This window comes from Roseobacter sp. MED193, from assembly GCF_000152965.1.
Taxonomy (GTDB): Bacteria; Pseudomonadota; Alphaproteobacteria; order Rhodobacterales; family Rhodobacteraceae; genus Pseudophaeobacter.
In genome coordinates this window covers 3,261,105-3,491,790 of record NZ_CH902583.1, presented here as the reverse complement: position 1 = coordinate 3,491,790, position 230,686 = coordinate 3,261,105, and the positions used below count along the sequence as shown (strand labels likewise).

Annotated in this window: 210 protein-coding genes, 1 tRNA gene, 2 pseudogenes and 2 riboswitches (2 of these 215 only partly in view); of the genes and pseudogenes, 100 read left to right on the top strand and 113 right to left on the bottom strand. The window is 58.1% G+C overall.

Annotated elements, in window-relative coordinates; all coding sequences use genetic code 11:
* From metG to glpD, 13 genes are all read left to right on the top strand, one after another.
* Nucleotides 1-144 carry the end of a methionine--tRNA ligase gene (metG, locus tag MED193_RS19120; RefSeq protein ID WP_039966411.1) on the top strand. Its footprint begins 1,575 nt before the window's first position, so 144 of the gene's 1,719 nt are visible here — the last part of the coding sequence; the start codon falls outside the window, past its left edge; it ends in the stop codon at nt 142-144.
* Between the two features lie 300 nt (nt 145-444).
* A complete protein-coding gene (locus MED193_RS23000) occupies nt 445-612 on the top strand; it encodes a hypothetical protein (protein WP_009811421.1) in 168 nt (55 codons plus the stop codon).
* Nucleotides 609-779, top strand: a complete 171-nt coding sequence (hemP, locus tag MED193_RS22695; protein ID WP_009811420.1) for a hemin uptake protein HemP — start codon at nt 609-611, stop codon at nt 777-779. Before MED193_RS23000 ends, hemP begins: the two co-directional genes overlap by 4 nt.
* A gap of 149 nt (nt 780-928) precedes the next feature.
* Nucleotides 929-1,255, top strand: coding sequence for a hypothetical protein (locus tag MED193_RS19115; protein ID WP_254655478.1), 327 nt, complete (start codon nt 929-931; stop codon nt 1,253-1,255).
* Nucleotides 1,256-1,312: 57 nt separating this feature from the next.
* Nucleotides 1,313-2,581, top strand: a complete 1,269-nt coding sequence (locus tag MED193_RS19110; RefSeq protein ID WP_009811418.1) for an imelysin family protein — start codon at nt 1,313-1,315, stop codon at nt 2,579-2,581.
* Nucleotides 2,582-2,668: 87 nt separating this feature from the next.
* The gene (locus MED193_RS19105; protein WP_009811417.1) at nt 2,669-3,682 is read left to right on the top strand and encodes a hypothetical protein; all 1,014 of its coding nucleotides are present in this window, start codon (nt 2,669-2,671) and stop codon (nt 3,680-3,682) included.
* Nucleotides 3,683-3,895: 213 nt separating this feature from the next.
* Nucleotides 3,896-4,189, top strand: a complete 294-nt coding sequence (locus MED193_RS22690; RefSeq protein ID WP_009811416.1) for a bacterioferritin-associated ferredoxin — start codon at nt 3,896-3,898, stop codon at nt 4,187-4,189.
* A complete protein-coding gene (gene bfr, locus MED193_RS19095) occupies nt 4,137-4,625 on the top strand; it encodes a bacterioferritin (protein ID WP_009811415.1) in 489 nt (162 codons plus the stop codon). Before MED193_RS22690 ends, bfr begins: the two co-directional genes overlap by 53 nt.
* Nucleotides 4,615-6,168, top strand: a complete 1,554-nt coding sequence (locus MED193_RS19090; RefSeq protein ID WP_009811414.1) for a di-heme oxidoredictase family protein — start codon at nt 4,615-4,617, stop codon at nt 6,166-6,168. Before bfr ends, MED193_RS19090 begins: the two co-directional genes overlap by 11 nt.
* 1 nt (nt 6,169) lies before the next feature.
* A complete protein-coding gene (locus tag MED193_RS19085; RefSeq protein ID WP_039966409.1) occupies nt 6,170-7,174 on the top strand; it encodes an imelysin family protein in 1,005 nt (334 codons plus the stop codon).
* Nucleotides 7,175-7,199: 25 nt separating this feature from the next.
* Complete coding sequence (locus tag MED193_RS19080; protein WP_009811412.1) at nt 7,200-8,285, top strand: DUF1513 domain-containing protein; 1,086 nt, start codon at nt 7,200-7,202, stop codon at nt 8,283-8,285.
* A 190-nt stretch (nt 8,286-8,475) separates the two neighbouring features.
* Complete coding sequence (locus MED193_RS19075; protein WP_009811411.1) at nt 8,476-9,273, top strand: DeoR/GlpR family DNA-binding transcription regulator; 798 nt, start codon at nt 8,476-8,478, stop codon at nt 9,271-9,273.
* Complete coding sequence (gene glpD / locus MED193_RS19070; protein ID WP_009811410.1) at nt 9,266-10,843, top strand: glycerol-3-phosphate dehydrogenase; 1,578 nt, start codon at nt 9,266-9,268, stop codon at nt 10,841-10,843. Before MED193_RS19075 ends, glpD begins: the two co-directional genes overlap by 8 nt.
* A 182-nt stretch (nt 10,844-11,025) precedes the next feature.
* Here the strand turns inward: glpD and cobO are convergent, their stop codons facing one another.
* Entirely contained in the window at nt 11,026-11,661 is a 636-nt protein-coding gene (gene cobO, locus MED193_RS19065) for a cob(I)yrinic acid a,c-diamide adenosyltransferase (RefSeq protein WP_009811409.1), read from the bottom strand.
* A gap of 51 nt (nt 11,662-11,712) precedes the next feature.
* A riboswitch (cobalamin riboswitch) is annotated at nt 11,713-11,940 on the top strand.
* Nucleotides 11,941-12,035: 95 nt separating this feature from the next.
* On the opposite strand from cobO, the gene MED193_RS19060 reads away from it, so the two are divergent.
* The 7 genes from MED193_RS19060 (at nt 12,036) to cobJ (ending at nt 20,214) form a co-directional block, all read left to right on the top strand.
* Entirely contained in the window at nt 12,036-12,446 is a 411-nt protein-coding gene (locus MED193_RS19060) for a DUF1636 domain-containing protein (protein ID WP_039967069.1), read from the top strand.
* 6 nt (nt 12,447-12,452) lie between these two features.
* On the top strand, nt 12,453-13,520 hold the full coding sequence (gene cobW, locus MED193_RS19055) for a cobalamin biosynthesis protein CobW (RefSeq protein WP_009811407.1): 1,068 nt from the start codon (nt 12,453-12,455) through the stop codon (nt 13,518-13,520).
* Between the two features lie 169 nt (nt 13,521-13,689).
* Nucleotides 13,690-16,935, top strand: a complete 3,246-nt coding sequence (gene cobN / locus MED193_RS19050; protein WP_009811406.1) for a cobaltochelatase subunit CobN — start codon at nt 13,690-13,692, stop codon at nt 16,933-16,935.
* On the top strand, nt 16,932-18,104 hold the full coding sequence (gene cobG, locus MED193_RS19045; RefSeq protein WP_009811405.1) for a precorrin-3B synthase: 1,173 nt from the start codon (nt 16,932-16,934) through the stop codon (nt 18,102-18,104). Before cobN ends, cobG begins: the two co-directional genes overlap by 4 nt.
* Nucleotides 18,105-18,734: a precorrin-8X methylmutase gene (locus MED193_RS19040; RefSeq protein WP_009811404.1), complete on the top strand. Its 630-nt coding sequence runs from the start codon at nt 18,105-18,107 to the stop codon at nt 18,732-18,734.
* Nucleotides 18,735-18,736: 2 nt separating this feature from the next.
* A complete protein-coding gene (locus tag MED193_RS19035; RefSeq protein ID WP_009811403.1) occupies nt 18,737-19,453 on the top strand; it encodes a precorrin-2 C(20)-methyltransferase in 717 nt (238 codons plus the stop codon).
* Complete coding sequence (gene cobJ, locus MED193_RS19030; RefSeq protein WP_009811402.1) at nt 19,450-20,214, top strand: precorrin-3B C(17)-methyltransferase; 765 nt, start codon at nt 19,450-19,452, stop codon at nt 20,212-20,214. Before MED193_RS19035 ends, cobJ begins: the two co-directional genes overlap by 4 nt.
* On the opposite strand, the gene MED193_RS19025 is transcribed toward cobJ, so the two are convergent.
* Nucleotides 20,211-20,951, bottom strand: a complete 741-nt coding sequence (locus MED193_RS19025) for a cobalt-precorrin-6A reductase (protein WP_009811401.1) — start codon at nt 20,949-20,951, stop codon at nt 20,211-20,213. The two genes, cobJ and MED193_RS19025, sit on opposite strands and share 4 nt — an antisense overlap.
* Here MED193_RS19025 and MED193_RS19020 point away from each other — a divergent pair.
* The 7 genes from MED193_RS19020 to cobF all read left to right on the top strand — a co-directional run bounded on the left by MED193_RS19020 (nt 20,950) and on the right by cobF (nt 27,359).
* On the top strand, nt 20,950-22,170 hold the full coding sequence (locus MED193_RS19020) for a bifunctional cobalt-precorrin-7 (C(5))-methyltransferase/cobalt-precorrin-6B (C(15))-methyltransferase (RefSeq protein ID WP_009811400.1): 1,221 nt from the start codon (nt 20,950-20,952) through the stop codon (nt 22,168-22,170). The genes MED193_RS19025 and MED193_RS19020 overlap by 2 nt on opposite strands.
* Entirely contained in the window at nt 22,167-22,544 is a 378-nt protein-coding gene (locus MED193_RS19015; RefSeq protein ID WP_009811399.1) for a cobalamin biosynthesis protein, read from the top strand. The genes MED193_RS19020 and MED193_RS19015 overlap by 4 nt, the downstream gene beginning before the upstream one ends.
* Nucleotides 22,541-23,335 carry a precorrin-4 C(11)-methyltransferase gene (cobM, locus tag MED193_RS19010; RefSeq protein WP_009811398.1) on the top strand — a complete coding sequence of 265 codons (795 nt, stop codon included), beginning with the start codon at nt 22,541-22,543 and terminating at the stop codon, nt 23,333-23,335. The genes MED193_RS19015 and cobM overlap by 4 nt, the downstream gene beginning before the upstream one ends.
* Nucleotides 23,328-24,644 carry a cobyrinate a,c-diamide synthase gene (locus MED193_RS19005; RefSeq protein ID WP_009811397.1) on the top strand — a complete coding sequence of 439 codons (1,317 nt, stop codon included), beginning with the start codon at nt 23,328-23,330 and terminating at the stop codon, nt 24,642-24,644. Before cobM ends, MED193_RS19005 begins: the two co-directional genes overlap by 8 nt.
* Entirely contained in the window at nt 24,641-25,393 is a 753-nt protein-coding gene (cobA, locus tag MED193_RS19000; protein WP_009811396.1) for a uroporphyrinogen-III C-methyltransferase, read from the top strand. Before MED193_RS19005 ends, cobA begins: the two co-directional genes overlap by 4 nt.
* A gap of 118 nt (nt 25,394-25,511) precedes the next feature.
* Nucleotides 25,512-25,730: riboswitch (cobalamin riboswitch) on the top strand.
* Between the two features lie 60 nt (nt 25,731-25,790).
* Nucleotides 25,791-26,468, top strand: coding sequence for an energy-coupling factor ABC transporter permease (locus MED193_RS18995; protein WP_009811395.1), 678 nt, complete (start codon nt 25,791-25,793; stop codon nt 26,466-26,468).
* Between the two features lie 108 nt (nt 26,469-26,576).
* Nucleotides 26,577-27,359 carry a precorrin-6A synthase (deacetylating) gene (gene cobF / locus MED193_RS18990; RefSeq protein WP_009811394.1) on the top strand — a complete coding sequence of 261 codons (783 nt, stop codon included), beginning with the start codon at nt 26,577-26,579 and terminating at the stop codon, nt 27,357-27,359.
* Here the strand turns inward: cobF and MED193_RS18985 are convergent.
* Both MED193_RS18985 and MED193_RS18980 read right to left on the bottom strand, forming a co-directional pair.
* Nucleotides 27,356-28,222, bottom strand: a complete 867-nt coding sequence (locus MED193_RS18985) for a DMT family transporter (protein WP_009811393.1) — start codon at nt 28,220-28,222, stop codon at nt 27,356-27,358. The two genes, cobF and MED193_RS18985, sit on opposite strands and share 4 nt — an antisense overlap.
* A gap of 37 nt (nt 28,223-28,259) precedes the next feature.
* Entirely contained in the window at nt 28,260-29,648 is a 1,389-nt protein-coding gene (locus tag MED193_RS18980) for a PLP-dependent aminotransferase family protein (protein ID WP_039966406.1), read from the bottom strand.
* A gap of 300 nt (nt 29,649-29,948) precedes the next feature.
* Between MED193_RS18980 and MED193_RS18975 the strand changes: the two genes are divergently transcribed.
* Both MED193_RS18975 and MED193_RS22385 read left to right on the top strand, forming a co-directional pair.
* Nucleotides 29,949-30,230 (top strand): DUF983 domain-containing protein, encoded by a 282-nt coding sequence (locus tag MED193_RS18975; RefSeq protein WP_368072274.1) that lies wholly within the window; start codon nt 29,949-29,951, stop codon nt 30,228-30,230.
* Between the two features lie 188 nt (nt 30,231-30,418).
* Nucleotides 30,419-32,569 carry an ATP-binding protein gene (locus MED193_RS22385; protein WP_083790504.1) on the top strand — a complete coding sequence of 717 codons (2,151 nt, stop codon included), beginning with the start codon at nt 30,419-30,421 and terminating at the stop codon, nt 32,567-32,569.
* Between the two features lie 339 nt (nt 32,570-32,908).
* Here MED193_RS22385 and MED193_RS18965 read toward each other — a convergent pair whose 3' ends face one another.
* A complete protein-coding gene (locus MED193_RS18965) occupies nt 32,909-33,679 on the bottom strand; it encodes a cephalosporin hydroxylase family protein (protein ID WP_039967063.1) in 771 nt (256 codons plus the stop codon).
* Nucleotides 33,680-34,057: 378 nt separating this feature from the next.
* Complete coding sequence (locus tag MED193_RS18960; protein WP_009811388.1) at nt 34,058-35,272, bottom strand: glycosyltransferase family 2 protein; 1,215 nt, start codon at nt 35,270-35,272, stop codon at nt 34,058-34,060.
* Nucleotides 35,273-36,055: 783 nt separating this feature from the next.
* Between MED193_RS18960 and MED193_RS18955 the strand changes: the two genes are divergently transcribed.
* A complete protein-coding gene (locus MED193_RS18955) occupies nt 36,056-36,967 on the top strand; it encodes an NAD(P)-dependent oxidoreductase (protein WP_302621676.1) in 912 nt (303 codons plus the stop codon).
* A 266-nt stretch (nt 36,968-37,233) separates the two neighbouring features.
* Here the strand turns inward: MED193_RS18955 and MED193_RS18950 are convergent, their stop codons facing one another.
* On the bottom strand, nt 37,234-37,899 hold the full coding sequence (locus MED193_RS18950) for an SDR family NAD(P)-dependent oxidoreductase (protein WP_039967062.1): 666 nt from the start codon (nt 37,897-37,899) through the stop codon (nt 37,234-37,236).
* Between the two features lie 289 nt (nt 37,900-38,188).
* Here MED193_RS18950 and MED193_RS18945 point away from each other — a divergent pair, with 289 nt between their 5' ends.
* Nucleotides 38,189-39,601 (top strand): deoxyribodipyrimidine photo-lyase, encoded by a 1,413-nt coding sequence (locus tag MED193_RS18945; RefSeq protein ID WP_009811385.1) that lies wholly within the window; start codon nt 38,189-38,191, stop codon nt 39,599-39,601.
* Between the two features lie 200 nt (nt 39,602-39,801).
* On the opposite strand, the gene MED193_RS18940 is transcribed toward MED193_RS18945, so the two are convergent.
* The 4 genes from MED193_RS18940 to MED193_RS18925 all read right to left on the bottom strand — a co-directional run bounded on the left by MED193_RS18940 (nt 39,802) and on the right by MED193_RS18925 (nt 44,168).
* A complete protein-coding gene (locus MED193_RS18940; RefSeq protein ID WP_009811384.1) occupies nt 39,802-41,412 on the bottom strand; it encodes a PAS domain-containing sensor histidine kinase in 1,611 nt (536 codons plus the stop codon).
* Between the two features lie 564 nt (nt 41,413-41,976).
* A complete protein-coding gene (locus tag MED193_RS18935) occupies nt 41,977-42,180 on the bottom strand; it encodes a hypothetical protein (protein ID WP_009811383.1) in 204 nt (67 codons plus the stop codon).
* 27 nt (nt 42,181-42,207) lie between these two features.
* Nucleotides 42,208-43,695, bottom strand: a complete 1,488-nt coding sequence (locus tag MED193_RS18930; RefSeq protein WP_009811382.1) for an NAD(P)/FAD-dependent oxidoreductase — start codon at nt 43,693-43,695, stop codon at nt 42,208-42,210.
* 11 nt (nt 43,696-43,706) lie between these two features.
* The gene (locus MED193_RS18925; protein WP_009811381.1) at nt 43,707-44,168 is read right to left on the bottom strand and encodes a cupin domain-containing protein; all 462 of its coding nucleotides are present in this window, start codon (nt 44,166-44,168) and stop codon (nt 43,707-43,709) included.
* Nucleotides 44,169-44,303: 135 nt separating this feature from the next.
* Between MED193_RS18925 and MED193_RS18920 the strand changes: the two genes are divergently transcribed.
* Nucleotides 44,304-45,311, top strand: a complete 1,008-nt coding sequence (locus MED193_RS18920) for an AraC family transcriptional regulator (protein ID WP_083790503.1) — start codon at nt 44,304-44,306, stop codon at nt 45,309-45,311.
* A gap of 49 nt (nt 45,312-45,360) precedes the next feature.
* Here the strand turns inward: MED193_RS18920 and MED193_RS18915 are convergent, their stop codons facing one another.
* The 5 genes from MED193_RS18915 to phnD form a co-directional block, all read right to left on the bottom strand.
* A complete protein-coding gene (locus tag MED193_RS18915; protein WP_009811379.1) occupies nt 45,361-46,263 on the bottom strand; it encodes an HAD-IIA family hydrolase in 903 nt (300 codons plus the stop codon).
* A gap of 58 nt (nt 46,264-46,321) precedes the next feature.
* Nucleotides 46,322-47,131: a phosphonate ABC transporter, permease protein PhnE gene (phnE, locus tag MED193_RS18910; RefSeq protein ID WP_254655477.1), complete on the bottom strand. Its 810-nt coding sequence runs from the start codon at nt 47,129-47,131 to the stop codon at nt 46,322-46,324.
* Complete coding sequence (gene phnE, locus MED193_RS18905) at nt 47,131-47,925, bottom strand: phosphonate ABC transporter, permease protein PhnE (RefSeq protein ID WP_009811377.1); 795 nt, start codon at nt 47,923-47,925, stop codon at nt 47,131-47,133. The genes phnE (MED193_RS18910) and phnE (MED193_RS18905) overlap by 1 nt, the downstream gene beginning before the upstream one ends.
* Entirely contained in the window at nt 47,922-48,695 is a 774-nt protein-coding gene (gene phnC, locus MED193_RS18900) for a phosphonate ABC transporter ATP-binding protein (protein WP_009811376.1), read from the bottom strand. Before phnC ends, phnE (MED193_RS18905) begins: the two co-directional genes overlap by 4 nt.
* 121 nt (nt 48,696-48,816) lie before the next feature.
* Nucleotides 48,817-49,797, bottom strand: coding sequence for a phosphate/phosphite/phosphonate ABC transporter substrate-binding protein (gene phnD, locus MED193_RS18895; RefSeq protein WP_009811375.1), 981 nt, complete (start codon nt 49,795-49,797; stop codon nt 48,817-48,819).
* 267 nt (nt 49,798-50,064) lie between these two features.
* Here phnD and MED193_RS18890 point away from each other — a divergent pair, with 267 nt between their 5' ends.
* Both MED193_RS18890 and MED193_RS18885 read left to right on the top strand, forming a co-directional pair.
* Nucleotides 50,065-50,793 carry a response regulator gene (locus MED193_RS18890; protein WP_039966405.1) on the top strand — a complete coding sequence of 243 codons (729 nt, stop codon included), beginning with the start codon at nt 50,065-50,067 and terminating at the stop codon, nt 50,791-50,793.
* A complete protein-coding gene (locus MED193_RS18885; RefSeq protein WP_009811373.1) occupies nt 50,790-53,285 on the top strand; it encodes an ATP-binding protein in 2,496 nt (831 codons plus the stop codon). Before MED193_RS18890 ends, MED193_RS18885 begins: the two co-directional genes overlap by 4 nt.
* 130 nt (nt 53,286-53,415) lie before the next feature.
* Here MED193_RS18885 and MED193_RS18880 read toward each other — a convergent pair whose 3' ends face one another.
* The 3 genes from MED193_RS18880 to MED193_RS18870 are packed head-to-tail and all read right to left on the bottom strand — an operon-like array spanning nt 53,416 to nt 56,010.
* Entirely contained in the window at nt 53,416-54,309 is an 894-nt protein-coding gene (locus tag MED193_RS18880) for an inorganic polyphosphate/ATP-NAD kinase (RefSeq protein ID WP_009811372.1), read from the bottom strand.
* A gap of 1 nt (nt 54,310) precedes the next feature.
* Nucleotides 54,311-55,330, bottom strand: a complete 1,020-nt coding sequence (locus MED193_RS18875; RefSeq protein ID WP_009811371.1) for an SPFH domain-containing protein — start codon at nt 55,328-55,330, stop codon at nt 54,311-54,313.
* Between the two features lie 5 nt (nt 55,331-55,335).
* Nucleotides 55,336-56,010, bottom strand: a complete 675-nt coding sequence (locus tag MED193_RS18870; protein ID WP_009811370.1) for an NUDIX domain-containing protein — start codon at nt 56,008-56,010, stop codon at nt 55,336-55,338.
* Between the two features lie 402 nt (nt 56,011-56,412).
* On the opposite strand from MED193_RS18870, the gene MED193_RS18865 reads away from it, so the two are divergent.
* The 6 genes and pseudogenes from MED193_RS18865 (at nt 56,413) to MED193_RS18845 (ending at nt 59,830) form a co-directional block, all read left to right on the top strand.
* A complete protein-coding gene (locus MED193_RS18865; protein ID WP_039966404.1) occupies nt 56,413-56,934 on the top strand; it encodes a glutathione peroxidase in 522 nt (173 codons plus the stop codon).
* On the top strand, nt 56,934-57,335 hold the full coding sequence (locus MED193_RS18860) for a thiol-disulfide oxidoreductase DCC family protein (RefSeq protein ID WP_009811368.1): 402 nt from the start codon (nt 56,934-56,936) through the stop codon (nt 57,333-57,335). Before MED193_RS18865 ends, MED193_RS18860 begins: the two co-directional genes overlap by 1 nt.
* A gap of 44 nt (nt 57,336-57,379) precedes the next feature.
* Nucleotides 57,380-57,832 carry a TspO/MBR family protein gene (locus MED193_RS18855; protein WP_039967055.1) on the top strand — a complete coding sequence of 151 codons (453 nt, stop codon included), beginning with the start codon at nt 57,380-57,382 and terminating at the stop codon, nt 57,830-57,832.
* Between the two features lie 441 nt (nt 57,833-58,273).
* Entirely contained in the window at nt 58,274-58,777 is a 504-nt protein-coding gene (locus tag MED193_RS18850) for an aggregation factor core protein MAFp3, isoform C (RefSeq protein ID WP_157041420.1), read from the top strand.
* 18 nt (nt 58,778-58,795) lie between these two features.
* Nucleotides 58,796-58,891: pseudogene (locus tag MED193_RS23410) on the top strand (Stealth CR1 domain-containing protein); the annotation flags it as partial.
* A gap of 3 nt (nt 58,892-58,894) precedes the next feature.
* On the top strand, nt 58,895-59,830 hold the full coding sequence (locus tag MED193_RS18845; RefSeq protein ID WP_254655476.1) for a hypothetical protein: 936 nt from the start codon (nt 58,895-58,897) through the stop codon (nt 59,828-59,830).
* 36 nt (nt 59,831-59,866) lie between these two features.
* On the opposite strand, the gene MED193_RS18840 is transcribed toward MED193_RS18845, so the two are convergent.
* Nucleotides 59,867-60,340 carry an Lrp/AsnC family transcriptional regulator gene (locus tag MED193_RS18840; RefSeq protein ID WP_009811364.1) on the bottom strand — a complete coding sequence of 158 codons (474 nt, stop codon included), beginning with the start codon at nt 60,338-60,340 and terminating at the stop codon, nt 59,867-59,869.
* Here MED193_RS18840 and MED193_RS18835 point away from each other — a divergent pair.
* Nucleotides 60,302-61,573, top strand: a complete 1,272-nt coding sequence (locus MED193_RS18835) for a glycine cleavage T C-terminal barrel domain-containing protein (RefSeq protein WP_254655475.1) — start codon at nt 60,302-60,304, stop codon at nt 61,571-61,573. The genes MED193_RS18840 and MED193_RS18835 overlap by 39 nt on opposite strands.
* Before the next feature lie 87 nt (nt 61,574-61,660).
* On the opposite strand, the gene MED193_RS18830 is transcribed toward MED193_RS18835, so the two are convergent.
* Complete coding sequence (locus MED193_RS18830; protein WP_009811362.1) at nt 61,661-62,227, bottom strand: cysteine hydrolase family protein; 567 nt, start codon at nt 62,225-62,227, stop codon at nt 61,661-61,663.
* Nucleotides 62,228-62,315: 88 nt separating this feature from the next.
* Here MED193_RS18830 and MED193_RS18825 point away from each other — a divergent pair, with 88 nt between their 5' ends.
* Nucleotides 62,316-63,251: a GlxA family transcriptional regulator gene (locus MED193_RS18825; RefSeq protein WP_039966403.1), complete on the top strand. Its 936-nt coding sequence runs from the start codon at nt 62,316-62,318 to the stop codon at nt 63,249-63,251.
* 31 nt (nt 63,252-63,282) lie between these two features.
* Here the strand turns inward: MED193_RS18825 and MED193_RS18820 are convergent, their stop codons facing one another.
* The 7 genes from MED193_RS18820 to MED193_RS18790 all read right to left on the bottom strand — a co-directional run bounded on the left by MED193_RS18820 (nt 63,283) and on the right by MED193_RS18790 (nt 71,650).
* The gene (locus tag MED193_RS18820) at nt 63,283-64,674 is read right to left on the bottom strand and encodes a M20 family metallopeptidase (RefSeq protein WP_009811360.1); all 1,392 of its coding nucleotides are present in this window, start codon (nt 64,672-64,674) and stop codon (nt 63,283-63,285) included.
* Nucleotides 64,671-66,236 carry a gamma-glutamyltransferase family protein gene (locus MED193_RS18815; RefSeq protein WP_009811359.1) on the bottom strand — a complete coding sequence of 522 codons (1,566 nt, stop codon included), beginning with the start codon at nt 66,234-66,236 and terminating at the stop codon, nt 64,671-64,673. Before MED193_RS18815 ends, MED193_RS18820 begins: the two co-directional genes overlap by 4 nt.
* A complete protein-coding gene (locus MED193_RS18810; RefSeq protein WP_009811358.1) occupies nt 66,233-67,216 on the bottom strand; it encodes an ABC transporter ATP-binding protein in 984 nt (327 codons plus the stop codon). The genes MED193_RS18815 and MED193_RS18810 overlap by 4 nt, the downstream gene beginning before the upstream one ends.
* Nucleotides 67,213-68,208, bottom strand: a complete 996-nt coding sequence (locus tag MED193_RS18805) for an ABC transporter ATP-binding protein (protein ID WP_009811357.1) — start codon at nt 68,206-68,208, stop codon at nt 67,213-67,215. The genes MED193_RS18810 and MED193_RS18805 overlap by 4 nt, the downstream gene beginning before the upstream one ends.
* A gap of 3 nt (nt 68,209-68,211) precedes the next feature.
* Entirely contained in the window at nt 68,212-69,108 is an 897-nt protein-coding gene (locus MED193_RS18800) for an ABC transporter permease (RefSeq protein WP_039966400.1), read from the bottom strand.
* Between the two features lies 1 nt (nt 69,109).
* Entirely contained in the window at nt 69,110-70,027 is a 918-nt protein-coding gene (locus MED193_RS18795; protein ID WP_009811355.1) for an ABC transporter permease, read from the bottom strand.
* 99 nt (nt 70,028-70,126) lie between these two features.
* Entirely contained in the window at nt 70,127-71,650 is a 1,524-nt protein-coding gene (locus MED193_RS18790; RefSeq protein WP_009811354.1) for an ABC transporter substrate-binding protein, read from the bottom strand.
* A 140-nt stretch (nt 71,651-71,790) separates the two neighbouring features.
* Here MED193_RS18790 and MED193_RS18785 point away from each other — a divergent pair, with 140 nt between their 5' ends.
* A complete protein-coding gene (locus tag MED193_RS18785; protein ID WP_009811353.1) occupies nt 71,791-72,552 on the top strand; it encodes an IclR family transcriptional regulator in 762 nt (253 codons plus the stop codon).
* 196 nt (nt 72,553-72,748) lie between these two features.
* Here MED193_RS18785 and MED193_RS18780 read toward each other — a convergent pair whose 3' ends face one another.
* Entirely contained in the window at nt 72,749-73,615 is an 867-nt protein-coding gene (locus MED193_RS18780; protein ID WP_009811352.1) for an SDR family oxidoreductase, read from the bottom strand.
* A 131-nt stretch (nt 73,616-73,746) separates the two neighbouring features.
* On the opposite strand from MED193_RS18780, the gene MED193_RS18775 reads away from it, so the two are divergent.
* Nucleotides 73,747-74,646 carry a LysR family transcriptional regulator gene (locus MED193_RS18775; protein WP_009811351.1) on the top strand — a complete coding sequence of 300 codons (900 nt, stop codon included), beginning with the start codon at nt 73,747-73,749 and terminating at the stop codon, nt 74,644-74,646.
* Nucleotides 74,647-74,834: 188 nt separating this feature from the next.
* Here MED193_RS18775 and MED193_RS18770 read toward each other — a convergent pair whose 3' ends face one another.
* The 6 genes from MED193_RS18770 to MED193_RS18745 all read right to left on the bottom strand — a co-directional run bounded on the left by MED193_RS18770 (nt 74,835) and on the right by MED193_RS18745 (nt 82,396).
* Nucleotides 74,835-75,842, bottom strand: a complete 1,008-nt coding sequence (locus MED193_RS18770; protein ID WP_009811350.1) for an Ldh family oxidoreductase — start codon at nt 75,840-75,842, stop codon at nt 74,835-74,837.
* A gap of 60 nt (nt 75,843-75,902) precedes the next feature.
* The gene (locus tag MED193_RS18765; RefSeq protein WP_009811349.1) at nt 75,903-76,553 is read right to left on the bottom strand and encodes a DUF3726 domain-containing protein; all 651 of its coding nucleotides are present in this window, start codon (nt 76,551-76,553) and stop codon (nt 75,903-75,905) included.
* Nucleotides 76,550-78,253 (bottom strand): hypothetical protein, encoded by a 1,704-nt coding sequence (locus tag MED193_RS18760; RefSeq protein ID WP_009811348.1) that lies wholly within the window; start codon nt 78,251-78,253, stop codon nt 76,550-76,552. The genes MED193_RS18765 and MED193_RS18760 overlap by 4 nt, the downstream gene beginning before the upstream one ends.
* A gap of 103 nt (nt 78,254-78,356) precedes the next feature.
* Nucleotides 78,357-79,904: a BCCT family transporter gene (locus MED193_RS18755; protein WP_009811347.1), complete on the bottom strand. Its 1,548-nt coding sequence runs from the start codon at nt 79,902-79,904 to the stop codon at nt 78,357-78,359.
* A gap of 63 nt (nt 79,905-79,967) precedes the next feature.
* Complete coding sequence (locus MED193_RS18750) at nt 79,968-80,948, bottom strand: membrane dipeptidase (RefSeq protein WP_009811346.1); 981 nt, start codon at nt 80,946-80,948, stop codon at nt 79,968-79,970.
* Nucleotides 80,948-82,396, bottom strand: coding sequence for an aldehyde dehydrogenase family protein (locus MED193_RS18745; protein ID WP_009811345.1), 1,449 nt, complete (start codon nt 82,394-82,396; stop codon nt 80,948-80,950). The genes MED193_RS18750 and MED193_RS18745 overlap by 1 nt, the downstream gene beginning before the upstream one ends.
* A gap of 90 nt (nt 82,397-82,486) precedes the next feature.
* On the opposite strand from MED193_RS18745, the gene MED193_RS18740 reads away from it, so the two are divergent.
* Nucleotides 82,487-83,416 (top strand): LysR family transcriptional regulator, encoded by a 930-nt coding sequence (locus MED193_RS18740; RefSeq protein ID WP_254655474.1) that lies wholly within the window; start codon nt 82,487-82,489, stop codon nt 83,414-83,416.
* Nucleotides 83,413-84,426, top strand: coding sequence for a GlxA family transcriptional regulator (locus tag MED193_RS18735; RefSeq protein WP_009811343.1), 1,014 nt, complete (start codon nt 83,413-83,415; stop codon nt 84,424-84,426). Before MED193_RS18740 ends, MED193_RS18735 begins: the two co-directional genes overlap by 4 nt.
* Before the next feature lie 10 nt (nt 84,427-84,436).
* On the opposite strand, the gene MED193_RS18730 is transcribed toward MED193_RS18735, so the two are convergent.
* The 6 genes and pseudogenes from MED193_RS18730 to MED193_RS18705 all read right to left on the bottom strand — a co-directional run bounded on the left by MED193_RS18730 (nt 84,437) and on the right by MED193_RS18705 (nt 93,068).
* Nucleotides 84,437-84,988, bottom strand: a complete 552-nt coding sequence (locus MED193_RS18730; protein WP_009811342.1) for a sarcosine oxidase subunit gamma — start codon at nt 84,986-84,988, stop codon at nt 84,437-84,439.
* The gene (locus tag MED193_RS18725) at nt 84,981-87,935 is read right to left on the bottom strand and encodes a sarcosine oxidase subunit alpha family protein (RefSeq protein ID WP_009811341.1); all 2,955 of its coding nucleotides are present in this window, start codon (nt 87,933-87,935) and stop codon (nt 84,981-84,983) included. Before MED193_RS18725 ends, MED193_RS18730 begins: the two co-directional genes overlap by 8 nt.
* Nucleotides 87,932-88,228: a sarcosine oxidase subunit delta gene (locus MED193_RS18720; protein ID WP_009811340.1), complete on the bottom strand. Its 297-nt coding sequence runs from the start codon at nt 88,226-88,228 to the stop codon at nt 87,932-87,934. Before MED193_RS18720 ends, MED193_RS18725 begins: the two co-directional genes overlap by 4 nt.
* 28 nt (nt 88,229-88,256) lie before the next feature.
* Nucleotides 88,257-89,507, bottom strand: coding sequence for a sarcosine oxidase subunit beta family protein (locus MED193_RS18715; protein ID WP_009811339.1), 1,251 nt, complete (start codon nt 89,505-89,507; stop codon nt 88,257-88,259).
* Nucleotides 89,508-89,776: 269 nt separating this feature from the next.
* Nucleotides 89,777-90,568, bottom strand: a pseudogene (locus tag MED193_RS22685) (integrase core domain-containing protein).
* 202 nt (nt 90,569-90,770) lie between these two features.
* Nucleotides 90,771-93,068, bottom strand: a complete 2,298-nt coding sequence (locus MED193_RS18705; RefSeq protein WP_009811337.1) for an adenosylcobalamin-dependent ribonucleoside-diphosphate reductase — start codon at nt 93,066-93,068, stop codon at nt 90,771-90,773.
* A 190-nt stretch (nt 93,069-93,258) separates the two neighbouring features.
* Between MED193_RS18705 and MED193_RS18700 the strand changes: the two genes are divergently transcribed.
* The gene (locus MED193_RS18700; protein ID WP_009811336.1) at nt 93,259-93,690 is read left to right on the top strand and encodes a DUF1489 family protein; all 432 of its coding nucleotides are present in this window, start codon (nt 93,259-93,261) and stop codon (nt 93,688-93,690) included.
* A 160-nt stretch (nt 93,691-93,850) separates the two neighbouring features.
* Here MED193_RS18700 and hisG read toward each other — a convergent pair whose 3' ends face one another.
* From hisG to MED193_RS18680, 4 genes are all read right to left on the bottom strand, one after another.
* Entirely contained in the window at nt 93,851-94,543 is a 693-nt protein-coding gene (gene hisG / locus MED193_RS18695; RefSeq protein ID WP_009811335.1) for an ATP phosphoribosyltransferase, read from the bottom strand.
* Nucleotides 94,540-95,628, bottom strand: a complete 1,089-nt coding sequence (locus MED193_RS18690) for an ATP phosphoribosyltransferase regulatory subunit (protein ID WP_039966397.1) — start codon at nt 95,626-95,628, stop codon at nt 94,540-94,542. The genes hisG and MED193_RS18690 overlap by 4 nt, the downstream gene beginning before the upstream one ends.
* A gap of 2 nt (nt 95,629-95,630) precedes the next feature.
* A complete protein-coding gene (gene hisS, locus MED193_RS18685; protein WP_009811333.1) occupies nt 95,631-97,130 on the bottom strand; it encodes a histidine--tRNA ligase in 1,500 nt (499 codons plus the stop codon).
* Nucleotides 97,131-97,334: 204 nt separating this feature from the next.
* The gene (locus tag MED193_RS18680) at nt 97,335-98,162 is read right to left on the bottom strand and encodes a crotonase/enoyl-CoA hydratase family protein (protein WP_009811332.1); all 828 of its coding nucleotides are present in this window, start codon (nt 98,160-98,162) and stop codon (nt 97,335-97,337) included.
* A gap of 109 nt (nt 98,163-98,271) precedes the next feature.
* Here MED193_RS18680 and MED193_RS18675 point away from each other — a divergent pair, with 109 nt between their 5' ends.
* Nucleotides 98,272-98,466: a SlyX family protein gene (locus MED193_RS18675; protein ID WP_039967050.1), complete on the top strand. Its 195-nt coding sequence runs from the start codon at nt 98,272-98,274 to the stop codon at nt 98,464-98,466.
* Between the two features lie 1,009 nt (nt 98,467-99,475).
* On the opposite strand, the gene dnaE is transcribed toward MED193_RS18675, so the two are convergent.
* Complete coding sequence (gene dnaE, locus MED193_RS18665; protein ID WP_009811329.1) at nt 99,476-102,988, bottom strand: DNA polymerase III subunit alpha; 3,513 nt, start codon at nt 102,986-102,988, stop codon at nt 99,476-99,478.
* 438 nt (nt 102,989-103,426) lie between these two features.
* Between dnaE and xdhA the strand changes: the two genes are divergently transcribed.
* The 12 genes from xdhA to MED193_RS18605 all read left to right on the top strand — a co-directional run bounded on the left by xdhA (nt 103,427) and on the right by MED193_RS18605 (nt 117,009).
* Nucleotides 103,427-104,788, top strand: coding sequence for a xanthine dehydrogenase small subunit (xdhA, locus tag MED193_RS18660; RefSeq protein ID WP_009811328.1), 1,362 nt, complete (start codon nt 103,427-103,429; stop codon nt 104,786-104,788).
* A complete protein-coding gene (gene xdhB / locus MED193_RS18655) occupies nt 104,785-107,142 on the top strand; it encodes a xanthine dehydrogenase molybdopterin binding subunit (protein ID WP_009811327.1) in 2,358 nt (785 codons plus the stop codon). The genes xdhA and xdhB overlap by 4 nt, the downstream gene beginning before the upstream one ends.
* Nucleotides 107,132-108,076 (top strand): xanthine dehydrogenase accessory protein XdhC, encoded by a 945-nt coding sequence (gene xdhC / locus MED193_RS18650; RefSeq protein ID WP_009811326.1) that lies wholly within the window; start codon nt 107,132-107,134, stop codon nt 108,074-108,076. The genes xdhB and xdhC overlap by 11 nt, the downstream gene beginning before the upstream one ends.
* Nucleotides 108,073-109,590 (top strand): ABC transporter ATP-binding protein, encoded by a 1,518-nt coding sequence (locus MED193_RS18645; protein ID WP_009811325.1) that lies wholly within the window; start codon nt 108,073-108,075, stop codon nt 109,588-109,590. The genes xdhC and MED193_RS18645 overlap by 4 nt, the downstream gene beginning before the upstream one ends.
* A 66-nt stretch (nt 109,591-109,656) precedes the next feature.
* Complete coding sequence (locus tag MED193_RS18640; RefSeq protein WP_009811324.1) at nt 109,657-110,736, top strand: ABC transporter permease; 1,080 nt, start codon at nt 109,657-109,659, stop codon at nt 110,734-110,736.
* Entirely contained in the window at nt 110,736-111,032 is a 297-nt protein-coding gene (locus MED193_RS18635) for a hypothetical protein (RefSeq protein WP_009811323.1), read from the top strand. Before MED193_RS18640 ends, MED193_RS18635 begins: the two co-directional genes overlap by 1 nt.
* Nucleotides 111,032-111,952 carry an ABC transporter permease gene (locus MED193_RS18630; RefSeq protein ID WP_009811322.1) on the top strand — a complete coding sequence of 307 codons (921 nt, stop codon included), beginning with the start codon at nt 111,032-111,034 and terminating at the stop codon, nt 111,950-111,952. The genes MED193_RS18635 and MED193_RS18630 overlap by 1 nt, the downstream gene beginning before the upstream one ends.
* A gap of 77 nt (nt 111,953-112,029) precedes the next feature.
* Complete coding sequence (locus tag MED193_RS18625; protein ID WP_039966393.1) at nt 112,030-113,103, top strand: BMP family ABC transporter substrate-binding protein; 1,074 nt, start codon at nt 112,030-112,032, stop codon at nt 113,101-113,103.
* Between the two features lie 771 nt (nt 113,104-113,874).
* On the top strand, nt 113,875-114,822 hold the full coding sequence (locus MED193_RS18620; protein WP_039967049.1) for an aldo/keto reductase: 948 nt from the start codon (nt 113,875-113,877) through the stop codon (nt 114,820-114,822).
* Entirely contained in the window at nt 114,819-115,898 is a 1,080-nt protein-coding gene (locus MED193_RS18615; protein WP_009811319.1) for an FAD-binding oxidoreductase, read from the top strand. Before MED193_RS18620 ends, MED193_RS18615 begins: the two co-directional genes overlap by 4 nt.
* Nucleotides 115,898-116,557 carry a DUF938 domain-containing protein gene (locus MED193_RS18610; protein WP_009811318.1) on the top strand — a complete coding sequence of 220 codons (660 nt, stop codon included), beginning with the start codon at nt 115,898-115,900 and terminating at the stop codon, nt 116,555-116,557. Before MED193_RS18615 ends, MED193_RS18610 begins: the two co-directional genes overlap by 1 nt.
* Before the next feature lie 113 nt (nt 116,558-116,670).
* A complete protein-coding gene (locus MED193_RS18605; RefSeq protein WP_009811317.1) occupies nt 116,671-117,009 on the top strand; it encodes a carboxymuconolactone decarboxylase family protein in 339 nt (112 codons plus the stop codon).
* A gap of 105 nt (nt 117,010-117,114) precedes the next feature.
* Here MED193_RS18605 and MED193_RS22380 read toward each other — a convergent pair whose 3' ends face one another.
* From MED193_RS22380 to MED193_RS18570, 6 genes are all read right to left on the bottom strand, one after another.
* Nucleotides 117,115-119,262 (bottom strand): calcium-binding protein, encoded by a 2,148-nt coding sequence (locus tag MED193_RS22380; protein WP_009811316.1) that lies wholly within the window; start codon nt 119,260-119,262, stop codon nt 117,115-117,117.
* A gap of 486 nt (nt 119,263-119,748) precedes the next feature.
* On the bottom strand, nt 119,749-122,256 hold the full coding sequence (locus MED193_RS18590; protein ID WP_009811314.1) for an FAD-dependent oxidoreductase: 2,508 nt from the start codon (nt 122,254-122,256) through the stop codon (nt 119,749-119,751).
* Nucleotides 122,257-122,429: 173 nt separating this feature from the next.
* The gene (locus MED193_RS18585) at nt 122,430-122,762 is read right to left on the bottom strand and encodes a hypothetical protein (protein ID WP_009811313.1); all 333 of its coding nucleotides are present in this window, start codon (nt 122,760-122,762) and stop codon (nt 122,430-122,432) included.
* A 111-nt stretch (nt 122,763-122,873) separates the two neighbouring features.
* Nucleotides 122,874-124,283, bottom strand: coding sequence for an FAD-binding oxidoreductase (locus MED193_RS18580; RefSeq protein ID WP_009811312.1), 1,410 nt, complete (start codon nt 124,281-124,283; stop codon nt 122,874-122,876).
* A 170-nt stretch (nt 124,284-124,453) separates the two neighbouring features.
* Nucleotides 124,454-126,259, bottom strand: coding sequence for a gamma-glutamyltransferase (ggt, locus tag MED193_RS18575; RefSeq protein WP_009811311.1), 1,806 nt, complete (start codon nt 126,257-126,259; stop codon nt 124,454-124,456).
* Between the two features lie 38 nt (nt 126,260-126,297).
* The gene (locus MED193_RS18570; protein WP_039966390.1) at nt 126,298-127,284 is read right to left on the bottom strand and encodes a D-glycerate dehydrogenase; all 987 of its coding nucleotides are present in this window, start codon (nt 127,282-127,284) and stop codon (nt 126,298-126,300) included.
* A 270-nt stretch (nt 127,285-127,554) separates the two neighbouring features.
* Here MED193_RS18570 and MED193_RS18565 point away from each other — a divergent pair, with 270 nt between their 5' ends.
* On the top strand, nt 127,555-127,998 hold the full coding sequence (locus MED193_RS18565; protein ID WP_083790501.1) for an SH3 domain-containing protein: 444 nt from the start codon (nt 127,555-127,557) through the stop codon (nt 127,996-127,998).
* 40 nt (nt 127,999-128,038) lie between these two features.
* On the opposite strand, the gene MED193_RS18560 is transcribed toward MED193_RS18565, so the two are convergent.
* Both MED193_RS18560 and MED193_RS18555 read right to left on the bottom strand, forming a co-directional pair.
* Nucleotides 128,039-130,684, bottom strand: coding sequence for an AAA family ATPase (locus MED193_RS18560; protein WP_009811308.1), 2,646 nt, complete (start codon nt 130,682-130,684; stop codon nt 128,039-128,041).
* Nucleotides 130,681-131,826: a DNA repair exonuclease gene (locus MED193_RS18555; RefSeq protein ID WP_009811307.1), complete on the bottom strand. Its 1,146-nt coding sequence runs from the start codon at nt 131,824-131,826 to the stop codon at nt 130,681-130,683. Before MED193_RS18555 ends, MED193_RS18560 begins: the two co-directional genes overlap by 4 nt.
* 214 nt (nt 131,827-132,040) lie before the next feature.
* Between MED193_RS18555 and MED193_RS18550 the strand changes: the two genes are divergently transcribed.
* From MED193_RS18550 to MED193_RS18535, 4 genes are all read left to right on the top strand, one after another.
* On the top strand, nt 132,041-132,706 hold the full coding sequence (locus tag MED193_RS18550; RefSeq protein WP_009811306.1) for an FCD domain-containing protein: 666 nt from the start codon (nt 132,041-132,043) through the stop codon (nt 132,704-132,706).
* A gap of 43 nt (nt 132,707-132,749) precedes the next feature.
* Nucleotides 132,750-133,769, top strand: coding sequence for an ABC transporter substrate-binding protein (locus tag MED193_RS18545; RefSeq protein ID WP_009811305.1), 1,020 nt, complete (start codon nt 132,750-132,752; stop codon nt 133,767-133,769).
* An 84-nt stretch (nt 133,770-133,853) separates the two neighbouring features.
* Nucleotides 133,854-134,621, top strand: a complete 768-nt coding sequence (locus tag MED193_RS18540) for an ABC transporter ATP-binding protein (protein WP_009811304.1) — start codon at nt 133,854-133,856, stop codon at nt 134,619-134,621.
* Nucleotides 134,614-135,435, top strand: coding sequence for an ABC transporter permease (locus MED193_RS18535; protein WP_009811303.1), 822 nt, complete (start codon nt 134,614-134,616; stop codon nt 135,433-135,435). Before MED193_RS18540 ends, MED193_RS18535 begins: the two co-directional genes overlap by 8 nt.
* A gap of 18 nt (nt 135,436-135,453) precedes the next feature.
* On the opposite strand, the gene MED193_RS18530 is transcribed toward MED193_RS18535, so the two are convergent.
* Nucleotides 135,454-136,779: a glycosyltransferase gene (locus MED193_RS18530; RefSeq protein WP_009811302.1), complete on the bottom strand. Its 1,326-nt coding sequence runs from the start codon at nt 136,777-136,779 to the stop codon at nt 135,454-135,456.
* Nucleotides 136,780-137,139: 360 nt separating this feature from the next.
* On the opposite strand from MED193_RS18530, the gene MED193_RS18525 reads away from it, so the two are divergent.
* Nucleotides 137,140-139,353, top strand: a complete 2,214-nt coding sequence (locus tag MED193_RS18525; RefSeq protein ID WP_009811301.1) for an NADP-dependent isocitrate dehydrogenase — start codon at nt 137,140-137,142, stop codon at nt 139,351-139,353.
* A 166-nt stretch (nt 139,354-139,519) separates the two neighbouring features.
* On the opposite strand, the gene MED193_RS18520 is transcribed toward MED193_RS18525, so the two are convergent.
* Nucleotides 139,520-141,424, bottom strand: a complete 1,905-nt coding sequence (locus tag MED193_RS18520) for a methyl-accepting chemotaxis protein (RefSeq protein WP_009811300.1) — start codon at nt 141,422-141,424, stop codon at nt 139,520-139,522.
* Nucleotides 141,425-141,664: 240 nt separating this feature from the next.
* Entirely contained in the window at nt 141,665-143,113 is a 1,449-nt protein-coding gene (locus MED193_RS18515) for a PLP-dependent aminotransferase family protein (protein WP_039966389.1), read from the bottom strand.
* 626 nt (nt 143,114-143,739) lie between these two features.
* Here MED193_RS18515 and MED193_RS18510 point away from each other — a divergent pair.
* Nucleotides 143,740-145,014, top strand: a complete 1,275-nt coding sequence (locus MED193_RS18510; protein ID WP_009811297.1) for an alpha/beta fold hydrolase — start codon at nt 143,740-143,742, stop codon at nt 145,012-145,014.
* 493 nt (nt 145,015-145,507) lie between these two features.
* Nucleotides 145,508-146,667 (top strand): IS3-like element ISRosp2 family transposase gene (locus MED193_RS18500; RefSeq protein WP_085978302.1). Its coding sequence is split into 2 segments (ribosomal slippage): nt 145,508-145,757 and nt 145,757-146,667, totalling 1,161 coding nucleotides; the frame shifts between segments, so codons are not numbered across the junction.
* A gap of 323 nt (nt 146,668-146,990) precedes the next feature.
* Here MED193_RS18500 and MED193_RS18495 read toward each other — a convergent pair.
* From MED193_RS18495 to MED193_RS18475, 5 genes are all read right to left on the bottom strand, one after another.
* Nucleotides 146,991-149,846 (bottom strand): UvrD-helicase domain-containing protein, encoded by a 2,856-nt coding sequence (locus MED193_RS18495; RefSeq protein WP_009811295.1) that lies wholly within the window; start codon nt 149,844-149,846, stop codon nt 146,991-146,993.
* A 155-nt stretch (nt 149,847-150,001) separates the two neighbouring features.
* On the bottom strand, nt 150,002-150,736 hold the full coding sequence (locus tag MED193_RS18490; RefSeq protein ID WP_009811294.1) for a hypothetical protein: 735 nt from the start codon (nt 150,734-150,736) through the stop codon (nt 150,002-150,004).
* 186 nt (nt 150,737-150,922) lie between these two features.
* Entirely contained in the window at nt 150,923-151,834 is a 912-nt protein-coding gene (locus tag MED193_RS18485) for a TerB family tellurite resistance protein (protein ID WP_009811293.1), read from the bottom strand.
* Nucleotides 151,831-152,295, bottom strand: coding sequence for a hypothetical protein (locus tag MED193_RS18480; protein WP_254655473.1), 465 nt, complete (start codon nt 152,293-152,295; stop codon nt 151,831-151,833). Before MED193_RS18480 ends, MED193_RS18485 begins: the two co-directional genes overlap by 4 nt.
* A gap of 24 nt (nt 152,296-152,319) precedes the next feature.
* Complete coding sequence (locus MED193_RS18475) at nt 152,320-155,616, bottom strand: TM0106 family RecB-like putative nuclease (RefSeq protein WP_039967041.1); 3,297 nt, start codon at nt 155,614-155,616, stop codon at nt 152,320-152,322.
* Nucleotides 155,617-156,056: 440 nt separating this feature from the next.
* Between MED193_RS18475 and MED193_RS22680 the strand changes: the two genes are divergently transcribed.
* Nucleotides 156,057-156,814, top strand: a protein-coding gene (locus tag MED193_RS22680; RefSeq protein WP_085978301.1) for an IS5 family transposase whose coding sequence is annotated in 2 segments (ribosomal slippage) — nt 156,057-156,381 and nt 156,381-156,814 — 759 coding nt in all. Because the reading frame shifts where the segments join, the coding sequence is not laid out codon by codon here.
* Between the two features lie 128 nt (nt 156,815-156,942).
* On the opposite strand, the gene MED193_RS18460 is transcribed toward MED193_RS22680, so the two are convergent.
* The 5 genes from MED193_RS18460 to MED193_RS18440 all read right to left on the bottom strand — a co-directional run bounded on the left by MED193_RS18460 (nt 156,943) and on the right by MED193_RS18440 (nt 159,177).
* Nucleotides 156,943-157,446, bottom strand: a complete 504-nt coding sequence (locus MED193_RS18460) for a hypothetical protein (RefSeq protein ID WP_009811288.1) — start codon at nt 157,444-157,446, stop codon at nt 156,943-156,945.
* 155 nt (nt 157,447-157,601) lie between these two features.
* The gene (locus MED193_RS18455; RefSeq protein WP_009811287.1) at nt 157,602-157,811 is read right to left on the bottom strand and encodes a hypothetical protein; all 210 of its coding nucleotides are present in this window, start codon (nt 157,809-157,811) and stop codon (nt 157,602-157,604) included.
* An 85-nt stretch (nt 157,812-157,896) separates the two neighbouring features.
* Nucleotides 157,897-158,460, bottom strand: coding sequence for a hypothetical protein (locus tag MED193_RS18450; RefSeq protein WP_039966388.1), 564 nt, complete (start codon nt 158,458-158,460; stop codon nt 157,897-157,899).
* Nucleotides 158,461-158,481: 21 nt separating this feature from the next.
* The gene (locus MED193_RS18445) at nt 158,482-158,739 is read right to left on the bottom strand and encodes a hypothetical protein (protein WP_009811285.1); all 258 of its coding nucleotides are present in this window, start codon (nt 158,737-158,739) and stop codon (nt 158,482-158,484) included.
* Between the two features lie 39 nt (nt 158,740-158,778).
* Nucleotides 158,779-159,177, bottom strand: coding sequence for a hypothetical protein (locus MED193_RS18440; protein ID WP_050757606.1), 399 nt, complete (start codon nt 159,175-159,177; stop codon nt 158,779-158,781).
* A 268-nt stretch (nt 159,178-159,445) separates the two neighbouring features.
* On the opposite strand from MED193_RS18440, the gene MED193_RS18435 reads away from it, so the two are divergent.
* From MED193_RS18435 to MED193_RS18395, 10 genes are all read left to right on the top strand, one after another.
* The gene (locus MED193_RS18435; protein ID WP_009811283.1) at nt 159,446-160,552 is read left to right on the top strand and encodes a hypothetical protein; all 1,107 of its coding nucleotides are present in this window, start codon (nt 159,446-159,448) and stop codon (nt 160,550-160,552) included.
* Nucleotides 160,553-160,624: 72 nt separating this feature from the next.
* A complete protein-coding gene (locus MED193_RS18430; RefSeq protein ID WP_009811282.1) occupies nt 160,625-161,317 on the top strand; it encodes a thermonuclease family protein in 693 nt (230 codons plus the stop codon).
* A gap of 38 nt (nt 161,318-161,355) precedes the next feature.
* Complete coding sequence (locus tag MED193_RS18425) at nt 161,356-161,859, top strand: hypothetical protein (protein ID WP_157041418.1); 504 nt, start codon at nt 161,356-161,358, stop codon at nt 161,857-161,859.
* Between the two features lie 40 nt (nt 161,860-161,899).
* Entirely contained in the window at nt 161,900-162,064 is a 165-nt protein-coding gene (locus tag MED193_RS22995) for a hypothetical protein (protein ID WP_009811280.1), read from the top strand.
* 187 nt (nt 162,065-162,251) lie between these two features.
* A complete protein-coding gene (locus MED193_RS18420) occupies nt 162,252-163,112 on the top strand; it encodes a YafY family protein (protein WP_254655472.1) in 861 nt (286 codons plus the stop codon).
* A 26-nt stretch (nt 163,113-163,138) separates the two neighbouring features.
* Nucleotides 163,139-163,801: a HEPN domain-containing protein gene (locus MED193_RS18415; protein WP_009811278.1), complete on the top strand. Its 663-nt coding sequence runs from the start codon at nt 163,139-163,141 to the stop codon at nt 163,799-163,801.
* 135 nt (nt 163,802-163,936) lie between these two features.
* Nucleotides 163,937-165,979 (top strand): anti-phage ZorAB system protein ZorA, encoded by a 2,043-nt coding sequence (gene zorA, locus MED193_RS18410; RefSeq protein WP_009811277.1) that lies wholly within the window; start codon nt 163,937-163,939, stop codon nt 165,977-165,979.
* 2 nt (nt 165,980-165,981) lie between these two features.
* Nucleotides 165,982-167,085, top strand: coding sequence for an OmpA family protein (locus MED193_RS22375; protein ID WP_009811276.1), 1,104 nt, complete (start codon nt 165,982-165,984; stop codon nt 167,083-167,085).
* Nucleotides 167,082-169,307, top strand: a complete 2,226-nt coding sequence (locus tag MED193_RS22370; protein ID WP_009811275.1) for an EH signature domain-containing protein — start codon at nt 167,082-167,084, stop codon at nt 169,305-169,307. Before MED193_RS22375 ends, MED193_RS22370 begins: the two co-directional genes overlap by 4 nt.
* A complete protein-coding gene (locus tag MED193_RS18395; protein ID WP_009811274.1) occupies nt 169,304-172,402 on the top strand; it encodes a DEAD/DEAH box helicase in 3,099 nt (1,032 codons plus the stop codon). The genes MED193_RS22370 and MED193_RS18395 overlap by 4 nt, the downstream gene beginning before the upstream one ends.
* 275 nt (nt 172,403-172,677) lie before the next feature.
* Here MED193_RS18395 and MED193_RS18390 read toward each other — a convergent pair whose 3' ends face one another.
* The 5 genes from MED193_RS18390 to MED193_RS18370 all read right to left on the bottom strand — a co-directional run bounded on the left by MED193_RS18390 (nt 172,678) and on the right by MED193_RS18370 (nt 176,182).
* Complete coding sequence (locus MED193_RS18390; RefSeq protein ID WP_009811273.1) at nt 172,678-173,187, bottom strand: hypothetical protein; 510 nt, start codon at nt 173,185-173,187, stop codon at nt 172,678-172,680.
* A gap of 5 nt (nt 173,188-173,192) precedes the next feature.
* Nucleotides 173,193-173,618 carry a hypothetical protein gene (locus MED193_RS18385; protein ID WP_009811272.1) on the bottom strand — a complete coding sequence of 142 codons (426 nt, stop codon included), beginning with the start codon at nt 173,616-173,618 and terminating at the stop codon, nt 173,193-173,195.
* On the bottom strand, nt 173,611-174,444 hold the full coding sequence (locus MED193_RS18380) for a hypothetical protein (RefSeq protein WP_009811271.1): 834 nt from the start codon (nt 174,442-174,444) through the stop codon (nt 173,611-173,613). Before MED193_RS18380 ends, MED193_RS18385 begins: the two co-directional genes overlap by 8 nt.
* Nucleotides 174,445-174,489: 45 nt before the next feature.
* The gene (locus MED193_RS18375) at nt 174,490-175,605 is read right to left on the bottom strand and encodes a head decoration protein (RefSeq protein ID WP_009811270.1); all 1,116 of its coding nucleotides are present in this window, start codon (nt 175,603-175,605) and stop codon (nt 174,490-174,492) included.
* A 229-nt stretch (nt 175,606-175,834) separates the two neighbouring features.
* A complete protein-coding gene (locus MED193_RS18370; RefSeq protein WP_009811268.1) occupies nt 175,835-176,182 on the bottom strand; it encodes a hypothetical protein in 348 nt (115 codons plus the stop codon).
* 87 nt (nt 176,183-176,269) lie between these two features.
* Here MED193_RS18370 and MED193_RS18365 point away from each other — a divergent pair, with 87 nt between their 5' ends.
* A complete protein-coding gene (locus tag MED193_RS18365) occupies nt 176,270-176,953 on the top strand; it encodes a UPF0149 family protein (RefSeq protein ID WP_009811267.1) in 684 nt (227 codons plus the stop codon).
* A gap of 16 nt (nt 176,954-176,969) precedes the next feature.
* On the opposite strand, the gene MED193_RS23125 is transcribed toward MED193_RS18365, so the two are convergent.
* From MED193_RS23125 to MED193_RS18305, 13 genes are all read right to left on the bottom strand, one after another.
* Complete coding sequence (locus MED193_RS23125) at nt 176,970-177,173, bottom strand: hypothetical protein (RefSeq protein ID WP_009811266.1); 204 nt, start codon at nt 177,171-177,173, stop codon at nt 176,970-176,972.
* Nucleotides 177,174-177,368: 195 nt separating this feature from the next.
* Nucleotides 177,369-178,301: a TIGR02594 family protein gene (locus MED193_RS18355; protein WP_009811264.1), complete on the bottom strand. Its 933-nt coding sequence runs from the start codon at nt 178,299-178,301 to the stop codon at nt 177,369-177,371.
* A gap of 81 nt (nt 178,302-178,382) precedes the next feature.
* The gene (locus MED193_RS18350) at nt 178,383-178,694 is read right to left on the bottom strand and encodes a phage holin family protein (RefSeq protein ID WP_009811263.1); all 312 of its coding nucleotides are present in this window, start codon (nt 178,692-178,694) and stop codon (nt 178,383-178,385) included.
* 27 nt (nt 178,695-178,721) lie between these two features.
* Nucleotides 178,722-178,952 carry a hypothetical protein gene (locus MED193_RS18345; RefSeq protein ID WP_009811262.1) on the bottom strand — a complete coding sequence of 77 codons (231 nt, stop codon included), beginning with the start codon at nt 178,950-178,952 and terminating at the stop codon, nt 178,722-178,724.
* A complete protein-coding gene (locus tag MED193_RS18340) occupies nt 178,952-181,516 on the bottom strand; it encodes a phage tail protein (RefSeq protein WP_009811261.1) in 2,565 nt (854 codons plus the stop codon). Before MED193_RS18340 ends, MED193_RS18345 begins: the two co-directional genes overlap by 1 nt.
* 5 nt (nt 181,517-181,521) lie before the next feature.
* Nucleotides 181,522-181,869 carry a hypothetical protein gene (locus MED193_RS18335; RefSeq protein ID WP_254655471.1) on the bottom strand — a complete coding sequence of 116 codons (348 nt, stop codon included), beginning with the start codon at nt 181,867-181,869 and terminating at the stop codon, nt 181,522-181,524.
* 53 nt (nt 181,870-181,922) lie between these two features.
* Nucleotides 181,923-182,483 carry a hypothetical protein gene (locus MED193_RS18330; RefSeq protein ID WP_009811259.1) on the bottom strand — a complete coding sequence of 187 codons (561 nt, stop codon included), beginning with the start codon at nt 182,481-182,483 and terminating at the stop codon, nt 181,923-181,925.
* Nucleotides 182,483-183,079 (bottom strand): hypothetical protein, encoded by a 597-nt coding sequence (locus tag MED193_RS18325; RefSeq protein ID WP_009811258.1) that lies wholly within the window; start codon nt 183,077-183,079, stop codon nt 182,483-182,485. The genes MED193_RS18330 and MED193_RS18325 overlap by 1 nt, the downstream gene beginning before the upstream one ends.
* Nucleotides 183,076-185,517, bottom strand: coding sequence for a phage tail tape measure C-terminal domain-containing protein (locus tag MED193_RS18320; RefSeq protein WP_009811257.1), 2,442 nt, complete (start codon nt 185,515-185,517; stop codon nt 183,076-183,078). The genes MED193_RS18325 and MED193_RS18320 overlap by 4 nt, the downstream gene beginning before the upstream one ends.
* Nucleotides 185,510-185,686 (bottom strand): hypothetical protein, encoded by a 177-nt coding sequence (locus MED193_RS23120; protein WP_009811256.1) that lies wholly within the window; start codon nt 185,684-185,686, stop codon nt 185,510-185,512. The genes MED193_RS18320 and MED193_RS23120 overlap by 8 nt, the downstream gene beginning before the upstream one ends.
* Before the next feature lie 149 nt (nt 185,687-185,835).
* Nucleotides 185,836-186,198 (bottom strand): hypothetical protein, encoded by a 363-nt coding sequence (locus tag MED193_RS18315; RefSeq protein ID WP_009811255.1) that lies wholly within the window; start codon nt 186,196-186,198, stop codon nt 185,836-185,838.
* The gene (locus MED193_RS18310; protein ID WP_009811254.1) at nt 186,198-187,139 is read right to left on the bottom strand and encodes a phage tail tube protein; all 942 of its coding nucleotides are present in this window, start codon (nt 187,137-187,139) and stop codon (nt 186,198-186,200) included. Before MED193_RS18310 ends, MED193_RS18315 begins: the two co-directional genes overlap by 1 nt.
* Nucleotides 187,140-187,475: 336 nt before the next feature.
* The gene (locus MED193_RS18305; RefSeq protein ID WP_009811252.1) at nt 187,476-187,895 is read right to left on the bottom strand and encodes a hypothetical protein; all 420 of its coding nucleotides are present in this window, start codon (nt 187,893-187,895) and stop codon (nt 187,476-187,478) included.
* A 74-nt stretch (nt 187,896-187,969) separates the two neighbouring features.
* Between MED193_RS18305 and MED193_RS18300 the strand changes: the two genes are divergently transcribed.
* Entirely contained in the window at nt 187,970-188,146 is a 177-nt protein-coding gene (locus tag MED193_RS18300) for a hypothetical protein (RefSeq protein WP_157041414.1), read from the top strand.
* 90 nt (nt 188,147-188,236) lie between these two features.
* Nucleotides 188,237-189,628 (top strand): DUF3825 domain-containing protein, encoded by a 1,392-nt coding sequence (locus MED193_RS18295; RefSeq protein ID WP_009811250.1) that lies wholly within the window; start codon nt 188,237-188,239, stop codon nt 189,626-189,628.
* Nucleotides 189,629-189,643: 15 nt separating this feature from the next.
* Here the strand turns inward: MED193_RS18295 and MED193_RS18290 are convergent, their stop codons facing one another.
* From MED193_RS18290 to MED193_RS23290, 9 genes are read right to left on the bottom strand one after another with little or no spacing between them, the layout of a single operon-like run.
* Complete coding sequence (locus MED193_RS18290; RefSeq protein WP_009811249.1) at nt 189,644-190,273, bottom strand: DUF6441 family protein; 630 nt, start codon at nt 190,271-190,273, stop codon at nt 189,644-189,646.
* Nucleotides 190,270-190,581 (bottom strand): hypothetical protein, encoded by a 312-nt coding sequence (locus MED193_RS18285; RefSeq protein ID WP_009811248.1) that lies wholly within the window; start codon nt 190,579-190,581, stop codon nt 190,270-190,272. The genes MED193_RS18290 and MED193_RS18285 overlap by 4 nt, the downstream gene beginning before the upstream one ends.
* A complete protein-coding gene (locus MED193_RS18280) occupies nt 190,581-191,594 on the bottom strand; it encodes a major capsid protein (protein WP_009811247.1) in 1,014 nt (337 codons plus the stop codon). The genes MED193_RS18285 and MED193_RS18280 overlap by 1 nt, the downstream gene beginning before the upstream one ends.
* 24 nt (nt 191,595-191,618) lie before the next feature.
* Nucleotides 191,619-191,990, bottom strand: a complete 372-nt coding sequence (locus MED193_RS18275) for a head decoration protein (RefSeq protein WP_009811246.1) — start codon at nt 191,988-191,990, stop codon at nt 191,619-191,621.
* Nucleotides 191,991-191,996: 6 nt separating this feature from the next.
* On the bottom strand, nt 191,997-192,977 hold the full coding sequence (locus MED193_RS18270) for a head maturation protease, ClpP-related (RefSeq protein WP_009811245.1): 981 nt from the start codon (nt 192,975-192,977) through the stop codon (nt 191,997-191,999).
* Nucleotides 192,978-192,981: 4 nt separating this feature from the next.
* Entirely contained in the window at nt 192,982-194,481 is a 1,500-nt protein-coding gene (locus MED193_RS18265) for a phage portal protein (protein ID WP_009811244.1), read from the bottom strand.
* Nucleotides 194,482-194,492: 11 nt separating this feature from the next.
* On the bottom strand, nt 194,493-194,708 hold the full coding sequence (locus MED193_RS18260) for a phage head-tail joining protein (RefSeq protein WP_039966382.1): 216 nt from the start codon (nt 194,706-194,708) through the stop codon (nt 194,493-194,495).
* An 8-nt stretch (nt 194,709-194,716) separates the two neighbouring features.
* Nucleotides 194,717-196,600: a phage terminase large subunit family protein gene (locus MED193_RS18255; protein WP_254655470.1), complete on the bottom strand. Its 1,884-nt coding sequence runs from the start codon at nt 196,598-196,600 to the stop codon at nt 194,717-194,719.
* On the bottom strand, nt 196,527-197,123 hold the full coding sequence (locus tag MED193_RS23290; RefSeq protein ID WP_009811241.1) for a hypothetical protein: 597 nt from the start codon (nt 197,121-197,123) through the stop codon (nt 196,527-196,529). The genes MED193_RS18255 and MED193_RS23290 overlap by 74 nt, the downstream gene beginning before the upstream one ends.
* Before the next feature lie 116 nt (nt 197,124-197,239).
* Here MED193_RS23290 and MED193_RS18245 point away from each other — a divergent pair, with 116 nt between their 5' ends.
* Nucleotides 197,240-197,509: a hypothetical protein gene (locus MED193_RS18245; protein WP_039966379.1), complete on the top strand. Its 270-nt coding sequence runs from the start codon at nt 197,240-197,242 to the stop codon at nt 197,507-197,509.
* Entirely contained in the window at nt 197,506-197,742 is a 237-nt protein-coding gene (locus tag MED193_RS18240) for a hypothetical protein (protein WP_009811239.1), read from the top strand. The genes MED193_RS18245 and MED193_RS18240 overlap by 4 nt, the downstream gene beginning before the upstream one ends.
* Here MED193_RS18240 and MED193_RS18235 read toward each other — a convergent pair.
* Complete coding sequence (locus MED193_RS18235) at nt 197,739-197,966, bottom strand: hypothetical protein (protein ID WP_039966375.1); 228 nt, start codon at nt 197,964-197,966, stop codon at nt 197,739-197,741. The genes MED193_RS18240 and MED193_RS18235 overlap by 4 nt on opposite strands.
* Nucleotides 197,963-199,195, bottom strand: a complete 1,233-nt coding sequence (locus MED193_RS18230; RefSeq protein WP_009811237.1) for a DNA modification methylase — start codon at nt 199,193-199,195, stop codon at nt 197,963-197,965. The genes MED193_RS18235 and MED193_RS18230 overlap by 4 nt, the downstream gene beginning before the upstream one ends.
* A 419-nt stretch (nt 199,196-199,614) precedes the next feature.
* On the opposite strand from MED193_RS18230, the gene MED193_RS18225 reads away from it, so the two are divergent.
* Complete coding sequence (locus MED193_RS18225; protein WP_009811236.1) at nt 199,615-200,535, top strand: HNH endonuclease; 921 nt, start codon at nt 199,615-199,617, stop codon at nt 200,533-200,535.
* A 7-nt stretch (nt 200,536-200,542) separates the two neighbouring features.
* Here MED193_RS18225 and MED193_RS18220 read toward each other — a convergent pair whose 3' ends face one another.
* From MED193_RS18220 to MED193_RS18150, 15 genes are all read right to left on the bottom strand, one after another.
* The gene (locus tag MED193_RS18220) at nt 200,543-200,962 is read right to left on the bottom strand and encodes a DUF6362 family protein (RefSeq protein WP_009811235.1); all 420 of its coding nucleotides are present in this window, start codon (nt 200,960-200,962) and stop codon (nt 200,543-200,545) included.
* Nucleotides 200,955-201,149 (bottom strand): hypothetical protein, encoded by a 195-nt coding sequence (locus MED193_RS18215; RefSeq protein WP_039967027.1) that lies wholly within the window; start codon nt 201,147-201,149, stop codon nt 200,955-200,957. Before MED193_RS18215 ends, MED193_RS18220 begins: the two co-directional genes overlap by 8 nt.
* Nucleotides 201,150-201,154: 5 nt before the next feature.
* A complete protein-coding gene (locus tag MED193_RS18210; protein ID WP_368072279.1) occupies nt 201,155-201,676 on the bottom strand; it encodes a crossover junction endodeoxyribonuclease RuvC in 522 nt (173 codons plus the stop codon).
* Between the two features lie 377 nt (nt 201,677-202,053).
* Complete coding sequence (locus MED193_RS18205; RefSeq protein WP_157041411.1) at nt 202,054-204,381, bottom strand: AAA family ATPase; 2,328 nt, start codon at nt 204,379-204,381, stop codon at nt 202,054-202,056.
* A 44-nt stretch (nt 204,382-204,425) separates the two neighbouring features.
* Nucleotides 204,426-205,184 (bottom strand): hypothetical protein, encoded by a 759-nt coding sequence (locus tag MED193_RS18200; protein ID WP_009811231.1) that lies wholly within the window; start codon nt 205,182-205,184, stop codon nt 204,426-204,428.
* Nucleotides 205,184-205,390: a DUF6511 domain-containing protein gene (locus tag MED193_RS18195; protein ID WP_039967026.1), complete on the bottom strand. Its 207-nt coding sequence runs from the start codon at nt 205,388-205,390 to the stop codon at nt 205,184-205,186. The genes MED193_RS18200 and MED193_RS18195 overlap by 1 nt, the downstream gene beginning before the upstream one ends.
* Entirely contained in the window at nt 205,383-205,601 is a 219-nt protein-coding gene (locus MED193_RS22990; RefSeq protein WP_157041409.1) for a hypothetical protein, read from the bottom strand. The genes MED193_RS18195 and MED193_RS22990 overlap by 8 nt, the downstream gene beginning before the upstream one ends.
* Nucleotides 205,598-207,280, bottom strand: a complete 1,683-nt coding sequence (locus tag MED193_RS18190) for a DEAD/DEAH box helicase (RefSeq protein WP_009811229.1) — start codon at nt 207,278-207,280, stop codon at nt 205,598-205,600. Before MED193_RS18190 ends, MED193_RS22990 begins: the two co-directional genes overlap by 4 nt.
* A 12-nt stretch (nt 207,281-207,292) precedes the next feature.
* Nucleotides 207,293-207,916 (bottom strand): hypothetical protein, encoded by a 624-nt coding sequence (locus tag MED193_RS18185; protein WP_009811228.1) that lies wholly within the window; start codon nt 207,914-207,916, stop codon nt 207,293-207,295.
* Nucleotides 207,917-207,935: 19 nt separating this feature from the next.
* Complete coding sequence (locus tag MED193_RS18180) at nt 207,936-208,811, bottom strand: ATP-binding protein (RefSeq protein WP_009811227.1); 876 nt, start codon at nt 208,809-208,811, stop codon at nt 207,936-207,938.
* Entirely contained in the window at nt 208,808-209,341 is a 534-nt protein-coding gene (locus tag MED193_RS18175) for a hypothetical protein (protein WP_009811226.1), read from the bottom strand. The genes MED193_RS18180 and MED193_RS18175 overlap by 4 nt, the downstream gene beginning before the upstream one ends.
* Complete coding sequence (locus MED193_RS18170) at nt 209,341-209,688, bottom strand: hypothetical protein (RefSeq protein ID WP_050757605.1); 348 nt, start codon at nt 209,686-209,688, stop codon at nt 209,341-209,343. Before MED193_RS18170 ends, MED193_RS18175 begins: the two co-directional genes overlap by 1 nt.
* A 24-nt stretch (nt 209,689-209,712) precedes the next feature.
* The gene (locus MED193_RS18165; RefSeq protein WP_009811224.1) at nt 209,713-210,036 is read right to left on the bottom strand and encodes a hypothetical protein; all 324 of its coding nucleotides are present in this window, start codon (nt 210,034-210,036) and stop codon (nt 209,713-209,715) included.
* Between the two features lie 4 nt (nt 210,037-210,040).
* Entirely contained in the window at nt 210,041-210,727 is a 687-nt protein-coding gene (locus MED193_RS18160) for an RNA polymerase sigma factor (protein ID WP_254655469.1), read from the bottom strand.
* 480 nt (nt 210,728-211,207) lie between these two features.
* Nucleotides 211,208-213,382: a hypothetical protein gene (locus MED193_RS18150; protein WP_009811222.1), complete on the bottom strand. Its 2,175-nt coding sequence runs from the start codon at nt 213,380-213,382 to the stop codon at nt 211,208-211,210.
* A 391-nt stretch (nt 213,383-213,773) separates the two neighbouring features.
* Here MED193_RS18150 and MED193_RS18145 point away from each other — a divergent pair, with 391 nt between their 5' ends.
* From MED193_RS18145 to MED193_RS18110, 9 genes are all read left to right on the top strand, one after another.
* Nucleotides 213,774-214,226 carry a DUF2924 domain-containing protein gene (locus tag MED193_RS18145; RefSeq protein ID WP_009811221.1) on the top strand — a complete coding sequence of 151 codons (453 nt, stop codon included), beginning with the start codon at nt 213,774-213,776 and terminating at the stop codon, nt 214,224-214,226.
* Nucleotides 214,223-215,530, top strand: a complete 1,308-nt coding sequence (locus tag MED193_RS18140; protein ID WP_009811220.1) for a recombinase family protein — start codon at nt 214,223-214,225, stop codon at nt 215,528-215,530. The genes MED193_RS18145 and MED193_RS18140 overlap by 4 nt, the downstream gene beginning before the upstream one ends.
* The gene (locus MED193_RS18135) at nt 215,527-215,910 is read left to right on the top strand and encodes a hypothetical protein (RefSeq protein ID WP_009811219.1); all 384 of its coding nucleotides are present in this window, start codon (nt 215,527-215,529) and stop codon (nt 215,908-215,910) included. Before MED193_RS18140 ends, MED193_RS18135 begins: the two co-directional genes overlap by 4 nt.
* Before the next feature lie 182 nt (nt 215,911-216,092).
* The gene (gene dcm / locus MED193_RS18130) at nt 216,093-217,247 is read left to right on the top strand and encodes a DNA (cytosine-5-)-methyltransferase (protein ID WP_302621671.1); all 1,155 of its coding nucleotides are present in this window, start codon (nt 216,093-216,095) and stop codon (nt 217,245-217,247) included.
* Nucleotides 217,240-217,686, top strand: coding sequence for a very short patch repair endonuclease (locus MED193_RS22665; RefSeq protein ID WP_302621670.1), 447 nt, complete (start codon nt 217,240-217,242; stop codon nt 217,684-217,686). Before dcm ends, MED193_RS22665 begins: the two co-directional genes overlap by 8 nt.
* A 60-nt stretch (nt 217,687-217,746) precedes the next feature.
* Entirely contained in the window at nt 217,747-219,378 is a 1,632-nt protein-coding gene (locus MED193_RS18125; protein WP_039966369.1) for an ATP-binding protein, read from the top strand.
* Entirely contained in the window at nt 219,378-220,205 is an 828-nt protein-coding gene (locus MED193_RS18120) for an HNH endonuclease (protein WP_009811213.1), read from the top strand. The genes MED193_RS18125 and MED193_RS18120 overlap by 1 nt, the downstream gene beginning before the upstream one ends.
* Nucleotides 220,198-222,009 (top strand): DEAD/DEAH box helicase, encoded by a 1,812-nt coding sequence (locus MED193_RS18115; protein ID WP_009811212.1) that lies wholly within the window; start codon nt 220,198-220,200, stop codon nt 222,007-222,009. The genes MED193_RS18120 and MED193_RS18115 overlap by 8 nt, the downstream gene beginning before the upstream one ends.
* Nucleotides 222,006-222,437, top strand: a complete 432-nt coding sequence (locus MED193_RS18110) for an EcoRII N-terminal effector-binding domain-containing protein (protein WP_009811211.1) — start codon at nt 222,006-222,008, stop codon at nt 222,435-222,437. The genes MED193_RS18115 and MED193_RS18110 overlap by 4 nt, the downstream gene beginning before the upstream one ends.
* A 16-nt stretch (nt 222,438-222,453) precedes the next feature.
* On the opposite strand, the gene MED193_RS18105 is transcribed toward MED193_RS18110, so the two are convergent.
* Nucleotides 222,454-224,568 (bottom strand): AIPR family protein, encoded by a 2,115-nt coding sequence (locus MED193_RS18105; RefSeq protein WP_009811210.1) that lies wholly within the window; start codon nt 224,566-224,568, stop codon nt 222,454-222,456.
* Between the two features lie 633 nt (nt 224,569-225,201).
* Nucleotides 225,202-225,291, bottom strand: a tRNA-Ser gene (locus tag MED193_RS18100).
* 268 nt (nt 225,292-225,559) lie between these two features.
* Here MED193_RS18100 and MED193_RS18095 point away from each other — a divergent pair.
* The 6 genes in view from MED193_RS18095 to MED193_RS18070 are tightly spaced (at most 60 nt apart) and all read left to right on the top strand, a layout consistent with a single transcriptional unit that may run on beyond the window.
* Nucleotides 225,560-226,441 carry an SPOR domain-containing protein gene (locus MED193_RS18095; RefSeq protein ID WP_198133867.1) on the top strand — a complete coding sequence of 294 codons (882 nt, stop codon included), beginning with the start codon at nt 225,560-225,562 and terminating at the stop codon, nt 226,439-226,441.
* Between the two features lie 60 nt (nt 226,442-226,501).
* Nucleotides 226,502-227,677: a D-alanyl-D-alanine carboxypeptidase family protein gene (locus MED193_RS18090; RefSeq protein ID WP_009811207.1), complete on the top strand. Its 1,176-nt coding sequence runs from the start codon at nt 226,502-226,504 to the stop codon at nt 227,675-227,677.
* 8 nt (nt 227,678-227,685) lie between these two features.
* Nucleotides 227,686-228,342, top strand: a complete 657-nt coding sequence (tmk, locus tag MED193_RS18085; RefSeq protein ID WP_009811206.1) for a dTMP kinase — start codon at nt 227,686-227,688, stop codon at nt 228,340-228,342.
* Entirely contained in the window at nt 228,339-229,475 is a 1,137-nt protein-coding gene (locus MED193_RS18080; RefSeq protein ID WP_009811205.1) for a DNA polymerase III subunit delta', read from the top strand. The genes tmk and MED193_RS18080 overlap by 4 nt, the downstream gene beginning before the upstream one ends.
* Before the next feature lie 51 nt (nt 229,476-229,526).
* Nucleotides 229,527-230,336 carry a TatD family hydrolase gene (locus MED193_RS18075; protein ID WP_009811204.1) on the top strand — a complete coding sequence of 270 codons (810 nt, stop codon included), beginning with the start codon at nt 229,527-229,529 and terminating at the stop codon, nt 230,334-230,336.
* On the top strand, nt 230,336-230,686 hold the 5' end (the start) of the coding sequence (locus MED193_RS18070; protein ID WP_009811203.1) for an MBL fold metallo-hydrolase. The gene runs 447 nt beyond the window's last position; the window shows 351 of its 798 coding nt (coding positions 1-351); its start codon is at nt 230,336-230,338; the stop codon falls past the right edge of the window. Before MED193_RS18075 ends, MED193_RS18070 begins: the two co-directional genes overlap by 1 nt.

Below are 230,686 nucleotides of genomic sequence, written 5' to 3'. Positions count from 1 at the left end.
CGCAGCTGGCCCAAGGATGTCGAGGCCGCTCTCTCAGCCCTGCCTGTGGGACATGCTTTTTCCGTTCCAGAGAACCTCTTTGCCAAGATCACTGATGAGCAACGCGAAGAATGGCAGGCCCGTTTCGCAGGCATCCGCGACTAAATCACGCCGCCTGCTCAAGAGGCCAACCCGGCGCGTGCCAGCGCGCCAAGACCTGTAAACCCCGCCTTTTTCAAAGGTGGGGTTTTCCTTTTGGCAACACGCCGTCCCGGCGCCCCAGCACCTGCCGCGCCCCTGCGGTGATTGCTTCCAGTCTGGAAACATACATGGGCCGTGTGACTTTTTCTGACAAAAATAGTCAGAAAGGGTTTCTTGATTGTTTTAATCAGGTATAAGACTCCCAGCCAACCTGACTCGCTAGGCCAGCCTCAACCCGCATCACACAAATAGAAATCGCCACCTATGTCGATCAAAACCCCTCAGACCAATACGCCCCGAAGCCGCCCTGCAGAGGCAGAAGAACGTGACGCGCTTTGGGCTCCGGTTTTTGCCCCCAGCGGCGCCCTTTCCGGGCTTTGTCTGGAATGGATTTTGGACAAGGCGGAATTCAACAATGGGCGACCCTCATGAACCAGATGACATCTGATCCAGTGGCAACCACTGCCTCCCCCGAAGTTTTCCCAACCTACCACGCAGAGGATCTGACACGCGGCGGCATCCAGGCGCGCATTCTTCTCAATGGCCAGATCTACAGCCTGCGGATCACCCGGGCTGGAAAACTAATCTTGACAAAATGACCGCGCCACAGCTTTCCATACGTGGCGGCGCTGCCGTCGGCCTGCTCGCCGATTTACCCCCGCTAGAGGCTGGTGTCGTGCGCTATTTTCGCGCTTGGTTCAGTGGAGCAGCGGCGCGTGCAGACCTATTTCAAACGCTCGGACAAGCTATGGGCCCAAGCCTGGCCAAAAGCACCTTGGAAAGCTTTGGGGCACTCTGCGATTTCTGCGTCACGCATGGGCGCCGCCCCCTGATACGACACGGTATGACCTGCTCCTGCCTCGGTGCGGATGAAAATTGCCTGGCCAACCTTGTCGCTGCCGCAACTGAGGGCGGGGCCGCAGATGCAGACTTGCTGGCTGCCCTAATCGTAACGCCGCAAAAGGCACAGGCGCTCAGCCTCCTGGCCACGCAAACTGGACTGCTGTTGCAACACCTCACCGGTGAGCCGCCCTCTCGGCAGTGCTACCGGCCGGGGGCAGCCACACTGCACTGACCAACACAGCGCCACCCAGCCAAGATTTCCCATGCCAACCCATCCAAGGATTTCAAAATGAAAAATCTGTTTCTCACCAGCTCCGCCCTTGCGGGTCTCGCTCTTTGCGCCACACCTGGGCTGGCAACCGAGAAAGCCGAAGTTCTGGCCAATTATGCCAATATTGCCCAAGCGAAATATCAAGACAGCCTTGCCACAGCGCACACCCTCCAACTTGCTGTAGACGCCCTGATTGCCACCCCCTCCGCCGAGGCCCTGACAGCTGCGCGTCAGGCCTGGCTGGCCGCGCGCGTTCCCTATCAGCAGTCCGAAGTTTTCCGCTTTGGCAATGCCATCGTTGATGATTGGGAGGGCAAGGTGAACGCCTGGCCATTGGACGAAGGGCTGATTGACTATGTGGATGCCACCTATGGAGGGCCCAGTGATGAAAACGCTCTGGCCGCATTGAACGTCATCGCCAATCCGACATTTGATCTCTCTGGAAAAGCGATCGACACCAGTGCCATCACTCCCGCCCTGCTCTCTGAAACCCTGCATGAGGCCGATGGCGTCGAGGCCAATGTGGCCACAGGCTACCACGCGATTGAGTTTCTACTCTGGGGCCAGGATCTGAACGGAACTGACCATGGCGCGGGCAATCGTTCTTGGACCGATTACGCCTCGGGGGACAACTGCACCAATGGCCATTGCGACCGTCGCGGTGACTACCTCAAAGCCGCCACTGCGCTGCTGGTCTCCGACCTGGAATGGATGGCCGCGCAATGGGATGAAGCCGGAGATGCTCGCATATCCCTGCTCGCCGATGAAGGCGCTGGCATCTCTGCCATGCTGACCGGGATGGGCTCGCTGTCTTACGGGGAACAGGCCGGGGAGCGTATGCGCCTTGGGCTGATGCTGAATGACCCGGAAGAAGAGCACGACTGCTTTTCCGACAACACCCACAACAGCCACTATTACGATGGATTGGGCGTACAAAATATCTACCTGGGGGAATATATCCGCGTGAACGGGGAGATGATCTCTGGGCCGTCGCTTTCCGATCTGGTTGTTGCCGCCGATCCCGCACTGGACAGTGAGATGCGGATGAAACTGGCCACGACCATGCGAGCGCTGGGTCGCATCAAATCCACTGCTGAGGCGGGCCTCTCCTACGACCAGATGTTGGCGCAGGGCAATACCGCAGGCGAAGCCCTGATCATGGGCGGCGTCAACGGGCTGGTAGACCAGACAAGGTCGATTGAACGCGTTGTCACGCTGCTCAGCCTGGATGGGTTGGAAATCGAAGGCTCCGACAGTCTTGACAATCCTTCCGCGGTCTTCGAATAGTGAATCGTTACGTTATTTCATAACGTAACCCTAAGGGCGACCTGACCTCCCTTCGGTCCGGTCGCTTCATCAGAGAGAAACAGGTAAATGACAGTCAAAACAAATGCGGCGCTGGCCCTCAGCGTCCCCGTCGTCCTGTGCGCAAATGCTGCGCTCGCCGACGGTTTCACTTGGGAAGGCGAGATCGAAATTGGCAATGAACAGGTCATATCGTCTGATGTGGCCGCCAATGAAATCCGCAATACCTATGCCATTATCACTGCCACCGGCACCTACACATTTGGCAACGGCATGGCGATCTTTTCGACACTGACAGGCGAAAGCGTCACAGATCCAACCGTAGACCGCACATTTGAGGACATGGGCCTCTATGTGGAAGAGCTTGGTTTTAGCTTTGACATCGGCGAGTCGACAACCCTGTCGATTGGTAAACTACACCCTGTCTTTGGCGGGGCCTGGGATCACGCAGCGGGCTTCTTTGGCGGCACCCTGTCCGAAGACTATGAGCTGACCGAGCAACTGGGTATTTTGGCCGATGTTGAACTCAACGGCGCTGGCACGCTCTCTTTTGGCGTCTTCTTTGCCGATGACACCTCGCTCAGCCGCTCCTGGGGGGAAGATCGTGGCCGCAACCGCGCCTCGGCAGGAGGTGCCGGCAACACCGGGGAACTGGACAACTTTGCGATCCAGTGGGCCCATGAAGTGGACAACACCCGTTTCCATATTGGCGCGCGTCACCTCAGCGCCAGCCTCGGCGATGTGGATGACGAGCAAGGCTTTGTCGCTGGCCTTGGCCACTCCTTTGGCAATGGCCTTGATCTCTTTGCCGAGGTCGCAGCATTCAGCAATTTTGGTGGCACAGCCGATGACGCCAGCTTTGTAACGTTGAACGCCGCCTATGCCATAGGAAACTGGACCCTGTCGGGCACCCTGTCCCAGCGCGATATGGATACAGCGGGTAAAACTGACCTGCACTCACTTGCGGCTGAGTATGAGTTTGAAAATGGCCTCGCGCTCGGCGGAGCCCTGGCATTTCAGGATGACGGCGGCGTCAAGGACACCATCTTGGGCCTCAACCTGATCATCCCTCTAGGCGGGTAACACTGGCCCATCAAAGCAGGTGTTCTGTATCCCACCCCAGCGGAGACACCAGCTTTAACCTACCTCTGGGTCGCAGTTTTGCGACCCATTTTTTTTGGCCAGCCCTATTACCTGACAAAAACAATAAGCCTTCCCTTGCATCCTTATTGTTTTTGTCAGATATTGCCTCAACCAAACGACTCCTCGGCACGGCACACTCCAGGGACCTCTCGAATGATCATCTGTCACTGCACTGCGATCTCAGACCATGACATCCACGCCGCCATCGACTGGATGCGAAATGCCGACCCAGACACCATCATCACACCCGGAAAAATCTACCATGCCCTTGGCAAGGCGGCAGATTGTGGCGGATGCATGCCACTCTTCCTCGACACGATGCGCAGCAATGATAAGATGACAGTACCTGCGCAGCTGCAAAATCTGCGCCGCCGAGCAATTCAGGAGAGTACCTATGAAGGGCGACCCCAAAGTCATCGACTATCTCAACAAAGCGCTGCGTCATGAGCTGACAGCCGTCAGCCAGTACTGGCTCCACTATCGTCTGCAGGACGACTGGGGTCTGGGCAGCATGGCCAAAAAGAGCCGTGAAGAAAGCATCGAAGAAATGCAGCATGCGGATGATCTGATTGAACGCATCCTGTTCCTAGGCGGTCACCCCAATCTGCAAAAGCTGGATCCACTGCGCATCGGTCAGACCCCAAAAGAAACTCTGGAGTGCGATCTCGCTGCCGAAGAAAGCGCCCGCGCGCTGTACAAGGAAGCCCGAGAAGTCTGCAATGAGGCAGGTGATTACGTCACCATGAAACTGTTTGAGACATTGATGGCAGACGAAGAAGGGCATATCGACTTCCTCGAAACTCAGCTTGACCTGCACGACCGGATTGGTGCCGAAAACTATGCACAACTCAACGCCACCAAAATGGAAGCGGTTGAAGAGTAAGCTCCTTCTGGCTGCCGCGCTTGCGGCGGCCTCCTCTGCTTCTGCCCTTGATCCGAGAGCGGCCCCACCCCTTGATCTCTCCGTATTGCCGCTTGGGGATCCCCACCTGACCACCCTGCCCCGCAGCGCCGCTGAACGGGCCCGCGTTGCGGAAGTGACAGCACCAACGCAGGATTTCACCAAAGCTGAGACCTTTGAAGAGAACCCTGCCGGCGCCACGACGGCACGCGCGCGCAGAGACGACGAAGCTTTTTCGCAGCACAGCGCCAATCTCTCGTTTGAACAGGAACTGGAGTTCAAACTCGGCAACGGGTTGTTCAAGAAGATCTGGGTCTTTTCCCCCGCTTCGACCCTGGCCTCTGATGGGTTAGGACCGCTGTATAACGCCCGCAGCTGCCAACGCTGCCACATCAAGGATGGGCGCGGGACCGTTCCTGAAGATCCCGCCTATCGCTCTGCCTCGATGTTTCTACGCATCTCTATTCCAGGAGAGGTGCCGCGCCAACTCCAGGCGGTGACAGACTACATCGGTACCGCGCCCGATCCCAACTATGGCACTCAGCTCCAGGATTTCTCTCGCCCCGGTCTGGCACCGGAATATCGGTTTCGCGTGCAATACAGCCCACGGCAGGTCCAACTGACCGGGGGCGAAACCGCCACCCTTCGCAGCCCCCACTATAGCGCGGCAGAGCTCGGCTATGGGCCACTCCATCCGCAGGCCATGCTCTCCCCCAGGCTGGCACCCCCGATGATTGGTCTCGGCCTGCTAGAGGCAATTTCAACTGCTGATATCCTTGAATATGCAGATGAGACCGACAGCGATGGCGATGGTATCTCTGGCCGCCCTAACCTCGCTTGGTCGCCCGAGTTTCAGCAGGTCATGCTGGGTCGCTTTGGCTACAAGGCAGGAATGCCGACGCTACATCAGCAATCTTCTGCAGCTTTTTCCGGTGATATTGGCATCTCTACGCCGCTTTTCCCCAACCCCGCCGGTGACTGCACCGCCCGCCAGACACATTGCCTGACCGCCCAGCATGGTGACGGGGACATTCGGGGCAACGAAATCGATCAGGCCAATATGGATCTGGTAACATTCTATAGCCGAAATCTCGCGGTGCCAGCCCGTCGCGACAGCGATGATCCACAGGTTTTACGCGGAAAAGAGCTGTTTTACAGCAGCGGGTGTGCCAGCTGTCATCGGCCTAAATACGTGACCCAACGCCTGGTCGACCGACCCGAGAACAGCTTTCAATTGATTTGGCCCTATAGCGACCTTTTGCTGCACGACATGGGGCCAGATCTGGCGGACAATCGTCCCGAGGGGCGCGCCACAGGCCAAGAATGGCGCACGGCCCCGCTTTGGGGCATTGGTCTGACCAAACAGGTCAATCCAATGGCCAGCTATCTGCATGATGGCCGCGCCCGTACTCTGCTTGAGGCCATTCTCTGGCATGGCGGCGAAGCAGAGCCCGCCCGTGATCGGGTGATAACGCTTGCCCCCAATGACCGGGCCGCCCTCATACGTTTTCTGGAAAGCCTCTGACTTGAAACATATTATATTTGCACTGGCCATCGGCGCGGCCTTCACCCCTTCCCTGGTGAGGGCCGATATTGTGGATGAAATCCTTGACGATCAGGTCCTGCCCGCGATGCAGGCCCTCGCAGAGAGCAGCGAGGATCTGGCCCAAATCGCCCAGACCATCTGCCGCCCAGGCGCCAGCCCGCTGCGCGACGCCTATCATCAGGCCTTTGACGCCTGGGTTCGGGTCAGCCACCTGCGCTTTGGCCCGACAGAGACAAACAATCGTGCCTTTGCCTTGGCGTTTTGGCCTGACAGTCGTGGCAAGACCCCGAAAACACTGGCCAAGCACTTGCGCAGCGCCGACCCCGCCCTGCTAACCCCGGAAGGTATTGCGCAGTCCTCCATTGCCGGGCGCGGTTTCTATGCGCTGGAGTTCATGTATTTTGATCAGAACTTCACCAGCGCCAAACCACATGAGTACCGCTGTGCCCTCACCGCCGCAATGGCCCAAGATATTGCCGTAAATACCGCCGCGATCCATCGGGATTGGCAGGACTCCTATGCCGATCAGATGCGCAGCGCATCGGGGCGCTATCAGGACGAAACCGAAGTCAAGCAAGAGCTCTACAAATCCTTGAATACAGGCCTGCAACTGCTGGCGGATATGCGATTGGGCCGTCCCTTGGGCAGCTTTGACAAGCCACGCCCCAAACGTGCAGAGGCCTGGCGCTCGGGTCGTAGCCAACATCACATTGTTTTGGCGCTACAATCGTTGCAGCCTTTGGCCATTGCCCTGGCTGATGGAGATCAAGACCTGATAGCCCGACTGGAGACCGCCTTCCAAAAGCCAATACTGCGGGCTCTGCGACTGGATGATCCGCGCCTGGCAGGGGTTGCCGACCCAGCCAATCGCTTCCGCCTTGAAGCGCTTCAGCAGGAGGTCAACGACCTGCGAGCTCTGATCGAAAGCGATCTCGGCCCCTCCCTTGGGGTTTTGGCCGGGTTCAATTCACTGGACGGCGACTAACCCATTTTGAAGAAGGACATGGCCTATGACCTCGCGACGCGGTTTTCTTGCAGGCCTTCTTGCAAGTAGCCTGGCCCCCACCCCGAGCTGGGCAGACCTCGGCCGGCCCGCCTTTCTTACCGCCGCAAAAGATCCCGACGGCAGCTATCTGCTGGCAGGCCTCTCGGAGGCTGGTGCAATCCAGTTCACCTGTCCACTGCCCGGCCGGGGCCATGCCGCCGCTGCCCATCCAACACGCCCCGAGGCCGTTGCCTTTGCCCGCCGCCCGGGTCGGTTTGCCGATGTCATAGATTGCCGGAATGGAACACCTCTTGCCCGGCTGGAACCCCCACAGGGGCATCATTTTTATGGACATGGGTTGTTCACTCCAGATGGCTCTCGCCTGTTCACCACCGAAAACGACTATGAGAATGGGCGCGGCAGGATCGGCATATGGGAGGTCGCAAGGGGCTATCGCCGCATTGGCAGCTTTGACTCTGGCGGCGTTGGGCCCCATGACATGCTGCTGCGTCAAAGCCAGAGCGGGCCCCAGCTCGCCATTGCCAACGGCGGGATTGAGACCCACCCCGACAGCGGCCGTGCCAAGTTGAACCTGCCGCAGATGCGCCCCAACCTCAGCCTGTTGTCTCTGGACGGGCAGGTGCAGGAGGTGATGGAACTGGCTCCTGAGCTGCACCTCAACTCTATCCGCCACCTTGCGATTTCGTCTCAGGGCATTCTGGGCTTTGCCATGCAGTGGCAAGGCGATCCTGGCGCAGATCTGCCGCTGCTTGGCCTATATGAGCCAGGCACACCGCCGGACCTATTGGCTGAAGGTGACCCACGCCTGCGCAATATGCGCGGCTATGGCGGCTCTGTCGCCTTTAGCCCCGACGATCTGACCATCGGCGTGACCTCCCCCAGGGGCGGGGTGGTGCAGGTGATGGAGACCCGCAGTGGACATATAATCAAGGAGCACGCGCTGCGCGATGTCTGTGGCCTTGCCACTGCGCGCAGCGGGTTCATTGCCAGCACCGGCCTCGGTGCAATTGCCGCACTGACGGGGCACACCGCCAAACAGCTAAGGCACCACGATCTGGCCTGGGACAACCACCTTGTGCCGCTGACCTAGACGAGACGCCTGCGCGAGCCCGGCGCCATCCATCCATACATCCATACATCCATACATCCATACATCCATACATCCATACATCCATACATCCATCCAAATTTTTCGATATCCACAATATCGCAAGCAAATCGAAAACAAATGATGACAAAACTCAAGTGATCCGATAAGCATCCCCGCAAAAGGAAAGCCTATGGATGCCGCGAATCGCCACGACAAGATCCTGAACCTGCTAAACAGCCAGGAGCGTGTAGAGGTCGAAGATCTCGCCGCGCTCTTTGGGGTCTCCCTTCAGACCATCCGCACCGATCTGCGGGATTTGGCCGCGCGCGGGGCTTTGTCACGGGTCCATGGCGGAGCAGTTCGCGTCAGCTCTGCTGCCAACCGCGCCTATGCAGAGCGGCGCAAGCTCAACGCCGCTGCAAAGCAGGCCATGGCAACCCTGCTGGCGGAGGTCATCCCAGACAATTGCTCGCTGGCACTCAATATTGGCACCTCCACTGAACAGGCGGCCCGCGCCCTTGAAAACCATCGCGGGCTTACTGTTTTATCAAACAACATCAATATTATAAACCTGATGATGGGCGGCGAAACAAAGGAGCTCATCCTGGCTGGCGGCACAGTGCGTCAGAGTGATGGCGCGATCATCGGCGAGGACGCCGTTGAATTCATTTCCCGCTACAAGGTTGACTACGCCATTATCGGCGCTTCTGCGCTCGACGAAGACGGCGCTGTTTTGGACCATGACGCCCGTGAAGTCTCGGTCGCCCGCGCCATCCTAAAAAATGCACGCACAACGATACTGCTCTGTGATGGCAGTAAATTTGCGCGCTCTGCCCCGGTGCGGATCTGCGGCCTGCCCGATCTGGATGTGATCATCACCGACCAGATGCCTCCCTCCTCTTTTTGCAAGGCCGCCAGCACCGCAGGAACCCGGATCCTCTGCGCCGACTCCAACCGAACCCAAAACGAAAGCCGCGAAAATGACTGATCCAAAAATCACCGACCTCTTCATCATTGGTGGCGGCATCAATGGCTGCGGCATCGCCCGTGACGCGGCCGGACGCGGACTGTCGGTTACTCTGGCTGAAATGAACGACCTTGCCTCCGCCACCTCGTCAGCCTCAACCAAGTTGTTCCATGGCGGATTGCGCTACCTGGAGTATTTTGAGTTCCGCCTGGTCCGGGAAGCTCTCATCGAACGCGAAGTGCTGCTGAGTGCGATGCCGCATATCTCCTGGCCCATGCGATTTGTACTGCCCTTCCATAAGGACATGCGGTTTGACAACGATACGCCGACATCCAAACTGCTGACCACATTCATGCCCTGGATGAGGGGGCGCCGCCCGGCCTGGCTGATCCGTCTCGGTCTGTTTCTCTATGACAGCCTCGGTAAGCGCGGTATTCTGCCGAGCACCAGCACGGTGGATCTCACATCAGATGAGGCCGGCCGGCCACTGAAATCCAAGTTCAGGAAGGCGTTTGAGTATTCGGACTGCTGGGTTGAAGACGCCCGCCTGGTGGTATTGAACGCCCGCGATGCGGCAGCCCGCGGAGCACAGATCATGACCCGCACCGAAGTCTTGAGCGCCCAGCGCGGAGAAGATCACTGGGTCATTACCGTCAAGGATCACGCCAGCGGTGAAACCCAAGAACACCGCGCCAGGATGCTGGTCAACGCCGGCGGTCCCTGGGTCGCAGACCTGCTCCGTCAGACTTTGGGCCAGAACAGTCGCGAAACCGTGCGCCTGGTGCGTGGCAGCCATATCGTGGTGCCAAAACTCTTTGACCACGGACGCTGCTATTTCTTCCAGGGAGAGGATGGGCGCATTATTTTTGCTATCCCTTACGAGGAAGATTTCACTCTCATTGGCACCACCGATGCTGATCATCCCGACCCGCAAACCGCACCGGAATGCACCCCGCAAGAGCAAGATTACCTGGTCAAATTTGCCTCCCAGTATTTTGACAAACCGATCAGTCGCGATGACATTCTCTGGACCTATTCCGGAGTGCGCCCACTTTATGACGATGGTGCCAGCTCTGCCACGGCGGCGACCCGCGAATATGTGCTGACGCTGGATCAGACACAGGCGCCATTGCTCAATGTCTTTGGTGGTAAGATCACCACTTACCGGAAACTGGCAGAGGCTGCCTTGGCCAAGATTGGCGAAGCTCTACCAGGGCTTTCCGGCAATTGGACCGCTGGCGTCGCCATGCCCGGCGGTGATTTTCCAGTGGCCAATGTGAGCAAGCTTACCGAAAAGCTGGCGAGCGATTACCCCTTCTTGACGCCCTACGCGACACGCCGACTAATGCGGGCCTATGGTCTGGAGGCCTGGGATGTTTTGGGCGACGCCAAAACCGCCGCCGATCTGGGCCAGGACTTTGGCGCGACTATCACAGCGCGTGAGCTGGACTGGGTCGTCACCCATGAATGGGTCCGCACAGGTCAGGATTTCCTGCTGCGGCGCACCAAACTGAACCTGCGATTGGATGACAGCCAGCGCGCGGCTGTGGATGCCTACATTCAAGGCCAGCTGACCAGGGGCAGCGCCTAACGGCGCGCAAGGCGCTGAAACCCTTAAGGAACGCTAACCAGACGTTGCAGGCACTCAACCCCTAGCCGCCCGCACCCTGTGCAACGCCCAGGATTTGTATCAGCAAAGCTGACAGGCTGTTTCGCACGCGAAACAACCTGTTGCCTCAGCCCATAAGGGGCCCTTCCCCTGCAATACTAGAGCTAAAACTCGACGCCCTTTTGCGCCTTCACACCGGCGCGGAAGGGGTGCTTGATCTGGCCCATCTCAGTCACCAAATCAGCAATCTCAATCAGCTCATCCTTGGCGTTGCGCCCAGTCAACACCACATGAGTCATCGGCGGCTTTTCCTCCACCAGGAATTCCAGCACCTCATCGAGATCCAGGTACTCATAGCGCAGTGCAATATTGATCTCGTCCAGCAACACCATGGTGTTGCGCTCATCGCGGATCATTTCCTTGGCCTTTTCCCAGCCCTTCTTGGCTGCGGCGATATCGCGCGCCTTATCCTGTGTTTCCCAGGTAAACCCCTCACCCATGGCGTAGAATTGGCACAGATCGCTAAAGTTCTCTTCGATCAATGTCCGCTCGCCAGTCTGCCAGGCGCCCTTGATGAACTGTACCACGGCCGAGGGCATCCCATGGGCAATACACCGCATGATCATGCCGAATCCTGAACTGGATTTGCCCTTGCCGGGACCCGTGTGGACGATGATCAGCCCCTTTTCACCATCCTTGTTTTTCATCATGCGATCGCGGGCGGCCTTCTTCTTGGCCATCTTGGAGGCGTGACGTGCCGCTTCCTCTTCTGAAACGCCGGTTTCGGACTTCTCACTCACGGGGTTCACTCCTGCTGTTTGCCCAAGTCTTGACAAGGAAGCCCCCAATAGCGCAAGGGGGTTTTTGTTGGTTCCTGCAAATTGCAGGCGAAGAGGGAATGTGACAGGCTGATAGGGATTTTTGCTATCAGCTCTCAAGCACAGCCGCCCCCGCGACCGTGACCGGAAAGGTCTCTGATGCCACTGGCCCACCGTGCCGGGAAGGCAAGAGCACCGCAGACAGGCATCGCCCGTCGAAATCCGCAAGCCGGGAGACCTGCCAACGCATGAGACAACGAGCGGACGGGGTGTTTCGCGACTGGTTGTGGGAGTGCCTCGCTGCGCTCTCCCTGCTGGCCCGGCCCCCGATCCCTGCAAACAAAGGACGCGCGCTGATGGCTGAAGATATGGCGGAGACCCCCGCTGGAAATCCAACAGAGGTCACTCTGACGATCTGCACCACCTGTAAACGCGAAGGCGTTGATCCAGAGGCCGTTCGTCCGGGTTCAATCCTCATGGCCGCATTGGATGAAGCGGAGCTGCCCGCCGGTGTCACTGTCCGCGGTGTCGAATGCCTTTCAGCCTGTAAACGCGGCTGCGCAATGGTTCTGACTGGCGGCGAAGACCGCTGGAGCTATATCTATGGCGATCTCGACCCCGAAGCCCATGTCGACGACATCCTGGCAGGTGCTGCCGCCTATGCCGCCACGGCGGATGGTGTGGTGCCCTGGCGCGAACGCCCACAGGTGTTTCGCAAACAATCCATCGCCCGTATTCCCCCGATCAATCTGCCCTCCAAGGATTAAAACCCCATGAGCAATCTCAACAAGATCCCCGTCACCGTCATCACCGGCTTTCTCGGCGCTGGTAAGACCACGCTGATCCGCCACCTGATGCAGAACCCGCAGGGCAAACGTCTGGCAGTCGTGGTCAACGAATTCGGCACCGCCGGCGTCGATGGGGAAATCCTCAAATCCTGCGCGGATGAGAATTGCCCAGCCGAAAACATCATGGAGCTGGCAAATGGCTGCATCTGCTGCACCGTGGCCGACGACTTCATCCCGACGATCGAACAGCTGATGGATCTGCCAGACAAGCCTGATCACATCGTGATTGAAACCTCTGGCTTGGCCCTGCCCAAACCCCTGCTCAAGGCCTTTGACTGGCCCGCAATCCGCTCGCGGATCACCGTCGACGGCGTGGTTGCACTGGCCGATGCCGAGGCCGTCGCCAAGGGGCAATTCGCGAGCGACCTAGAGGCCGTACAGGCCCAGCGCGAAGCCGATGAGGGCATCGATCACGAAACACCACTGTCCGAATTGTTCAAAGATCAGATCTCCTGCGCCGATATCATTCTGATGTCCAAGGCCGATCTTGCCGGAGAGGCGGGATTGAACAAGGCCCGCGACATGATCGCAGCCGAAGCTCCGCGTAAGCTGCCGATCCTGCCGATGTCCGAAGGCGTGATCGACCCCCGTGTCATCTTGGGGCTAGAGGCCGCCGCCGAAGATGACTTGGCAGCCCGGCCATCGCATCATGAACACCATCATCACCACGATGACCATGACGACGATCATCACCACGATCACAGCCATGACGATTTTGATACCATCGTGGTCGAAATGGGCGAAGTTTCTGATCCGGAAGCGCTGCAAAATGCCATCGTGAAACTCGCGCGTGAACGCAATATCCTGCGGGTCAAAGGCTATGTTGCAGTGGAAGGAAAACCGATGCGGATGTTGGTTCAGGCGGTGGGCGAACGTCTGCGCGCCCAATATGACCAACCCTGGGGAGACACACCACGTCGCACCCAGCTGGTGGTCATTGCTGAGCATGACAATATCGACGGCGCAGCCATCCGCGCTGAACTGGGGGCGTAAGTTAATGCCAACCGGCGAAATTTCTATAATTTCGCCCGGCTACAACGCCGGGCAGCGCCCGCGCACCCCAACGAACCATGGGGTTTCTCTGGGATCGATGGGAGGGTGCTTTGCATCCTCCCAAAGTCGCGCGCTGCTCCCCCCTCATCCCTTGGAGGGGGTTTGAACGATGCATGTTGTCTTTCGCGAGAGCCATGGCTTGGATCAAACAGATACGCCGCAGGATCTGGGGCAAACACCTGCGGACCTGGTGGTGTTGTCTTTCTCCGACAGCGACCTTGGCGCCTTTGCGGCAGGCTGGCATCGCGCAGAAGGAAAACTGCCCAGCCTCCGGCTGGCCAATTTGGTTGCGCTGAAACATCCCCTGTCGGTGGATACCTATGCGGAACAAACGCTGGAAGACACCAAGGGCATTCTCGTGCGCCTGATTGGCGGCGAAAGCTATTGGCCCTACGGTCTGGCCACCCTGCAGGATATGGCCCGTCGCAGAGGCATCGCTCTTGCCCTGCTGCCGGCCGATGGCCGCGAAGATCCCCGCCTAGACGAGCTTTCAACCCTGCCCGTTTCCACCCTGCGGCGGTTGCAGGCGCTCTGTGATGCCGGTGGCGCTGTTGCAGCGCAGGCGGCACTGGCGCAACTCTCCCTCGCTGCCGGGCTCTATGCCGGACCGGTCCCGGGGCACAAATCCACACCGGTGCATGGGTTTTATGACCCTGCCAAGGGGGTGATCGCTGAACCCGCAGAAAGCGACCGCCCGCTGGTTCTGGTCAGCTTTTATCGCTCCTACCTAACCGCGGCGGATACTGCCCCGGTGGATGCGCTCATCGCAGAGTTTCGCGCGCGCGGCTATGCCGCCTATGGGCTGTTTGCCGCCAGCCTCAAATCCCCTGAAACGTCCCTCTGGCTACGCCAGACCCTGCCGCGCTTGGCCCCTGCAGCGATTGTCAATGCCACTGCCTTCTCCGCCCAGGGCAGCGACGGCGGCGCCTCGCCGCTCAACACCACCGGCTGCCCGGTGTTTCAGATAGCGCTCTCTACAGCACGTAAAAAGGACTGGGCTGCGGCCGCGCGCGGTTTGTCCCCTGCCGATCTTGCCATGCATGTGGTCCTGCCCGAAGTTGACGGCCGTATTCTTGCTGGGGTGATCAGTTTCAAATCTCCCGGCAAGCAAGATCCAGATCTGCAATACTCCCGCTTTGCCCATCGCCCGGTGCCGGATCGCATCACCGCGATCGCGGACCGGATGGAGGGCTGGCTGCGCCTTGCTGCTCTGCCCAATGCGCAAAAACGCCCAAGCCTGATCCTGTCGACCTATCCCGGAAAGGCCCATAACCTGGCCCATGCGGTGGGGCTCGACGCTCTCGCGTCCTGCTCCGAAATCCTGAGTGAGCTTGCCGCACAGGGTTATGAAACAGAGCCACAATGTGACCTTGGAAAGCGGCTTGGCGCGGAAACTCTCAGCTTTTCGATAGAAGCCTATCGCAGGGCGCTGAAAGATCTGCCCGAAACCCTGCGCGATGCTCTGAACGCCGCCTGGGGCGAGGCCGAAGCTGACCCAGATTTTCACAACGGCGCCTTTCACTTCAAGGCGATCCAGGCTGGCAAGGCCCTGATTGCCCTCCAGCCAGAACGCGGCGAAGTGCAAAGCCGGGTCGAGGATTACCACGATCTGGATCGCACCCCGCGCCATGCCTATGTCGCCTTTTACCTCTGGCTGCGCCAATGCAGTGATGCACTTGTACATATTGGGGCCCATGGAACGCTGGAGTGGCTGCCGGGTAAGGCTGTAGCTCTTTCAAATGACTGCTGGCCCGAAGCCCTCACCGGCGCCTTGCCAATCACCTATCCCTTTATTGTCAACGACCCTGGCGAGGCGGCCCAGGCAAAACGACGTGTCGGTGCGGTTACCCTAGGCCATCTGCCGCCCCCTCTGGCCCAGACGAGCCTTCCCGAAGGCATGGCCCGCTTGGAGAGTCTGCTGGATGAATACTCCACCGCCGATGGCTTGGATCCGGCGCGGCGCGATCGTCTGCTGGATGATATCCGTGCCGAAGCCCAGGGCACAGGCGTTGAGGCTGATCTGGGCCTCACCGCTGACAGCTCCGCCGCCGAGGCGATCACCCGCATTGATGCCTTTGTCTGCGACATCAAGGAAAGCCAATATGGCGAAGGGCTACACATCTTTGGCACCGGCGCCTGCGGCGCTGAAGAACGCGCCGGGCTGGTTGCAGCCCTGGCGGGCAGAATGGTCCCCCCCGGCCCCTCCGGCTCCCCGTTTCGCGGTCGGTCCGACGTTCTGCCGACCGGGCGCAACCTCTTTACCACCGATCCACGCTCGGTCCCCTCACGCGCGGCGCAGGCGCAGGGGGTCAAGCTGGCGGAAGAACTGCTGCGCCGCCATCTGCAAGACCATGGCGACTGGCCACAGGGGTTGGTGATTGATCTCTGGGGCTCCGCCACAATGCGCACCGCAGGGGAAGAGTTTGCCATGGCCCTGCATCTGGCAGGGCTTGCGCCGCAGTGGGACAAGGATTCCGAACGGGTCTCTGGCTTTGAAGTGCTGCCGCTTTCCATGCTGGGGCGCCCTCGCATCGATGTGACCCTGCGCGTGTCCGGCCTGTTTCGCGATGTTTTTCCGGGGCTTGCCCAAATGTTCGAAGCCGCTGCCGCCGCCTTGGCAAAGCGCGACGAAAACAAGTCCGACAACCCCTATCTGGCCCCCTCCCCTCGAGTCTTTGGCCCCAAACCCGGTCAATACGGCCTCTCCATGGGCCCACATATTGAGACCTATAGCGACAGCTCTCGGGCTGCCGCCGGAGAGGCCTGGATCACCGCCTCTTCTCATGCCATCGACGCCAAGGGCGACATTACCGAAGCCCGCTCCGCACTGGAGGCCCGCCTCAAAAGCGCAGACAGCTTTGTACATCTTCAGGATTTGCCGGAAACCGATCTGCTCGTTGCATCTGACTATGCCGCCCACGAAGCCGGCTTTGCGGCGGCCATGGCGCGACTGGGGTCCCCGGCCCCAGCCCTATACCATATGGACGCCACCCGCCCCGACCGACCACAGGCGCGCTCCTTAGGGGAAGAAATTGCCCGTGTCACACGCGCCCGCGCCATTAACCCGGACTGGGCCAGTTCCATGATGCGTCACGGGTTTCGTGGCGGTGCTGAAATTGCGGCCACTCTGGATCATATGGCAGCCTTTGCCCATCTGGCGCAGGTGGTACCACCGCATTTGTTTGATCTCTACTTTGAGGCTACCTTGGGACGTGAAGACCTGGTCGAATTCATGGAGCATGAAAATCCTGCCGCCCTGCAGGCGATGCGCGACCGCTTTCGGGCCCTGGCCGAGGCAGGTCTTTGGATCAGTCGGCGCAACTCCATCATTGCCACGCTGGAGCAGGCCGGATGAGTTCAAACCGCTCCGCCCCCTCTCCCAAAGTCTACGGCTGGTGCCCAGGAGCCCTGCGCCCAATGATGTCCGGCGACGGTTTGGTGGTGCGCATCCGCGCCCCCCTCGGACGGTTGAGCCAGGAGCAGGCCACGGCAATCGCGGACCTGTCTCGCCAATATGGCAACGGGCTGATTGATCTCTCAGCCCGGGCCAATCTGCAATTGCGCGGCGTTTCTCCTGAAACCCATGGTTCTGTCATCGCGGGCCTGCAGGAGCTCGGGCTTTTGGACCAGGACGTCTGGCGTGAAAGTCGTCGGAATATCCTACTGACCCCCTTTTGGCAGGAGGGCGATGTCAGCCAGAGAATCGCGCGTCATCTGGAGAAGGCCCTGCTGGCGACAGAGGATCTGCAGCTCCCCGGGAAATTTGGCTTTGTGGTGGATACCGGCGCGAAGCCTCTCTTGCAAAACAGTGCCGCAGATATCCGGTTTGAGCGCAGTGGCACCGATATCTTGCTTGTCGCTGATGGAGCCCAGGTCGGGTGCCCGGTGACGGTTGAAACCGCAGCAGAAGCCGCCTTGGATTTGGCCCGTTGGTTCCTGGACCAGGGCGGCGCGCCAACAGGACGGGGCCGGATGCAGGCGCTCACTGCGCGCTGCGCGCCACCAGCCGGGCATCGCGCGCCCCGCAGTGTCACCGCTCCCCAGCCTGATCCGGGACCTACGGTATGCGGCCAGTTGGTCGCGCTTGAATTTGGCCAAATCAGTGCCACTGCTTTTGCAGGCTTGGCAAGAATTGCTCCGCTCCGCCTCACCCCATGGCGAATGATACTGATCGAGGGTGCCCGCGACCTGGCCTCCCTGCCCGGCGTGATCCTTGACGCAGCAGATCCCCGCCTGCGGGTGCGCGCCTGCACCGGAGCGCCCGGTTGCCTGCAGGCGCTATCGGCAACCCGCGATCTGGCGCGCGATCTGGCGCCCCACGTACCAGAGGGCCAAATCCTGCATGTTTCCGGCTGCGCAAAGGGCTGCGCCCATCCGGGTCCCACTCCCCTGACGTTAACCGCCACATCCTCCGGTACATTCGATCTGATCCACCATGGCAGAGCCAGCGATCAACCGGTAAAAGAAACCCAAAGTGCCAACGCCCTGCGCGCGGCACCTCAAATTCTGACAAAGGGCAGATAAATGCTCCACAGCTACGAAACCAACGGCGCCGCCATCTACGCCGAGAGCTTTGCAACCATCCGCGCAGAGGCCGATCTGGGCCGGTTCAACAAGGATGAGGAAAGCGTCGCCGTGCGCATGATCCACGCTGCTGGCATGGTCGGCCTGGAACAATATATCCAGTTCTCGCCTGGCATGGCAGAAACCGCGCGCGCCGCCCTGGCCGCAGGTGCGCCGATCCTGTGCGACGCCCATATGGTCAGCGAAGGCATTACCCGGCCGCGGCTTGCCGCCAACAACGAGGTCATCTGTACTCTGCGCGACCCCAAGGTGCCTGAGATGGCCAAGGAGATGGGCAATACCCGCTCCGCCGCGGCACTGGAACTCTGGCGCCCCAAGCTCGAAGGTGCGGTTGTGGCCATAGGCAACGCTCCCACGGCCCTGTTTCACCTGTTGAACATGCTTAAAGATCCTACCTGTCCACGCCCGACCGCCATCATTGGCTGCCCTGTTGGTTTTGTTGGCGCAATGGAATCCAAAGAGGCCCTGATGTCGGATCTGCCGGTGCCTGCCATGATCGTCAAAGGCCGCCTGGGTGGATCAGCCATAACCGTGGCGGCGGTGAACGCCTTGGCAAGCTGGAAAGAGTGAGCATGGGAAAAGTCATCTGCGCAGGTCTGGGCCCGGGCGATCCGGAGCTGATGAGCGTCAAATCCTGGCGCGCCATTCAGGGCGCCCGCCATGTGGCCTATTTCCGCAAGGAAGGTCGTAAAGGGCAGGCCCGCGCCTTGGTAGATGGCCTCTTGCCGGACGGCGTCATTGAGCACGCGATGGAATATCCGGTGACCACTGAGGTCCATTTCTCTGATCCCGAATACAATCGGGTCATGGCCGCCTTCTATGACCGCTGGACCGATACCCTGGCAGAGATCGCCGAAAGCGAAGATATCGTGGTGCTTTGCGAAGGTGATCCCTTCTTTTATGGCTCCTATATGCATCTCTACACGAGACTTCAGGGCCGCGCAGAACAAGAAATTATCCCCGGCATTACCGGCATGTCTGGCTGCTGGACGGCCACCGGTCAGCCGATCACCTGGGGCGATGACGTATTGACCGTGGCCATGGCCACCCTGCCTGAAGAGGAACTGACCCGCCGCATCCAGGAAACGGACGCCTTGGTGGTGATGAAAATCGGCCGCAACCTGCCCAAGCTGCGCCGTGCCCTGCGCGCCGCCGGCAAGGCGGATGACGCTTGGCTGGTGGAGCGCGGCACCATGCCCAGCCAAACCGTTCAGAAACTCTCTGAAATCACGGGAGAAGTGCCCTATTTCTCAATTGTTCTGATTCACGGACAGGGGCGCAGACCATGACAGAAACGACTGCCAAAGGCTGGGTCAAAATTGTCGGCCTAGGCCCCGGAAATGACAGCATGGTCACCAGCCAGGTCCAAGAGGTGATTGAGGAGGCCACCGATATTGTTGGCTATATTCCCTATGTGAAACGCATCCCCGATCGCCCCGGCCGCACACTGCATGCCACCGACAACCGGGTTGAGGTAGAACGCGCCACCCATGCGTTGGAGATGGCCGCGAGCGGCAAACGTGTGGCGGTGGTCTCTTCGGGGGACCCAGGTGTGTTTGCCATGGCCTCTGCGGTTTTTGAGGCCCTGGAAGAGGCAGGGAAGCCCTCTTGGCTGGATCTGGACATTCAGGTTCTGCCCGGCATCACGGCGATGCTGGCTGCCTCAGCCCGGATTGGTGCCCCCATGGGGCATGATTTCGCCGCCATCAACCTGAGTGACAATCTAAAGCCCTGGGGGCTGATTGAAAAACGCCTGCGCCTGGCAGGCGAAGCAGGGTTTGCCATGGGGTTTTACAATCCGCGCTCGAAATCGCGCCCCCATCAATTCGCACGCGCCCTAGAAATCCTGCGTGAGGCCTGTGGTGGCGAGACGCTGATTTCTTTTGCCCGCGATGTCTCCAAACCCGGTGAGACAATCACCACCGTCACCCTAAATGACGCAAGGCCGGAAATGGCAGATATGCGCACCGTGGTAATCGTCGGCAACAAGGACACCCGCCGCATTGGCCCGCATATCTACACCCCGCGCTATGCCCGGGACGAGGGCTAAGCGGGAGTATGAGACAGCCAAGCCATCACCTCTGCCACATCCCCGTAGATCTTGCGCGGGAGCACCTTTGGTCTGTCGATCATGATGATCGGCAGGTTGAGGGCGCGCGCGGCGGCGAGCTTGGCCGAGGCGCCGCGCCCACCGGCATTCTTGGACACCAGATGGGTGATGCCATGGCGTTTCAGCAGCGCAAGATCGCCGGCCTCGTCAAAGGGGCCGCGCGCGATCTCCACACTGCAGTCGGGCAGGGGCAGCGCAGCTTTGGGTTCATCTACCAGACGCAACAGATAGTGATGCTGAGGCCTGGCGGCAAAACCCGCCAAGTTCTGTTTGCCAATCGCCAGAAAGACCCGCGCCGGGTCCTGCGGCAGCGCCTGCACCGCCGCCTCAGTATCGCCAACATGTATCCAGTTATCACCCGCCGCCGGACTCCAGGGCGGACGCTCATAGGCACAGAGCGGCACCTCCCCCTCGGCGCAGGCCCGCACCACATTGCGACTCATCTGGGCGGCAAAGGGATGGGTGGCATCCACGACATGACTGATCTCTTCTTTTCTAAGGTAGCTCAGCAGCCCGCCAACGCCGCCAAAGCCGCCAATCCGCAGCGGCAGAGGCTGTGCCACCGGGTTGGCAGTGCGGCCGGCGTAGGAAAACACCGCATCCATGCCCGCTTCCGCAAGGGCCTTGGCCAAGTTGCTGGCCTCTGTGGTGCCGCCCAACACAAGGGTACGTGTCATGTCTGATCCTGTTGTCGCATCTGTCACCCCGCCGTGGCTGACAATCATTGGTCTGGGTGAAGATGGACTGGCTGGCCTCTCGGAGGCAAGCCAGAATGCACTGCAGGCGGCGGAAGTCATCTTTGGGGGGCCGCGTCATCTGGACCTGGTGAATGCCGGGACCAAAGCGCGGCCCTGGCCGGTGCCCTTTTCCACTCAGCCTGTGTTGGAACTGCGCGGCAGCCCAGTGGTGGTGCTCGCATCGGGAGACCCGTTCTGGCACGGAGCCGGGGGCTCTTTGATGAAGGATCTGGCAGCAGAGGAATGGGTTTCTTATCCGGGGCCATCCTGTTTTGCCCTGGCGGCGAACCGCCTGGGCTGGAAGCTGGAAGACACGTTCTGCCTTGGTCTCCACGCCGCCCCCTATGCCAAGCTCCTGCCGCTTTTGGGCCGGGGCACAAGGGTGATCTGCACCCTGCGCGACAGCAAGGCTCCGGCTGAACTGGCCAGCTGGCTGGTTGAGAACGGGCAACCAGATGCAAAGCTGCATGTAATGGAACGGCTTGGCGGCCCTAGGGAACACGTGCGCTATGCCCTTGCTCAGGACGGGGATCAGGACGGGGATCTTCCGCAAGGGGGGGCTCCGGTCCTTATGGCCATCGAGGCCATGCGGCCCGGGCTGCCGCAGGCTTCGGGGCTGGCGGAAATACATTTCGCCAGTGATGGCCAGATCACCAAACGTCCGATCCGCGCTCTGACCCTCTCCGCCCTGGCGCCGCGCCAGGGTGAGCTGCTCTGGGATATCGGTGGCGGGTCTGGCTCTGTCTCGGTGGAATGGTGTCTGGCGGCGCGCAGTGCTCGCGCCCTGACCTTTGAGCCCCGGGCCGAACGTATGGAGAACATCCGCGCCAATGCCGCGCGTTTTGGCCTGTCCCATCGCATGGCCGCCGTGCTTGGCAAAGCCCCTGAGGTATTGACCGGCCACGAGCTGCCCAACTGCGTCTTTATCGGCGGCGGTGGCTCTGAGGCCTTGCTGGAGCACCTCTGGATGATCCTGCCCGAAGGCACCCGGATCGTGGCCAATGGGGTCACGCTGGAGACCGAAACCCTGCTGATGCAGGCCCATGCCCGCCTTGGCGGACATCTGCTGAAGGCCGAGATCGCAGAGGCGGGTCCTCTGGGGTCCATGCGCGACTGGCGCCGTGCTCGCCCCGTAATCCAGTGGAGTGTCACCCGATGAAGGTGGCAGGGATCGGATTTCGCGCCAGCGCAACACTGGCCGACCTGCGCCAGGCTCTGGACCTGTTGCAGGCGCAGCCGGACGCGCTGGCCTCACTCCAGGCAAAGGCCGTAGCCGAGCCTTTAAAAACATTGGCCACGGAGCTGGGGCTGCCCCTGATCGCCTTGGCTGAAGAAGACATCGCCGGAGAACAAACCCTGACCTGTTCGCCCCGGATCAAGGCACGCTTTGCCACCGGCTCCCTGGCCGAGGCCGCCGCGCTGGTTGGCGCGCGGCAGGCCCGCTCCGGCGCGCGCGCGCGCCTCATCGCCCCCCGAATTGTTACCGCGAATGGCCTTGCCACCGCGGCTCTTGCAGAAAGACTGGATCCATGACCGTTCATTTCATTGGCGCCGGCCCTGGTGCCGCCGATCTCATCACCCTGCGCGGGCGCGACCTGATCGCCGCCTGCCCGGTCTGCCTCTATGCCGGCTCACTGGTGCCCGAGGCGCTGTTGCAGCACTGCCCAGAGGGCGCCAAGGTGATCAATACCGCAGCCCTGTCGCTGGATGAAATCATCGACCATATCACAACGGCCCATGAGGCTGGCCAGGATATCGCCCGGCTGCATTCCGGAGATCTGTCGGTCTGGTCGGCCCTGGGCGAGCAACTGCGCCGCTTGCGCGCACTGAACATCCCCTATGACATCACCCCCGGTGTGCCCGCCTTTGCAGCTGCGGCTGCAGCGCTGGGCTCCGAGCTGACCCTGCCAGGTGTCGCGCAATCGCTGGTACTGACACGGACCTCTGGCAAGGCCTCGGCGATGCCCGAAGGCGAAACGCTGGAGAACTTTGCCCGCACCGGGGCCACCCTGGCCATTCACCTGTCGGTACATGTGCTGGAGGATGTGATTGCCCGACTGACCCCCAGCTATGGCGCCGAGTGCCCGGTTGCCGTGGTCTGGCGCGCCACCTGGCCGGATCAGAAGGTGGTCAAGGCGACGCTTGGCACCCTGGAAGAGGCAAGCGGCGGGATGCGCGGGCGCACCGCGCTGATTCTGGTCGGACCGGCGCTTGGCAATGAGGATTTTGACGAGAGCTGCCTGTACGCGCAGGACTACGACCGGCGATACCGGCCGCAAAGCGCCGATAGCCAATGGGCCAACTGGAGCGAAGGCGATGACTGATTTCCCCAAAGGTTTGATGATTTCCGCCCCGGCCTCTGGCACCGGCAAGACCACCGTGATGCTGGGCCTGCTGCGCGCCCTGGCCGAGGATGGCCTGGCGGTACAGCCCTACAAGAGCGGTCCCGACTATATCGACCCGGCCTTTCACCTGGCAGCCGCCAAGCGCCCCAGCTTCAATCTCGACACCTGGGCCATGGATGGGGGGCTGCTGGATGCGGTCGCTCAACAGGCCGTCGGAGCCGAGATCTGCATCGGTGAAGGGTCCATGGGCCTGTTCGACGGCGTTGCCACTCGTGGCCAATCCGGCTTTGGCTCTTCGGCCGAGACCGCCAAGCGCATGGGATGGCCCGTAGTGCTGGTGATCGACGTGGGCGGTCAGGCGCAATCTGCCGCCGCCACCGCGCTGGGATTCAAATCCTACGACCCCGAGGTGCCCTTTGCCGGGGTGATCCTGAACCGGGTTGCCAGCCCGCGCCACGAGCGTCTGACCCGGTTAGGTATGGAGCGCGCTGGTGTCAAAGTACTGGGCTCCCTGCCTCGCCGTGGTGATCTGGCCCTGCCGGAGCGCCACCTGGGCCTCATTCAGGCAGTCGAGCACCCGGATCTGGAGGCGGCAATTACCGGCTATGCCAGCTTCCTGCGGGAACATGTGGATCTGGAGGCCATCAAGGCTGCGGCCCTGGGGGCAGCGGCCCCTAGCGCCAGCGCTCTGCCAAAACCGCCTGCCCAGCGTATTGCCCTGGCCCGTGACGCGGCCTTCTCCTTCACCTATCCACATCTGTTGACGGGATGGCGCAACGCCGGTGCCGAGATCCTGCCGTTTTCGCCGCTGGCAGATGAGGCCCCCGCAGCGGATGCCGATTTGGTCTGGCTGCCCGGCGGCTATCCAGAGCTGCACGGCGGCACATTGGCCGCTGCAGAGAATTTCCGAGCAGGCCTGCGCCGACATGCTGAAACCAAGCCCGTGCATGGCGAATGTGGAGGCTATATGGCCCTAGGCGAGGCCCTGATCGACAAAGAGGGCAACCGTCACCAGATGGCCGGGTTGCTGGGACTGGTGACCTCCTACGAGAAACGCAAATTTCACCTTGGCTACCGCCGTGCCGTGCTCCAGGCACAGATGCCGGGCTTTGAGGCTGGTGCTGCGTTGCGTGGCCATGAGTTCCACTACTCCACCATTCTGGATGAACCCGACGCCCCCTTGGCCAATGTCATGGATGCCGATGGCAATCCGGTGCCCGAAACCGGATCCATCAAGGGCCATGTCACCGGAACCTTTTTCCATCTGATAACCGGAGAAGGCGCATGAGCGGCTTTGTCAGTTTTGTTTCCTCCGGCCCCGGCGACCCGGAGCTGCTGACCGTAAAGGCGGTCAAGAGGCTGGAAGCCGCAGATGCAGTGCTGTTTGATGATCTGTCGTCAGGCCCTATCCTGACACACGCCAACCCTGAGGCCGATCTGGTGGGCGTGGGCAAGCGCGCCGGCCGCCCCTCTCCCAAGCAGGATCATGTTAGCCAGCTCTTGGTCGACTATGCCAAGAGCGGCCTCAAAGTGGTGCGGCTGAAATCTGGTGACAGCGGCGTCTTTGGCCGACTGGAAGAAGAAATCGCGGCGCTGCGCGGCGCAAATATTCCGTTTGAGATCGTCCCCGGCGTCACCGCAGCCTCCGCCGCAGCGGCTGCGGCCAATATCCCACTGACCCGGCGACTGACCGCGCGCCGCATGCAGTTTATCACCGGTCACGACGTCACCGGAGGCCTGCCAGACAGCCTCAACATGGCGGCCCTGGCTGACCCGGATGCAACCACCGTGGTCTATATGGGAAAGCGCACCTTTGCCGCCCTGGCTGAAAAACTGGTGGAAGCCGGCCTGCCCCCTGAAACCCATGCCCTAGTGGCGCTGGGTGTTTCGACCCCCGAACAAGAACTCAGCTGCCATACGGTTGGAGAGTTGCCACAGGTGCTGCGGCAAATGGAGACGACGGCGCCCGTACTCATCCTCTACGGCCCCCTAGCGGATAGCGATCTGGAAACCGACCACTCAACTGAGACATCGTAGCGCCACCGAATCTCTGCGCCACTTTGACCAGTGCAGCACCGCACAAAAGCAGGAAACGTGCCGTTTTTGGACCGCCAGCGTCGGTGCTGCATGATTGACAGATTGGCCCTAGATGTGAGAGCAGTGACCTATCGATGGTTCCACTGAAGCCCAAGGCTTTTGGATGAAAAGGGAATCCGGTGAGGTGTAGCCAAAAGGCGCCAAACCCGGAACTGCCCCCGCAACTGTGAGCGGCGAGCCACTGGGATAAGCCACTGATCTGCACAGCAGGTCGGGAAGGCCCCAGACCGGCCCAGACCCGCAAGTCAGGAGACCTGCCCTCGTGAGTTGACCATAGGTCGGCTGAACCACGAACCGCTACACATGTCGCCGGGGAAGGCGACAGGGAGACAGAGCTATGCATATCGAACCCGGCGTCGTCGACGCTGCAAAAATGACCCTCGCCTACGGCACCGCTGCAGGCGCGACAGCCTATGCGGCAAAAGAGACCTTCAGCGATCTGCGCAGCAGCGGGCTTGTGTCCTATGCGGGGCGCTCCGCAATTGCCGCGCTGGGTGTGTTTTTGTTCTTTGAAGTGCTGCCGCATTTCCCCGTCGGCGTCTCTGAGGTGCATTTCATTCTCGGATCGACCCTGTTCCTGATCCTTGGCGCAGCCCCCGCCGCTTTTGGTCTGGCGCTCGGCCTGCTGATCCAGGGGGCCTTCTTTGCACCCACCGACCTGCCAATGTATTTCGTCAACCTGACCACCCTGCTGGTGCCGCTGTTCGCGCTGCATGCGCTGGCCCGTCGGATCATTCCTGCCGGAACCGCCTATGTGGATCTGAAATACAGCCAAGCGCTGGCGCTTTCGGTTGCCTACCAGGGCGGCGTTGTTGCCTGGGTTGCCTTCTGGGTCTTTTATGGCCAAGGCTTTGGCGCCGAAACCATGTCTTCGGTCCTGACCTTTGGCGGCGCCTATATGCTGGTAGTGTTGATTGAACCCCTTGCGGACCTGGCAATCCTTGCCACTGCCAAGGCCCTGCGCGGCCTCGAAGGTACAGGCATGGTGACACCACGCCTCTACAAAGCAGCCTGATCGGGCCAATGCCCTGATCAAGACTTGATTTACCAAGAACACGGCCCCATAGCGGGCCGTGTTTCTTTTTGCCCGGCCCGCTATGGGGCACCTCACATGAGCAGTACTATGATCGAACTCTCCCTGATTGGCATTGGCACCGGCAACCCGGAGCACCTGACCCTGCAAGCGGTTCAGGCGCTGAATGCCTGCGACTTGATCCTCATTCCCAACAAGGGCAAAGGCAAAGACGATCTGGCCTCCCTGCGCCAAGAGATTTGCGCCAGGGTGATCAATGCGCCTGGACCACGCATTGTAGAATTCGACCTGCCCGTGCGCGATCCTGCGATTTCTGACTACACTGCACGTGTAGATCACTGGCACGATGCCATCGCCCAGGTCTGGATTGAGACCATTCGCGCCCAGCTGCCAGATGCTGCGGCTAAAGTGGGCTTTTTGGTCTGGGGCGATCCCTCGCTCTATGACAGCACCATGCGCATCGCTGAGCGACTAAAGGGCACTCAGAAGATCAGCATTGAAGTCATTCCCGGCGTGACCTCCATTCAGGCCCTGACAGCGGCCCATGCGATACCGCTGAACGAAATTGGCGCGCCTTACACCGTCACTACAGGGCGACAGCTTCGCGAAAGCGGCTGGCCCGATAGCGCCGATACTTTGGTGATCATGTTGGATGGAGAATGTTCGTTTCAGGCCATTGATCCAACCGGAGTTGAGATCTGGTGGGCTGCCTATGCAGGGATGGAAAACCAGATCAGCCTCTGTGGCCCCTTGCAGGCCGTCGCCGCTGAGATCATCGCCACCCGCGCCCAGGCGCGCAGCGATCATGGCTGGATCATGGATATCTACCTGCTGCGCAGATCCTCCGGCAAAGGCGCAGCGGGACGGGACTAGCTCTGCGCCATACGCCTGCCCGCCAGCCAAAGTGACGACAGGCCAGATAGAACGATCACGGCAAGCCCCAAAAGCGCCAGGACATCCGGGACATCCCCAAAGACGATCACTCCAATAAAGGTGGCAGCCAGAAGCTGACTATAGACCAGAGGTGCCACCACATTTGCCGGGGTGGTTCGATTGGCAACGGCCAGCAGAAAATTCCCGGCGGCAGAGCCCAGCGCGGAAACAAGAACCAGGCCTCCCCCTGCCAGATCTATGCTCTGTGGAATGGACCCCAAACTAAAGGGCAGCAGCACCAGGGCTCCGATAATCAGTTGTGAAATCAGCAAGAAACGCGGGCGATATTGTCCTGCCAACCAGCGTGTCGATACGAGGTAGGAGCCATGAAAACAGCCAGCCAACAGGGCAAACCCCATACCGATCTGCATGCCAAAGCCCGGCTTCACCACCAGTAGAACACCCGCAAAGCTCACCAAAAGCAGGGCCATCCGGCTGAGGTCAGCGCGCTCTTTCAGCAACAGCGCCGACAAACCAAAAGCGACGATTGGGCCAATAAAGAACCCCCCAAAGACATTGGCAATCGGCTCGGCTTTCAGCGCTGTCAGAATGCAGGAAATGCCAGCTGCGATCAGCAAAGCGCGCATGATGATCCGCCAATCCAGAAATCCGCGCAATTCAGCGGCGGTCAGCCCACTGAACGGCAACAAAACGACCGCAGCGACCGTGAACCGGGACCAAGCCACAAAAACAGGGCTAATGCCCTGTGCTGTCAGCACCTTACCGGCGGCATCTCCAATCACGATCAAGGTCATGGCCAAGACCACCATGCCAAGAATGCGCAGCGACAAATGGGAAGTCATCAAAAACCCCTTCTGGTGACGAGATCAGGCCCGCGCCTCACCCGAGCCAATCCTTGCGCAGGATCGCATCGCGCAGCGCAATCAGATCATCGCGCAGCTGCGCGATCCCGATGGGGCCACCCAGGCAAACGCGCAGGGCCTCGCTGGGTTGGCCCATGACCGTAAAGGCATCGCTCGGCATAATGCCGATCTGCCGGTTCGCCATACGGCCCATGACCTCTGCCCGGCTGGTACCACGGGGCAGCTCCACCCATAGGTTGAAGGCCTCCGGCGCGCCAGAGACAAAACAGCCGCAGAGCACCTCGCGCGCCAGTTCTTGCCTCGCGGTTGCGGCGCGACGCACGAAAGATTGGATCTCAGCGGCGGTGCCATCTTCGATCCAGCGCCCTAGCAGCGCCAGGCTCAGTGGAGAGGCCATGACATTGATGCTGCGCAGGGCCTGGGAAAACCGGCCCATCTCGGCACGTTGCGGCACCGTCGTATAGGCAAGCCGCAGACCCGCCCCAAAACATTTGGAAATCCCGGCGACATGCCAGGCCAGGTCTGGCAGATGAGTGGCAATCGGCGGCGGTGCGTCTGAGGCTACAAAGCGATAGGCATCATCTTCGATGAGCTGCACATCATGCCGTTTGAGCACCTTAGCGATCTCGTGGCGCCGGCTGTCGGACATTGTCTTGGTGGTCGGGTTTTGCAAGGTCGGGTTAAGGTAGAGAGCCGCTGGCCAATGTTCGGTAATGGCGCGCTCCAGCGCCTCGGGGCGCAGCCCTTCCTGATCACTCGGCACCCCAATCAGCCGCAGCCCCAACTGGGACGCAATGGCGCGTATGCCAGGATAGGTCAATGTCTCACACAGCAGGCTCTGCCCTGGTTCGCTCAATAGAGTCAGAATCGCATAGATGCTGGAATGCGCCCCCGGCGTGATGGCAAAGCGGTCTGGAGCAAAATTCAGCCCATTTGCCTGCATCCAGATCTGGGCAATCTCGCGGTCGGCGGCGCTGCCGCGCACGGATTGATAGCGCAAGAGTGGCACCAGATTAGCCGCCACATGGCCAAGACCATCAGCCATGCGGGCAATCAGTGCAGGATCCTCTGGCTCGGGCGGCATGTTCATCATCGGGTCTTCTTCCAGGATCCTGCGCGGATCCGGGGCTTCTCCTGCCCCCAAGCCCTTAGCCGTGGCATCTGGGGCACGTACAAATGTCCCGCGCCCCACAAAACTCTCGATATCGCCGCGCCGAACCGATTCTGCATAGCCTCGGGAAACAGTTGAGAAATCGACCCCAAGATCCTGTGCCACACCGCGCTGCGGCGGCAGACGATCGCCAGGCAACAACAGGCCTGCATCTATATCGGAGCGAATGGCATCCGCGATTTCCACATAGCGCGGCTTGTCCGACATCGGCAGCGTTGGGCTCCATTGTTTCAAAGGATTTCTCCCCAGTTGAGTCACTTCCTCACCCTGTCACCAGAATGCTCTCCGGCAAGGGTCTCCCAACCCCATACCCCTAAGTCCGCTAAAATTGCAACCACATTGATCGCATCATTGATTGCAAACAATTTTGAAACACTTTAGGGAATTGACGACAGAAGATCCAAGGTAGCGATGATAGATATGACCCAGCCTGAAACGACAGCAGCCCCTGCCCCAAAACCACAGCAGCGCGCCTGGAAACCCGCAGTTTGGCGGGGTGTGCAATTGCGCTGCCCCAACTGCGGTGAAGGAAAAATGCTAGAGAGTTACCTCAAAGTGAAGCACAGCTGCGATTCCTGTGGCCAGGAGTTGCACCACAATCGCGCCGATGATGGCCCAGCCTATCTGACCATTCTCTTAGTTGGCCACCTGCTCGGCTTTGCGCTGCACATCACCTATATCCAGTTTCGCCCTGACCCGCTCACGCTGGCCCTGATTATGTCGCTGGTGACCATCTCGGCTTCTCTTTTCATATTGCCGCGCATGAAAGGTCTGGTGGTGGCCTACCAATGGGCAAAACGCATGCACGGCTTTTAGGCAGCGTATTCCCCCCAAAAAAGTGCAGCCTCACGCCGCCCGACCGGTTTTCCAGAGAGCCTGGAAACGGTTCTTCGCATGAAAATTCTTGATCTCGGAGGAAATCACCCTACACTCGCAATACGGGTGTTTTGCAGTAAACCCCAAAATAGCACAGGTATTTCTTAGACTTATTTCATATCTTTCGCATGTTTAAAGGGGACGAGATGGCAGGTGACCATATTCTCCAGGCCAGAAAAGTACATGCAAAAAATATAAGAGAATCGTCAAACTGGCTTTTCTATTACTTTATGATCGCCGTCGGGCTGAGCATCTGTGCTGCGGCAACCCGCGCTATTCCCTATGGGCCGCTTTACTATATTGGCCTGCCTATTTTTTTGATATTTTTTGTGGCTCCGCCGCTAATTTTTTCAGGCACGAAGCATCATGCGAAGCGCGTAGTCCTGCTTATTCTTGGTCTATTCCTTCTCTCTATCACCGGACTTGTTTTTCTTGGGATCGCTTCGGCGGCCTGGATCATTCTGTTGACGACACCGATTGTTTCCGTGGTTTTACTCGGGCGGCGGGCGGCCTATGTGACTCTTGCCATCTCTCTAATCTTATCGATCAGCCTAGGGTACATGCATTCGGCCGGGCATCTGCACTCCAATATTACCAACTACGAAGACTACATTGGAAATTGGCGCAACTGGATGGTGATGACCCTGGCCCTGCTGTTTTGCGGTCTTGCCTGCATCAATTTGACCGAACACCTGCGACACCAGTGGGAACTCTCTAATATCGCACTCTACCAGCAGCATGACCAAATGCATGCCCTGGTCGAATATGCCCCCGAAGCCATTTTGATCTACGATATGGATCTCATGGTTTTTATCACCAGTAACTCACGCGCGGAAAAGATCCTCGGCTACCCACCCGAGGAACTGACAGGCAGAACCTTGCCCAGAGAAATAAGCCCTGAATATCAAACCGATGGGCAGCGCTCTGAAGACGCAATATCGGCCTACCTGCAGCAGGCCCTTTCCGGCGAGTTTCCTGTTTTTGAATGGCAATTCGTAAGCAAAGAGGGCGAGATACTTGAGTGTGAGATTTCTCTGGCCCGCCTGCCGCCTTTTGATCGGAAGCTTATCCGTGCCAGCGTGGTGGAAATCTCTGCCCGCAAAACGGAGATCTTAGAACGCGCAAAGATCCAGCAACAGCTCGCCACGTCGCAAAAGCTCGAAGCCGTTGGAAAGCTGACGGGCGGGGTGGCGCATGATTTCAACAACCTTCTTGCTGTCACTCTGGGAAATCTTGAGTTGCTAAAAGACGAAATTGAGAACCTGCAACACAAACAGCTCATCGACAAAAGCATTGCAGCGACGCTGCGCGGGTCAGATTTGACGCGCAATATGCTGGCTTTTGCCCGGAAGGCCAGCCTGGAGCCGAGCCCTATCGATATCAACTCGGTGGTGGAGGAAACCAAAAACTGGATCAGTCGCACCCTGCCCGCAACAATCGAGGTAAAGACCTCCTTGGGCGATGGGATTTGGCCCGTGGAGGCCGATCCTAGCGCGACCGAAAGCGCCTTATTGAACCTTATCCTCAACGCCCAAGATGCCATGCCCAAGGGCGGGAAACTCACAGTTGAAACTGCAAATGTCAAAATTGATGACAGCTACATAGATGCACGCCAAGAGGAGTTGCCGCCAGGGCAGTATGTGATGCTGGCGGTTAGCGACACCGGTGATGGCATTCCGCCAGAATTCATCGCCGAAGTCTTTGAACCCTTCTTTTCCACCAAAGCCTCAGGCAGCAACTCCGGTCTCGGGCTATCCATGGTTCACGGCTTTATGCGCCAGTCCAATGGTACTGTGCAGGTCTACTCAGAGCCAGGGGTTGGCACCACATTCAAGCTCTTCTTCAAGGCCGCGACACAGACCACTGAATGCGCGCCCCAACCAGAAGCACAATCAGATGTGAGCCATGGTGCCGGGCATCGTATCTTGTTGGCGGAAGACGATGACGCCGTGCGAGAGGTGCTGGTCAAGACCTTAGAAAATGCGGGCTATGACGTCATCGCTGCACCATCCGGAGACGCAGCAAAGGCGATTTTTGAAGCCGATCCCAGTTTCGACCTGGTGATTACAGATATTGTCATGCCAGGTCGGCTACTGGGCACGACCCTGTCTGCGGAACTCCGCCTGCTGGCGCCGGATTTGCCGATAATCTTCATGTCAGGCTATGCCAGCGAAGCCACCGTCCACGGAAACGGGTTGCGCCCAGAGGATATCCGTTTGATGAAACCCGTCCAACGCGCCAAACTGATCGGCGCCATCCAAAAGATCCTGGGCCAATAGCCCTGACCAGTCTCCCCCAGACTGGGCCATGCACAGCCCCTGGCCCTTTTCATAACGGGCGTCCAAAAGGGTCGAAGGCGCGTAAGCTTTGCGCTTTCCCAATTCTACATCTGTGCGTTGATCGCCGCCCCAACGGTCCGGCCTGTGGGAAGACACCCCGGTTGAGACCCACCCTGTTCGCAGGTGTCGGCAGGTTCAATCCAGTTGCACAAAATACCTAGTATAGAAGTCGGCCTTTGCGCAGCCACGCGCAGCTCCTGCTGCACGTGGCTTTGATCCAGATTGGCGCTGTTCTTCAGCGCATCTGGTACATGTGGACAGCTTATGTCTGTCAGGTTTTCAGCGCACCCGACGAAGGTAGCCATTTTTTGCGACGGTAATGAGCAGTCGTTCATGCACCGAGGCATCAATTTCAAACCGTGACTCATCTTGCAGAAAGGCCCGCACGGCGGTTTGTGGATTGTCACCCTTACCCCAAGGCCGATTGGGATATGCGTCTTCTTCCATATCCTCGATCAAGGTATCAAAAACAACGCAATAGCTGCCCACTGACGTGAGATCGGCATAGGCCTTCAGCTCTTCAAGAACGTGATCATGGGTGTGGTTGCTGTCCAGACAGATCAGGATCTTTTTGTAGTCAGCCGCAAAGTTTCTCACTTGGGCAACCACCTCACTGTCAATGGACGACCCTTGGATCATCTCGATACGCGAGCGCATAGGGTGCGCATCAATAGCAGCAAGATTGTGCTCGCGAATATCAATATCGATACCCAGAACTTTGCGCGCAGAGCGGGACGGATCAAAAGTCTGTCCCGCTTCCATCGCCTCGGTCATGTCCAGCATTGCCAGCAAAGAGGCCGAAAAGATCAAAGAGCCCCCATGGGCAATGCCTGTTTCAATGATCAAATCTGGCTTCACTTCCCAGATCAGCTCCTGCATGGCGACAATATCCTGCGGATACTGAATGATGGGCCGCCCCATCCAATGGAAGTTATAAGAGTATTCAGCAACAGCGGAGGACTGCAGAAACGCCAAAGCTGAGGTCTGCAACTTGGTATCAGCACCCATTGCCTGGGTCCGGTCCTGAATATCAGATTGAAATTTGGTCATCGCATTGTCTTTCGTTGGGCTAGGTGCATTCATTTTCAGGTCAACAAACAGATAGTTCAACTGTAGGGACAGTGGTGGAATTGATATCGGGCTTATGCATGCGGCCCATTCTGTGTCTCGCAGCTCGATCAAGACAGGTGGATCATCAGGGTTTTCGGGTCTCGCGCCGAAACTAAACGGGGCGCGACCTGCGCAGGCAGTCTCGATTCCTTTGGCCAAAGCGTTGGCCATAGCTGCGATATCGACGACTTGGCGAACCATCGGATATGCGACCATCGGATATGCGGCTACCAGCGCGGCGCACACCGCGCGGCTAACAAACCCTTTGGCATCGGTCAAGAGTATCCGTGTTGTTACCTATCGCCATCCCAAGCGGCCTCAGCTGAATTTTTGCATCAATTCAGCTTCGGACAGGGTGGCCAGCGCCTGGCTCTCTGCGGCTGTGTGAAGTGGGTCATCACTGCTGCCAAGATTGAAAACAACGTCCGTGTGAGCAATGTCCTCAAGGCAAGAGACCCTGCGCACCGGTACGCCCGCAATCGAGCCCAGCGCCTCAAATGTCGCCTCAGGACAGTCTCCGATGATCGCGACACCCTGTGCGTCCAGCATTGTGGGCAGGGTTACACAGATGTATTTGATCGCCGCTGCGAGCCGGATTTGTTCCATTGGAATGGGCAGCGCCTTGACCAGTCCCAGCCCCCGCAAACGGGCTGCCAGCGCATAGGTTTCGACCGGATCGCCCCCCCGTTTCACCCGCAGACGCAGGGCGACCAACATCCGTTCCATCACGATGCGAAGGATCCCCTTCTCGGTCGCGACGATATCTTTCAATCCACCATGTTCTCGCGCCAACCCAAACATGTATTCTAGCCCGCCGCGATACTTGTCCCAGGCGCTCTGAACTTCGAGGTGACCAAGCTGCGCCCGGTTATCACCTTCAAAGTGACGCGAGACAGAAACATAGAAGGGATCAGAGGCATAAATGAGATCCCCGGCCCCCAAATATTCGCAGGGCACCGTAAAGGCCCAGAAAGCAAGGTCATTTGCCTGCGGATTGAGCCGCTTCACGACCTCGGAGCGCACGATGGAAATCTCAGAGAAGACCTTGTGATCCAGCACATGGGTCAGAAGTTTCGCATAGTTTCCACGCGGGATGACCACGTTCTTGGGCTGCGTATAAAGAGGCGCATTCTCGACATCCAGAACCAAGTCATGGACCTTCCAGGGGGCATAAAGCGCCGAAGCCTTTGGGTTGGCGTCAAGAAGTGCAATCGCCGAAATGACCCCTGCGGAATGGAGGCGATCATCATCCGCCAGGTAAACAGCATAGGTTCCTTTTGCTGCACGCATGACGGCCTGAATATTGCGAAGTGCGCCTACGTTTTCGGACTGCCGGATATATCTCAGTGGCAATCGGCTCTCAGCTTCGGTGACCACCGACTGAGTTTCGTCGCTCGACGCATTATCAGATACGATGATTTCGCAAGCAAAGGGGAACTCAGCCACATTCTGTTCAAGCGCCTGTAACAGCGTTGCAAGATAGCGGGCGCGTTCAAAGGTCGGGATACAGATGCTTAGTTTGATATCTGACATGTATAACTATCTTCGCTTTCTAAGTGGCTGCATTAGGCAAGTAGCGCGGCTTCCAAAGCCGCACTCTGTTCTGGCCATGGTTCGAGCAGGGGGCAGCCGCCAGGGGGCCTCGCCACTGCGCGCGACACGGCGTTCTCCCGATCGCATTTGAACCCAGGTTTGCGCATCAATCAGCCCATGGGCAGTGCAACGGGCAGTGCAACGGGCAGTGCAACGGGCAGTGCAACGGGCAGTGCAACGGGCAGTGCAACGGGCAGTGCAAAATTCCTTGATCTTATGGCTTAGGTTGCTGCAACCGATCACAAAATCAGAGAGACGGCGAGCGCAAAGCATATTCAGGATATCCTGGAGTGTTGGCTTGGTCTCGATCATCGGACCAGGCCCGACTTGGGATCTTTCGGTGATCGCACCCCCACATTCTCCGGCAAGTATAACGACCTTCATGCGTCTTCCATTGCTTTGCAGTTTCACCACATCGCTTGGATAGCAGCATCGTAGTTAACTTTTGGTGCACGCCCCTCAACAGCGAAGGGTTTGCGCTCATGCCGGAAAGTGCAGTAGTCCTACCCCAGGCGCGCGACGCATCGGTTGGGGGCATTGTCCAAAGCGGCGCTGGAGTGTGTTGATGGCCTAGCCAGAGGAGAAGAAATCCGCCATTGGCGCGTTACGAAACCCTCTTTAAGCTGTCACATATCGAAGGCGCCACCACGGCTACGCGTGTTGCCAGGGGCGCGCGCATTGCATAACGACTTGGGTGCCTTCTGTGCAGGGCGTTCATCATAGATACAATTACAAAAATCGAGGGAACTCAACATGGTAAAGGCAGCTTTTCTGGGTCTGGGAGTAATGGGGTATCCCATGGCCGGGTATCTGCAAAAGGCAGGGTACGAGGTCACAGTCTATAACCGGACAACGGCAAAAGCCGAAAAATGGGCCGCTGAATACGGCGGCGAATTTGCCACCACACCACGCGAAGCCGCAAAGGGAGCCGAGTTTGTTTTTGCCTGTGTCGGCAATGATGATGACCTGCGCAGTGTTTGTCTGGGTGACGATGGGGCCTTGGCGGGCATGGAGTCTGGCGCGGTTTTCGTTGACCACACAACCGTGTCGGCAAAGGTCACACGAGAACTCTATGCCCTGGCCCAAGAGGCAGGTGTGAGTTTTGTCGACGCGCCTGTCTCCGGTGGCCAGGCTGGTGCCGAGAACGGGCAACTGGTTGTAATGTGCGGTGGTGACCAATCGGCCTTTGACAGAGCCGAAGCGCTGATCGGTGCTTTTGCAAAGAAATGCACCCGTTTGGGAGACAGCGGTGCTGGGCAATTGACCAAAATGGTCAACCAGATCTGTATTGCAGGGCTGGTGCAGGGGCTGTCAGAAGGGCTGCATTTCGCCGAAAAAGCCGGACTTGATGGGGGGGCGGTTATCGATGTGATTGGTGGCGGCGCTGCAGGCAGCTGGCAGATGGTAAACCGGTATGAGACCATGCTGGACGACCAGTTTGAGCATGGGTTTGCGGTTGACTGGATGCGCAAGGACCTGGGCATCTGCCTTGCGACTGCAGATGAGAACGGGGCGAGCCTGCCCGTGACGGCCTTGGTCGATCAGTTCTACAAGGATGTGCAAAAACTTGGCGGCGGTCGATGGGATACCTCGAGCCTGCTCAGGCGACTGCGCGCGCTGGATTCAGATAGCTAAGGCTGCTCGATCCTAAGGACGAGATCATTGGGTTTTCCCGCTGCGGATCTTACAAAATTTTGACATGCGATCGCCGTGGCCAGACCTGCTTTTACCCGAGCAGTCTGGCCCGCTGGATCAACAGATACGTTAGAGCCAATGGCTCCCCTTTTTTGGGCGGTGCTTTTTGCCCCGCTTAGGCTCTCCTAGACCTGTCAACCGCGATGAACGAACCCCAAGGGTTTGAAAGCGAAAAACACTCCCAACGCCATAAAGAGGGCGCTGCGTCACCAAGGCACAGGTTTGCCAGCCCAGTCGAAAAAGCCACCTGTTTGGGCCGGAGACAGCTGATCCAGAACCTCTAATAGGTTTGCAGCCGCGGCGCTTGGCGCGACCTTCTGGTGGCCCGGATACCCATCGGTAAATGTGGTCTCCACCGTACCGGGGTGCAGCGAGACAACAATGGCCTCTTTGCGCTTTCTTGCGATCTCGATTGCGGCCGTTCGCACGATCTGATTGGCTGCGGCCTTGGCAGCCCGATAGCTGTACCATCCGCCAAGGCGGTTATCTCCGATCGACCCGACACGGGCCGTGAGAACGCCAACAACGCAGCGGCCATCTTTTGGCAAAAGCCTCGGCAGATTTTTTAGAACCAAGGCAGGTCCGATCGCATTTACAGCCATGACCTGAGCCATATTGTCTGCGCTAATCTGCGCGAGGGACTTTTCAGGTCCTGCACCTTTGGGTGCCAGGATACCGCTGGCTATCAATACGGTATCGAAGGGGCCACAAAGCCCCTGCATAACCTGCTCAACAAGCGCAGGGTCGGTTAGATCGAGGCCATCCATGGCCCGAGACAGGCGCGTCACCTCAGCCCCTCCTGTTTCGAGGGCCCTCGAGAGCGCCGCCCCGATACCACCAGACGCCCCTATGACAAGCGCGCGATCTTTCATGTTGTCGCTGCCTGTGGCAAAAGGCAGCAGTGCCAGAAAGACAAACGAGCCTGATATCCTGGCAGGCCGCTGTGACACAAAGAACAGTTCCCAGATGGTATCTTACGTTTTTTCACATCATTCACCCAACTCAACCGGACCCGATGGGTAATCACGCCCATTATGCTCTGTCATTCTTTCACTACGGCTCAGCCCCGAAATCAGATCACATGCAAAAGCTAAACCAATGAGTGAACCATTCTGTCTTGGCCTTCGTATTGAGTAAAAGAGAAGCAAAAGCTGCGCAGAGATGACCCTTTCAAAACCCATAATTATCTGGTTCCGCAAAGACTTCAGGCTTGCCGATCATCAGGCGCTTTTTGCGGCGAGCAACAGCGAACGCCCTGTTATTCCTGTCGTCGTGCTTGATGAGCTTACCCAAACATACGGGGCAGCTCCCAAATGGCGCCTATCCAAAGCGATTGAACACTTCGCTGATCGCCTGAACCAGGTCGGATCCCGCCTGATCCTGCGTCGCGGACCTGCCGCTCAGGAGCTGCTGGCCCTGGCACAAGAAACCGGTGCCGGGGATATCTGGTGGACCCGCGCCTATGACCCAGACGCTATTGCGAGAGACACCAAGGTCAAATCGACATTAACAGACGCAGGTTTCAAAGCCAAAAGCTGGCCTGGTCAGCTTTTGTTTGAACCCTGGGCGGTGAAGACAAAACAGGGCGGTTTCTTCAAAGTTTACAGCCCGATGTGGCGTGCGGTAAAAGACCTGGATGTCGCAGCGCCTTCCCCTGCCCCAAAGTTTCTGATGGCACCCGAAACATGGCCGGTCTCTGACCCTCTTCAGGGTTGGCAGCTGGACAAAGGCATGCAGCGCGGGGCGCGGATCCTGTCGGCCCACGCATGCGTTGGCGAAGTTGCAGCCAATACGCGCCTGGCCCAGTTTCTGGATGTGGCAATAGACGGCTACAAGGAGCGCCGCGATTACCCGGCGCTGAACGCGACCTCTGGCCTATCCGAAAACCTGGCCTGGGGTGAAATCGGGCCCGCTACGGTCTGGCATGCCGGACTGCGCGCGCATCTGGAGGGGCAGCGCGGGGCTGAGCACTTTCTGAAAGAACTGGTGTGGCGCGAGTTCGCCTATCATCTGGCTTTTCATACTCCCAAGATCACACAAGAGAACTGGAAGTCGCAGTGGAATGACTTTCCCTGGTCCGAGCATGAGGACGAAGCGGTTCTGCGATGGAAACAGGGGCGGACTGGCGTTCCCCTTGTCGATGCTGCCATGAGGGAACTTTATGTCACCGGCCACATGCATAATCGCAGTCGCATGATTGTCGCATCCTTTCTCACCAAACACATGCTTAAGCATTGGCGCATTGGACAAAAATGGTTTGAGGACTGTCTGATTGACTGGGACCCCGCCGCAAATGCGATGGGCTGGCAATGGGTAGCCGGTTGCGGACCAGATGCTGCGCCCTATTTCCGAATTTTCAACCCTGAAACCCAGGCCAAAAAGTTCGATGCAGAGCAGCAGTACATTCAACGGTTCCTGGCAGAGCGCGCACCGACGCCCGGCCCGGAAGCCCTGGCGTTTTTTGACGCTTGCCCGCGGGCCTGGGCGCTCTCAAAGGATGATCCCTATCCGACACCAATTGTTGGGCTGGCTGAGGGACGGCATCGGGCGCTAACGGCCTATGCCGCTCGTTGATCGGGCCAGGACGAAAGCTGCCCCCACCGCAACACGAGAACAACGAGCGGAGCCCCCTGGGATCCGGCGCTGGACCGTTTTAACCGGACCCGGCCTGCCAATTGTGACGCGGCATTTCCAACCCATCGCTTGGTTTCACGAGGGCCTTGTCAGCCTTGGCGCATCAAAGGGCTGTCCTATGCCGTCGTTGGAAAAGCATCTTAATCCAGGCTATTCAGGCAGGCCAATAACTCGCTTTTTCGAAATGGCTTTGACAAGAAACCATTCATTCCAATCTCACTACAGGCCTTCATGTCGCTTTTCTGTGCATTGGCAGTCAGGGCGATAATCCGACACTTTGTCCGCCCGGTGTCGTTTTCGTGTTGCCTGATCCTTTGAACCGCTTCTAAGCCGCCCATAACTGGCATAGAAAGATCCATCAGGATCAGATCGTATTTTGAGGCGAGATAGGCCTCAAGCGCGAGCGCACCGTTCTCTGCAAAATGCAGGTCCGCACCTGATGTGTTGAGCATTTTCTCGACCACCAACTGGTTGGTCTTATTGTCTTCTGCCACGAGTATTTGCATGCCCTGCAGCCCTTTCAGGGCCTCATCCCCCAGAACAGCCGGTTCAACTCTGCTCCTGGGCAGGCTTGGAAAGAGAGAATTCAGTTCGCTCACTGACGCTGACATCTGGTCGTCAGCAAGCTGCGCCTCCAGTGCAAGCGAGACACGAAAGGTCGTGCCTAGGTCAGGCGTGGATTTGACTGAAATCTCCCCTCCCATTCGCTCCACAAGTGCCTGGGAAATAGCAAGACCAAGCCCCGTTCCTTCTGATAAGTTTTTTTGCGTACCGCTCACGCGCTCAAAAGCCGAAAAAATGGTACCCAGTTTGCTTGCTTCAATTCCGCAGCCCGTGTCTGCTATCTCAAACTGCAGCGGGCCTGCCGGGGATCCCTGCCCATGGGAAACCGTAATCGAAACATGCCCTTCATCAGTGAATTTTATCGCGTTCCCGATCAGATTCAACAGGATTTGGCGGACTTTGCTGACGTCCCCGATGAATAGGGATGGCACGTTTTCGGGGTAGTTTACGTTAAATTTCAAGCCCTTGTAGGCGGTTTTGGCGGAAAGAAGAACTGCAATTTCCTCAATGAGGACACGCAGTGAAAAGGGTTCTGGGTGCAACGAGATCTTGTCTGCCGTGATCTGTGAAAAATCCAACACGTCGTTGATAATTTCCAGCAAAGCATTGGTAGAATTGAAAATCGTATCGGCAAATAGGGACTGCTCTTTGTCCAATTCGGTTTCTTTTAGCAGCTCACAAATACCAAGAATCCCGTTCATCGGCGTTCGAATTTCATGGCTCATATTGGCCAGAAACCGTTCTTTCGCCTTATTGGCTTCTTCTGCTTTTTCCTTGGCTATCCGGGTTAGTTCTAGGGCCGCGTCACGCTCGCGTTCAGAAGTCACATCTTCTGTAGAGCCAACCATGTGAGTGAGCTTCCCGGTGGAATCAAAAACGGGGGTCATCGTTGTGCGAATGTGACGTGTACCCTGGACCGCAGGCAGATTTATCTCGTAAGTCTTTTTTTTGGCAGAACGCGCCACGCTGGTATGAATAGCCAGCGCACGTTCTCCGGTGGAACCACCAAAAATTTCCAAAGCGGATTTACCGTACCACCCCTCTTGTGGAATCTTGGTAAACTCGCGGGAGCGCTTGTTCATCGCTATGTATCGAGGAACGCCATCGTCACCGACCTCCAAAACGATAACAGCCATGCCCACAGCATCCAATATGGCATAGAGATCGTTTACTTGTAGGCGATTCACGCGTCATTTCCTTTGTGCACAAGAACACCTGCCAGACCATCTAGGCATAAAGTGCATTCTTTTACATAACCTGATATTACTTTTCTTCTAACCAAAATCGGATGGGACCGCCAGAACAGGGCAAATTAGCGACTTGGCTATTTCACAGAAATATCGTCTTTCTGAACTGGCGGTGCAAACCGAACGGTCCTCACGGGCATATTTATCACTGTAAATTCCGTCACCCCCCGGATGATAGAAACGAAATGTGAAAAATATATTTCAGGGCAAATACTTACATCAATTTCCCGAGAGCCTTCGCGTTTCTGACGGATCTCAAAAGGACAGGTACTGAAAGCGGGATTTCAGATTATCTCCTATTTGGTGAACAAAATTATTGAACACCCGCAAAGGTAATCTCTCCGGGGATAAACTTTTTACTAGAAAGGTTCACCCCTAACGCGAAGATTTAGTATTTACATTATCAAAAGGGGATAAATAGGCCACCTATCCACGACCAGCGTCAATTCTCGTGTCCTCCCTGTCGGCAGGCCCCAGGGGAACCAGGCAAACAAAACGATGCATCTACAAAGACCCCAAGGGAGCAGGCGGCGTATCTGGCCAGATCAGATCAAATACTTCCCGCTCGCTGTCGCCATATGAAAGATCGCTGTCGATCCGCACCGAACCCTTGCGGTAGGCCGCAGCGCGCGCTGCCCAGAAACCGGGCAGCGCATCAGAGCCTTTGACATGCCCCATGTTGTTGAACGCATCGTCCCAATCGCGCATGTCGCTATACTCAGTGGTTAAGATCCACTACCCAGCCTGATACTCGGGCGCCGAGGCTAAGAATTCGCCATAAGCGTCGGCATCGGGAAACGAGAACTGTTCAGCCAGGGGATTTGTACGCTTTGTCTTGGTGGCGCCCATGTCTGCAAGCAGTTCATCAAAATGCTTGAAATGGAACGGTGCCGAACACAGGCCGCCATAGACCTGGGCTGCTGGGCGCTCCTTTCGCCGCCAGTTCAGCATCATGTCGATATTTCGGTTCATCTCAGTCTCGCTGGGCTGCTGGGCAAGTTGCCCATCTGCAAATCGCACCAGCCAGTTGGCGATCATTTCCGCCGACAAAATGGTGCAGAAACTGGAGTTGAAACCGACGAACCCCACTTCCGGCAGGTCCGGGTTCACCGACAACCGATAGACCCGGTATTGACCATCGCTTTCGATCAGCTTTTTGCGGTAGGCGTCGGGCAATACGGGCACGCCCAGTTTCCAGCCCACAGCCAGAACCGAAACATCACACTTAACCCGCTCGCCAGTGGTCAGAACGACGCTGTCGCCCTCATAGTGATCTATCGACCCCTGAACGAGGTTGAGTTTGCCGGATTTGAGGGTCTCAAAGAAGCCCGGAGTGACCAGGGGTAAGGAGCAGGAGGCCTCTTTCTCGATCGGCGTGTCTGGCACCATATCCCATTTCTTCAGCCCCAGTTGCAGCTTCAGCATGGCTTCCAGCCCGCGAAAATTGGCCCAGACCAGCGGCTTGGTCACTGCTGCAACCAGCTTCTTCACCGGGCTGCGCCCCCAACTGTTAAACTGCATCTCCTGCGCGCGCATGTAGAGCAGGTGTTTGAAGTTGATACCGCCTATAAAATAGGGCACCCGCCAAACGTTCTTGCGATAGACCATGGTCACCTGTTTGGCCCCATGATCCGCGGCATTCACCGCAATATCGGTTGAGGATTTGGAGCCACCAAGCACAACCACGTGCTTACCCCGTGCAATCTCTGAATCGGTGTATTCCGAAGAATGCATTACCTGCCCACCCTGAGCGACGAATTCTTCCTGTCCAGGATGGGTGATGATATTCATATAAGAGAACTGCCCAGTACATATGGCAACAAAATCAAAGTCCTCTTTGCGCGTTCTGCCAGCACTCTCCAGCGTTAGGGTCCAACCCGGCTTGCCATCACCGCGCCGCTCCATTCCCATCACATCCGTGTTCAACTGATACAGACGGCCCAGCTTATGCTTGTCGGCATAGGAATGGATATAGGCATGGACCTGCGGGCCCTTGGGCCATTGCGGATATTCCTCCGGCATCGCCAAGTCAGTAAAGCGATACAGGTCCTTTGGGCTTTGGGTTTGAACGCCAGGATAAGAGCGCGACAGCTCCCAAACCCCACCAAAATCGTGACTGCGTTCAAACCCGATGACCCGATGGCCTTTTTCATCAAATGCCTTGGCAGCGGCCAAGCCAGCGACGCCGCCGCCAATGACGGCAACTGTTTTTCTACGAACCATGTGGTCTCTCCTTACGCCTCTGGGGGCGGCGGCAGGAAATCAACCTCATGCAGGGCTGACAGGCGGACCAGTTCCTCAGGATCGGTCACGCCATCCAAGGCGCAGAAAAGATCATAAAGCTTGCGCGAGGGCGCGACGCCAAAGACGCATTTGGCCTCAGCACCTGATCGGTTGAAAACCCCGTGTGCCAGACCCATTGGCATTCGGATCAAATCACCCGGCCCAGCTTTGTTGGGTTGGACGTTGCCTTGTTCATATCCAAAGTCCACCTCTAGATGGCCTTCGATCACCAGGATCCATTCATCCTGCGTTGGGTGAACATGTGGCGGTACAAAGGTCTCAGCAGGCACTACGGCGTGCCAGATCATCGCATTATCCGAGTGCAGTTTTGGGGTATAAATATGGCCCACGACGTTCCAAGCGACGCCTTCAAGCCCTGTGTCAGTTGACGTAACTCCAGCTGTTTCTTTCATGTGCTTTTTCCCTGTTATGACAGAATGTCACAAACAGCCTAGTGCGCCATCGCGGTTTGCTTTGTCCAAATTGCGCAAGAAAGTGCATTCTCGAAAGTGCTTGCTTTAAGTTTAAAACTTTTTAGGCTTCTGTGCATGGCACCTGTATTCTTAAGGAAATCGGCTGATCCGCTGTGTGGGCACCGCCTGTTGCATTCAACTGACGTGGAACTTGCGCGTGCCTCGGTGGCAAAGCAATATTGCGATCACGACCTGATTCCAGGCCCCTTTCGCGACACATTTGACGCCTGCCATAATCATGCCGAAGGTCAAAGCCTATCGCTGAATTATATGCGATATGGCTGTGATGTGACGATCAATCCTGGTGAGCTGACCGATTTTTATCTCGTGCAAATCCCGTTGGTTGGAACTGCCAAGGTCCGCAATGGGCGCAAAACCGTAGAGGCGACACAGCGGACCGGAACGGTCCTCAATCCAACGCGTGACACCCATATGATCTGGTATGGGGGCTGCGAAAAATTGTTGCTTCAAATCGATGCCACCGCGTTGCACCAAACGGCTGAGCGTCTCTTGGGGCAATCGCTCTCTCATCCCATCGTCTTTGATCCCGAGGTTCGGCTGGAATCACCCGCGCTGAAAAACTGGGAAAGAAAATTCCAGGCTGCCGTCGCCGTTGCTGACCAAAAAGGCGCGTTCGGAGACATCCAGCACAAGCACCAAGCCCTGTTCGAAGAGGATCTGATCGCGGGCTTCCTGATGGCCCAACCCAGCACGATCCATCATATTTTGACACAGGCCCAGCCAAGCGTGTCTTCGCCACAGATCAGTCGCGCGCGCGCCTATATCCTGGAGAACCTTACGGAGCCAATCACCGTCGCCCAGATCGCGGCTGCCGCGGGCTGTAGCATTCGCAGTTTGCAACTGAGTTTCCAACAGAGCTTTGGCTGTACGCCCATTGGATTTGTACAACGGCAACGTCTGAACCATGCGCATATGCTGGCACAGTCTCACCCCAAAGACACCCTAGTCAGCGGCATCGCCTATGAAGCCGGCTTCTTTCATCTTGGCCGGTTTTCTATTGCCTACCGAAAGGAATTCGGCTGCTCTCCCAGAGAAACACTGGCGCAGAACCGGTTTTCGTAAGTTCCCACAGCATTCGGTATCGGCTGGCCCCAGACAGGCAACAACGCCGTTAGGTCGTTGTAACCACCCAATCAGGGCGGATGGCGGAGCTGCGAATGAAAGGCGCGATCTCGTGGCCGCGAAACAGACCGTGATCCGTTACCAGAATAGTCCCGATGCCAGCAGCGGCTCCGCCTAAAACATCCGTATGTAGCGTGTCCCCAACCATGGCAATGCGATGGCGGGGGATACCCGTTAGGCGGTCCAGAGCAACCTCAAAGGCATTGCCATAGGGTTTGCCAAAGAATTCAGCCCGCAGGCCCGTTTTAGCAATGATGTCATGTGCAATCAGCCCCGGCTCCAAGGACAGGCCCTCCTCGCGTGGGGCAACCAAGTCCGGGTTGGCGACAACCAATGGCCTTGGACGGTCCTGCAACGCCTGCACCACGGCAGCGGTGTTTGACTCGCTCCAGCGGGCAGACGACAGTAGCAGTATCCCTCCGGCGCTGTGCAGCAGGTCAGGATTTTCCGCCAAATGGGCAACCCGCGCAGAGACAGGCGCGTCGCTAAAGTCATCGCCAAAGGCCGCGGCAGCCCCCCATACCTGTGAGCCCGGCAATTGCGGCAGATTGGCAAAGGCGACATCGCGGCTGGAGACCACCTCAGTAGCGTCGAAATCAAAACCGAGCCGGTGGTATTTTGCCAGAATTTCGGCGCGCGTATAGCTGGCGGCATTAGTAAGAACGATCAGCCGCTTGCCCAGAGCGCGCAGCGCAGCCATGCGCTCCACCGCGCCTTCGATGGCAGTTTCGCCCCTGTTCAAAACACCAAAGGCATCCAGAATATAGGCGTCATAGTCTGCTGTGGTATCGCTCAGATCCAGCCCGGAGCGGGAGGTCAGAGGAAATTGAGCAGCGGGCAAGGCCGCGCGCAGGCTTTCATAGCGTTGAAAGGCCCATTTGGTGTCGATCATATTGTTCGGCCCTGTCAAAGAACGCCTTGGCGGCCAGGCTCGCTGGCCGCCGGAAGGTTTATAGGATTTTCTTGCGCATGTAAGAAGAAACCACCTCACCAAAGACAACAAGTGCAAGAATGGTGAGCAAGACCATGGAAACCTCGGGCCAGTTAAAGGTATCGATGGCACCCTGTAGGATCATGCCGATGCCGCCCGCGCCCACCAGTCCCAGCACGGTTGACTCACGCAGGTTGATATCCCAGCGCAGGATCGCAACTGCAAAAAAGGCGGGCATGACCTGGGGCACGATGGCGTAGAGCACAATCTTGAAACGGGACGCCCCGCAGGCCTCTAGGGCCTCAACCGGCTTCTGATCAATTTCTTCGATGGCCTCGCCAAGCAATTTGCCCAGAAAACCGATCGATCGAAACATGATGGCGACGATGCCCGCAACAATGCCGGGGCCAAAGATCGCGACAAAGAGCAGCGCCCAGATGATGGTATTGACCGAGCGGGACGACACCAGGATGAAGCGTCCAATCCATAGGGTCACCTGGTTCGGGGTGGTGTTCTGCGCGGAAATATAGGCGACCGGCAGCGAGACCACGACCGCAAACATCGTGGCCAATGTGGCGATGTTTACCGTCTGCCAGATGGCCTCTAGGATCGACGGCAGATTGCTGGGGTCCGGTGGCATCATCCGGCCAAAAAGATCGCCCATCTGTGTCGGCGCGTCCCAGACCCACTCCCAGATCACATCAATACTGCTGAGGGCCCAGGCCACGATCAATAGGGTTAACATCAAGCCGCCATAGCGCATCATGCGTTGGCGCAGCGTGAAGCGGGACCAGTGATCAAGGGTCTGCTGCAAGGGTTGAGTGTTCATCATGCGATCCGCTTTCTGATAAATCCGCTCACGGCCTCTGACACCAGAATGACGCCAACAATGACCATGGTGATGGCAAGGGCAAAATCATAGTCATAGCGGCCAAAGGCATTGGCTAGGGTGGCCCCAATGCCGCCTGCCCCAACAATACCAACCACCGCAGAAGCCCGAAGATTGCTGTCCAGCTGGTAGATGCCTAGGCCCACGAGCCGCGGCATGATCTGCGGCACAACCGCATAGACCAAGGTGGACAAAAAGCCCGCTCCAACCGAGCGCATCGCTTCAACTTGACCAAAGTCGATCTCCTCAATCCGTTCTGCCAAGAGTTTTGCTACAAAACCAATGGAGTACACCACCAGCGTCAGCGCACCTGCAAAGGGGCCAAACCCTACCGCCTTCACAAAAATGATGGCAACAATCACCGGATGAAAGCTGCGCGCAACGATGATGATGCCGCGCCCCAGAAAATAGATCGGCTTGATTGCGATATTGCGCGCTGCCATGAATGCCAAAGGCACCGAAAGCGCAATACCGCCCACAGTTGCCAGAATGGCAATCTTCAGGCTTTCCAGAAAGCCGTCGATCAACAGACCAGAGCGTTCAAAGTTTGGCGGAAAAGCCCCGTTGAAAATGCGCTGCGCCCGCCGCATCCCGTCAGAGACACGGTCCCAGTCGATAGGCAAAGTGATCAGGGTGACAACCACGTAGATGGCAATGGCTGCATAGAGCCCATAGCGAAGTGTCGGATTTTTGATAAAGGGAGGTTTGCGCCAGGTCGTTCTTTGCGTGCTCATGCGACAGCCCCGACTTCGGCGCGGTCCATGGCGGGAACTCCGGCATAGATTTCATCCATTTCTTGCTTGTCCAGCTTTCCCGGCTGGTCATCAAAAATGATACGCCCGTAGCGCATGCCGACGATGCGATCGCTGTATTCCTTGGCTTCGGTCACGTTATGGATGTTGATGATCACCGGCAGTTTCAGTTCTGAGGCCAAATCGCGCAGCAGTGACATGATCTGCTCAGAGGTCTTAGGATCCAAAGAGGCCGTGGGCTCATCCGCCAATAGGATTTCTGGCCGTTGCATCAAGGCCCGCACCACACCAACCCGTTGGCGTTCACCACCCGACAGCTCGTCTGCGCGTTTATCTGCGTAATGGGCGATGCCAACGCGCTCCATCAGCTCATAGGCATGGCGGATGTCGTCGCGCGGATAGCGGCGGGTCAGCGCCGCCCAGGTCGAGATATACCCCAAACGGCCCGACTGAACGTTTTCCATCACCGTCAGCCGGTCGATCAGATTGAAGCTCTGAAAGACCATGCCAATGCGGCGGCGCGCGCTGCGCAACTCGCGGCGGGTCAGCGTGGTGAACTCGGTGCCGTTCAGCTCGACTGAACCGGATGTCGGCTCAACCAGCCGATTGATACAGCGCAAGAGCGTGCTCTTGCCCGCCCCAGAGGAGCCGATAACGGAAGTCAATTGATCGCCTTCGACGGTCAGATCCAGCTCCTTGAGCACCGGATCACCGGCACCGTATCGTTTGGTCAATTTTGAGATTTTTAGCATTGGGGATCCTCGGGCATGGCCCAGCCATGCCTATGGCGTGCGCACCATGAAATGACGCGCAAGTCTGGAAAAAGGTCCCGGACAACGGCAGGCGCTGTCCGGGGTGTTTGCGGGGATCTGGTTACTTTCCAGCAAGCCCTTGTGGGGTATATTCCACACCGTTGGATTTCTGGATCTGACGGATAACCGCCCACTGATCCTGGTAGGTGATTGGAATGAATTTGCTCACGCCCGAGAATTCGTCACCCAGCTTCGTACCGGCGAAATCAAAGGTAAAGAAGGCCTCTTTGATCTTCTCCGCCAGCGCGGGGTCCAGATTATGTGCAAGGTTGAAGGATGTGGTTGGGAAGGGATCGCTCTCCCAGATCATGCGTACATCCTCAGCATCATATAGACCACGCTCAGCCATGCGTTCGACCACTTCTGAGGCCACAGGCGCTGCGTCATAGTCACCTGCTACAACGCCCAGCATGGATTGGTCGTGGGAGCCAGAATAGGTCACTTCGTAGTCTTTATCGGGTTCGATACCCAGACCTGGGAACAAGGCACGTGGTGCTTGGTTACCGGAGTTCGAGGTCGGCGAGGTATGTGCCACACGGCGGCCCGCCAGGTCTTTCACTTCCTTGATATCGCTGTCTGCCTGGGTGAAAACCTGCAGCTTGTAGCCAAACTGGCCATCCTCAGCCCCCATGATCGCAAAGGGCACAGCCCCTGCGAGGTTCACAGCAAAGGGGGTTGGCCCGGTGGAAAAGCCCGCCACATGCAGGCGGCCAGACCGCATGGCCTCAACTTCGGCAGAGTTCGATTGCACAGCAAAAAACTGTACATTCTTTCCAGTCACCTCTTCCATGTGGGTAATGAAGGGGGCCCAGATGTCTGCATAAACCGCTGGATCCTCGACCGGGGTATAGGCAAAAACCAGCGTATCTGGATTGCGCAGCTCTGCTGGATCGGTAGGCGTATCCGCAACCAGATCGCCGTTGGCGTCGCAATAAAGTTCATCCAGCGCGCCACGGTCGGCGCAGTTTTCGGCTGCGGCGGCAAAGGCGCTTGCCGACAGGATGCCAAGTGCGGTTGCAGCTCGGGTAATAAATGGTGTCATGGTTTCCTCCCTTTTCACACATGCCCCATGATGTTCCTCCAAGGGCAATGCGCTGACCCGCCCAAGGTAGGAGCCCACAGCACGCGGAAGCGAGTCCGCGTCTGTTAACGGAACAGACGAAAAGCAAGTTTAATGTTAACAATATTACAAACCCGGTTGCATGGATCCAGAATCTGGCATGGTCTGCGCCATTGAATCTGGCATATTCGACACCCTAGGCATTGGGATGCCCTGGGACGATGCCGGAATACTTAGGAAAAGGGTGCCCTGCAGATGAGCAAAGCTGAGCCGCTCATTGCCATTGTGGACGACGATGAAAGCGTGCGCACGACCCTCTCCGCTTTGATGCGCGAAAGCGGGTTCGCGGCCCTATGCTGTCCTGACATCCGGTCTTTCATGGCCCTAGGCGACCCACCACCAGTGGATTTGGCATTGATCGATCTGCGCCTGCGCGGAGAGTCTGGGCTGACCCTGGCGATCCACATTCGCGAACGCTACGAGATCCCAATTGTGATGTTGACGGGCGTTGGCGATGAGATCGATAAAATTATCGGTCTGGAAACCGGGGCGGATGACTATCTGATCAAACCTTTCAATCCCCGTGAATTGGTGGCGCGGATCCGCGCGGTGCTGCGTCGCTATGGGCACGGGGCCTCAAAACCCGGTGCGATCTCTGGTCACGGCATTACCTTTGGCAACAAACGCATCGATATCCAGACCCGTCGCCTGTTGGATGCTGAGGGTGAAGAGATCCCCCTGACCAATGCGGAGTATCGCCTGCTGGAATATTTCGCCCGCAATCCCAATCGAGTTATCCCGCGCCCCGAACTATTGGAAGAGCTGGGCTCTGATATGCAACGCTATGTGGATCGCACTATCGACGTATTGATCCTGCGCCTGCGCCGCAAAATTGAACCCGTCGCCTCCAAGCCCGTGCATCTGCAAACGCGCCGCGCGCAGGGCTATATCTTCCACCTTTCAGAAAACGGCTCATGATGGCTCTGCTGTCAAACCTGAGTGTACGGTTTCGCCTCTCAGCGGCGATTGCCGTTTTGTTTGGTCTCATCCTGTTAGTCAGCATGATTGGCTTGCTTGTGTTGAACCGGACTGAGCTTTGGATGAACGTGCTGCACAAGGAAACGCTGGCTGAAGTTTCAGAAGCCTTGGATCTTTCGCGGGAATCTGCTGATCTGGCAACATCGGCTCCGTTCTTGTATGCGCTCTTCCCGCCGTTCCAGCTGGAGCAGGAAAAGGCCAAGGTTTTGGATAACCTGGACCGGATCGAGGCCCTTTCAGCTGATGACCCGGTTTTGGACCTACCGGTGGCGCGGTTGCGATTTGCCATTGATGATCTGACGGCAGCATTGGAACCTCAGACCGCGCGGCAGGCTGCGTTGGACGCAATTGACCGTGACATGGTGCGGCTCAATCAACGGGTGAGGCGGTTCACCGCGGACACCAGCTTACCATTGGCTGAACGGCAGGTATGGTCGGGGTTGCAACAACTCACGACAAGCGCAATTGGCGCAGGGCGAGCCAATGCGCTGATCGAGCTGGGAGAATTCAGCCGACGCTACACAACGCAGCGCGAAGCCTTGATCCCGCAACTCTGGCCCGTGCACGCAACGACGTTAAGCGAGATCGAGCAAACAGCCCAACGCGGCGAAGGCCTGTTTGTTCTAAAGCACCGCGATCTGGCAGCCCGACTTGATGCAGAAAATGCGCTGTTTCGTATCCGCCAGGAGGCGCGCCGCGTCAGCACCTTTGCCGAGACCAAAGTCGCACTTGCAGAAGACCGGCTGTCCCAAGCCCGCGCAGAGACCTCGACCAACTTGCAAGTTGCCAAGAACGCCTTTCTCGCCCTCACCGTCGCCAGTTTGCTGGTGGCGATCACTTCTTCGCTCTATGTGTCACGCTATGTGGCGCGCAATCTGCAACGCATTGCCCAGGCCATGCGCAGACTTGCAGCCGGAAACCACAGCACCGAGCCCCCGCGGGGGCCAAATTCCGAGGATGAAATCGGCCAGCTCTATGCAGCCTTTCATGTGTTCCGGGAAAGCGCCCGCAAGTTGGAGCGCCGGACCCGGCAGATCGGTCATCAGAACGCCCTGTTTTCGCGGGTGTTTCGCAACATCAAGGATGGCGTGGCGATTGCCTCTTCCAAAGGGTGGATCGAGGCCGAAAACGAAAATCTGCGGGAGCTCTTGAGGTTGCCCCCCGCGCAGGACCGGACCCGCGCGCGGGTTTCGGATCTGATTGCAGAGTCCGGTTTCGCCCGCCGCACCTCTGCCAGTGAGCATGGCGGATTTGAAGAATATGCCGACCCCTCCGGCAACGTATTGGAACTGCGACGATCCCCTCTCCCCAATGGCGAAGAGGTCTGGCTGCTGTCTGAAACCACGGAACGCAAACGGGTCGAGAAACGGCTGGAAGAAATTCGTCGGGTCGAGGCGCTGGGAAAGGTCTCTGGGGAAGTCGCCCATGATTTTGGCAATATCCTGTCGAGCATTTCCGGAAACTTGCATCTCTTGGAGAGCGCGGACCCTGACGACGCCCGGCGTCTTCATACCCGCCTGCGGTCGGCCCTTGATCTGGGGGTGTCCTTGACAGAGCGCCTGTTGGCCTTTGCGCGCAAACAACACCTGGAGCCACAGGTAACGGACATCGGATTGCTCATTGAGGGAATGGCGGATCTGTTGGAAATCGCTGTGCCAAGCGCGGTGTCGATGGAGTTTGAAATTCCGTCTGAACCTGTTCTTGCCAGAGTAGACCCGGGGCAGTTGGAAAGCGCAGTGTTAAATCTCTGCGTCAATGCAGGCCAAGCGATCCGTGAGACGGGGCATATCCGCGTCTGCGTAACAGGTGAAGTCGGCGCTAAGCTTTCTATCTGCGACAATGGCTCTGGGATGACACCCGAGGTACTGCGTCAGGCAACGGAGCCATTTTACTCCAATCGCAACGATGGCAGCGGCACAGGGCTGGGTCTGTCGATGGTCGACGGTTTTGTTCATCAGTCTGGTGGCGAACTCACCCTCAGCTCTCAAACAGAAGGTCCGCATCGGGGCACCACCGTGACGCTCACATTCCCCGCCCTGACAGAGGATACCAGCCAATCCGATAAGACGCTGACACCAGGAACGGCTTTGGTGATTGATGACGACCCTGCCTACCTGGCATCTGCATCAGAAACCCTAGAGCGTTTGGGCTTTAACGTTATCCGTGCAGAAAGTTTCAACGAGGGGCGCGCGCAACTCCACCGACAGCGCGAGCTGGATCTCGTGCTGAGCGACCTGAACCTGGACAATGGGGCTTCGGGCTGGGAACTGCTCCAACTCGGACACAGCCTGTTTCCAACCTGTCGGTTGGCTTTGATGTCGACCCGCGAAATATACCGTGTCCCAAAGGAACTTGAGGCAGCTGCACAGCCAGCGAAACTACCCAAGCCCTTTACGGAGGCGATGATGCGGATGTTGATTGCCGCGCCCTGACCCGTTGAACCCCATCGTCGCAAACACACTATCCAAAAACCGCGACAACCAGCCCAACCTGAGCTTCAGGTCTGACCCCACCGTGCCAATACTGCTGCCCAAGAAACGTTAGGACCAATTGAGGGCCTTTTCACACAACCAGTGACAATCGGCGCTCTGCCAATGCGATCTGCGCCTGGGTGCCCCAATCGAAAGGCAGGAAATCCTGCTCAATCCCATCCGCAAAGATCACACCACCTTCGTTCATCCGAGACAGTACCGATAGCTGCCTTTGTTCTGCGATTTCACCCGCTGCAATGTCACAGCCACTGGTCCGACTTGGCCAGGGTTCGCGCGCAAAGAACGCAGCCCGACGCTCTTCTGGTGCAATTTCAAAGGTGCGGTGAGTGGCGGTCATAATGGATTTCGCCCAGCCCGTCAGCCCGGTGCCCGTGGCAATGATCATTCCGCTGGAAGATTGGAACTCTTCCGAACCATCGACTTGCACAACGTAGCGGGCAGACTGGTGGGAGCGATGACCGATGAATATTTCATTCAAAGCCAGCAATGTTAGCCCATCACCGGCGTTGGCCTCGACCATCGCACGGGCCTGAATGTCGATATCAGCGTTCGCGGCGGCTTTGAGTAACTTCGGCAAACGATCTACTCCGTGACGGATCAACACATTCTCGGATGAGGCCGGATCAGGGGATACCCCAATCACGGGCTGACCGTCCAAATACTTGGCAATATTCGCAACCAGCCCGTCTTGGCCGACAGGTACGACAATATCTTCTGGGCGAAACAGAAAGCGATTCAGATCCTGGCGGAGCACATGAACAAAGGACCAATCAGCAGGTACAATTTCTTTTGCGGCAGCCAGGGCGCGGGATTGCAACGCCTCCCGCTCATCCAGTTCTGCCATTTTTTGGCCTCGGGAGGACAGGAAGAACTCAGCCTGCCCCCGTGTGCCGTGCTTGGCCAACAAGGCGGCATATTCTGTCTCTCTGGACACAAGCACAACACGCGGGTTTAGGCTGCCCATCTTACGTCTCCATCGCGGGCGATGTCATTATCGCCTTGGCCTGTTGGATCATCCCGGACAGCATGTCAGGGCTGACGGTCAAGCTATCGATCTTTTCCAGCTTGCCCGCGAATTCTTGTGCAGCAAGGGCAAACATGACCGAAGCGGGGACCGACGCAATGGCGTCCATGCGGGCCTTTTCCATGTCGGCGGCGGCCTGTTCCACCGCACGGATACGCTTAGCTTCAGCTTCGGCACCGATAATCTTGGCGGCGCTGTCAGCTTCAACCATGATACGTTTGGCTCCGGCCTTCGCTTCTGCCTCAGACCTTGCGTTGGCATCCTCACGCGCAATCAAATCCTTACGGCGCGATGCCAGCTCAATCTGATTTTGCAGCTCGTTTTCGGCAATTGCCCGTTCCTTATCCACCGCCAAAGCACGACGCGAGAAAGTCGCTTCGTCCGCTTTTTGCTGCAGGCTTTCAAAGGTTGGGGCCTGCAAGGCGCGGTACAGCTCTGAACTTGGAGACAAGGCTGAAACACGAATGCTCACCACCTCTAAACCCATAGCCTGTAAGGTTGGGTCAGCGTCAAACCCCACAGCAATCGCGGCTTGGATCGGCGACAATCCGGCCTCGAGCAAATCCCGCACCTCTTTGTCTTTCAGGTAGTCGTCAGCAAACTCACGGACCAGCCCAGTCAGAACTGATTTGATATGCTCCTCTGGCTTACCCAGGCGCCCTCCTTTGTTGATGTCGATGCCAAAATCGACACGAGATGCAATCTTGTCAGCATCGCCAACTCGCCAAATGACCGATCCCTGGACAGCCAAATCCTGATAATCAGACGACTGTCCTTTGATCATAAAGATAAGTTCGCGGTCATTCATTGGAATTTCAGTCAAAGAGGCACCATTGGGATCAAACCAAAAGGACAAACCTTTGCCTGATTTCCTAAGCCTCCCTTTGCGAAAATACTGAATGTGCTGCGATGCCTCAGCGCGCAGTTGGTTAGCGATAAAATAGCGTTTGATCTGTGCCATCGGCCTTACTCCTTTGACTTGACTTCATACAGTTCGGCTGGGCGATATGCTCCGCCGCTCTCGAACTCGCCCGTTGGGACGATCATCCCCCGATCCAGCAGTTTACGTCGGAAAGGGGGTTTCTTCAGCGGGGTCCCCAGAATGGCCTCGTGGACTTGTTGCACTTCACGCAGGGTGAAACGCTCCCCCAGCAGCGCAAAGCCAACAGGCGTATAATTCAGCTTGCCTCGCAACCGCTTGACTACATCGCCGAGGATGTAAGCGTGATCAAAGGCAAGGGGCAGTGGAATGCCATTCCTCTGCGCCGCCGCTGGGCCGCCCGTCTCGCCCTCCCAGTCAACGCTGATCTTTGCAAGATTTGCGTCACGCAACACCTCGGCTGGACAAAGAGCGAGGTAAACGATGCTGATCACGCGACCACGTGGGTCTCGGTCAAGCGCGCCATAAGTGGCAAGCTGTTCGAAATGAACGGGTTTGGCGCCAACCTTTTCGCTCAACACACGTTCAACGCAATCTTCGAGCGCTTCGTCAATGTGTACAAAGCCACCGGGCATCGCCCAACCTGCTACGTTCTTTGCAGGACGGTCGACCAGCAGCACATGTAGGTCCCCGTCAATAACAGTCAGTATCGCAAGGTCGATCGCGATACTAGGTTTTGCATATCCATCAAGGTTGGCCATAGTTATATCCTATTTAGTTATTACCTATTTAGATATAAGTAAAAGGTTGGTCAACCCCTGTTCCAGAACTCGGATATCTTTCTGCTTGGATGGATGCTGCTTCGCAGCCGCCTGCATTGCAGCACCCGCCCGCTTTGGGTCAAAGGAAGCCCAGAACCGATACACCTGAGGCGCTGACAGGAAGGGAACGCCCAGCCTTAGTCGGCTTCGCCTCTTCTAAAGGACAGCCCCACAAGAGCCCCAGAGCGGGCGAAGGGCAGAACTCATTCCACTGCGAGCCCCACAAACACTGGGCTGCAATCTTGGGAGGGGCGTCTTGGCAGGTCTGCGCAGAACGTGGGGAAAGCCGAGGTGATCCAAACGCACTTTGGCTGCGTAGCCTTACTACAAGGAGAAGCCGACATGGGTAGAATATTCGTTTTGATGGTGTCCATTCTCGCGGGTTATCAAGTGCGAGCTTTGGATTTAGCAACCCCATTTTCATCCATTGATGGGGGGAGCCTGGCACTGTCAGAGTGGCAAGGACAGCCGATACTGATTGTGAATACGGCTTCCAAATGTGGCTTCACAAAGCAATACAGCGGTCTTCAGAGCCTCTATGACTATTACCGTGACGAAGGACTCATTGTCGTTGCGGTTCCGTCTAACGACTTCCGGCAAGAGCTGACAACGGACGAACAGGTCAAGAATTTCTGCGAGCTGCAGTTCGGAATTGATCTGCCCATGGCAGCCATCACCAAAGTCTCAGGGCCGCAGGCGCATCCCTTCTACCATTCATTAATGCTGGAGACTGGTTTTGCCCCTAAGTGGAATTTCACCAAAGTTCTGATCAGTCCAGAGGGGGAACTTGTGGCAACCTACAGTCCCAGCACCAGGCCACTCTCTTCTCAAATCCGGCGTGACATCGAAGCTCTTCTGCAGTGATGACAGATCCCCTGCTCCCCCCGCGAAAGCTCACGGTGTTTTATGACGGATCCTGCCCATTGTGCGCCACCGAAATTGAGGTCTACAAACGGGCAGATCGCAACCAATCGCTGTGCTTTGTAGATGTCTCCGCTGAGGGGTTTTCCGGCGATAATGAGATTACCCAGGCGCAGGCATTGGCAAGGTTCCATGTACGTCTACCGGATGGGCGACAGACATCGGGCGCGCGAGGCTTCATTGAGGTCTGGCGTGTTCTCCCCTCCTGGCGTTGGGTGTCGATATTGGCGGACACACCCGGTATCGCCAGTTTTCTTGAGCTGTTTTACCGCCTATTCCTACCAATACGGCCGTTAATCGCAGGCTGCATGCGCGGCTACCGCCGCATCCTGCGTAAGAAATGAAACTGACTTGGCGACGTGCCAATCCCAACCTAGGTCGGATGCAAATGAAACAACTCACCACCTTGCTGCTGTTCTTGATTGGTGTGATGGGCGGAGGGATATTGATCGGCATTCTAACCGCGCCGGGCGATTGGTACGCCGCCTTGCAAAAACCCTTTTTCAATCCGCCAAACTGGATATTTGGGCCGGTCTGGACCCTGCTATATCTGGCTATTGCCTATATCGGTTGGCGCCTGTGGCTACAGCCAGAACAGGCGGTTTTGCGAGGGCTCTGGAGCCTGCAAATGGGGTTGAACTTTCTATGGTCCCCGGCATTTTTTGCGGCTCAAATGCCGGTCTTGGCCCTCCTAATCATCCTCCTGCTATTGGGCGCAATTTCGCTCTTCGTAAGGCGTGCATGGCAGTCTGACCGGCTTCTGGCCGTGCTGTTTGTGCCCTATGTCGCTTGGGTGGGATTTGCGACAGCCCTAAATGCTGCAATCGTTTTCCTCAATTAGCAAACGGATACCCCCCAAAAGCCATTGCCCCCCTGGCTGGTAGTTTTTGGGAGGTCGACGGCGCATGACGGTATTTTCACCGCAAAGATCATCGTGAAACAGAGAAATGTGCCCGCTGGTGATCCAAGGATCGAAACCCTCCGTATCAATATCAATGCGCATTGTGCAGGCAGTAACCGGATGGAAAAATCACATCTCCCAGAGGCTTCCCCGCGTCGATGGAAACCCTTGAGGGATGGTGAGCAGAGTAAGAACGCGCCGTTCGCCAGATTAAAGCCAGACTAAAGACGGTGTAAACACCGCCAAACATGCCCGAACAACACGCTGAAAAATGAACAGCGTTCCGGCGATCCTTAGCCGGTAGCACGCACATAGAACTGAACTGGATCCAAGACGCTGTCGATGAGCGTCATTGATAAAAAACGAATGATTGGGAACACGATGAAAACATTTGCTCTATTTGCGGTATCGGTGATGTTGTCCACCCCGGCACTGGCCGAGGTAAAAGTATCCTTTATCGAAGGCGCGCCAAAAGACCGGTTCGTGATTGCCAACTCCGGTCACTGCGATCTGGCCTCGACCATCGTCAGGATAGACCTGTCGACGGCGGCCACTGGGCTGGTGTTTGACGTCACTGACAGCGGAGCAGGTGTTGCGGTCTATCAACCTTTCGAACTTGTCTCAGGCCAAAATGTCGTTCGCCACCACTCATCAATCGCAGACGGCGACACCGCTGTCACCTTGGAGCTCGACAGCCTAGCTTCAGGTCAATCCGTCGATTTTACAATTGATATCGACGATACAGGTGGCAGCACTGAAACTATGGTCGCGGGGAGCGAAATCATTGGGGCCGAAGTAACGGTCACCACGCTGGGGCAAGACTATCTCGAAACCATGTCCGGCCAATCACAGGCCATCCTGACAATTTCAGGCTGCGCAGCGTAAACGGATTTGAAATACAATATGTCCCAACAACACGATACTCCTTGCGGCCCAATTGATGCTGTTATCACCTGGGTAAACGGAAGTTCCGAAAGCCATATGCGCAAGCGGAACCTGTATATGGAACAGGCTGAGGCTCCGCTGCACGAAAACGCCACCAATCCGCATCGGTGGGCCTGCAACGATGAAATCTTGTACTGTCTGCAATCCATAGAAAACCACGCCCCTTGGGTGGGTCAAATCTGGATCGTGGTCGACGAGGAAACGCCTGACCTACAGGCGCTCTCTGCCAAGCTCAGAGCCAAGGTCAAGTTTGTCTTTCATCGCGAAATCTTTGCTGGGTTCACGCATTTTCTCCCAACGTTTAACTCCCTGGCCATCGAGACCATGCTGTGGAGGATTCCTGGGCTCAGCGAGCGGTTCATGTACTTTAACGATGATGTGTTCCTGAGCGCACCGTTAAACCCGACAGATGTTTTTCAAGGGCTTGCCCCGGTTCTGCGCGGACAATGGGTAGACTACGGGGCGTCGCTACAGAGCCCGCTCATGCGGCGGGACCCGGCCAAGTTCAACCATTACATGCAACGAAATGCCGCCCGGATTTTGGGGTTTGACGATAGCCGATTATTCGCAGCCGCGCATGTTGTTCACCCGATGCGACGCTCCGTCATGGCACGGCTGTTTGACCGACACACAGGTGCTTTTGTCGACAATATTCGCCACCGTTTTCGCGATCTCAGTCAGTTCTTACCACAGGGACTTCATAACCACGCCAGCATAGCGGCCCAGGACGCTGTGCTCATGCTCACCAAGGACCACCTGCATATCAAAAGCGGGCAAGGGCGTGATCGCTGCCCAACTGAAACGGTCTCCTTGTTGGGGAAAGCATCCAAGTCGGCGTTTAAATTTCTATGCGTGAACGACCTTCCTCAACTAGAATTGGTCGTTCCCGAGGCCCGGGAATGGATCAGTTTAGCGATAGGGGGTTTCGTCGAACACCAAACATTGCACATCGGTCCCCAACGGCGCCTGGTCCCCGAAAGCCTTCCTGCGTAGCCCCAGGAACAAAGGGGTTGGAAAGCATTGCCTCATTCATGTCTTATCGTCAAAGGCATCGCAGGGAATGGCTGGGTCGTCCTTGTAGGTCTCAGAAATGAAATGTGTCGTATAGCGAACGATGCTTTCGTCACCATCAAACAAACGGTCGCAGGTCTCTTGATATTCGACCATATTCTGGAAATTGCCGATTAAGATCGCGTCCACGTCTCCGGTAACGCCATAGGCATAGGTAATGGCAGCCTCTGATCGAACCCGCCTTGCAAAGGCTTCTCGATCCAGTCGTGTGTGGTCCTTGGTCGTGGCTGTAATGATCGCCTTCAGGCCACGACCAAGCTTGGCTGCATCGGCAAGAAAGATATTTTTGGTCAAGATCCCCGATCTCTGCAACGCCTGAACCCGGCGCAAACAGGTCGAAGGGGTCGAATTGACCTCTTCGGCCAGTTCCGCATTTGTCATGTTGCCGCGCCTTTGCAGGGCCTCAATGATCCGGGTGTTCAGTCTATCCATGAAGAGCCTGCAATATTACGCCATTTTGACGAAGATATTGACCACATTTTGCACAAAAAACCTATAGGCATGAGGACGAAATCAACGCTCTGGCCAAACAGGAGAAATCACGTGACGTTCCAAATAGGTATCGGCCCGAACATCAGAAAATCAGTTTATTTCGATGCTGTCCTCGCCGATGGCGTTTCATCCTTTTCTGTTTATAATCATATGCTTATTCCGGCGATCTTTGGAAACCCGCAAGCTGAATACGACAGTTTGATGACCGGCGTGGCGATGTGGGATGTGGCGGCGCAGCGCCAAGTTGAAATTTCAGGCCCAGATGCCGCGCAATTGATCCAGTACTTGACCACGCGCGATGTAAGCAAAACCAAAATTGGCCAGGGCCGGTATGTCCCGATCTGCAATCATGAAGGCATGTTGATCAATGATCCGGTCTTGTTGAAGCTTGCCTCAGATCGGTATTGGCTTTCGATTGCAGACAGCGATATCGAACTCTGGGCCAGTGCGATTGCCGCCGAACGCGGGTGGGATGTCCGGGTCTTTGAGCCGGATGTGTCACCACTCGCCATTCAGGGCCCCAAAGCTGAATCCTTGGTTGCCGACCTGTTTGGCTCCAGGGTGAAGGAGTTCAAGTACTTTGGGTTTGAGCAGACTGAACTGCAGGGGATCCCTCTTGTTCTGGCGCGTTCTGGATGGTCTAAACAGGGGGGCTTTGAGCTCTACCTGCAGGATGGATCACGCGGCGTCGAATTGTGGAATATTGTTAAGGCGGCAGGCGCTGCCTACGGTATTCGTCCGGGTGCACCCAATGATATAGAGCGTCTCGAAAGCGGATTGGTATCTTATGGGGCCGATGGCCGTCTACAAACAACCCCATGTAATCCCTTTGAGATTTCTTTAGGAAAGCTGGTTGATTTCGACAAATCAGATGACTTTGTCGGACGCAAAGCCCTCTTGAAAATCAAGAAAGAAGGCGTGAAGCGCCGACGTGTTGGCTATGTCATCTCTGGGGCTCCGATCCAGGCATGTCAGCATTCTCTGGAGGTGCGAGATGCGCTTGGGCAGATCGTCGGCATCCTGAGTGACTTTGTCTACTCGCCCAGATTTTCACGAAACATCGGCGTTGGAATGATCGCGGCGGAGGTCGCGGATGACGCTTCGGATTTGGTGATCCTGTTGGATGGCGCACCCCGTCAAATCACCATCAAGGAGCAGCCCTTTAGGTTCTAACAGACCCTGCGGTGCCCCCACAGGAACGGGGGCACCGCACAGGCAAGACGCCTTCAAAGTAGTGCACGCAGAGATGCTGCTCGACCGTCAGTCCCGCAGCTTATCCAGGCTTTGAGAAGTGTTCTCAACATCGGCGTAGCTGGCGGCCAGGGGCGCCATGATCGCAGCATGGACCATCTCAGAAGGGACATTAACGCCATCATGCGTCACGTTTGCAGCGGCACAAGCGTCATGGGCCACGGTCACCTTGAAACCTAGATCAACGGCGGCACGGACGGTCGCATCGACACACATCTGGCTCATGGCACCGCAGACAAGAAGATGTTCGACCTGCCCTGCCCGCAATTCGTCTTCCAGAGAGGTGCCAACAAAACTGTTCGGCCTGGGTTTTTCGATGATGGTCTCCGCCGCCTCCGGGCTGACCCAGTCATGGAGCTCGGCGCCAGCTGTGCCAGGTTTGAAAAACGGGGCTTCACTCGACGCCATAACATGCTTGATATGAATCACCCTTGTACCGCTATTGCGTGCCGCCAAAAGCAAACGTGCGGCATTTTCCGTGGCCGCCTCCATGGCCGGTAGAGGCATTAGGCTTCCGGAAAAGCTCGGGAAATAATCGTTCTGGATATCGATCATAAGCAGCGCAGTTTTGGTCATTTTGTCCTCATCTCAATTTTCGTTAGTACCGAACCTGAGTTTACTCCCGCACGCCCTCCAGATACGATTGGCAGATATGACAAACAATATGCCAGATCCGCCATTCGGTGCCTGCATCGGCATCATCGCCTATGACGGCGTTCAACAATCCGCTCTGCATGGGTTGGGTGAGATGTTCGACGTGGCGAACCGGAATGCGCAAGAGGACGCAGGGCGAAAGATAACGCATCAGATTTTGACACCTTCGGAAATCGCTGCAGCCGCCAAACTCGACGCCATCATTCTGCCCCCCAATCTGACAGGGGCACGGGGGGCGGAGGATCACGATCTGCACCTGTGGATCCGAGATCGGCATCTTGCGGGCACCGCAGTTTGCTCCGCCTGTGCGGGCAGTTATTGGCTCGGCTATGCGGGTATTTTGGATGGGCGCCCCGCAACGACCCATTGGGCGCTAGAGGAAGACTTCACGTCGACCTTTCCAGAGGTTCATCTCAGCCCAGAACATATTTTGGTGGATGACAATGATATTGTCACAGCCGGCGGCGTTATGGCCTGGGTCGATTTAGGGATACACCTGATTGGTCGCTGGCTCGGTCCAAGCGTCGTGTCGCGCACCTGTCGCCAGATGTTGATCGACCCAACCGGACGGGAACAAAGCAACTATCGCTCATTTCGGCCAAACATGGGGCACAATGATCCGGTAATTCGTCAGCTTCAGCTTTGGATGGAAAGCAATACCGAAGCCGATCTGACCGTCAAAGCACTTGCCCTCCAAACAGGGCTTACCGAACGTTCACTGCATCGCAAGTTTTCCAATAGCACAGACCTATCCATAAATCGCTATGTTCAGGAACTGAGGGTTGAAAAAGCAAAAGGATTATTAGAACTCACCGTGCTGTCGATTAGCGAGGTGTGCTGGAGCGTTGGATATCAGGATGTATCCGCCTTTAACCGTCTTTTCAAATCCATATCGGGCATTAGCGCAGGTGAATATAGGCATCGCTTCAAGATCAGCGCCCCATAACGCGCCCCTATCACCTGTTGCCAGTTCCCAGTTACCCACCTCGAAACCCGCTTGCCCCGATGTCCCAGAACACCCCTGCCATCACCCGCAATGCGTCACGGCAAACCGGCTTTAACACATGTTCATTTGGCGCATGCTGTGAGCATCCCCGATAAGAATGCGGCACCCAGATGGTTGGCAAGCCCAGAATATCCGTGAAACTGTCATTGGGCAGCGACCCAGCAAGATTGGGTAAAACGTGCAAATCCCCCGCGGTTTCGCGGATCGACGCGCCTACGAACTGCGCCCAGGGATGAGTAGGGTCCAGCCGAGTGGCTGCAAAAAATCCGCGGTCGTGCTGCCGGATTTGAACCTGCTCAAAACCATGGGCATCAAGGTGGCGACGCAGCGCGGGCAACACGTTTTCCGGGTCAGTACCGACCACAAAGCGCAGCTGACATGTGGCCCGTGCCCATCCGGAAATCGCATTGACCGGGGCCTCTGGCACCCCAGAGACCATGGCCAATACTGCAAAGCTGTTCCAGCCAAAGGCGCGTTCAGCCGGGGTCAGGCTTTCCTCACCCCAATCTGGGTTGACCTCAGGGCCGTCTCCCCCTGCCACGGGAAGATCACGCAGGGCATCGCGCACCGTATCGGTCAGGCTGTCCGGGCGCCATTCGGGCACCTTGATCTGGCCACGCACATCGGTGATGCAAGCCAGCGCATGGGCCAGGATCATCGCAGGATCTGCAAGAAGCCCGCCCCAGTTGCCGGAATGATGCGCGCCTTCATGGGTTTCAACCACCAGGTCAAAATTTGTTCCCCCGCGCGATCCCATGAACATTGTCGGCACGTCCGGCTGCAGGCGTGGGCCATCGGAGGCGATCAAGACATCCGCCGTCAGCCGGTCCTTATGGGTCTGGAAAACTTCGGGCAGGCCAACAGAGCCGACCTCTTCGCTCATCTCCAAAACGATCCGCGTGTTGAAGCCGAGACTGCCGCGCGTCGCCAGAACGGACTCGAGAGCCGCGATATTGATCAGATGTTGGCTCTTGTTGTCTGCCGTGCCGCGTCCATAGAGGCGATCCCCCTCTTCGGTGATTTCCCAGGGCTCCAAGCCCTCGCGCCACATCCCCTCTTGGCCCAGCACGGTATCGCCATGCCCATAGGTCAGGATGGTAGGCAGATCCGCGCCTTCATGTCGTTCGCCCAAGAGCAGAGGACCGCCTTTGGGATCGGGATTGTCAATCAGCTCACAGGTAAACCCCATGGCTTCAAGACGGGGCTGCATCGCCTCTGTCAAGTAGCGCAGAGATTCCGCCTGGGCTGCGGGGTTTGGATTTTGGCTTTCGCTGCGATAGGACACAAGGCGCGCAAGATCGGACTGAAAGCCACCGGTTTCGAAATACTGAGTGGCTTTGGCAAGGGCGGTTTCTCTGGTCATCGGATCTCTTCAAGGGCTGCGTCACCCCAAGGTGACATGATTTCTGTACATCCGGAGTTCACTGCGTCATCGCGCATCACCCCGGCAGGGCAGGCAAAAGCATAAGGCGAAACGGTGCGCCGGGTGGTTTGGACCGGCATGACCTCCGCAATGGCGGACAAGACCTCCTGAGGAAGGCTATCGTCGGCGATCGCCCCTGCCCCACCAGATACGTCAATACGCGGCGCATGAAAGGCCTCGCCAATGTCCATACCTCTGTCGGTAACAAAGGAGGCCAGTTGCGCAACGGCTGAGACGATTTTGCGCCCACCTGAGGCCCCGATCGCAAAGCTGCGCGCGCCCTGGCTACCGACAATAGGGCAGACATTCATCAGGCAGGATTTGTCCGGCGCGAGCGAGTTCGGTTTTCCAGGTTCCGGGTCGAACCACATGATGCCGTTATTCATCAATAGACCTGTAGACGGAGAAACCACCCGACTGCCAAAGATAGACAGCAAGGTCTGCGTGTGTGCCACCATGTTGCCCGCTCGGTCGACAATGGAGAAATGCGTGGTGCAACCGGGGGCCTCGGGCACTTCGCCCGTGTCGCCCATGGTACCCAATCTCTCTGCGTAGGCGCGGCTCAAGGCGCGGGCATAGGCAGGATAGGCCTGCAGTGGCGCGGACAGATCCAGATCCGAAAGCTGCCCCATAACACGGGCGAAAGTCGGCCCAGCGGTCAGCCCTGGCATGACATGAAACAGCGCATCGCGATACGGCACAGCCTGCGCTCTCCCCATCCAGGCGCGATATCCGGCGAGATCCTCAGTTGTCAGGCATCCGCCCTTGGCCTGTACATCCCCGGCCATCCCCTGGGCGATATCACCGGCGTAGAACGCCCGTGGCCCACCCTTGGCAAGTGTGTCCAGCATATCAGCCATCGCGCTTTGATCCAGCCGGTTGTCCGGGATAGCCGTCCACCCAGAGGCCTTGGGCCATTTCCCATCATCCAGAAACATGGCGGCGGCATCGGTGTCTTTCGCAAGGTTGCGCGCTGTCGAGGCGATGAGCAGCGCCGCATACCAATCGACCAGCATCCCCTCTCGCGCATGGGCAATGGCCGGCGCCAGCAGATCCGCCCAGGGCATACGGCCCCAGCGCCCGTGGGCTTGTCCGATCCCATCAACTGTACCTGGCACAGCAATTGCAGTGGCACCTTCGACATTGCGGTCTGCGACCACACGCTCCCAGGGGAATAAGTCACCCGCCTTGCCTTCCCCTGACAACGGATAGTCCTCAACATTCAGGCCCTTGGGGGAACGCATGCCAAAGTTGATCGCCACGGCTTCACCGGTCTCTGCCCGCCAATGGACGGCAGCACCGCCACCAGCGGGACCGCTCATCCAGGGCTCGACAACGCCAATGGCAAAAGAGGTGGCCACTGCGGCATCGACGGCATCACCACCTGCGCGTAAAACCTCTGCCCCGGCTTCGGCGGCGAGGCGGTTCTGAGCCGCGACCACGCCGCCTGGCGTTTCGATCACATGTTTGCGGACCTCTTGGGATTTTGACAGCGCAGTCATGCCGATCGATCCTCGAACATTGGACTTTGCGGATCATGCAGGTGGCATTCCACACGCCCTGTTTCCGTCTCAAGGGGGCGCGGTGCCTGAGCAGCGCAATGCGCCGTCGCATGAGCGCAGCGCGGATGAAATGCACAGCCCGACGGAGGGTCGATAGGGTTTGGATAGGCCGTGCCCAGGGAGGTTTCCGGCACGCCCTTGCCTGGCTCAGGTGTCAGCACCGACCCCAGCAACGCGCGGGTGTAGGGGTGGCGCGGCCGCTCAAAGAGCTCTGCTACAGGGGCCTCCTCCACGATCCGGCCCAGATACATCACCGCCACGCGGCTCGCGAGGTGCTCGACCACCGCCAAATCGTGAGAAATGAACAGGTAGGTCAGGCCGAACTCCTTGCGTAGATCCCCGAGCAAGTTCAGGATCTGGCTTTGAACCGATACATCCAGCGCCGAGGTCGGCTCATCGCAGATCACGATTTCCGGCTTCATCACAAGCGCGCGAGCGATGGCCACGCGCTGGCGTTGGCCACCGGACATCTGGCTGGGATAGGTGTTGATCACCCGCCCCGGCAGGCCCACGATATCCAGTATATCCAATACCGCCTTACGCTGGCTTGCGGCGTCGCCAATGCGGTGCACCCGCAGCGGCAGAGAAATCAGATCATAGATAGATTTACGCGGGTTGAGCGAGGAATAGGGATCCTGAAAGATCGGCTGCAATCGCCCCGCCAGCGCGCGCCGGTCGAGGTCCTGCATCTTGTCCCCTTCGACCAAGACATCGCCATCGGTTGGCTTTTCAAGCCCCAGGAGCAACTTGGCCAGCGTGGACTTCCCGCAGCCGGATTCACCGACCAGCCCCAGCACCTCTCCCCTGCGCAAGGATAGGGTAACATCATTGACCGCCGTCAGCGGTTTGCGTTTGCCAAACAGTCCCTGTTTGACGCTATAGGTCTTCCTGACCTGATCAAGCGTGAGGATATCGCTCATGCGATTTCTCCTTCTTCGGACAGCGCCCCATCGGCAAAGACACAGCGAAATTCATGGCTGGGGTCACCGCGCATGGGGATCGGGTCGCGGCAGGCGGCGCTGGCATGGGGGCAACGTGTGCGAAAGGCGCAGCCGGCAACCTCGCCGACGAGTGAGGGAACAATCCCGGCAATGGTGCCCAGCGGCGCCCCGCGTGCTGTCTTACCCGGCTGCGGAATACAACGCAGCAAACCACGCGTGTAGGGATGGCTCGGGGCGGCGAAGACCTCCGTTGCCGGGCCAGTTTCCACCAGCTCCCCCGCGTACATGACGGCAACCTTGTCGGCGACCCGCGCCACCACGCCCAGATCATGTGTGATCAGGATCATCGCCATGTTCATCTCACGGGTGAGGTCAACCAACAGCCGCAGGATCTGCGCCTGAATGGTCACGTCCAGCGCCGTGGTCGGCTCGTCTGCAATCAGCAGATCAGGCTCACACATGAGCGACATGGCGATCATCACCCGCTGCCGCAGCCCGCCAGAGAGCTGATGCGGATACTGCGACAGGCGGCTTTCGGCAGCGGTGATCCCGACCTTTTCCAGCAATTCCACCGCCCGGGCGCGCGCCTGGGCTCGGCTGACCTTGCGGTGCAGCAACAGTGCTTCCATCAGCTGGTCGCCAATTGTATAGGCCGGATTGAGCGAGGTCATCGGCTCTTGAAAGATCATCGCCATACGATTGCCGCGCAGATCGCGCATCACCCGCTTGTTCGCGCTCAGCAGGTCCACATCGTCAAACCGAATTTCATCTGCCGCGCACCGGATGGATTTCCCCAGCAACCCCATGACCGCCAGCGACGTGAGGGATTTTCCTGACCCGCTTTCGCCGACAATCGAAAGGGTTTCACCGCGTTTGAGGGTAAAGTCGATCCCCCGTACCGCATGCAGCATGCCGCTGCCGGTTGGGATATCAATCGAAAGGTTCTTGACGGATAACAAGGATTTAGTCATTGGTCAGCTCCGTCCTTCAGGGGCAGTAACGTCGCGCAGACCGTCACCCATAAGATTGATCGCCAGCACCAGCACAAAAAGCACAGCCCCCGGTATCAGCACCAACCAGGGTTCGAACAGCATCATGTTCTTGCCTTCGGAGACCATCAATCCCCACGAGGGTGTCGGTGGCTGAACACCCAGGCCAAGGAAGCTGAGTGCGGCTTCGAGCAAGATGGCATGGGCCATTTCCAGCGTCACGATAACGATCAGGTTGTTAAAGACATTTGGCATGATTTCAGTCAACAGAATGCGCGGAGTTGAGGCGCCAATGACCTGCGCAGCTGCCACGTAGTCGCGGCGGCTGATCTGTAGCGTCGAGGCCCGCATCACAACGGCAAACCGATCCCACAAGAGCAGGCCCAGCACACAGATCACCACGGTCAACGACCCGCCAAGGATCGCCACAACCGCCAGCGCCACCAGCACGACCGGCATGGCCAGGCGCACATTGATGAGGAAGGTCACGACGGCGTCAACTTTACCGCCGAAATAGCCCGCAGCAACGCCCATGGCAGTACCGATCACGCCTGAAATCAATGCGGCAATGGCCCCGATCATCAAAGACACGCGTGCGCCGTAGATCAAACGTGACAGATAATCCCGGCCAAGGTGGTCGGTGCCAAGCGGGTGCTCCCAGCTGCCCCCCATGAACACCGGGGGTACCATGCGCGTCATCAGGCTTTGGGCATAGGGGTCATGCGGGGCCAAGACTGGCGCCAAAATGGCAACAAGTACCAGCAGCAGCACGACCACCATGCCAAATATCAGCCCTTTGTGCGACAGCGCGCGGGCCTTGAGAAGTTGCCTTGGCGACGGTCCGTGGATTTCGGCGGCAAGGGGGTCCATGACATCGGTCATATCAGGCACTCCGCATTCTGGGGTCAAGCCATGCGTTGAGAACGTCGGCTAGGAAAGTGAAGACGATGTAGAACATCGAAAAGACGAGGATCAGCGCCTGCACCGTCGGCAGGTCGTTGCGGGCGATACTCTCCCAGGCGAGATAGCCGGCACCGTGCAGCGCAAAAACGCTTTCCACCACGATGGAACCGCCCAGCATGAAGCCCATCTGAACTGCTGCGAGGCTGACGACGGGAATGATCGCATTGCGCAGGGCATGTTTGAACAGCACACGGGTTTCCCCCGCACCCTTGGCCCGCGCCGTTCGGATGAAGTCCGAATTCAGCACATCCAACATCCCGGCCCGGGTCAGGCGCATGATGGCTGGCATGGCATAATACCCCAGAACGATGGTGGGCATGATGAAATGACGCCAAGTGGCCGCGCCAGAGGGCGGCAACCAACCCAGTTGGATCGCGAAGACCACGATCAGGATCAGACCGAACCAGAAGGAGGGCATGGCCTGACCAGCCACAGACAGAAACAATGCCACCCGGTCAATGAGCGAGTTCGGACGGATCGCCGCAATGACACCCAATGGCACTGCTGTCACCAGCGCAAAGAGAATGCCGCATAGGCCCAGAGTCATCGTGACCTGTAGGCGCTCTGCAATCAGGCTGGCGACGGGCAGCTTGAAATAATAGCTTTCGCCGAAATCCCCACGCAGCGCCGAAAACAGCCATTCGGCGTATTGCACAAGCATGGGCCGGTCGAACCCATAGAGGCGGCGCAATGCCTCCACGTCCTCACCGCTGGCGGTTTCCCCGGCCAGCGCCGCCGCCGGATCACCTGACAGAAACAACAGGGAGAAGCTGATAAAACTGACAGTCAGGGCGACAAGCAGAGCCAACCCCAGCCGTTTAAAGATGAATGTGAGCATACCTAACCTTCCGCACGTCACAGGGGTCGCGCGTTTCTGGGGTGATCTGTCCAAAGGCAAAGAGCGGGTGAGAGGCGGCAGCCCCTCACCCTGCCGGGCTTATTTCCAGCTCATATCGACGAAGCGCAGGACTTCGTCAGAGGTGGGGGTATAGGCGACTTCGTCTTTGAACACATAGTTGGTGTTGTAGGTGAACATCGGCGCCCAGAAGGCTTCGCCGGTGATCTTTTGCAGAGCCTTGGTGTAATATTCTACACGGGTGTCAGGGGCCGTCGAGCTATCCGCCACGTTCAGCCATTCCAGGACCTCATCGTCGCGGGTGCTGTCCAGCGCGCCATGCTTGAAAAACTGGCTGACCATCGCCGAGGCATCGTTGATCGAATAGCTGCCCCAGGTCTGGAAGGACAGGGCAACTTCGCCATTCATGTTCTTCTCACGCAGCGCGGAGTATTGCAGCATGTTGAAGTTCGTGGTGATGCCCACAGCATTCAGATAGGACGTGATAGCCTCAGCGTATTGGCGGTCACGGTAGGCATAAAAATCAATGCTGAACCCATCCGGATATCCGGCTTCGGCCAACAGCGCCTTGGCCTTTTCAGGATCGTAGTCGTATTCCGTCACATCCTGTACACAGCCGAATTGGCTGGGGAAGCATGGCGTATAGACGACCTTGGAAGAGCCCTGAAGCAGGGCGTCCACCAGTTCCTGACGGTTGATCGCGTGGTTGACCGCCTGACGCACCAGCTTGTTGGTGAACGGGTTGTCCTCCCCGCTCCGGCCTGCGGCATCCATCTGCAGATATCCCACGCGCATTGTAGATTCATTGGCCACCGTGAACTGGCCCATCTGCGCCAGCTTATTGGCCTGATCAGCCGGGACCTGCCAGATCAGGTCCAGCGAGCCAGAGAACAACTCTGCCATCTGAGTGTTCACATCCGGAATCGTACGGATATCGATTGTTGCGATCTCAGGCTGCCCTTTGGGGCTATCGTGATAATTCCCGTTGGCCTCAAGCACAAAATGCTGACCCGGCACCACCTCAGTCACCTTATAGGGACCAGTGCCAACCGGCTTCAGCCCCATCCCAGAGGGGCCCGCCTCGGCGTAATACTCATTGGGATACATGGAAACCGGACCAGAAAGGAACTCGATCGCCGCCGGGAACTTCTCTTTCAAGTGGATGCGCACGGTGTAGTCGTCAATCTTTTCGGCCGATTTCATCCAGTTCACATTGCGCTGTGTCTTCACGCCATTTTCTTCGTTGGCAACGAAGTTGACAGTGAACACAACATCATCCGCATTGAAGGCTTCGCCGTTGTGGAAGGTAACGCCCTCGCGCAGCTTGAACTCTAACGTGGTGTCGTCGATCCACTCCCAGCTGGTGGCCAGGTTGCCAACATATTCGTTGGTTTCGGGATTGCGGTAAATCAAACCATCCCAGATCGCGCGCTGCAACACGACGCCTTCACGGGATGAGTTAAAGTAGCTGTCGACATTCTCCAGCTCTTTCGTGAAGGCGACGTTGAGCGTCTCCGAGGCCTTATCGGCAAGCGCGGGCATGGCAACACTGGCCATCAGTACGGCGGCTGCGAGGGTGGAACGTGTTGGTTTCTGAGCGAGCATGGCGTTTCCCTGTTGTGTTGTATGTATTATTATTTAATACTTGAGGTTGCTATATAATCATCCTAGCAAAATGAAGCGACCGGATGTCAAGGCCTTGCTTGCAAAAAGCACCTTTTCAAGACCGCAGGAGGAGAAAACGAATGGAAAAAAAGCAGGACAACCTCTACGTTAGCACCCTTGCACGGGGGCTAAAGATCCTGCGCGCGTTCGACGAATCGCATGTTTCGCTCTCGCTCACCGATCTGGTGTCACGTACCGGGCTGGAAAAAAGCGCGGTTCAGCGCATGGCACACACTCTTCACCTGGAAGGAATGCTCGAACGCGATCCCAACACCCGGCGATTTCGCCCGAGCCATGCCTGGCTGCAACTGGCCTACGCCTACTATTGGTCGGACCCAGTTATCGCCAGCGCCTTGCCAAAGCTGATCGAATTCAGCCATGCCAATGGTGAAACGATCAACCTCGCGCAACTGTCTGGGGACCACATCATCTATTCCCTGCGACTGCCGAACCATCGCACCCATTTTGCATCCAGTATTGTCGGGCGCCGCCTGCCCGCACTGAACACGGCAGCTGGACGCGTTATGCTGTCTACCAGAAGCGATGATGAAATCGCCGAGGCCTGCGCCAACTGGCCAGTGCTACAGCAGACGCCAAAAACGCTCACAGACCGCGCAGAAATCGCCAATAGCATACGGGCTGCGCGACAGGATGGGTTTTGCATTACCCGCGATCAAATGCTGTTGAACGAAATCAGTCTTTCGGCGCCTGTGAAAGGAACAGATGGGATCGCCCATACCGCCGTGCAGATTTCAATTTCAGCAATCGCCGTTAACGAAGACGAGGTGGTTGAGAAATTTCTGCGACCCCTATTGGATACAACGGCAGGCATTCTTGGTTGAAAGGACAATCTGAGAGGCGCCTTGCCCCCAAATAGGGAAAACCGCGCCAGAGCAGGACGCCCGTTCAACCTAACAGCCCTGGTTGCTCTGCGTCGACCATCGCCGAGCAGAGCCATGGGTTGCCCACCTGAAGTGCCCCACAACAGCGACCGGCTGTGGGGCTGACTTCACCAAGCTGATTGTAGGATCGGTTGACCTAAGCGGTCTTGAGAGTGGCAAGATGGCCGAGACCCAGCGCCTTGATGGTATTGGCCTGCAGGGGGGCCATGGCCACATTTGCCTCTTCCGCACCAAAGCTGGTACCGACCACAACCCGTGCCGGGCGTTCGCCAGATGGCTGTGCAACCAAGCCAAGGACAACATCGGCAATATCTTGTGGGTCCGGCGCGTCCGCCCCTGACAACATCGTCATGAAGTGTTCAAACATCGCAGCGGGAATCTTGCCCGTCTCCCCGTATTCATCCACTGTCGTTAGGTCCACGGGCTGGGCAGCGCTTGCGTACATCTGGGTGGGGTAGGCGCTGGGTTGCACCAGGCAAACGTCAATGCCCAGTTGCGACAGCTCGTAACGGTAGCTGTCACTCAGGGCCTCTACCGCGAATTTGCTCGCACCATAAAGACCGAAGAACGGAAAAGTCACCCGGCCGAGGATTGAACCGATGTTCACAACCAGGCCTTTCCCCTGCTTACGCATCGACGGTAAAACCGAACGAATAACACGGTGCACCCCTACGACATTTACATTAAACAGGTCCGCAACCTGTTGATCCGAAAAGGCCTCTGACACTCCCGCCGAGGCAACACCGGCATTGTTGATCAACACGTCAATCTGACCCTGTGAGGCTAGAATTTCCGCCACTGCCTTCTCGATCGTTTCGACTTGCGTCACGTCCAGGTCCACAACATTGAGGCCGCGATCTCGCAGAGTTCTAGCGTGGTCGCGGTTCTTGCCCGCTGTGTCGCGCATTGAGGCAAAAACCGTGTGACCGGATCCGGCCAGTGTTTCACAAATGAGGCGTCCAAATCCGCTGGAAGCACCGGTGACGAGGATAGTTTTGGGCATAGGATACTCGCTTATTCAAAGTTGCATAGCGGCGGTGCAAAACTTGGCACTGCCTGCGGTATGGCTACCATTTATGTGAAACCAGGATTAAGTTTCAAAATTGGAACAGGATTCATGCAGGTGACGCACAAATGGAAGATCTGAATTTGTTGAGATTGTTTGTTCTGGTCGCAGACCAGGGCAGTTTTTCCGCCGTGGCACGTTCCACCCGTGCGACGCCCTCAGCAGTTTCGCGGCAAATCTCACGGCTTGAAGAAAACCTGAATACCCGCCTGTTGCAGCGAACAACACGCCGGCAAGAGCTGACAGAAGCGGGCCAGGTCTACCTGTCCCACGCGCGGCAAATCATTGAAGACGTTGATACGGCGCGGCAGGCTGTTTCGCGTCTGAGCAATGCCCCCTCCGGCGTGCTGCGCATAACAGCCGAAGCGGATCTGGCGCTTACTCTCCTGTCTCCAGTATTGCCGGAATTTCTGGAAAGATACCCAGATCTCCGGGTTCAGCTCCATACGTCCTCAACGATGGAAGACCTTGTAAGTAGAGGAATTGATGTGGCAATTCGCGTGGGGCATCTCAGCGACTCGAGCCTGATTGCCAAGCGTCTGACGATGAGCCGGTCTCTTCTTGTGGCAAGCCCAGAATATTTGGAACAGGACATCCCCCCACAACAGCCAGAAGATTTGCGCAATCATTCATGCCTATCGTTCAAGGTCGACACGGATCTGGTCACCTGGCGTTTCAAGTCCGGAGAGGAGGTCACAAATGTTCCAGTGACGGGTCCCATTCAGGCAAGCAGCCTCGTCCTTCTCAAAGAAGCCGCTAAATCGGGCCTCGGCATCGCAATGCTGCCAGTCTGGATGCTGCGTGCGGAGTTAAAATCTGGCACCCTTGTTCCGGTTTTGCCTGGGTTTCCGCTGGATCCTGCAGCGACTCCCATTAGCGCCGTTTACCCAAGTGGTCGAAACTTGGCGAGCAAGGTTAGGGTGTTAATCGATTTTCTCGCCATCAGGATAGAGCATGATTTCGACTGACCCTGGCTGGTGCTCAGGCGCATTTTCACAAGAGACCGGTCAGAACCCACCTGAGTTGATCAGCCGCTGGAATTGAATTGCCCTCTCTAAGCCCACTTGGCCCTGGGAAGGTCTGTTCTGGGATGCCCTCTGCCCCCTTAAAGGAGAAGAGGCAAAGGGCCACTCCAATCCGCTGAAGCTCTCCAGACTTAGAGAAGCGCGCGAACTTTTTCCAAAAGGGCCGCATTCACGGCCACCCCTTCTTTGGCGGCGCGTATACGGGCGGCTTGGCGACCATCACCGGGAAGACGCGCGCCCTCTTGTTCTCGGAACGAGGCAATCAGGTCTGCCAGTTTCTCTTGGAACAAACCGCCCGCCGTGGCTTCTGGGTCAATCGCAATAAAGAACTGGCCAGTCTTTGGGGGGCCGCCTGCGGTCCCTGAGAATGGGCTGGCCACTGCTCCCAGTGTGGCACCCGCCATTGCGGCCGCCATCAGCTCGACAGTCAGTGCAATGCCGACACCCTTGTACCCTCCTGATGGCACCATCGAGCCCTTCAGCCCGACTTCGGGATCAGTGGTAGGCTGCCCATCAGCGTCCAACACCCAGCCTTGCGGGACTGGCCTCCCTTCACGGGCATGCTTCATCACCTCGCTTTTGGCAATCGTGCTAGCCGACTGGTCGATCAGCAGCGCGGCATTGCCATCGGCATCGGGTGCCGAAATTGAGAATGGGTTCGTGCCGATCACGGGCTTCGCGCCACCTGACGGCGCAATCGACGCGGGGGCGTTGGTGAAACCGATACCCATCAGGCCAGCCTGCGCCAGACGCTGCGTATGCACGCCCAGAACGCCGCAATTATAGGAGTTTTTCACAGCGAGAACCGCAACGCCCATCTCTTTTGCCAGCGGGATCAGCTTTTCAAACCCAAGATCAATTGCGCTATGGGCAAAACCGGTGGCCGCATCCACGGTAATAACTGCAGAGCGCGGATGGTCGACTAGGGGCTTGGCCTGCCCGTCCACCTTTCCACATTCGACGTGCTCGGCGTAGATCGGGATATAGGCCAGCCCGTGCGAAGCAACGCCGTCGGCCTCGGTCATTGCGGTCGCAACCGCAAGCGGGCGCGCGTTCTCTTTCGAGGTGCCTGCCTTGACCAGTGCATCAAAGGCAAGGCTTTCAATTTCCGAAAGCGAGAGTATTTCAGTGGCTGTCATCGATGTTCTTTCTTTTCTATGCGTCGCGTGAAGAGGGCAGCATCGCAGCCCCAAAAGATATCAGTCGTTGTCGCTGACACCGGCACCCGCACCGCGCAGGCGGCTTTCTTCGGTAGCAGGGGCAAAAGTGCGGTGGGCAAAGCTGCCCAGCTGCTCCCAGCTGCCTTTGGACACGTCAGCCCGCATCACCGGTTCGCGCTTACCGGTCATTTCAGCGGGCGCCGAAAAGGCCAGCTGTATTGCGTGTTTAGCCCGTAGCGCGTCAGCTGCGCCCTGTACGCAAAGTTGTTTGCCGTCGGTGGCAACCCGTGCTCCCTCCCATTCAGCCGCCACAGGCACACCCAAACGCAGGGCCGCACCGCCCATAAAGGGCACAGCCAGCAAAGGCAGGCTGACGTTCTGCATGGTGATGGTGCCACGCTGCAACAGGCGCACCGCACTATCAGACAGGGATGCACCTGCGATCAGCGGGCTCATCCGGCGGGTTGGAGCGTGCCAAACATCTGCGCTCAGCGAGACGGGGGACACGTCAATCGGAGGGATCCTGTCGTTCATCACCAGCAGTTCTGCCAGCATTTCTGTACCAGGAAAGCCAAACGCGGAGAGCCAACGCGTACCTTTTGCGGCCTCTTCAGACAGCCCCCACGACAGCCCCGCTCCGCGGGCCGCGCGTTTGCTCATGGCTTCGATTTCATTCAACGAATGGCTCATACCACGCCCTCCTCAAGCTGGGTCTCGCCAGCAGGGAAGACCCAAAAATCAGCATTTTCCTGTGTCAGTTCCTTGGGCAGCGGGGCGTTACCATACATGCAAATACGCACCCAACGGTCCGATCGCGGGTCAAACTGCGTGGCCCCAAAGAAGGCCAGCTTGCAACGCAGCATGTCGATGGGCAGCACCTGGTCAGAAATCGTATTGTCACGGATCTCGGCATATGGCGCGCGGCCAACGATCTGGGCGCGGCGCAGCACGTGACGATGCTCTGGATGGCGCAAAAGGAAGTCCGCAACCTGCGCCTCATCTGGCCAATGGGCCAGGGCATTGAACAGTTGCGCGGCATCCCGCCCTGGGGCCAGGGGCTGTTCATATTCTTCGATCGGCTCTTCGAAACGCTCTCCCAGACGGGGTTCTAGCTTTTCTTCCGACACATACCAGGCGCGGGCTCGGTTTTCCGGCGCCTGCCAGTCGGTGTCGATTGCCCATCCGTAGATCTCGAGCAGCAAGGTCCGCAGGGCGCCCACGCTCATCGCGCCGGCAATGCGGAAAGTGGCCGTGTTGTCGCCTGCCATTTCTTCGGCAAAGCGATCCACATGCGCGCCATAGGGTTCCAAGATCAGTGAGGCGATCCATTCCTGCCCTTCAAGCGAGAGGTTGTCTTCTGCCCAGCGATATAGCGCGTCCCACGGATGCTCGGCGCTGAGGCAGCCCCCCGCCAAATAACCATCCACTTTAGCCGCATCGGCGCGCAGCCCCTTCAGTTTTTCAATCTGGATTGGATGTTCCGAATGCCACTGGTCAATGGTGATCTTGCTGCGCGCCACCAGCGACTGGAACAGAGCGATCTCCTCCGATTTGGCTTTCGCCAGCCTGCGCACCGCCAAAATAGCATTTTCGCGCGCGGCGACCCAATTGTTGAACAGCACCGGGTGATTCAAAAGGAAGGGAGCCATGCCCAAACCGGTTGAATTGCCGACCCCCATGACACGTCCGATCTCAGGCGATAGCTGGGCAGCGACCCGCCCCTCGGCTGCCGCACGCCGGTCGGCCATGTGCTGCACCAAATCCAGCACAAACCAGCGGGTTAAATAGACTGAAAGCATCTCGACCTGGAACGGCGCCCGAAATTCCGGACGGTCTGCGATCATCTCACGATCTGCAGCCCCCAGCTTGCCGGACCCATAGACCGCAGTGGTCCGCATCAGGTATCCAACAGCCCTTATCTGTTCGAGGTCGGGTTGGTGGCCCTCGACCAGGCTGGAAACCACGTGCTCCCACAGCCGCACCGAGCGATTTGCCCGCGACACGGACAATTCCGTCCCGGATACACGCCCCGCTTCCTGCACAGGGATATTGTGCGACAAGCGTTCGATATCTGCCGCCGACGGCACGCCATCAAACAGAGTGAAAGTCGCATCCCAAGCCTCGGCGATCACCCGGTCAGAGCGTTTCTCAGGCGGTAGGTCATGGGCATAAGCAATCAGTGAATATGCGCGGTCTGGGCTGTAGACGGTGTAAACGGCGTGACCTTCACCTGCGTCATTCACGTTAAAGGCAGTGTTTTCAAAGCGCCAGCCTTCTCGGGCCAAACGACGAAGCAGCACGCGCATGAAGGACAGGCGTGATTGGTGAATGGATCCGAGGCGCGCAAGGCGCATGACCAGTTCGGGATCACGGCGAGTTATTGTATTCATTCTCTTGGCCTTTGCAGTCAGGACAATAGAGCATTTCAGTGCCTGCGTCGAATAGAGCCTGAGATGCACGCGGGGCTGGGGTGCCCAGAGGCACCCCAACTGATTAGTTTTCTTTGCCTTTTGCCAAGGTGATACGCAGCGCATCCCAGAGCGATGGCAGCAAAAGCAACGACACCGGAACGGCTGTTACAACGATAAAGCTCTGCAGTTTGGAGACACCACCGGAGCCCACCGAAATCAAAATCACGGCCATAACACCCATAGCGATACCCCAGAAGACACGGACCGGTGTGGGCGGGTTGTCACCGTTGCTCATGGTGGCAGAGATCACGTAGCTCATCGAGTCACCGGTCGTGGCCACAAAGATCGTGGTCAGGATCAGAAACAAGAGCGAGACTAGGAAACCCAAAGGCAGGTTCGAGGTGATCGCCAACAGCGCCGCCGGCAGGTTGAACCCTTCAAAGGCCTTTGAGATCGTGCCCGTTTCTGCCAGCTCCATCGAGATGCCGGTGCCTCCGATGATTGTGAACCAGAAGTTGGTCACGATCGGGGCTACAATTGACAGCATAATAATGATCGAGCGGATTGAGCGCCCCCGAGAAACCCGCGCGATGAACATCGCCATCAGCGGGCCATAGCCCATGAACCAGCCCCAAAAGAAGACAGTCCACCAGCCCAGCCAGCCGGGCGCGCCAAACAGACCTGCGTCACCGCGATACAGCGCCATCTGAAAGAAATTGGCAATGTAGGTGCCAAAGCCCGAGAAGAACGAGCCAAAGATGAAGCCGGTTGGACCTGCCAACAGGACAAAGAGCAAAAGCGCGGCGGCCAGGATCACGTTGATCTTCGACAACAGCTGAATCCCGCGCGACAGACCGGTCATGGCCGAGATCGTGTAGAGAGCGACAAGACCCGCAATCACCAGGAACTGGGTGGCAAAGCCATTCTCTATACCAAAGAGGTCTTCTAGACCGTAGGCCACCTGCAGCCCCAGAAAGCCAATCGGACCGACAGTACCCGCCACGACCGCAATGATCGACGAGGCATCCGCGATCAGGCCGATCGGGCCGTGGATCGCCTTGTCGCCAAAAACCGGATAAAGCAGCGTGCGCGGGGCAAGCGGCAAGCCTTTTTCATAGTGGTAATACATCAGCATCACGGTCGACAGCGATCCCAGAATGGCCCAGGCAAGAAAACCCCAGTGCATGAAGCTTTGCGCAATCGCGCCGTTCACGGCCTCTGCTGTGCCGCCTTCGGCGCCAAACAGCGGCGGCGAAGACAGAAAATGCGCAATCGGCTCGCCTGCGGCCCAGAACACACCGCCCCCTGCCAAAAGCGTACACATGATCATCGAGCCCCACTGGAACATGGTAAACTCAGGCGCGGCAAGCCCGCCCATGACCGCGCGACCTCCGGGCAGCACGCACAGCACCAGGCCGATCAGGAAGGTCGCCAGCAGCAGAACCTGCCAGTAAAGGCCAAAGTATTTGGCTGAGACGTTGAACCCCCAGTCCACGGCTGCCGAGAGCGCGTCAAGATTGATCAGTGCTGCCAAGCAGAAAACGGCGATGAACCCGCCCGAGATCAGGAACAGCGGCTTGTTCACGCCGCTGGCTTTCTGATCTGTCATTCCCATAGATTCTTCAGACATCTACATTTTCCTAGATATGGCCCCATCTGTTCGCTCGAGGCCAAGTGTCAATTCCCCTGCCCCTTAGCGTCCTGTCTGAGGGCCAAAATTCTCTGCAAAAAAGCGGTACCAATTACGTCCCATGATGCCGGCAACCTCGTGGTCATCCATTCCCACAGCCTTCAGGCCGTTTTCGATGTTGCCAAAATGGCGGTTGTCCTCGAACCAGCTGGGCATCGGCGGGAAACCCGGCGCGGATTTGGATCCTTCGCCATAGTCAATTTCCTTGGTCCAGCGGCCCACTCGCATCCATTCCACGATGCTATCGGGCTGGTCCTGACAAAGATCCGTGCCGATCCCCAGATGCTCAGCGCCATATTTCTCTGCCGTCCGGGCAATCATCTCGCAGAAGCTTTCCAGCGTGCAATCGGACTTATCCTTCAGGTGATGCGGGTAGACCGAGAAGCCGAGCATTCCACCTTTTTCGGTCACCGCACGGATCACCGCATCGCGCTTGTTGCGCAGGGCGGGCGACCAGTCATACGGATTTGCGTGAGTGATGGCGATGGGACGCTCGGACAGCTCGGCGGCCTCGATCGTTGAACGATCTGCTGAGTGGCTCATATCCACAACGAGGCCCACGCGGTTCATTTCTCTGATGACCTGTCTGCCCATTCGGGTAATACCCGTGTCTTCTGCCTCGTAGCAGCCGCTCGCCAGAAGCGATTGATTATTATATGTCAGCTGCATGAAGCGGGCGCCCAGAGTATGGACGATCTCGACCAGGCCAATATCATCTTCGATAGGCGACGGGTTCTGGAAACCAAAGAACACAGCTGTACGCTGGGTCTCACGAGCAATGTCGATATCCGAAGCCCACTGTCCCTTCATGATCAGATCAGGATACTGTTCGAACCAGCGGTTCCACCTTTCAAAGTTCAGAACCGTTTCGCGGAAGTTCTCGTGGTATGAGATGGTGACGTGGATTGCATCCACGCCCCCTTCGCGAAGCTGGCGGAAAATTTTCTCGGACCAGTTGGCATATTGCAGACCATCGATCCGCATCAGACAGGGCCTGCGCTGATATAGGCGGTCTTGACGGTGGTGTAGAACTCGGCGGCTGCCTTGCCCTGCTCGCGGGGACCGTAGGAGCTGTCACCACGGCCACCGAAGGGCACGTGATAGTCAGTGCCGGCAGTCGGCAGGTTCACGGTGACAACACCAGTTTGGGCATTGCGGCGGAAATGTGTGGCGCGGGCCAACGATTTCGTCACGATACCCGAGGTCAGACCAAAATTGGTGTCGTTGACGGTGGCCAAGGCTTCGTCATAGCTGCCAACCTTGATCACGCTGGTCAACGGCGCGAACATTTCTTCGCGGTTGATGCGCATGTCGTTGGTGGTGTTCAGGAATACGCCCGGCGCCATGTAGAAACCTTGATGCGGCATCTCAAGACGGGTCCCGCCACAAGCCAGTTCAGCACCTTCCGATTTGCCCAGATCTACGTAGGCCAGGTTTTCAAGCAGCTGTTGTTCGCTGACAACGGGCCCCATCTGGGTGCCCTCTTCCAGCGCGTGCCCCACTTTCATTGCCCGTGCACCGGCCACGAGTTTTTCAACAAAGGCGTCGTGGATTGCGTCATGGACCACGAGCCGGGAGGATGCTGTACATTTCTGACCGGTGCCTCCAAAGGCGCCCCCAAGGGCCAAGGTCACGGCCAAATCAAGATCTGCATCATCCATCACTGCCAATGCGTTCTTTGACCCCATCTCCATCTGAACCTTGGTCAAATTCTGGATGGCGGCGGCGGCGATACCCTTGCCCACAGGAACCGAACCGGTGAAAGAAATGGCGTTCACTTTCGGGCTTTCCACCAGTCGCTGGCCGATTTCGCGGCCCGCGCCCATGACCAGACTGAACAGACCTTTGGGGATGTCCTGGCGGTGGATGATTTCGGCCAGCGCCACAGCCGAAGCGGGCGTTACGTTGGCGGGTTTCCAAACCACGGCATTGCCGTAGCACAGCGCAGGAGCAATCTTCCACGACGCGGTGGCTGTCGGGAAGTTCCAGGGTGAGATGATGGCAACAGTGCCGACAGCTTCGCGGCGGACGTCGATTTCAATGTCGGGGCGCACAGAATCCGCGTTCTCGCCGATCTGGCGCAGGCATTCAGCAGCATAGTAAGTGAAAAATTGACCAGCGCGGTAGACCTCGCCCTTGCCCTCCGCGAAGGGTTTGCCTTCTTCCCGCGCCAGAAGCCTACCCAGTTCCTCGCTGCGCGCGATCAGCTCGTTGCCAATTGCGTTCAAAACGGCCTGCTTGCGTTCCATGCCGTATGCAGCCCACTCCCGCTGAGCGATCTTGGCTTGATCCAGCGTTGCGTCCAGCTGGTCGCTGCTGGCCTGCGCAAACACGCCAACCAGATCGGTCAGGTCCGACGGGTTGCGGTTTTCAATTTCGCCTAGCCCTGCCAGCCATTCGCCAGCAATCAGGTTCTTTTGGATATCGGTCATGGAAGTGTCGCCTCAAGCAGAAGTCAGTTTCCTTGGGTATGGACTCTTTAGACGGATTCAATCAAACTTAAATAATTGAACTTTATTACAGTGAAACTGAAAGCCCTCGCTATGGTGCTTAAAATCGAAATGCTGCGTGGTTTTGCCACCGTCGCCCGTAGTGGCAATTTGAGCGATGCAGCCCAGACGCTTGGGCGCACGCCCTCGGCTGTGTCCATGATGTTAAAACAGCTGGAAACCCATTTGGGTGAACCACTTTTCGAAACCGACCGCAAAAGCAAACTGACAGCTTTAGGAAGCTATGTTCTTGAGCAGGCCGAGCGGGAATTGCATCAATTCGACAACACGGTCAAAGCGATCGAAGGCTTTGCCAAAGCCACCCATGGCCACGTGCGTATTGCCACCGTTCCTTCGGTGGCGGGCACCATCATCCCACAGGTTTTTTCTCGTCATATCAACGATTACGGCAATCTGGACATCGAATTACGCGATATGGACTCTAGCTCAATCCTGCACGAACTTTCGCGCGATCGAATCGATATCGGCATCGCCACGGTAGGCCAGAAAAACGTCGGGCTGCACAGTCAGCACATTCTGTCCGATATGTTCGGAGTCATCTGCGCCCCGACCCATGCGCTGGCGCAGGACCGCGGTCCTGTCACCTGGGACGCCTTGACCAACGAGAGGCTCATTGCCAACTCACTTTCGGCGGGGATCACTGCAGAACCATCGACCCAGCTGCACGACAGGGCGCTGCTGTCGGCCCATAATCTGGCCTCGATCATGGGGATGGTACAGGCCAATATTGGGGTCACAATTCTTCCCGAGATGGCCGTGAGGGCATCAAATTCAGCCGGTTTGGTGTTTCGCCCTCTCGCTGAACCACATGCCAGACGCGAAATTCACCTGCTACGCAGGGCAGTGTCCCCCCTTTCGCCCGCGGCACGGTTGTTGGAGCGGCACATTCTGGAAATCGCTGCCGAGATATCACAAGACACATTAATGGGACTGCGCGCATGACCGATGCAGAGGCTTCCGCCCCCGCAGTGACGCTGGGAATTCTGATCTTTCCCGGTTTTCCCATGGCCTGCCTGACCTCCTGTATCGAACCACTGCGTGCGGCTAATGAGATCGCGGGACGAGAGGCATTTCGCTGGAAGGTGATCGCCGAAGACGAAGGGCCTGTTGAATCCTCTGCCAGGGTCAGTTTCGCCCCTGATTGCACCCTAACTGAAGCCGGGGATCTGGACCTTCTGCTGTTCACCGCTAGCCCCAATGCCCGCTTTGCCATACCGGCACGCGCCAACGCGGCGCTTCAAAGATACCAGCGTGGCAAAACCCGCTTGGGGGCGATCAGTGGCGGCGTGTTCGCGCTGGCCCGCACCGGACTAACAGGCGAGAACCCGCTGTCAGTGCATTGGTGTTACGAAGCCGCCTTTCAGGCAGAATTCCCTGATCTTCCTGCGCAAAGCACGGTGATCTGCGAGGACGGCGCCTATACAACCATCTCGGGCGCATCCGCTGCCTTCGACCATATGCTGACTCTGATTGAAACGCAGCTGGGCGGCGATATCATGGCTGAGGTCGCCTGCTGGTTTCAACACCCCTATATCCGCAGCGCCGCCGCAGCGCAGAAGACACCCGCCCATGACACGGCCAAAAGCAAGGACCTGCTGCCCAAACAGGTAGAACGCGCGATTGAACATTTCACAGAGCATGTCGAAAGCCCGATCCAGATCAGCAAAGTGGCCGAAGCTGTGGGTGTCTCGACACGCTCGCTGGAGCGCAGTTTCAAGGAAGCGACAGGACAAAGCCCGTTAAAATACTACCGGAAAATAAGGATGAAACAGGCGCGTCAGCTGGTGCTGTATTCCAACACACCAGTGACCGAGGTTGCGTTCATGGTGGGCTATGCCACGCCTGGGGCCTTCCTGCGGCACTATCGCGAAAGCTTTGGGATAACACCCATAGCGGACCGGCGCGCCAAGAACTCAATGCGGGTTAAGGGCAGCGACGCGCTGCCCTCGTAAATTGTTTGGATCAGGCTACTGAACGTGCCACTGCGACCAGTGCATGATGCAGCGATGCGGCCGAGGAGCGCGGGGCGATCACAGCCATGTGGTCATCAGCCAAACGCCACAGGAACGCACCCAAATGCTCGATCGTGCCGCGAATGACCTCACCGCACGCCATGCTGCGCACAGGTGCGTTGGACAACCGCTCGAACAGGTCGCAAAGTGCCGCGCCTGAGACATCAAACCGACACCAACCATCACTTTGTTCCACGACCGACGCCGCATCCCCAACCATGTGCTTCAATTCCGCAGCGAGCAGCTCATGCTGATCATGGTCTGCGGAAATCATCCACTGGTCGGGACCGATCCATAAGGCAGAAAAATCTCCCTGTGCTGAGGATTTTCCGACACCTGGCAAGGGCAGCGCCAGTGCTTCTTGCATCTGACCCAATTGCCCTTCTCGCGCGGTAATGGACGCCAATGCCTGCCCCACGACTTCGGTTATAGAAAGCGTCCCGATCTGGTCCAAACGCGGGGTGTCACCGCCCAACGGAGCGATGGGTTTCAATTTATGCACGGAGCTTCTCCCCTTTCGGATCGACAAAATGGGGGCTAACGATTTCGACCAGAACGTCTTGCTCTTCCAGAGGATTAACCAGCCTTAGCTGTTCGCCCATCCGTTCAAAGCCGGACGTCACAAAGCCAAGCCCGATAGCACTTTCGAGGATTGGCGAATAGGCAGCCGAGGTGACATACCCCTGGTCATGCGCTGCATCGACTGGGCCTGTCGTGGCCATCAGATGCCCGCCCGCAGGGACGGACTTGGACGCATCCACTGGGCGTAGACCCACAAGGTTCAACGCGTCCCGAGCATTCATCCCTTCGCGAAGCGACAGCACATTTCCTATGAAATCCTTCTTGGACGAAACCATGCGCCCCAGCCCTAGGTTCAGCGCAGTGGTGGTGCCGTTCAGCTCGTTCCCTGCCGCGTGCCCCTTTTCGATCCGCATAACACCCAGCGCCTCGGTCCCGTAAGGAGTCACGTTAAACTCTTCACCTGCCGCCATCATCTCGCGCATCAATGCATCGCCATAGCGGGTGGGAACAGCAATCTCATAGGCCAGCTCGCCAGAGAACGAAATACGAAACAGCCTTGCTCGGCACCCGCCACAGACTGTGATTTCCGCACAGCCCATGAAGGGGAACGCTTCGTTCGAGATGTCAAACATGGGGTCCACGATCTTCTGCAATAGCCTGCGTGCATTGGGACCGGCGACCGCATATTGTGCCCAGGCTTCGGTGGTCGAAATCAGCTGGACATCCAGATCCGGCCACAGACACTGGCGGGCGAACTCCATGTTGCGATAGACTAGGACCGCATTGGCGGTTGTCGTGGTAACAACAAAATGGTCCTCAGCCAGACGTGCAGCAGTTCCATCATCATAGGCAAAGCCGTCTTCGCGCAGCATCAGACCGTAGCGCACCTTATTCACGGGCAGTTTGGCAAAGCCATTGGCATAGATCTTGTTTAGGAACTCCGCAGCATCCGAACCCTGCACGTCGATCTTGCCCAGCGTTGTCACATCGCAGATCCCAACGGAATTGCGGGTGGCTAGAACCTCGCGATCCACCGATTGCCGCCAGTGAGTCTCACCCTTCTGGGGGAACCATTGCGCCCGCAGCCAGTTTCCAACCTCGACAAACACCGCGCCTTGTTCCTCGGCCCACTTGTGGCTGGGGGTCAGGCGGGTGGGATGGAATTCTTTGCCCACCGCCCGGCCAGCCAGCGCCCCCATCGAGACGGGCGTGTAGGGCGGGCGAAAAATTGTGGTGCCGGTTTCGGGGATCGACTTATCTGTCAATTCGGCCATCACCGCCAGCGCCCCGACATTCGAGGTCTTGCCCTGATCGGTGGCCATGCCCAGCGTGGTATAGCGTTTCAGATGCTCGACTGCAGTAAAGTTCTCCTGATGCGCCAGTTTCACGTCCTTGACTGTGACGTCATTCTGAAAATCCAGCCAAGCGCGTTTAGCGCCCGAAACATGCCAAAACGGAGTGAGAGACACGGGGGCATCTTCGGCTTTGGGAAGCTGCAAAGATGGGGCTGCAAACCCCAAGTCGGATAGAGCGTCCAAAGCTTTCGCAGCCCCGCCGGTCAGCGCAGCATGGGTCGACATCTCGCCCATCGCGGCCCCTGCAACGCTTTGCCCCTGTGGCAGGCCCTGCCCCGGCACAAAGGCATGGATGTCTTCATTCCAAACTGGGCGACCGCGCTGGTGGCAGGTCAGCCCCAAATTGGGGTTCCAACCGCCAGACATCGCCAGTGCTCCGCACGCGATCACACGGGTCTGGCCGTTTGCCAGACGCACCGTGACCGAGGTCAGACCAAGCCGCCCCTTTGTCCCGACGATCTGTGCACCAGCGAGAACCTCAGCGCCCTCAAGTGCAGGCGCATCTGGGCGAATATCCACCACCGCAGGGACCTCGATCCCTTTGGCGATCAAATCGCGGGCGGTCTGATGAGCCTCGTCGCTATTGGCAAAGATCACCACCGACCGCGCCGGCGAAGCGGCATAGCGGTTTACGTAGGCGCGGGTAGCACCTGCCAGCATCACACCCGGCCGGTCGTTGTTCTCAAACCCGATCGGGCGTTCGATCGCACCAGTCGCGACCAGGGCCCGCTTGGAATAGATCCGCCAAGAGGTCTGGCGGGGTTTGCCAGCTTCGGGGGCGGTTAGATGATCTGCATTGCGCTCAACCGCGCCGTAGACTCCGTGATCATAGGCGCCGAATACGGTCGTGCGCCGCATCACACGGACATTCGGGAGCGATGATAGCTCTGCTTGGGTCTGTTCGACCCATTCCACACCAGACTGTTCCGACAGCCCCCCTGTTTCAGCCAGAAGGCGCCCACCCAGACGAAAGTCCTCGTCGGCGATGATCACCTGCGCCCCTGCACGGCCAGCGGTCAGTGCAGCGGCCAAACCCGACGGGCCTGCGCCGATCACCAAAAGGTCGCAATGCAGGAAACCTTTGTCATAGACGTCAGGATCTGCCTCGCCGGTCAAGCTGCCCAGACCAGCCGCTTTACGGATGATCGGTTCGTAAAGCTTCTCCCAAAACGCGCGAGGCCACATGAAGGTTTTGTAGTAGAACCCCGCGCTGAGAAAATTCGAAAAGCGATCATTGATCGCCATGAAATCATGCTCCAACGACGGCCAGCGGTTTTGCGAATGGGCAACAAACCCATCATAGAGCTCCGCCACGGTGGCACGGGTGTTGGGTTCCTGACGGCCGCCTGTCCGCAGCTCGACCAGTGCATTGGGCTCTTCCGATCCGGCGGTCAGCACCCCGCGCGGGCGGTGGTACTTGAACGAGCGCCCCATCAAGCGCACACCATTGGCAAGCAATGCCGAGGCCAAGGTATCCCCCGCATATCCCTGATAGGAGATGCCGTCAAAACGGAAAGAGAGCGTGGCTGACCGATTGATCAGCCCGCCAGTAAGGCGATTTACCTGTGTCATTGCGTTGCCTCGGCTGTCCGTTTTGCACGTGCCACATCACGGGCCAGTTCCACCTTAGTGATCTCATGTGTGGTGGTGTCACGGGTCACGACCAGCCACGAACGGTCGCCTTGCTCGTGAAACCACAACTCGCGGTGCAAACCCGCCGGATTGTCGCGCAGATGCAGATAGTCGTGAAACCCGCGCATGGCGTTGTCCGACAGCCAATAGGGGCGGTTGATCAGACCCGCATCGCCCAGATAGGTAAACTCCTGCGCGTCGCGTGGCCCAAGAAGCGGATGGTTGATGATCATCGGTTCAATTCCTCAAATCGCAGCTGAGTCAGTGCAGGTTCGGCTGGGCACCCTGGCCCTTTTCATCGATTATGTGCCCAGTCATGAAACGGTCCAGTCGATAGGCTTTTGCGGTTTCATGTGGACGGCCGGTTTTCAGGAGATGGGCGAAGCAGAAGCCTGCGGCAGGGGTGGCCTTAAAGCCGCCATAGCACCAGCCACCGTTGAAATAGAGCCCCTCGATAAGGGTCTTGTCGATAAAGGGGGAACCGTCCATCGACATATCCATAATTCCGCCCCAGCTGCGCAACAGCCGCGCCCGCCCAAGCCCTGGGATCAGCGACATGCCGCTTTCGACCACGTCCTCAACCACAGGCAGGTTGCCTCGCTGAGCGTAAGAGTTGTAGCCATCGATATCGCCGCCAAAAACCAACCCGCCCTTGTCAGATTGGCTGCAATAGAAGTGGCCCGCTCCATAGGTAATCACGCCCGGTATGAAGGGTTTCAAACCCTCTGAAACAAAGGCCTGCAGCACATGACTTTCGATGGGCAGGCGCATCCCTGCCATCGCCATCACGCGACCAGAGCTCCCTGCAACGGAAACCCCCACTTTCTTCGCACCGATATATCCACGCGAGGTCTCGACCCCCAGCAGGCGCCCCTCTTTGATCTTGAAACCAGTAACTTCGCAATTCTGAATGATGTCCACGCCGCGCTGATCGGCGCCACGCGCATAGCCCCAGGCGACCGCATCGTGGCGTACGGTGCCACCACGCGGATGCAGTAGCCCGCCTTTGATCGGGAACCGAGCATTGTCGAAGTTCAAAAACGGATAGAGCCTGCGCACGCCTTCCTTATCCAAAAGCATAGCATCCGATCCGTTCAGGAGCATCGCGTTGCCGCGCCGCCGCGCCGCATCCCGCTGGGCATCCGAATGCACAAGGTTCAGAATGCCGCGCTGACTGACCATGGCGTTATAGTTCAGGTCCTGTTCAAGGTTCTCCCACAGCTTCAGGGAAAACTCATAGAACGGTTCGTTGCCATCCAGCAGATAGTTAGAGCGGATAATCGTGGTATTCCGCCCCACATTTCCGCCCCCAATCCAGCCCTTTTCCAGAACCGCAATCCGCGCGCCCTGAAACTCTTTCGCCAAGTAATAGGCTGTGGCCAGCCCATGTCCGCCGCCGCCAATGATCACGTAGTCATAGGCGTCCTTTGGATCGGGATCGCGCCATTGCGCTCCCCACCCTTTGTGCCCGATCAGGCTTTCCTTGATCAATCTCAAAGCAGAATAGCGCATGTGAGCTCCTGTTCTTCTGCCTTAATAAAGTGATTTTTTGATGGTCCTTACTTCTTCGGTTTCAGACAAAATGCGCTTCAAAATCGACATCTTGCGCAGCCTTGGTTCACAACCAAGCACAGGGATAGTCCAGGCTGAGCCCTGTAAGCGTCCTGCAAACACATATGCACAAGCTTTTAGCAACCATGCTGACACCATCGTCTATCGAAGCGGTCAAACAACTCTCCCATTAAAGTGAGCAGCCCCACTTGAGTTGTCCAGTTTGAAAGTTAGTGCATGGTTGGCCTTTGGTCCATCGGGACGATGGCCTCTGGCGCAGGTGGGCGGTAGTCCAGAGCACTGTGGGGTCGTTTGGTGTGGTAGTGTTTTCTCCAGCTTTCAATGATTATCTGAGCCTCGCGTAACGAATAGAAGATTTCACCGTTCAGCAATTCATCTATTAACCGGCAGGTGATGCTGGCATCACCGAGAGGGCCGCATTCGCCCGTTGAAGCTTTCGCAGTATCCGTTCTCCCAAGCCTGCATCTCTCAGCAGGGCAGCAACCCCTCGATAGCCATATCGGCCGTACTGGTGGGTCAGCTCGATCATGTCCGCGACCAAGCGCTCCTCGTCAGCACGTCCCTGTGGCACTCGCCGCTGTGTGGATCGGTGTTGACCCAGAACACGACAAACGCGACGCTCCGAAACCTTCACCTTGCGGCGAACCAATTCGATGCAGGCGCGACGACGCGAAGGGCTCAGAAGTTTCCCCGAGCGGCTTCCGACAGGATCAATTTGTCCAGTGTCAGATCCGAGACGGCCCGGCGAAGGCGCTCGTTCTCTTTCTGGAGCCGCTTCAGTTCCTTGAGTTGTTCCGTACCCATTCCGCCAGACATGTTTGGCGGGAAAACCGTCCACTGGACGCTTTTCTAAATTCGCCCGCACTCCAGCGGTAATAGGTTTGTTCAGTCACACCGATCTGTCTGATCGCGTCTATCCGAGGCATGCCTTGCCCCATCAGCACTTCGACTTGCCGTAACTTCAAGACAATCTCTTCGGGCTTGGGTCTCTTCGTCGCCATCTATGGTCCTCCGTTTCCTAATCATAGGATCGGACCACTTCTTTGGGGGAGGCTCAAACTCATCACGACACATCCCAGAAAATAGAGAGCCACCGCCCCTTTAAGGGCGGTGGCAAACTTTTAGTGGTCAAAATTGCAGTTTAAGCGGGTCAAATTGCAAACTGATGTGAGCTTTCACACATAAACAAGCAGCAGGGCCAGATTACCCACACTTTGAATGGCCGCAGCTACGACAGGTCATGCAGCCTTCCACCATTTGCAGATCATACTGACCGCAGCTCGGGCAAGGTTTTCCGCGGGGAGCGTTCAAGTTCACCACCTCGGCCTGCGGATCCGATTTCAGCCCCATGCCCTCACCTTCGAGGAAACCAGTCTTAACCATATGGGTTTCGATCACGCCACCAATCGCTGCCAGGATTGAGGGAATATACTTGCCCTGCACCCAGGCGCCACCACGCGGGTCAAACACCGCTTTCAACTCTTCCACCACAAAGGAGACATCGCCCCCGCGCCGGAACACGGCGGAGATCATCCGGGTCAGCGCCAACGTCCATGCATAATGTTCCATGTTCTTGGAGTTGATGAAGACTTCAAATGGGCGGCGGTGATCGCTGATGATAATATCGTTGATGGTCAGATAGATCGCATGTTCAGAATCTGGCCATTTCAGCTTGTAAGTATGTCCTTCCAGGCTTTGAGGCCGGTCCAGCGGCTCAGACATGTAAACAACTTCGGCCCCGTTTTCTCCCATGTCGCTCTCATGCGGTGCATCCGCGGTTTCACCCGGCGCGGTATCCGCGCTCTCGCTCACCGACAGAACAGATCCGGTCACATCATTGGGGCGATAGGTGGTACAGCCTTTGCAGCCCTGATCCCAGGCCTGCATGTAGACATCCTTGAACTCATCAAAGGAAATATCTTCCGGGCAGTTGATGGTTTTGGAAATCGAGCTGTCGATCCATTTCTGCGCCGCCGCCTGCATTTTCACATGGGCCGCTGGCGGCAGGGTCTGAGCGTTGACAAAATAGCCCGGCAGAGCGGCATCCGTCCCGAACTTCTCTCGGTACATCTGCACCGCATAGTCAACGACCTCTTCCTCCGTGCGCGAACCGTCTTTTTGCAGCACCTTGCGGGTATAGGCATAGGCAAAGACCGGCTCAATCCCCGAGGACACGTTACCCGCATAGAGGCTGATGGTGCCGGTGGGGGCAATCGAGGTCAGCAGCGCGTTGCGGATGCCATGCTCGCGGATAGCCTCGCGGACATCCTCATCCATGTTCATCATATTGCCTGAGGCCAGATAGGCTTCGGCATCAAACAGCGGGAAGGCGCCTTTTTCCTTGGCAAGATCCACCGAGGCCAGATAGGCGGCGCGGGCGATCGCGTGCAACCAACGGTCGGTCTGACGCGCCGCTGCGTCCGATCCATATTCCAGACCCAACATTAGCAAAGCATCCGCCAACCCGGTCACACCCAGCCCGATGCGGCGCTTGGCCTGGGCCTCAGCCGCCTGTGCCTCCAGCGGGAATTTCGACACATCCACCACATTGTCCATCATTCGAACAGCAGTAGCGACCAGTTCCTGCATGGCAGATTGATTCAGCTCGGCATTGGACTCAAAGGGGTTGGAAACCAGCCGGGCCATATTGATTGAGCCCAAAAGGCAGGCGCCATAGGGCGGCAGCGGCTGCTCGCCACAGGGGTTGGTGGCGCAGATGTTCTCGATATAGTTGAGGTTGTTGGCCTTGTTGATCCGGTCAATGAAAATCACACCGGGCTCAGCATAGTCATAGGTCGCCTGCATGATCTTGTTCCACAGATCACGCGCCTGCACAGTGTGATAGATCTTGCCGTCGAACTGCAACTCCCAGGACCCATCGGCCTTGACCGCTTCCATAAAGGCATCGCTGATGAGCACCGACATATTGAACATGCGCAACCGCGCCGAATCTGACTTGGCCGTGATAAAAGCCTCAACATCCGGGTGATCACAGCGCATGGTCGCCATCATTGCACCGCGACGTGAACCAGCCGACATGATGGTGCGGCACATGGCATCCCAAACATCCATGAACGACAAGGGGCCGGAAGCATCTGCCGCCACGCCCTTAACATCGGCGCCACGTGGGCGAATGGTCGAAAAGTCATAGCCGATGCCACCGCCCTGCTGCATGGTCAGCGCAGCCTCTTTCAACATGTCAAAGATTCCTGACATGCTGTCAGGCACCGTGCCCATCACAAAACAATTGAACAGGGTTACCTGACGCGCGGTACCCGCTCCTGCAGTGATACGCCCAGCCGGCAGGTATTTGAAATCTTCCAACGCCTCGTAGAATTTCTCTTCCCAGACACCGGGGTTGTCTTCGGCACGGGCCAGATCTCGGGCAATCCGGCGCCAGCTGTCCTCCACGGTCACATCGATAGGGGTACCATCCGCTTCCTTGAAACGATATTTCATATCCCAGATTTGTGCGGCGATGGGGGCAGCAAAGCGGCTCATATAGTGATTCCCTATTTGTCGATGATCGGAGCTGAGTGGCGGCTTCGATACTACAGGCTGATGGAAATCCTCAACGGTGAAATCACAGATCATTGAGAAATAATTACTGAGTGTACCACAATATCTTGCTCGCACCTAATCTCGAAACACTATATGAAGGTCCAACTCTGGACGACTCTGTGGGGAAACTGTGGATAACTACGTCAATCTGGTAAAGCTCTCTGTTGGCACTGAAAGTGTCGAGGGCCTGCAGGACTGGCAGGACATGACCAGCGCGCGCCTGCCCGAGGGCCTGCCGCGCCATGTCACCCGCATGTGGCCCAAGCGCGAGCCTGAGATTCTCGCTGGTGGATCAATCTATTGGGTCATCAAGGGGCAAATTCAGTGCCGACAAAGAATTCTGCGCATGGACGAGGTCATTGGCGAAGACGGCATTCGCCGCTGCGCCATCATACTCGATCCAAAACTGCACCGTACCCATACCGCCACCAAACGCCCTTTCCAGGGCTGGCGCTACCTCAAACCTGAAGACAGTCCCGCCGACCTGCCCAAAAACCACAGGACCGAAGAGCCGCTCCCCTTGGAACTGTCCCAGGCATTGGCCGAAATCGGTGTCATCTGATCCCAACAGTGGATTTGGCCCTACGGGGCAATTGTGCCCTAAGGCACTATCCAGAAAGACAAAGCGCCGCACGATAGTGCGGCGCCAGGCCCAACGGGAGCCTCGTGCAATTCATTGCATGGGCGACGGGCGGGAGCTCCCCCCCTTCCATCACCCCAGATCAGCCATGGATCAGACCTGTTAGCGCCTTCAGCGCGGTACGTTCCGCTTCTGAATATCCCGCCACGCGGCTACGCCATAGGGTGGCCTGGCTCTGAAGCACCAAACCGTCCGACAGCAACTTTAGGTGATTGGCGCGCAGGGTCTCACCTGTGGAGGTAATATCGGCCACCATCTCAGCAGTTTCATTCTTAACCGTGCCCTCGGTTGCCCCTTGGCTATCCACCAGCTGATAATCCGCCACCCCGGCCTCAGTCAGGAACTCACGCACCAGACGGTGATATTTGGTGGCAATCCGCAGCCTGTGACCATGGGTCTCACGGAAAGAGGCTGCAACCGCATCCAGGTCATCCAATGTGTCCACATCAATCCAGCACTGCGGCACCGCCAGGATCAAATCCGCATGGCCAAACCCAAGCGGCTCCAACTCTTGCAACTGCTGTTCCCAGAGCGGCAGTTTTTCTTGCACCAAATCCGTGCCAGTCACACCCAGGTGAATGCGCCCGGCCGCCAACTCTCGCGGGATTTCACCCGCCGAAAGCAGCACCAGCTCCATCCCCTCAACCCCCTCGATCGCACCGGCATATTCCCGTTCCGATCCAGTCCGCGCCAGGGTCAGCCCGCGCTTGGCAAACCAGTCAAAGGTCTTTTCCATCAGCCGCCCCTTGGACGGCACCCCCAGTTTCAGGCTCATGACTGACCCTCCTCGAGCATCAGCATCAAATCGGGGCGCAGCACGCCCCCTACAGCGGGAATTTCAGCCCCCTGCCCCAATTGGCGGGTCAGGGCATCATAACGACCACCGCTGGCGATTGGAGGCAGATCTGGTCTCGCTTCGGCATAAAACCCAAAGACAAAGCCATCATAATATTCCATCGAGGTCCGCCCGTAGGAGGCCTCAAAATCCAGGCTATCAATATCAATGCCGCGTGCTTTCAGCGCTGCGATCCGCCCATCCAAACGATCCAGGGCCGGGTTTATCGCAGGCAAATCCACCGCAATATCGCGCATCTGCTCAATCGCAAAAGGCACAGTCTCGCGCACGGCCATCAGCGCCTCCAGTGCCAGTAGCTCGTTTTCCGCAATTGGCGGCGTTGCGGCATCCTGGCGCAACAGCTCAATCCGCGCCTCTACCTCTGCCTCGCTGCGCTTGCCCAACACAGTTGCCGATCCGGTCAAAGGCCCCTCAGAGGACAGCAGCTTCAACCGGTTTTCCGGGAGGGGGCTGCGGCCAGCATAGACATCCAACAAGGAGCGGAACCGCCGTGGGCGCCAGATATGGCGCATCAAAGCCGCTTTGCGCATCTGGGTGGTGTTCAGCCCCTGCACAGCCGCCATCAGGATACCAATATCCCCGGTTGCCGCCCGCAGCGGCAAGCCGCGCAACTGCAGCGCTATAAGCGCAAAGACCTCAGCGTCCGCAGCGGCCGGATCATCCCGTTCAAAGATCTCATAGCCAACCTGCAGATACTCATTGGAGCGATCCGGATCATGCTCTTGGCGGCGAAACACTTCGCCTGCATAGGTATAGCGCGCAGGTTCCGCGCCCTCACGCATATGCATCTGCACCACCGGCAGAGTGAAATCGGGCCGCAGCATCTGCTCTCCGCGCACCGCATCCGAGGTGACATAGGCCCGCGCCCGGATGTCCTCGCCGTAAAGATCAAGCAGAGTACCGGCCGGTTGCAGCAGCGGCGGCTCCACCACCTGGGCCCCAGCGGCCTCAAAATTCATGCGCAGCCTCGCAGCCCGCGCCAGTGTTTGCGATCTTTCAGACATGATCAATCCTGACTTTCGAGGATTTCGCGCACCTTGGCGACCAGGTCACCGCGCGGCACCTCAAACTGGCTGGGGCGTTCCTTCCACTCTTCCAGAGTGGCGCTTTCGGCGATCTTGGCGCCCAGGATCAAGTCCTTGATCTGGATGACCCCAGCCGCCTTTTCGTCACCGCCTTCGATCACCGCAACGGGCGAATTGCGCCGATCTGCATATTTCAGTTGATTGCCAAAGTTCTTGGGATTCCCCAGATATACCTCGGCGCGGATCCCGGCATTGCGCAGTTCCGCCACCATGGTCTGGTAATCCGCCATGCGTGCCTTATCCATCACCGTGACCACAACTGGCCCCGTAGGGGTCGCACTGAGACGGCCCTTTTCACGCAGCGCAGCAAGCAGGCGGTCAACGCCGATAGACAGGCCAGTGGCCGGTACTTCCTGACCGGTAAAACGTTTCACCAGATCGTCGTAGCGCCCACCGCCTGAGACCGAACCAAACTGACGTTTGCGACCCTGATCGTCCAGAATGTCAAAGGTCAGTTCAGCCTCATATACTGGGCCAGTGTAGTACCCAAGGCCACGCACGATGGAGGGATCAATCTCGATCCGGTCAGACCCATAGCCGCCAGCAGCCATCAAGTCGCCAATCTGTTCCAGCTCGCCAATGCCCTCGGCCCCGACCTTTGACGCGCCAACAGCGGCGCGCAGGTTCTCGAATGTTTTGGCAGTATTGTCCGCCTTGGAGGTCAGGAAGGCCAGAACCGGCTCGACCTGATCATCGCTGAGGCCAACCCCGTCGATATAGGCACCGGAAGCATCCAGACGGCCCTTGGTCAGCAATTCTCGCACGCCCGCCTCGCCGACCTTGTCGAATTTGTCGATGGTGCGCAGCACATTGTCCTTGGCGGCCTGATCATCGCCCAGGCCCATGACCTCTAGCACGCCATTCATGACCTTGCGGTTATTGACGCGCACCAAGTAGTCGCCACGGGGAATGCCGACTGTTTCCAGCGTATCAGACAGCATCATGCAGATCTCAGCATCCGCTGCCATCGACGCCGTACCAACGGTATCGGCGTCACACTGGTAGAACTGGCGGTAGCGGCCAGGCCCTGGCTTTTCATTGCGCCAGACCGGCCCCATTGCATAGCGGCGATAGGGCGTCGGCAGATCATTGCGGTGCTGGGCATAGACCCGCGCCAAAGGCGCTGTCAGATCATAGCGCAGCGCCATCCAGTCCCCTTTGTTGCTGTCAGGATCGTGTTCATCAACTTCCTGCCAGGCAAAGACACCGGCATTCGGGCGCTCCACATCAGGCAAAAATTTGCCCAGCGACTCGACGGTTTCCACAGCCGAACTTTCCAGCGCCTCGAACCCGTAATGATGATAGACACCCGCGATGGCACGCAGCATTTCAGAACGCTGTGTCACCTCTTCGCCGAAATAGTCACGAAATCCCTTGGGCGTTACCGCCTTAGGACGGGGCTGTTTCTTGATCTTGGCCATGAAAAGGCCTCCTCACGGGTGGGTTTTGGTCATTTACTCGCCGCGCGGTCTAGCCCAAGCCGTGCCTATGGGCAAGGCGACAGGTTCGCCCCTGCCCCTTCAACGGCAGCGCAGAGGCACAGCAATCGGGGGCTGCCTAGATCTTATGCGTAACAGCTGAGTGACAGGCCTTCCCCCTTTTACAGGCCCAGTCCAGTCCCGCTGTCAGATCTGCGAAAAATCGCCCGACCGCCCCAGCCCCTCGGCAAAGCGCTGCGCCCCGGTACGGCCCTCTTGGACAAAAGCCTTGGCTGAGCGCCATTCGCGCCGCAGGGCCTCGGCCAGATGCTGCGAGGGCATCCGCGTCGACAGATGATCCGCCCGCATACAGGCCTGCGGGAAGCGGGTGAGATCCTGCGCCAGGGCCTGCGCCATATCCAAAGCCTCGCCACTGGGCGCCAGACGATCCGCAAAGCCCATTCGATAGGCCTCTTCGGCTGGCAGGGTACGGCCCGTCAGGATCAGATCATTGGCACGCCCCTGTCCCAAGATACGCGGCAGCCGCACGGTGCCACCGTCGATCAGAGGCACCCCCCAACGACGACAATAAACCCCTGCAAAGGCATCTTCGGCCATGACACGTATATCGCACCAGGCCGCCAGCTCCATGCCCCCTGCAACCGCGGGCCCCTCAATGGCGGCGATCACTGGCTTTGACAGCATCAGGCGCGACGGTCCCATCGGACCGGGGCGCGGGTCGACCACCGGGTCGCGCCAATCTGCCTCAAGGTCCAGCGACGCCAACCACTCATCCGAGCCCCCTGCACCAGCTGCCTTGAGATCAAAACCAGAGCAGAAATAGCCGCCTTCTCCGGTTAGCACCGCCATCTGCGCGGTCTCATCGGCCTCGAACCGCAAGAACGCCGCATACAGCGCCCGCGCTGTGGCTGGGTTCACCGCATTGCGCATCTGAGGGCGGCATATGGTAATCGTCATGACGCCGTCTTGCTGACTGATCTCTACCAGTGGTTTTGCATCTTCAATCCCGGACATCGTTCCCCCTCTGCAGCTCATTGACATCATTTGACTCCAGCCTGCGCGTCTTGGCCATGGACCGGCAAGAGGAAGCGGCATATGACGTTGCGCAGCTATGGAGAATGAAATGCAAGCCTTGGAAGAACAAATCGCCCATCTGACCCGCACCGTTGACGAGTTGAGTGACGTGGTTGCCAGCCAACAGACGGAGATCGACCGGCTCTCCAAGCGGGTGCGCATGCTGATGGAGCGCGAAGCCGGGCGCGAGCAAGGCGGTGGTGGCGCGCATGTCTTCGGCGACGAGCGCCCACCACACTACTGATTCCGGCCTTCGTTGGTTTCCCATTGTTTTGTCGGCCTTATGATCGCAGTCTTTCAGCTGTTTTACGCTGGCTGACGGATCGGCCGTGCTAATTTGCGAGGAAACCTGATTGAGGCAAGTGATCCATGGCCGAGGCAGTAGTAGAGCCTAGTCAATGCACAGGACTTAATGCGATTGACAGAAGATCTTTGTGAACACGCAACACTTGGCCAAACAGTTGCATCGGACATTCTAGTGAGTTTTGGTTTAACACGTTTCGACAATACGCGGAGAGTCGCAACTGTAGCACAATCTCACTTTCATCAATGAATACAGGTCGAGTATCAGGCGTTTGCTCTCTGGAAAACTGAAATCCTATCGTTGTCACATCAGGCTGAACACCCAATGGAAACGGGATAGAGAATTTCAAACAATCAAGTTGAATTTTGACAGGTTCACTTGTGTCGACAACTATGACATTTGCCCGAGCAACGTTGTCTATGCTCACCTTCCAACTACCATAGCAAGCAGGCCCATAAAAAGTTAACCCCGCTTCAAATAGTGTTCTAATGTTGGGGTGAGATTCTTCCAAATCAACTTGATCTTTGCCTAAAAAAGCAGGCTGTCTTTCTCTGGTTTCGTAGACGAAAGATCCGCAAAATGGATCACATAGTTTGCGTCGCTGCTAACTTGGCCTTTGGAGGAAAACCATTTTTCAGAAGACCCAGCCATTCGCACAGCTATGTCAGCATGTTCAGACAAAAACTTTAGACGTGACACCTCAGCAAATGCAATCTCATGAGGAACGTCGCCAACTAACTCAACGGAAATGTCATTCCCCCAATAGGTTAGAGTCGGAACATTCACGTCTTGAACGACGTATCGGTTTGTCAAATATCTCTGGTCGGGCATTTGCTCTTCAGCAGCAGCAAAAGATGCGAATAGAAACAGGACTAGGGAAGAAAAACTTCTAAACAAAATCAACACCCTAATAAAGTTAGGTGAAATTTTAAGATTGAGAGGGCAGGCATCAAATCTCCTCGACCTCCATCACCCCTTCTAGCGACTTCAGCGCACCTTTGATCTGCGGGTTGATGGGGAACATTGCACCCAGGTTCATTTCCACATCGCCCGGCAGATCGGAATCCTGCAGGTAAAGGTAGATCTCTCCGGGGCTGGCGCTGCGGGCGGCCTTTTTGGCGTCTTCCAACACCGTTGCCACCGTGCTGATCGCCGCCGCATCATCCAGGTAGATCCGCAATGAGGACCGTCCGGCATCAGCCACCGCTGCATCCACCGGCCCGGCAGAGCGCATCAGCAGTTTAAGTTGGTCGCTCTCCATCGTGGCCTCGGCGGTGATCACCACCTTGGAACCGGTGTCGAGGTACTCGCGCGCCTTTTCCAGCACATCCGAGAAGATCGTCACCTCATAGCCGCCGGTGGTGTCCGAGAGCTGCGCAAAGGCAAACCGATTGCCACGCGCCGATTTGCGCTCTTGCCGTCCGGCAACAACCCCCGCCATCTTGGCCAGGAATGGTCCGCGCTCGGCCTTCACCATGACCTCATCCAGGGTCATCACATCCTTGCGCTTCAGCGCGGGCATATAATCGTCCAGCGGATGGCCAGACAGATAGAAGCCAATCGCCTTGAACTCTTCCGACAGGCGCTCGGCTGGCAACCAGTCGGGGGTATTGGCCAGACGCGGCTCGGGCAGATCATCCCCCGCTTCACCAAAGAGCGAGACCTGATTGGAGTTTTTCTGCTCGTGGATAGCGTTAGAATAATTCACCAGCCCTTCGAGACTGTCAAAGACCCGGCGGCGGTTGCGATCCAGCTGATCAAAGGCGCCGGCGCGGGCCAGCATCTCCAGCGGGCGCTTGCCGATCTTCTTGAGATTCACCCGGCGGGCAAAGTCAAAGATATTGACGAAGGGGCGTTCGTGACCATCGTCATTGCGGGCCTCAGCCACCAGCCGCATCACATCAACACCGACGTTTTTCAGCGCGCCCAGCGCATAGACCAATTCGCCGTTGACCACATTGAAAGTGGCCAGCGAGCGGTTCACACAGGGCGGCACATAGGGCAACCCGAGGCCCTTTTTCACCTCTTCAAAATAGATCGCCAGCTTATCCGTCAGATGGATATCGCAGTTCATGACGCCTGCCATGAACTCCACCGGATGGTTCGCCTTGAGCCAGCCGGTCTGATAAGAGACCACCGCATAGGCCGCAGCGTGCGATTTGTTGAAGCCGTAGTTGGCAAATTTCTCCAGAAGGTCAAAAACCTCGGAGGCCTTTTTGGCAGGCACGCCATTTTCGCCCGCGCCCTTTTCAAATTTGGGACGCTCAGCGTCCATCGCCTCTTTGATCTTTTTACCCATGGCGCGGCGCAGCAGGTCAGCGCCGCCCAGGCTATAGCCCGCCATCACCTGGGCAATCTGCATAACCTGCTCCTGATAAACGATAATTCCTTGCGTTTCTTCCAGAATATGGTCAATCAGCGGATGCACGGACTCGATCTTTTTGAGGCCGTTTTTCACTTCGCAATAGGTCGGGATGTTCTCCATCGGGCCCGGACGATATAGCGCCACCAGGGCGACGATATCTTCGATACAGGTCGGCTTCATCCGCTTTAGCGCATCCATCATGCCGGTGGATTCCACCTGGAACACCGCCACCGTCTTGGCCGAAGAATAAAGATCATAAGTGGGCTTATCATCCAGCGGAATGGCGTTGATCTCGTTCACCGCACCTGTCGGTGGCTCATAGAGCGGGGTGCCATCCGCCGCCACATGCAGATCGCGACCAGACTGTTTGATCAGATCCACCGCGTTCTGAATAACCGTGAGGGTCTTCAGACCCAAAAAGTCGAATTTGACCAGCCCGGCCTGTTCCACCCATTTCATGTTGAACTGGGTCGCAGGCATATCCGAGCGCGGATCGCGGTAGAGCGGCACCAGCGCATCCAGCGGACGATCCCCAATCACAACACCCGCCGCGTGCGTACCGGCCGAGCGCAGCAGTCCTTCGACCTGCATGCCGTATTTCAGCAAGCGGTCCACCACTGGCTCGTTTTTGGCCTCCTCGGCCAGGCGCGGCTCTTCCTTCAGACTGTCCACGATAGACATCGGCTTGACGCCTTCTACCGGGATCAGCTTGGAAAGACGGTCCACCTGGCCATAGGGCATCTGCAAAACCCGCCCCATGTCGCGCACCGCCGCCTTGGACAGCAGCGCACCAAAGGTGATGATCTGGCCCACCTTGTCGCGGCCATATTTCTCCTGCACGTATTTGATCACCTCTTCGCGGCGATCCATACAAAAGTCGATGTCGAAGTCGGGCATCGAGACCCGTTCCGGGTTCAAGAACCGCTCGAACAGCAGCGAGTAGCGAAGCGGATCAAGATCCGTAATTGTCAGCGCATAGGCCACCAAAGAGCCCGCACCCGAGCCCCGCCCGGGCCCCACCGGAATGTCATGATCCTTGGCCCATTGGATAAAATCGGCAACGATCAGGAAGTAGCCTGGAAAGCCCATGCCCTCGATGATGCCCAGCTCAAAGTCGAGCCGCTCCTGGTATTCTTCGACGCTCACCGCGTGCGGGATTACCGCCAGGCGATTCTGCAGCCCCTCGTTGGCGATGCGCCGCAGCTCGGCCACCTCGTCATCGGCAAACTTGGGCAGGATGGGATCCCGCAGATAGGCCTTGAAAGCGCAACGCTTGGCGATTTCAACCGTATTTTCAATCGCCTCAGGCAGATCAGCAAACAGCGCGACCATCTCTTCCTGGCTTTTGAAGTAATGCTGTGCGGTCAGACGGCGGCGCGGTTCGGACTGATCCACATAGGCGCCTTCGGCGATGCAGATCATCGCGTCATGGGCCTCATACATTTCGGTATTGGGGAAATAGACGTCATTGGTGGCCACCAATGGCAGATCCATGGCATAGGCCATTTCCACATGGCCGCGCTCGCTCAATTTTTCGGCCTCAGGCTGGCCATCCTCGCCGGGGTGGCGCTGCAACTCGACATAGAGCCGGTCGGCAAAGATTGCTTTCAGCCGCTGCATCAACTCTTCGGCCGCCGGACGCTGCCCCTGGCGCAGCAGCCGCCCCACCGGCCCATCTGGCCCACCGCTCAGGCAAATTACATCGCCCGCGTTTGTCGCCAGGTCCTCCAACGTCACATAGGGCAACTCGCTGCCCTGACGCAGATAAAGGCAGGAGTTCAACTTCATCAGGTGCTCATAGCCTGCCTCGCTTTGCGCCAGTAGGACCAGTGGCGCAGGCGGCTGGGGGCGTTCCCCAGGCGCTGGCTCGACAAAACGCAGATCAATCTGACAGCCAACAATTGGCTGCACCCCTGCTTTGCTGGCAGAGACCGAAAACTCTAACGCCGAGAACAGGTTGTTGCTATCGGTCACTGCGATCGCCGGCATTTCGTGCTTTTTGCACAGATCTGGCAGCTTCTTCAGGCGCAAAGCACCTTCAAGCAGGGAATATTCCGTATGGCTACGCAGGTGAATGAATCGAGGAGCATTTGTCATGAGCCCCAAGCTATCCTATCCCCCCTGCAAGGATAAGAGCCGATCTTACTGCAGTGTCATCCCTTCAGCGCAAAAACTGGCTTTTCAAAGTGGCGCAGAAGTGATCAAACGCCCAGCACTGCGCTGCATATAGCACCGTTACGACCCTGCAAAAACATAAGACATTATCAAACCAGATTTGAAAGTCTTATCGAGCATGGGAATTTTCAGTGCAGTTCCTCTTGGAAACCTCTTTAAAAATAACGGGCTTTCACCTGCACACAGCAATATTGTTGCGCGAAAGAATGCTGCGGGCCAGAGTCGCTTTTTCTTGCCAGAGCAAGACAGTGCTTCGTAGGTTATTCTCAGCAAGCATATGCAAAGGCCCGCCAGGTTTTCTACGTCGCATCGAAGGCATGGCATCAGGGGTGGTTCACGTAAGGCGACGGGTTTCACACGATGACAATCACCTTTCATCTGAACGGTGAAGAGGTTGTGCTCAAGGATCTGGATCCTTCGGCCACACTGCTTGATTTTCTGCGCGAAGACCGCGCCATGACCGGCACCAAGGAAGGCTGTAACGAGGGCGACTGCGGCGCCTGCACCGTGATGGTGACCGACAAGGCAGGCTCAAAGCCGTTAAACGCCTGCATTCTGTTTTTGCCACAGTTGAACGGAAAATCCATCCGCACCGTTGAAGGCGCAGCCGATAGCGATGGCACCCTGCATCCCGTGCAAGAGAGCATGATCACCCATCACGGCAGTCAATGCGGATTTTGCACACCGGGCTTTGTCATGTCGATGGTCACCGCCCATAAGAACGGCGCGACGGATCATGATGTGCAACTTGCCGGGAACCTCTGCCGCTGTACCGGCTATGCGCCGATCATTCGCGCTGCTGAGGCAGCTGCTGATCAGCCAGTGCCTCAGTGGATCCGCGAGGACCCGCTGCCGCAAGCCTCCAAAGCAGGAATGCTGCCGCGCTCTGGCGATGAATTGGCGACACTCTATGCCGCCAAGCCCGAGGCGCGGCTGGTAGCTGGTGCCACTGATCTCGGCCTTTGGGTTACCAAAGGGCTGCGCGATCTGGGAGAGATGATCTTCCTCGACGGCTGCGAAGATCTGAAGCAAATCGAAATCAGCGACCGTGAGATCCGCTTTGGCGCCATGGTGGATATGAACCGGATCCGCGAGACCCTTACGCCACTGCATCCGTCATATGCGGAAATGATCCGCCGTTTTGCCAGCCAGCAGGTGCGAGCAGCCGCCACGATTGGCGGCAATATCGCCAATGGCTCTCCGATCGGGGACAATCCCCCTGCGCTGATTGCTCTGGGCGCGCGGTTGCACCTGCGCCGGGGCGATAGCCGCCGCGACATCGCATTAGAGGATTTTTTCATCGCCTATGGCAAACAGGATCGCCAACCGGGCGAATTTGTCGAAGCGGTGAGCATCCCACGCCAGCCAGACCGTCTGCGCGTCTACAAATTGTCCAAGCGGTTTGATCAGGATATTTCTGCCGTACTTGGCGCCTTTAATGTCACCCTAGCCGATGGCAACGTAGCGAAAGCCCATGTGGCCTTTGGTGGATTGGCTGGCACGCCCAAACGCGCCGCCCATGTTGAGCAGGCTCTTCTGGGCCAGCCTTGGTGCAAAGCGACAGTCACGGCAGCCGCCGCTAAGATGAGCCAAGACTTCACCCCGATGACGGATATGCGGGCTTCGGCAGAGTATCGCCTCGAAACCGCCCGCAACATGCTGGGGCGCTACTACAGTGACATCACGGGCAATAGTCAATCGGTGCTGGAGGTTCAGCTATGAGTGTTGCAAAACCCCTGCCCCATGACGCGGCAAAACTGCATGTGACAGGCAAGGCCCGCTATGTCGATGACACAGCTCTGCCACGCGATGCACTGCATCTGGCCTTTGGCCTGTCGACGATTGCCAAGGGGCGTATCACTGAAATGGATTTGTCAGCTGTCAGATCCAGCCCCGGCGTGGTGGCGGTGCTGACTTCTGCCGACCTGCCCTTTACCAATGATGTCTCGCCTTCCATTCATGACGAGCCGCTGCTGTCGGATGGCACGGTGCACTACCTGGGCCAGCCGCTGTTTTTAGTGGTGGCACGCAGCCATCGCGCGGCCCGCGTCGCCGCGCGCAAGGCGGCGGTTTTATATACCGAACAAGAGGCGCTGCTGTCCCTGGATGCCGCCCTGGAAGCCAACAGCCGCTTTGAAGAAGGTCCCCGGATCTATCAAAAAGGCGACGCTGCGGCGGCCATCGCACAGGCCTCGCATCAGGTTGAAGGTACCTTTGAGCTGGGCGGACAGGAGCATTTCTATCTGGAAGGTCAGGCCGCCCTGGCGCTGCCGCAGGAAGATGGTGGCATGCTGGTAAATTCGTCAACCCAGCACCCAACCGAGATCCAGCACAAGGTGGCCGAGGCCATTGGCCTGCCCATGCATGCTGTGCGGGTCGAGATCCGCAGGATGGGCGGTGGATTTGGTGGCAAGGAAAGCCAGGGCAATGCCCTGGCCGTTGCCTGTGCTGTAGCGGCCCGTCAAACCGGCAAGCCCTGTAAGATGCGCTATGACCGCGATGATGACATGGTGATTACTGGCAAGCGCCACGCCTTTCGGATCAGCTATCGAGCGGGCTATGACGCGACGGGCCGCCTGCATGGAGTCGAGTTCACCCATCTGGTCAACTGCGGTTGGGCGCAGGATCTATCCTTGCCTGTGGCTGACCGGGCGATGCTGCACAGTGACAATGCCTATGCAATCCCCGCTGTCCGCATCGAGAGCCACCGGCTGAAGACCAACCTGCAAAGTGCCACCGCCTATCGCGGCTTTGGGGGGCCGCAGGGTATGGTAGGGATCGAACGCGTTATGGATCACATCGCCTTTGACCTTGGGCTGGACCCGGTCGAGCTGCGACGGCGCAACTATTACGATGCACCTGACGTGCCGTTAACAGGGGGCTCTGCCCCCCGGTCTGCGACCTCCCCCCGGAATATTTCTGCAAAGGTGAATAGACCCGACAACACCACGCCCTACGGTATGGAGGTCAGTGATTTTGAATTGCACGAGTTGACCGGCCAACTGTTGGAAAGCGCCGACTACGCAGCGCGCCGGGCTGAGATTGCAGCCTGGAATGCCACGCAAACTGATCTGAAACGTGGGCTTGCCTTTTCGCCGGTCAAATTTGGAATTTCCTTTACACTGACCCACCTAAATCAAGCGGGCGCTTTGGTACATGTCTATCAGGATGGCTCTGTCCATTTGAATCACGGTGGCACTGAGATGGGACAGGGCCTGTTCCAGAAAGTGGCTCAGGTGGCCGCCAGCCGGTTCGGAATTTCGATGGACAAGATCATGATCACTGCCACCGATACTGCCAAGGTGCCCAATACCTCTGCAACCGCAGCCTCCTCTGGGTCGGATCTAAACGGCATGGCCGTGAAATCAGCCTGTGACACCATCCGCGACCGCATGGCCGAGTTTCTGGCCCAGCGCCATCAAACAGATGTGGGCGCGATTGTCTTTGCCGATAACCTGGTGCGTATTGGCGCCGCAGAAATCTCTTTTAACGAGGCGGCAAAGCAATGCTATGAGGGGCGGATCAGTCTTTCGGCCACGGGATTTTACAAGACACCAAGCCTGAAATGGGATCGCATCAAGGGCCAGGGGAGACCGTTTTTCTACTTTGCCTATGGCGCCTCGCTGACCGAGGTGGTGGTGGACAGGCGCTCTGGCGAAAACCGCATCCTGCGTTGCGATATTTTGCATGATGCAGGGGCATCCCTGAACCCGGATCTGGACATTGGCCAGGTAGAGGGCGGTTATGTGCAAGGCGCTGGCTGGCTGACCACGGAAGAGCTGATCTGGGATGACAGCGGCAGGCTGCGCACGCATGCGCCGTCCACCTATAAGATCCCAGCCTGTTCTGATCGCCCCGATGTGTTCAATGTCGCGCTTTATCAGGGGGAAAACCGCGAGGACAGCATCTACCGGTCCAAAGCGGTAGGAGAGCCGCCCTTCATGCTGGGGATCTCGGCATGGCTGGCGCTCAGCGATGCAGTCGCGCAGTTTGGTCAAAGCTACCCAGCGCTCGATGCTCCTGCCACTGCCGAAGAGGTTTGGCGCAGGGCACGGGAGGTCAGCAATGAGCTTTGATCTTGGGGCCTTGCAGGCAGCTGTTGCGGCCCATGGCCGTGTCACCCGTGTTGTCATTGCCGCAATTCGCGGCTCGTCTCCGCGAGAAGTCGGCGCAGCCATGTTGGTTTGGGGCGAGGGGCAAAGCGGCACCATTGGCGGCGGTGCGCTGGAGTTCGAAGCGGCAGAAGAGGCGCGCAAGCAAACCCAGAAATCGCGCCTCACCTCCCATGCCTTGGGTCCCGACCTGGGCCAATGTTGCGGAGGATCGGTCACTTTGCTGAGCGAGACCTATGAAAGTGTAGATCTGGCGCATCTGGATACTGAGACCGTTTTGCGCCCCGTTTCACCGGAGGCCGCACCGGCTCCCCCCTTGGCGATGAAGCGCCTGATGGCGCGGTTGAGGGCCCAGGGGCAACGCCCTGAGCCCCAACTGATGGAGCATTGGATGCTGGAACCAGTGCATAAACCACAGATAGATCTGTGGATCTGGGGGGCTGGCCATGTGGGTCGCGCGCTCGTGGAGGTTTTGGCCCCTTTGCCGGACCTGTCCATCACCTGGGTGGACACGGCGCCCACCCGGTTTCCGGCACATATTCCACCCGCTGTCACCAAATTGCCCGCCACAAATCCGGTGCTGCTGCTGCGTCACGCGCCGGTAAATGCACAACATCTGGTGTTAACCTATTCCCATGAGCTGGATCTGGCGCTATGCCACGCACTGCTATTACATGGGTTTTCCTTCGCGGGGCTTATTGGCTCGGCTACCAAATGGGCGCGGTTTCGCAGCCGATTGGCAGCTTTGGGTCACGGCCCTGCCGAGATTGCCCGCATCACCTGTCCAATCGGCACCCCCGCTCTGGGCAAACACCCGCAGATGATTGCGGTCGGCGTCGCGGCAGAGCTGCTGGCGCGGGCCGCCGACAATGAGATGAAAGAGGAGCGGCGCGCGTGACTGAGGTACTCTTGAGCCTGAAGGGTCTGACCAAGGCCTACCCTGGCGTCGTGGCCAATGACACGGTTTCCTTTGATATCGGCACCGGCGAGGTGCATGCCTTGCTCGGCGAAAATGGCGCGGGGAAATCCACGCTGGTAAAGATGATCTATGGGCTGGTGAAACCCGACAGTGGGGAAATGACCCTGCGTGGTGCACCCTTTGCCCCCAGCGAGCCCCGTCAAGCCCGCGCCGATGGCATCGCGATGGTGTTTCAGCATTTTTCGCTGTTTGACGCACTGAATGTGGCGGAAAACATTGCTTTGGGCATGGAAAACCCGCCTGCCATGCGGGATCTCGCCGCAAAAATTCGCGAAGTCTCCGAAGCCTACGGGTTGCCTCTGGATCCCTATCGCACGGTTGGCGACCTATCGGCTGGCGAACGTCAGCGGGTCGAAATTATTCGCTGCCTGTTGCAGGATCCAAAGCTGCTGATCATGGATGAACCCACCAGTGTTTTGACCCCACAAGAGGTCGAAATCCTGTTTCAAACCCTGGAGAAGCTGCGGGCCGAGGGCACTTCGATCCTCTATATCAGCCACAAGTTGGAAGAGATCCGCACCCTCTGTGACCATGCCACCATTCTGCGATTGGGCAAAAATGTGGGCGAATGCATCCCGGCGGAAACCTCGGCCAGCGAGATGGCGGAACTCATGGTTGGCGCGGCGCTAACTCCACCAAAGCGCGGCAAGCGTGATTTTGGCGACGTAGCAATGGATATTTCTGGCCTGTCGGTGCCCTCGCCTTCGGCCTTTGGAACGGCGCTCCGCAATGTTCATCTGACTGTGCGCCAGGGTGAAATCCTTGGGATTGGCGGCGTCGCGGGCAATGGCCAGGATGAATTGCTGTCGGTCCTATCCGGCGAAGTGTTGACGGAACCGGATGCCGTGAAGCTCGGCCAGGAGCCCATTGGGCAACTGGGACCTGTTGCGCGGCGCGCGCTTGGTGTTTTGGCAGCTCCCGAGGAACGCCTGGGCCATGCTGCAGCGCCGGATATGAGCTTGACCGAAAACGCCATGTTGACCGGGGCCACCCGCGAGGGTCTGGTGAAAAACGGATTCCTAAAATGGACCGCCGCCAAAGACTTCGCGCAACGCGTGATAAAGGAATTTGACGTGCGCACGCCAGGGCCAGAAAATGCCGCACGCTCTCTCTCAGGGGGCAACCTGCAGAAATTTGTCATCGGGCGTGAAGTGCTGCAACGCCCAGAAGTGCTGGTGGTAAACCAGCCAACCTGGGGCGTCGATGCCTCGGCTGCCGCCGCTATTCGCCAATCCCTGCTGGATCTGGCCGCAGGTGGAGCCGCTGTTATCTGCATCAGCCAAGATCTGGACGAGTTGATGGAAATCTCTGACAGTTTTGCCGCGCTTAATGAGGGCCGGTTGTCGGCTCCGCGCCCAGCCGAGGGTCTGACGGTAGAAGAGATCGGCCTGATGATGGGCGGGGCACATGGCATGGAGGTGGCGCATGTTTGATACCACGCGCATAAGTTTCGCCTTCGGCGAGAATATTTGGGGAAAGATGATACAGGGGGCCGCGCAATGATCCGGCTAGAGAAACGACCGCAGCCGTCCCGCGCCTGGTCGCTGGCCACGCCCCTGGTGGCGGTACTGGCCACAATGGTGGCCGGTGGCATGCTCTTTGCACTTCTGGGCAAGGACCCGGTCGAGGCCATACGCACCATTTTCTGGGAGCCCCTGTTTGGTGAGTTCGCCTTTTATTACCGGCCACAGTTGCTGGTCAAAGGCGCGCCCCTGGTGCTGATCGCCATTGGGCTATCCCTAGGTTTTAAGGCAGGCATCTGGAACATTGGCGCCGAGGGGCAGTACATCATCGGTGCCCTGGTTGGCGCCGGGATTGGCCTGGCCTTTTATCCGCTGGAGGCCTGGTATGTCTTTCCGCTCATGGTGATCGGCGGTGCCTTTGGTGGCTGGCTCTGGGCGATGATCCCGGCCTATCTGAAGACCCGCTTTGGTACCAATGAAATCCTGGTGTCCTTGATGCTAGTCTATGTGGCCGAACAGTTCCTGGCCTCTATGTCACTGGGGCTACTGCGCAATCCCGAAGGCCACGGCTTTCCGGGTTCGCGGAATTTCAACAGCTATGACAGTGCCACAAGCTGGATCAATGAGAGTGCCGGCATGCATTGGGGCGTAGTTGCTGCCCTTATTGCGGTGATTTTTGCCTATGTACTGCTCAACCGCCATATGACCGGTTACCATATCCGCCTGACCGGTGAAGCCCCCCGGGCGGCCAAGTTTGCCGGGGTGAACCCTGCCCGCCTTGTGCTGTTCTGCCTTGGCACCTCTGGCATGCTGGCAGGGCTGGCCGGATTGTTCGAGGTCGCGGGTCCTTCGGGACAGGTCTCGATTGATTTCAACGTCGGCTATGGCTTTACCGCCATTATCGTTGCTTTTCTGGGACGGTTGCATCCCGTGGGCATCCTGCTGGCAGGCGGTTTGATGGCGCTGACCTATATTGGCGGCGATATCGCCCAGTCGAACCTGCAACTGCCCTCAGCGGCCATTCAGGTGTTCCAGGGCATGTTGTTGTTCTTCCTGTTGGCCTTTGACCTTCTGACCAATTTCCGCATCTCTCTTGGCAAACCGGAGGTCGCGTAATGAAGCCAGTTGCACGCAGCTTTGCGAAAGCGACGCTCATCTACTTTTTGGCAATGACACTACTCGCATTTACGCCTTTATCCTTTTTGCCCAAGTTTTTTAGCCTGGCGTTGGAAGGGATGCATGGTGTCGTCCTAGTTTTGGTCGTTGCAGGAGCACCTTTCGGTGGTTTCTTGTTTGTGCTGCTCTTTAGCGGCTCCGGTCACCGCATTTCCAACGCAGCTTCTACAGCTGGTTTCTGGGTTGGCACCATCACTGGTTCTTTCACCGGCATGAAACTTCTGGAGGTCTTCTGATGGATCTTTCTGCAATTAACCCTGTCCTGCTCATTGCCTCACTGATGGTCGCGGCGACGCCATTGTTGTTTGCCGCCATTGGCGAATTGGTGGTGGAGAAATCCGGGGTTCTTAACCTTGGTGTTGAGGGGATGATGATCATTGGCGCCGTGGCAGGCTTTGCCACCGCCGTTGAAACTGGCTCACCGATGTTGGGCTTTGTGGCCGCTGCGGGGGCTGGCGCGGCGCTCTCGGTTCTGTTTGCAATCCTGACGCAATATGCCCAGGCCAATCAGGTGGCTTCGGGTCTGTCGCTGACGCTGTTTGGACTGGGGCTGTCGGCGCTGATGGGGCAATCTTACGTGGGGGTCAAACCGCCACAGATGCAAAAGCTGGATATTCCGGTGCTCAGCGATCTGCCGGTGGTGGGCCCGATCCTTTTTGGCCATGATCCGATGCTCTACGTGGCCATTGCCGTAATAGCAGTGGTCTGGGCGGTGATCAAATTCACCCGGATCGGTCTGGTGTTGCGCGCTGTCGGCGAAAACCATGATGCGGCCCATGCGCTGGGATACAAAGTGGTGCGCATTCGCATTATGGCGATTCTCTTTGGCGGCGCCTGTGCCGGGCTTGGCGGCGCCTACATCAGCCTGATCCGCGTGCCACAATGGACCGAAGGCATGACCGCGGGAATTGGCTGGATTGCCCTGGCGCTGGTGGTTTTTGCCAGCTGGAAACCCTGGCGCGTGTTGCTGGGTGCCTATCTTTTTGGCGGCGTAACCGTTGTTCAGCTTAATCTTCAGGCTGCTGGCGTTGCCATCCCGGTGGAGTATCTGGCAATGTCGCCCTATCTGATCACCATTCTGGTGCTCGTCATCCTGTCGGCCGACAAGAGCAGCGCACCTGCTGCTCTGGGTCGCAACTTTCACGCCGCGCGCTGAGTTTCAGCGCGCGGCCTACAACTTGCCCATGGGGAAACCCATGGGCACAACTAAAACCAACACGGGGGATCCCTTTGATGAAACTAACAAACCTCATGACCAGCGCCGCAGTGGCCCTTGGTCTTGCTACAGCCGCTTTGGCAGACGACCCGACCAAGGTCGGCTTTGTTTACGTTGGCCCCGTAGGCGACGGCGGCTGGACCTATGAGCACGACCAAGGCCGCAAAGCCGTTGTTGCCGAGTTCGGCGATAAGGTCGAAACTGTCTATGTTGAGAACGTCGCCGAAGGCCCAGATGCCGAGCGCGTGATCACCCAGATGGCACTGCAGGGTGCTGACCTGATCTTCACCACCTCCTTTGGCTACATGGACCCTACCATCAACGTGGCGGCCAAATTCCCAGACGTGCGTTTCGAGCACGCCACGGGCTATAAGCAAGCCGAGAACGTTGCCACCTATTCCGCACGTTTCTACGAGGGCCGGGCGGTTCAGGGCACAATTGCCGGCAACATGACCAAGAGCAACATCATCGGCTACATCGGTTCCTACCCGATCCCCGAAGTGATCCGCGGCATCAACTCGGCCTATATTCACGCCAAGAAAGTAAACCCCGACGTCGAGTTCAAAATCGTCTGGGCCTTCACCTGGTTTGACCCCGCCAAGGAAGCCGACGCTGCAAAGGTTCTGATCGAACAGGGCGCCGACGTGATCCTGCAGCACACCGACTCCACCGCGCCACAGGCGGCGGCACAGGCGGCGGGCAATGTGATCACTTTTGGTCAGGCCTCTGATATGGCCGAGTATGGCCCACTGCCACGGGTGTCCTCGATCATCGATGACTGGGCGCCTTACTACATCGCCCGTACCAAGGCCGTTATGGACGGCACCTGGACCAGCGGTAACACCTGGGACGGCATTGGCGCCGGCATGGTTGGCATCGGTGAAATCTCCGACGCGGTTCCAGCTGACGTGAAAGAAGCCGCCCTGGCGATGAAAGCCGCGCTGGCGGATGGCTCCTACCACGCCTTCACTGGCCCCATCAACAAACAGGACGGGTCTGCCTGGCTGGCAGAGGGTGAAGTCGCCGATGACGGCACCCTGGCTGGCATGACCTTCTATGTCGAAGGCATCGAAGGCGACATCCCTCAGTAAGCCCCTGCAGTACGTCTAAGTGAGAAGGCCCGCCCCAAAAGGTGGGCCTTCTTCATTTGATGTCATTGAAAAATCTATGCTCCGATGCCTCTCTGGCCTTCCTACGGCTTTGCGAACAACCGAGCCGCGGCAAACTAGAAGAGGCCTCCAAAGGCGAATAGATGTATAGCGAAAGACGCCGCCCTTGTGCTGCTTCAGAAAACCACCGCGCCCGCCCCGTGGCGGCGGTTCGGGCGCTGCCAAAGCTTAGGCTTTGGCAATGCGTGCAAAACCTGAGAGTTTCGATCATTGAATGCCAGCTGAGTGGACAACACGAAACAGCTCTGAGAGCTTGATTTTGACAGACTTACATGGAAATTTCGCCTGAGTTATAAAATTGATCGTCTGAGGAAATACCGGTGAGAAACGACAGGGAACTTGGGGTAATCGCGTTATGCGCCATACTTGGATTTTCTGTCGGGGGTCCGAATATCCTTTTATTTTCGAATATTACCATCTTATCATACACAACAGTTAACTGGTATTTCTTTGCCACTGGTGCTCTGAGTTCGCGCCAGTGGTGGCTATTGAAAGTCGTCACTCCAGCCAGTCTTTGTATCTATTTGATCCGATCATACATCTCAACTTTGTAAATAGAATAAAGGGTATTTAGGAATCAAAGCAGCCCCTGTTCTTGCTAGAACGACCTCCTTTCCGTTCTTCTTTGCCTCCTCTCCCCACAAGAGCATCTTCGCTCTTTCCCCTCTGACAATGGCGTGGCAGGTTGCCCGCATGACACAAATACTGACCTCCCCCGATGGAACCCCTGCCAGCCGTTTTGCCTTTGGCACCATGCAGTTTGGTGGCCGTGCGGATGCGGCACAATCCGCCGAAATCTATGCCGCCTGCCGGGCGGCGGGCATCACCCATTTTGACACCGCCTGGGTCTACACAGATGGCCGCAGCGAAGAGATCCTGGGTAACCTCATCAAAGGTGAGCGGGACAAGCTAATCATTGCCAGCAAGGTTGGCTATACGGGCGGCGCCGGGGCTGAGAACATGCAGGCGCAGTTCGACACCAGCCGCAAGCGGCTTGGGCTGGACTTCATCGATATTCTTTATCTGCATCGCTTTGATGACCAAACCGATCTGCGTGAAACCCTCACGTGGTTTGGCTCCCGCAAAGAGGCCGGGGATATCCGTTACATAGGCCTGTCAAACTTTGCCGCCTGGCAGGTGATGAAGGCCCAGATGCTGGGAGCTGATCTCGGGTTTGCGACGGATATCCTGCAGCCGATGTACTCGTTGGTAAAACGTCAGGCCGAGGTCGAGATCCTGCCGATGTGCGCCGATCAAAATATCGCCATTGCCCCATACTCCCCCCTTGGCGGCGGTCTGCTCACCGGAAAATATGCCACAGGAGGAGAGGGCCGGCTCAGCGAAGACGCCCGCTACAACAGCCGCTATGGGCAAGAATGGATGCATGACACCGCCAAGGGGCTCAGCGCCTTGGCAGCGGAACTGGGTCTCTCCCCGGCAACATTGGCCGTGGCCTGGGCAGCAGCCCATCCCGCGACCCCGATGCCGATCATTTCAGGGCGCACCGCTGAACAAATTGCGCCCTCATTGGCCGCCCTGGACTTCAAAATGGATGCTGGGCTTTATGAACAGATTTCCGCGCTCAGCCCGCGCCCGGCGCCGGCGACAGACAGGCTAGAAGAACAGGAGTTGGGCGCATGAAGTGTGACTTTCTGATCATTGGCGGCGGTATCGCCGGCGCCAGCGCTGCTGCCCGCCTGTCAGAGCTGGGACAGGTGGTGCTTCTGGAGATGGAAGAGGCGCTTGGCTATCACGCCTCAGGACGCTCTGCAGCCATGTTTGAGGAAAACTACGGCCCTGCTCCGGTCGTCGCATTGAACAGGGCCAGCGCCGACTATCACAGCACTGCTCATGGCGGCTACCTGACGCCACGCGGGTTTATGCTGGTCGCAGGCCCCGGACAGGAACAGCAGTTTCGCGATGACATCAAGGAGTTGCACCTTGACGAGATCAGCTTTGCCGAAGCGCTACAGCGCGTGCCAATCCTGAACGCCAACACCGTCACCCATGCCGGGTTGCATGAGGCGGCGCAGGATCTCGATACGGACCGAATGATCCAGGATTTTGCCAAGGTGGCCCGCGCGGCCGGGGGGAGTGTCGTCACCCGTGCAAAGGTAACCGCGATCCGTCGCGAAGCAGGTGCCTGGCAGGTTGAGGCAGGTGGCGAGGCCTATGTCACCAAACAGCTCGTCAATGCAGCTGGTGCCTGGGTCGATGAAATTGCTGCCATGGCGGGTGTTGAACCGATTGGCATTGCGCCGCGCCGCCGTTCTATGGCGCGTTTACCCGCCCCCGGTGGAAACGACGTAACCCAATGGCCGATGCTGATGGGCGTCGGCGAGAGCTGGTACGCAAAGCCCGATGCAGGCAAACTGCTGGTTTCCCCCGCAGATGCCGATCTTGTTGCCCCCCATGACGCCTATGCCGACGACATGGTTCTGGCGGAAGGGCTGGCGCGCTATGAAGAGATGGTCACCACCCCTGTGACCCGAGTTGAGAGCAACTGGGCGGGGCTGCGCAGCTTCTCTCCCGATGGCAGCTTGGTCCTGGGCCCAGACCCAGATGAGTCTGATTTTATCTGGTGTGCGGCGCAGGGCGGCTATGGGTTTCAAACCGCGCCAGCGGCAGCGCAGCTGCTGGCAGATCTGGTCGGTGGACGCGTCTCAGAACTGGATGCGGCGACGCGCGCCTCCCTCTCCCCAGAAAGGCTGCGTTGATGCCTGTTCGATCCGTTCCAGGCACTGCCTCAATTGCCAATTCTGATGGCGGCAAACTCTTCGCCCCATCGGCTGAGCGCAATCAGGAAGTGTTGTGCGATCTGCTAGAACAAGTTGCCCCCGCCTCCGGTGGCGCTGCGCTGGAACTGGCCAGTGGCACAGGGCAACATGTGACCGGCTATGCGGCCCGCCTGCCCCAGTTCAGCTGGCAGCCCACTGAAGCGGATCTGAGCCGACTGCAGAGCATTGACGCCTACGTGGCAGAAGCGGAGCTCAACAATGTGCGTCCGGCCGAAACTCTGGATGCCACTTCCGCGGGCTGGGGGGCAGCGCAGGATCCCAAAGACCTCATTGTGTTGTCAAACCTGCTCCACCTGATCAGCACAGCTGAGGCGCAGTGCCTGATCCGCGAGGCGGCACATGCGCTGGCTCCCGGTGGCCGTTTGGTTCTTTACGGCCCCTTCTCGCGCGGAGGAGAGCTGACCAGCCCCGGCGACGAGAGGTTTCATGCCTCCCTGCAAGCGCATGACCCAAAGATCGGCTACAAGGATGATTTCGACATTTTGGACTGGGCTGAGACCAAAGGGCTCACCCCGGTTCAAGTCATCGAAATGCCGGCCAATAATCTTGCGTTTGTCTTTAGCAAAGATGCGCCCTAGACCCGCTGGCTTCTTGATGTCTCCATGCCTGTTTCCCATGACCTAGATCAAGGATTGGAAAACAGGAGACGCCTACATCTTCGGTAAATGGAATATTTATCGAAGGGTATGAAATGGACTGGCAAACCAAACTGGATGACACCCGTCAGGGGTTACGCACTCTCAACAAGGCTATTCCCGACACGGCGCAGGCCTTTGGCGCGCTGGGAAAATCCGTAAAACAAGGCGGCGTGTTAGAGTTCAAGCACAAAGAGTTTGTCGCTCTGGGGATTGCAGTTGCGGTGCGCTGTGACGATTGCATCGGGTTGCATGTGGAAACCCTGGTCAAGGCCGGCGCCACCCGCGAAGAAGTCTCTGATGTGCTGGCGATGTCAATCCAGATGGGGGGAGGCCCCGCTATGATGTATGCCGCCAAGGCGCTCACCTGTTTTGATGAACTCACAGGTGGCTAACAGGCAGCTAACAGCCGTCGACAATACACCCCGATTCAGGAACAGCCCGCCCCAAACACGATCCCTGGGAGCAGGCTGTTCTATCGAAGGGCTAGCCGGATCGGCCTAGAGCAGGAAATCGGCCTCCGTCAGAATGCTGACATCGTTCAAATTCACCCGCATATCAGCGACACCATCGCCGTTGATGTCCACCACGATCCTGACCCCGGATGCCGTGGTCAGGTAGCCTACCTCGGCACCGGTGCCTGAAAAACTATCTGTAGAGATAAAATCAAAATCGGCCATGTTGGAAAGGTCGATCCGATCCACGCCCGTTTCAAAATCCTCGATCAGATCCGTCTGAGAAAAGGTGCTTTCCCCCGCCGACAGGAACACAAAGACATCCTCTCCGCTGCCGCCACTCATGGTATCCCGACCATAACCACCTACAAGGATGTCGTCCCCAGAACCGCCAAACAGCATATCTCTGCCAGCACCGCCAAGCAGCTGATCATCGCCAGAATACCCATGCAGTTCATCATTTCCACTGCTGCCGAACATGTTATCCTGTCCTGTGCCGCCAAACATTGAATCTGCACCAGCACCACCGTCCATGTCGTCGTCGCCGGCCTGCCCTCGCATCACGTCATTGCCGTCGTCGCCATTCATGGTGTCATCGTCCTGACCGCCATACAGCAAGTCATTTCCAAGACCACCAGACAGTGTATCATTGCCAGAGCCGCCGCTCACAATATCGTTGCCAGCATCACCGTTCGCCAGATCGTCGCCAGAACCCGCAGAGAGGGTGTCATTGTCGTCGCCACCAGACAGGCTGTCATTGCCGGTCCCGCCGCCTAGCCATTCGCTGCCGGCCCCTCCGTCCAGATTGTCATCGCCAGCGCCACCCACATGAATGTCATCGCCATCCCCGCCGAGCAAGATGTCGTCACCGGCCCCTCCGTTGAGGACGTCATCCCCTACTCCGCCAGACAGGCTGTCATCGCCAGAGCCCGCTATCAGCCTATCAATACCGTCCTCGCCTGACAGGCTGTCATCCCCGGCGCCGCCATTAAGAAGGTCATTGTGGTTGCCACCGCTTAGGCTGTCGTCGCCAGCGCCCCCATCGAGAGTGTCAACCCCGTCGCCACCAGACAGGGTATCGTTCCCGCCGCGACCAAAGAGTTGGTCATTTCCCTCGTCGCCGGAGAAAGTGTCATTCTGGTCGGCGCCATACATTTCGTCGCTGCCACCGCCGCCATAAACAGTGCCGGAAACATAGCCAGTTCCACTGGCGGTATAGGTATCACGACCAGTGGAAAAACGGACATTGCCAAAAATTTGACCGCTATTCTCGACGGAATCGAAGGCACTGGTCTCCGATCCAAAATAGATATTCCCCTTGATCGTGCCGGAATTCACGACATCTACAGAAACACTGCGCGTCCCAAAGGATATGTTGCCAATAATAGTGCCGCCTAGGTTTTGAAGGCTATCTTGCGTGCAATTCTCACTGCCAAAGCTGATATTCCCTATGATTTCCCCAGTGTTGGTCACCTCGTCCGTACCGTCATTCAGGCTGATCGCCCCCACCATTTCCCCACTGTTCCAAATGGTATCCCTGTAGCTATTCCCCAGGTAAGCGACGCCGTCCGCGGTAGAGATAAGACCGGTGTTGATCAGATCGCCATCGGAAAAACTGGAAGTTCCTGTGTTTCTAACGCCATATCTATCTCCCAGGAGACTCCCAGAATTAACAATTGAAAAGTCCCCTCCCAGGGAGACTGCCGTAGACCCCGAAATGGTTCCAGAATTGGTCAGTTCTGCATCTTCTCCAGTAACCAAGACACCCACCGTCGAGGAAGTCGTGGTACCCACGCCGGTGATAAGACCGGTGTTGGTGATAATTGCGTCCTCACCACCTAACTCAACCCCATTATACCCGGTGATTTCACCGTTGTTGGTGATAACCGCGTAATTCCCACCCAGTTCAATACCGTTCTCCCTTCCCGCCATGTCCAAGCTCTGGACGCGACCAGTGTCGGAAACCGTGACAAAGACATGTGTGGTCGTGCCGCCAAAGATTGCCGCCCCATCAGTATTCACCAGGGTGCCATCGACGTTGATATTACGACGCGCATCCGCACCACTGACTTGGACAAGACCAGTCGTTTCACTCCCAAAATGTAGCACCTCCTCTTTGAGGTAGTAATAGTCGCCGCCTGCTGAGATGGTCCGTTTAACCGAAGTGTCTGATGTGACGAGGTAGCTGGTCATTGAAATGCCCCTTTGAGATATTGCATGTCGTCCCCGCTAGCGGGGCAAAAAAGGTCCGAAAAATGAATGCGCCTAAGTGGGCTGTGCGAATGCAATGAGCCGACGCGCTGAAAGCTGAATAGATCGCAAAGTGCATTGCCAGAACGGGGACCCCCCCTGCACGAGCAGCCGCACAAAAATGCCAAACTGAATATCATAAATGCACGTGCGCTCCCCCCGGCAGAAATCCCGTACACTTAACTGGGATCAAAATCGGGTGTCATACCCCGTTTGGGGTATGACCTGCGAATAGTTGCGCTCCGCGTCGGCCTTACAGGCCATCAACGGCTCCCAAAGAACAATGTGCACAGCCACAGGAGCGGCCAAACGCAAGAAATCGCATTTCACGCGCGGCCCCACATCGGCAAATTTGTCGACGTCGCCCAAAACGAAAAAGCCCCGGCACCATTCGGGCCGAGGCTTCGTTCTTATTATATGACCAAAAATCTAGCCGTTTTGGCGAATGGTCGCATTGGTCGGATCGTAGGGGCTGTCGCAGGTGACCTTGGCATCCCACAGCTTATCCTGCAGTTTCACCTTCAGCTTGGTGCCCTCTTCTGTCAGCTCTGGCGGCAGGTAGCCCATGCCGATGCTCTTCTCAAAGGCCACCGAATAGCCACCCGAGGTCAAACGCCCGACGCGTGTGCCATCTTCGGTATAGAGCGCCTCGCGACCCCAGGGGTCGGCATCGCTCGGACCGTCGATCAGCAGCGTGCAGCATTTTACCCGCACGCCCTTTTCAATCATGGCCTCTTTGCCGTGGAAGTCTTTTTCGAGGTCGATAAAGCGTGGCAGATCGGCCTCGGCGGGGGTCGCATCGCGGCCCAGTTCGGTGCCAAAGGCGCGATAGCTTTTCTCCATCCGCAGCCAGTTTTGCGCGCGGGCGCCAACCAGTTTCATGCCGTGCTTTTCACCGGCTTTTTCCAGCAGATCAAACAGGTAGTTCTGCATCTCAATCGGGTGGTGCAGCTCCCAGCCCAGCTCACCCGTATAGGCCACACGGATCGCATTGACGGGGCACATGCCCAGTTCAATCTGGCGTGCCGACAGCCAGGGGAAACGCTTGTTGCTGAGCGCGGTTTCGGGATCGGCGTCGTTGATCACCTCTTTCAGCACATCGCGGGATTTCGGCCCGGCGATGGCGAAGACGCCCCACTGGGTGGTGACATCCTGGATCTCGATATAGCCGAATTCCTCCATCTTATCTTCAGCGGCCTTGCGCAGGAAGTCGGCGTCATACTCGGTCCAGGCCCCGGCCGAGACCAGGTAGTAGTTGTTCTCACCATTGCGCACGATGGTGTATTCGGTGCGGGTGGTGCCCGCCGAGGTCAGCGCATAGGTCAGGTTGATCCGGCCAACCTTGGGCAGTTTGTTGCAGGTGAACCAATCCAGGAACTGGGTGGCACCGGGGCCCTTGACCACATGTTTGGTAAAGGCGGTGGCATCCACCAGACCGACGCCATTCCGGATCGCCTTGGCCTCGTCCACGGCATATTGCCACCAGCCGCCACGGCGGAAGGAGCGCGCGTCATGGTCAAAGTTTTCTGGCGCATCCAGGGGGCCAAAGTAGTTAGGGCGTTCCCAGCCGTTAACCCAGCCAAATTGCGCACCGCGCTCTTTTTGGCGGTCAAAAGCAGGGGATGTACGCAATGGACGCGCGGCAGGACGTTCCTCGTCGGGGTGGTGCAGGATGTAGACGTGCTCGTAGCACTCCTCGTTTTTGCGGGCCGCAAATTCTGTGGTCATCCAGTTGGAGGAATACCGCTTGGGGTCGAGGCTCGCCATGTCGATCTCGGCTTCACCATCTACCATCATCTGCGCCAGGTAATAGCCGGTACCGCCAGCTGCGGTGATACCAAACGAGAAACCCTCAGCCAGCCACATGTTGCGCAGGCCCGGTGCCGGACCGACCAGTGGGTTACCATCGGGGGTGTAGCAGATTGGGCCGTTGAAGTCGTCCTTGAGGCCAGAGTCAGCACAGGAGGGCACCCGTTCCGCCATCGCCATATACTGTTCCGCGATCCGGTCCAGATCCAGTGGGAACAGGTCCGCGCGGAAACTGTCGGGCACGCCGTGCTCGAACTGTGCGGGCGCACCGCGCTCATAGATCCCCAGGATCCAGCCGCCGCGCTCTTCGCGCGCATAAGACTCGTTGTCAGCGTCGCGCACAACGGGGTGCTCAGGGTTGCCAGCTTCGCGCCATTTGACCAGCTCAGGATCTTTGTCCATGACAATGAAGGTATGCTCGACCGGGATCGCAGGCATCTTGATGCCCAGCATCTTGGCGGTGCGCTGCGCGTGGTTACCCGAAGCGGTCACGACGTGCTCGGCAGTGATTACAACTTGCTCGTCAGACGGAATGAGGTTGCCGCCCTTCTCGATCATCTTGGTGCAGGTGACTTCCCAGTGGGTGCCTGTCCAATGGAAGGCATCCGCCTGCATCTTGCGCACGATCTCGACGCCACGCTGGCGGGCCCCCTTGGCCATGGCCTGTGTCACATCGGCGGGGTTAATGTAGCCATCTTCTGTATGGTAAATTGCGCCCTTCAGATCGGAGGTCTCGATCAGCGGCCAGCGCTCCTTGATCTGGTCTGGCGTGAGCCACTCGTAATCAACATCGCAGGTTTCGGCTGTGGAGGCATAGAGCTTATACTCGTCCATGCGCTCTTCGGTTTGCGCCATGCGCAGGTTCCCAACCACGGCAAAACCGGCATTCAGGCCAGTTTCTTCTTCCAGCTGCTTGTAAAAATCGACCGAGTATTTGTGAATGTGAGTGGTCGCATAGGACATGTTAAACAGTGGCAAAAGGCCAGCAGCATGCCAGGTTGAGCCGGAGGTCAGCTCATCGCGCTCGATCAGCATGACATCGTCCCAACCCGCTTTGGCCAGATGATAGGCGATTGAGGTTCCAACGGCGCCACCGCCGACAACCAATGCTTTGACTTGGGTTTTCATGAGGCCGTTCTCCGGAACAAATGACTCGGTTTCTGCATAGGTTATGCCCAAAGCCTAGGAAACCGGTCTAAATCCATCCGACGCAAATACAGTCAAAACCGACCTTTTGGCGCGATCAGACCTTTGTTGCGGCTGATCCCGCGACTCCTGCCCCTGTAAGGTTTATCACCCGATTACTGACAGTTCAGTGCAGTTCCGCGGCGAATGCAGATACCCGAAGAGACCTCCTCTTGAGTGGGAACTTCTGCCTGCGCCAGATCCTCTTGCCCACCGGAAAGTCTGGCGCCTAGGCCAGTAACCTTTTGCCAGATCCCCGTTTCTTGCTGCTCCGCCGCGACACGCCTATCCGGTTTGGTGTCATAGCGGCTTTGCACAATAGCCGCATAGTCTGACATGCTCAACTCACCCGGCCCCAGCCCGGATTTGCGGCTTTGCATATTATAGTCGAAAGCCACCACCGCCTGGGTACTAAAGATCAGTATCCCCAGGGTTTTTCGCAAACTCATCTCCCCACTCCTATCACCAGCGCCACATCTGGTGGCAAAGATATAACGAGAGTTGGGGCAAATTAAGGCGGCCCTGCCTGGCGCTTGAAAGCGCGCAGGCAGGTATCGGACTCAGCCTTTATCAGAGAGGATTTTTCCCGGATTGAGAATATCGTCGGGATCAAGCGCTGCCTTTATTGCCGCCATATAGCGGGTGGCAGCGCCCAGTTCTTTTTGCAGATAAGGACGTTTGCCCTGGCCGATCCCATGTTCACCTGTGCAGGTGCCATCTAATGAGATCGCCATGTCATTTAGCCAACTGATGAAGTCATCTGCCTTTTGACGCTCCTCAGCGCTTTCCATATCCACCAACACCAAAGCGTGAAAATTGCCATCGCCGACGTGGCCCACAATCGGCGCAACCAACCCTAGATCTTCGGCTTTTTGCTGCGTTGCCCCAACGCATTCGGCCAGTTTCGAAATTGGCACGCAGACATCAGTGGAAATCCCCTTTGCGCCGGGACGGATCTGCATGCAGGCCCAATACATGTCATGACGCGCCTGCCATAGGGCATTGCGCTCTTCGGCCGAGGAAGTGGCCTCGATGTCGAAGCCACCGAACTCATCCGCGATGGCGGCAAAGGTCTCGCTTTGCTCCAATACACCCGCATCCGAGCCGTGGAACTCAAGCAAAAGCAGCGGCGTTTCCGGCAAGGATAGCTTGGAATAGCTATTGGCCGCTGCGACGCTCATCTCATCGAGCAGCTCCATTCGGGCAATCGGGATACCATATTGAATGGTCATCATCACGGCGCGGCAGGCATCATCCACGGTGCGGAACGAACAGCGAGCCGAGCGGATCGCCTCTGGGATTCCCTGCAGTCGCAGAGTGATTTCGGTCATCAAGCCCAATGTGCCCTCAGAGCCCACCATAAGTCTCGTCAGATCATAGCCCGCTGAAGATTTCTTGGCCCGCTGCGCGGTGCGGATCACCTCGCCATCTGCCATGACCACTTCCAGAGCCAGCACATTGTCCTTCATGGTGCCATAGCGCACTGCATTGGTACCAGATGCCCGCGTTGCAGCCATCCCCCCAAGCGAGGCATTGGCACCGGGATCAATCGGAAAGAACAGGCCTTGATCGCGCAGGAAAGTGTTCAACTGTTCGCGGGTGACGCCAGGCTGCACCACAACATCCAGATCCTCGGCATTCACTTGCAGGATCTGATCCATCCGCATCATGTCAACGCAGATCCCGCCCGCCGGCGCATTGACGTGGCCCTCAAGCGAGGTACCAGTGCCAAAGGGAATGACCGGCACGCCATATTCGGCACAGGTTTTGACAATGCTGGAAACTTCGGCCGTAGTGGTCGGGAAGACCACGGCGTCAGGGGCCTGGTTCAGTATCCAAGTGGTGGTATGACCATGCTGCTCTCGGATCGACTGGCCGGTCTGCAACCGTTCTCCAAACTGCTGCTTTAGCACCCCAATAGCGGCCTCGATACCAGCCTCATTACGTGGCAATGCTGTCGCTTGCACCATGTCTCGTTCCTCTTTTTTCCCTAGACAACGCCCGAAGCTATGCTCGGTCATCGTGTTGACATGGCAACACGATGACCGACTTATTGCTCAAAACCGGGGCGGAGGCAAGCTAGGCCTTCGCCCCTGCGCATTTACCGCCTTGCGGCTTTCGCAGAACGCGTCCGAGCCCATCACTCGCCCAGCGCAATACCTTCGCGACGTGGGTCAGCGCCCCCTTTCAAGCTCTCCCCAATCTCAATGGCGTGAAGCCCTGAGTTCAAATCCCGGATATTTACCTTATACCCCAGCTCGCTCAACGCCGGCTCCATTGCCGTGGCAGCGGTATCTGCCTCAAGATCATAGGTGCCAAAACGGTTCACCGCATGGGGCAACTCAAGCGCCTGTTGTACATTCATGCCCCAATCGGCCCAAGCAATAATCGCCGTTGCCACATAGCCGATAATGCGACTGCCACCGGGGGAACCAATCGCCAGAACCGGGGCTCCATCCTTCATCACGATCGTCGGCGCCATGGAAGAGCGTGGCCGCTTCCCCGGTTCCAGCCGATTGGCGATGGCAACCCCATCGCGATGGCTGCGGAACGAGAAATCGGTCAGCTCGTTATTAAGCAGAAACCCATTGCTCATCAGGCGCGAACCAAAGCCATTTTCAATGGTCGTAGTCATCGACAGCACATTGCCGTATTGGTCCACGATTGTCAGATGAGAGGTCGACGGGAACTCGATCGAGGTATCATCAGCCCAAAGCGGCACCAATCCGGCGTGGTCAAACTCCGGGTTACCAGGGCTGACCTCAGCCAGTGCTGTCTCGCCAGACAACAGCTCTGCCCGGCTGGCCAAGTAATCTGGATCTACCAGGCCCTTGGCTGGGACCGGCACAAAGTCACTATCGGCCATGTAGCGCCCTCGATCCGCAAAAGCGAGCCGCGAGGCATCACCGATCAGCCGCCAGGCCTGAGGGTTCTCGGCGCCCAAAGCGGCCAGATCATAGCCGCCCAGCATGCCCAGGATCTGACCAACCGTCAGCGCTCCCGACGAGGGAGGCCCCATGCCGCAGACCTCAAACTCACGATAGCTGGCACAACTCGCAGGCCGTTCTTTTACCTTGTACAGCGCCAGATCAAGGGCCGAGAGCACACCGGGATTGCCCGCTGCCTCTTGCACTGTACGCACAATATCTGCCGCGATTGGACCAGTATAAAAGCCCTCCGCCCCCTCGGAAGCAAGGACCCGCAATACATCGGCGTAGGCCCTATTCCTCAGAGTGTCACCCGCTTGCAAAGCAGTGCCGCCAGGCAGGAAATACTCAGCCGTGGCCGAGAACCGCCCTAGCCGATCCGCATCCCGCGCGATCGATCCGGCCATGCGGGGTGAGACCTCAAAACCGTCTTCCGCAAGGGTAATCCCTGCCTCAAACAGCGCGCCCCAATTTGAACGCCCCCATTTGCGATGCGCCGCCTCCAGCAGGGCAGGTGTGCCTGGTGTGCCAACAGAGCGCCCCCCGACCACTGCATCAAAAAACTTCAGCGGCTCGCCCGCCTCATCCTGGAACAGACGCGGAGTTGCATCCATAGGAGCGGTTTCTCGGGCATCCAGCGTGGTGATCGCCCCGGTCTGAGCGTCATACCAAACTAAGAACGCACCGCCCCCTAGTCCCGAAGACTGCGGCTCAACCAACCCCAGAACGGTCTGCACCGCAACCATGGCATCCGCCGCTGTGCCCCCCTGGTGCAGGATCGCTGCACCCGCTTCGACCGCATATGGGTTGGCAGCGGCAATCATCCAGTTCTGCGCCTCCACCGGCACCCCTGCTCCCTTTGCAGCAAGGGAAGCGGCAACAGCAGCAGAACTGGAAGTGATTTCTCCGCGGCTGACCCCTTCGGGCGCAACGGCATCAGCCGCCTCCTGCGCGGCCACGGTAACGGGCAAAACTGCGACGCTCGTCAGAGCCAAGCAGGTCAGTAAAACAGTTCTCATGGAAGACCCTCATACAACTTATAGATGCAGGCGGATCCTTACAACATGGCTGGCACAACCTGGTCTGGCGGCCGATGACCATCCTCGAAGGTTTTGATATTCAACAGGACTTTTTCGCCCATCTCGATCCGACCCTCCAGGGTTGCAGAACCCATATGGGGTAGCAGTACCACATTCGGCAACTCCCGCAAACGTGGATTTATATCGGTCCCCTTCTCGTAGACATCCAGGCCAGCACCGGCAATTTCACCGTTGCGCAGCATGCGAGTCAAAGCGTGTTCGTCGATCACTTCCCCACGCGAGGTATTCACCACCACCGCCGAGGGTTTCATCAATTTCAACCGTCTTGCATTCAGCAAATGGAACGTCGAAGGTGTTGAAGGGCAATTGACTGAGATCACATCCATCCGGGCCACCATCTGATCAAGGCTCTCCCAATAGGTGGCCTCCAGATCAGCCTCAATTTCGGGGCGTAACCGGCGTCGATTGTTGTAGTGGATCTGCATCCCAAAGGCGCGGGCCCGTCGCGCCACGGCCTGGCCAATCTGGCCCATCCCCAAAATGCCGAGGCGTCGCCCAGCCAGACGCCCCCCCAGCATCGCAGTAGGCGCCCAGCCCTGCCAGTCGCCCCTTTGCATCACAGCCAGCCCTTCGGGGATACGGCGCACCACAGCCATGATCAATGCCATCGCCATATCGGCGGTATCATCGGTCAACACGCCTGGCGTATTGGAAACCAGGATGCCACGCTGGCGGGCTGTGGCCACGTCAATATGATCAACCCCAGCCCCGTAGTTGGCAATCAGCTTTAGCTTTTCTCCGGCCTGCCCCAAAAGGGCGGCATCAATTGTGTCAGTGACTGTCGGCACCAACACATCCGCCTCTTTCATCGCTGCGGCCAATTCCTGACGGCTCATCGGTGTATCGTCGCTGCGCAGCTGCACATCAAACAGCTCGCTCAGCCGGGTCTCTACCGGCTCTGGCAACCGTCGCGTTACGACAACACTCAGACGTTCTCTTGCCACTTTTGCTCTCCCCTGGCTTTTCTTCGCTTCTCGCTTGATGGCATGGTGGCGCAGGACGGAACCGGGCACAAGAACCGATCCGCAGCAACCGGAACAAGTGACGTGGCTTTCTGGCCCTTTGGGGCAGAAAACCGGCCAGGATTTCGGAGTTAAAATTTGGCAGGCTTAACCACGAGCAGAAGTGAGCAGGCAGTGATTAGAAAATTCTCGCAACAGCGCGGTCGCGCGGTGGCGCTCTGTGTAGCATTGGGTTGCACCTCCCTGGCTTCAATGGTCGCCGCTTCAGAACGCGGGCCAGTGACCAATTTCCCCCTGCCCCGCTATGTCTCGATGAAAGCCGCCGAAGCCAACGTACGCCGTGGTCCCTCGCTGACCCACCGCATCGACTGGGTTTTCAAGCGCCGCGGCATGCCGCTGGAGGTCACTGCAGAATTTGGCCATTGGCGCCGAGTGCGCGATCAGGACGGGGCGGGCGGCTGGGTACACTACGCACTGCTTTCCGGGGCGAGAACCGTTCTGGTTCAAGAGGACATGCTCACCCTACACGCGCGCGCTGATGAACAGGCACCGGTGACGGCGGCCCTGGAATACGGGGTTGTGGCCCGGTTGGGCGACTGCGCATTGACCTGGTGCGAAGTTTCGGTTGGTGGCTTTAGTGGCTGGGCACCAAAATCCAAACTCTGGGGGGTGATGCCCGACGAGATCCGGGAGTAGCCTTGCCACCGCCTCGTTTGCGACTGCTACCGGCGCCAGCCTATCCGGTATCCGCTACTGCGCGAATGCTCAATTGAGTACCGCCAAGGGCGCGAAAACTTTTTTGCCTGCAAGTAAAGACCAAAATCTGCATCTCATCTGCCTGACGCGTCAGCGCATCAAAAATTTTCTCGATACGGGCATCATCCGTATAGACAATGGCATCGTCCAGAATGATCGGCGCTGGCTGCCCAGCCCGTGCCAAAAGCCGCGCAAAGGCGAGACGCACCAAGAGAGCGATTTGCTCCTGAGTCCCCCCGGACAGGCTGTCAAAGCTCTCCTCCAGCCCAGCCCGCATCAACTGGTCTGGTAAGACCTGCCCCGCGTCCAGCCCGAGACGCGCCTCAGGCCAAAGCATCCGCAACAGTGGTTGCAGCTCTTGCAGCACTGGACCAACATAGGCCTCCTGCGCGGCGCTGCGGGCCTGCTCCAGAGCCAAATCAAGCCGACGCAACACCGAGACCTCAAACTCCACCGCTGCCAGCCGCTCTTGCGCCGTAAGGAGCTGATCGCGCACTTCAGCGAGTTCCTCTTCAACAGCCAAGCCTGCCGTGGTGGCAATGCGACTGTCTAATACGGCCAAATCACGCAGATGGGTTTGGGTGGCATCAGCGGTTGCCGTCTGCTCCGATTTGACCCGAACAGCACGCGCCCGCGCAGTGGCCAAATCCGGCGCATCCTGTTGCAGGGCCTGGTACTGTGCCTTCTGTATCGCCAGATCCTGGCGCAGCTCAGCCTTCCTTTGCTGCAATTGTGCCAGTCGGTCCGGGCTGTCTCCCTGCCCTGCCAGCGCGACCTCTGCCCGCTCCAAACGCTGAAGAGCTTGTTGATGGGTGACCCGGGCGCCCTCCAGTGCCAACCGATGTCGCGCCTCGATCTGGCGCGCCTGATCCCGTGCTGCGGAGCTGCGCTCTAGGTCAGTACGGTGTGCTACAAGCCGGGTTTCCAGCTGATCCAGGCTCTCTCTATCACAGGGGTTTGACGGTTCCGTCGCCTGCCCCAGCGCGACATCCGACGGCAGGGAATCGCTGGGAAGGGCGTCAATGCGCTTCATCAGTGCCATAATCCCCTCTGGGGCCAGAAGCTGCAATTGCCCCTCAGCCTCTTGCAGGCGAATCCGGGCCTCTTGGCCTGCCTGATAGGCTTCGCGCGCGCGCGCGACGCTCTCAAACCCCGCCCCTTCCAAGACGGCAGTCAAGGCGCTCTGGGCGCGATCCAGTTGCCGCCTGTCGCCGCCTGCCCCAGGGTGCAGGTCAATACGCCCCAAACCGGGGGCCTCCAGACAGCCCCCGTCGGGAAGCGCAATACGCGTTTCGCCAGCCAGGGGCACACCGTCCAGCATCAAGCCCCCTTCTTGACCCGCCTCATAGGTGACAGTCAGGGCAAAAGCGCCCAGTTGCTGCGCCTGGGTGGCCAGAGCCAGGGCTTCGCGCGCACTCTCAATCTTGTCCATCACCGCCCGATCTGGGCCGCAATCCGCCTGCGCCTTGAGCAAGGCCACCTGCTGCATGCCTGCGCGTGCCTGGTCCAATCTCTGCTGCAAGGCTCGCCGCTGGTCTGCGGCCTGCGCCAAACGTTCAACTCGTTGCTGCTGCGCCAATCGGGCCTCGGCTTTTTGCGTTTCGGCCTTCGCCACCTCCCACAGCCGCTCGGCCTGTTCAGCTTCCGCAAGTGCAGGTTCAAGAACCTGGGATATCTGCTCCAATTGCTCAAACGAGGCACGGCGCGCCTGCTCGGCCTCGGCATGATCCTTGCGACGCGCCAAAAAAGCAGCCAAGACACTATCGTGATTGTCCTGAACCAATGCGGCATTGCGCAAAGCCTGTTCCGCGGCGGTTAATTTCTCCTGGTATTGTTCTGCTGCCTGCAGGTCCTTTTGTGACTGTAGCAAACGCTGCTCCAAGGCGCGTAGCGTTTCTGGGTCTTGCAAATCCGCCAGCTGCCGGCGCAGAACCTGACGCTGATCCAACTGCCCGCGCAGCTCTTGCACCTGCGCTGCGAGGTCCTCCTCACGGGCAGCAAAACTCGCCACCTGTGTCATGGCCTGTTCTAGTGCGCCGCCTTTTCTGGTCCCCCGGGACGTCACCAACTGGTCCAGAGATTGGCGCACATCGCGCCGGATCGCATCCATGCGCTGACCGCCAGTAATCGTGTCTACCTCTCCTGTCACAGAGGACATCAAATCCTGCCGCGCCGTCAGGGTTTCTTTGGCATCTGAAAAATTGGTCAGCCCCTGGCGCACCCAGAGCAAACCAGCAGGACCGCCCTCCTTGGGGGATTTGATCAGAGCTTGAAGCCATGCCTCAGCCGCATCAGATTGCAAATAGAGCTGATCTCCTTGCCAGATCCGCACATCGCCCCTTCCCGACCCCTTGTGAAACTGCTTGGCCAGCCGATAGGGACGCCCATCGCGCTCAATCTCGACCTCAACCCGTGGCTCCCCCCCGGCGCGGGGAGCCAGGGCGCGAATGTCTTTATCCCAGGATTTGGCATCCTTGAAGAACACCGCATGCAATGCGTCAAAGATCGTCGACTTACCCTGCTCATTCGGGGCCGCCAATACATTCAATCCGCTGCCAATACCTGTAATTTCAACCGGATCAGTAAAGCGGCGGACGTTCTCCAGACGAATAGCGCAAATCTTCATGTCTCGACCTCCGCCCCAGCTTGCTGCGTATAAGCAAATAGCCGGTTCAACGCGGCCGAGGCAATGTCACGCTCACTTTGCGCCTGACGCTCATCCTCTGCTGCGCGCATCAGATCTTCGGCGGCTGCCCGCAAGGCGCCATTGGTGGCGATGAGATCGAGATCCGTGAGCTGGTATTCGCTGCGGAGCTCGGTCTTTTCCAAAGCAAAATGACAGAACTCCGGCGCGACCTTTGCTATGGCCTCCTCCAGCGCCAGCCGCTGCGGCGCGGTGACCCAACCCTCGACCCGGAGCCGCAGCAGATGCCGGTTCCAGTCTGCTCGCTTTGCTGGCAACACCTCCTGAAGCTGCGTGGCAACATCGCTCGTTGGGGAGAGCTGCAACGGCCTGTCTTGCCAATGGTAGGCTCCGCTCTCGATCGGGGTCACTTTGGGCGGTTGCCCTGCTACGGTCAGTTCAACCAACAGGCATTGACCGCGCCCCGCATGTTTGAACCGATCTGCCTCTGGCGTTCCGCTATAACGGCTGCGCTCATTCAGGGTAAAGGCACCATGCCAGTCCCCCAGCGCCAGATAATCCAACCGCGCTGAACTGGCACGATTAGGTGAAATCACTTCACCACCTGACGCGTCAGAGCCAAAATCCAGCACCCCGCCATGGGCCAGGCCGATGCGCAGATCTCCAGCGGGGGTTTCGTAACCATCCATCCAGCGGGTCAGATCCTCCCCCGCAAAGCGATGGCGACAGGGCGCAGGCAACAGATGCACCCCCGGAGCCATCTCTACTGGCTCAGGCTGCATCAAAAGATGCGTATTTTCAGACGCATGATCCCCCATCTCTGCCCAAAGCGTTTCAGCGGCTGCACTGTCGTGATTGCCGGGAATGATCCACCACTGCAGTCCGGTCACCGCACCCATCGCAGCCAGCGCCTGGCGCAGCACCCGCGTTGAGGGCGTTTCGGTGTCGAACATATCACCAGCGATCAGGACATGTTTGGCCTCATGTTCCTGCGCCAGCCCAGCCAAGGTAGATACCACCTGCTGGCGCGCCTGCTGCAGATCGGCGCGCACCTCTTCTGGCATCTGGCCAAACCTTTTGCCAAGATGCAGATCCGAGCTGTGAAGAAAGCGGAAGGGGGTCATCAAGGCTCCAGGTGGTCGGTCAAGGCTCTTATCCGACATGAGTGGCAGAGCCACAGCAAAGGGTCAATGTGACTGGGACGTCTGGCCAGAGAATGACCTGGAAAATTGCAGAGATGAGAGCAATACAGCCCTGGGTGGAGCTCAGTGAACTGGCAATTGACAGCCGTTCTTCCCTGCGGCAGAAATATCCAATATTTTTAGAAATCGGGTTCAAATGATATTTGGTTCAAAACAAGAAGAAGATGAAACCGTGGTGGCTATGCTGGCTTCGGTACTGCGCCGCGATATCTCTTTTGGCCTGCTTAGACCCGATGAAAAACTAAAGCTGAACGCCCTAAGACAGCGCTATGGCGGCTCCAATCACTCGATGCGTGAAACCCTAAGATTGCTCAGCGCCGAGGGTCTGGTGGCTGCCACCGCCCAGCGCGGTTTTCGCGTCACCTCTGCGACTGAGGCGGATTTGCAGGACATACTGTTCATGCGTATTCAGGTTGAAAAGGTCGCACTGGAGAAAGCGCTGGCGCTGGGGGATGTCGCCTGGGAGGGACGGGTTCTAGCAGCGCATCATGCAATGCGCCACTGCGAATCTGTCGTGCAAAGCGACCTCAGCGACCTGGCGGCCCTGGACTGGGATAATGCCTGCCGCGCCTTTTCTTACAGCCTGTGTGAGGCCTCTGGCTCGCCCCGCCTACTGGACACACAGCAAAAATTCTACGACCAGTCCCGCCGGTTCAGGCTCGCATTACTGCGCGAAGGGCGGCTGGATTTTCAAGATCGTGCGCAGCAGCACCAAACGCTGCTTGCCGCCGTTTTGCAGCGCGATGCAGCCGTAGCGCTTGCTACGCTGGAAAAGCTGATTACCACGGAACTACAGGCCTGAGGGATCAGGAATAGGCCTGAAATATCACTAGGGAGGAACCATCATGACCACATTAACCCGCCGCAAGGCACTGGCTCTCTTGGGGGGCAGCGCTGCCGCTGCCGGACTGGCAAGCCCAGCACTGGCCTCAAACCGGAAAATCACCGTAGGCGCACTACGCTTTACCAGCCATTCCGGCAGCTTCATCGGCTTTGAGCGCGGCTATTTTGCCGACGCGGGCCTGGACGTGGAGTTCAAATTCTTCCAAGCCGCGACTCCGATGGCAGTGGCCATTGCCTCTGGTGATGTGGACTACGCTGTGACAGCCATGTCCGGCGGATTGGTTTCTCTAGCCGACAAGGGTGCGGTCAAGGTGATCGGTGGGGCCCTGTCAGAAGAGGCAGGTATCGACGGTCAAAAATTCCTGGTCTCGGATGCGGCCTATCAGGCGGGTGCCACCAGTCCCGCACAGCTGGCAGGCAAGAGCTACGGGATCACCTCTGCGGGGTCTTCGTTCCACTACATGGGCTCCAAAATGGCCCAGGCAGAAGGGATCGATCTGAAGTTCAAGCCATTGCAAAAAGTCGGTGCCATCATCGGAGCACTGAAATCCGGCCAGATCGATGCCTGGTCCATCGTGCCGCATCTTGCCAAACCGCTGGCGGGCTCTGGAAAGGTGCATATCATTGGTAATGTGTCCGACTACCTGCCCAATTATCAGGTCACCACGGTCTTTACCTCGGCCAAAAACGCCAGTGGTGAGCAGCAAATGACCCGAGATTTCCTCGCAGGCTATTCCAAGGGCGTCAGCGATTATAACAGCACTATGATCGACAAGGCCCATGGCGATGCGGGGGTGCAAGAACTGGTCGATCTGATCCACAAATATGTCTACGCGGACCGTCCTCGTGAAAAGGCAGCCAAATCGATCATCAATGGCACCATGCGCCTGAACGAAGGCGCGGCAATGAACACCGCTTCGCTGCAGGATCAGCTGAGTTGGTTCCAATCTGAGGGTCTGGTCGATCAGAGCATCAGTCTGGAAACTGTCATCGACCCAAGCTACGTACAGACACTCAGCTAAGGTCCGCGACGCACAGGTTTTTGGGGCGGGGACTAATCTCGCCCCAAGTCTCGATTTCTCACCCCTCTTCCGGAGCACCCGCGCATGGATATTCGCCTCTCTGGCGTCAGCCATTCCTATGATCAATTTGAGGTTCTCCGTGACATCTCGCTGGAGATTCCCTCGGGGAAAATTGTCTGCATCGTAGGCCCATCTGGCTGCGGAAAATCCACTTTGCTCCGCTTTATTGGCGGGTTGGAGCAGCCGACCAAAGGCGAGGTGCTGCAAATTGGTAACCCACCCAAGGATTGCCTCAACCCCCTCACATATATTTTTCAGGACTTTGCACTTCTGCCCTGGCGCTCTGTACGGGGTAATATCTCTTTGGTGCTGGAGGATCACGGCATTCGAGGTGCGCGGGCTGAGGGAATCATTGCCGATGTTCTGGCCCGCACCAAGCTCACTGAATTTCATAAGGCCCTGCCAAAGCAGCTGTCCGGGGGCATGAAACAAAGGGTCGCTATCGCCCGTGCCCTGGCAGTGAACCCTGCGGTGATGCTGATGGATGAACCGCTTTCGGCCTTGGACAGTCAAACCCGCGAGTTGTTGATGGATGATCTCGTAAACCTCTGGACACGAACACCTTTTACCGCCGTCTATGTGACTCACAACCTGGCCGAGGCCGTGCGGCTGGGCCATTCCATCGTGGTTATGTCGCGTCGGCCCGGGGAGATCCGCGAGGTGGTACATCTGGAAACACCGCTGGATCAGCGCCACTATGGCGATAGTGCGCTAGAAGAAAAACAAAAATACCTATGGCAATTGATGCGCGAAGAAGCTCGCGCGGCAGATGCGGAGCTGGTGCATGTCTGATCTGACCCCCACAACAACCGGCACGGCTCAAGCTCGCCAGGTGGCCTTTCGCGGGGGCGGCTTTGCCCCTGCCAGTCACCGCTGGATTGGCGTCCTTGTCTTTATTCTATTGGTGACACTGGCAGAGCTTGGCACCCGCCAGGGCTGGATTTCGCCCCTCACTCTGCCGCTCCCCAGTGATGTGCTCAAAACCTTTGGCGAGCTCTACGCCTCTGGGCTTCTCTGGGCACATATGAGTGTGTCCCTTACTCGGTTGTTTGTCGGCGCTGTGCTGGGAGCCAGCCTAGGAGTGGCCGTTGGGGTTTTGATAGGACTGTTTTCCTATGTCCGTGCCGGTTTGGTACCACTGACAGCCGCCCTATTTCCGATCCCAAAAATTGCGCTCTTACCGTTGTTTGTCATTTGGTTTGGTATCGATGAAGGGTCAAAATACGCACTGATCGCCTTTGGCACCTTTACTCCTACCGTTGTGGCCACCTATGGCGCTGTGGACAATGTGGATCGCAGCCTGATCCGTATGGGCCAGAGCTTCAACCTGTCGTGGATGTCGATCGTCCGCAAGATTGTGCTGCCCGGTGCCATGCCCGGTATTCTCTCTGGCCTGAGGATCAGCCTAGCCATTGCCATCATACTACTGGTCGCCGCTGAAATGCTGGGGGCAGAATATGGCATCGGTGCCTATATCCTTGAGGCCGGATCACTCTACGATCTTGAACGTCTGTTTGCCGGGGTCACCATCTTGTCTCTCTTGGGTGTTACCATGAGCGCCACAATCGGGTTGATCGAACGCCGCTTGTTGAACTGGCGTCAGTGACCGCGGCGCTCTATCAGCCTAGTTTGGCGCGACATCCCAGCCCCGAGCAGAGGCAGGTTGGCCCTGGCGCCTGATCGAAGACGGCGCCACTGGTAAGTGGTATTTGATCAGCGCCGAACGGTGAGCAAAGACCTGCGCATCGCTGAAGGGCCTGCCATCCGCGCGAGCATTCGCAATATACTGCGCCAGCCTGCCGCGATCTCCATCCAGCTTGGAGATTTCATAGGCCAGGGCCTCGGTATCGCCACGCGAAACCAGCAGGCCGCCGCTGTGTTTTGCAATGAGATCACGCGCATAGGCCCCAGAATAGCCCAGAATAGGCGTTCCACAGGTCAGCGCTTCGATCAGGCAACGCGGAGATTCCGGTGTTTTGTGGCAAAACATAAAAATATCCGCCTGCCGAAGGGTCTGCAGCACCAGTGCTCGGTCTTCAACAAAGCCCGGGAACTCTACCCTGTCCGCCAGTCCTGCCCGTAGGATACGTGCCTGCATCTGCGGTAAGGATTCGCCATCGCCAAGCCAGGTTGCCGTAAAGTCTACGCCCAGAACATTTAGCCGCTCCAGTACCGTGGTCCAATCAATTGGCCCTTTCATCGCTTCGGCCCGGCCAGTGTAGACCAGCCGCAAGGGGCGCTTGCTCGCAACATCCGTCATTTTAGCTGCAAGGGCGGTATCACGAATGTGATCCTCCTCGGCGATGTGGATGTCATGGACCAACTGGGGGTTGCGGCAAAAACCGTGATAAGCTTTGTAGGTCTCCGCCCCATGGAACAGGCCCAGATCAGCGCGCTGTATCACGGCTTCCTCGAGCCAGGCCATGGGTCGATGATAGAGCCGCCCCCGCAACCGGCTGCGCCAAGTGGTCTGATCCAAGGCCCTGTCTCTCGGCCGATCCTGAGATTGACGCATGACCTCGGATTCAACTCTGTCAGTCCAAACCGCAAAAGGGCGTTGCATCTGGTGCGCCGCTAGGCAGGAAACAGCCCCCCAATCCCCGAACAATCCACCAATGGCAAAGCTCAGGTAGTCTGCCTCTTTGATCAGCTCTCGAATCCGGCTGAGCGTTTGAGGCAAACTGTATAAGAACTGATCCGGGCGATAGGCCATAGGCAAAGGTTCAATACTGACCCGCGACAGCGCCTCGGGAAATTGGCGCAATGGCACCCAGCCCGCTGGAGGCGCGGTCGGACTGACAGGCATCATCACCGTGATCTTTTCAAAATGCCGGGCCCAGAGTCGCACACCGTTCACCGCCTGACGTTCAATATACAACTCTCCCTCAAAGAGATGGAGCGGAACCGGGGCATAGATCAAAAGGCTGGATTGTGGCGCTGTTCTGGACATCGGCAATTTCCTTGCTAGCAGAGGTCAGACTGCCTCCCTGCCATCAAGAGTAGTTAAAATTTACCTCAAATGCCCAGATCCCCAAAGCAGAGCCCCGTAACGCAAAAGGATTGCCTGGCAGACCAAAAGGCGCAGAGAGACACCCACAAGTGCAGAAAAATGCTGCGCCGCGTCAATCTGCCGAGCCAAATGCGCATCCTAATGATTGCACCGGCCGCGCTCCTGCTCTAAATGGGAGCATAAATGGCCCCTGCCCGGAAACCCTTGTCCCGCGCGCGGTCTGTTCCGCCTCGTTCTTGAGATGTAGCGTTGCTACACAACGTCAACAAAGCTTCCGTTATCGCTGAAAGGTTGAGAAACATGACAGAAAAATCAAACCCAGACATTCTGTATACCATCGTAGACGAAGCCCCCGAGCTGGCCTCGGCGTCCTTTCTGCCCATCATCCGCAAATTTGCCGCCGCCGCCGATGTGAGCGTTGGGACCAAGGACATTTCCCTGGCAGGCCGCATCATCTCGACCTTCCCAGAGAAGCTCACCGAGGATCAGCGCCAGACAGACGATCTGGCCGAACTGGGCAAACTGGTCAAAACACCAGATGCCAATGTTATCAAGCTGCCCAATATCTCAGCCTCAGTACCGCAACTTGTGGCCGCCATCGAGGAGCTGCAGGGCCAGGGCTATGACATTCCCTCCTATCCCGAAGAGCCCACCACCGACGCGGAAAAAGAAGCGCGCGCTCGCTATGATGGCTTGAAAGGCTCGGCGGTGAACCCTGTTCTGCGCGAAGGCAACTCGGATCGTCGTGCCGCCCGTGCGGTCAAGAACTACGCCCAGAACAACCCGCATTCGATGGGGGCCTGGGTCGCTGACAGCAAGACCAAGGTCTCGTCCATGCCTGGCAATGACTTCTATGCCAATGAAGTTTCAGCCACCATTACCGCGGCTCAAGCTGGCGACGCCAAGATCGAGTTTGTTGGCAAGGACGGCACTGTGTCTGTGCTAAAAGACGGCTGGCCGCTGGAGGCTGGCACCGTTGCGGATGCAACCTTCATGTCCGCCAAAGCTCTGGGTGCCTTCCTGGCCGAAGCTATCGAGGACACAAAATCCGACGGCACCATGTTCTCGCTGCACATGAAGGCCACCATGATGAAGGTCTCCGACCCGATCATCTTTGGCCACGCTGTCAAAGCCTGGCTTGCGCCAGTCTTCGACAAGTTCGGCGCTGAAATGGAAGCGCTGGGTGTCAATGCCAACTCCGGCATGGGGGATCTGCTGGACCGCGTTGCGGGTAATGCCGATATCATGGCTGCGATTGAAGCCGTCACCGCCGAGCGCCCGGCCATGTACATGGTGGACAGCGATAAGGGCATCACCAACCTGCACGTACCCTCGGACGTCATCATCGACGCATCCATGCCAGCGGTAATCCGCGCTGGTGGCAAAGGCTGGGACGCGGCTGGCAACAAGGGCGACACAAACTGTGTTATCCCCGACCGCTGCTATGCCACCATCTATGATGAGACCATCAACTTCTTCAAAGCCAATGGCGCGCTAGATGTCACCACCGCTGGCTCTGTCGCCAATGTGGGGCTGATGGCGCAGAAGGCCGAAGAATACGGCAGCCACCCCACCACCTTTGAAGCCCCTGCCGATGGCACCATCCGCGTGGTCCTGGCCAATGGCGAAACTTTGCATTCGCATGACGTTGAGGCTGGCGACATCTGGCGTGCCTGCACAGCCAAACAGGCACCGATTGAAAATTGGATCGAACTGGCCCTGGATCGTCAGCGTCTCACCGGTTCGGAAGCGATCTTCTGGCTGGACGCGAACCGTGCCCATGACGCCGAGCTGATCAAATATGTTCAGCCCGCACTCGAAGCCGCAGGCAAAGCCGACCTATTCCAGATCATGGCGCCTCGCGAAGCCACGGCACAGTCGCTGAAAACCATCACCGCAGGAAAGGACAGCATTGCCATTACTGGCAACGTTCTGCGCGATTACCTCACCGATCTGTTCCCGATCCTCGAGCTAGGCACCTCTGCCAAGATGCTGTCGATCGTGAAGTTGATGAAAGGCGGCGGCTTGTTTGAAACCGGTGCTGGTGGCTCTGCGCCGAAGCACGTGCAACAGTTGGTCGAGCAAAACCACCTGCGCTGGGATTCAATGGGTGAGTTCTGCGCTTTGGGTGAAAGCCTGAACTTCCTGGCCGATAGCAAGGGCAATGCCAAAGCCGGCGTCTTGGGCGCTGCCGCTGAGGTGGCGACCCAGGGCATTCTGGACCAGAACAAGTCCCCTTCGCGCAAAGTCGGTGAGCCCGACAACCGTGACAGCCATTACTGGTTTGCCCGGTTCTGGGCCGAAGCTCTGGCAGCACAAAGCGATGATACCGCATTGGCCACGCAGTTTGCTCCCATTGCCAAGGCACTGGCTGAAGGTGAAACAGCCATTCTTGCAGAACTGGCCACAGCTCAGGGTCCGGCGGCCGACATCGGGGGTTATTTCCGCCCCTCTGTTGAATTGAAAGCCAAAGTGATGCGCCCCTCGGCCACGCTGAACGCCATTATCGACTAAAGGTTGTCCCATCGAGTCCAAACAAAGAAAATCGCCCGGCAAATTTGCCGGGCGATTTTACTTTTTGAGCATTCAGGGGCTCTGCCCTCACCCCCTTTGTAGGGGGCTCCCCCGGAATATTTCAGGAAAAGTGATGGGGGCCGAAGGTCAGAATCTGCGAGCTGAACTAGAAGTCCTGCCACATATCCTTAGCCGCATTTCCATCCACGCTGGCGCTGACTGAACTTGGCGCTGGTGAAACTTCATCAAGATCCCAGTCGTCATCCCCATGTGCGGATGGCGCTACCGCGGGCGTGCTATTGGCCGCCACCGTGGGCATCTGAGCAACCGGGGCGCTCCCGTCGACCTTAAAGATCGCAACCAGTTCAGCCAGTTTAGAGGAGTCTGTGCTCAGCAGATGCCCAGCAGCGGTAGCCTCTTCCACCATAGCGGCATTCTGCTGGGTCACCTGATCCAGCTGGGTCACGCCTGTGTTGATCTCGTTCAGCCCGGTTGACTGCTCCACCGCCCCTTCGGCGATGCCTGAGACCAGTTTAGAGATATGGCTGACCTGTCCGACGATGCTGTCCAGCGCCTCGCCCGCCTTGCCCACGAGATCCACACCCCGGGCGACCTGTTTCGAGCTATCCCCAATCAGCGTTTTAATCTCCATCGCCGCATCTGAGGAGCGTTGCGCCAGCGCCCGCACTTCAGAGGCCACAACAGCAAAGCCCTTACCTGCCTCGCCTGCACGGGCCGCTTCTACACCTGCGTTCAAGGCAAGCAGATTGGTCTGGAACGCAATGTCGTCAATCACCGAAATGATTTGACCAATGTGGTTCGAGCTCTCTTCGATTTCGGTCATGGCAGAAACCGCGCTTTGTACCACCTCGCCGCTGGCTTCAGCTTCCTGTTTGGCCGCATCCATCGTGGCCTCAACGCTGCTGGCCCCTTCTGCGGCAGATTTCACGCTTGCGGTCAGCTCATCCAGCGCTGCAGCGGTTTCTTCCAGCGTTGCGGCCTGGCTTTCTGTACGATGGGACAAATCATCCGAGGCCTGACTGATTTCTGCGGCACCGCTGCGAATGGAGTTGGTGGCTTCGATCATTCGAGACACTGTCCCGCTTAGCGTTTCAATTGTCTTGTTAAAGTCCTGGCGAAGCTGGCTGTAATCCTCAGGGAAGTCATTGCCGATACTTACGGTAAGATCGCCCTGCGACAGCGCGGACAGGTTGCGGCTGAGGATCGAAACAACTTCGGCCTGCTCTGCATCCCGCTCTTTTTGCTGGCCCTCCAGCTCTTTTTGACGGATCAGGGACTGGCGGAAAACTTCCAACCTACGGGCCATATCGCCAATTTCGCTTCGGTTTGTGGCTGCCGGAATGCCTGAGCTGGTATCCCCTTCGGCCAAGGAGTGCATCCGGTTTTTCAACGCATTGACCGGGATTGTCACGCTGCGGGTAATGACAGTTGCGCCAATCGCGAGCAAAGCGAGACTGATTGCCAGGGCCGCGATTGCGGTCCAGCGCATGGTGTTCAGTTCAGCTTCGATATCTTCAACATAGGCGCCTGTGCCGATGATCCAGCCCCAAGGTGCAAAAGCCTTGACGTAGCCCATCTTTGCTTGCTGGATTTCCGAGTCTGGCTTGTTGAAGTGATAGATTACCGCACCAGAACCGTTTTCTTTGATAACATTGTTAAATTCTTCAAAGACACGCACACCGTTTACGTCTTCGAAATCGGTTTGCACATTGCCAATCAGCTGTTTGGCAACGGCATGAGCCCGCATGACGTTGTTCTCATCGAAGGCAAAGAAATATCCGGCCGTCCCAAACCGCAGAAGTTCAATCTGGGTTTTGCCCTGCTCCTGTGCGTCCTCAAGACTAAGGGAACCCGCCTGTACCTGTTCATCAAGATGAGCCAGTGAACTAATCAAGGCGTCGGTGAGGCTGCTGAGCTCTTTCTCGCGCATTTCATAGGCATTGCTGACAGAGCGCGACAAAAGAACAAAGGTCAAAACTGCGGCCAGCCCCACGGCTAGGGCCGCCAAGGCATATATCCTCACAGGCAAACGGAACAAAAACTGGGGCATTTTCGGATGGTCCTCATAAACAAACGCTTCCTCCCTGCCTAGGAAATGCGTCCTAACATTCCGTTATTTCGACCTGTGCACGCTTCTGCTTCTCCTCAAAAACTAGTCAATATTCGACATAATCTTCAAATACACCACTCTGAGAGAATACCAGACAGGGAGAATACAACCCAAAGGTTGACTGCCTTCTAGCGCTATTTCCACCCTCTCCTCGCCTGCTTCCTCGCAAGACCAACAGGGTTAGCAGGACAGCTGTTGTAAAACCTTTAGCAACTGTGCCAATCCCAGCTCTAGCTCTGGCACGCTGTAGCCACAGAAGCCGAGAAGTAATCCATTGTACGCGTCCCTTTCTGGTTTGGGTGCCTGCACAAATCCAGAAAGGGGCTCAATGCTCAGCCCCAGATCCCGTGCTCGCGCACAGATTTCATGGTCCTTTAAGGTACAGGTCAAATGAAACACCACCTGCATGCCAGCCTGGTGGTCCACACAGTACCCGTAGGCACTGAAATCTTGGGCCAATTTTTCCAAAAGAAACCGACGACGCTCTGCATAGATCCGCCGTACCCGGCGCAGGTGCCGATAGAACTCCCCCTTGTCAATAAAGTCCGCCAGCGGTTGCTGCGGCATGCTGCTGGCCTTAGGGCCAAAACGTTGAATGCTGTCTCCAAAGCGCCCGACAAGAGGTTCGGGAAGGATCAGATAACCAAGGCGCAGCGCATTTGAAAAGATCTTGGAAAAACTGCCGACATATAGAGTCCGGTGCAGTTGGTCGAAACCGGCCATGGCCGGTATCGGTCGCCCAGCGTAGCGAAACTCGCTGTCGTAATCGTCCTCGACAATCCAGGCCTCGGTCTCGCTCGCCCATTGAATGAATTCCATTCGGCGCGCCGGGGACATGGCTCCGCCCAGCGGAAACTGGTGGGACGGTGTCAAAATTGCCAACCGCGGAGCAACCCTACCAGATGGAAGAACCGCGCCACTGTCGTCCACCCGCAGAAAGTCAGACACCAAGCCCTGAGCATTGATGAAATACTGCAAGGGCCTGTAGCCAGGATCCTCCAGCGCCACACGATCGCCAGGCGTTGCGAGGGCATGCAGGCAAATCTCCAGGGCATCCGTGGCACCCGCAGTCACAATCACCTGTTCTGGCAGCGCTGAGATGCCCCGCCATTCCGCCACATGATCACAGATAGACTGGCGTAGCGCCAAGGAACCAAAGCCGCTGCTTCCCAGGAACAGGGACTGAGGGTCTGAACGGCAGACCCGCGCCACCGTCTTGGCCCATTGTCGATATGGGAACAGCCGCATATCTGGGCTACCTGCACGAAAGGGGCGCGCCGCGGAAGAACGCGGTTGCAGGCCACTATTCCGTGCCACAGGTTCACTTGCGGCAGGAGGGGTAAGGTCACGCACCTGGGTTAATTCCACTTCCCCAGAGGCACAGAGCAGATATCCAGACCCCTGCTGACTACTGAGATAGCCCTCCGCAACGAGTTGTTCATAGGCGGTCACGATGGTGGAGCGCGACACCCCCAGTTCTGTGGCAAACACACGGGTCGGCGGCAATTTGCTCCCGAGTGCTAAATCCCCTGATGCCGCCCGCAGGCGAATGGCAGCGCAGATTTGTTCGAACACGGGCATAGCGGCCCCACGATCAATCGAAAAGCCCAGCCAAGGCGTCTGTTTCATCTTCGATCTCACAAAATTGGCCTGCCAAAATCTCTAATTTTGACACATTATCAAACATCCAGAAAAGGGCAATCAGTGCTAATCCTGTTTGAACTAGCCCTCAGCTCTACGTCCTTCAGCGCCAGCATTTCCGGGCAAGCAACTCCTTGCCGTCGCCGGGGGCAGATCTGGTCGCGATCGCCCTATGCCCGAGCGAATTGAGCAAGCTTGGCACAGCTGTCACCACATTACGCCTGTGGCAGAGGCATTCAGAGAGAGCTTTGTCACCTGGGCCTCCTGTCGCTTGCCGCCTTGAAAGAAACGCTGCGTTATTGCCAACGGTGCCTTAGAGAGACTTGACCCAGAGCCCTGCTCCTTTTTCTTCTGTCAACAGGCGACGCGCGATCGCCGAAAACTAAACTGCTACGGCTATCCAATTCCGCCCGGCGGCCTGCCCGGGGCTGACCTTTGTTCCCCATCGAGGGCCCTTAGGCAGCACAGTTCGGCGCCACAGTGGCAAGATGTTACATTGTGACCCTAGTAGACCAGCATTGCCCCTTGCTCAGAGGAGCACCGCGCCTGCGAGGCGCCACAAATATAGACCAAGTTGGGAGAAAAAAATGTCTAAGATAAACTTCGCCGCTGGCATGGGGCTTGCCCTGGCTGCGACAGCGCTGCCTATCGCAGCCGCTGCAGAAAACCGCATAGACCGCATTCGGCCGGATGCGCCGGAACTGGCGACCTTTGGCGCCTATCCCATCGGGGTTCAAACGCTGCAATTCACCAATCCGGGTCAAAATGATATCCTCAACACCACAGACGATGCTCAACCGCTCTATGATCGTGACCTCACGGTTGAGGTTTGGTATCCAGCGGCAGCCGGAACAGAAGCGGGCGGCAGCTATCGTGCCTTTCTGCGCGACGGCCAGACCGAAGTAACCCTGCACGGCCGCGCCGCCCGTGATGCCACCCCAGCCAGTGGCGAGACCTACCCACTGGTCGTAATTTCACATGGCTATCCTGGAAATCGCTACCTGCTGTCCCATCTGGGCGAGAACCTGGCGACCAAGGGCTATGTCACCGTCTCGATAGATCATCGCGACAGCACCTATTCCGACAAGGCCGCTTTTGGTTCCACCCTGTTGAACCGGCCAATTGATCAGCGTTTTGTCATTGATCAGATGGAAGCTCTTGAAGGACCTTTGGGGGATATCATTAACACCGATCAGACCGGTGTTATCGGCTACTCCATGGGCGGCTACGGCGCCTTGATCTTTGCCGGTGCAGGCGTGACCGAGGCCGCTACTCAGTATAGCTGGGGTACTCCAGCGGGTCTGCTCGCACGTCATCAGGCGGGTTCCGAAAGCCATGCCGCGCTGAATGATGAGCGCGTCAAAGCTGTCATTGCAATTGGGCCTTGGGGTATGAACACCGGTTTTTGGGACGCGACCGGCCTGGCCGGGATCAACAAACCGCTGATGATGATGGCCGGCAGCGTCGACGATGTCTCAGTCTATCCGGCGATGCGCAAAATCTTTGAGGGAGCAGTCAATACCAACCGCCACCTACTGACTTTTGAAGGCGCAAATCACAATGCCGCCGCGCCAATGCCTGCTCCGATTGAGAGCTGGGAACCGGTCGACAATCTCGACTTCATACCGTTTGAGCACTACGCGGATGCAGTCTGGGACACCAACCGAATGAACAATATCACCCAGCACTTTGCCACGGCGTTTATGGGGCTTCACCTCAAGGCAGAGGCAGACAAGACCAGCTACCTAGAGCTGGTTCCCAATGCCGCAGACGGCGTGATCTCGCGGGATGACGCGGGCAAGGAACTGCCTGATCACAGCTACTGGAAGGGCTTTGCGCCACGGACAGCCGTTGGCCTCATGTTTGAAAGTCTTGAAACTGGCCAATAAGCCTGCAGGCTAGGTGACCCTCAAATACGGTTGTCTCCTGGGGATGGTATTCACCTCCGGGGGCAGCCCTCATCCACACAGTATCAAACGCGCTGCAGGGGTTTCCCGGCACATTTTTGCCCAATTTGCACCCTCATTCTTGCCAAGTTCTTAATGCATTTGACAAGTGAACGCTAAATTAGCGAAGACAGTGTCCGGTGCAACTTTGAGTAAAACAATTGTTTCAACGAGATTATACCTTCCGCGGCTTGATTGCCGCCCTGCTCATTTTTTTGGTGACTCCGGTGTCGAGTAAAGAACATTCTACAGTTGTGCTTCAGTGCAATTCTGCGCAGCACCCCATGATCTGCAAAGCCTTGGCCGAGGCTTTGAGGGCCCAAAGGCCGGGACTTAACCTGACCGTCGCTAAGGATACCACACCTGTCTGACCTGCCCCCCGAAACCTCCCGCGTTCTGATGTAGAGTTTGCTCAACCTTTCGAAGGAGCAAACAGATGCGAAAGAGCCGTTTCACGGAAGCCCAGATTATTGGGATGATCAAAGAACAAGAAGCCGGAATGCCGACGGCGGAGGTGTGTCGCAAGCATGGGCTCAGTCAGGGCACGTTCTACAAGTTCAAGTCGAAGTATGGCGGTATGGAAGTGTCGGATGCGGCCAGGCTGAAGGCGCTGGAGGATGAGAATGCCAAGCTCAAGCGCCTGCTGGCTGATACAATGCTGGACAACGTTGTGCTGAAGGACTTGCTGGGAAAGAGCTGACGACGCCGACCAAGCGACGAGCGGCAGCGCTCCGTGCAATGCGGGAACACGACATCTCGCAGCGCCGGGTCTGCCGTCTTGTTGGTGTCGATCCCAAAACTGTCAGGCGCGACCGTCCGCCGGACAATCCCGAGATCCGCAAGGAGATGAAGGCTATTGCGAACACGCGCCGCCGATTTGGCTACCGGCGGATCGGCGTGATGTTGGAACGCAAGGGAATGATCATGAATCACAAGAAGCTGTATCGACTCTATACGGAGGAAAAGCTTGGCGTCAGGCGACGACGGGGCCGCAAACGGGCCCGTGGGTCACGAACACCGATGCCTGAGGCCCTCAAGCCTGGTGAGCGCTGGTCGCTGGACTTCTTGTCCGACACGTTCGGGGCATCGCGCAGGTTCCGCATTCTGGCTGTGAACGATGATTGCTGCCGTGAGAACCTGTGCCTGATGGCCGACACCGGCATCTCAGGGGCGCGCGTCGCCCGGGAGTTAGATGCCCTTGTCCGCATCTATGGGAAACCCGCCAGCATTGTCAGTGACAATGGGACGGAGTTCACCAGTCGGGCGATCCTGAAATGGGCCAACGACAATGGCGTGGACTGGCATTACATCGACCCGGGCAAGCCGCAGCAGAATGCCTTTATCGAAAGCTTCAATGGCAGTTTGCGCGACGAGCTGCTGAACGAGGAGATGTTCGACAGCCTGGAGGATGCCCGCCGAAAACTGGCGCTCTGGCGTTACGACTACAACAACGTCAGGCCGCACTCATCTCTTGCGAACCAAACACCCGTAGAAGCGCGTCGAGCGCTTGAGAAATTTGAAGGCTCCGCGCCCGACGCGCTTGCCCAAACCGAAACCGAGGAATATGAAATCCGAACCCGCAAACTCTCGTTATGAACGCGGGAGCCTCGGGGGGCAGGTCATATGGGCTACCGGATTTGCAGACAAACGCAACCTCCATGATGGTGCCCTCAAAATGGTCTTTGGGAAACTTTCGGGCTGCTTCTCCAGTGAAAAGTATTTTCCCGTCTCGAGTTATCGAAACGACGTCCAAATCGTGCCCCATGACGCGAAGCTTGCTCTGGGCTTCCTTCTTGAAAAGGCCAAACACTGATTTTCCTTTCTCTATTTCTGCTCTTGTTTGTTCGAGGCCGGTTGGAAATCAACCCTTGTCTCGGAGCTGCTGGCAATTTGACGAGCTGAATTGCTCGTTCACAATGTCATCTTGATCTCGCACTTGGCCTCGTAGCGGCCTGCTCAATGTCGCCCACCCCCTCAATTTGTCCCGCCTCGCGTGATCTGACTTCCGACACGTTGGCCTTTCCTGTGCAATCCGGGTAGCGAATGCAGCCGAAGAAATCGCCGTAGGGTCCATGCCTCTCGACAAGCCACCCATCGGAACACTTCGGGCATTCATGGTGGCTGGCGCCGCAATGTGAGCACTCGAGGATACCCGAAGCCCCCGAAACCGTGGGAATCCCAATCCCGCATTGACTGCAGGCGGGCATGTAATTTCTGCACATAAGATTGTGCTCACATCGATACCATACTCGGCCATCCCGGGCGGGCACTGGAAGCAAGCGTCCACCGCATTCGCTGCAAGGCACATGACCGGCCATCGACCCGGTCGAAGTCGCTAGTCCGTACTCTGTATCGGAAACCAATTCCCGAACAAAGCATGATGGCTCGGCTTCGGACGCCAGCAGCGTAACGGTTGTGCGTGCACGGGTCATAGCCACATACATGATCCGCCGTTCTTCGGCGTGTTGGAATGGCTCTCCTTCCGGTGAGACAAGGCTCAGGATCGGGTCATCGGTGATTTCGGACGGGAAACCATACTTGCCATTGTTGCATCCAAGGATGACGACGTGATCGGCTTCAAGGCCCTTTGAGCCGTGGATCGTCTTAAAACTCAACGACAGGTTTGGGAACTTTCGCCCGATAGCCGCCATGTCGGGCCGCTCGTGGCGATACCTTGCCAAAAGGAGAACGCTGGCCACCTTGCCGGACCCGCGATCCTCGGTCCTGACTTCCGTCAGATTGGCCAAGGTTTCCAAGAGTTCATTCTCCTGTTTGGCCCTCTTCGTCCAAACGACACGCAATGCCGGGCCTTCTGCTTCGGCGGCCGGAATAATGGTTTTTTCGATCTGTGCGGGGTTTTGAAGAACGAACCGTCGCGCTGCGAGAGCGATCTTGTCCACCGACCGGAAAGTGCGGCCGAGGTCCACAACTTGATGGATATCCTTCTGGGGGCCGAACTCGCCGCCGAACCTGGAGCCAAAGCTGCGCATGATATGGATGTCCGCACCAGCGAAACGGTAGATCGACTGCCAGTCATCCCCAACCGCGAAAATCCGGGCATCCCCATGCTGAGTCTTCAAGGCGCCAACAAGACGTGCCCGATCTTGCGAGATGTCCTGGAACTCGTCGACGAGGATGTGCCGGAACGGGCTTTGATACGCCCCACTCTCGACGTATCCAGCGGCCCGAAGAACCATGTCCTCGAAGTCGATCCTCTCGCCCAGTTCAATCTGATATTGGCGAAGCACTGGCTCGAATACAGCCAAGAACGCTTTGCCGCGCTCGCCCATGTTGAGCCTGTCCGCTTTCGATTGGCACCCTGCTCGAGTATAGCTGCCGCCTTTGAACTGAAGCAGGAATGTGCCAAGCAGCTGGGTAAAGCTATCGATATGCCCCATCTCGACGACCCGGTCGTAGATGGTCTCAATCGCTCGCGGCCGCAGCGTTACATGCGGACCGAGCTTTTCGGCCAACGCCTCAAGAAGGCGACCTTCTTGACGTTCATAGCTATAGGTTTCGATGAGTTGCGTTTCTAAGCTGGCATGGATCTTGCGCTTCCATTCCATCGAAGCCAAGTACTCTTTCCGGTCGACAAATGGCGCAGTAACCAGCATTTCACCAAATCCAATTGGCGATTTTTCTTTCCGGACGCCAAAATGCTCGATATAGATGCCGCTTTCGGTCAGCCGAAAATCTGGAGTGTAGCCACGCCGACCCGAGTCCGGCAGGCGGTGTTCGTACTGCGGCTCGTATTCGTATTCGATGCCGTTTCGATACAGCCAGTTAGCAATCAGGAACTCTTCGTAGCTGCGGACCTTTTCGCCTTGAAGGGTGCGGAGATTGAGGCTTTCAACGTGGGTATACCAAGCGTGCTTGGTCTCGTAGTCCCATTCGCTGCCGCATTCGATGGGGAACTGAGTGAACCAATCGAAAAGCATATCCGCGATTTTCTTGTCATTCGCGACCAACTGCCGAAGGATCCGGCGGATCACAGCAGAATACCGCTTCTGGTCCCCGGCATGTGAAGCAAGCGGTGGTTTCGTCCCTTCAACGTCGCCGATGATGTGATAGGCCAACGCATGGAATGTCCATGCCTTAACTTGAGCGTTACATGCCTGCCCTATTCGCGACGCCATCTCATTTGCGGCCTCTCTCCCAAAGGCTAACGGGAGTATTTCGCCAGGCTCGCGGATACCCGATTTCAACAGGTAAGTGGCTTTTGCAGTGATCACGCTTGTCTTGCCCGACCCCGCACCAGCGAGAACGAGGGTGGCATCTTCTTCGCTTAGGACGGCGCGACGCTGCTCGGCCGAAAGCGGCTGTATCTCCACTTTGTCGAGAAAGCTCTCCCATTGGGTCAGATCGCGTTCCAGCTGCGCCGCGATAGCGCCATCCCTGACCAGGTTGGGATCTTTCAAGAAGTCGCGGATCCGTTCGCAGACTGCCTCGTCGTCAATCGTATCTTCCAAGCGGGCCAACTCTTGCTTCAGAAAACCCCGATATTTCGCTGCCTCTGAGAGGACTGGTGGCGTTTCGCAAGCCGCAGGGTACCCACAAGGCCTTTCAAGCCAGTCCAAGGCCACCGACAACTCATGGAACTTTGCGGCATCCCACGCGGTTTCCGGCTTCTGCTCCTCGGCAGCCTGCGGTGTCAGGGTAAACTTTGGGCGGGTGTTGTTGGGCTGGTAAGACGGCGGCGAAGACGGCCGCCGCGATGCACCGAAGAGCTCCCCGACCAGTCCAAAAACAGCTGCGCCTACCAGCCACTCAATCATTATCTAAAACGCCCACTGTCGCATGTGAAACTTAGAACTAACTGTATCAATGCACGTTTGTGAGACCGAAAACGGGCGATAAAGCGACGAGCGGTTTTGGTCTTGTCCGTTTCGCGGTACAGGTGATGACCAAGGGTCGGCGTTTCGTTGTTCATTTAGACTTCGAAGAACCACTTGACGCCTAGAAGCGGTGCTGCGTTCTCCCCCAGATAGGATTTCTTGATCATATGACCGACAACGGTGCATCTGGCCATTTTTCCAAGTTTACTGCCCATTCCAGACCGGCCGAGGGCCAGGCTGAATTCATTCAGCCCATCGGTGATTTGGTCGGCAGCAGATCCTTCGACAAGTCGATCTAAGCCTCCCCGATAGAAACTGGATTCTATTCCCGTTCGACGAATGAAAGCCTGGACGTATCCGTCTTCGCTGGAGCTAGCGGCGTCCAACTCATAGGCAATGACGTCCATCGAAGCACCATACTTGATGCTAACGGCGCTTACAAAACGGCACGAACAGACCATTAGAATCGGTGGAAGAAAACCGGTTTCGACAGAGCCTGAAGCCAGTGCGGCAAGGTTATCCATACCAAAACCGGCCCGATCAGCGCCCTCCAACATGTACAGTTGCTGCTCTGCCTTGGGGTGACCGATAGCCGCCGCCTTGTAGAAATTGTCCGCGGCGGCATCGAGGTCGAATGTGGGTAGATATCCGCCTCCGTGCAGAAGGAACAGGTTGTAATACGCCGAACCATGCTCACCTTCGGCTGCTCGATTAAAATGAGTATAGGCACCTTGAAAGTCTTTGGCGCTCACCGCCAACACACCCGATCTGTATGCGTCCTCTGCACGGGCATCTGAGCTTTTGAAGAATTGCTTACCAAAAAGCGCCATCCCGATGTTTTCCTAGAAAAAGAGTGAAGATCTAGCCTCCGTACGGGAACCTAGTGGCGTAAAGCTTTGAAAGTCAACGAGGTTTCCGGTTCTCGAGCGCGGTTCGTATTTGCCAATACACACCGGACAACCAGCAAGATGAGACTCTACAACTGCAGTTCCGTTGGATTAGTGACAAATCTCTTGTTACTTTTTGAACCAAAATTTTCCGGACAAGGTACCAAATGCAGATTTCGCGCTCGAATAAGTGCTTTCAGCGCTTTTTCCAACAACGCCAACTCCCGCAACAACGCCAGACGCAGTCGATCCGATTACATTGCCTGCTGAGGACAACAAAGAGTTTCCAGCTCGAAACGCCTCTTCAACTTTTTGGATTGCCATCTCCTCGCGCTCGTCCAGATTCCCGTCAGCCTCGGCAATTTCGTTTAACAGTGCCAGGATTTCTTTCTGAATCGATGCGTAATCACAATCCGGGTTATCACTTGCAAATCTCGCGAGTTCCGCTGCCATGTCGGAGAGCCGCGACATAGCGATGTTCTGCTCCAGAACGTCGATCGCGTGATCGACATAGTCCGCATCATACCCCCACTCTTCGACAAAATAGTCGACCATGGCCGACCGCTCAGTTTCATCAAAAGTACCATCAATCAAAGCGACTTTGAGGGCAAGGCTCCCGAGTAAATCCAGCGCAGAGGTTGCAAGAACATCAAGGCCCGTATTGATAAACCTTGGAACTTCGTCAACGCGACTACCCGCATAGGAGCGAAATAGCCTTGAAACCCCATAATATGCGCCGCCTGAAACGACTGCAGCACCAATTACCCACCCGATTGGCGTGGCAGCTGTGGCCAAACCGATGCCAGTCCAGAAAGACCCAAAAAAAGTTGAGGCGACAGCACCAGAAGAGGCAACTGTAACACCAGTTCCTGCCGCGCCGCCAACATCCCAAAGCTGCCCTACGACACCTGCAGCTTTAAGTGACGTAAATGCATCACGCCCAATGCCCAGCTTTAATTTAAACTTTTCTTCATTCGCAACAACGCGGCACACATCATCAAAAGAGTGGACCTGTTCCTCAACCGTTTGCAATTCAGTCATAGCTTTACTATTCCTAGCCCCAGTGCATCAAACTGAGCCGAAACGCGCTGCATCTCACTTTTGGCAGCATTGTCGCGAATGTCGTCAATAGCGCCTTTAGCCATACCCAGCAAAACTAGTAGTTTTGAAAAAAACGCTGCCAGTGCGCCGATCACCGGAAGCCCCCCCAAAGCACCGTTGAGGACTACACCGATCACGACTGCAACCAACGTCGACAATGTAAAATTTGGAAATTTCACGACCAGCCCGGATGCAATTTCGAAGATCCGGCGCCCAACTGCAATCACCGTCTGTCCAACTTTGATCGAGAAACCTGCGATGTCATACAGTATCGCCTTCATATCTGCCGACATGTTAGAGTTATCCAGATAGTTTTTGATCTTCCTCAGACTGGGGGCCGCGTTGACCTGCTGCATTGCCTCTTCGAAACTAACAGCCATCTCTCCTTGATTTACCTTCACCTAAGTTCCTTTCAAATTTTCAACTTATTGAACAAAAAAACATAGAATACGCTTTTCTAGCGCACACAAAGTATTCACCAGCTGCATTTGTGCCACCGTATCGCACTTGGCTTCGCGCAAGCGCGGCGCGCCGAAAACCAAGGCCAGACCCTTAGCGCGTGAGACCGCGACATTGATGCGATTCAGCGAAAACAAAAACTCCATGCCTCGTGGTGTCTCATCTGCCGACGACGCGGTCATTGACACAAGACAAATAGGTGCTTCCTGCCCCTGAAACTTATCAACGGTGCCAACACGAATGGCCGCTGGCAGCGCGTCTCGAAGCGCATTGACTTGGGCATTGTAAGGAGCGACCACAATGATGTCGGTTTCCCGGAGCGGCCGTGTGGTTCCGTCCTTGTCCGTCCACGTCCCCTTGAGAAGGTCCGCGGCGGCGGCTTTGATTGCTTGAACTTCTTCCAGCGCAATCTGTGCGTTGGATTGATGCTCAACCGGCACCCAATAGGCACCAGAAGGTGGAAGTGACGGGCAATCGACAGACTGGTTTTCGGTGTCCGGATGGCTCGACAGCCTGCCCTCATACACTTGGTCTGAAATAAACTCGCACACCTCAGGATGCATCCGGCGCGTCGTCGCAAGGAAAATACCCCGATCGGCGGGAACAGTCGCGTGCTCGCCGAGCATCCACTGGAGGCAAGACAAGTTCGCAGGCTCCGGATGTGCACCCTGGATTACCTGGGGCAATTGCTGTGGGTCGCCCACTAGGACAATGTTGCGCGCAGAACGACCCATCGCGGCCATATTGGCCAGACCCACCTGCCCTGCTTCATCGACAAAGAGCCAATCGAAAGCTTGAATGTTTTCCTCTCGCGCGAAGAAAAATGCGGTCCCACCAACCACGTCACCGCCTGCGGCAGCCTCGTCATTGGATTTTGTGCGCCTAACTGCGCAGCCATCCGGATAACCATCGTTGTCGCTGGGAACTTTGTGCACCAAATCAGGCATCTCCGTTTGAACGCCCTCCTCCACCGCCGAAACGCAGCCCATCAGCACATTGCGAATGGCTTCATGGCTGTTTGACGCCACACCAACGCGATAGCCTTTGCGCACCAATGACAGGATTGCGCGGGCGCTCACATAAGTCTTGCCCGTACCGGGCGGCCCTTGGATTGGCAGGACCGATCCCTCCATGTCGTTTACAACTGATATTGTTGCCTCGACCGGGTCTCCCCCGCCAGCAAGATCAGGGGGGCGGCCGCTTCGAAGTCGAGGATGGCTACGCGACAGAAGATCGTCCACCGCACTATATACTCGCCCACCGCATTGATCCGCGATCACATCTTGCAACGCCGAAGCAATGACATCGGTTCGCAGAGGCCAGTCCGGATGTAGCGATAGATGATCAGTCAGCAGATCAGCTTTGCCTGGGCCAACCTTGATTTTGATTGTTCGCGCGCTGCGATCCATGGCCTCAATGCCAACAGTCACAGGAGGCATATCTAAGGCCGGCACGGTGGCTTTTTTCCCTCGACGCAATTTGGTTTCTTGCTGTGGAAAGCTGTATTCACGTGCGAATGAGCGCTTGATCGGCTCAACCGCTCCAACCGCCACAAGACCACCCAGAGCATCCAGGTCGTCAATCAGGTCATCTTCGTCCTTCGACGCACTTTCAAACACGGCCCATTGAGCCGGTTTGACCTCGCGTTTGTGGAAACTTCCCAGGTCAAACAACATCGACTGCCGGTCTTCGGGTAAACCGCTTTCTGCAAGCTGTGCGCGCAATGCAAGCGCCTCGGCGTCTTCTTCATCCTCTTGCTCTTGCGCATCCGCAACCAACGCAGGCCAGGGACCAGCAGGACGAATACGCGCAAGCCAATCTCGCAACTCTTCGGTCGAAATGCAGTCGATGCGATTGTAGTCTTCGATCTCGTCGAGAATTTGCTGCTCCTGCGTTTCACGCCACTGCTCGTAGGCAACGACCGAGCCGCCGGCAGTCGTGACCTCGCCGTCGCGCTTTCGGTCATAAAATGCTTCCATCGACTTGATGGAATAGTTGCGCTCCGACCCAATCAGCCCACCGCGAACGACAGCAAACAGGTCAACGAACCTGCGCTCTCTCAAAAGGCGGTCCAAGAAGGCTTCGCCAATCCCGTATTTGGAAGTCAGCCGCTTGAGCGCGGTGATTTCATATGGCGCGTAATGATAAATGCGCGCGGTCGGGTATTCTTCAATCCGGGCGCGAAAGAAGTCCAACAAGTCCGAAAGTGCCTGAGCTTCTTCCTTATGATCATGGGCCCAAAACGCCTTGAACGCGCCATCAAACCAAAGCCCATGTAAATATTCGAGACCACCGTCGTAATGCGGGTCACCTTCAATGTCATAAAACAGATCGCCCGGCTGGGGTTCCGGCAAAAGGTCGAATCCCTTGCCTGGCTCGGGTGTACGCAGTTCGAAATCTGGTTCGCCGGTTTTGCGGGCCTGTTGCAAGCGAGCCTGCGTGATCAAACGAACCCGTGTGTTTTCCGCCATTCCCCGAACAGGGTGATCGAGCTTCGAAAGGTCTTCCAAGGTTTTGACGCCTGCGGCTTCAAGCTTCTTTACCTGACCACGACTGATATTGGCGACATTGAACAAACTGTCTTCGGCCTGCCAAATACTCTCGCAATGATCAGCCCATCGACAGAGGCCACAGCTGGCGCAGGGCATGGGGCGCGCTGGTTCAGGATTGGCCACAAAAGCTTCCAGCCGTTCGCGTGCCATACGGGCATAGGCAGCGTAATCCGCCAGCCGCAGCGTCGCGCGCTCGCCATTGCCCAATTCAACATGTGCATATTCAGGTGCCACGCCTTGGATCTCAGCCAAGAGGTCAGAATACAAAACCAGCTGCAGAACATGGCTTGGATGCGGCTTGCGTTTCAACTTTGTGTCGGCGACCTCGTAGCTGAAGTCACCTAGGTCCGACGGTGTATCTACGCGCTCCAGGAAGTCGGACCAGCCACCCCAATTTTCAGACCAAAACGCCCCTTGGAAAATGACGTCGGCCCCTTGAGCCAGAACCTCACGGGTGCGTTTCGCATCATCGAACAACTCAGTGCGTTCGATTTCCACAACGCTCAATCCTTGCGCCTTCAGTTTTTCCAAGTGCGCCAGCTCATGCGCATCGCCCTGTTGCTGAAGCAAACGAGCATCATCCGTGTCTGCGCGTGGCTCGGGGCCGCCACCATTCATGCGGTCAATATCCAGCACTGTGGAATACGTGCAGCCTAAAAACTTCATAAGATCTGAAGCTGACAGCAAGGTTATTCCATCGGTCTTCCGCATGATTTCTCCCGAAATGCGATTAAATCTGAGAGTAGAACCGACCGCGCCCAAGAGTTTTGGCAAACGCATGCGAATCCGTCTCTTGGGTCGAGGCTACGAGTAATAATGCGGGAACACCACATGATGGATGGGGCTTAAAATATAGCATTGTGAATAGGTTAAGCGCGTTTCCATTTCGTTCACGTCAGCTTTTGTCACCCTAAGATCATCGAATTCAGAAAAATATAGACGGCGAGAAGTCTAACCGTTTTGGCGCCTTATTGAGCCCAAAGTGTCCTTAAGGTTCTTTGGACGTGCACCGCCGAAAGCTGTGTGTTGCTGCCGCTCTTATCCAAACGCTGTTGCGAAAGGCCGACGCAAGCCTTGTTCATCCACTAGGCTCAGGACCCATTGATTTCCGGTTGGCGGCGTGATTCACGGTTCAAAAACGAGCGGTGAACATGTCTGATCTTTTCTGGCTGACAGATGCGCAAATGGCGCGTCTTGAGCCCTTCTTCCCGAAGTCCCACGGCAAACCTCGCGTCGATGATCGGCGTGTGCTGAGCGGGATTATCTTTATTAATCGCAATGGCTTAAGATGGCGAGATGCACCCAGGGAATACGGTCCGCATAAGACGCTTTATAACCGCTGGAAGCGGTGGAGCGATAAGGGCATATTCGCACAGATGATGATAGGACTTGCGGCCGAGCACGGCGAAGAAAAGACCGTCATGATCGACGCCACCTATCTGAAAGCCCATCGAACAGCGACCAGCATGAGCGCCAAAAAGGGGGGCGTGGGCGTCTGATTGGCCGCACTAAGGGGGGCATGAACACGAAGCTGCACGCCATCTGCGATAGCCAAGGCCGACCGCTGAACCTTTTTGTGACCGCAGGACAAGTCAGTGACTACATCGGTGCGCGGGCGTTGCTGCGCGGTCTGCCGAAGGTCGACTGGCTGCTTGGCGACAGAGGCTATGATGCCGATTGGTTCAGAGAAGCGTTAAAAGGCAAAGGGATACGTCCCTGCATCCCAGTTCGGAAGCGACGCAGGAAGGCCGTGAAATACGACAAGCGCCGCTATAAACGACGCAACCGCATCGAGATCATGTTCGGCAGGCTCAAGGACTGGCGGCGAGTGGCAACCCGATACGACAGATGTCCAAAAGTCTTTCTGTCCGCAATCGCTCTCGCGGCACTCGTTATCTATTGGCTATGAGTCCTGACCCTAACATTAACGGATTTCGAACAATCGCTTTTCATCGTCAACAAGGCCGAAAACGCTTTGATGACCGGATAAACCAGGCATCGTTGTCGAAATCGCACCGCAAAATCGCAGATTTCATCTCAGCCCCGTGGCAGGAATTGCTCATACTGCAAGTAGCCGCATTCCACCTTGGTTCCGACAGGCGTCGGCTCTGCCTCGGCCCACAGATCATTTTTCAATACCCAGTCTTCAGCCTTCTTTACCGAAGCGGTTGAGAACAAGGATAAACGAATACTCGGGAACATTTCCGAAAGTGTCCAATTCTCCGCAATGCCCGGGAACATGAAGTGATCTATTCCATTGGTGAACACGCCACATATGCGCGTCACCGGCAGACCTTCTAAAACCCAGGTCTTTTCCAGATCAAAGCAGTCCACAGCCTCGCGGCCAATATTCTTCTCCAGGTCCACGAGATCGTTAACCGCGAGGGCCATTATCAACCGAACACTGTCGGGTTCTTGCTGACACTGAAGTTGATCCAATGCAAATTCGTCCACGTTGACTTGAGGCACAGGTCGCAAAGTTACCTCTGCGTGCGTCGGACCGGCGAAGACCAGCCCCAACAAGATTAATGTTTTCAACATCGGTGTCCCTCCTGACATTGCATGATGCCCAACTGCGCCAGCCACGATTCTCTTGCCGAGAGCGGAACTTCAGCCGTCCAGAATGTGCCAACACAAAGAGTGTTACGGTCAAATCTGGAACCGCATTGACTAAAACAATGCTTGCGTTCAACTACCTAACAGTCGACATCAACGCATCGCCCGCCCAAATGAACCTCGATCTGACGCTCCAGCCCCGGAACAAAGCTGAATACAACTGAAAGGCCGTCAAGAGGATCTTCCTGCGGTGCGTTTCTACGATAGTCCTTCGAGATTTCCTGAATAGCTCGATTCAAATTGTCCATGACTTTGTCTGGAAGTTCAAAATCCTGCCTTTGCAAACTCATTTTTTGTATCCTTGAAAATTTCAATTTTGCACCTGGGGCTTCGCCAAGCAAATCGAGGAAGCAACCGAAACTCCTATCTGAACAGTTAGATCCCTTGCACTACTTCGGTCAGGTGTTTTTCGAAGGCTTCACAAGCCTCGTTGAACTCGTGTTCTTGAAATAGGGTTTCTTGCTCTCCAGCCCCATGCTGATCTTGAACGTGCACTTTCTTGACCGCTATTTCGAGCGTGTCTTCTTCTGCAATCCTGCGAAAAGCCATATGAGCAATCATTTTCGTTTCGCTGTTGCGATACGAAATATAATCATAAATCAGAGCCTCTCCTTTCAGGACGTTTCCACCAACTTTGACCTTTGTTTTATGCTGGTTTTGAGAAAGGTCATGGCGCGCCTTAAGCTCATCCAGAAATTTTTGAAGTTTTTCCTGTGTATCGCGGTTTCTCGGTCCGAAGATTTTTTTGGCGCTACTCTTGCTGGTGGCCCATAGCTGATCCTGGATTGCCTCGACGACCTCCTCCCGTTGCTGGTCGGACACCTCCTTGTGGGAATTCACGTTTTCAAAAAGATTGACGAGCTGAGGTGCCGCCAAATCGCCAGAGCGGATCATCCCAAGTACATTTTCGACTTGTCTAGCGATGGTCGTATTTGCCATTTTTTCATCCACTTCATAAGTTTAGTCAATTTGCCATCCATCGGCGGCTGCAGCTGCCCAACTATCGTATTTCCAATGAATTTCATTGTCATACGCACAGAAGCAAATGGTTGCCCCATCATTGTCAGATTCTTTGTAGACGCCATAGTCATTGAATTTTCGCTTTACACAAAACTCAGCCAACTCTTGTGCCGCCTGCATGAGAAAATTGCCTCGTGCGGTGATTTCGCTCTCACTAAGCGCTGGCGCCTTACGACCAGAAAAGTACCCTTTGTTCATTTGTTCCCCACTGAAGAAATCTATATCGGAAGCCGTCAATTACGCATTGCGCAAGTGTACATCCGCGGCGTCAAACCTGTCCCTTAATAGCGGCAAACCTGTACGACGCCACCAATCCATGCTGATCCAACCGCCCGACATACCGCCATGGTTCAACGCCTCCACTTGAAATTCGTCTGGTGCGTCATCCCAGTTCTGGCCTGTCAATTCACGAAATGCTCGCTTGATTTCCCCCTCCAAGGAAAGGGGTTCATCCTCGTCTTCGTTCAGCCAAGAGTAGTTCAAACGAGCGGCCATCATGCCCCACAAATAGGGATCTCCGCGCAGCCCAAACTTTTCAGGAAACGGTGTAAACAGATCGGACAAAACCAATTTATTGTCACGAGAGGTCCTATTTGCCTCCCGAAGATACTCTAACGAAAGTCTAAAATTATTCATCGCCTTCTCCTGCTGGCTGATAGAGCACTGTTGAGCTTTAACCGCAATCCAGAACGTGCCCCCAAAAGAGTGTTACCGACAAATTTCGACGGTTTCCACAGCCCAGATCAAAATGGAATTGTTTAATTTCAACACCTTAACTTCGTTCTTATTTCGTTCGCGACTCTTTTTGACACCCCAGATGCCCAATTAACAACTCGTAAAGACGGCGGGACTGTGTCTGCACACATCACCCGGCCTGCTGCCCTGAGGAAGAAAGGTTTTGAAAATGAACGATCTGACAATCCATGCGCGTGCAGCGCGCTTTTTACGGTTTGCCGCGATTGGCTGCGCAATTCTGGCAGCCGTCAGTACAACAATTGGTCTGCACGCCTCAGACCCCGCCGCCGGATGGTTCATTCCCGTTCTGACAGGTGTGGTCATCGCATTTGCTCTGGGCGTGCTCTGGCATGTCCTGATCGAAGCAGCAGAGCGCGTTCGTAGCTCTTTGGGCGTCAGCGTCATCGTGATTATTGGGGCCTTGGGTGTGGGTTTTGCCCTTATGTCATCTGCCTCAAACATCGCGGCCGCCATGGCCGGCAAGGCGTCGGTTTCCGCGGAGCTGACGGATCGTGTGGATGCCTATTCCAAAGCCTTGTCCCAATCAGCCCTTGCAGCCAAGAGCTTTCAACCTCTTGTCGACATCACCTCGGCAGCCGGTGCGACCATGGAAGGCAAGGCCAACCTGGAAGCCAGTGGCCTGAATGGTACCGGTACAGGCTGTGGCCAGCGATGCGAAACCTATAAAGGTGCGGCGCAAAGTTTCCAGACAACAAGCCAACAGTTGCAAGCCCTTTCCGCAGAGGTAGAAACCCTGCGCCTGCAAGGGCTGGAGTATGTGAGCGATCTGCGCACGGCCGCGTCCTCATCCGATCAACTGGCTTTTGGTCGCGCTGCCCAGAACCTCTCGGCCGTGATCGATCAGCTGAACGCGGTTGATCACATGCCTCTGGTAGCGGCCACCGGCATGGTCACAGTGACCAACCTGTCATCCGAACTGACGCCAGAAACATCCAGCCTGCAAAGCAAGGCCAAGGACATCGCCGGCGAACGCGTTTTCGTAGAGGCGCCTGTCTTCGTGCCCTTCTCCGTCGGCGAGGCAACGCGTGCACAGATGTTCGGCGCCGCCCTGCAAGCCTGGATCGCGGCAGCCGCCATCGATGCCCTCCCCTTCGTGTTCATGCTCCTGGTGATGCTCACTGCGCGCGAACCGCTACTGCGCGACTTGCCAAGCCAGTCTACCAAGGAACGAACACCTGAGGCTGAGCGCGTAGCGAAGATCCGTTCTGATGAAGATCACATCGCGCAACGACCTTATCTGGCAGCTGGTGAGTGAGTGGGCTGCCGGATAACGGGGCGGTGACCACTCCACCGCCCCACCCTTCCCTTGCTCTGGAGATCTGACGCTATGTTTGTTGCGCGCGTAAAACACCTCCTCGTCGTGGCGGTCCTTCTGGCTGCTTCCATCCCCGCGATCGCGGCCCAATCGGAAAACGCCTGGACCGGACAGGTCAGCGTGATCGATGGCGATACGCTGGGTATGGGAAAGCAGAGGTTTCGGCTGCACGGAATTGATGCTCCCGAAAGCGGACAATCCTGCAAACATCCCGAGCGGGGCACATGGCGCTGCGGTCAGCAAGCCGCACTGGCACTGGCCGACCAGATCGGGCGGGCGCATGTGACCTGTCGACAGACTGATAAGGATCGCTACGGGCGCATTATAGCTATCTGCGCATTGGATTCCCAAGATCTGAACCAGTGGATGGTGCGCTCGGGCTGGGCCGTCGCATATCTCAAATATTCGCACGACTACGCCGCAGATGAGATCGCCGCGAAACAAGCCGGCATTGGCATTTGGAGCGGAGACTTTGTGTCGCCAAGTGCATGGCGGCACGGCGAGCGACTGGATGCAAGTAACCGTTCTGAACCCTCAGGCGATTGCCGCATCAAGGGCAATATCAGCTCGAAGGGCAAACGCATCTATCACCTGCCAGGCATGCGTTGGTACGCCAAGACCCGCATCAATGAGGCCCAAGGGGAACGCTGGTTTTGCACCGAAGCCGAGGCGCGTCGTGCCGGCTGGACAAAGTCGAACTCATGAAGCGCGAGCCTAAAAAACCCGACTACGGAGGATCCACCATGAAGCTTTCCGTCCTTGCTTTGGCATTCATTGCAACATCGGCCATGGCCGAGGAGATAGCGGTATTGCCCGCGCCGCAACCGACCGTGGACGCCTATGTGATCAACGAGCTTAAATGCCAAAACGCGCCTGATGCGTTTGCGGCGGTGCTGGCATTGGCGGCAAATAGCGTCATTCATCTCCCGTCCGAATTGCCACCTGCCCCGTTACAATGCTTTGAGGCACAGATGCCTTGGTCGATCGATGGTCTGCAGGTCCAACGGATTTGCGCTAGCTGGACGTCCGACAATGGCCGCAGCGATGGGCCCAAAATACTTTGGCCCGCAAATCTTTCACAAAACCGGACGCAGTTGAGTTTGGAGCTGTACCAGGCCCAAGCCCAAGTGGCCGCTTGGGCGCAGCCAAAAGGCATTGCTGCGGCACAGATCACAACGTCATCGGATGGAGGTTCACGACTGACATGTCATGCCCCTGCCCTCCGTTTAGGCCGTTCAAACGGCTGACATCACATTCACACAACAAACTCTCAAATAGGAGAATACTATGGAAGTCATGATACTACTCTGGATCGTTTGCGCGGGCCTTAGCTACATGGTCGCACGCGACCGTGCTCCATCCAAGGCAGGCCTTGCAGCAGCCCTTGGGTTCTTACTTGGACCGCTCGGCGTTCTGATCTCGTTTTTCCTCAAGGAATCAGCGGAGCGTTAAAGCTCTGGACAAACATGGCACCCGCGGCAATCCTGCGGGTGTCAATTTCTGTCACGGTAATTACATGTCCTTTGCAAAAGCCCAAGATCTGTTGCGCCTCGCCTTGATGGCCTCCACACGCCACTTCGGCGTGAGCCTTGAGGATATTAGGGCAGAGTTTTCTGTATCCCACAGAACCGCACAACGCATGACCGATGCACTTGAGCTGACATTTGCAAATGTGACCAAACAGACCGGTTCAGATCGACGTTCCTATTGGAAGGTCGACGATCCAACCATTGCCCAGCTTCAGCCCCATCAGGAAACCGCGGTTGAGGCCTTGGAGATCGCCAGTCGCCGCGCCAAGGAAGAAGGCCGGCTGCGCCATGCACAGGCTCTGGAGGACACCAGAAATGGCTTGATGCTGCGCCTTTCCGCACGCGACGCAAAGCGCGCGGAGACAGACGCGGAAGCCGTCCTGGAAGCCTTGGGCCAAGTGACTCGCCCGGGGCCGCGTGTGCCGCTGAATCAAAAGATTGCTGACGCTGTAACGGAGGGGCTCAGAGGGCCGTTTCGTCTGGAAATCATCTATAGCGGCCGCTCGGATCAAGCCCGAACCATCGAGCCTTACGGTCTGCTTCTGGGACCACGCAGCTATCTCATTGCCAAGCAACCAGATCGTGGTGCCGAGTTGCTGAATTTTAGAATGGATCGCATTCAATCGGCAAAATGCCTGGATGAATGGTTCATCCCCGAAAATGGGTTTTCTATCGAGAATTACGCCGCCCAGGCATTCGGCGCCTATCATGACCCTGATCAACTCAAAGAGGTGGTATGGCGGTTCAAGCCGGAAGCTGCCGAGCGTGCCTCGGAGTTTCGGTTTCATCCAAAGCAGACTTTGCAGTACCAGGCAGATGGAAGCCTGGTTGTCCGCTTTACTGCCGCCGGGTGGCTCGAAATGTCATGGTTCCTGTACGAGTGGGGCGATGCCGTCGAGGTCATTGACCCACCGGAATTGCGCGACTTCGTCCAAGGCTATCAACGCGCCGATTTCCCGTCCCTACCCTGAAGCACTCACCCAATTGGAGCCGCAATATGCAAGGCAGTATTCCCCATGCAGATCTCAAAGCCAAACAGCGCTCCATTAGGGATAACTTTCCTTCTACGATGGGATTGAGAGTGCACCGTGCAATCAGTTGGATTGAACGCTCCGAGATGTGCGAAGATCCTGATGGCCAGTTTCTGTTTCTATGGATCGCTTTTAATGCGGCTTATGCAAAGGAAGCGGATTTTCAAGAAATACCAACCGGCGAACGCACAACATTTAATGAGTTCTTCCAGAGGCTTGTAAGTCTGGACCAAGAGAACCGCATATACGATGCGATTTGGAGCGCCTTCAGCGGACCAATCCGAATGCTCATGCAAAACAAACATGTGTTCAACCCGTTCTGGCTCAATCAAAACGGCATTCCAAACAATGAAGACTGGGAAGATCGGTTCGTTTCCTCGGCCCGCGTGTTCACTCAAGCCGTGCAAGCTCGTGACACTGTGCGATTGCTGGGCCTGGTATTCGACCGTCTCTATGTCCTAAGGAACCAACTGATCCATGGTGGCGCCACTTGGAACGGCGGCGTGAATCGCGATCAGGTCGGAGATGGTGCCGCCATCCTGGCTTTCCTCATGCCCGTCTTTGTCGACATCATGATGGACAATCCAAACGAGGATTGGGGACAGCCGTTTTATCTGGTTGTGGAATAGATGCGATAGGAATTTTAACCTTATGGTTAGGAACGCCAAAAAATCCATTCAGTTGATATTTAAATCACCACACAACTGCGGATAGTAACAAATCGACTTAGGCAAAGCGGCGTATGAGCAGGAAGGAAGACAGCAGTGGAGTTTATTGCGGATATCGGAACGAGTATGTCCCGGTTCATTTTCTGGGGATCATCGTTCCTGACCAAAGAACAGGCGCCTGGTTTGGTTTCGATCGGGATCCTGATTTGGCTCCTGTTATCCGTTTTGGTTGTGGGGATCAGTGCTCACAGAAAACTGACGTCCCTCCGTTGGCTAGAAGGTCAAGTACGGGCTGCTAAGGACGAATTCGATTTCGCCACTCAAGTGAACAAGATCAGTCAGGAAGTGAAAAAGGTCCGGGCTCGGAAAGGCTACACCCATATCACAGCTGCCTGGGACGAGTTTCGTGAAACCATGATCGAGGATAAGAGCGCTGGTCAGCCAGTCCTGCGAAACAGCGTGCGCCCCTCAAGTTTCTTCAACCTTGAGGATCTGCATTTCGGCCCGGGATTTTCCCGCTACATGCCGGGCCTTTTCGTGACTGTCGGTCTCTTCCTCACTTTTCTCGGTCTCATCTCGGCACTTCAACAAATCACTGGGCTAAGCGACGCCTCTCCCGAAGAAATGCGCGCATCCCTCGACGGCCTTCTCGGCGCAGCCTCCGCCAAGTTCATCATGTCTCTGACCGGACTGCTGGCCTCGATCATTTTCACGATCGTCCTGCGTTCGCTCACGGGGCGGGTGGAGCGACGAATTCACACGCTATGCGCAGAGTTGGAAAGCCGACTAAGCTTCATTAGCCTCGAAGGGGTCGCGATGGAGCAACTCGAGATCGCGCGCGGCCAGAAGGACAGCTTCCTAGAGATCGGTACCACACTGGTGGCCGAGCTCGGCAGTTCACTTAAGAAAGAGATCCCAGAATCCATTTCAAGCTCGATCAGCACGGCCATGGCCCCGCTGCTGGACAAGGTCGGAAAGGCCGGCGCCGACGGGGTCGGACAGATGGTGACCGATCTCTCATCCCGGTTTTCGGACGATGTGGGGCGGGCGCTTTCCGACGCCAGCGCGCAGCTTTCCGCCGCGGGGGACAAGATTGCGAGCCTATCCGACCGGATGGACCGGAGCTCCGGACAGATGGGAGAGGAGATGGAGACCTCCGTGGCTAAGCTCGCCAGAGCGGCAGAAGACCTGTCAGCCGGACTTGCGTCAGCTGCTCAAACGACGGACGGAACTCTGAATGCCGGCGCAGAGAAGCTCCTCGGGATCATGAACGAGACGCTGGAAGGAATCCGGCGAAACACCGCCGAGGGGGCGGACGCGCTTAAAGAGGCGGCTGCGGATATGCGCGCCTCCGCCGGAACGTTCCGCGAGGAACTCGACGCCGCCGCCGCCAGCGGATCCGACGCGGTCCGTTCCCGAATGGAAACGGCTGGCGTGGAGGTCGAAGGGGCGATCTCCGAGGCGGGTCGCGGCATGGTGGATTTAGTCACGCGCAGCGGGCATGATCTCCTGTCCGCCTCGGGCGAATTCCGAGAGAGTATCCAGGCCGATCTTCTGGAGCCGATCACCCTGGTGGTGGGGCAACTCGACGAGATGGCGGACCGGCTGAAAGATGGGTCTGTTCAGATCGCAACCGCGGCTGGTCACATCAAGTCCGGCGGAGACGCGACCCGATCTGCGGCCGAAACTCTCACAACCGCCTCGCGGGACCTGCAAGTGGCGGCCGGGCCGGTCAGAAGCAGTGTGGAGCGGATCGAAACCGCAACCACTGGGCTTGCGAAGAGTACGGCGAACGCGGCAGAGACCGTTACCAGGTCTTCCAGGGAGACCGCAGAGAACGCGGCGCGAGTTCTGGACGCTGCAAAAGCCGCGCTGAGTGCGGAGCAGAAACTGATCGAAACGTCCCTCACGAAGTTGGGGGAGGGGCTAGACCATATGGAGCGACAGCGTGAACAGATCGACGACATGGATGACAAACTCGGCGCGGCGTTTAATCAGTTTGCCTCTCATGTCCGGACGTCGCTCGACACGTTTGCCGAGCATGTCCGCAAGATGAACGGCGAGCTGGCGCCCGCGCTGGATACAATGCGTGAGATCGTTGATCAGGCGGAGAAGTTTCGTCCTGAGCAGAGGCACTGAGCATGCGCCGGCTGGAGCGAAACCGGACGCGCGCTGAGGAGGAGGAGTCCGTCTTTGTCACGATGACGGACATGACGATCAGCTTCCTTCTGATCATCATGATCCTGCTCGCCTTCTTCGCGACCCAGCTCAACGATGACGAGTCGGTCCCCTTGACCGCATATGAGAGGGTCCGTCAGGAGCGCGACGAACTGCGTGTCGAGAACCAGGACCTGCGCGCCTCTGTTAAGGCCCTCGAGGCCGAACTTGCCCGCGTCACGTCCGAGTTGGAGACGGTTACCGCCGAGCGAGACCGGCTGCTCAGCGAACTCGACCAGCTGCGAGACGAAAATGAGGCGCTCCGGGCCCGGGTTGCTGAACTGGAGGAGGAGAACGAGCACCTGCGTTCCCGGATCGACCAGCTTGTCGAAGAGATCGAGCGTTTGCGGGAGGAGATCAAGCGTTTGCGGGATAAGATCGAACGGCTCCAGGTGGTCAACCCGCTCGAGGCCTACCTCTCCCAGGCCATTGACCAGCGAAGGGAGATCCTCGTTGAACTTCGCGACCGGCTCCTGATCGAGTTTCCGGAGCTTCAGGTCGTGATCAGCCCGGAACAGGACGCGCTCCGGTTCCAGGGGGAAGGCCTTTTCCGCAGCGGATCACCCCAGCTCGAGAGGCGTCAACGCGCGATCGTGGAGACCATGGGTCGTCTTCTGGATGAGATCCTCGTCTGCTTTACCCTCGGGGAGAGGGCGGAGCGAGGGCCGGATTGTGAGAGCGGAAACGCCCTGATCGAGGCGGTCCAGATCGAGGGACACACGGACAGTGATCGAGGACGTATCGACAACGTTACACTGTCAACACGAAGAGCTAACGAGACATTTTTCGCAATACGAGAAGAAGTAGCAGGCATTTTGGCTCATAGAAACCTTCGCGACCAGCCGGTCATGTCCGTCTCAGGCTACGGGGAGATGCGACCGATTGAAACCAACGAGACGACCGAGGGGAAGGCCGCGAACCGGCGGATCGATCTTCGGATCATCATGTACGCGCCAAGTACCGTCGAGGAGGTGGAAGAAGTCGGACGCCGACTTGAGGCGCTGCGCGCCGCAGGGGGATCGGAATGAGCCTCATGGATGCGCTTGAAAAGGCAGGGCAGCTCTCAGCCCTGTCCGTTCCGGAGCTTCGATACCTGCAAGCGGCCGCTGACCGGGTGCGGGAACGCTGGCCCGACGTTCAGGTGGCCAGAACAGAGAAGGAGCGCGAGGCGCTGGCGCAAAAGCTCCGGGATCGTGTTGAACGTAGCGATTGGGAGGAAACCCGCCTCTCCTTCGTGGTAGCCGCGGCTTCGGCCGTTTTCGACGCGGAACGGCGGGAGCGCCCTGACCTAGCCCGGACGCGAGACTTCCTCTACGCCGAGATTGACTTATCAACATCCGAGACCTTCCTGTCCGGGCTGCTGCGCGCTTATCTCGACAGCTACGTCCCCAAGGGTACGCACACGACCGCACTCGCGACCGCACTCGGCACGGCGGCTCGGCGGATGAGCACAACCGGACGTCTCCTTCTGGAGGCTATCCCGGAACTCATGGATCCCGTGTCAGGTCCGGAACGGCTCGCGGCCCGGATGTCGAAGATGTCTGCCCCCTACACAGAACTCCTCGGTCTCGGGGTTCGCAACCCACATGGCGGCGGGTTCATGGATTTCGCCCACCGGTCCCTAACCTCTATTGTCCAGCCACATCTGTCCGAGCGGGACCTGATTGACTGGTATATCAGATGGCTACGCCCACCGGGCAAGGACGTGGGCCGCAACACAGGAGCTGAGCTGGCGATCGAAGCCCTTATCTATCCATGGCTAGAAAAAACTCCGGAGGACAAACTCAGATCCTACCTCGTGGAAACCCTGATCGAGCTCTACGGGGATCCGCGGATCAAATCTGGTGGGGTATGGGGCGGTATTGACGAGCGCTACATGGCGATCGTGCACCGCTGGCTGACACGGGAAGATATGCGCTTTTTCACCGGGGTCGTTGACGCTACCCAGAAAGACGCAATGTGGCCGCCGCGCCGGGATTTTTGGCTTAAGCTTTACGATGAGGGAAAGATAGATGCGGCTTGGGCGGCTTTGTCCTCGCAGGCATTCGAGTATGCACGCCAACACCTCATGCGTCAGGATGCGAAGAACGCCCACACCCGGGTCGGGTATCAGCAGGCGCGCCAGAACACATCCCTCCTAATCATGAAGATCGGGAACAAGATTATGGTGGACGGGTGTCACAGCTACCGGACGCACGTGTTCGACATCGCCGACCCCATGGCACCGAAGCTGTTCGAGGAGGGGTATAATTGTGATCAGATCATGCGCGCGTCGGACCGGAGGGCTTCGGGCGCCTCCAAATCACACAGCAGCATTCCATCTTGGAGCCGCTGGGTCAGGGACATGATCAACGCTGATGTGCCATGGTCGCAACAAACGCGGCCCTACACAAAAGTGTTCAGGCCGCGTACACCGACACGTAGAACCACTCCATCACGGCACACCCCAACGCCGCGCCACACTGATCTTCAGCCTTCTCGGCGCGAAATTGGCGCTTCAACATCCGGTCAAGACATTTTCAGTTCAACAGGTGCCATGCGACCATCTTCCGCTACGGGACTCTCCAACCCCACCAGTCGACCCGCCGCACCTCCCGCAAGAGTTGCAGCCGCACAGCGCGTTCAGCCTGAGACCTCGCAGCCGGTACAAACCGATTCCGGCGATGCGGCCTCCTTGAAACAGGTCCGGTTCCCCAGTCTCACGGACCGGATGATAGCTTACGGTCCTGCGGCGGCCGCAGCGGTTCTCGCGTATCTGGAGGCACCCGAGAAAGGTAGAACCCGACCAGCTCTGTCGCCGAAATCCAGAGAAGGGTTGGCATGGGTTCGGGCGGTAAAGGGCGAACCTCCGCTTCGTTTGAGAAACGCGCTGGAGCATCTGCTTCTCAACCTGAAAACGAGCGGTGTGGATCTGGATGACCTGTTCGTATCATTCGCTGCGCCGCCTCCGATATCGAGTCAGCCCACCCGGTCCAAGACCGTTCCGAAAAAAGAAGTCGCGGAATCTGGAGGCCAGAAGTTCCCGCAGCTCCCGGATAACGCCAAGGGGCGCCTTGATCTCCTTCGCGCGCATGCGGACGCGCTTGAAGATCTCGGGATGTGGAAGCGCACATTCGATCAGCGCAAGCCTCTCGCGGTCGCGGTGCGGAAGCTGAGAGAGGGAAGTCCGGACCTTCGTCCGAAAGAGGTCGCGGAGCTTCAAATGCTCTATGAGGAGCTGCGCCGGGGCGGAAAGGGCGGACAAAAATGATCCAGCTTACCTATGATCAGGACTGGGTCACCCTCGAGTTCAGGTCTCGCCAGTCCCTGCTGGACCGGCTCCTCTCACGTGGGACGGTGCCAGATTTCGATCACGACAAGCGGCTGAGCTTCGCGTTGGCCGATCTACGAGCCACCGCAGAGGAGGCAGGCGATCAGGTGGAGATCGGGAGTGACCGTATTCAGCTCTCTCACAGAACGCTGAGCGCGCTCTCCTCGGAGACGGCGGACGCGCTTGGTCTTCCCCCCTTGGTGGACCTCACCCTGCGCACAGACGTCATGGGCCAGATCGGCAGCCCCGATTTCCGCCTGACCCATGACTGGGTCCGGGCGGGCCGAAAGGAGATCGCCCATCGGACCGGTGCGATCCTGGAGACCGCGGGCGACGGGGCCGACGGGCTTCGCCGCCTCCCGAGATGGATGCTGGACGCGCTTGAGGTAGCGGACCGATTCCGGGCCGGCTCTGACCTCGAGGAGCACTGGGAGGCGCTTGCCCGTTTTCGGCGCGCCCTTGAGCCCGGGGTCCGGATGTACCGGGCCGATGCGGAAGCGCGCCTCGGGATGACCGATTTCCTCTCTGGGCTCGAAGTGACCCTGACGGACCGGTTCTCGATCAGCCCCCAGGGCGAGGACCAGTTCGCGATCATCCCATTTCTCGGCGAGAGGGTCGAGGCCGCGGAACGTGACGGGGAGCAGATCAGCGAGGCGGAGGCGGAGCTGCAGGAGGGTTGGCTTCGCGCTTTTCAGGACAAGGCCTTCGCGCGGGGCGCCCGCCCCGCTTACAAGCTTGGCGGGCAGAGTTATCTGGTCGTGGACCCCGCCGCCACCCCGGTCCTCAAGATTATGACAGACATGCAACGAGCGGATCCGGTCACCCGAGCCGCGTTCGTCCGCAATCCACGTCAGAAGGTCACCGAGGCGATCACGGACCATCTGCGCTCGAAAGGCAAACTGGACGGGCTGTCGCCGGCCCAGGAGCAGGAGCTGATTGAGCAAACGGCAGAGCCCGCTTTTGTAGAGACACGGGAATACTCCGATCGGGTGATCGGGCTCACCGTCTACGAGAAACCGGCGCTCGAGATCACTGGGTCCGGGACAACATGGCTGCCTGAGGCGTTCACCGGAGCGGCAGCCGAAATAATCGAGGCGATGGCCCCGGACCAGGTCGAGCGGCTCATCCAGCAGGTGGATGCAGCAATCGCGAACGGACAGCCGTCGGTGAACGTCGACGGCGCCGAGATCCCCGCGACCCAGACAAGTCGCGCCGCGCTCGAGCAGCGTCTCGAAGCCATCCGGAAGCGGGAAGAGCCAGAAAATAAACCAGTGATCGGGGAGGAAATCGATCCGCGGATCGGGCCTATCATCCTCGACACCGCCGACAACCTCGAGGACCTCACCTGGGCTGCAAAGATCAGCCCGCGCACCCGGCTCGCCTCGGACGCGCTCCCGGAAGTGGTGAAATCAGCCCTCAAAGGACACCAGACGGAGAGTTTTCTCTGGAAGCTGGAGGCTTGGGCTGCAGGACTGCCAGGGATCTTGAACGCGGACGAGCAAGGGCTAGGAAAAACCCTTCAGGCGATCGCATTTCTCGCTTGGATGAAGGAGAACATGTCCCGCTCGGAAGCCGGGCGCGCCGGGCCAGTCCTCGTAGTGGCGCCCACCTCGCTGCTCGTGAACTGGGAGGAAGAGGTCGACAAACACTTGCGGGCGCCCGGACTCGGCAATGTGGTCCGGCTCTACGGATCAGCCCTCGGAGGCAAGAAGCGGCCTGGCCAGCAGGGCATCGAAACCGATTGCGGAAACACGCTGCTGGACCTCCGCGATCTGGAGGAGGCGATCGATGAGGGGCGTGGGCATCGTTACTGGGTGCTGACCACCTACACGACGCTGACGAACTACCAACATTCGCTAGCGAAAATTCCCTTCTCGACCGCCGTATTCGACGAAATACAGGCGGTGAAGAACCCCGTGAGCTTGCGCGCCAAAGCGGCGCTCGCGGTCAATGCGGATTTTCGGATCGGGCTGACCGGCACCCCGATCGAGAACAGCACGGTTGACCTGTGGGCGATCATGGAGCAGCTCACCCCGGGCCGTTTCGGCTCACTGAAGGCGTTCCGGGAGAAGTTTGGGGAGCCCGCGGAAGGAAACATGCGCGAGCTCTATTCGCTAATGTTCGAGCCGCAGAGCGGCCTTCCTCCGGTTGCGCTGCGTCGTCTGAAAGAGGATGTCGCCCGCGACCTTCCAGAAAAATCGCGCCGTCTGCACCCGCGGCTCATGCCGGAAGCGCAGGCCGCCGCTTACGAGACGGCGCGTGGAAAGCTTGCCTCCGGCACCCGAGGCGGCGCACTCAAGATGCTCCATCATATCCGGTCCGTCTCCGTACACCCTGACGCATCGTCACCGACGGAAGACGAAACCTATATCAGCATGTCTGCCCGTCTCTTGGCGACGATGGACATCCTGCGCGGGGTGCAGGACCGGGGCGAGCGCGCGCTGGTCTTCATCGAGCACGTAAAGATGCAACACCGGTTCATCGAGCTCACGAAACGAGAGTTCGGTCTTCCCCGTGTCGATTTGATCAACGGAAGTACCCCAATCCCGCGTCGGCAAGAGATCGTGAACCGGTTTCAACGGCACCTCGCCCGCGACGAGGGCTTTGATCTTCTGGTTCTCGGTCCTAAGGCGGCGGGGACCGGGCTGACGCTGACGGCAGCCACGCACGTGATCCACCTGTCACGTTGGTGGAACCCGGCCGTGGAGGAGCAGTGCAACGATCGTGTCCATCGCATCGGGCAGTCCAAGCCCGTCACCGTGCACGTCCCGATGGCGATCCACCCTGGGTACCAGCACAACTCCTTCGACTGCCTCCTGCATAGTCTGATGGCCCGAAAACGGCGCCTTGCCACTTCCGCCCTTTGGCCGATGGGAGACACTGAGGAAGACGCGAGCCGGTTGCAGCAGATGCTCTCGGACGGTGGTGCAACGCGGGTTGAGGATCCCGTCACCGCCGCGATGGCGATGGTGTTCAAACGAGACGATACACCAATGGGCCCCAAGAACTTGGACGGGTCGATCTCGTATCTTTAACTGGTTACTGAGGAAACCGGCATTGAGTGAAGGTTTTTCTCTATGCGGCGGCGCTTCCATGGTACGCGGTGTGCTGGTCAACCTGCCCGTTGTGACTACGACGACGACGAGCTGCCGCCTGCAGGATCCGTCGTTGGATCACATTGGCTCTCTCCGTAGTCTCGTGGCGTTCAGCGAGACGCGCTACCCGTTGGCGAACAGAACCGGCAATCGCCTAAAGGTTACTGGGCCTATACCTACGCGAGGATAGAAACCGGCCGCAAAGAAACCTGCTTCTAAGTTGCCCCGGCAATACCGCGCACAAATACGCTTTGCCCCTGTCGCGTGCCGATCTGGATCACTCCATCCAGGCCGGCAGCCCAATCCTCGAATTCCTTGGTCGCAAACCCATGCAGCAGCGTATGGGTGAACATCGGGTTTGATCGCCGCGCCTGATCCGTGAGCGCCAGCGTCATTCCCTGCCCCCAAAAGTCGGGATGCAAATAGACGAAATGCGTGCATCCAACCTTAGCGAGATCAATGCCGTCGCGGACCAGCCGAACCTTGACCGGCACCCAGTCGGGGCTCGAGATGAAGTGATGGCAAGCCCCAAGGCAGACGCAACCGACGAGCCGGTCCCCTTCCCAAGCCAGCGCGGCGGTATCGCCACGTTTGGCGAAACTCTGCAGCACCGACAGTGCGTCTATGGGTGGCAAAGCCTTGGTTTCACGCACAGCGGCCACGATCTCTGCAATCGTTTCAAAATGCGGCGTGGCTTCAGCAAGCAGGATCTGTTCGTATCGCATCAGAATTACACCTCGATGGTTTGGGCAAGATTGAACAGGTCGTCCAAATCGGTCTCGGTGAGCGCCGTCCCATCCGGCCATGTCAGATACGGCGCAAGGCTATTAAGGAGCGGACTTGAGCGACGGAACTCAACCGCCTCTGTCCAGGCAAGCCGGGTCATGGCGTCCATTCCCGCCATCAAGGCTTCAACCTGATCAAGGAGTCCCATCTGCAGGAGCGCTGCCTTTGCTTGAAACCGGGAAACGACCGGGTCTGGCCTGGCGAGACCATCGTCGACGATCCGAGCATATGGCGCGACGGATCCGTAGCCGCCTTCGAGGGCCGTTTCGTATTCTGGATTAACCCCTTTTTCGAATGTCGCAATCGTGTCGGGATCGATATCGACAGCGATCAGGTCGCCATCCTCTGTCAGAAATCGTGGATTATACACTGTTGCCCTCCACTGCTTTCGAGATGCCGGGGTAGAGATCCGCACCCCCTGTTTGGAACCGGACATTGCGGATGTAGATATTGTGATACTGGATGTCTTTTCCGGAACCGGTGGTCGCCCCTTTGTGCTGAACCGTCACCTGATCTCCCATTTTCACGGCGACATCAGCTGTCTTCGTGACCCAACTGGTGGTCGCGGTATAGGTCGCGATTGTAGTCCAGGAACCATTGCGCAAACGCCGGATTCGGGTTTGAGGACCTGAGTTTCCAGAACGCATCAAATCATGCACGACGCGGATCGTGCCACCTTGAAGAAACTCGAATGTATGGCGAGTGATCCAACTGGTGCTGGTCGTATTGGTTCGCCCATCAACTCGACTTCGAATGCTGGCGCCCGCCGAAAGCGACGGCAAACCAGATGTTGCGCTGAAGGTGAACTTCTGAGTGCCGGTTCCTCCCAGCCCCGTATTGGTGATGGCAATACCGTCACCCGCCTCGATGTTCGCCCCGTCGAGAACCGTGACCGCGCCATCCACGCCTTGTTGCGTGCGGTAGAGGATCAATCCCTGCGAGGCATCGAAGCCCAGATCGCCATCACCCGCGAGCCCCGATTTTTCCAGATTGTCGAAGGTGAGCTTGCGGGCATTTAGGTTTTCAAAACCCTCGTCCTGGCCTGCATTGGCCAGCCGCTGGATGCTCTGAGCGCCATCGTCGCGTTTCAGATAGAGTTTGCCGTCATAGGTGTTGACCGCAAGCTCGCCGAGATCCAGTTGCCCTGCCGTGGGCACTTTGCCCGCCACGGCGGAGCGTTTCATCTTGAGGGCCATGTGGCCTGCCTCCTTGTCTGACTATGAAGTCGAAGCTGTCGGGGATCAGAATGTCCCGCCATCGAGCGCGACCCCGGAGATACTGCCGCCGGTGATGGTCACGTTGCTGGCCGCCTGGGTGGCAATGGATCCAAGCCCGAGGTTCGAACGCGCTGTCGCCTTGTTCGGCACATCCGCAAGGTTCGATGCCTTGGCCAGTTTGTCCGCGAGTGCATTGGTGACTGTGGTGGCGAAGTTCGGGTCATCGCCAAGAGCAGCGGCCAGTTCATTCAGCGTGTCCATCGCGCCGGGTGCCGCATCGATCAGCGCGCCGATGGCGGCCGCCACAAAGGCGGTCGTGGCAACCTGCGTCGTGCTGGTGCCATTGGTCGCCGTGGGCGCTGTTGGCGTGCCGGTCAATGCGGGCGACGCCAAGGGCGCCTTTGCGTCCAGGGCAGATTGCAGCCCGGTCACTTGCGCGATGGCATGGCTGTGCGTTGATGGCGTGAAGCTGGATGGTTTGCCCGTGATGCCAGCCCAGGGCACACTATCGGCAGCCTCCGCCGCATCGACCTTGCCGTCGGCGTTGCTGTCATAGGTGGCCTTGAGCATGTCGCCTGCCCCAAAGCCCGCAAGCGCTGACTGCACGAAAGCCGTCGTCGCGATCTGGGTCGTGTTCGTGCCGGATGTGGGCGTTGGGGCGGTCGGCGCGCCGCTCAGCGCAGGTGACGCAAGGGGCGCCTTTTCGTTGAGCGCCGTCTGCAATCCCGTCACATCCGCGATCACATGGCCATGCGCATCGTCGGATTTGCCATCGAGCGCCGTCTGCAACCCGCTCACATCGCCGATCGCGTGCCCATGGCTAGCCGATGCCTTTCCCCCAAGTCCCGCATCGAATTGCGATTTGCGCACAAGGTCGGTTGCCGCGGACGCGTCTTGCGCAGATTTGGGGACCCGCGAAAAAGTCTTGGCACCTGCGATGGTCTGGGAATTCCCAAGATCCATGAACGCCCCTCGGCCGCCAAGGGGCAGGATCGTGGTAGCATTGCCTGATCCGTCATCCCCCTTACCGACATAGAGCGTATCGTCGACCTCGTTGTGGGCCAGTTCACCGGATTTGAGCGCGGCCGGCGCACCGGCATTGCCCGAGACACGGCGTTTGAGCTGGATGGTATTGGCCATCAAAAATGTCCTCCATTGATGGGAGTATCGGTGGGAAGAATGGTGATCCCGGGATCACCCTGATCGCCCTTGTCGCCTTGTGGGCCCGGGATACCTTGCGGACCTGGCGTGCCGAGCAGACGCAGTCTGATTGGACCCGCGCCAAGCCGTAGCGTGATCGGTTCATGTGAAGCGACCCGAATCCGGATCGGACCCGTCGCAGGAATGAGATTGACAACCTCGGACATGATTACAGCCCTCGGGTCACCGGCAGCAGAACGGGGATTTCCAGAAAGACATTCAGGTGCTGCGGTGGAGCGAGATCGGTTCGCACCAGATCCAAAACGACCGACCCAGGCGTGAGTTCGGCCGTCACCGTCTCAGGCATGATCAGTTCCAGCGTGTTGTCGCCACGGCGCAGGATCGTACCACCTTCGCTCGTGAGCGTGGCCAGCACGGTTTCGGCGTTGGCGTTTCTCCGAACTTGCCCGGCAAAGCGCGCCTCGTTTGGAAACACCGCGCTCTCTGCCTCGAGTTGCAGACGGTATTCATAGCCAACGAGTACGGCCGGACCTTCGGTCAAAGTGGCAGTCGTCATGTTTCGCTCCAAAAGCCGGTATTGCGCCGGATTGCGACTTGGCAAACTCACGGCTAAGAAACCCCCGGAAATGCCGGGAGAAACTGCATGGGACAATCCGAACAAAGCCTTGATCGCCTCAGCGTGTTGCTGCATGCGCTGCCCACGGAGTGCATGCCCATGACGCTCAGCGAGCTGGATGGGTATGTGACCGGCGTTCTGGCCTGTCCGGATATGATTCCACCATCCGAATGGTTGCCGCACGTTTGGGGGGAAACAGGTGAAGCCGGTTTTCCCGACCAGAAGACAGCCGAAGAGACAATCGGTGCCGTCATGGCCCATTACAATTCCGTGGCCGACGCGATCACGCATGCGCTCTGGATTGAGCCTATCTATGAGGTCGATCCCAACAGCGATGAGACCCTCTGGGAACCCTGGGTCGATGGGTTTACCCGCGCGATGGGCCTCAGACCGGATACCTGGTCACATCTGCTGGATGCAGCAGATGAAGAAACGCAGGCGACGATGATCTTCATCATGGCGCTGCAGGACATCTACATCGGAAAAAGCAATTTCACGGATGACGAGATCGATGAGATCGACCGTGAAGCCCCCGATCTGATCCCGAACTGCGTGGCGACGATCCTCCACCAATCTCGCCCCGAACTCGCCGGGCAGGTTCCGGCCAACCTCCCGGGCCAACCGTTCAAAGCAGGTCCGCGACCCGGCCGGAACGATCCATGTTCCTGCGGTTCGAGCCGCAAATACAAGCAGTGTTGCGGCCGCAACTGAAAGCCACGGGTCAACGTCATGGGCGCCACCCGCACAGACGCGCGCCAATCTCATTATGGGCGAGGATCTGGGATTTGGTGTTTTCCGAGAGCACATCGGCGCGCGCAGGGCGGATCGGCTGGGCCCAGTCGCAATCCTCTCGCAGGAAACGCCGATCAATCCCGCATCCAGCGGTCAAGGCGGCGATCGAGATCAGCAGGATCAGAGGTTTCAACTTCATGACGGATATCCCTCGAAGTGGTGAGCCCGCGAATGCGGGCCTCGGCGCGACGGGTTGCGTAGGCCGCCTTGCCAGCCGCCCTGCCCCGTCGCCAGGTGATTGCGAGCGCGACCATCAACGCCAGACCGAGGCTGAACCAAAGAGCCACCCGTCGCGACAGCCCCGCCAGCATGCTGGTGATCAACCCCATCATGTTCACATCGTCCTTCCGCTGCGGTGGTCCTCGATCCGGGCATGGCGGGCATGCACTGCGCAGATGATCACCACGACAAAGCAGAGCACGCCAATCCAAGGCGCCAGTCCTGACAGCCGATCGTTCAAGCTGAGCAGATCGAACAACCGCGCCACCCCGTCCTGCGCTGCCTCGGCGTCTGACAGGATCGGTGCGGCCTGGGCTGTCACGGTTCCAACAACGCCAAAAAGCCCGACACCGATCTGGGCGTCACTAGCAGCAACAATGCGACTACGCTTCGGCATGCCGGCTGCACGCTCCGGTGCCACAGGTCGCGGCTCTGCTGCCACCAGGGCCTCTTCCAGAGCGACATCGATGATCGGGACCAGCGGCAATGCATGATCATCTCGGAAGGCCAAGATCGCGCCCCGCGTTCGCGGCCCGATCTGGCCGTCGGCAACGCCAACCTCATGATAGCCGCGGTCCTTCAGCCGCTGCTGCACCTCGCGCACTGACATGCGCGTGGCGGGAGATACGTGTCTTGCTCGACGAATGCCAAGCAGCTTCGAGACCGGATAGCGCCGGATATTGACCGCATCCCCCTGGTTGCCGCCCAGCCCCCAGACCCAGCCGCCTTCGATCCGATCGACAAAGAAGACATGGCCCTGCCAGCCGGAAGACCCTCGCGGGATGATGCCAATGTCGCCGGGTTGCGCCTCAGCGATATCGACCGGCACGCCCCAATCAAGATAAGAGCGCGCGGTCAGTTTGCGCGTCGAGCGGATCCCGGCCTGTTCCAGGCAGTGGCCGACAAAGGCCGCGCACCAGGCCACGCTGTCATGCTCCACCCAATCGTGGCCGACCGTGGCGTACATCTCGAGAATGACCGGGTTGTTTTCCGGACCGGGACCTTCATTGGCGCCGATGTAGGATTTGGCAATGTCATAAGGGGTCATGGCAAGAGCCTCCTTGCCCCGCGCGCGGAACGGCGGGTGAGTTGATTGGTGGTTGTCTTTGTGTCGGGTTGGGCTGAAGCCCTACTTCTTGCGCCCGAGCCAGGCGCAGAGCAGCGCTTCCGTGCCACGGGGGCCAAGATAGGCCAGCATGGCCACCAACCCGGTACTGACAGGCTGCGTCAGTCCGAGGTAGGTTGCGACCGCTTCACCAATGATCGCCATGCCGACCGCAACAGGAACCTCCCACAGGAGCTCCTTGCCAACGAACCGGCGTCGACCAAGCTTGACCTCGCCGGAATGGTACATCAGCCGCCCGGTAAAGGCGCCGATCAGCGTGGTCAGCGCGCCGCCAAAGACGCTGTTGATGGTTTCGATGAAGCTGCCTTCGGTCATGGTGGCCTTCCAGATGATTTGGTCTTGTCAGTATGTCCCGCCGTCGAGGAACTCTTGCCACGCGCTGTCCTGCGCATCGCGGATCTTCAGAACAGGTGGTGAGGCACTCGTGTCGAACCACAGCATGCCTGGGCGTGTATCGGTCGGCCCGGTTGGTCCAGCATTCGCCGATTGGAGCGCGGCCAGCACCTCGTTGATCCTTGTGCGGACCGCCAGACCGCTGTCGTTTTCGATCACAAAGCTTTGGGTTTGGGCCATCAAGCCACCTCGTCCGCATGAAGCCGCAGGGCAGTGACCACCGGCGTGAACGCCGGATCTCCTGTCCTGAGCCAGGCCCGCGCCTCTATTGCCCGGGCCTCGATTTCATGATTGTCGACACGGCCCCAAGGGCCCCAGTTGGGAGTCCCAAGAGGGTCGTCATCAGTTTCACGCACCTCAACGACCACGTCGATTTCCGCCCCTTCGGTGCCGTCAAAATCCGCCCAGGCATCGATGGGTTCCGTCCGCGCATCGATCTGATCCAGAAGCGCCAGCGCCGCCACGCTGATCTGGCTACGCAGCCGAAGGCGGCGGACCGCGCCAAAATCCAGCCCTGCCCCGAAGCTGTAGAGGCCTCCCAGAGTGGTGGTGCCGGGTACGCCTGCCTCGTCCGTACTGGTGGCCAGCCGCAGCGTGCCGCCAACCACCGCGAGGTCCGTCGTCCCACCCGGAAAGCCCGGATCGGCCCGCAAACTGTCGATGGGCGCAAAACTCAGCGCCTGTGCCCCCTTGGTGCTGATGGTCGTCACCGGCCCGAGTCGACCACCGCTGTCCTCGGCCCGGAGCAGATAACTGCCGGGTTTGAGCGGCACCACGGCAATGGCTTCCGATCCCGCCACACGGTCCATTGAATAGCTGTTGGCCCAGGAGGGGATGCCTTCGGTGCTATGACGAATGACGATATTGCCCGCCACACGCACATCCGGATCGGCTGCCCTGGTCCATTTCAGGACGGCAAGACCGCCCGCCGTCTGCAGTGTCACGTTTTGCAGCGCCTCGGGCGGAGCGGTGAGCCCGAGGATCTCTGCCTCGCGCGTTCGCCAATCGGAAGACACACCCAATACCGAGATCGCCTTGACGCGGAACTTCCAGTGTCCCGGGCTTGCATCACGCAATTCCAGCATGGTGCCACCGGTGCGGCCACAATCGAGCCAGGCGCCCCCGTCACGCTGCCCCTCCAGCTGATACTGGCCGACAAAGCTGGAGGCAGCCGCCGCCCAGGTCACCCAGATCAAAACCTTCGCACCCCCACCATCGCGGGTGATGTACAGCTCTTCGGAAATCTCCGGTCGCCCTGGAGCCGCCACGGCAAAGGGCGATGGCAGGTTTGTGCGCGGCGCGGCTGCGTAGATTTGCTCTTCGGACGCGTCCCAATCGTAGATCAGCGGTGAGGTCTCGCGCAGAACAAGTTCCGGCACCAAAAGCGGCGCATCGCCCATCTGCACCAGGTCCAGCCGCATCGACTGCACATCAAAGGGCTTCGCGGCAAAGCCCCAGCGAGCATAATCAAGCTGCACCGTCTCCCCCACGGCCACGGACCAGGCACTCAGCTTGCCATCGAGTTTCACGCTCATCTGGCGGCGCGCGCGTTCCAGCTCGATCTTGGCCAACCGCTGGGCGGCTGCGGCCGAGATGGTGAACGGCAACGCAATATCCCGCCAAATCCGTTCGCCGCCATCTTCCGTGAGGTAGACGTCCGAGGCGTAAGCCGGAAAGTCATCAGGCTGCCAGTCATTCTCCGGACTGACAAACTGACCCCGCACGGCGTTGAAGTTGGAGGCCCGGCTGAGACGTGTGGTGAGCTGTAACCCGCCCTCTCGCAAATCATCCGCGCCAAGCATGATCTCCGGGATGCGATAGGCCCCGGCCTGCAGCCGCCATCGCCCGCCCTGCCAGATGCAGCGCCCTGCCATGGCGGTCAGCATCGCCTCAATGATGGTTTTCGGACTTTCCGACAGTGTCACCACGCCATTGCAGTTGTAGCGCGGTTCCGTTCCACCAACCGCAAGCGGCACTGCCTCGTCGCAGATATTCGCGGCCTCAACCAGCGCATCGCGATCGATACCGTCTTCAGCGCCGATGCCTGCCCCAATCCCGTAAGTGGCATGCGCCATGTAATCGGCCACGCAGAGGGCGGCGTTTTCTGTGTAGACTTGGTCTCCGGAACGCGGATCCAGAATGTCGTCTTTCCCCTCCATGTCGACGGTGATGTTGGGAATGCCCCCCGGAAAAGCGTCCGCATCGTAGGTGAGGCGCAGATAGATCGCGGCACAGCCTGCCAGACGGTGCTCCTCCGTCCAGTGCTCGGAGACCTCTTCGACCAGCCCTGCAAAGGCCGCCTGGTCTTCCGCTCCGAGGCGCTTCTCCACTGTGACCTTGCCGGACCAACGACCCTGCGCCGCGCCGTTGGCATTGATGGCCTCTTCTCCCTCGAAGTAGATTGCCCCGATCGATTTGACGCGATGGGCCGCCAGCACGATGACCAGATGCAAGTACTGATCCTTGTCGCCACCCGCATGAAGAAAGACGATCACCCCGCCCTTGCGCGCGCGGCCATAGACCATCTCCCGGGGCATCACCGGCTCGCGCACGGTCACGGTTCGCGCCTGCATCGCCACCGTGGGCTGTGGCATGAGCGCTTGCGCTGCTGCGGACAGCAGCATCGAGGCGCCAAAGTTCGCCGCGATCCCGATGAGACCGCCGGCCGCCAGCGCAGCACCGATCCCGCCCGCAGCAAGGGCCGCGCCTCCCAATGCGGCAACCCCAAGAACAACTGGTGGCATGAGCCTCAGACCCTCCAGGCGAGCGAGCAGGAGACAAGCGGCAGAAACGTCAGACCATCCGGGGCAACGAACACAACTTTGGCTCCCACGCAAACACCGTAAGCTGGGCCTGACCCGCCCAGAACCAGATCGCCACGCTTGGCCTGCAAAACAGTGGGCAATGGCGTCCCGAGTAGATCCCGCCCGGCTGCTTCGAGACTGTCCCAGCCGAGGCGTTTCATGACGCGATGCGCGCCTAGTGCCGTGCGATAGCGGCCCCGCCAGAGGGCTGCGACATCCTCACTGCCGGTCAGGTCACGCCGAATATCGAAAGCCCAGGTTGCGCAATCGCGAGAGCCCCAGGAAAAAGGCATCTCCCGCGCCGCCTCAATGGCACCAGCCAGTCGAACTTGCCAATCCGGCCGCCTCACCCACGCCCCCAGGTGATTTCCTTGTCCTGAATGGTCGCGACATGTTCAAAGCCACGGTCGCCGGGGTGAAGCGCTTGCTGGCTTTCGTGGGTGTAGCGCCAACTGCGCGGTCTATTGAGATCGATGAGCCGGCTTTCATAGCTGATCGTTACCGTGCAACTTTGCGCATTGTCGGTGATCTCCGGCACATCGAGCCGGCCCTGGAAGGCCTGTACCGGATCGGCAATGACGTTCAGGGTATCGTCAAGTAGTCCCAACCAGACCCGTCCCGGCTTGCCCTGCCGCGCTTCCTCGATGGCAATCCCAACCATCTCGAGCGGCACGCCCGAGAGCGAGATCATGGTGCCGCTGGCGACTACATCGCTGGTTTCTTCCAAAGCGCCAATGCTGATGAGACTGCCCAACCCGGACCAGATCTTGCCGTCCCAGGGAAGTTCCCCAAGCCCCGTCCAGACCCGCACCCAGCCCGAGGCAAATTCCCCTTCGAAGAGCAGAATGGGGCGCAACGACTGTTCGGACAGCGCCGTCGCAAAACCTGCTGTGACATCCCGGCTCATCAGAGCGCTTCCCGGGCGGTAACGCTGAAACGGTGGCTGTCGGCTCGGGTAATCCGGGTCGGCACCGGGCCGGTGAGGCGCAACAGGACAGCAGGTGCGATGATTTCCAGGGCGGCGCCGTTCAAGGGTGAGGATCGCAGACGGGGCGTGATCTTCAGGGTGGCCGCGCCCGATCCATTCGCAACGGCATCTGCGGTGATCTGATAAAGCCGCGTATCGGTATCGCTGCCAAGCGAGATGAAGTCACCGGCCTCAAGCGCAGGCGATGAGGGCGCCCATCCGCTTGTGACAAGCGCATTCCCGGTCTGCCCGGCACCGCTGACAATGGGATCGGCCAGGAGATCCGAGCGACCGGCTGAGGGATCGCAGAACAGGAAACGCCCGCGCATTCCGCCAAGCCCGGCGAAGAAGGCCGCCAGGCGGCGCGCATCCCGGCCCCTGGTCAGCGCAATCTCGAAGGTGAACTCCCACCATTCGCCGCCCCAGTCCTGCACTTGCTGGCTACCGGTAAAACCCGAGGTGGCAGCCGTCACACTCGCGACCAGGCCCCGCTCGAGGCTTCCAACCAGATGTAGGGGAAGTGTTGGAACGGTCATATGGCATAGCCTCTGGCGCGGCGCTCAGCGACGCTTTGGATGGCAACACGTTTGATTTCCGGCAGAACGGCACGCAGCCGGGCGTCGATCTGTTCAGCCACGCCCATCTGCGCGCCCCGGGCATCGATGTTCACTGTTATGCCGCCGGAACCTTGGCGCGCGCTGCTATACTCGGCAGCTTCGCGACGGTTCAGCACTCGCTCACCGCGTTGCAGGATCGTCGGCACCTCATCCGGACGCAATCCCGCCCAGCCTCCGGCATGCAATTTTGGTGCGCCAGCGAAGGCCAGTGCGGGTACCTGCCTTTGATGGCCAGACAAACCGACGATGCCACCCGCATGCGAGACGGCCGCCGTCACAGACCCACCGCCGAAAATGCCCGACAGCGCGTTGGCAAGAGGGCCCAGCACGGCGCGTTTGAAGGCCAGAACCGCAAGATCGGCGAGAATGGAACGCACGAGGCTTTTGAAGTCAAGCTTGCCGGTTTCAACGAAGCTGCGAAAGGCGCTCTCCGCCCCTCGAAAGGCACCCATAAGGCTCTCACCAAGACCCTTGCCCAAATCAAGCGCCGACTTCGCGTAGTCCGACAGCGACTTCGAAATGGCACCAAAGCCCGTGACGATCGTGTCCTTGGCCTTTCCGGCCGCACCACCCGCCCTGCTCACCGCATCCGCAAAGCGGTCCGCAGACGTGCTGGCCTCGTCCAGCGCCGCCGCCCCATCGTCTCCTGTCTCCGCGACGGCATCCCGCAGCGCACCCCAAGAGGTCAGCGGCGCCGTGGCCCCCGTGGCCAGATCGGTTGCTGCCTGACGATATGTGTTGGCGGTCGTCAACGCCTCGGCGGCGATACCATCAAGGCCAAGGTCGGGGGCCGTCAATGGGTTGTCCTCGAAGGCCCGCCGAAAGGCCTCCGCAGCAGCGGACCCGGCATCGGCCGAGGCCCCTGCAAAGGGGTTTTCAATGTCGCCGAGGTTGAGCTCGCCGATTTCGCCGAAGGTCGTATCAATGCCAACCGCAGCAAGAGCATCACGGATCTTGCCAGTGAAGGCATCAACCCGGCGGATCGCGCCGTTCAGCATGGCCTCGATCCCGTCGAGCATGCGGTTGGCAGCAGAGAAGACGAGATCTCCAATCACATCGGGCAATCGCGACCAGATCTCGCGCACGGCCAGGAGCGCGCCTTCGAAGGTGTTTGCGGTTGTGTTACCAAAGGCGACAACGCTGTCGATGGCCCCGGCCATACCCGTCGCGGCATCGGCCTTCAGATCGAAAAACATCGCCGTGGCCTGGGCCCCTGCAGCGGAGGCCCCCATCTTGATCCGCTCCCAAACCTCGACGGCGACATCCTTCAAAAGCCCCATGGCCTCGCCGAAGCCGCCGGCCCCGGACGCCAGACGAGTGAACCAGTACACGAGTTCCCCTGCCCCGACGATCAGCGCGCCAATGCCCGTGCGAATGAGAGCGCCTTTCAGGATCACAAGCGTCGTGGCAAGCCCGCGGACCGACAGAGTGGCCGCGGCCATCGCGGCCACCCAGCGACCAGCGAGGAAGGTGGCAAATGTGCTGGCGTAGATCCCGAGGCGGTCGAGATTGGCGAGAACCGTATCAAAGGCACGGCTGATCGGGCTCGTGCTTGACGCGAGAGCCACAAAGGCGTTGGCCACCGCCTCCAGCGACGGTGCCAGCGCCACAGCGATCCGGTTGCGTACGCCAGTGAAGACCTGACCGATGCTGACCAGCGCCAGTTCAGATCGGCGCATGGCGGCGATCGCATCGGTTTCCAGGACTGCGCCGAGGGCTTGGGCTTGGGCCCCGAGCCGGGTCATCTCCGCCCCGCCGTTTTTCAGGAGCGGGATGAGCCGCGTGGCATCCGACGCCATGGCCTCGAGATAGAAGGTCATTTCCTGTTGGCTGACGCCCGCGCGTTCGAGACTGTCGACATAGAGCTGCAGCGCCTCCGGCCCTGAAAGCCGGGCGAACTGGTCAGCGGTCACACTCACCCGCGGTGCGATGTTCTCGAAGAAATCCGCCATCGGGCCGCCGCCCGTCTGCAGGAAATCCCCCACGCGGTCGTTCACGTCCTTAAGGATGTCCGCGAGTTTTTCCTGTTCGATGCCCACCGTTGCTGAAGCCGCCGACCAGCGCTGGAACACCTCTGGTGCAGCATTGGCCACTTGGGACAGCTGATCGATCTCGTTGGCGGCAGCAACCGTCGAGCGGGTCATCGAAACAACCGCCGCAGCAAGCGCGGCCGCAGCAGCCGTGGCAGCAATGCGGGCCCAGCGCGCAAAAACCGCCATGCGCGCGTTCGCCTGGTCCAGCTCGCGGCTCAGACGCCCCATGCCGCGGGCACCTGCCGCACCGACACCATCAAGCTCGGCACGCACCTGGCGCCCCCCGGTCGCTGACAGGCGGACGGAAACGCGTTTTTCAGCCATGGCGGTGTTCAATCTCTTGGTTGGTTTTGCGAACCATCACCGCCTCAATGGGTGGCAAGAGTTCCGCGATGAAAAGAGGCGAAAGCCCAAGGGCCGCCCCAAGCTGCAGGGCCGTGCCCATGTCCCAGCCGACAACAGCACCGCCGCTTACACCGCCAGCCACGCGCATCTGGCCGCCTAAGCGCTGGACCAGATCCCAGATCTGCCAGCCCTCGAGTGTCAGGGGTTGATGGAGAGTGCGTGGGCATTCCGTACAAACTGTTGGACAAGCCGCGCAATAGTCACCGCCCCCGCCGAACTCCCAGTCGGCGAGAGCGGTCAGGCGTTTTTTTCCGCGTCCAAAATGAGCGCGCCGGCGATGTATTTGGTCTGGAAGGCTTCGAAGATCGGCCAGAGTTCCAAGAGCGCGTCGATGCCTTCAGGGGTCAGGGCCAGTGGTTTACCGTCCTCGTCGCCAATGCCTTCCCAGTCCTTCACGACGATGCGCGCGACGGCCTTGGCCACGATGCGCGCGAGGTCGTCGTTGGAGGCGCTGGTTTCGGCATCCGCTGTTGCAGCAACGATGGACGGGTCGCTGCGCGCCGCCAGCATGATGGCGGTGGTGAGCGGCTCGACCAGCAGGCGGACGTCATGGCCGAGATCAAGCCAGCGCGGTTCATTCGACAGGTTCAAGCGCAGCATCAGTAAACCTCGCGGTCATTGGTGAGCGTGACGGTGCACATCCGGCCCACCACCGGATCACTCGCGGCCTGCCAATCAAAGGTGGCCTGCACGCCCTGCGGGCCGGAAATCTCGATCCGCGGGCGAGGCAGATAAACAGCATGCGCGGTGACCGTCAGGCTTTCGCCAGTGGGCAGCGCGTAGGAGAATTCCAACTCGCAGGCCTCACCATTGATCGCCTGGGTGACCAGAGTCTGATCGGCGAAGCGCACGACGACATTGCCCGTCAGAGCCGCGATGGACGGATCCGCGCCATCAATCTTGCCGTCTGCCCGGATCGTCTCAATGCGATCGAGATTGTTGGCATAGGTAAGGTCGGCAGAGACAACGTTACCGATGTTCGCGCCGTTCCGCGTGATGGCTCCGTTGAAATGGCCAAATCGGTTCAGCACTATATTGGCGGGTGTCCCTACCGCGCTGTTCGTGGCGATGGCCTCGCCCTGCGCCACGATACTGGCCGTCGCGGTCAGCAACCCGGAGCGGGCCATCTGCCAGTTGAGGCTGTCCACCATGCAGCCGGAATACATCGCATAGCGCGGCACCTCCGGCATTCCAGTTTCGACCGAGAAGCTCGGCAGCGCCCAGTTTCCGGAGCGGAATTCATGGGTATAGGGTGCTTCAGTTCCAGTCGTCGTGGGAGTGCCGAACGCCGCCTTCAGCCAGAAGCCGAAGGCCTCGGCATCGATCGGGATCACCACGTCACCGTCCGCCGTCACCGCGTCCTTGATCGGTGCCTGCGGATCCCGGCCATAACCCAGGAGCTCCGAAGTCTGCAACGGTTGCTCCGCCCCCAGCGTGGTGCTGGCAAAGGGCATCTTTGAGAAACCGCTCGCTGGTGGCGTGCCATAAGTCGTTTCGAACGCAAGCGCCATTAGCGCCCGCGCCCCTTGGGCTCGTGCCATTGGAAATTTCTCCATTACCAGATAAAGTGTTGAAAGCGTGAAGTGGCGTCACAAAACCCAGATTTACCTTGGGTTTCAGATCACAGGCGCGCTGGAGGGGCTGCCATGTTTGAAACGATTTTCCCTATCATCTTCGGCTGGCAGCCCTCTTTTTTGTTCTGTGGATTTACATCCTGCTGCCCGCGGGGATGGCCACGAAGCGTGGCCGCAGTGCCTTTGGCTGGGTGGTTCTGAGCCTGCTGTTTTCACCAATCTTGGCCTGCCTTCTCCTGCTGTTCCTTGGAGACAATCCCAACGCTCAGCGCGCTTAGCCTTGGAACAGCATGCAGGCGCTTATCAAAGCGGATCGCTCGTCGTGTAGAACAGGGACACCCTGATCACGGCCGCCTTCAGGCTTGCCGCACCTTCAACAGGCAGATCGACCGGCTGCGGTGCTTCCGCCTCCACCCAGTCGCAAAGGCCGTCCAATGTTCGATCGGCGGTGATCACTGCGCCAATGCTGGCGCAGAGTGTGTCGAAAGCAGCGTCACGGTCCTTCGTTCCTTGCACGACCGCCTCTATCTCGGCGCGGTGCTGGTAGTGGTAGCGCAGCGGTGACAGCGTCACCTCGGGTTCCCCCGGATCACCGTCGCGCAGGATCAGCAGGCCATCGGCAGGCACGCGTTCGGGCAGCATCTCTCCACGCAGAGCGGTTGCGGGCAACGACGAAAGCCGCGCATGCAGCGCGGTGAGGATGGTTTCGCGTGGGGTGGGCATATTTTACATTCAGCCTTGAAGGCGTGGAACCGAGTTCCTATTTGTGGCTGTTGGTCATTTTTCAGGAGGCTAAAATGGGACTATTTGGCAAGAAATCGAGTGGCAACGGCTATGAGAAGTCCGGGTCAAAGGGCAAACCGGGTCGAGGCTATGGCAAGGGAAAGGCATCCTCCAACCCCGACAAGTACAAGCCGCGGACCGCAGCCCAGGCTCGGCGCGAAGAACGCAAAGTCGACCGCTTCTGGAAGTGACGCCATTGAGCGGCTAACATGGCGGGGTTGGTGACAGGTTGAGTCGGGGCACCGAAAAATCAATAAAAGCCGGGCGGCTAGAGGGGCTACATGCAGGGAAAGATCAAGGCGTTTATACATGACAAAGGCTTTGGATTCATTGAGGTTGATGGTCAGTCAGAAGATGTGTTCTTCCATATTACCACGGTAAAGGATTCCTCTGTTCGTTGTGCGGTCGGCGAAATTGTCGATTTTGACGCTGCTGAAAGCAAGCGAAAGCCGGGTACGCTAGAAGCTAGGAATGTCCGCCTTGCCGCAGGTTACGAGCATGAGGAATTTCGGCTAACAGGCCACCCGTCATCTTATTTACTCCAATGGGGTTTTACCCAGCTCGATGATCTTGATCCGAGAGGAAACTCGGTCCGCGGCGTCCTGCACGATCTGGCAGAAATCGCGCTTGATGAAGATTGGGCATATGGCGACAATCATAACCCGCGCACACCTTTCCCCATCCTAAGAAACTATCTGATCAACACCTTCTATAAGCAATATCGTGACGGACAGGTCGCCGAAGTTGCACACGGTGGTAAGAGTTGGGCCGCCTTCAATACCGGTTTAGTTGACGATCGCTACGATCCCATCTTCGCCCTCTATGAACAGAATGATCGACCACCACGCCCTTGGAAGTTTCATGCATTCTGCCGACCCAATATCGGGAGGGAGGGCCAAACATTGGCCCGTAACTTCAACCCACTTCCTCCGGCACCAAAATACTTTGACAAGGCCGAAGATGTAATTTTCGACCCCGATACAGCAATACAACCTCGTTATGACCACATCGTTTACGACAGCATCGAAAAAGACAGATACCCGTCTGACTTTCTAGAAAAACACATACCTTCTGGTATCGAATGGAAAGATCCATCTAAGATGGAAAAGCCCGAACGTGCGGCTTTCCTTCGCGAATTCAGGCACGCGCTTGTCGCTGATGCCCGGACGGATCGCGATATCCGCAATCGCATTGACGACGCGATATCTCTTGCGGTCAAGCGTGCGCGATGGAATTTCAAGACAGCGATTCCACTTTATTATCCTAAGGCAAACGCGATTAGCCTGCTGTTGCCAATTGCGCTTGTCGACGATGACAAGGTCGATCTCGCTCTTGTTGTCACGCGTACCGCTGCTGGAGGATACAGCGGAGAGACAGTCTATAAGCTTAAGTGGGCATACGACCACGCCCGGCTTGTTTGTCGACCTGATAGCGACTGGCTGACACCCTCTGCTGGCGACGGAACAGAAGAAGATGATGAAATTTCGGAGGAGCCATCAGTCCCAGACGCTGTTCTCCCAACTCCAGTCCGAACCGAAGAAGCTACATCGGTCGAGGTGCCCAAAAACTCGGGTCCATGGAACAGTACCATTCAGTCGCCGCCTGAGACTGAGACGACCGAGCCCGCCAAAAAGGAAGGCATCCTTAGTAGCCTGTTCGGGCGACGTTCTTAGAGGTTGCCCGGTTAGTCAAATTCGTGTCTTCACCCAATTCGCGACGATCAGCCCTGGCACGCTGTCGAGCGCCCGTTCGGCATCCTGGTCGAGGTTCAACCGCTTCGGCAGCTTGACCTGCGGCACCAACAGGAAGATCGGCACCGTGGAACGTCCGCGCCCAGTCTTCGAGCGCGATGCCACGCCGAGCCCGCGGTTGTTCAACCGCCCATCGGCGACGAGCAGGCTTGGCCCTCGACGGCGGTAAACAAAGCGCAGCCGCAAGCCCCGTCGCCGTTCCCATTCGCCAGGCGTGATCCTTCCACCCCGCAACCCGCGTCCAGCGGCTTGCGTCGGGATCGCGAGCCAGAACCCATCTTTCGAGCGGATCAGCGGACCCGTGTCATGTGCCCCGACAATCTCTGGGGCTTTCGACCAGACAAGCGCTGCAGCGTTCAGGCTTTCGCCCGCTCTCGGGTAGGTTTGACTACGGATAGAGTTTGCCAACCGTCGGCCGAGTCCAGCTTGTGTTATCTGGCCGCGCCAGGTGGTCTTGAGCCCGGTTCCCGCCTCCCGCATAGCAGCGGTAACGGCCTTTTCGCCGGCTTCGATTTCCGAGGCCATGACTGCGACCAGATCAGGGCTGATGTCGAGGCCGAGTTTCATGCAGGGGCAAGCTCCAGCGTCCAGACCAAACGCACCCGATCACGTCGTGGTTCGCCCTGGATCAGGAAGGTTTCGTCGCCGATCAGGATTTGCTCCTGTGGCCGAGGTGCTGGGATATCCGCCACCCGAACATCGATCCGGGTGGTGTCAGACAAGAGCCGCGCCGACCCAAACTCCGTGATCTCATCAGGCCTGCGCAGGATGCCCCTTCCCCTTGTGAAGCTCCCCTCTCCATCACGATGCCAGAACTCGATTGAGAGGTTTGGATCAGCAAAGAGAGCCTCGATCGCAGCTGCAACCACCGTCATCAGGTCCGCCTTGCACTCCGCAGAACCTGCGGCCGGGTGCAGATCGGCAGCGGGTTGCTTTCGATCTCGAGGCGCACCCATTCATCACGGTCGCGGTCAGGGATCATGCGCGCATAAAGCGGCAGACCCAACGTGTTGACCGTCTCGAAGGTGTCGGCCGGAGCATAGTAGATCTCGAAGAGACCCTCGACACCTTCCGGGTAGAAATACGCCTTGTCGGTCGGCACGCCGAAGCCAAGCCCGCCCCGATAGCGACGGAAGGTGATGCCGCCGAAGCTGACCTCTTCGCCTACACGGCCACGCAGATCGGCGGCGGCAGCGGTGTTGAGGTAGGTTTCCCGCACCTCCTTGTGGGCCACCAGATCGGCAAAGAAGGCAGAGCCGCATTCGGCGCGCAGCTGCACCTGCCCGGCAGCCAACCCGCCAAGACTGTCCTCGACGCTTTCGATCAGCGCCTGGCAACGCTTGCGCAGCGCACCCGAGGCCGGGCTCGCATTGTCGAGATCAAAATCCACCTCGGCCGCCGGTGTGATGCCAAACTCGGTGTAGTAGTCGATGACCGTCGCGCCGTCCTTGGGGTCCTTCACTACACCCTGGATGCCGTTGAAAAGGTGGAACTCAAAGGTGGCCTCGGCGTCGTTGCGCAGACGTGCCATCTTACGAGCCACTTCGGTCTGCACCTGCTGGGGCGCGGTTTCCGAGCCGAAGTCGCGGATGGCCTGGATTTCCGAGGCCCAGAGCACGTCCTGCTTCTTGAACTGGCGGCAAACGAAAGCACGCATGTCGCGCCGTTCGGGAACCTGCTGCTCATAGGCCGAGCCGCGCTCCGAGAACGGGATCAGCGACAGCGTGCCATCGCGACTTTCGATCATGACGGTGCGTTGACGCACGCCGCGCGATCCGAACAGGCCCGCACCCGATAGGATTGCCGGCTTGAAGGGGATGTTTTCCAGAGCCCGGGTGAGCTCGATAATGCTGAAGGCGTCGCCCTCAAAGATGTCCATGGTTGCCATGGGGATGTCCTTTCTCTCTCAGGCTCAGCGCAAGATGATGCCAAGTGCGGCCAAAGCCGCGGTGGCGGCGGTGATCTGGGCCTCGGTCGCGCCGTCGGGCCAGACGAGCTCATGCTGGTTCACAAGCGTGGGGCCGCGCAGGACGACGACACCAGCCGCATCGGCCGCTGAGGCATCGACACCGGCCCAGAGAATGCCAGCAGCATTCTGACTGCCGTTCGTCGCGGCCGGTGCGAGCCCGGTGTATTTGCCGCCCGTGGTGATCTTGCCGAGCACCGTGCCGGGCTCGAGCCTTCCGGCCCCGGAGGCGATGGTCACGGCATCTCGGGTGTAATCGCGGAGCACTTCCCAGACGAGGAAGCCGCCCGCGTGTTTGCCTTCAGTAAGCGTCGTCATGATGCGTTAGCCTTTCGTCTTGAAGGTTCGGGCGATGACCTCGCCCCAGGATTGGGTGGTGGCCGCGCGCCCGGGTTGGGCATGGGCAGCGGTGATGTCAGGGGTTGCCTCGGCCTTTGCCGCGAGCAGCCGATTGCGGACCTCGTCGAGACCCAAGTCCTCCTCGAGGAAGCGGCCAGCCATCTGTGGCTGACCTGCAAGACGGCAGAGATCGATGACGGCCCGCGCATGAGCGATGGCCTCGGCGCGCACGGTCGCAGTGTCGGCTATTGTGGGCTCACTTGCGGCCACGGTTGGCGCTTCCGCAGCCGATTGTTCGGGGTCAGGCTGGGTGTTGGCGTCTGCAACACCCTCGGCCTGCGGCTCCGGGGCTGCGGGCTCATCGGGTTCACCTACCGCCTCAACTAACTCGGGCGGCGCGTTGCGGAACCGCGCCACATCAAATGAGGCGGCGAGTTTCACGGGCTCGGCAATGCGGTCGATAAAGCCAAGATCCAGCGCGTCTTTGGCATCAAGCCAGGTTTCTGCTGCCATCAGGGCGGCGATTTCATCGTCAGGCTTGCCGGATTTTCCCGCATAGCCTTGGATCAGGCTGCCCTTCACCTTGTCGAGCGCCTCGGCCGTGGCGCGCATGTCCTCGGCCGTGCCCATCACCAGCCCCGACGGGTCGTGGATCATCAGGAAGGCATTTTCGGGCATGACGATCGCGTCGCCCGCCATGGCGATGTAGCTTGCCGCCGAGGCGGCAATGCCATCGATCCAGACGGTGATCTCGCCCGCGTGCCGCTTCAGCGCGTTGTAAATAGCGACGGCATCAAAGACCGAGCCGCCGGGGCTATTGAGGCGCAGATCAATGGCAGCGTCTTCGGGTAATACGCCGAGTTCCGCGAGAAACCCTTTCGCTGTGACGCCATAGGCGCCGATTTCGTCATAGATCAGCACTTCCGTGCCCGAGGTACGGGCACGGATCGTGTACCAGGATTTCATGGGTTTACTCCTGCTGCGGTGTCGTGGACGACCCGCTGCCGTCCTCGTTGGGTGTGTTTGGGTCGGGCACGGCCGTCGGCGTAGTGCGCGCGCCCTGTGTTTCGCCGGGGCTCGCGCGATAGGTCAGGTCCAGATCGGCTGCCCGTTTCGCGTCAGAGGCATTCTCGCGGTCGACCTCTTCGATGTCGTAGCCCGTTGCCTCGACCACCTTGCGCCGGGACGTCAGGCCCGCTTCCATCGCCAGAACCTGCGCCTGGATATCCTTCAAGGGATCGACCCAATCCCAGCGGGGTGGGATCCATTGCACGGGTCGCGCGACAACCTGATCTGCATCCAGCGCGCCCGACAGCACAGCTGTTTCCAGCCAACGCCGCCAGATTGGGCGGCAAAGCTGATGGGCAATGACGCCGTGCTGCAACTGGCCGATACGCCGCCGGAACTCGACGAGTTCTGCCCTCAGGCTGGAATAGTTTGCCTGCCGGACATCGCCGGTGACAAGGTGATAGGGCAGACCCAGTGAGGCCGAGACCGCCAAGAGCGTACGATACTGGAACGCCTCGTAACCTCCACCCACATCCGCGGGGCTTGAGAACTTCACATCCTCGCCCGGCAGCAGCACCTGCATGGTGCCGGGCTCGAGGCTGGCGATCGCCGCGCCATCAAGATCGGCTTCGCCTTCTCCCATCATCGGGTCTTCGGGGGCAGTCTTGGTGATAAAGCCCGCGAACATCGCGGCTGTTTTCTTCCGGTCAAGCTCGGCGTCGTCGTATTGGTCCAAGAGGAACAGCCGCACCATGGCGGGCGCCACATGCGGCAAGCCCCTGATCTGGCCTGCATCGATCGGCCGGTAGATGTGCAGCACTTCCTCGGCCGGCACGCGCACCGTGTCCGGCACGGCCACCCGCTGATCCGTGCTGTCACCCGGATGGCGGCGGCGGAAGTGATAGGCCACCCGGCGCCCGATCAGGTCAAACTCGATCCCGCAACGGATGCGGTTGCCGTTCGGATCCGTCTCGGTTTTCTCAAACGGAAGCATCTCCGACTGAAGAATCTGCAATTGCAGTGGCACCAGAAGCCCATCCTCAGCGCGGCGCGGCCGAAGCCGCACGAAGCATTCGCCCGCCACAAACATCTCGCGCGCGACCATGGCCTGCAGGCCGTAGAAATCGGTCAGCCCATCGGCATCCGCCTCGTCCGTCCAGGCGAGCCAGAGCTTCTGGACCTGGTCGCGCAGCGCCGCATCCGTGATGAGCGAGGACGGCTTGATGCCGTCGCCGACGAGGTTCGCGGCAAAGGCCTCGCAGGCATTGGCAGCATAGCCGTTGGTCACCACCAACTCGCGTGATCGAGCCAGCAATCGCGGGCCACCCGAGGCAACCAGCGCGTTGATGTTCTCGAGCGGTGGGTTCCAACCGCGCAGCCGGCGCTTGGCCATCGCCCCTTCGAGACGCGCGCGCATGGCTTCAGGGCCGCCCGGCTTGGGGCGGCGGAACAGGTCAAACATCCCCATTTCGCTCAGAGGCCTTTGGTCGCTGTCACGCGGACATGGCGCACGATCTGCCGCCCCTCTGCCAAGGCGATCTCGCGATCCAGCGCTTCGATGGCCCGGTCGATCTCGGCAAGGCTGCGATAGTCCACCGTCTTTCCATCGTAGCTGACCCGGGCCACGCCCGAGGCGCGCTGCGAAGTCAGAGCCTCCCGGCGGAGTTTCAGTGTCGCCAAATCGGCCATGCCCACACTCATCCCATGTATGTTGACCGCGCAACGCGGCGCACCTGTGCCTTGCGTACAGATTGCGTGCCCCCGGCAGAGGCGGCGCCCTTGGCTTCAGAGACAGCAAACTGTGCGGCCAATTCCTCCCACCGCGCGTCCGACCAGCGGTCTGCGCCGAGGATCCAAGTGGCCGCGCGGGCATAGACGCGGCAATCGAGCGCCTCGTTGCGTTCACGCAGTTTTTGCCATTCGAGTTTCGCGAACCCGCGCTTGTTCTTGACCGTGACCAGTTGTTCGGCCGTTAACTGCTTTAGCCATTCGGCGTCGACCCAGCCCGGCAGATGGAGAAAGCCGGGAGGGAACTTTTCCTCATCCCTCGGGCTGGTTTCCGGCGGATCAAGCCGTAGGAAACGGTAAGTCTCGGCCTTGAAGGTCGACGTGGCGATCGTCCAAAGCCTTGCCCCTCTTCGCAGACGTTTGCCCGCGATCGTCGCATCGACAAACGTCGGACCCGTGACAGGGCTCGCACGGTTGAAGCCTTCAAGCCCTTTCACGGGAGCCACCTGCCCAAATCCGACCTGTCGCGCCCAAGCGTAGACCGCTGCAGTCTCGTAACCTGTGTCGATTGCGAGCCGCGCGATGGTCATCGGCGTGCCGCTGGCGTGAGCCCAAGTCCGGCCCAAGAGGTCGGTCAACTTCTGCCAGCATGCTTGATCTCCGGGACCTCCCTCAATCACGATGTGATCGATGAGCCAGCTTTGCAGGCCCCTGCCCCAAGCCCAGACATCAACCTCAATCCGGTCTTTCTGCACGTCGGCGCCCGCGGTCAGAAACAACCCGCCCGCCGGAACCGTGCCCGCACGCCAATCTTCTCTCAGCCCCTGAAGCCGCTGCCAGTCCGGCGCCTCGCCGCTTTCCATCCAGGTCTCACCCAGCGAGGTGTTGACGAAGGTCTTCATGGTCTCGTCCCCACCCGCACGCGCCGACAGAAACGCCTTGGCCATGGCCTCTAGCCGCACCCAGGGCGAATAGATCTCGTTCAGATGGAATCCAGCCGTTCCGTCGAACGGCGCCTCTGCGATCCAGCGGCCCTTGGAAATGGCACCCCAGCGGGTCTCATCCTTCCAGGGCGCGTCGCAGTCTGCGCAATGGTAACTCGCAGTTTCAGGGCGATGGCCGCCGTTTTCATCCTTGTCCCATTTTACCTGCCCCCAGGTCAGGATTTGTTTGTGACCACACGTCGGGCAAGGCACCCAAAACCGGCGCTGATCGCTTTCCTCAAACGCCGCCTCAATCCGGCTGGCGCCCTTGTTCGTCGGCGTTGAGACCAGCACAATCTTGCGGTTCCAAAATGTCACCGTCCGCTTCTTCGCGAGGTTGACCGGGTCGCCTTCAGCACCTGCGCTGAACGGATAGCGATCGACCTCGTCGCACAAGAGCAAGCGGATCGGGCGGCTCGCAAGCCCCGAGGGTGCGTTGGCCCCGACAATAGTCAAATGCCCGCCCGGAAACCGCTTGTGCAGGATCTTGTTGTTGCCGTCTCGCGAGCGCGGATCGGCGATCTTGCCCTGCAGGCAGGGCGTGTCCCGCGCCATCGGCGAGAAGCGGTCCTTCGACCAGGTTTCCGCATCCCGTTCCGTCGGCATCACCACCATGATCGGGGCTGGATCGTGGTCGATGTGGTAGCCGACCATATTAAGGATCGACTCACTTTTCCCGATTTGGCTGCTCGACATGATCACGACGCTTTCCGCTGCCGGATCTGAGATCGCATCCATGATCCCGCGCTGGTATTCGGCGCGGCTCGTGCGCCATTGACCCGGCTCTGCGCTGGCCTCAGAGCTCAGCCGTCGGTTCTGATCGGCCCAATCGCTGATCGTCAAGTCCGGCGGCGGCTTCAGAACCGCCAATGCTTTCGCCACTGTCCGTTTCAGGATCGCTGACCCCTGCAAGGTCAATGTCGGCTTCAAGTTCAATGTCTGGCTGCGCGAGATCATCGAGCACCTCGCAGATCGCAGTGCGGATCAGGGTCCGGGTGTCTCCGACAGTGGGTTGGTCAAAGGCCTGCGGCGCCAGCCGGTCAGGCAGTGCCAGCAGGCGGGTTCTCAGAAGCGCAAGCACCGCAATCCAGGCAGCCTCGATTTGTTCGGCCGCGATCAGCGCGCGCCGCTTCTCCTCCGCCTCCATCTCGGCGAGGTCGGCCCGCGCCCGAATAAAGCGCGCCCGCTCGGCCGCGTAATCCGGCGCACCGGCCTGCGCCTTCGTGGCCTGATCACGCAGATAGCGGACATAGCCACGCACGGACCCGATGAGGTCGTATTGCCCGCGCTTAGCCTTCGGGATCACGCCTTCGCGGCTCAGTTGTTGGACCCGCCGTTCTGACAGATCCAGAAGCCGAGCGATCACGCTGATGGGTTGGGTCGCTGCTGACACAAGATAATCCCTTCGCGTCGATCAAAGCACTGAAATTGCATCGATTATACTGGATAGGCAGCCCCCGCAGAGCGAAGCTGATGACAACAAACGATGCACCTGAAGGAGACGCCAAGATGCCCGGCCTGAACCCGCAAACCACGCCCCGCCACCAACTGCGCACCGAGAAGGCGCGCCGGAATCATGAAGCCGCACTGGACACCTTCATGACCAGGAAAGCCGAGATCGACGCGATGCTTGCCAGACTGCAGGCGCTCAGCGACGAGCATTTCAACACCCACCCCGACGAGGTCAGCTGGGGCCATGCCGGAACCCTCGAACACTACGCAAACCTGCTGAAGCGCATCACCGACAGCGCCTTCAGCGAAGGCGAATACGCAGAATGAACGGTGCCAACGCCATGGAAACCAGCACCATCCGCATCGCCATTCGCAAGCTGCCCGATCATTTCGACCGAAGCCGCATCACCGTCATCCTCGATGAGATTGAAACCGCCTTGATGGACGTTGGTGGCGTTTACGCCAAAACCTATGCCGACAGCTTCACTATTACGGTCGAGATCCCGACCCATCAGCTGATGGATACGGCAAGCTGCCTGAAAGGCCTTGGGCTGAACTAACGGCGCTGCCCCGCAACCCTAAGAGCCTCAAAGAGCCGCCGCAGACAGAACGATCGGAACACGCTGACGATCGTGAAGATCCCGCCCATAACAAGATTTTGTCCCAACGTTGTTTGCAGCCCAAAGATCGGAAAGATCAGGATCTGCGTGACAACCGCAACGCCGTAGCCGACGATCACGTTGGTGATAGCCTCGACCAGAGACATGAGCCGGGACTGTTTCATGCGGCCTCACGCTCAGATTTCAGCGCATCGAAGCTCTGCTCGCCACCTTCAAGAATGGCCTGCTTGCCTGTGAATTTCTGCCAGCGCGCAACCGCCACATCGACGTAAGCCGGGTTCAGCTCAATGCCGTAACAGACCCGCCCCGTCGTCGCGGCCGCAATCAGCGTGGTGCCCGATCCCATGAACGGCTCGTAAACCGCCTGACCCGGGCTTGAATTGTTCAAGATCGGCCGGCGCATGCATTCCACAGGCTTTTGCGTCCCGTGGACCGTGTCGGCATCTTGATCCTTGTTCGCGATCTGCCAGAGCGTCGTCTGCTTTCGGTCGCCCGCCCAATGGCCCTTGCCGGTTTTCTTCACGGCATAGAGGCATGGCTCGTGTTGCCAATGATAATCCCCACGGCTCAAAATCAACCGGTCCTTGGCCCAGATGATCTGGGAGCGAATGTTGAAGCCGGAGACTTCAAGGCTGTCTGCAACAGTGGTGGCATGCAACGCCCCGTGCCAAACATAGGCCACATCGCCTGGAAACAAGGCCCAGGCCTCGCGCCAGTCCGCACGATCATCATTCAGCACTTTTCCGGTGCGCTTGGTTTTAGCGGCGCCAGTGTCGTTGCGCCAACTGGGATCGTATTCCACACCGTAAGGTGGATCGGTCACCATCAAAAGCGGTGTCACGCCATCGAGCACGCGCCCAACATCTGTGGCCACCGTCGCATCCCCACAAAGCAGACGATGCTTGCCCAGCACCCAGAGATCGCCCGGTCGGCTGACCGGATCCTCCGGTGTTTCCGGTACATCGTCCTCGCCTTCCTGCGGGCCACCGTCGTCTTTCAAGCCGGACATCAACGCATTCAACTCATCCTCGCTGAAGCCCGTCAGGCCAAGGTCGAACTCCGCATCTAGCAAATCCGCGAGTTCGAGGTTTAACAGCCCCTCATCCCACTCAGCGTTCTCACCCGAGCGATTGTCCATGATCCGGAAGGCACGCGCTTGATTGGCAGTCAAACCTGTCGCGATATGCACCGGCGCTGTTTTGAAGCCGAGCTTGCGCGCCGCTTCAAGCCGGGTGTGGCCGGCCAAAACGACCATCGCCTCGTCCACGACGATGGGTTGGCGCCAGCCAAACTCCTGGATCGAGGCCGCGACCGTGGCGATAGCCTCGGCGTTGTTCCGCGGGTTGCGCGCATAGGGAATGATCTGCTCGAGCGGCAGGTCGACCACATCCATGTGAATGTCCTTGGAATGCCGTGAAAGCGAAATAGGGTCGGATCCCCGTTTCGCTTCAGGCGCAGGTTGTCAGGCCGGCAGGCCTTGTTTTCTTGGTGTTTTCGTCAAAGCGAAACGAAACGGGTATTTTGTGAGGTGTCACTGGGAAAGCGTCGCGCCTCGCCCCCCCGTATACGTTTACGGCCAGGAAGGACCCGTACAATCGCCCTGCCACCCACTTCTCTCGCGAGTATATCGAACTTTTACCGCTCAGCGCCGGATTTGTCTCGCCTCGCGATGTCTCACCGAAAAATGTCTCACAGAGTCAGAACGGGTTGACAAATGCGCGTTGGCAAGGCCCGACGGACAACAATCCTGTTTGTCAGATCGGCATCTTGCTCGTAGCCTTACCCTTGGGTTCATGAGGTATTTCGGGAAACATGGTCAATCTCTTCATTTCCAACACAGATAACCGATGGTTCGATTTTCTGTATAGGAGCTCTCCACATTCCGAAGTGAACTTCTGGCAGCCAAGCGCTACAAATTTTCGAGCAATAACCCCCGGCGAATTCTTTGTTTTTCGATTGAAATCACCGCGAAATATTATCGGGGGCTTCGGCGTCCTATCGACGGCAACCATTTTGCCAATCAAGATTGCCTGGGACGCGTTCGGGCAGGCAAACGGCGTTGCAAGCCTGACCGATTTCGTCGCGTTCATTCAAAACTATCGAAAAGATGAACGCGTCAGCCCGCAAAGCTTGATCGGATGCAGGGTTCTGACGCAACCGGTGTTCCTCGACGAACGGAACTGGTCAGAGCTTCCTTTATCCTGGTCGAAAAACATCGTTGGCGGCAAGACGTTCTCGACAGGGGAGCCAGAGGGCGCGGCCCTCTGGAACAAACTGGATCAGCTTTTGTCTTCTCATCAGGTTGCAAGCGGCATGGCTGAGACGGCCGAACGTTTCGGTGATCCCCATCTGGTCTTGCCGCGCCTGGGACAGGGATCGTTCCGGATCTCTGTCATAGAAGCCTACAAGCACCAGTGCGCGTTGACAGATGGCAGAGTTTTACCTGCTCTGGAGGCGGCGCATATCAAGCCCTATGCCGAAGGAGGGCAGCACACTCGATCGAACGGTATTCTTTTGAGGCGAGATATTCACAGCGTGTTTGATGCCGGTTACGCGATGATTGATGACGACTTCCGCTTTGTGGTCAGCGACAGGGTTCGAACGGTTTTCAACAACGGAAACGAATATCGCCGCCTGAATGGGCAGAAGCTTCGTTTGCCCGACAATCCCACCGATTTTCCAGACAAGGATTTCCTGCGATGGCACGCAGAAAACCGTTTTGAGGCGAGCTGACATCACTTCAAGCTTTAGAAATGACATGTTGGCGCGATAGCTTTTCATGAACGCTTTTTCCGTTCAGCCTCCAGACCATGACCGCAATTCCGTACTGCCACCTGCGGTTCGCGGTCGCCCGGCTGATCCCCATCTCCCAGCATATCGGTTTCCACGGCGTGCGCTCGGCACGCAGCCAGACGATCCGGGCATCGTCCCGTTCCAGCCAGCGCAGCCAGAGCAACGCCTCCTCGGCCTCGGTGATCTGGCGCGGGCCCGGTCGGGGCCGCCGCATCTGCGGCTCCTGACCAACCTTGTCCGCGAAGCTGTGGAAATACTCGGGCCAAGCGTTGAAGAAGCCCTGCGGCATGACGCCGGGCAAGTTGCGGAAGACGTCGACCGCGCTCTCCAGCCGGTCCTCCACCCGTGTGGTTGTCCAATCACCCATGGCGCGCCTGCCGTTCCAGTTTGCCATACAGGCGCTCGCCAAGCTGGCGCACCAATTCGCGCTCAGGCCAGGTCAGCCGGTCATCGTCAATTGCGACGGCCAGCAGCCCTTGTTCCTTCCAGCCGTCCCGTTTGACCTCGTCGGGCTGGCGACGATTGCCGCCATAGCCCCTGGGTGTGAAGCGCATTCCGGTCATTGCGCACCTCCGTGGGTTTCCATGGCCCAAAGCAGGATCGCGATGGCATCGGCCTCATTGTCATCAACTGGGCTGAACCCGCGCGCCCGGGCGGCGGCGATCATGGCGTCCTTGTTGGCGTTGCCCTTGCCGGTGGCGTGGCGCTTGATCGTACCGACTGGCACGCCCTCGTATGGCACGCCGCGCAGCTCGGCCCATGCCGTCAGCGTGGCCATCAGACCGCCATAGACGTGGGCCGCATCCGTGCCCGCGTGGCGACGGACCTCTTCGAACCAGATGGCAGCGATAGGCCCGGACAACCGCTCCAACTCGCCCAGCCAATTCGTGAAGCGCAGGTATCGCATCCCACCGCCATCGAACCGGCCATTGCGGAACGATGCTGTGCCGCTGGTGATCAGCCCGTCGGCGCCATGCAGCGCCCAGCCCGTGGTTGTGCCGAGATCGAGCGCCAGCAATGTGCGCTGGCTGGTAAACGCAGGTGGCACGTTCTGGACGGCGTTCTGATTGGGGTTGGTCATGGTCTGGTCCGCCATGGGCTTTCTCCTTTTGTGATTGGCTGCTCGAGGGGTGGATCGGGCCAGACTGCGGCCCGAGAAAGTGCCCAGGGGTAGGTGGTGGCTCTCCCCGCCTGTAGCGGGGAGGACACCTACCCCTTTAGGGGGGACTTTTCTGAAATCTGAAATCTGGCATAGTGCCCTAATTTTTTTAGACAAATCCAGATTTCGGAGCAGATTTCGGAAACCCCCTTCCAAAATCTGGAAAGGACCTTCCAAGTCGCTGAAACCAAATGGTAAAAGCCAGATTCCAGATTTCGCCAGGATTTCAGATTTTGCAAAATCTGGCCAGATTTCAGACTTTTGCACCCAGATTTCGGAAGGCAAAACGGCGTGTTTCATCATGCGTCCTCCACCTCGCGATAGACCCAGACAGACGGGTTTTCGACGGGCAGAACGGCACCGGTCTGTGGGCATTTGTAGTGGCTGGGCAGGACATCGATCAGCTCCGGTGTGACCTCTCCGGTGCCTGAATCGACACGCTCTCTGCTGGTTGCAAGACGCATGGTCTCGACGCAGAGATAGCCATATTTGCTCCGCTCGGTCGCCAGATCCAGCGCAGTCGCAGCGGCCCCGCGGACGAACTTCACGTAGCCTTTCGTGGTCAGCACGTTCAGCCGTTCGCGGATGATCGATTGCCCGCCAAGACCCCCGGTGTTCTCGAAGGTCTCCGCGAAATGGGTCATCGTGTACATTCGACCCTGAAGGGCCTCTTCGTACAGCAGGCCGCAGATCACCTCGCCCTTGCGGTCCCGCTCGGCATCATGCTTTGCGCCGACGTCCTGGCGCACCAGCCGCTCGTTCATCGGGTTGATCTCGACCCATTGGCCGCCGATCTTGTCGATGACCTTTTGCGGCAGCGCTGGACCGTTGCGCAGCTCGATTTCCAGTTTTCGTTGCGAGCATTCCTCGTCGGGCCGGTGCAGGATCAGGCCAGAGGTATAGAAGCCGCGCAGAGCACTGGCGCCGGAAAGCGCGAGGAAGGGATCGTCCTTGACCTGCTGCTTGCTGAGCTTCTTGGTGTGGTGGATCAGGATGACCCCGCAATCGGGGTCGATATGATCGCGCAGGACCTCCACCCGTTCCTTCAGAAAGAACATCATGGCGGTGTTGTCGTTTTCGCCGCCGCCATCGGGTCCGCCGTCGAAGAGGTTCCGGATCGGATCGACGCAGATGATGTCCACTGGCGCATCGGGGAAGGCCGTTTGGACAGCGCGGGCAACCCGCACGCTGCCTTCGTTGTCGAGCAGCATCTTCAGTTTCGGCGTTGCGACGAAGGAGTCCCTCGCAGCGGCCAACACCTCTGATGGCAGGGCGATCTGCTTCAGGCGTTCGCGCAGATAGTGATACTGGATTTCCGCCTGCAGATAGAAAATCCGCAGCGGCCGTGGCGGGGTGAAGCCGAGAAACGGCATACCTGCGGCCATATGGACGAGCCAGGAGATCAGCAGATCGCTCTTGCCGACCTTGGGCGCGCCGCCGAGCACCAGCAGTCCGCCCGGCGTCAGCACCCGGGGCGCGATGATGTCCACCGGCATCGGACTCTGGTCGTCCAGCAGCGCGCCCAGCGTGAATGCGGGCATCTCGGCCGGTCCCGGTGCGCCGGAATCCAATCGGATCAGGGGCGGTCCGTATTTTTCGACATGCCGCTCCCAGAGCCGCTCGGACTCGCGCTTGAGCCGATCAACGCGCCACTGGGGCCGCAGCATTGCGGCGTTGTAGCCGCAGATGCCTTCCCAGCCCTCGTCCTTTGTCATCCGGCCCTCGTGGACCATCCGGATGAAATGCCCGATCGCAGCAGATGCGCCCTCGAAGCGGGACCAATCGTCCTGCGCCCCCTCGCGCACCGGGGTGACCAGCACATCGTCCATCGCCGGTTTGTCGGGATGGCTGAACTCGGGTTGCAGGGACACGCCCGGCGCGGGCGGCATGTCGGTCACGGCCTCCATGAACTCGGCCAGGTCGCGTTCGCGGTCGGCGTTTAGCTCGACGATCCGCACCTGCGTTTTCAGGCTGTTCTTGTAGTAAACTGAGCCTGCCACCCGGATCGGCTGGTGAGCGGAGCGGAAATGCATGTCGCCGCCGACCTTTGCCGCGATGTCACCGCGCAGACGGGTCACGCGTCGAATGTCGTCACCCTCGGCGGGCTCGGTCAGCGCCCACCAGACATGGGCTTTCCGCTGGCCCTCCGGCGTCACGCCACCGCTTTCCACGACCATGGTCGGCGCACCAAGATGGCGCTCCAGATGGGCCCGCTTGGCGGCAATGTCGCCGGTGTCCAGATCGACGACCACGGTCTGCATGTGCAGAATCTCGGCAGCTTTGGCCTGACCGGGCGCGGCCACGGTGCCGGGGATCACATAGACCGCTGCCCCCTCCCGCGACGCCCATGTGGCGAAGGTCGCCATCTTTTCAGGCGCGGCCTGATCCGCCTCGAGCCAGATGTTATGCGGGCGGCCGTCAATGCCCTGGCCCTTGTCGATGAAACTGCGGACGGGGATCAGGCCGTCGCAATAGCCAAAGACGACCTGCATGAATTGGGCGATCTGCGCAGGGTCCGGCTCGTCCCCGAACACGTCGATTTGCGGAGCGGCGTCGTTGAAGTCACGCCACGGATTGAAATGGACGATGTTTTCCTTGGGCGTATCTGGCGTTGTTTCGTCGCGCATGGGTGTATCCTGTTCGGAATCTGATGGATCGGTGGGCTCATCGGTCATGTGGCCAGCCCCCAACACCGCTCGGCATGGGCGCAGAACCGGCATCCGAAGAAATCGCGATTGGCGGCGATGCGCGGCAGCAATTCGCCCGCGTCGGTGGCTTGCAGGATCCGCACCGCGCGGTCGGACATACGCTGCGCCAAATCCGCATCGAAGGGGACGAGCTCATGGTGCAGTTCGGCTGTGTCCTTGTTGATGGCGGTGAACAGCGCCGGAGTTGCCGATATCCCCGGCACCGAAGGCTCCATGTAAGCCTGGTAGATCGCGATCTGGGCAGCGTAGACGGGTTTGGAGACAGTCACCCCGTCCTTGACACAGGCCCGCCAGTTCTTGGCGTTCATGGTCTTGCATTCCCACAGCGCGGGCACGCGCATACCAAGCGCTGCTGGGGCATCGGCGATAATCCCATCGACATGGCCCCGGACACGACCGCCCGCGACGGAGAAACCGAACTGGCCGCCATCGCGTTTTTGGGTGACAAGATCGATCCCAGCGGCCCGCAGCCAGCGGATCGCCAGATCCTCGAGTTGATGACCAATCGCGAAGATCCGCAGCGTTTGCCCGCTGAAATCGCCACCGTCATCCTTCGGCGCACCGGCAAACTCGAATTGCAGCGCGCGCTCGCAGGCATGCCCAAGGCGGGATGCACCAAGATAGGTCCGGGGCGGCGTGGCCTCGCGTTCGGCGATGATTGCGGCATCGACCAGCGAGTTGATCCGCTCGGCCGTGGAGGGCCGGTGATTGAAGTCCAGCATCAGAACGGCACCTCCGGTGTCTGGGCACGGGCGATGTCGGACATGGCCTCGCGGAAACCTTCGACAGCCTCCTCGATCAGGGCGCGCACCTGTGCCTCGCTCAGATCCGCGAACGCGGTCTGCCAGCCGATCTCGTCCATCAGCAGTGCAATGCGTTTCATGGTGGCGGTGACGGCGGCGCGCTCTTCTTCTGTCAGGTCAACCATGGCAAAAGGCTCCCGCGCCAAATGCGTCCACAAGCCTTGGCAGGGCATCGAGCAGAACCAGACCGATGGCCGGGGCCGCCTCGACCGGACCGGATCGCGCCAGCCAAAACCACGCGTGGGTTGCCGGCAGACAGCACAGAGCTTTCCACGCGGATGCCAGAGACGTCGCCGGTCTTCGGCCGTGATGGGACTTGGTGAGGTCATGGGTCATGCCGCCCTCCGTTCGGGACCAGCCACCGCATTTACCGCTGCCTGGATGGCGCGCTTGTTGAAGCCGAAGGTCATCAGCGCCGAGGCGCGATAGCGCGTCAGGCCGAAGTCGTGGCGACACTCGGGCGGCAGGTATTTCAGCTGCTTGTCGGTCGGTGGCTGGCGCAGCCATCCTCGCGTCTTGAAGGCGCTTTCATCGCTCTCGTGGGTGTTCAGCCAGTCATCGGCCTGCGCAAGGCAGACGGTGCGTTCGCCGACGCCCAGCAAGCGTGGCCGCTCGCCCTTGGCCCCGCCAATGGCGTACCAGACGCCCTCCATCCAGAAGATGCCGCCCCAGGCGGTGAAGCCCGTGGCCATCAGCGCATCGTCCGTCCCAAAGAGATCGACCCATGCGAAACTGGACCGTTTCAGCAGATCGATCTCGGTCATGACAAAACCCGAGAGCGGCACTGCGTCCGCGCCGGTCTCGCCTTCGTCCTGCAGGAAAACCTCACCGCAGAGCGGGCATTCGGTGGCGGCGAGCGGGATTTCCGCCGCGCAGGCCGGACAGCATTTGGTAGGGGCTTCACCGGTGCCGATCTTGCCATCCAGATCGACATCTTGCTCCAACGTGCCGTGGATCAGGCTCGACGTTCCGAAGTCCAACACCACGCAGTCGGTCTTGACCAGCCCCGGATGTTCTTCCGGATCGACCGTGCGCAACCCCCGCCCGACCATTTGAATCATGGTGGATTTGTAGGAACTGGGGCGCAGCATCACGACGCAGGACGTCGGCGGATGATCCCAGCCCTCAGTGAGCACCGCGACATTAACGATCACGCGGATATTGCCGGACGCGTAGTCGGCGAGGATGGCCTTGCGGGCCTCGGCCGCCAAGTCGCCACGGATCAGCGCGGCGGAAATACCAGCCGCCTTGAACGCTTCGGTGACATGTTCAGCGTGAGCGACGGTGGAGCAGAACACGACGGTCTGACGATCTCCCGCCTTTTCGGTCCAGTGGCGGATCACTTCGTCGGTGATGGGCGCGCGGTCCATGATGTTCGCCACCTCGGTCATGTCGAAATCCGCGCTGGTCTTGCGGACGGATTTCAATTCCTCCTGCACGCCGACATCGATGACGAAGGTGCGCGGCGGCACGAGGTGGCCCGAGGCGATCAACTCGCCTAAACGCACCTGGTCGGCGACATTGTCGAAGACCTCACGCAGTTCCTTGCGGTCGCCCCGGGTCGGCGTTGCCGTCACCCCGAACACTCTCGCGTCGGGATTTGCATCGCGCACCCGGTCGATGATGCGGCGGTAGCTGTCCGCAACCGCATGATGCGCCTCATCGATCACCAGCAGATCAAGGCGCGGCATGTCGGCCAGGTTCGACATTCGCGCCAACGTCGGCACCATGGCGAAGGTGACAGCGCCGCCCCAGCATTTCTCGGTCGCGTCGATCACTGAGGTGGCTACGCCCGGCACCACGCGTTGGAACTTGGCGCGGTTCTGCGCCGTGAGTTCGTCGCGATGGGCCAGAACGCAGGCCTTGGCACCGTCACCGATCATCTCGCCGGTGACCGCCGAGAGCATGATGGTCTTGCCCGCGCCGGTGGGAGCCACACTCAGCGTGTTGCTGCGGGACGTGAGCGCAGCAACACTGCGCTCGACGAAGGTTTTCTGGCGGGGGCGCAGGCGCATGTCCGATCCCCCTTACTGCGCCCAGCTCGGCCGCCCGGGAGCACCGGGGTTGGCTGCTAGTGGATTGGACGATGGCGCTGCGGAGGCACTCTGCTGCGGTGTGTCCCCCGGTCCAGCGTTACCGCTGAACTGCACGGACGCCGTGCCCATGACCTGCGCATAGTCGCGATGATCGGGCGTGACCGCGCTGCGGATCTCGTTCTTGTCGTCACCGCTGGCATCGGTGCCGATGTCGATACGGGCGATGAACTCGATCCCGTCGAGATCGGCAAAGCCGCTGATCCGCCGCGCGGCCTGCGCCTCGGCCGACATGTCCTTGTCGGAAATCCCGCGTGCCGAGTTCAGCATGCCGCGCACGAGGCTGCGGCCCATATTGGTCCAGTCCGGCCCTTTAGGACTGAAGAGCCCGATCAGCGTGAATATCTTGCGCCGGGCATACGGACCTTCGGTCACGGTGAACTCGCCGTTGAGATAGACAGCACCGGTCGAGCCGCGCGTGGCATAACCGCCGGTCCAGCCCTGCGAGGCATCGTCGAATCCGCCAGGGCGGATGGTCAGGCGCACCTTGGCCAGCGTGCCCTTGGGGATGAGATTGCTGTTGCTTTGCGCGTCGTTGAAATCGTTCCAGGAACCCATGGGGAACCTCCTTCTATTTTCAGGATTGCGGTTGGGATTGATCGGCACCGGCCGGATCGGCAGGCGGCGGGGCGTAGGTCAGGCGGTCGGATGGAGGCGTCGCTGCCGTCCGGATCTTCGCCATCAGGCGGCCGAGATGGGGTTCTTCCACCTGTCCTAGGCGGCCAGAGCGATCCTTGGCCGGAAAGCCCCAAGGGTTGATCGTTTGGCAGACGAAGGCGCGATACGGATCACCGCCGTCGGCCTTCAGCTCCGCCATGGTGATCACCTCATCGACGATCCCCGGCAGCTCTAAGCCGGTCTTTGAGCCGTCGATCTGCGGCTGAAACACTTTGCGATTAAAGTCGTCGAGCTTCTCGTCGAGGATCCCGACGAACCAGACATTCTTCGCCCGGGTGTGCTGCAGATGGGTGAGCCAGCCGATCATCTCGCGGCCATGGAGCCCGTAGGCCCCGCGCACATCCGGCTTGCCTGTCTTCTCAGACATCGCCTCCGGCTGGCCCTTGCACCATCCGAAGCACAGCCGCCCAGCAACGGTGATTGAGTCCACGAAGATGGTGTCATAGCGATCGAGCGCTGTCGGATCACCGAAGCGGTCGCAGACCGCCTTGTGATGCGCCGGGCTATAGGGCTGCTCGTCGCGCAACGCCGGGTTGGGACCACCAATGAACACCGCGAAATCCCGGCATTCCGCCCATGTGCGCGGGCGGATGCTATCGCCTTTCCAGCCCTCGATTGCGAGATCGCCCGCTTCGAGATCCATGAACAGCGTGCGCTCGGTGTCGAGGGTCCAGAGCAACGAAGTTTTGCCGATTCCACTCTTGCCGAAGATGCAGCCCTTGATGCCGCGCGGTTCGGCAAGCCGCTGGTCGGCGCTGATGATGGGGAGGCTCATTGGTCAGCCCCCTGCGCGAGGATCTCGACCTTCAGCGTGCCGGGCCGCACCGTGCGTGCGGGCTCGAAGCCCTGACGGATCGCCTCGGGCCAGGCGACGTATTTGCGCTCCGGCACCTTGTAAGCGAGATCGACATATTCGGCGGGATCGTCCCCGGCATCGCGGATCCGCGCAACCATATCGGCCAGCCGATCCTGATCCCAATCCACCCGCTTCGGCAGATCGGCGACCACGGTGAAATCACCGTCATCGAACCGGACCGTACCAGTGTCCTTGGCTTGAACCTGCCGTTCTTCGGCGGCACGAGTGGCGTAGCGGACAACCAGTCCGGCATCGAAGCGTGTTTTGGCGGCCTTGTCGCGCTTCAGACGCTCGTCGATCTCGCGCTGCAGGATTGCCAGCAACTCGACCGGTAGCGCCGCGATTTCGGCTGCGCTGAGGGACGGCAAATCGTCCGGTGTGGGGGTATTCTCGGGGAAAGGCATGAAAGGGTCTCCGTGATCGGGGAAAAAGGATTGAAATGCGGTCATCACGCGGCCTCTTGTTCGGCGAGCAACAGCTCGGATAGCGAGACAGAGGCCGCGTTCGGCTTTGGTCTGGCGATGGCGACGTAAGCGAACTGGTCCGGTGCGATCCGCTCCTGCACCAAATGCACGAGCCCCTGTTCGGCAGCCCAGAACGCCCGCCCGGCCAGCTTGCTCAGTTCGCCGCGGCCCTGATCGTCGAGCCGTGAAAACAGCGCGAAAGTGTCGAGCACGAGAAAGCCGCAGTGATACTCCAGCCGGTCACCGGGAGCGGCTTGCGCCACCCAGGCGCAGAACTCGATTTCGGTAAGCGGTCGGCTGGCGCGAACCGTGACGATGGGTGTGATATCCATGAACATGGTCTCCTCTTCAGGCCTCTAGCCTCGCCCAGACGAACTCGTCCCAAGCAGAACCATGGGCGGGTCGGTGTCGTCGGGAGAGGCAGTTTCGTTGTTGGCGCCGTCGGCATAGATGGCGACAAGCGGGGTCCCATCCTGATGGGTGCCAGCCTTCTCGATGCGGTAAGTGCGGTGGTTTTTCAGGATCTCCGGCAATTCCCAGCGACGGTAGAGTCCTGGGATGCGTTTGAGATCTTCGGACATTGGATCGGTGTTTCTGATCATGCTCGTCAGCTTTCGGTTTGGGGTGAGCGCGGTGGCGTCTGAATGGGAAAAGCCACCACGCCGCAGAGATCGGGACATCGGGTCAGCCGATTTCTTGCAAACCAGTCCGCAATCGCCGGGTCGCCCGCTGATAGCGTTTGCGCGTTGCGGCTTCAGACAGCCCCAATTCGGTCGCGACTTCGGCCTGGGAGAAGCCGTCGATGGCCACTCGGATCACCAGACCGGCATCCTTCCCGGTGATGCGGGCGAGATCGCTGTGCAGCAGATTCTGGCTGGCGGAAGGATTTGATACGCCAGCATCGATCGGGACTTCGTCGGGGTCGATCTCACTGCGCAGGTTCTGGTGCCTGTCCTCGCGCTGACGCATTCGGATGATGTCTCGCTCGACGTTTCGCAGGATGGTGGCTGCAATCCGGGTGACCCGCCGCAGATCAAGGCCGCGGATCGCCTCTGTGGTTCGGGCGAGGATTTCCGAGGCAACCTCATCAGGGGTTCCTATCTTGCGCCAAAGCGACCGGCGCCGGACGGCGTCCAACCCAGGCCAGAGTGACAGCAACATCAACGTCAGGGCGCAATCGCCACCGGGACCGTTTGATTGTGCTTCCCGGACCAATGCCGCGAGGATCAGGTTCTTGTGATCCGCGCCGTCGGAGCCTTGATGAAGACAGTCCAACAACGCGGTCGGATCGCGGTATTGAGCGACGGGGTGACCCGCACGCCTGATTGCTTCGAAGCTATGCTGGAAGCCCAGCGTAGAAGAGGATTTCATGAGATGATCACGGATTTCGTGCCATGCGAAGGACATTGGACGCCTGCCTTGCGGCCAGGCGTCCAGCGCCTTGTCGTGGCCAGGTCAGGACGTCGCGCGTCTCTTTGATTTCATGGGATTTAGAGAGTGCGCCTTAGCGCATCGGAGCCGTCGTCTGGTTCAACGTCCCGCAACCGCGGCAGGTGGCCACGACGGGAAAGCCGACAAAATACTCGTGCCCCCGGGCAAAACGCAGGTGCATGCCGCCGTCCCGGAAAACTCCGAGCAGCTTGTCACAGCGCGTGCAGCGCCAGTCATTTGTTGGGGTGTTGGTCGGCCCGCCCTGGCGGGGTGTGGAACCGGTCTGTCGCGCTGGACGGCGATGGTGATCGGGAGTCGGCATGGAAATGCTCCTCTGTTGAGTGAGCCTTTCCAATAAGCAGCGGTTTTTTAGACCGTCCCCGCCAATTTGTTAGACCAGCGTCTAAGGAAGCTTTGCGCCTAGCCTGCGAGACGCCAGTAACCGCGCGTTGGTCCCTTGGCGATGTAGACGTCGAGAATGCTATCCCACATCGGCTTCTTGAATGCCTGCTGTGGGCTTTTGACCCCGGTGTCCTCAATAAGCTCCGCCGTTTTCACGTCCGGGCTTCCAGCCAGATGGGCTGCAACCAGTTTTTCGAAGATCCGGATCTGATTTGCTCCAAGAATGGCCAGTGGTGCTTTTCCGGGAATGCACAATGATGCGGATTGGGTTCCGGATTTGTTAACTGCCACCGTGCTGCCGCCCAATGCAAAGTTCCGCCCGGTATCAAAGGTTTGCATAACCGCATCCCGGGACAACGCTTGTTCGGTTCCTTCCCCTTCAAGATGTGAGAGCAATGGAACCACGACGTTGGGGCCCAGACATGTCAGGGTCTCTGGGCTGGACGACAGGACAACACCGATCCCGGACATATTCCGAGCCCTCAGAAGCTGGTCCAGTTTGTTGATGATCACCGGATCGCCCAGCCGCCGCGCGAAATAGACCGGGGTGCTGGCTCCATCGGTGCCCATGTTCCCCAACAGAATCAGATCCTGATCGATGACCTGCGTCCCCTTGCTCGTAAGCAGCGGTCGCACGAGTTTTACCACGGTTTCTTGCAGCCATTCGCGATTGATCTGGTAACGTTCCAGGTCTGCAACCGGGCGCCTCCCTGCATCCTCGCCGAACGGACCTGTTGCCTGAACCTGGCCAGGGGTCGATGAGGGTTTCAGCGCAACCTCGCCATTGATGTCGTCTTCGTCGATGAGGACGACGTCTTGCCTATCACGCCGTTCAAGCAGACCGCCTTCTATCAGTCGTCCGGGATCGAGACCGATTTCGGCGAGATAGCCGCCGGAAACCTCGTCTTCCTCGCGATCATACAGATCCACCAGTTGCGGCAACATGGAGCGCAAATCGCCATTGTCGACCTGACGGAATGCACTCAGGATTCCCCATTCGTGTAACAGTGCGAATCCAAAGTTGCGCTCGTCCGGATCTTTGTTGCTCTGGAGATTGCAGCTTTTGGCCCCCGACACAGTGATATTAAGGGACCGCTCCTTGTCATCGCCAGATTGGTTGTATTTGACCGCGATACCGATGCGGCTGAAGCTGTCAGCGCGCCTGAAGATGTTACCCCTGCCAAGGTATTTGGTTGCGACGTCCTGGATATCATCACCTATAGCAACCTTGAGAGCCAGCTTTCGGCTCCAATGGCCCAGGCGGACTTCCACCTCCAGAACCCGCGCCACCTGGATCTCGAAGCCGTCGATCTCCGGGATTGGAAGTGTCAGGGACGATCGAAATCGACCGAGGTTGTAGCGCTTCCAGGTCAACGGTTTCTGAGAAATGTCGTGTTCAAGTGTCACTTCGGCAAAGGCATCACCCACCTTCTGCCGGACGACCGGGCTGTCGGCACAGATTTCGATCTGCCGCTTCGACGGGGTATAGATCAATGTCGCCTCGTTCGGTGGCCGGAAATAGATCGTTCCGCGCCGTCCATCGTCACGATGATCGTGAACGCTCGACAATGGACCGCCGTGCCGAACAATCAGCATGATCGACGCGGGATGTGGGTCCGTTGCCGGCAAATCAAGCGCCTTGACGGTGCAAGCCGTTTTGAGTTCGAGGACCTCGGTGATTTTCGACGCCAACGCAGGTTCGTCGATTGCGGCCGCATCGATACTTACGGCATTTTCCAATTCAACCTCAAAGGCGTCATATAATTTGCCATGATCACGGAATTGACGAGCATAATGGAAGCTCTCCGCATCCTGGAATGCTTGGCGATGATTCAGAAAGATCCAGACACTTCTGCAAATCGGATCTTGCTGGCTTGAGTATTGCCCATGTTGTTCGTCATCCAATCTCTGATCGACAATTGTTTCGAGAGATGAAACGCCTTTTCCCTCAGCAAGCAAATGAATCCGCCGGCATCTATGCTCCAACGGCCGCAAATCATCGTGATCAAATTCAGATAACGTTTCCAATAATTTCTGGCGGAATTCCTCGTCCCCCGTTTCTTCTAACGGCAAAACGATTTCAATTTCGTTTTCCCCTCGCGGCAATGAAACGAGCTCACGGACAAGATTGCTCGGAGCATCCTCGACAAGACTGTGCAGCAAAGGGCCGGTTTTGGAATTCTTGCTCGCCATTCGAATACCTCGGAAAAATCAGTTTTTGTTTTTCCGCAGCCTATTGGTTGCCGACACGGCGCACAACTGTTGCGTGTCACTTCATCCCTGAATGCCCGGTAGCCCAACGCTGCACAGGTTTCGGGGGGCAATGTCCCGAAACCCGCAACAAACAGGCTTTTCCCATGTGAGCACACAAAAGTGAGGCCCACATGAAACGCCCAAACGCCCTACCGCCTGAACTGATGACACCCACCGGACGCCGGGCCGAACTTTGTGGTCTACTGGCGGCTGGTCTCGTTCGTTTGCGGTCACGAGACATTCCGCAAATCTCTGCAACAAATGGAGAATTTCCGCTACACAACTCGGTCGACCAGAGCGGTAGTGCAACTCCAACCAAACGGAGACCCGCATGACCAAACCCGATCCCATCCCCGCGCGCCTGGCGGCGCTGAAATCCACTTCGACACCGGACCTGAAACAGCAATGGCGCGAGCTGTTTGACAGCGAGCCGCCGCCGTTCAACCGCCGCTATCTGGAAAGCCGGTTGGCCTATCGAATTCAGGAACTCGCCTATGGCGGGTTGAAGCCGCAAACGGTCAAGCGGCTTGAAGTTCTTGGCGAACAGCTGGACGGCGGTGATCGCAAGAAAAGCCGCATCCGTGCGGATCTGATGCCCATCGTCGGCACGCGCCTGATCCGTGAATGGCAAGGCGTCGAACATCTCGTCACCGTCACCGCTGACGGCTTCGACTGGCAGGGGCGACCGTACAAGTCGCTCTCGGCCATTGCCCGCGCGATAACCGGCACGCGCTGGAATGGCTGGGTGTTCTTCGGGTTGAAAAACCATCGGAGATCAACATGAGCAAACCGATCATCCGCAAACTGCGCTGCGCCATCTACACCCGCAAATCCTCGGAGGAAGGGCTGGAGCAGGAATTCAACAGCCTGCACGCCCAACGCGAGGCCTGCGAGGCGTACATCGCCAGCCAGCGGTCCGAGGGCTGGGTGCTGGTGCGCGATCAATATGATGACGGCGGCATCTCCGGCGGCACGCTGGAGCGGGCGGGCCTGAAACAGCTGCTCGCCGACGTCGAAGATGGATTGGTGGATGTTGTCGTCGTCTACAAGATCGACCGCCTGTCACGGGCGCTGATGGATTTTTCCAAGCTGGTCGAGGTATTCGACCGTAACGACGTGACCTTTGTATCCGTCACCCAGTCATTCAACACCACCACCTCCATGGGGCGGCTGACCCTGAACATCTTGCTCAGTTTTGCCCAATTCGAACGCGAGGTCACGGCCGAACGCATCCGTGACAAATTCCGCGCCAGCCGGATGAAGGGCATGTGGATGGGCGGGGTGCCGCCTTTCGGATACCGCGTTGAAAACAGAAAACTGGTGGTGGATGAAGAACGCTCCAGCATCGTCCGCTGGGCTTTTGAGCGTTTCATTCGTATTGGTTCTGGTACTGTTTTGGCGCGCGAACTTGCGGCAAAAGGCATTCGTACCCCGAAAGGCAACGCGATGGACAAGAAATTCATCTATCGCATGCTGAACAACCGTGCCTATCTCGGAGAAGCGGTCCATAAAGGAGACAGCTATCCCGGCGAGCATGATGCCATCATTGACCGCGATATATGGGACAAGGTTCATGCGGTTCTGAAAGAAAGCCCCCGCAAGCGCGCCGCCCGCACCCGTGCGGACACACCTGCGCTGCTGAAAGGGCTGCTATATGGTCCTGACGGTGCAGCCTTCTCCCCGACACACACGCGCAAGGGTGGCAAACTCTATCGCTACTATGTCAGCCAGACCATTCTGAAACACGGTGCGGGAACCTGCGAGATCGGACGTGTTCCCGCTGGCGAGATAGAAGCCGCCGTCATCAACCAGCTCCGCTCCGTGTTCCGCCAACCCGAAATCGTGGCGGGTACATGGAAAGAGGCGCGCGCGCAGGACGGCGAGGTCACCGAGGGCGACGCACGTGTGGCGCTGCAACAACTGGACCCACTGTGGGATGAACTTTTCCCCGCCGAACAGGCGCGCATCGCAGCGCTGCTGATCGAGCGGATCGATATAGGTGTTGATGGCCTTGATGTGCGCCTCCGAATGGATGGTCTGACCGGATTGGCGCACGAAATGATGGCTGATCTCGGAGCGGCGGCATGACCCGCGCGAAACCAGTCTCGGAAACGGTGACAGTGCACATCCCGTTCCGAATCGTGAAACGTGGTGGCCGTAAAGAAATGCAGCTACCCCCTGACGCTCCGCGCCAACAGAAAACAGACGGCACGCTGGTCAAGGCGCTGGCGCGAGCGTTTCGATGGAAAAGGATGTTGAAATCCGGCGAGTTCACGACCATCGCCGAGCTCGCGGATAGCGAAGGAATCGCGCCGTCCTACATGACCCGTGTCCTACGCCTGACACTGCTCGCGCCGGATATCGTCGAAGTGGTTCTCGACGGGACGCAGGGACCGGATCTGACGCTGGCGTGGCTTCTGGAGCCATTACCGATGGATTGGCGACAACAGCTGGAACGCTTTGGCTAGCGGACTAATCTAGAGGCCGCGATTGCATTCGTGACGCTCTGCAATTTTTCAAAGGTGAGCGCAGCTGCATTTCAGTACAACTCCAAGTCAACCCGCGTGTTCACCGAATTTCTGCAAGGCGACCGCCAAAACGACTGATGTTCGAGTCTGTCCGTGGCGGAAGGGATTCTTGGACCACCCAGATGTTCATGCTTTATTCCGCAACTCTTGTTATTCCATCTGGATTGAAAGCTAGATATGGTACCATCAGAGAGGGTCAGTACATGCACAAATCGCCGAGTAGTTTTAGTTTCATCGATCTTTTTGCCGGTATCGGAGGTTTACGCGTTGGTTTCGAAGCTGCCGGCGGAACCTGTGTTTTCACTAGCGAGTGGAACCGCTTCTCGCAGGAAACCTACTCTGCGAATTTCGGGGACGAACACCCGCTCAGTGGTGACATCACGGAAATTTCAGAAGCGGAAATTCCAGCTCACGATGTCTTGCTTGCTGGCTTCCCATGCCAGCCTTTCAGCATCGCCGGAGTAAGCAAAAAGAACTCACTGGGCCGTGCTCACGGCTTTCTAGATGAGACCCAAGGAACGCTCTTTTTTGATGTCGTGAGAATCATTGCCCATCATCGCCCGCGCGCCTTCCTTCTGGAAAACGTCAAGAATCTGCTGTCCCATGACAAGGGTAACACCATGAGGGTCATCCTACATGCGCTTGACGAACTCGGTTACGAGGTGGATCACAAAGTGATAGACGCACGCTCTTGGGTGCCACAGCACCGTGAGCGCATATTTATCTCGGGCTTCCGTCGCGATGTTCCCACGCGTTTCTGCCTCGACGATGTGGTGATCCCTCCGGGACCGAACCCACGGCTTTCGGACATTCTTCATCCCGAGAACGGGTCCGAGATCGCCGAGCCGCCCTATACAGAAGGTCACCTAGCGCGTATTGCCGACAAGTACACACTGTCTGACAAGCTTTGGGCCTACCTCCAAAATTACGCCGCAAAACATAAAGCAGCCGGTAACGGCTTCGGCTTCGGCCTATGCACTCCCGAAAGCGTCGCCCGGACACTAAGCGCAAGGTATTACAAGGACGGGTCAGAAATCCTGATCGCGCAACCCGGGAAGAACCCTCGGCGACTGACGCCACGCGAATGCGCCCGTCTCATGGGTTTCGACCGTCCCGGCTCCAACCGCCCATGGAACATCCCGGTTTCCGACGCACAGGCGTACCGTCAATTCGGCAATGCGGTTGCGGCACCGGTCGCAATAGCGATCGCCGAAGCCATGGCCCCATGGATTGAAAATACTGTCGCATTGAGGCCGCGGAGAAACCAAAGTGCCTGAGAAACGATCACCGATGTCCAGATCGGAAATGATGGCTGGGATTAGACCAAAAGATACAAAGCCCGAGATGATTGTCCGCAAGGGATTGCATGGTCTCGGGTTCAGGTACCGTCTCCACAGCCGCCATCTTGTAGGCAAGCCCGATCTCGTGTTGCCGAAATACCGTGCAGCACTTTTCGTTCACGGTTGCTTCTGGCACGCGCACAACGGTTGCTCATATTTTAGATTGCCAAAAACCCGAACTGAATTTTGGCGAGAAAAGTTGGAAAAAAATGTCGAACGTGATCAGAAAACTGCACAAACGCTTACCGCATCAGGGTGGCGCGTACTGACAGTTTGGGAATGTGCGACGAAGCGCTTATCCCTAGAAGATCTCATAGGCAAGATCGCAGCTTGGTTGCGCGGAAAAGAGGTTTTCGGCGAAATACCAAATAGGTGAGAAATTTTTTGATTGATAAATCCAGATTGTCGGAACGACGCTGGAGAGAGGAAGAGCAGGATGAATGACCTGATAAATGAACCGGATGCCCCGCGCCTGATATTCGGTCTGCGCGACACTGGTTACAATGTAAAGACCGCCGCTGCCGATATTATTGACAATTCGATTGCTGCCAAAGCCGACCACATCAATGTCGAGATTGTCCTTCACGAAGACGGAAGAAAACTGGTCTATTTTGGCGACAACGGTGTCGGGATGGATGAAGAAACGATCCATCGCGCTATGCGCTACGGCGCGCCTGTACGCGAGAACCCTGAAAGCCTGGGAAAATTCGGGCTCGGGCTCAAGACGGCTTCAAGTTCGGTCTGCTTGAAATTCACCATCGTTTCGCGGGCTACCACAGAGCAGCCTTTGGTAAAACTTGCATGGGATCTCGATCATGTGAAGGAACGCGGCAGGTGGGAAATGCTGCGCGAGCCGGTATCGTCTGATGAAGAAGAAATGTTCGAAGAACTCTGCGGCGACACGGGAACCCTCGTAATTTGGGAAAAGTGTGACCGGATCTTGTCCAAAGAATACGAAGCGGGGGGGACCAAGGAACAAGCTGCAATCAAGCGGCTGGCTGACACCCTCAGCAAACATCTCTCATTAGTTTACCACCGCTTTACCGACAAATCCGATAAGCGCGAGCGGGATATAGAAATTTTCATTAACAGCAGCCCAGTTGTGCCGTGGAATCCTTTCTACCCCAAAAGGTCAGAACAGGTTCTTCCACTAAAAAAGCAGACACTATTGGTTGAGATGCCGGATGGCTCGGAGGAACGTGCCACGATCCACGCATGGATTCTTCCACACCGTCGCGACATGACAAAGGATGAGGAACGTGAATACGCCCGTATCTCGAACCGGGCTCAAGGCTTCTACGTATTCCGCGAGGGACGGTTAATCCAAGATGGCGGCTGGATGGATGTCTTCGGCGCGCCCGAACCTCACACTTCCCTTTTGAGGATCGAGTTTGATTTTGGACATGAACTGGACGACGCTTTCAGAATCGATGTGAAAAAATCTCGCATTCTTTTCCACCCTGATCTCGAGGACGGCCTCCGAACGCTTCTACAGCCAATATACCGTGAGGCAGGGAACCGCTATCGGAGGCAGAGCAGAGCGCAGGCCAATGCGAAAAACAAAGTGGATCACGGTAGTTCCAATAAGAACATCGCGGCGACGACGAATGCCACGAAGGCACAGGTGACGTCCGTGGATCCAGAAGGCCAGTCTGCGGAGATATCCAACAACATGGGCCCGAAGATCCGGATCAAGTCACCGATCCAGAACAATGTCAGCCCCGATTACGTGCATGTTGAAGCGGTTGAATCGATCAATAGTGGGGAACTCTGGCAACCAGCTTTCCGGAGCACCGGAAACGACGGGCATGTGCCGTCCGTTCTTTTGAATAAACACCACGACTATTACCAGAAAATTTATCAGCGAGCCGCTGCAAACGGATATGCAGTGGAAGGAATGGACCTTTTGCTGTGGGCATTCGCAGCGGCCGAACAGAACAATACAAATGACGAACTCGAACCCATTTTCGAAGATATCCGCACCGAGATATCAAACAACCTACGTAAACTTCTGCGGAACTTACCTGATCCTGAACCAGGCGAACTGGCAGAAGATGATGACGACTGATGCTGGCAGCGAAACAGGAACTCATCGTTCGTGAACTGGAGGAAGGCACTGGTGCCGTCATTGCAGTCGCCATAGACAATGGCGGGCTGCGCTCTGGCATGAAAATATGGTTCGATGACCTTGACCAGCAGCACGGTCCCGTCGCGGAAATTAGACCCCACGGTCTCAAAGCACATCGCGTCAACTTGGCATTCGGAAATTTCTCCGGTGCCGTTATTCGCCAGATTCGTCAGGCGTCGGCCGAGGATCGACAGCTGGCCATGGCACTGGTCGCATCCATTGATCAAGCCGCGAGCCTTTCCATTTCGGCACAGGCGCTCGATGACTGGACTGTAAACGATGGCTCTTTCCGTATGGCTGCAACAATACGGCACGACGTTCGACCCGACTCGGATGAAGCAGTTTCCCATACCTGCCGCGAAGTGATCGTGCCCATGATGGCGGCGATGGCCGAACTCATCGGGTACGACGTGGTCGAAGATGACGTGATCTGCGATGAGCCAGCATTCGAAGGAGCAATAAAGCCTTCTCTCGTCAATCGCCGTGAGCGCAACCCTCGCAACCGGCTTCTCTGCATCCGCTTGCACGGTGAGACCTGCGCAGCTTGTGGTCTCGAACCACGTCGACGCTACGGCGACGATGCTGGCGGCATAATTGAAGTGCACCATCTGGAGCCACTAGCAAATATCGCGGCTCCCAAACCCTACGACCCCGCAACCGACCTGTTACCACTATGTCCATCTTGTCATCGGGCGGCCCACACGCGGCGACCGGTGCCTTGGGATATCGAGTACATTAGGCGCATGCTGGAGGAACATCTTGGTTGACTACACGAAACTCCCCGAGTCTTTTGGCGACCTGAAAGAGGCTCCTCCCGGTGGTCATACTATTTCAGAAAGACTTCTGGAACCAATTGTCCGCCTTGAGCGTGAGGAGAACCGTATCGTCGCGCGATTGGGCGGCGTCAGAATAGTACGGGGCGTGCGACATGAGTTTATAGCCCCAACCAATCGCCATTGCTGGGTGGTCGATGGTACGATAATTCGCCCCCTCCCGCGTGATGCGACGCAGGTGCTCGTGCAAAAAATCGGCGGTGTCGATCCCACTGATATTTCATTCAGCACTGCGATCCGACTCATGAGGTCGAATGAGGATGGCATCACCACCGCGCCGTCGGAAGCGATCATGAAGCCGGGCAAGGAGGCTGCAGAACTAAAAAGCGATACGATCGGTATCGCGGGCTTGGAGGCGGAGCTATTTCCCTATCAGGCGAGAGGCGTCCAATGGATGTGGGACACGATCTCCCGAACTGGCGGCCTGATCCTCGCAGATGAAATGGGCCTCGGCAAGACACTCCAAATCATCGCGCTGCTCATGATCGATCCGCCCGGGCCCCAGGCACCGGCATTGATTGTCTGCCCCACCAGTCTAATTGCCAACTGGGTGCGTGAGATTACTAGGTTCGCGCCGACCTTGGATGTAGCTGTTCATAGAGGAGCGCACAGGACTGGGGTGGTTGCAGGGCTAAAAGTGTCCCAAGTGCTGATCACAACCTATGATACCATGGTAAATGATATCGCCATTTTTTCGAGCCTCGAATGGTCTTGGGTAATTTGCGATGAAGCACAGGCAATCAAGAACCCGCAATCGAACCGTCGCCAAGCAATCGCAACCATCCCCCGAAAACGCGCCATTCCAATGACCGGGACTCCGGTCGAAAATAGCTTGGTCGACCTTTGGTCTTTGACGGATTTCGCCATTCCAGGGCTTTTGGGCAATCTATCAGAGTTCGAAGGCAGTTTTCCTGATAGTCTCGACTCAGGCCAACAACTGAAGCACCTCACCGATCCGATTATCCTAAAACGTCGGGTCGCGGATGTAGCCAGCGATCTACCGGAAAGGATTGACGTGGATGTTCCGCTCGAACTCGACGACCGGCTGATCGACCACTATCGCGATGTACGTGACGCCACAATGGAGAAATATCCGGTCGCGGGCGCTCTTGTTGCGACTCTCCAGTTGCAGCTCGTTTGTGCCCATCCCTGGTTACGCAACTCGGGGGAAAACGAAGAATGTGCAGCTTTAGTCCCAGCCGCAGACATGCCTCTTGTCACACCCAAGATGGAGCGGGCAGTCGACCTGCTTCGCGAGGCGTTTGCCAATGGTAGAAAGGTCATTGTTTTCGCTCTTTTCAATCGGATCGGTGATCTGCTCAAGCAGGCGTGTTCCCATTTGCCTGATACGCATTGGGGAGCGATCAATGGCTCAACTCCCCAGGAGGACAGGCAAACCATCATCGATTTGTTCGCTGCCCATGAAGGGTCGGCCTGCTTGGTCCTCAACCCGAAAGCAGCGGGTGCGGGTCTGAACATCACCGCGGCAACCGTTGTGATCCATTTCACGCCGGTATGGAATCCCGCGCTTGAAGCCCAAGCGAGTGCACGGGCACATCGCAGAGGGCAAACAGAACCGGTCACAGTCTATCGGCTTTTCTATTTGGATACCGTGGAGGAAGTAATGATCGATCGGTCCGCTTGGAAGAACGACCTCGCGAACGAGACCGTACCAGTGTCGACCCGTGACGCCTATGATCTCAAACGTGCCCTCGAAATAATGCCGGTGAAGTCATGAGCAGTGAGAAATTCCGAAAACGACTGAGTGCCAATGATGTTGGAACAACGGGTGGACACCAAGGCGGCGTCTTGATCCCCAAAGGCGAGAAGGAACTTCTCGCAATGCTGCCGGCTCTTGACCCGGAGGTAAAGAACCCTGACGCTTGGATCGAGTGCACCGACGAAACCGGACACACGTTGAAATTCCGTTTCGTCTATTACAACAACCGCCTTCACGATCCAGGCGGCACCAGAAACGAGTACCGGATTACACACATGACGAGTTGGTTTCGGGACGTTGGCGCTCGAGAAGGTGACGAATTCGAAATATCACGAGTTAGCTTCGGCAACCAGTATTCGATCGGGATCAGACCGAAAGACGCTGAAGAGCCTGACCCTGATCAAGGCGTTCGCATCCGTTTGACCAGCTGGCGGCGGGTCCATTGATGCCAACAATCCTGTCCTAGTGCTGTCGTGACAAGGAGGATATCCGAATCCTCGGAGATTCGCCCTTGTCCGAGTAGCCTTCCTCTCGGGCTCGCTCCAGAAGATCGAGTGCGATGACCGCTTGTTTTTCCGACGGCAACTTGGACGGAAAAAGGCCGCAAGCCTTTAGTATGCCATCCTCTTTTGGGCTGAATATCCTCTTGGCTCCGCCCCACTCCCTAAGCCGATTCCAGAAATCGCCTCCGGCCTCAATCACCGAAGTCTGCGCCTCGATGCCAGAAATCACCGCTTCTTCGCGGCGGCCATCTCTTTGAACAGCACGGGCCTGCTCTGGCTCAACGAGGCAGTTCATGAATTCAGGCCCGTAGTCGATATCAACCCGCTGCAAGGTCGCCCAGCAAGCCTGTTTCTTTCCCCATTCTGTTATATTGTTCACTCCCGCTTCGGGGTGGGTTATTACTTCTACTGCCGCTTCCGCCGCAATCAATAATACATCACCAAGATCTCGCGATACCGATTGACGCCGCCATACGGCATCAAGATCAACAACATGATCCCGTTCATCCGCGTCCGACACCAATTTGGATATAGAATAGGTCACAATATTCGCGCGGTATCCGCCCGGGTACCAAGGCTGTTTCGGAATTGTCTTTTCGAGGTGCCGGAAGATTATCAGTTTTGAAATCAGGCGCCGATACCATGTTTCGTCGAACTTCTTGTCACTGCGGTTCCATTCCGCCCCGATTGTCTGGGCAAACTCGCCAAAGTTTTTCTGGGCGCCTTTGCTGACCGTGTCAGGGTGCATGCGGAAACTCATCTCGACCTTCGCAAGGTCAGTTTTGACGAAGTACTGTGGTTTAGGGTTTTCTAGATCAAAACGCCGACGTCCGGCCTGGGTTTTCTTGGCGCGCTCGACAAGGTACTGCCCCCTTGCGCGCTCGTAGAACCATTTGGTCTCTCGGTTTGTACCCTCGACGGCCGGAGCCAATACTCGTCTCGAGTATTCTTCCATCCTCATATGGAATGGGTGGTTCGAGAAGAAATCCGCCGCGCTGACCTTGTTCTGGCTGTTGGCGTATTTCGAGATGAACGGAACGACCTCTTCCGAAGTATCCGACGGAACAACTGTCAACTTCATCTGCACGTGGACTTGTTCGAGCGTTTCTGGCGAGATTTTCCGAGCTGCGTGGAGAGAGGCCGTGGTTTGACCGCCATTTACGACCTGCAGGTTGGCCGCGGACACGATCCTGAGACCGTCCGATGTCTTCTCTACCTCGACGCTGTCGGCCGTTACCGACAGACCGTTATTATAGCTGAAGAACATTGCCGGTTCATCTTTGATGGTGTCCCGGATGCCCCGGTTCACAGCGCCGCGGGCCTGAAGGAAGCTTCGAACGTTAGACTCCAAAAGCCGCGCCCCCCATTTCTCATAAATTTCAGCCAATTGATGACCACTGATCACAACAAGATAACTGTCGAGGTGTTCGCCGCTGCTCGATGCAGCCAGCGCTGGGATGCTGCCGCCAAAATCTTCTTGGAAATTGACGATGATCTTTTCCCGAGCATGTCCGGACGTCTCATAGCGGTGAAAACGTGTAAGATCCCAGATGTTGTAGGTAACAGGAATGCCATCAATCTTGCCCGCAAGAACTGCGTCTGTCCTAGCACTGTAGGTCGCATTGGTCATAAGAATGAGTTTGATCTTTGTGATAGATGACCACGCCGAAGTAATAATCGAAGCGGCACCCGCTTCAGCGCTCCCTTCGATCAGGTCTTCCCGGAAGGCAGCTCGACGCGCGGCGGCGACAAAGTTGATCAGGTGGCCAAACGCCTTCTTGGCATCGCTGGCATTGATCTTGACCGCCGCATTTCCATCGTGAAAATCGCAGACAATGACGCTAAGTATACCGTCGGACTCACGAGGGTCGCCGCCGATACCATCAATCCTAACGGTCTTGCCGTGACTGTTGGCGAGAAAATTAACGCGGTCAGACGTTGCAATTTCACCTTCTGTCTCCAGAAGGGCCGCCATCCGCTCAAAAAAGGCGTCAGCCTGTGAAATACCGCTTACTGATGCTTCTGCTGCGACTTCCTCAAGCAATGAATTGTTGAATTCGACCAGTTCATCCAATTGGTTTCATCTCCTCGAAAATATCGAAGTTTGGCGCACCGGAGACAAGCGCCGGTACACAGGTTCCTGCATTCCCGCGAAAATATCGTCGGCCGCAAGATAGGGAAGGTCAAGAGCCGGATGCAACATCAACCAAGAAACTACCCCCTTCACGACGTTCCCGTAGCATCACAGATTTGCTTTGGCCCAGCCTATGAAAATAGCTTTCCGGAGTTCGGTTATGTTTCCAAGAAATCGGAATGTGGGCGGCAGCAGAATCCGAAGAAAATAGTAGGTAGATCTTTGTTGTCCTCCTATGTTTGCGGATATTGTCGGCGGCCTGACCGCAACGTCGATTTTGCTCGAATTTTGAAATCGCCACAACGGGCGGGTTGGAACCGGGTCGCATTAATAGGGTAGAGACCGAAGTCGAAGTGCTTGGCCGTACTTTACAGTAAACCATTTTGTATCAGAGGCTTACAACCTGAACACCAAATCGCCGCAGTCATTAGGCCCAGAGAATATGGGCCCCAAGAGAACGCCTTTGGGCCTCCTTGCGCCAGCGCCAGTGCTCAGCCCTTCCCTCATAACCCTCGAAAACAACGGAAAAACTCGACCGCAGCCGGATGGGGAGAAACGTTTCTCAAGGGTAAGTGGCGGGGAGACAGGGATTCGAACCCTGGGAACGCTCTCACGTTCAACGGTTTTCAAGACCGCCGCATTCGACCACTCTGCCACCTCCCCGGTCTTTTGGCGGTTTAAGGCGCGATTGGACGACACGCAAGAGGAAAGTTTCACCCTAGGTACCGACGCCCAAACACTCCCTGATTTGAAGCTTCAATTTGGCATGAACTACGCAAGAAAATGCCCAAGACTGAGCTTTTACGCGCCATGCCAGGACATAGGGTTTTCATGACTGCCGCCGCAGGCTATCATTCGCCAAATCATAACGATGACCGGGAAATCCGGCAGGGTGCGCTTTGACGCTATGAGCACAGGCAAGGAAACAAACATGACACCACCTATGCCGAAACGGACACCAGGGCCTGGCGTTGCCGCCGTGCTGCTTTCCGTGCTGGTTCTATCGGCCTGTGAAGAGGGTGCCAATCTTGGTTTTCTCAAACCCAAACCAGCAGAGACCGCAGTAGCGAACTCCAGCAGGACACAGTTGGTAGAACGCGATGTGGAAGCCCCTGATGTGTTTCAGGTCAGCGAAGCCGGGCTCTGGGATGGGCGGCCCTCGCTGGGTGGTGTTTGGGTCGCACATCCAGATGCCAAGGACCCAGAACGTGTGATTATCCGCAATACTGCTAATGGCAAATTCGTCATTGGGGCCCTGTTCCGTCGCGAGCGTGAAATCCCAGGTCCCCGATTGCAGATCTCCTCTGATGCGGCGGCGGCCCTTGGCATGCTGGCAGGCGCGCCAATTGACCTAAACGTGACCGCCCTACGTCGCGAAGCCGAAGATCAACCCCAAGAAGAACTGGCTGACGCAACTGTGGAGAACGAGCCCTTGGCAGAGGCGGCCACTGGAGCCCTGGGCGCGACTGAAATCGAAGCCACGCCGCTGGATCCAATTGCAGGGGCCGCAGCCGCAATCGAGGCCGCGCCAGCGCCCAGTCCGCAGGCGCCCGTAGCCCCGGCACCACGTGTCTCGTCGCTGGACAAGCCCTTCATTCAGATCGGCATCTTCAGCGTTGAAAGCAATGCAAAGAACACCGCAGCACAGATGCGCAATGCGGGTCTGATCCCCACGGTACTTGCCCAAACCGGGAATGGAAAACCGTTCTGGCGCGTTGTTGTAGGCCCCGCCCAATCCAAGAGCGAGCGCAGTCAACTGCTGAAGAAGATCAAGGAAACAGGCTTTACTGATGCCTATGCTGTCACCAACTAGCACCGCCCCTGCCCGCACTTTCTTCAGCCCATCTCTAAGGAGGCCACAGGCGTGAAATCAATGGTCAGCCCCTTTGCCAAACTTGCCCTCATCGGGGGCTTTGGGCTTTGCCTGACGGCCCTCCCTCTTGCGGCTTATGACACTCGGGCACGGGCGGCCTTTGTGCTGGACCAGGGCACGGATACCGTGCTCTTGTCTAAAAACGCCGAAGTGCCACTGCCGCCGGCTTCGATGTCCAAACTGATGACCCTCTATGTCGCCTTTGAAGCGCTGCGCGATGGTCGGTTGTCCCTGGACGAACGCCTGCCTGTCAGCGCCCATGCCATGAGCTATGGCGGCTCCACGATGTTTCTGGACACCACGGACCGGGTCCGGGTCGAAGATCTGCTGCGCGGTATTATCGTGCTCTCAGGCAATGATGCCTGCGCCGTTATTGCAGAGGCCCTCAGCCCTGATGGAACCGAAGCAGGCTTTGCCCGTTACATGACCAAACGAGCGCACGAGCTGGGCATGATGAATGCAAGCTTTGCCAATTCCAACGGTTGGCCAGCCATAGGGCATCGTATGTCTATGCGCGATCTTGGCGTACTTGCCGAACATCTGATCGAAGACTTCCCACAGTATTACCCGCTGTTTTCAGAGAAAAGCTTTGCCTTTGACGGCCGCGCGCCCTCGAATACCCGCAACCGCAACCCCCTGTTGGGGCTGGGCATTGGCGCGGATGGCCTAAAAACCGGCCACACCTCCGAAGCAGGCTATGGCTTGGTTGGCTCTGCGGTGCAGGGGGATCGCCGGGTGATCTTTGTGGTTACTGGATTGGAGAGCAACAAGGCCCGCGCAGAGGAGGCTGAGGCCATTGTTAATTGGTCGTTTCGCCAATTTGCCAAAAAGACAGTTGCCAAAGCCGGTGTCTCGGTTGCCAGCGCAGAGATCTGGCGTGGAGCTGAACGATCGGTAGGTCTGATGCCTGAGACAGATCTGGAAATTCTGCTGCCCGCCCTTGCAGGGTCTGAAATAGAGGCCGAGGTCGTCTATTCCGGCCCAATCGACGCGCCAGTCACCAAAGGACAAAGACTGGCCGAGCTGGTTGTCCAACCGGAGGGGCTGCCCGAAATACGCCTGCCCCTGGTAGCGGAACAGGACGTCGCCACTGCTGGTTTCTTTTTGCGGGTCCAAACGGCGGCTCAGGTTCTGTTCCGGCGGCTGCTTGATGGCCCCGAGGCACAAGAACAGTGACCCAGAACATGAAGCAGACGCCAACCGGCCTGTTCCTGACCTTCGAAGGTATTGATGGTTCGGGTAAATCAACCCAATGCAAACGCCTGGCCGAAACTCTGCGCCTAGCCGGGTACGATGTGGTTCTCACCCGCGAGCCTGGCGGCTCGGAGGGGGCCGAAGAGATCCGCAGGATGGTGCTGGAGGGGGATCCCGACAAATGGTCTGCCGAAACCGAGATCCTGTTATTCACAGCCGCGCGACGTGATCATCTGGAACGCACCATCTTGCCCGCTCTGGCTGCAGGTAAGGTGGTGATCTGCGATCGTTTTGCCGATAGCACACGCATGTATCAGGGCCTGTCGCGCGGCGATCTGCGTACCACGGTAGATCAGCTGCATACACTCATGATTGGACGCGAGCCGGATCTGACCCTGCTCATTGATATGGATCCCGCAACCGGCCTATCCCGTGCGAAGGGACGTCAGGGCACCGAGGAACGGTTCGAGGATTTTGGCCTCGGGTTGCAGGAAAAAATGCGGGCTGGTTTTTTGTCCCTGGCAGAAGAATTCTCTACCCGTTTCAGGGTCGTTGATGGTGCACAAGATATCGACACAGTCGCCGCAGATGTGTTGCGCCACACCAAGCTGGCGCTGGCGTCCCGCACCGGGGCATCTCAGGAATGAGCCGCGCACCGAAGGCCAAAGCGGAGGAAGACCTGCCCCGCGCAGATCAAGCCCCAGGCGCCCCGCATCCACGTGAGACCTTAAAACTCTTTGGCCAGGACCAGGCAGAGCAGGATTTCCTCACTGCCTTTAACTCCAATCGTCTGCATCACGGATGGTTGCTCACCGGACCGCAGGGTATCGGTAAAGCAACCCTGGCCTGGCGCATTGCCCGGTTTCTGCTCGCCCCGCCAGCGGCCGAAGAGGGTCTGTTTGGCGCTCCTCCCCCGGCAACCTCGTTGTTGATTGACCCAGAGCATCCGGTTTCTCACCGTATTCAAGCCCTGGCCGAGCCGGGTCTGGCCGCCATTAGTCGCAGTTACAACGACAAGGGCAAATTGCGTGATCAGATCGTGGTCGATGACATCCGAAAACTGAATCGGTTCTTTGGGCTGTCCTCTACCGATGGCGGGCGCCGCGTGGTCATTGTGGATGCTGCAGATGATATGAACACCAGTGCCGCCAACGCCCTCCTAAAAATGCTCGAAGAACCTCCTGCCCGGACCACGCTTTTGTTGATCTCCCATCAGCCCTCCCGGCTGCTGCCGACGATCCGTTCGCGCTGCCGCACGCTGCGTTTGGGACCGCTTGATGCGGAGGACATGCAGTCCGCCTTGGTACAAGCCGGGGCCGATCTGCCTGAAAACACCTCGCATCTTGCGGCACTTGCAGCGGGCTCAGTTGGCGCAGCATTGCGATTGCTTAACCTGAATGGGCTCAAGATATACGCCGAGCTGGTGCAAACCCTTGACACCTTGCCCCGGCTGGACCGTCAACGCGCTATGGCTTTGGCTGAGGCCGCAGCGCAACGCGGTGCTGCGGAAAAGTTTGAACTGCTGCTGACCCTGATTGAGATAGCCCTGTCGCGGCTTGCCCGTACTGGCGCAACCGGGCTACCGCCCCTCCCCGAAGCCGCAACTGGCGAGGCAGCGATGCTGACCCGACTGGCTGCCACCCCTCTACGGGGGCGCGCCTGGGCCGATCTCTCGGCAGAGGCCACGGCGCGTGCACGTCATGGTCAGGCGGTGAACCTTGACCCCGCTTCACTTGTCCTAGATACGGTTTTTAAGATGCAGGAGACCGCGTCCCGGTGACCTGAAAGCAGGGCAACGCTCCAATGCGGCCCAAGACACGACGAGGCAGGCATGAGCAACACGACACCCGAAATCACCGACAGCCATTGCCATCTGGATTTTCCAGATTTCGATGGCGAACTGGACGCGGTGATTGCCCGCGCCGCGGCTGCGGGTGTGACCCGCATGGTAACCATCTGCACCAAGCTCAAGAACGAGCCAACCGTACGCGCCATCGCCGAGGCCCATGCGCCTGTGTTCTACGCCGCAGGCACCCATCCGATGAGCGTCGCCTCTGAGCCTATGGCCAGCTATGATGAGTTGGTTGCCCTGGCGGACCACGCCAAGTTTGTCGGCATTGGCGAGACCGGTCTGGACTATCACTATACAGCCGAAAGCGCAGATATTCAGCAGCAGTCTTTGCGTATTCATATTGCAGCCGCGCGCGACACCAAACTGCCACTGATCATTCACGCCCGCGCCGCCGATGACGATATGGCGCGAATCCTGCGAGAAGAGATGCAAAACGGTGCCTTTGACTGCGTAATGCACTGTTTCTCGTCCTCAATCGAACTGGGCCGCGCGGCTCTCGATCTTGGGTTCTACCTGTCGATGTCCGGTATTGCCGCCTTCCCAAAAAGCCAGGACCTACGCGATATTTTTGCCGAGGCGCCGCTGGACCGTATTCTGGTAGAGACCGACGCGCCCTATCTGGCCCCGCCGCCCCATCGCGGCAAACGCAATGAGCCCGCCTATTCAGCCCTGACTGCTCAGGTAGGGGCTAAGGTCTTTGAGATGGATTACGCAGATTTTGCGGCCCAAACCCAGGCCAATTTTGACCGCTTGTTCTGGAAGGCTGCCAAGGTCGAGGCTGCTGCCTGATGAACGAGCTGCGCTATACAATCCTTGGCTGCGGCTCATCCGGTGGGGTGCCGCGCCTGGGCGGTCACTGGGGGGACTGTGATCCCACGAACCCACGCAATCGCCGCCGTCGCTGCTCGATGCTGGTCGAGCGTGACGGGCCGGATGGTACCACCACGGTGCTGATCGACACCTCCCCTGACATGCGCAGCCAATTGCTGGACGCCAATGTCGGACGTCTGGATGGGGTGGTCTATACGCATTCCCATGCGGATCATGTGCATGGCATTGATGATCTGCGCATGATCGTCTTCAACATGCGCGCCCGCGTGCCGGTCTATGCTGATGGCGACACACAGAACGCGCTGCTC

Coding starts and splice junctions, on each gene's coding strand:
- MED193_RS23000 (WP_009811421.1), top strand. CDS start 445: ATGTCGATCAAAACCCCTCAGACCAATACGCCCCGAAGCCGCCCTGCA.
- hemP (WP_009811420.1), top strand. CDS start 609: ATGAACCAGATGACATCTGATCCAGTGGCAACCACTGCCTCCCCCGAA.
- MED193_RS19115 (WP_254655478.1), top strand. CDS start 929: ATGGGCCCAAGCCTGGCCAAAAGCACCTTGGAAAGCTTTGGGGCACTC.
- MED193_RS19110 (WP_009811418.1), top strand. CDS start 1,313: ATGAAAAATCTGTTTCTCACCAGCTCCGCCCTTGCGGGTCTCGCTCTT.
- MED193_RS19105 (WP_009811417.1), top strand. CDS start 2,669: ATGACAGTCAAAACAAATGCGGCGCTGGCCCTCAGCGTCCCCGTCGTC.
- MED193_RS22690 (WP_009811416.1), top strand. CDS start 3,896: ATGATCATCTGTCACTGCACTGCGATCTCAGACCATGACATCCACGCC.
- bfr (WP_009811415.1), top strand. CDS start 4,137: ATGAAGGGCGACCCCAAAGTCATCGACTATCTCAACAAAGCGCTGCGT.
- MED193_RS19080 (WP_009811412.1), top strand. CDS start 7,200: ATGACCTCGCGACGCGGTTTTCTTGCAGGCCTTCTTGCAAGTAGCCTG.
- MED193_RS19075 (WP_009811411.1), top strand. CDS start 8,476: ATGGATGCCGCGAATCGCCACGACAAGATCCTGAACCTGCTAAACAGC.
- glpD (WP_009811410.1), top strand. CDS start 9,266: ATGACTGATCCAAAAATCACCGACCTCTTCATCATTGGTGGCGGCATC.
- MED193_RS19060 (WP_039967069.1), top strand. CDS start 12,036: ATGGCTGAAGATATGGCGGAGACCCCCGCTGGAAATCCAACAGAGGTC.
- cobW (WP_009811407.1), top strand. CDS start 12,453: ATGAGCAATCTCAACAAGATCCCCGTCACCGTCATCACCGGCTTTCTC.
- cobN (WP_009811406.1), top strand. CDS start 13,690: ATGCATGTTGTCTTTCGCGAGAGCCATGGCTTGGATCAAACAGATACG.
- cobG (WP_009811405.1), top strand. CDS start 16,932: ATGAGTTCAAACCGCTCCGCCCCCTCTCCCAAAGTCTACGGCTGGTGC.
- MED193_RS19040 (WP_009811404.1), top strand. CDS start 18,105: ATGCTCCACAGCTACGAAACCAACGGCGCCGCCATCTACGCCGAGAGC.
- MED193_RS19035 (WP_009811403.1), top strand. CDS start 18,737: ATGGGAAAAGTCATCTGCGCAGGTCTGGGCCCGGGCGATCCGGAGCTG.
- cobJ (WP_009811402.1), top strand. CDS start 19,450: ATGACAGAAACGACTGCCAAAGGCTGGGTCAAAATTGTCGGCCTAGGC.
- MED193_RS19020 (WP_009811400.1), top strand. CDS start 20,950: ATGTCTGATCCTGTTGTCGCATCTGTCACCCCGCCGTGGCTGACAATC.
- MED193_RS19025 (WP_009811401.1), bottom strand. CDS start 20,951: ATGACACGTACCCTTGTGTTGGGCGGCACCACAGAGGCCAGCAACTTG.
- MED193_RS19015 (WP_009811399.1), top strand. CDS start 22,167: ATGAAGGTGGCAGGGATCGGATTTCGCGCCAGCGCAACACTGGCCGAC.
- cobM (WP_009811398.1), top strand. CDS start 22,541: ATGACCGTTCATTTCATTGGCGCCGGCCCTGGTGCCGCCGATCTCATC.
- MED193_RS19005 (WP_009811397.1), top strand. CDS start 23,328: ATGACTGATTTCCCCAAAGGTTTGATGATTTCCGCCCCGGCCTCTGGC.
- cobA (WP_009811396.1), top strand. CDS start 24,641: ATGAGCGGCTTTGTCAGTTTTGTTTCCTCCGGCCCCGGCGACCCGGAG.
- MED193_RS18995 (WP_009811395.1), top strand. CDS start 25,791: ATGCATATCGAACCCGGCGTCGTCGACGCTGCAAAAATGACCCTCGCC.
- cobF (WP_009811394.1), top strand. CDS start 26,577: ATGATCGAACTCTCCCTGATTGGCATTGGCACCGGCAACCCGGAGCAC.
- MED193_RS18985 (WP_009811393.1), bottom strand. CDS start 28,222: ATGACTTCCCATTTGTCGCTGCGCATTCTTGGCATGGTGGTCTTGGCC.
- MED193_RS18975 (WP_368072274.1), top strand. CDS start 29,949: ATGCTAGAGAGTTACCTCAAAGTGAAGCACAGCTGCGATTCCTGTGGC.
- MED193_RS22385 (WP_083790504.1), top strand. CDS start 30,419: ATGTTTAAAGGGGACGAGATGGCAGGTGACCATATTCTCCAGGCCAGA.
- MED193_RS18965 (WP_039967063.1), bottom strand. CDS start 33,679: ATGACCAAATTTCAATCTGATATTCAGGACCGGACCCAGGCAATGGGT.
- MED193_RS18960 (WP_009811388.1), bottom strand. CDS start 35,272: ATGTCAGATATCAAACTAAGCATCTGTATCCCGACCTTTGAACGCGCC.
- MED193_RS18950 (WP_039967062.1), bottom strand. CDS start 37,899: ATGAAAGATCGCGCGCTTGTCATAGGGGCGTCTGGTGGTATCGGGGCG.
- MED193_RS18945 (WP_009811385.1), top strand. CDS start 38,189: ATGACCCTTTCAAAACCCATAATTATCTGGTTCCGCAAAGACTTCAGG.
- MED193_RS18935 (WP_009811383.1), bottom strand. CDS start 42,180: ATGCGCGATTGGGACGATGCGTTCAACAACATGGGGCATGTCAAAGGC.
- MED193_RS18930 (WP_009811382.1), bottom strand. CDS start 43,695: ATGGTTCGTAGAAAAACAGTTGCCGTCATTGGCGGCGGCGTCGCTGGC.
- MED193_RS18925 (WP_009811381.1), bottom strand. CDS start 44,168: ATGAAAGAAACAGCTGGAGTTACGTCAACTGACACAGGGCTTGAAGGC.
- MED193_RS18920 (WP_083790503.1), top strand. CDS start 44,304: ATGGCACCTGTATTCTTAAGGAAATCGGCTGATCCGCTGTGTGGGCAC.
- MED193_RS18915 (WP_009811379.1), bottom strand. CDS start 46,263: ATGATCGACACCAAATGGGCCTTTCAACGCTATGAAAGCCTGCGCGCG.
- phnE (WP_254655477.1), bottom strand. CDS start 47,131: ATGAACACTCAACCCTTGCAGCAGACCCTTGATCACTGGTCCCGCTTC.
- phnE (WP_009811377.1), bottom strand. CDS start 47,925: ATGAGCACGCAAAGAACGACCTGGCGCAAACCTCCCTTTATCAAAAAT.
- phnC (WP_009811376.1), bottom strand. CDS start 48,695: ATGCTAAAAATCTCAAAATTGACCAAACGATACGGTGCCGGTGATCCG.
- phnD (WP_009811375.1), bottom strand. CDS start 49,797: ATGACACCATTTATTACCCGAGCTGCAACCGCACTTGGCATCCTGTCG.
- MED193_RS18885 (WP_009811373.1), top strand. CDS start 50,790: ATGATGGCTCTGCTGTCAAACCTGAGTGTACGGTTTCGCCTCTCAGCG.
- MED193_RS18880 (WP_009811372.1), bottom strand. CDS start 54,309: ATGGGCAGCCTAAACCCGCGTGTTGTGCTTGTGTCCAGAGAGACAGAA.
- MED193_RS18875 (WP_009811371.1), bottom strand. CDS start 55,330: ATGGCACAGATCAAACGCTATTTTATCGCTAACCAACTGCGCGCTGAG.
- MED193_RS18870 (WP_009811370.1), bottom strand. CDS start 56,010: ATGGCCAACCTTGATGGATATGCAAAACCTAGTATCGCGATCGACCTT.
- MED193_RS18865 (WP_039966404.1), top strand. CDS start 56,413: ATGGGTAGAATATTCGTTTTGATGGTGTCCATTCTCGCGGGTTATCAA.
- MED193_RS18860 (WP_009811368.1), top strand. CDS start 56,934: ATGACAGATCCCCTGCTCCCCCCGCGAAAGCTCACGGTGTTTTATGAC.
- MED193_RS18855 (WP_039967055.1), top strand. CDS start 57,380: ATGAAACAACTCACCACCTTGCTGCTGTTCTTGATTGGTGTGATGGGC.
- MED193_RS18850 (WP_157041420.1), top strand. CDS start 58,274: ATGAAAACATTTGCTCTATTTGCGGTATCGGTGATGTTGTCCACCCCG.
- MED193_RS18845 (WP_254655476.1), top strand. CDS start 58,895: ATGGAACAGGCTGAGGCTCCGCTGCACGAAAACGCCACCAATCCGCAT.
- MED193_RS18840 (WP_009811364.1), bottom strand. CDS start 60,340: ATGGATAGACTGAACACCCGGATCATTGAGGCCCTGCAAAGGCGCGGC.
- MED193_RS18830 (WP_009811362.1), bottom strand. CDS start 62,227: ATGACCAAAACTGCGCTGCTTATGATCGATATCCAGAACGATTATTTC.
- MED193_RS18825 (WP_039966403.1), top strand. CDS start 62,316: ATGCCAGATCCGCCATTCGGTGCCTGCATCGGCATCATCGCCTATGAC.
- MED193_RS18820 (WP_009811360.1), bottom strand. CDS start 64,674: ATGACCAGAGAAACCGCCCTTGCCAAAGCCACTCAGTATTTCGAAACC.
- MED193_RS18815 (WP_009811359.1), bottom strand. CDS start 66,236: ATGACTGCGCTGTCAAAATCCCAAGAGGTCCGCAAACATGTGATCGAA.
- MED193_RS18810 (WP_009811358.1), bottom strand. CDS start 67,216: ATGAGCGATATCCTCACGCTTGATCAGGTCAGGAAGACCTATAGCGTC.
- MED193_RS18805 (WP_009811357.1), bottom strand. CDS start 68,208: ATGACTAAATCCTTGTTATCCGTCAAGAACCTTTCGATTGATATCCCA.
- MED193_RS18800 (WP_039966400.1), bottom strand. CDS start 69,108: ATGACCGATGTCATGGACCCCCTTGCCGCCGAAATCCACGGACCGTCG.
- MED193_RS18795 (WP_009811355.1), bottom strand. CDS start 70,027: ATGCTCACATTCATCTTTAAACGGCTGGGGTTGGCTCTGCTTGTCGCC.
- MED193_RS18790 (WP_009811354.1), bottom strand. CDS start 71,650: ATGCTCGCTCAGAAACCAACACGTTCCACCCTCGCAGCCGCCGTACTG.
- MED193_RS18785 (WP_009811353.1), top strand. CDS start 71,791: ATGGAAAAAAAGCAGGACAACCTCTACGTTAGCACCCTTGCACGGGGG.
- MED193_RS18780 (WP_009811352.1), bottom strand. CDS start 73,615: ATGCCCAAAACTATCCTCGTCACCGGTGCTTCCAGCGGATTTGGACGC.
- MED193_RS18775 (WP_009811351.1), top strand. CDS start 73,747: ATGGAAGATCTGAATTTGTTGAGATTGTTTGTTCTGGTCGCAGACCAG.
- MED193_RS18770 (WP_009811350.1), bottom strand. CDS start 75,842: ATGACAGCCACTGAAATACTCTCGCTTTCGGAAATTGAAAGCCTTGCC.
- MED193_RS18765 (WP_009811349.1), bottom strand. CDS start 76,553: ATGAGCCATTCGTTGAATGAAATCGAAGCCATGAGCAAACGCGCGGCC.
- MED193_RS18760 (WP_009811348.1), bottom strand. CDS start 78,253: ATGAATACAATAACTCGCCGTGATCCCGAACTGGTCATGCGCCTTGCG.
- MED193_RS18755 (WP_009811347.1), bottom strand. CDS start 79,904: ATGTCTGAAGAATCTATGGGAATGACAGATCAGAAAGCCAGCGGCGTG.
- MED193_RS18750 (WP_009811346.1), bottom strand. CDS start 80,948: ATGCGGATCGATGGTCTGCAATATGCCAACTGGTCCGAGAAAATTTTC.
- MED193_RS18745 (WP_009811345.1), bottom strand. CDS start 82,396: ATGACCGATATCCAAAAGAACCTGATTGCTGGCGAATGGCTGGCAGGG.
- MED193_RS18735 (WP_009811343.1), top strand. CDS start 83,413: ATGACCGATGCAGAGGCTTCCGCCCCCGCAGTGACGCTGGGAATTCTG.
- MED193_RS18725 (WP_009811341.1), bottom strand. CDS start 87,935: ATGACACAGGTAAATCGCCTTACTGGCGGGCTGATCAATCGGTCAGCC.
- MED193_RS18720 (WP_009811340.1), bottom strand. CDS start 88,228: ATGATCATCAACCATCCGCTTCTTGGGCCACGCGACGCGCAGGAGTTT.
- MED193_RS18715 (WP_009811339.1), bottom strand. CDS start 89,507: ATGCGCTATTCTGCTTTGAGATTGATCAAGGAAAGCCTGATCGGGCAC.
- MED193_RS18705 (WP_009811337.1), bottom strand. CDS start 93,068: ATGAGCCGCTTTGCTGCCCCCATCGCCGCACAAATCTGGGATATGAAA.
- hisG (WP_009811335.1), bottom strand. CDS start 94,543: ATGAGCCTGAAACTGGGGGTGCCGTCCAAGGGGCGGCTGATGGAAAAG.
- MED193_RS18690 (WP_039966397.1), bottom strand. CDS start 95,628: ATGTCTGAAAGATCGCAAACACTGGCGCGGGCTGCGAGGCTGCGCATG.
- hisS (WP_009811333.1), bottom strand. CDS start 97,130: ATGGCCAAGATCAAGAAACAGCCCCGTCCTAAGGCGGTAACGCCCAAG.
- MED193_RS18680 (WP_009811332.1), bottom strand. CDS start 98,162: ATGTCCGGGATTGAAGATGCAAAACCACTGGTAGAGATCAGTCAGCAA.
- MED193_RS18675 (WP_039967050.1), top strand. CDS start 98,272: ATGCAAGCCTTGGAAGAACAAATCGCCCATCTGACCCGCACCGTTGAC.
- dnaE (WP_009811329.1), bottom strand. CDS start 102,988: ATGACAAATGCTCCTCGATTCATTCACCTGCGTAGCCATACGGAATAT.
- xdhA (WP_009811328.1), top strand. CDS start 103,427: ATGACAATCACCTTTCATCTGAACGGTGAAGAGGTTGTGCTCAAGGAT.
- xdhB (WP_009811327.1), top strand. CDS start 104,785: ATGAGTGTTGCAAAACCCCTGCCCCATGACGCGGCAAAACTGCATGTG.
- xdhC (WP_009811326.1), top strand. CDS start 107,132: ATGAGCTTTGATCTTGGGGCCTTGCAGGCAGCTGTTGCGGCCCATGGC.
- MED193_RS18640 (WP_009811324.1), top strand. CDS start 109,657: ATGATCCGGCTAGAGAAACGACCGCAGCCGTCCCGCGCCTGGTCGCTG.
- MED193_RS18635 (WP_009811323.1), top strand. CDS start 110,736: ATGAAGCCAGTTGCACGCAGCTTTGCGAAAGCGACGCTCATCTACTTT.
- MED193_RS18630 (WP_009811322.1), top strand. CDS start 111,032: ATGGATCTTTCTGCAATTAACCCTGTCCTGCTCATTGCCTCACTGATG.
- MED193_RS18625 (WP_039966393.1), top strand. CDS start 112,030: ATGAAACTAACAAACCTCATGACCAGCGCCGCAGTGGCCCTTGGTCTT.
- MED193_RS18620 (WP_039967049.1), top strand. CDS start 113,875: ATGACACAAATACTGACCTCCCCCGATGGAACCCCTGCCAGCCGTTTT.
- MED193_RS18615 (WP_009811319.1), top strand. CDS start 114,819: ATGAAGTGTGACTTTCTGATCATTGGCGGCGGTATCGCCGGCGCCAGC.
- MED193_RS18610 (WP_009811318.1), top strand. CDS start 115,898: ATGCCTGTTCGATCCGTTCCAGGCACTGCCTCAATTGCCAATTCTGAT.
- MED193_RS18605 (WP_009811317.1), top strand. CDS start 116,671: ATGGACTGGCAAACCAAACTGGATGACACCCGTCAGGGGTTACGCACT.
- MED193_RS22380 (WP_009811316.1), bottom strand. CDS start 119,262: ATGACCAGCTACCTCGTCACATCAGACACTTCGGTTAAACGGACCATC.
- MED193_RS18590 (WP_009811314.1), bottom strand. CDS start 122,256: ATGAAAACCCAAGTCAAAGCATTGGTTGTCGGCGGTGGCGCCGTTGGA.
- MED193_RS18585 (WP_009811313.1), bottom strand. CDS start 122,762: ATGAGTTTGCGAAAAACCCTGGGGATACTGATCTTTAGTACCCAGGCG.
- MED193_RS18580 (WP_009811312.1), bottom strand. CDS start 124,283: ATGGTGCAAGCGACAGCATTGCCACGTAATGAGGCTGGTATCGAGGCC.
- ggt (WP_009811311.1), bottom strand. CDS start 126,259: ATGAGAACTGTTTTACTGACCTGCTTGGCTCTGACGAGCGTCGCAGTT.
- MED193_RS18565 (WP_083790501.1), top strand. CDS start 127,555: ATGGTCGCCGCTTCAGAACGCGGGCCAGTGACCAATTTCCCCCTGCCC.
- MED193_RS18560 (WP_009811308.1), bottom strand. CDS start 130,684: ATGAAGATTTGCGCTATTCGTCTGGAGAACGTCCGCCGCTTTACTGAT.
- MED193_RS18555 (WP_009811307.1), bottom strand. CDS start 131,826: ATGACCCCCTTCCGCTTTCTTCACAGCTCGGATCTGCATCTTGGCAAA.
- MED193_RS18550 (WP_009811306.1), top strand. CDS start 132,041: ATGATATTTGGTTCAAAACAAGAAGAAGATGAAACCGTGGTGGCTATG.
- MED193_RS18545 (WP_009811305.1), top strand. CDS start 132,750: ATGACCACATTAACCCGCCGCAAGGCACTGGCTCTCTTGGGGGGCAGC.
- MED193_RS18540 (WP_009811304.1), top strand. CDS start 133,854: ATGGATATTCGCCTCTCTGGCGTCAGCCATTCCTATGATCAATTTGAG.
- MED193_RS18535 (WP_009811303.1), top strand. CDS start 134,614: ATGTCTGATCTGACCCCCACAACAACCGGCACGGCTCAAGCTCGCCAG.
- MED193_RS18530 (WP_009811302.1), bottom strand. CDS start 136,779: ATGTCCAGAACAGCGCCACAATCCAGCCTTTTGATCTATGCCCCGGTT.
- MED193_RS18525 (WP_009811301.1), top strand. CDS start 137,140: ATGACAGAAAAATCAAACCCAGACATTCTGTATACCATCGTAGACGAA.
- MED193_RS18520 (WP_009811300.1), bottom strand. CDS start 141,424: ATGCCCCAGTTTTTGTTCCGTTTGCCTGTGAGGATATATGCCTTGGCG.
- MED193_RS18515 (WP_039966389.1), bottom strand. CDS start 143,113: ATGAAACAGACGCCTTGGCTGGGCTTTTCGATTGATCGTGGGGCCGCT.
- MED193_RS18510 (WP_009811297.1), top strand. CDS start 143,740: ATGGGGCTTGCCCTGGCTGCGACAGCGCTGCCTATCGCAGCCGCTGCA.
- MED193_RS18495 (WP_009811295.1), bottom strand. CDS start 149,846: ATGATTGAGTGGCTGGTAGGCGCAGCTGTTTTTGGACTGGTCGGGGAG.
- MED193_RS18490 (WP_009811294.1), bottom strand. CDS start 150,736: ATGGCGCTTTTTGGTAAGCAATTCTTCAAAAGCTCAGATGCCCGTGCA.
- MED193_RS18485 (WP_009811293.1), bottom strand. CDS start 151,834: ATGACTGAATTGCAAACGGTTGAGGAACAGGTCCACTCTTTTGATGAT.
- MED193_RS18475 (WP_039967041.1), bottom strand. CDS start 155,616: ATGCGGAAGACCGATGGAATAACCTTGCTGTCAGCTTCAGATCTTATG.
- MED193_RS18460 (WP_009811288.1), bottom strand. CDS start 157,446: ATGTTGAAAACATTAATCTTGTTGGGGCTGGTCTTCGCCGGTCCGACG.
- MED193_RS18455 (WP_009811287.1), bottom strand. CDS start 157,811: ATGAGTTTGCAAAGGCAGGATTTTGAACTTCCAGACAAAGTCATGGAC.
- MED193_RS18450 (WP_039966388.1), bottom strand. CDS start 158,460: ATGGCAAATACGACCATCGCTAGACAAGTCGAAAATGTACTTGGGATG.
- MED193_RS18445 (WP_009811285.1), bottom strand. CDS start 158,739: ATGAACAAAGGGTACTTTTCTGGTCGTAAGGCGCCAGCGCTTAGTGAG.
- MED193_RS18440 (WP_050757606.1), bottom strand. CDS start 159,177: ATGAATAATTTTAGACTTTCGTTAGAGTATCTTCGGGAGGCAAATAGG.
- MED193_RS18435 (WP_009811283.1), top strand. CDS start 159,446: ATGAACGATCTGACAATCCATGCGCGTGCAGCGCGCTTTTTACGGTTT.
- MED193_RS18430 (WP_009811282.1), top strand. CDS start 160,625: ATGTTTGTTGCGCGCGTAAAACACCTCCTCGTCGTGGCGGTCCTTCTG.
- MED193_RS18425 (WP_157041418.1), top strand. CDS start 161,356: ATGAAGCTTTCCGTCCTTGCTTTGGCATTCATTGCAACATCGGCCATG.
- MED193_RS22995 (WP_009811280.1), top strand. CDS start 161,900: ATGGAAGTCATGATACTACTCTGGATCGTTTGCGCGGGCCTTAGCTAC.
- MED193_RS18420 (WP_254655472.1), top strand. CDS start 162,252: ATGACCGATGCACTTGAGCTGACATTTGCAAATGTGACCAAACAGACC.
- MED193_RS18415 (WP_009811278.1), top strand. CDS start 163,139: ATGCAAGGCAGTATTCCCCATGCAGATCTCAAAGCCAAACAGCGCTCC.
- MED193_RS22375 (WP_009811276.1), top strand. CDS start 165,982: ATGCGCCGGCTGGAGCGAAACCGGACGCGCGCTGAGGAGGAGGAGTCC.
- MED193_RS22370 (WP_009811275.1), top strand. CDS start 167,082: ATGAGCCTCATGGATGCGCTTGAAAAGGCAGGGCAGCTCTCAGCCCTG.
- MED193_RS18395 (WP_009811274.1), top strand. CDS start 169,304: ATGATCCAGCTTACCTATGATCAGGACTGGGTCACCCTCGAGTTCAGG.
- MED193_RS18390 (WP_009811273.1), bottom strand. CDS start 173,187: ATGCGATACGAACAGATCCTGCTTGCTGAAGCCACGCCGCATTTTGAA.
- MED193_RS18380 (WP_009811271.1), bottom strand. CDS start 174,444: ATGGCCCTCAAGATGAAACGCTCCGCCGTGGCGGGCAAAGTGCCCACG.
- MED193_RS18375 (WP_009811270.1), bottom strand. CDS start 175,605: ATGGCCAATACCATCCAGCTCAAACGCCGTGTCTCGGGCAATGCCGGT.
- MED193_RS18370 (WP_009811268.1), bottom strand. CDS start 176,182: ATGACGACTGCCACTTTGACCGAAGGTCCGGCCGTACTCGTTGGCTAT.
- MED193_RS18365 (WP_009811267.1), top strand. CDS start 176,270: ATGGGACAATCCGAACAAAGCCTTGATCGCCTCAGCGTGTTGCTGCAT.
- MED193_RS23125 (WP_009811266.1), bottom strand. CDS start 177,173: ATGAAGTTGAAACCTCTGATCCTGCTGATCTCGATCGCCGCCTTGACC.
- MED193_RS18355 (WP_009811264.1), bottom strand. CDS start 178,301: ATGACCCCTTATGACATTGCCAAATCCTACATCGGCGCCAATGAAGGT.
- MED193_RS18350 (WP_009811263.1), bottom strand. CDS start 178,694: ATGACCGAAGGCAGCTTCATCGAAACCATCAACAGCGTCTTTGGCGGC.
- MED193_RS18345 (WP_009811262.1), bottom strand. CDS start 178,952: ATGGCCCAAACCCAAAGCTTTGTGATCGAAAACGACAGCGGTCTGGCG.
- MED193_RS18340 (WP_009811261.1), bottom strand. CDS start 181,516: ATGCCACCAGTTGTTCTTGGGGTTGCCGCATTGGGAGGCGCGGCCCTT.
- MED193_RS18335 (WP_254655471.1), bottom strand. CDS start 181,869: ATGCCTTTTTCCTGGGGCTCTCGCGATTGCGCAACCTGGGCTTTCGAT.
- MED193_RS18330 (WP_009811259.1), bottom strand. CDS start 182,483: ATGAGCCGGGATGTCACAGCAGGTTTTGCGACGGCGCTGTCCGAACAG.
- MED193_RS18325 (WP_009811258.1), bottom strand. CDS start 183,079: ATGACCGTTCCAACACTTCCCCTACATCTGGTTGGAAGCCTCGAGCGG.
- MED193_RS18320 (WP_009811257.1), bottom strand. CDS start 185,517: ATGGCTGAAAAACGCGTTTCCGTCCGCCTGTCAGCGACCGGGGGGCGC.
- MED193_RS23120 (WP_009811256.1), bottom strand. CDS start 185,686: ATGCGCGTGGCTGGCGGTGTAAGCGGCGGTGCTGTTGTCGGCTGGGAC.
- MED193_RS18315 (WP_009811255.1), bottom strand. CDS start 186,198: ATGCTGCGCTTGAACCTGTCGAATGAACCGCGCTGGCTTGATCTCGGC.
- MED193_RS18310 (WP_009811254.1), bottom strand. CDS start 187,139: ATGGCACGAGCCCAAGGGGCGCGGGCGCTAATGGCGCTTGCGTTCGAA.
- MED193_RS18305 (WP_009811252.1), bottom strand. CDS start 187,895: ATGCCCACCCCACGCGAAACCATCCTCACCGCGCTGCATGCGCGGCTT.
- MED193_RS18300 (WP_157041414.1), top strand. CDS start 187,970: ATGGGACTATTTGGCAAGAAATCGAGTGGCAACGGCTATGAGAAGTCC.
- MED193_RS18295 (WP_009811250.1), top strand. CDS start 188,237: ATGCAGGGAAAGATCAAGGCGTTTATACATGACAAAGGCTTTGGATTC.
- MED193_RS18290 (WP_009811249.1), bottom strand. CDS start 190,273: ATGAAACTCGGCCTCGACATCAGCCCTGATCTGGTCGCAGTCATGGCC.
- MED193_RS18285 (WP_009811248.1), bottom strand. CDS start 190,581: ATGACGGTGGTTGCAGCTGCGATCGAGGCTCTCTTTGCTGATCCAAAC.
- MED193_RS18280 (WP_009811247.1), bottom strand. CDS start 191,594: ATGGCAACCATGGACATCTTTGAGGGCGACGCCTTCAGCATTATCGAG.
- MED193_RS18275 (WP_009811246.1), bottom strand. CDS start 191,990: ATGACGACGCTTACTGAAGGCAAACACGCGGGCGGCTTCCTCGTCTGG.
- MED193_RS18270 (WP_009811245.1), bottom strand. CDS start 192,977: ATGAAATCCTGGTACACGATCCGTGCCCGTACCTCGGGCACGGAAGTG.
- MED193_RS18265 (WP_009811244.1), bottom strand. CDS start 194,481: ATGTTTGACCTGTTCCGCCGCCCCAAGCCGGGCGGCCCTGAAGCCATG.
- MED193_RS18260 (WP_039966382.1), bottom strand. CDS start 194,708: ATGGCCGATTTGGCGACACTGAAACTCCGCCGGGAGGCTCTGACTTCG.
- MED193_RS18245 (WP_039966379.1), top strand. CDS start 197,240: ATGCCCGGCCTGAACCCGCAAACCACGCCCCGCCACCAACTGCGCACC.
- MED193_RS18240 (WP_009811239.1), top strand. CDS start 197,506: ATGAACGGTGCCAACGCCATGGAAACCAGCACCATCCGCATCGCCATT.
- MED193_RS18235 (WP_039966375.1), bottom strand. CDS start 197,966: ATGAAACAGTCCCGGCTCATGTCTCTGGTCGAGGCTATCACCAACGTG.
- MED193_RS18230 (WP_009811237.1), bottom strand. CDS start 199,195: ATGGATGTGGTCGACCTGCCGCTCGAGCAGATCATTCCCTATGCGCGC.
- MED193_RS18225 (WP_009811236.1), top strand. CDS start 199,615: ATGGTCAATCTCTTCATTTCCAACACAGATAACCGATGGTTCGATTTT.
- MED193_RS18220 (WP_009811235.1), bottom strand. CDS start 200,962: ATGGGTGATTGGACAACCACACGGGTGGAGGACCGGCTGGAGAGCGCG.
- MED193_RS18215 (WP_039967027.1), bottom strand. CDS start 201,149: ATGCGCTTCACACCCAGGGGCTATGGCGGCAATCGTCGCCAGCCCGAC.
- MED193_RS18210 (WP_368072279.1), bottom strand. CDS start 201,676: ATGACCAACCCCAATCAGAACGCCGTCCAGAACGTGCCACCTGCGTTT.
- MED193_RS18205 (WP_157041411.1), bottom strand. CDS start 204,381: ATGCGCGACGAAACAACGCCAGATACGCCCAAGGAAAACATCGTCCAT.
- MED193_RS18200 (WP_009811231.1), bottom strand. CDS start 205,184: ATGCTGGACTTCAATCACCGGCCCTCCACGGCCGAGCGGATCAACTCG.
- MED193_RS18195 (WP_039967026.1), bottom strand. CDS start 205,390: ATGGTTGACCTGACAGAAGAAGAGCGCGCCGCCGTCACCGCCACCATG.
- MED193_RS22990 (WP_157041409.1), bottom strand. CDS start 205,601: ATGACCCATGACCTCACCAAGTCCCATCACGGCCGAAGACCGGCGACG.
- MED193_RS18190 (WP_009811229.1), bottom strand. CDS start 207,280: ATGCGCCTGCGCCCCCGCCAGAAAACCTTCGTCGAGCGCAGTGTTGCT.
- MED193_RS18185 (WP_009811228.1), bottom strand. CDS start 207,916: ATGGGTTCCTGGAACGATTTCAACGACGCGCAAAGCAACAGCAATCTC.
- MED193_RS18180 (WP_009811227.1), bottom strand. CDS start 208,811: ATGAGCCTCCCCATCATCAGCGCCGACCAGCGGCTTGCCGAACCGCGC.
- MED193_RS18175 (WP_009811226.1), bottom strand. CDS start 209,341: ATGACCGCATTTCAATCCTTTTTCCCCGATCACGGAGACCCTTTCATG.
- MED193_RS18170 (WP_050757605.1), bottom strand. CDS start 209,688: ATGGATATCACACCCATCGTCACGGTTCGCGCCAGCCGACCGCTTACC.
- MED193_RS18165 (WP_009811224.1), bottom strand. CDS start 210,036: ATGTCCCGATCTCTGCGGCGTGGTGGCTTTTCCCATTCAGACGCCACC.
- MED193_RS18160 (WP_254655469.1), bottom strand. CDS start 210,727: ATGAAATCCTCTTCTACGCTGGGCTTCCAGCATAGCTTCGAAGCAATC.
- MED193_RS18150 (WP_009811222.1), bottom strand. CDS start 213,382: ATGGCGAGCAAGAATTCCAAAACCGGCCCTTTGCTGCACAGTCTTGTC.
- MED193_RS18145 (WP_009811221.1), top strand. CDS start 213,774: ATGACCAAACCCGATCCCATCCCCGCGCGCCTGGCGGCGCTGAAATCC.
- MED193_RS18140 (WP_009811220.1), top strand. CDS start 214,223: ATGAGCAAACCGATCATCCGCAAACTGCGCTGCGCCATCTACACCCGC.
- MED193_RS18135 (WP_009811219.1), top strand. CDS start 215,527: ATGACCCGCGCGAAACCAGTCTCGGAAACGGTGACAGTGCACATCCCG.
- dcm (WP_302621671.1), top strand. CDS start 216,093: ATGTTCATGCTTTATTCCGCAACTCTTGTTATTCCATCTGGATTGAAA.
- MED193_RS18125 (WP_039966369.1), top strand. CDS start 217,747: ATGAATGACCTGATAAATGAACCGGATGCCCCGCGCCTGATATTCGGT.
- MED193_RS18120 (WP_009811213.1), top strand. CDS start 219,378: ATGCTGGCAGCGAAACAGGAACTCATCGTTCGTGAACTGGAGGAAGGC.
- MED193_RS18110 (WP_009811211.1), top strand. CDS start 222,006: ATGAGCAGTGAGAAATTCCGAAAACGACTGAGTGCCAATGATGTTGGA.
- MED193_RS18095 (WP_198133867.1), top strand. CDS start 225,560: ATGACACCACCTATGCCGAAACGGACACCAGGGCCTGGCGTTGCCGCC.
- MED193_RS18090 (WP_009811207.1), top strand. CDS start 226,502: ATGGTCAGCCCCTTTGCCAAACTTGCCCTCATCGGGGGCTTTGGGCTT.
- tmk (WP_009811206.1), top strand. CDS start 227,686: ATGAAGCAGACGCCAACCGGCCTGTTCCTGACCTTCGAAGGTATTGAT.
- MED193_RS18080 (WP_009811205.1), top strand. CDS start 228,339: ATGAGCCGCGCACCGAAGGCCAAAGCGGAGGAAGACCTGCCCCGCGCA.
- MED193_RS18075 (WP_009811204.1), top strand. CDS start 229,527: ATGAGCAACACGACACCCGAAATCACCGACAGCCATTGCCATCTGGAT.